This window comes from Arthrobacter sp. E44, assembly GCF_041877125.1.
Taxonomy (GTDB): domain Bacteria; phylum Actinomycetota; class Actinomycetes; order Actinomycetales; family Micrococcaceae; genus Arthrobacter.
Genome location: NZ_JBHDJA010000004.1, coordinates 41,283 through 210,937, shown reverse-complemented (window position 1 = coordinate 210,937; position 169,655 = coordinate 41,283). Strand labels below are relative to the sequence as shown.

General features: G+C 66.8%; 164 protein-coding genes, 3 tRNA genes, 1 pseudogene and 2 riboswitches. Of the genes and pseudogenes, 45 read left to right on the top strand and 123 right to left on the bottom strand.

Translation table 11 applies throughout. The features are described from left to right. Positions 1 to 321, top strand: a 321-nt coding sequence (locus ACETK3_RS06070) for a hypothetical protein (RefSeq protein WP_373992670.1), incomplete at its 5' end; no start/stop codon positions are given. 107 nt (positions 322 to 428) lie between these two features. Here the strand turns inward: ACETK3_RS06070 and tyrS are convergent. The 3 genes from tyrS to ACETK3_RS06055 are packed head-to-tail and all read right to left on the bottom strand — an operon-like array spanning position 429 to position 4,746. After that, on the bottom strand, positions 429 to 1,742 hold the full coding sequence (gene tyrS, locus ACETK3_RS06065) for a tyrosine--tRNA ligase (RefSeq protein ID WP_236801973.1): 1,314 nt from the start codon (positions 1,740 to 1,742) through the stop codon (positions 429 to 431). A gap of 34 nt (positions 1,743 to 1,776) precedes the next feature. Further along, positions 1,777 to 4,005 (bottom strand): AAA family ATPase, encoded by a 2,229-nt coding sequence (locus ACETK3_RS06060; RefSeq protein ID WP_373992669.1) that lies wholly within the window; start codon positions 4,003 to 4,005, stop codon positions 1,777 to 1,779. A gap of 51 nt (positions 4,006 to 4,056) precedes the next feature. Continuing rightward, positions 4,057 to 4,746 carry a DNA-3-methyladenine glycosylase gene (locus ACETK3_RS06055; RefSeq protein ID WP_373992668.1) on the bottom strand — a complete coding sequence of 230 codons (690 nt, stop codon included), beginning with the start codon at positions 4,744 to 4,746 and terminating at the stop codon, positions 4,057 to 4,059. A 128-nt stretch (positions 4,747 to 4,874) separates the two neighbouring features. Between ACETK3_RS06055 and ACETK3_RS06050 the strand changes: the two genes are divergently transcribed. Together ACETK3_RS06050 and ACETK3_RS06045 are read left to right on the top strand one after the other, a co-directional pair. Beyond that, positions 4,875 to 6,383 (top strand): AlkA N-terminal domain-containing protein, encoded by a 1,509-nt coding sequence (locus ACETK3_RS06050; RefSeq protein ID WP_373992667.1) that lies wholly within the window; start codon positions 4,875 to 4,877, stop codon positions 6,381 to 6,383. Continuing rightward, positions 6,380 to 6,874 (top strand): methylated-DNA--[protein]-cysteine S-methyltransferase, encoded by a 495-nt coding sequence (locus ACETK3_RS06045; protein WP_373992666.1) that lies wholly within the window; start codon positions 6,380 to 6,382, stop codon positions 6,872 to 6,874. The genes ACETK3_RS06050 and ACETK3_RS06045 overlap by 4 nt, the downstream gene beginning before the upstream one ends. Before the next feature lie 101 nt (positions 6,875 to 6,975). Here ACETK3_RS06045 and ACETK3_RS06040 read toward each other — a convergent pair whose 3' ends face one another. The 10 genes from ACETK3_RS06040 to argC all read right to left on the bottom strand — a co-directional run bounded on the left by ACETK3_RS06040 (position 6,976) and on the right by argC (position 17,050). Next, complete coding sequence (locus ACETK3_RS06040; protein WP_373992665.1) at positions 6,976 to 7,713, bottom strand: maleylpyruvate isomerase family mycothiol-dependent enzyme; 738 nt, start codon at positions 7,711 to 7,713, stop codon at positions 6,976 to 6,978. 21 nt (positions 7,714 to 7,734) lie between these two features. Continuing rightward, a complete protein-coding gene (locus tag ACETK3_RS06035; RefSeq protein ID WP_373992664.1) occupies positions 7,735 to 8,283 on the bottom strand; it encodes a pyridoxal 5'-phosphate synthase in 549 nt (182 codons plus the stop codon). Between the two features lie 95 nt (positions 8,284 to 8,378). Then, positions 8,379 to 9,806: an argininosuccinate lyase gene (gene argH, locus ACETK3_RS06030; RefSeq protein ID WP_373992663.1), complete on the bottom strand. Its 1,428-nt coding sequence runs from the start codon at positions 9,804 to 9,806 to the stop codon at positions 8,379 to 8,381. A gap of 5 nt (positions 9,807 to 9,811) precedes the next feature. Further along, positions 9,812 to 11,017, bottom strand: coding sequence for an argininosuccinate synthase (locus ACETK3_RS06025; RefSeq protein WP_236801965.1), 1,206 nt, complete (start codon positions 11,015 to 11,017; stop codon positions 9,812 to 9,814). 46 nt (positions 11,018 to 11,063) lie between these two features. Continuing rightward, entirely contained in the window at positions 11,064 to 11,594 is a 531-nt protein-coding gene (locus ACETK3_RS06020; protein WP_236801964.1) for an arginine repressor, read from the bottom strand. Beyond that, on the bottom strand, positions 11,594 to 12,595 hold the full coding sequence (gene argF, locus ACETK3_RS06015; protein ID WP_373992662.1) for an ornithine carbamoyltransferase: 1,002 nt from the start codon (positions 12,593 to 12,595) through the stop codon (positions 11,594 to 11,596). The genes ACETK3_RS06020 and argF overlap by 1 nt, the downstream gene beginning before the upstream one ends. Continuing rightward, positions 12,592 to 13,845 carry an acetylornithine transaminase gene (locus tag ACETK3_RS06010; RefSeq protein WP_373992661.1) on the bottom strand — a complete coding sequence of 418 codons (1,254 nt, stop codon included), beginning with the start codon at positions 13,843 to 13,845 and terminating at the stop codon, positions 12,592 to 12,594. The genes argF and ACETK3_RS06010 overlap by 4 nt, the downstream gene beginning before the upstream one ends. After that, positions 13,842 to 14,801, bottom strand: a complete 960-nt coding sequence (gene argB / locus ACETK3_RS06005; RefSeq protein WP_236801961.1) for an acetylglutamate kinase — start codon at positions 14,799 to 14,801, stop codon at positions 13,842 to 13,844. The genes ACETK3_RS06010 and argB overlap by 4 nt, the downstream gene beginning before the upstream one ends. Before the next feature lie 54 nt (positions 14,802 to 14,855). Then, the gene (argJ, locus tag ACETK3_RS06000) at positions 14,856 to 16,022 is read right to left on the bottom strand and encodes a bifunctional glutamate N-acetyltransferase/amino-acid acetyltransferase ArgJ (protein WP_373992660.1); all 1,167 of its coding nucleotides are present in this window, start codon (positions 16,020 to 16,022) and stop codon (positions 14,856 to 14,858) included. Next, positions 16,019 to 17,050, bottom strand: a complete 1,032-nt coding sequence (gene argC, locus ACETK3_RS05995) for an N-acetyl-gamma-glutamyl-phosphate reductase (protein ID WP_237430221.1) — start codon at positions 17,048 to 17,050, stop codon at positions 16,019 to 16,021. The genes argJ and argC overlap by 4 nt, the downstream gene beginning before the upstream one ends. A 155-nt stretch (positions 17,051 to 17,205) precedes the next feature. Here argC and ACETK3_RS05990 point away from each other — a divergent pair, with 155 nt between their 5' ends. Next, entirely contained in the window at positions 17,206 to 18,171 is a 966-nt protein-coding gene (locus ACETK3_RS05990) for a quinone oxidoreductase (protein WP_236801958.1), read from the top strand. Positions 18,172 to 18,260: 89 nt separating this feature from the next. On the opposite strand, the gene pheT is transcribed toward ACETK3_RS05990, so the two are convergent. Both pheT and pheS read right to left on the bottom strand, forming a co-directional pair. After that, positions 18,261 to 20,804 carry a phenylalanine--tRNA ligase subunit beta gene (gene pheT / locus ACETK3_RS05985; RefSeq protein WP_373992659.1) on the bottom strand — a complete coding sequence of 848 codons (2,544 nt, stop codon included), beginning with the start codon at positions 20,802 to 20,804 and terminating at the stop codon, positions 18,261 to 18,263. Positions 20,805 to 20,806: 2 nt separating this feature from the next. Continuing rightward, complete coding sequence (pheS, locus tag ACETK3_RS05980) at positions 20,807 to 21,868, bottom strand: phenylalanine--tRNA ligase subunit alpha (RefSeq protein ID WP_236801956.1); 1,062 nt, start codon at positions 21,866 to 21,868, stop codon at positions 20,807 to 20,809. Between the two features lie 200 nt (positions 21,869 to 22,068). Here pheS and ACETK3_RS05975 point away from each other — a divergent pair, with 200 nt between their 5' ends. The 3 genes from ACETK3_RS05975 (at position 22,069) to ACETK3_RS05965 (ending at position 24,371) form a co-directional block, all read left to right on the top strand. Further along, complete coding sequence (locus ACETK3_RS05975) at positions 22,069 to 22,518, top strand: hypothetical protein (protein WP_373992658.1); 450 nt, start codon at positions 22,069 to 22,071, stop codon at positions 22,516 to 22,518. A 44-nt stretch (positions 22,519 to 22,562) separates the two neighbouring features. Beyond that, entirely contained in the window at positions 22,563 to 23,174 is a 612-nt protein-coding gene (locus ACETK3_RS05970) for an SIMPL domain-containing protein (protein ID WP_373992657.1), read from the top strand. A gap of 78 nt (positions 23,175 to 23,252) precedes the next feature. Continuing rightward, positions 23,253 to 24,371 (top strand): Rv2578c family radical SAM protein, encoded by a 1,119-nt coding sequence (locus ACETK3_RS05965; protein ID WP_373992656.1) that lies wholly within the window; start codon positions 23,253 to 23,255, stop codon positions 24,369 to 24,371. A gap of 64 nt (positions 24,372 to 24,435) precedes the next feature. Here the strand turns inward: ACETK3_RS05965 and ACETK3_RS05960 are convergent, their stop codons facing one another. After that, positions 24,436 to 24,891 (bottom strand): (deoxy)nucleoside triphosphate pyrophosphohydrolase, encoded by a 456-nt coding sequence (locus tag ACETK3_RS05960; protein ID WP_373992655.1) that lies wholly within the window; start codon positions 24,889 to 24,891, stop codon positions 24,436 to 24,438. Between the two features lie 168 nt (positions 24,892 to 25,059). Between ACETK3_RS05960 and ACETK3_RS05955 the strand changes: the two genes are divergently transcribed. After that, positions 25,060 to 26,268, top strand: a complete 1,209-nt coding sequence (locus ACETK3_RS05955; protein ID WP_373992654.1) for an MFS transporter — start codon at positions 25,060 to 25,062, stop codon at positions 26,266 to 26,268. A gap of 152 nt (positions 26,269 to 26,420) precedes the next feature. After that, the gene (locus ACETK3_RS05950; protein WP_159632311.1) at positions 26,421 to 26,696 is read left to right on the top strand and encodes a GlsB/YeaQ/YmgE family stress response membrane protein; all 276 of its coding nucleotides are present in this window, start codon (positions 26,421 to 26,423) and stop codon (positions 26,694 to 26,696) included. A gap of 125 nt (positions 26,697 to 26,821) precedes the next feature. On the opposite strand, the gene ACETK3_RS05945 is transcribed toward ACETK3_RS05950, so the two are convergent. The 4 genes from ACETK3_RS05945 to infC all read right to left on the bottom strand — a co-directional run bounded on the left by ACETK3_RS05945 (position 26,822) and on the right by infC (position 29,639). Beyond that, positions 26,822 to 27,748: an RNA methyltransferase gene (locus ACETK3_RS05945; protein WP_237430218.1), complete on the bottom strand. Its 927-nt coding sequence runs from the start codon at positions 27,746 to 27,748 to the stop codon at positions 26,822 to 26,824. 69 nt (positions 27,749 to 27,817) lie between these two features. Continuing rightward, positions 27,818 to 28,207 carry a 50S ribosomal protein L20 gene (gene rplT, locus ACETK3_RS05940; RefSeq protein ID WP_018763610.1) on the bottom strand — a complete coding sequence of 130 codons (390 nt, stop codon included), beginning with the start codon at positions 28,205 to 28,207 and terminating at the stop codon, positions 27,818 to 27,820. A 122-nt stretch (positions 28,208 to 28,329) separates the two neighbouring features. Continuing rightward, a complete protein-coding gene (gene rpmI, locus ACETK3_RS05935) occupies positions 28,330 to 28,524 on the bottom strand; it encodes a 50S ribosomal protein L35 (RefSeq protein ID WP_009358635.1) in 195 nt (64 codons plus the stop codon). Positions 28,525 to 28,643: 119 nt separating this feature from the next. Next, the gene (gene infC, locus ACETK3_RS05930) at positions 28,644 to 29,639 is read right to left on the bottom strand and encodes a translation initiation factor IF-3 (RefSeq protein WP_373992653.1); all 996 of its coding nucleotides are present in this window, start codon (positions 29,637 to 29,639) and stop codon (positions 28,644 to 28,646) included. Between the two features lie 401 nt (positions 29,640 to 30,040). On the opposite strand from infC, the gene ACETK3_RS05925 reads away from it, so the two are divergent. Next, positions 30,041 to 30,427, top strand: coding sequence for a DUF1844 domain-containing protein (locus ACETK3_RS05925; RefSeq protein WP_236801948.1), 387 nt, complete (start codon positions 30,041 to 30,043; stop codon positions 30,425 to 30,427). A 148-nt stretch (positions 30,428 to 30,575) separates the two neighbouring features. Here ACETK3_RS05925 and ACETK3_RS05920 read toward each other — a convergent pair whose 3' ends face one another. The 8 genes from ACETK3_RS05920 to ACETK3_RS05885 form a co-directional block, all read right to left on the bottom strand. Continuing rightward, entirely contained in the window at positions 30,576 to 31,871 is a 1,296-nt protein-coding gene (locus ACETK3_RS05920; RefSeq protein ID WP_373992652.1) for an MFS transporter, read from the bottom strand. A gap of 59 nt (positions 31,872 to 31,930) precedes the next feature. Continuing rightward, positions 31,931 to 32,815 carry an SseB family protein gene (locus tag ACETK3_RS05915; protein WP_236801946.1) on the bottom strand — a complete coding sequence of 295 codons (885 nt, stop codon included), beginning with the start codon at positions 32,813 to 32,815 and terminating at the stop codon, positions 31,931 to 31,933. Between the two features lie 20 nt (positions 32,816 to 32,835). Then, positions 32,836 to 33,582: a bifunctional 1-(5-phosphoribosyl)-5-((5-phosphoribosylamino)methylideneamino)imidazole-4-carboxamide isomerase/phosphoribosylanthranilate isomerase PriA gene (priA, locus tag ACETK3_RS05910; RefSeq protein ID WP_373992651.1), complete on the bottom strand. Its 747-nt coding sequence runs from the start codon at positions 33,580 to 33,582 to the stop codon at positions 32,836 to 32,838. A 122-nt stretch (positions 33,583 to 33,704) separates the two neighbouring features. Then, positions 33,705 to 33,863: a hypothetical protein gene (locus tag ACETK3_RS05905; RefSeq protein WP_167562184.1), complete on the bottom strand. Its 159-nt coding sequence runs from the start codon at positions 33,861 to 33,863 to the stop codon at positions 33,705 to 33,707. Further along, entirely contained in the window at positions 33,864 to 34,631 is a 768-nt protein-coding gene (hisH, locus tag ACETK3_RS05900; RefSeq protein WP_236801944.1) for an imidazole glycerol phosphate synthase subunit HisH, read from the bottom strand. Continuing rightward, positions 34,628 to 35,254 carry an imidazoleglycerol-phosphate dehydratase HisB gene (gene hisB / locus ACETK3_RS05895; RefSeq protein WP_373992650.1) on the bottom strand — a complete coding sequence of 209 codons (627 nt, stop codon included), beginning with the start codon at positions 35,252 to 35,254 and terminating at the stop codon, positions 34,628 to 34,630. The genes hisH and hisB overlap by 4 nt, the downstream gene beginning before the upstream one ends. Before the next feature lie 60 nt (positions 35,255 to 35,314). Next, positions 35,315 to 36,433 carry a histidinol-phosphate transaminase gene (locus ACETK3_RS05890; RefSeq protein ID WP_236821753.1) on the bottom strand — a complete coding sequence of 373 codons (1,119 nt, stop codon included), beginning with the start codon at positions 36,431 to 36,433 and terminating at the stop codon, positions 35,315 to 35,317. A 111-nt stretch (positions 36,434 to 36,544) separates the two neighbouring features. Further along, positions 36,545 to 36,895: a LysM peptidoglycan-binding domain-containing protein gene (locus ACETK3_RS05885; protein ID WP_373992649.1), complete on the bottom strand. Its 351-nt coding sequence runs from the start codon at positions 36,893 to 36,895 to the stop codon at positions 36,545 to 36,547. A gap of 358 nt (positions 36,896 to 37,253) precedes the next feature. Here ACETK3_RS05885 and lexA point away from each other — a divergent pair, with 358 nt between their 5' ends. After that, positions 37,254 to 37,991: a transcriptional repressor LexA gene (gene lexA / locus ACETK3_RS05880; protein ID WP_373992648.1), complete on the top strand. Its 738-nt coding sequence runs from the start codon at positions 37,254 to 37,256 to the stop codon at positions 37,989 to 37,991. Positions 37,992 to 38,116: 125 nt separating this feature from the next. On the opposite strand, the gene ACETK3_RS05875 is transcribed toward lexA, so the two are convergent. Together ACETK3_RS05875 and hflX are read right to left on the bottom strand one after the other, a co-directional pair. Further along, a complete protein-coding gene (locus tag ACETK3_RS05875) occupies positions 38,117 to 40,177 on the bottom strand; it encodes an ATP-dependent DNA helicase (protein ID WP_373992647.1) in 2,061 nt (686 codons plus the stop codon). Next, the gene (gene hflX / locus ACETK3_RS05870; protein WP_236821751.1) at positions 40,170 to 41,750 is read right to left on the bottom strand and encodes a GTPase HflX; all 1,581 of its coding nucleotides are present in this window, start codon (positions 41,748 to 41,750) and stop codon (positions 40,170 to 40,172) included. The genes ACETK3_RS05875 and hflX overlap by 8 nt, the downstream gene beginning before the upstream one ends. A gap of 427 nt (positions 41,751 to 42,177) precedes the next feature. On the opposite strand from hflX, the gene ACETK3_RS05865 reads away from it, so the two are divergent. Next, on the top strand, positions 42,178 to 42,801 hold the full coding sequence (locus ACETK3_RS05865) for a class I SAM-dependent methyltransferase (RefSeq protein WP_373992646.1): 624 nt from the start codon (positions 42,178 to 42,180) through the stop codon (positions 42,799 to 42,801). Here the strand turns inward: ACETK3_RS05865 and dapF are convergent. The 6 genes from dapF to ACETK3_RS05835 all read right to left on the bottom strand — a co-directional run bounded on the left by dapF (position 42,773) and on the right by ACETK3_RS05835 (position 48,392). Beyond that, positions 42,773 to 43,717 carry a diaminopimelate epimerase gene (dapF, locus tag ACETK3_RS05860; protein WP_373992645.1) on the bottom strand — a complete coding sequence of 315 codons (945 nt, stop codon included), beginning with the start codon at positions 43,715 to 43,717 and terminating at the stop codon, positions 42,773 to 42,775. The two genes, ACETK3_RS05865 and dapF, sit on opposite strands and share 29 nt — an antisense overlap. Before the next feature lie 114 nt (positions 43,718 to 43,831). Beyond that, positions 43,832 to 44,728, bottom strand: a complete 897-nt coding sequence (gene miaA, locus ACETK3_RS05855) for a tRNA (adenosine(37)-N6)-dimethylallyltransferase MiaA (RefSeq protein ID WP_373992644.1) — start codon at positions 44,726 to 44,728, stop codon at positions 43,832 to 43,834. Between the two features lie 3 nt (positions 44,729 to 44,731). Continuing rightward, positions 44,732 to 46,291, bottom strand: coding sequence for a tRNA (N6-isopentenyl adenosine(37)-C2)-methylthiotransferase MiaB (miaB, locus tag ACETK3_RS05850; RefSeq protein ID WP_373992643.1), 1,560 nt, complete (start codon positions 46,289 to 46,291; stop codon positions 44,732 to 44,734). 3 nt (positions 46,292 to 46,294) lie between these two features. Then, positions 46,295 to 46,822, bottom strand: a complete 528-nt coding sequence (locus ACETK3_RS05845) for a regulatory protein RecX (RefSeq protein WP_373992672.1) — start codon at positions 46,820 to 46,822, stop codon at positions 46,295 to 46,297. 93 nt (positions 46,823 to 46,915) lie between these two features. Further along, the gene (gene recA / locus ACETK3_RS05840; protein ID WP_236802823.1) at positions 46,916 to 47,971 is read right to left on the bottom strand and encodes a recombinase RecA; all 1,056 of its coding nucleotides are present in this window, start codon (positions 47,969 to 47,971) and stop codon (positions 46,916 to 46,918) included. 196 nt (positions 47,972 to 48,167) lie between these two features. Continuing rightward, the gene (locus ACETK3_RS05835; RefSeq protein WP_141940786.1) at positions 48,168 to 48,392 is read right to left on the bottom strand and encodes a DUF3046 domain-containing protein; all 225 of its coding nucleotides are present in this window, start codon (positions 48,390 to 48,392) and stop codon (positions 48,168 to 48,170) included. A 41-nt stretch (positions 48,393 to 48,433) separates the two neighbouring features. Between ACETK3_RS05835 and ACETK3_RS05830 the strand changes: the two genes are divergently transcribed. After that, positions 48,434 to 48,964: a MarR family winged helix-turn-helix transcriptional regulator gene (locus ACETK3_RS05830; RefSeq protein WP_236821747.1), complete on the top strand. Its 531-nt coding sequence runs from the start codon at positions 48,434 to 48,436 to the stop codon at positions 48,962 to 48,964. 93 nt (positions 48,965 to 49,057) lie between these two features. Here ACETK3_RS05830 and ACETK3_RS05825 read toward each other — a convergent pair whose 3' ends face one another. The 7 genes from ACETK3_RS05825 to ACETK3_RS05795 form a co-directional block, all read right to left on the bottom strand. After that, positions 49,058 to 49,510, bottom strand: coding sequence for a helix-turn-helix domain-containing protein (locus ACETK3_RS05825; protein ID WP_236801933.1), 453 nt, complete (start codon positions 49,508 to 49,510; stop codon positions 49,058 to 49,060). 167 nt (positions 49,511 to 49,677) lie between these two features. Then, positions 49,678 to 50,157, bottom strand: a complete 480-nt coding sequence (locus ACETK3_RS05820) for a CinA family protein (protein ID WP_236821746.1) — start codon at positions 50,155 to 50,157, stop codon at positions 49,678 to 49,680. Then, complete coding sequence (gene pgsA, locus ACETK3_RS05815; RefSeq protein WP_236801931.1) at positions 50,154 to 50,798, bottom strand: CDP-diacylglycerol--glycerol-3-phosphate 3-phosphatidyltransferase; 645 nt, start codon at positions 50,796 to 50,798, stop codon at positions 50,154 to 50,156. The genes ACETK3_RS05820 and pgsA overlap by 4 nt, the downstream gene beginning before the upstream one ends. 17 nt (positions 50,799 to 50,815) lie before the next feature. After that, on the bottom strand, positions 50,816 to 53,716 hold the full coding sequence (locus tag ACETK3_RS05810) for a DNA translocase FtsK (protein WP_237430212.1): 2,901 nt from the start codon (positions 53,714 to 53,716) through the stop codon (positions 50,816 to 50,818). Positions 53,717 to 53,856: 140 nt separating this feature from the next. Continuing rightward, positions 53,857 to 55,548, bottom strand: coding sequence for a ribonuclease J (locus tag ACETK3_RS05805; RefSeq protein WP_236821745.1), 1,692 nt, complete (start codon positions 55,546 to 55,548; stop codon positions 53,857 to 53,859). A gap of 40 nt (positions 55,549 to 55,588) precedes the next feature. Continuing rightward, positions 55,589 to 56,497, bottom strand: coding sequence for a 4-hydroxy-tetrahydrodipicolinate synthase (dapA, locus tag ACETK3_RS05800; RefSeq protein WP_236801928.1), 909 nt, complete (start codon positions 56,495 to 56,497; stop codon positions 55,589 to 55,591). A 58-nt stretch (positions 56,498 to 56,555) separates the two neighbouring features. After that, positions 56,556 to 57,023: a hypothetical protein gene (locus ACETK3_RS05795; RefSeq protein WP_373992642.1), complete on the bottom strand. Its 468-nt coding sequence runs from the start codon at positions 57,021 to 57,023 to the stop codon at positions 56,556 to 56,558. A 121-nt stretch (positions 57,024 to 57,144) separates the two neighbouring features. Here ACETK3_RS05795 and ACETK3_RS05790 point away from each other — a divergent pair, with 121 nt between their 5' ends. Next, positions 57,145 to 58,380 (top strand): heparan-alpha-glucosaminide N-acetyltransferase domain-containing protein, encoded by a 1,236-nt coding sequence (locus ACETK3_RS05790; protein WP_373992641.1) that lies wholly within the window; start codon positions 57,145 to 57,147, stop codon positions 58,378 to 58,380. Positions 58,381 to 58,503: 123 nt separating this feature from the next. Here the strand turns inward: ACETK3_RS05790 and ACETK3_RS05785 are convergent, their stop codons facing one another. From ACETK3_RS05785 to ACETK3_RS05750, 8 genes and pseudogenes are all read right to left on the bottom strand, one after another. Next, a complete protein-coding gene (locus ACETK3_RS05785; RefSeq protein WP_373992640.1) occupies positions 58,504 to 59,472 on the bottom strand; it encodes a TM2 domain-containing protein in 969 nt (322 codons plus the stop codon). A gap of 333 nt (positions 59,473 to 59,805) precedes the next feature. Further along, positions 59,806 to 60,279 carry a hypothetical protein gene (locus ACETK3_RS05780; RefSeq protein ID WP_236801924.1) on the bottom strand — a complete coding sequence of 158 codons (474 nt, stop codon included), beginning with the start codon at positions 60,277 to 60,279 and terminating at the stop codon, positions 59,806 to 59,808. Between the two features lie 3 nt (positions 60,280 to 60,282). Further along, positions 60,283 to 61,053 carry a 4-hydroxy-tetrahydrodipicolinate reductase gene (dapB, locus tag ACETK3_RS05775; protein WP_373992639.1) on the bottom strand — a complete coding sequence of 257 codons (771 nt, stop codon included), beginning with the start codon at positions 61,051 to 61,053 and terminating at the stop codon, positions 60,283 to 60,285. Between the two features lie 67 nt (positions 61,054 to 61,120). Continuing rightward, positions 61,121 to 61,585 (bottom strand): molybdenum cofactor biosynthesis protein MoaE, encoded by a 465-nt coding sequence (locus tag ACETK3_RS05770; RefSeq protein WP_236801922.1) that lies wholly within the window; start codon positions 61,583 to 61,585, stop codon positions 61,121 to 61,123. Beyond that, complete coding sequence (locus ACETK3_RS05765; RefSeq protein ID WP_236801921.1) at positions 61,575 to 62,099, bottom strand: molybdenum cofactor biosynthesis protein B; 525 nt, start codon at positions 62,097 to 62,099, stop codon at positions 61,575 to 61,577. Before ACETK3_RS05765 ends, ACETK3_RS05770 begins: the two co-directional genes overlap by 11 nt. Then, positions 62,096 to 62,587 (bottom strand): cyclic pyranopterin monophosphate synthase MoaC, encoded by a 492-nt coding sequence (gene moaC, locus ACETK3_RS05760; RefSeq protein ID WP_236821739.1) that lies wholly within the window; start codon positions 62,585 to 62,587, stop codon positions 62,096 to 62,098. Before moaC ends, ACETK3_RS05765 begins: the two co-directional genes overlap by 4 nt. Next, positions 62,575 to 63,834, bottom strand: a complete 1,260-nt coding sequence (glp, locus tag ACETK3_RS05755; RefSeq protein ID WP_237430209.1) for a gephyrin-like molybdotransferase Glp — start codon at positions 63,832 to 63,834, stop codon at positions 62,575 to 62,577. The genes moaC and glp overlap by 13 nt, the downstream gene beginning before the upstream one ends. Positions 63,835 to 63,857: 23 nt before the next feature. Further along, positions 63,858 to 65,379, bottom strand: a pseudogene (locus ACETK3_RS05750) (molybdopterin-dependent oxidoreductase). Between the two features lie 227 nt (positions 65,380 to 65,606). Between ACETK3_RS05750 and moaA the strand changes: the two are divergent. From moaA to ACETK3_RS05730, 4 genes are all read left to right on the top strand, one after another. Continuing rightward, positions 65,607 to 66,734 carry a GTP 3',8-cyclase MoaA gene (moaA, locus tag ACETK3_RS05745; protein WP_237430208.1) on the top strand — a complete coding sequence of 376 codons (1,128 nt, stop codon included), beginning with the start codon at positions 65,607 to 65,609 and terminating at the stop codon, positions 66,732 to 66,734. A gap of 5 nt (positions 66,735 to 66,739) precedes the next feature. Then, the gene (locus ACETK3_RS05740) at positions 66,740 to 67,006 is read left to right on the top strand and encodes a MoaD/ThiS family protein (protein ID WP_236801917.1); all 267 of its coding nucleotides are present in this window, start codon (positions 66,740 to 66,742) and stop codon (positions 67,004 to 67,006) included. A 91-nt stretch (positions 67,007 to 67,097) separates the two neighbouring features. Further along, positions 67,098 to 68,771 (top strand): HNH endonuclease signature motif containing protein, encoded by a 1,674-nt coding sequence (locus ACETK3_RS05735; RefSeq protein WP_237430207.1) that lies wholly within the window; start codon positions 67,098 to 67,100, stop codon positions 68,769 to 68,771. A gap of 204 nt (positions 68,772 to 68,975) precedes the next feature. After that, positions 68,976 to 69,428, top strand: a complete 453-nt coding sequence (locus ACETK3_RS05730) for a hypothetical protein (RefSeq protein WP_373992638.1) — start codon at positions 68,976 to 68,978, stop codon at positions 69,426 to 69,428. A 68-nt stretch (positions 69,429 to 69,496) separates the two neighbouring features. Here the strand turns inward: ACETK3_RS05730 and ACETK3_RS05725 are convergent, their stop codons facing one another. From ACETK3_RS05725 to truB, 9 genes are all read right to left on the bottom strand, one after another. After that, positions 69,497 to 70,840 carry a pitrilysin family protein gene (locus tag ACETK3_RS05725; RefSeq protein WP_236801915.1) on the bottom strand — a complete coding sequence of 448 codons (1,344 nt, stop codon included), beginning with the start codon at positions 70,838 to 70,840 and terminating at the stop codon, positions 69,497 to 69,499. 112 nt (positions 70,841 to 70,952) lie between these two features. Beyond that, the gene (locus ACETK3_RS05720; RefSeq protein ID WP_236802821.1) at positions 70,953 to 73,211 is read right to left on the bottom strand and encodes a polyribonucleotide nucleotidyltransferase; all 2,259 of its coding nucleotides are present in this window, start codon (positions 73,209 to 73,211) and stop codon (positions 70,953 to 70,955) included. 243 nt (positions 73,212 to 73,454) lie between these two features. Continuing rightward, positions 73,455 to 73,724 (bottom strand): 30S ribosomal protein S15, encoded by a 270-nt coding sequence (gene rpsO, locus ACETK3_RS05715; protein ID WP_236801914.1) that lies wholly within the window; start codon positions 73,722 to 73,724, stop codon positions 73,455 to 73,457. Positions 73,725 to 73,951: 227 nt separating this feature from the next. Further along, a complete protein-coding gene (locus ACETK3_RS05710; RefSeq protein WP_236821733.1) occupies positions 73,952 to 75,211 on the bottom strand; it encodes a kynureninase in 1,260 nt (419 codons plus the stop codon). Further along, positions 75,208 to 76,062 (bottom strand): tryptophan 2,3-dioxygenase, encoded by an 855-nt coding sequence (gene kynA / locus ACETK3_RS05705; protein WP_236801912.1) that lies wholly within the window; start codon positions 76,060 to 76,062, stop codon positions 75,208 to 75,210. The genes ACETK3_RS05710 and kynA overlap by 4 nt, the downstream gene beginning before the upstream one ends. A gap of 44 nt (positions 76,063 to 76,106) precedes the next feature. Then, the gene (locus tag ACETK3_RS05700) at positions 76,107 to 77,090 is read right to left on the bottom strand and encodes a bifunctional riboflavin kinase/FAD synthetase (RefSeq protein ID WP_236821732.1); all 984 of its coding nucleotides are present in this window, start codon (positions 77,088 to 77,090) and stop codon (positions 76,107 to 76,109) included. Between the two features lie 99 nt (positions 77,091 to 77,189). Beyond that, positions 77,190 to 77,657, bottom strand: a complete 468-nt coding sequence (locus ACETK3_RS05695) for a hypothetical protein (protein WP_236801910.1) — start codon at positions 77,655 to 77,657, stop codon at positions 77,190 to 77,192. 19 nt (positions 77,658 to 77,676) lie between these two features. Further along, the gene (locus ACETK3_RS05690) at positions 77,677 to 78,030 is read right to left on the bottom strand and encodes a hypothetical protein (protein WP_237430206.1); all 354 of its coding nucleotides are present in this window, start codon (positions 78,028 to 78,030) and stop codon (positions 77,677 to 77,679) included. A 2-nt stretch (positions 78,031 to 78,032) separates the two neighbouring features. Further along, positions 78,033 to 78,986, bottom strand: a complete 954-nt coding sequence (gene truB, locus ACETK3_RS05685) for a tRNA pseudouridine(55) synthase TruB (RefSeq protein ID WP_236821731.1) — start codon at positions 78,984 to 78,986, stop codon at positions 78,033 to 78,035. A gap of 67 nt (positions 78,987 to 79,053) precedes the next feature. On the opposite strand from truB, the gene ACETK3_RS05680 reads away from it, so the two are divergent. Further along, complete coding sequence (locus ACETK3_RS05680) at positions 79,054 to 80,211, top strand: pyridoxal phosphate-dependent aminotransferase (RefSeq protein WP_236821730.1); 1,158 nt, start codon at positions 79,054 to 79,056, stop codon at positions 80,209 to 80,211. Between the two features lie 46 nt (positions 80,212 to 80,257). Here the strand turns inward: ACETK3_RS05680 and trxA are convergent, their stop codons facing one another. Together trxA and ACETK3_RS05670 are read right to left on the bottom strand one after the other, a co-directional pair. After that, a complete protein-coding gene (gene trxA / locus ACETK3_RS05675) occupies positions 80,258 to 80,695 on the bottom strand; it encodes a thioredoxin (RefSeq protein WP_236821729.1) in 438 nt (145 codons plus the stop codon). A 2-nt stretch (positions 80,696 to 80,697) separates the two neighbouring features. Then, positions 80,698 to 81,237 (bottom strand): nucleoside deaminase, encoded by a 540-nt coding sequence (locus ACETK3_RS05670; RefSeq protein ID WP_236821728.1) that lies wholly within the window; start codon positions 81,235 to 81,237, stop codon positions 80,698 to 80,700. A gap of 176 nt (positions 81,238 to 81,413) precedes the next feature. Between ACETK3_RS05670 and ACETK3_RS05665 the strand changes: the two genes are divergently transcribed. Next, positions 81,414 to 82,541: a ScyD/ScyE family protein gene (locus ACETK3_RS05665; protein ID WP_236821727.1), complete on the top strand. Its 1,128-nt coding sequence runs from the start codon at positions 81,414 to 81,416 to the stop codon at positions 82,539 to 82,541. 88 nt (positions 82,542 to 82,629) lie between these two features. Here the strand turns inward: ACETK3_RS05665 and rbfA are convergent, their stop codons facing one another. From rbfA to rimP, 5 genes are all read right to left on the bottom strand, one after another. Next, on the bottom strand, positions 82,630 to 83,139 hold the full coding sequence (gene rbfA, locus ACETK3_RS05660; protein ID WP_236801905.1) for a 30S ribosome-binding factor RbfA: 510 nt from the start codon (positions 83,137 to 83,139) through the stop codon (positions 82,630 to 82,632). Between the two features lie 289 nt (positions 83,140 to 83,428). Beyond that, a complete protein-coding gene (gene infB / locus ACETK3_RS05655) occupies positions 83,429 to 86,356 on the bottom strand; it encodes a translation initiation factor IF-2 (RefSeq protein WP_236801904.1) in 2,928 nt (975 codons plus the stop codon). 152 nt (positions 86,357 to 86,508) lie between these two features. Beyond that, positions 86,509 to 86,841: a YlxR family protein gene (locus tag ACETK3_RS05650; protein ID WP_236802820.1), complete on the bottom strand. Its 333-nt coding sequence runs from the start codon at positions 86,839 to 86,841 to the stop codon at positions 86,509 to 86,511. 195 nt (positions 86,842 to 87,036) lie between these two features. Further along, a complete protein-coding gene (nusA, locus tag ACETK3_RS05645) occupies positions 87,037 to 88,017 on the bottom strand; it encodes a transcription termination factor NusA (RefSeq protein ID WP_236801903.1) in 981 nt (326 codons plus the stop codon). After that, entirely contained in the window at positions 88,017 to 88,628 is a 612-nt protein-coding gene (rimP, locus tag ACETK3_RS05640) for a ribosome maturation factor RimP (RefSeq protein WP_236801902.1), read from the bottom strand. Before rimP ends, nusA begins: the two co-directional genes overlap by 1 nt. Before the next feature lie 106 nt (positions 88,629 to 88,734). On the opposite strand from rimP, the gene ACETK3_RS05635 reads away from it, so the two are divergent. From ACETK3_RS05635 to ACETK3_RS05625, 3 genes are read left to right on the top strand one after another with little or no spacing between them, the layout of a single operon-like run. Further along, on the top strand, positions 88,735 to 89,904 hold the full coding sequence (locus tag ACETK3_RS05635; protein WP_236801901.1) for a DUF4439 domain-containing protein: 1,170 nt from the start codon (positions 88,735 to 88,737) through the stop codon (positions 89,902 to 89,904). Between the two features lie 53 nt (positions 89,905 to 89,957). Next, entirely contained in the window at positions 89,958 to 90,722 is a 765-nt protein-coding gene (locus ACETK3_RS05630) for a VIT family protein (protein ID WP_236801900.1), read from the top strand. 49 nt (positions 90,723 to 90,771) lie between these two features. After that, positions 90,772 to 91,752, top strand: a complete 981-nt coding sequence (locus ACETK3_RS05625) for an aminoglycoside phosphotransferase family protein (RefSeq protein WP_236802819.1) — start codon at positions 90,772 to 90,774, stop codon at positions 91,750 to 91,752. Positions 91,753 to 91,779: 27 nt separating this feature from the next. Here ACETK3_RS05625 and ACETK3_RS05620 read toward each other — a convergent pair whose 3' ends face one another. The 11 genes from ACETK3_RS05620 to dxr form a co-directional block, all read right to left on the bottom strand. Beyond that, a complete protein-coding gene (locus ACETK3_RS05620) occupies positions 91,780 to 93,171 on the bottom strand; it encodes a pyridoxal-dependent decarboxylase (protein ID WP_237430205.1) in 1,392 nt (463 codons plus the stop codon). Positions 93,172 to 93,226: 55 nt separating this feature from the next. Next, positions 93,227 to 94,021: a TSUP family transporter gene (locus ACETK3_RS05615; protein WP_236801898.1), complete on the bottom strand. Its 795-nt coding sequence runs from the start codon at positions 94,019 to 94,021 to the stop codon at positions 93,227 to 93,229. After that, a complete protein-coding gene (locus ACETK3_RS05610; RefSeq protein WP_373992637.1) occupies positions 94,018 to 95,829 on the bottom strand; it encodes a proline--tRNA ligase in 1,812 nt (603 codons plus the stop codon). Before ACETK3_RS05610 ends, ACETK3_RS05615 begins: the two co-directional genes overlap by 4 nt. Before the next feature lie 416 nt (positions 95,830 to 96,245). Continuing rightward, positions 96,246 to 96,989 (bottom strand): hypothetical protein, encoded by a 744-nt coding sequence (locus ACETK3_RS05605; protein ID WP_236801896.1) that lies wholly within the window; start codon positions 96,987 to 96,989, stop codon positions 96,246 to 96,248. 52 nt (positions 96,990 to 97,041) lie between these two features. Beyond that, positions 97,042 to 97,932 (bottom strand): GNAT family N-acetyltransferase, encoded by an 891-nt coding sequence (locus ACETK3_RS05600; protein WP_236822009.1) that lies wholly within the window; start codon positions 97,930 to 97,932, stop codon positions 97,042 to 97,044. After that, positions 97,895 to 99,061, bottom strand: a complete 1,167-nt coding sequence (gene ispG, locus ACETK3_RS05595; protein ID WP_142134593.1) for a flavodoxin-dependent (E)-4-hydroxy-3-methylbut-2-enyl-diphosphate synthase — start codon at positions 99,059 to 99,061, stop codon at positions 97,895 to 97,897. Before ispG ends, ACETK3_RS05600 begins: the two co-directional genes overlap by 38 nt. 34 nt (positions 99,062 to 99,095) lie before the next feature. Continuing rightward, on the bottom strand, positions 99,096 to 99,389 hold the full coding sequence (locus ACETK3_RS05590; RefSeq protein WP_236821720.1) for a YciI family protein: 294 nt from the start codon (positions 99,387 to 99,389) through the stop codon (positions 99,096 to 99,098). Between the two features lie 117 nt (positions 99,390 to 99,506). Further along, entirely contained in the window at positions 99,507 to 100,055 is a 549-nt protein-coding gene (locus ACETK3_RS05585; RefSeq protein WP_237430204.1) for a hypothetical protein, read from the bottom strand. After that, entirely contained in the window at positions 100,052 to 100,807 is a 756-nt protein-coding gene (locus ACETK3_RS05580) for a MarR family transcriptional regulator (RefSeq protein WP_236801893.1), read from the bottom strand. Before ACETK3_RS05580 ends, ACETK3_RS05585 begins: the two co-directional genes overlap by 4 nt. A 152-nt stretch (positions 100,808 to 100,959) precedes the next feature. Beyond that, the gene (locus tag ACETK3_RS05575) at positions 100,960 to 102,291 is read right to left on the bottom strand and encodes an RIP metalloprotease (protein ID WP_236821718.1); all 1,332 of its coding nucleotides are present in this window, start codon (positions 102,289 to 102,291) and stop codon (positions 100,960 to 100,962) included. A gap of 17 nt (positions 102,292 to 102,308) precedes the next feature. Beyond that, entirely contained in the window at positions 102,309 to 103,493 is a 1,185-nt protein-coding gene (dxr, locus tag ACETK3_RS05570) for a 1-deoxy-D-xylulose-5-phosphate reductoisomerase (RefSeq protein ID WP_237430203.1), read from the bottom strand. A gap of 104 nt (positions 103,494 to 103,597) precedes the next feature. Between dxr and ACETK3_RS05565 the strand changes: the two genes are divergently transcribed. Next, on the top strand, positions 103,598 to 105,067 hold the full coding sequence (locus ACETK3_RS05565; protein ID WP_236822008.1) for a lipase maturation factor family protein: 1,470 nt from the start codon (positions 103,598 to 103,600) through the stop codon (positions 105,065 to 105,067). Between the two features lie 47 nt (positions 105,068 to 105,114). On the opposite strand, the gene ACETK3_RS05560 is transcribed toward ACETK3_RS05565, so the two are convergent. Genes ACETK3_RS05560 through ACETK3_RS05530 form a run of 7 tightly spaced genes read right to left on the bottom strand, consistent with a single transcriptional unit; the run spans position 105,115 to position 113,184 of the window. Then, on the bottom strand, positions 105,115 to 105,954 hold the full coding sequence (locus ACETK3_RS05560; protein WP_237430202.1) for a CoA ester lyase: 840 nt from the start codon (positions 105,952 to 105,954) through the stop codon (positions 105,115 to 105,117). A gap of 4 nt (positions 105,955 to 105,958) precedes the next feature. Next, complete coding sequence (locus ACETK3_RS05555) at positions 105,959 to 106,528, bottom strand: MaoC family dehydratase (RefSeq protein WP_237430201.1); 570 nt, start codon at positions 106,526 to 106,528, stop codon at positions 105,959 to 105,961. Continuing rightward, the gene (locus tag ACETK3_RS05550; RefSeq protein WP_373462204.1) at positions 106,525 to 107,307 is read right to left on the bottom strand and encodes a CoA transferase subunit B; all 783 of its coding nucleotides are present in this window, start codon (positions 107,305 to 107,307) and stop codon (positions 106,525 to 106,527) included. The genes ACETK3_RS05555 and ACETK3_RS05550 overlap by 4 nt, the downstream gene beginning before the upstream one ends. Next, the gene (locus tag ACETK3_RS05545; RefSeq protein ID WP_236821714.1) at positions 107,304 to 108,068 is read right to left on the bottom strand and encodes a CoA transferase subunit A; all 765 of its coding nucleotides are present in this window, start codon (positions 108,066 to 108,068) and stop codon (positions 107,304 to 107,306) included. The genes ACETK3_RS05550 and ACETK3_RS05545 overlap by 4 nt, the downstream gene beginning before the upstream one ends. A gap of 46 nt (positions 108,069 to 108,114) precedes the next feature. Continuing rightward, positions 108,115 to 109,290: an acyl-CoA dehydrogenase family protein gene (locus ACETK3_RS05540; protein ID WP_236821713.1), complete on the bottom strand. Its 1,176-nt coding sequence runs from the start codon at positions 109,288 to 109,290 to the stop codon at positions 108,115 to 108,117. A gap of 2 nt (positions 109,291 to 109,292) precedes the next feature. After that, positions 109,293 to 111,569 carry a biotin carboxylase N-terminal domain-containing protein gene (locus ACETK3_RS05535; protein ID WP_237430200.1) on the bottom strand — a complete coding sequence of 759 codons (2,277 nt, stop codon included), beginning with the start codon at positions 111,567 to 111,569 and terminating at the stop codon, positions 109,293 to 109,295. 7 nt (positions 111,570 to 111,576) lie between these two features. Then, positions 111,577 to 113,184, bottom strand: coding sequence for a carboxyl transferase domain-containing protein (locus ACETK3_RS05530; RefSeq protein WP_237430199.1), 1,608 nt, complete (start codon positions 113,182 to 113,184; stop codon positions 111,577 to 111,579). A gap of 145 nt (positions 113,185 to 113,329) precedes the next feature. On the opposite strand from ACETK3_RS05530, the gene ACETK3_RS05525 reads away from it, so the two are divergent. After that, positions 113,330 to 114,022, top strand: coding sequence for a TetR/AcrR family transcriptional regulator (locus tag ACETK3_RS05525; RefSeq protein WP_272912547.1), 693 nt, complete (start codon positions 113,330 to 113,332; stop codon positions 114,020 to 114,022). A gap of 93 nt (positions 114,023 to 114,115) precedes the next feature. Here ACETK3_RS05525 and ACETK3_RS05520 read toward each other — a convergent pair whose 3' ends face one another. From ACETK3_RS05520 to pdhA, 3 genes are read right to left on the bottom strand one after another with little or no spacing between them, the layout of a single operon-like run. Further along, on the bottom strand, positions 114,116 to 115,504 hold the full coding sequence (locus ACETK3_RS05520; protein ID WP_237430198.1) for a dihydrolipoamide acetyltransferase family protein: 1,389 nt from the start codon (positions 115,502 to 115,504) through the stop codon (positions 114,116 to 114,118). Then, complete coding sequence (locus ACETK3_RS05515; protein ID WP_237430197.1) at positions 115,501 to 116,511, bottom strand: alpha-ketoacid dehydrogenase subunit beta; 1,011 nt, start codon at positions 116,509 to 116,511, stop codon at positions 115,501 to 115,503. Before ACETK3_RS05515 ends, ACETK3_RS05520 begins: the two co-directional genes overlap by 4 nt. Further along, positions 116,511 to 117,680 carry a pyruvate dehydrogenase (acetyl-transferring) E1 component subunit alpha gene (gene pdhA / locus ACETK3_RS05510; protein ID WP_236801882.1) on the bottom strand — a complete coding sequence of 390 codons (1,170 nt, stop codon included), beginning with the start codon at positions 117,678 to 117,680 and terminating at the stop codon, positions 116,511 to 116,513. The genes ACETK3_RS05515 and pdhA overlap by 1 nt, the downstream gene beginning before the upstream one ends. 192 nt (positions 117,681 to 117,872) lie before the next feature. Between pdhA and ACETK3_RS05505 the strand changes: the two genes are divergently transcribed. From ACETK3_RS05505 to ACETK3_RS05490, 4 genes are all read left to right on the top strand, one after another. Beyond that, positions 117,873 to 118,346 carry an Lrp/AsnC family transcriptional regulator gene (locus tag ACETK3_RS05505; protein ID WP_236821709.1) on the top strand — a complete coding sequence of 158 codons (474 nt, stop codon included), beginning with the start codon at positions 117,873 to 117,875 and terminating at the stop codon, positions 118,344 to 118,346. Between the two features lie 268 nt (positions 118,347 to 118,614). After that, positions 118,615 to 119,106, top strand: coding sequence for a hypothetical protein (locus tag ACETK3_RS05500; RefSeq protein WP_237430196.1), 492 nt, complete (start codon positions 118,615 to 118,617; stop codon positions 119,104 to 119,106). A 157-nt stretch (positions 119,107 to 119,263) separates the two neighbouring features. Further along, positions 119,264 to 119,668 carry a DUF4383 domain-containing protein gene (locus ACETK3_RS05495; protein WP_236801879.1) on the top strand — a complete coding sequence of 135 codons (405 nt, stop codon included), beginning with the start codon at positions 119,264 to 119,266 and terminating at the stop codon, positions 119,666 to 119,668. A gap of 14 nt (positions 119,669 to 119,682) precedes the next feature. After that, the gene (locus ACETK3_RS05490) at positions 119,683 to 120,306 is read left to right on the top strand and encodes a hypothetical protein (protein ID WP_237430195.1); all 624 of its coding nucleotides are present in this window, start codon (positions 119,683 to 119,685) and stop codon (positions 120,304 to 120,306) included. 145 nt (positions 120,307 to 120,451) lie between these two features. On the opposite strand, the gene ACETK3_RS05485 is transcribed toward ACETK3_RS05490, so the two are convergent. Both ACETK3_RS05485 and ACETK3_RS05480 read right to left on the bottom strand, forming a co-directional pair. Beyond that, on the bottom strand, positions 120,452 to 122,068 hold the full coding sequence (locus ACETK3_RS05485; protein ID WP_236801877.1) for a cation acetate symporter: 1,617 nt from the start codon (positions 122,066 to 122,068) through the stop codon (positions 120,452 to 120,454). Beyond that, positions 122,065 to 122,445 carry a DUF485 domain-containing protein gene (locus tag ACETK3_RS05480; protein WP_236801876.1) on the bottom strand — a complete coding sequence of 127 codons (381 nt, stop codon included), beginning with the start codon at positions 122,443 to 122,445 and terminating at the stop codon, positions 122,065 to 122,067. Before ACETK3_RS05480 ends, ACETK3_RS05485 begins: the two co-directional genes overlap by 4 nt. 184 nt (positions 122,446 to 122,629) lie before the next feature. Between ACETK3_RS05480 and ACETK3_RS05475 the strand changes: the two genes are divergently transcribed. From ACETK3_RS05475 to ACETK3_RS05455, 5 genes are read left to right on the top strand one after another with little or no spacing between them, the layout of a single operon-like run. Further along, a complete protein-coding gene (locus ACETK3_RS05475; protein WP_237430194.1) occupies positions 122,630 to 123,811 on the top strand; it encodes a sensor histidine kinase in 1,182 nt (393 codons plus the stop codon). Between the two features lie 32 nt (positions 123,812 to 123,843). Then, complete coding sequence (locus tag ACETK3_RS05470) at positions 123,844 to 124,560, top strand: LytTR family DNA-binding domain-containing protein (RefSeq protein WP_236801874.1); 717 nt, start codon at positions 123,844 to 123,846, stop codon at positions 124,558 to 124,560. Then, positions 124,557 to 124,928, top strand: coding sequence for a hypothetical protein (locus tag ACETK3_RS05465; RefSeq protein WP_236801873.1), 372 nt, complete (start codon positions 124,557 to 124,559; stop codon positions 124,926 to 124,928). The genes ACETK3_RS05470 and ACETK3_RS05465 overlap by 4 nt, the downstream gene beginning before the upstream one ends. 7 nt (positions 124,929 to 124,935) lie before the next feature. Continuing rightward, the gene (locus ACETK3_RS05460) at positions 124,936 to 126,402 is read left to right on the top strand and encodes a cation acetate symporter (protein WP_237430193.1); all 1,467 of its coding nucleotides are present in this window, start codon (positions 124,936 to 124,938) and stop codon (positions 126,400 to 126,402) included. Positions 126,403 to 126,421: 19 nt separating this feature from the next. Continuing rightward, complete coding sequence (locus ACETK3_RS05455) at positions 126,422 to 127,141, top strand: hypothetical protein (RefSeq protein ID WP_237430192.1); 720 nt, start codon at positions 126,422 to 126,424, stop codon at positions 127,139 to 127,141. A gap of 21 nt (positions 127,142 to 127,162) precedes the next feature. On the opposite strand, the gene ACETK3_RS05450 is transcribed toward ACETK3_RS05455, so the two are convergent. The 6 genes from ACETK3_RS05450 to rpsB form a co-directional block, all read right to left on the bottom strand. Then, positions 127,163 to 127,747 (bottom strand): DivIVA domain-containing protein, encoded by a 585-nt coding sequence (locus tag ACETK3_RS05450; protein ID WP_236801870.1) that lies wholly within the window; start codon positions 127,745 to 127,747, stop codon positions 127,163 to 127,165. A 121-nt stretch (positions 127,748 to 127,868) separates the two neighbouring features. Next, the gene (locus ACETK3_RS05445; RefSeq protein WP_236801869.1) at positions 127,869 to 128,789 is read right to left on the bottom strand and encodes a phosphatidate cytidylyltransferase; all 921 of its coding nucleotides are present in this window, start codon (positions 128,787 to 128,789) and stop codon (positions 127,869 to 127,871) included. Next, positions 128,789 to 129,346 carry a ribosome recycling factor gene (frr, locus tag ACETK3_RS05440; RefSeq protein ID WP_043452867.1) on the bottom strand — a complete coding sequence of 186 codons (558 nt, stop codon included), beginning with the start codon at positions 129,344 to 129,346 and terminating at the stop codon, positions 128,789 to 128,791. Before frr ends, ACETK3_RS05445 begins: the two co-directional genes overlap by 1 nt. Before the next feature lie 130 nt (positions 129,347 to 129,476). Then, positions 129,477 to 130,214: a UMP kinase gene (pyrH, locus tag ACETK3_RS05435; protein ID WP_236801868.1), complete on the bottom strand. Its 738-nt coding sequence runs from the start codon at positions 130,212 to 130,214 to the stop codon at positions 129,477 to 129,479. A 149-nt stretch (positions 130,215 to 130,363) separates the two neighbouring features. Continuing rightward, positions 130,364 to 131,200 (bottom strand): translation elongation factor Ts, encoded by an 837-nt coding sequence (tsf, locus tag ACETK3_RS05430; RefSeq protein ID WP_236801867.1) that lies wholly within the window; start codon positions 131,198 to 131,200, stop codon positions 130,364 to 130,366. Between the two features lie 127 nt (positions 131,201 to 131,327). Beyond that, complete coding sequence (gene rpsB / locus ACETK3_RS05425; protein WP_237430191.1) at positions 131,328 to 132,206, bottom strand: 30S ribosomal protein S2; 879 nt, start codon at positions 132,204 to 132,206, stop codon at positions 131,328 to 131,330. 449 nt (positions 132,207 to 132,655) lie between these two features. Between rpsB and ACETK3_RS05420 the strand changes: the two genes are divergently transcribed. Beyond that, positions 132,656 to 133,237: a murein hydrolase activator EnvC gene (locus ACETK3_RS05420; RefSeq protein ID WP_237430190.1), complete on the top strand. Its 582-nt coding sequence runs from the start codon at positions 132,656 to 132,658 to the stop codon at positions 133,235 to 133,237. Between the two features lie 33 nt (positions 133,238 to 133,270). Here ACETK3_RS05420 and ACETK3_RS05415 read toward each other — a convergent pair whose 3' ends face one another. The 6 genes from ACETK3_RS05415 to ACETK3_RS05390 all read right to left on the bottom strand — a co-directional run bounded on the left by ACETK3_RS05415 (position 133,271) and on the right by ACETK3_RS05390 (position 138,532). Further along, positions 133,271 to 134,461, bottom strand: a complete 1,191-nt coding sequence (locus ACETK3_RS05415) for an acyl-CoA dehydrogenase family protein (RefSeq protein ID WP_236801864.1) — start codon at positions 134,459 to 134,461, stop codon at positions 133,271 to 133,273. A gap of 148 nt (positions 134,462 to 134,609) precedes the next feature. Beyond that, positions 134,610 to 134,683, bottom strand: a tRNA-Ile gene (locus ACETK3_RS05410). 75 nt (positions 134,684 to 134,758) lie between these two features. Continuing rightward, positions 134,759 to 135,955, bottom strand: a complete 1,197-nt coding sequence (locus ACETK3_RS05405) for a glycosyltransferase (protein WP_236821701.1) — start codon at positions 135,953 to 135,955, stop codon at positions 134,759 to 134,761. A gap of 110 nt (positions 135,956 to 136,065) precedes the next feature. Next, positions 136,066 to 136,974, bottom strand: coding sequence for a DMT family transporter (locus tag ACETK3_RS05400; RefSeq protein WP_236801862.1), 909 nt, complete (start codon positions 136,972 to 136,974; stop codon positions 136,066 to 136,068). Next, positions 136,974 to 137,597: a CDP-alcohol phosphatidyltransferase family protein gene (locus ACETK3_RS05395; RefSeq protein WP_236821700.1), complete on the bottom strand. Its 624-nt coding sequence runs from the start codon at positions 137,595 to 137,597 to the stop codon at positions 136,974 to 136,976. The genes ACETK3_RS05400 and ACETK3_RS05395 overlap by 1 nt, the downstream gene beginning before the upstream one ends. Before the next feature lie 83 nt (positions 137,598 to 137,680). After that, positions 137,681 to 138,532 carry a phage holin family protein gene (locus ACETK3_RS05390; RefSeq protein WP_236801860.1) on the bottom strand — a complete coding sequence of 284 codons (852 nt, stop codon included), beginning with the start codon at positions 138,530 to 138,532 and terminating at the stop codon, positions 137,681 to 137,683. A 180-nt stretch (positions 138,533 to 138,712) separates the two neighbouring features. Between ACETK3_RS05390 and ACETK3_RS05385 the strand changes: the two genes are divergently transcribed. From ACETK3_RS05385 to ACETK3_RS05375, 3 genes are all read left to right on the top strand, one after another. Beyond that, positions 138,713 to 139,936 (top strand): multidrug effflux MFS transporter, encoded by a 1,224-nt coding sequence (locus tag ACETK3_RS05385; protein WP_236801859.1) that lies wholly within the window; start codon positions 138,713 to 138,715, stop codon positions 139,934 to 139,936. Positions 139,937 to 140,002: 66 nt separating this feature from the next. Then, the gene (locus ACETK3_RS05380) at positions 140,003 to 140,182 is read left to right on the top strand and encodes a glycine zipper 2TM domain-containing protein (protein ID WP_236801858.1); all 180 of its coding nucleotides are present in this window, start codon (positions 140,003 to 140,005) and stop codon (positions 140,180 to 140,182) included. 92 nt (positions 140,183 to 140,274) lie between these two features. Continuing rightward, positions 140,275 to 140,682 carry a hypothetical protein gene (locus ACETK3_RS05375; RefSeq protein ID WP_236801857.1) on the top strand — a complete coding sequence of 136 codons (408 nt, stop codon included), beginning with the start codon at positions 140,275 to 140,277 and terminating at the stop codon, positions 140,680 to 140,682. 88 nt (positions 140,683 to 140,770) lie between these two features. Here ACETK3_RS05375 and ACETK3_RS05370 read toward each other — a convergent pair. The 11 genes from ACETK3_RS05370 to ACETK3_RS05320 all read right to left on the bottom strand — a co-directional run bounded on the left by ACETK3_RS05370 (position 140,771) and on the right by ACETK3_RS05320 (position 150,864). Next, positions 140,771 to 140,843, bottom strand: a tRNA-Asn gene (locus ACETK3_RS05370). Between the two features lie 135 nt (positions 140,844 to 140,978). Continuing rightward, positions 140,979 to 141,051 (bottom strand) — tRNA-Asn (locus tag ACETK3_RS05365). Between the two features lie 97 nt (positions 141,052 to 141,148). Further along, positions 141,149 to 143,128 carry a DNA primase gene (dnaG, locus tag ACETK3_RS05360; protein ID WP_236801856.1) on the bottom strand — a complete coding sequence of 660 codons (1,980 nt, stop codon included), beginning with the start codon at positions 143,126 to 143,128 and terminating at the stop codon, positions 141,149 to 141,151. A gap of 42 nt (positions 143,129 to 143,170) precedes the next feature. Beyond that, complete coding sequence (locus ACETK3_RS05355; protein WP_236821697.1) at positions 143,171 to 143,431, bottom strand: ferredoxin; 261 nt, start codon at positions 143,429 to 143,431, stop codon at positions 143,171 to 143,173. Then, the gene (locus tag ACETK3_RS05350) at positions 143,428 to 144,699 is read right to left on the bottom strand and encodes an NADH-ubiquinone oxidoreductase-F iron-sulfur binding region domain-containing protein (protein WP_237430189.1); all 1,272 of its coding nucleotides are present in this window, start codon (positions 144,697 to 144,699) and stop codon (positions 143,428 to 143,430) included. The genes ACETK3_RS05355 and ACETK3_RS05350 overlap by 4 nt, the downstream gene beginning before the upstream one ends. Continuing rightward, positions 144,696 to 145,253, bottom strand: a complete 558-nt coding sequence (locus ACETK3_RS05345; protein WP_237430188.1) for a ferric reductase-like transmembrane domain-containing protein — start codon at positions 145,251 to 145,253, stop codon at positions 144,696 to 144,698. Before ACETK3_RS05345 ends, ACETK3_RS05350 begins: the two co-directional genes overlap by 4 nt. Next, a complete protein-coding gene (locus tag ACETK3_RS05340; RefSeq protein ID WP_237430187.1) occupies positions 145,246 to 146,364 on the bottom strand; it encodes an FAD:protein FMN transferase in 1,119 nt (372 codons plus the stop codon). Before ACETK3_RS05340 ends, ACETK3_RS05345 begins: the two co-directional genes overlap by 8 nt. A 1-nt stretch (position 146,365) precedes the next feature. Beyond that, positions 146,366 to 146,731 carry a hypothetical protein gene (locus ACETK3_RS05335; protein ID WP_236821693.1) on the bottom strand — a complete coding sequence of 122 codons (366 nt, stop codon included), beginning with the start codon at positions 146,729 to 146,731 and terminating at the stop codon, positions 146,366 to 146,368. 127 nt (positions 146,732 to 146,858) lie between these two features. Next, positions 146,859 to 148,208 carry a deoxyguanosinetriphosphate triphosphohydrolase gene (locus ACETK3_RS05330; protein WP_373462203.1) on the bottom strand — a complete coding sequence of 450 codons (1,350 nt, stop codon included), beginning with the start codon at positions 148,206 to 148,208 and terminating at the stop codon, positions 146,859 to 146,861. After that, positions 148,156 to 149,334: a tRNA dihydrouridine synthase DusB gene (gene dusB / locus ACETK3_RS05325; protein ID WP_373992636.1), complete on the bottom strand. Its 1,179-nt coding sequence runs from the start codon at positions 149,332 to 149,334 to the stop codon at positions 148,156 to 148,158. The genes ACETK3_RS05330 and dusB overlap by 53 nt, the downstream gene beginning before the upstream one ends. Positions 149,335 to 149,403: 69 nt before the next feature. Further along, entirely contained in the window at positions 149,404 to 150,864 is a 1,461-nt protein-coding gene (locus ACETK3_RS05320) for a YibE/F family protein (protein WP_237430486.1), read from the bottom strand. A 224-nt stretch (positions 150,865 to 151,088) separates the two neighbouring features. On the opposite strand from ACETK3_RS05320, the gene ACETK3_RS05315 reads away from it, so the two are divergent. Beyond that, the gene (locus ACETK3_RS05315; RefSeq protein ID WP_237430485.1) at positions 151,089 to 151,793 is read left to right on the top strand and encodes an alpha/beta hydrolase; all 705 of its coding nucleotides are present in this window, start codon (positions 151,089 to 151,091) and stop codon (positions 151,791 to 151,793) included. Between the two features lie 11 nt (positions 151,794 to 151,804). After that, on the top strand, positions 151,805 to 152,629 hold the full coding sequence (locus ACETK3_RS05310) for a 1-acyl-sn-glycerol-3-phosphate acyltransferase (protein WP_236821691.1): 825 nt from the start codon (positions 151,805 to 151,807) through the stop codon (positions 152,627 to 152,629). 77 nt (positions 152,630 to 152,706) lie between these two features. On the opposite strand, the gene ACETK3_RS05305 is transcribed toward ACETK3_RS05310, so the two are convergent. From ACETK3_RS05305 to ACETK3_RS05295, 3 genes are all read right to left on the bottom strand, one after another. Continuing rightward, positions 152,707 to 153,759, bottom strand: coding sequence for a GNAT family N-acetyltransferase (locus ACETK3_RS05305; RefSeq protein ID WP_236821690.1), 1,053 nt, complete (start codon positions 153,757 to 153,759; stop codon positions 152,707 to 152,709). A 2-nt stretch (positions 153,760 to 153,761) separates the two neighbouring features. Beyond that, the gene (locus ACETK3_RS05300; protein ID WP_237430185.1) at positions 153,762 to 155,147 is read right to left on the bottom strand and encodes a glycine--tRNA ligase; all 1,386 of its coding nucleotides are present in this window, start codon (positions 155,145 to 155,147) and stop codon (positions 153,762 to 153,764) included. A 131-nt stretch (positions 155,148 to 155,278) separates the two neighbouring features. Then, the gene (locus ACETK3_RS05295) at positions 155,279 to 156,268 is read right to left on the bottom strand and encodes a DMT family transporter (protein WP_237430184.1); all 990 of its coding nucleotides are present in this window, start codon (positions 156,266 to 156,268) and stop codon (positions 155,279 to 155,281) included. Between the two features lie 32 nt (positions 156,269 to 156,300). Here ACETK3_RS05295 and ACETK3_RS05290 point away from each other — a divergent pair, with 32 nt between their 5' ends. Further along, positions 156,301 to 156,534, top strand: a complete 234-nt coding sequence (locus tag ACETK3_RS05290; protein ID WP_236821687.1) for an RNA-binding S4 domain-containing protein — start codon at positions 156,301 to 156,303, stop codon at positions 156,532 to 156,534. 34 nt (positions 156,535 to 156,568) lie between these two features. Here ACETK3_RS05290 and ACETK3_RS05285 read toward each other — a convergent pair whose 3' ends face one another. Next, entirely contained in the window at positions 156,569 to 157,219 is a 651-nt protein-coding gene (locus ACETK3_RS05285) for an alpha/beta hydrolase (protein ID WP_236821686.1), read from the bottom strand. Positions 157,220 to 157,297: 78 nt separating this feature from the next. Here ACETK3_RS05285 and ACETK3_RS05280 point away from each other — a divergent pair, with 78 nt between their 5' ends. Then, on the top strand, positions 157,298 to 158,167 hold the full coding sequence (locus ACETK3_RS05280) for an SGNH/GDSL hydrolase family protein (protein WP_237430183.1): 870 nt from the start codon (positions 157,298 to 157,300) through the stop codon (positions 158,165 to 158,167). Positions 158,168 to 158,215: 48 nt separating this feature from the next. Further along, positions 158,216 to 158,806 (top strand): hypothetical protein, encoded by a 591-nt coding sequence (locus ACETK3_RS05275; protein WP_237430182.1) that lies wholly within the window; start codon positions 158,216 to 158,218, stop codon positions 158,804 to 158,806. A gap of 95 nt (positions 158,807 to 158,901) precedes the next feature. On the opposite strand, the gene ACETK3_RS05270 is transcribed toward ACETK3_RS05275, so the two are convergent. Together ACETK3_RS05270 and mmsB are read right to left on the bottom strand one after the other, a co-directional pair. Next, complete coding sequence (locus tag ACETK3_RS05270) at positions 158,902 to 160,386, bottom strand: CoA-acylating methylmalonate-semialdehyde dehydrogenase (RefSeq protein ID WP_237430181.1); 1,485 nt, start codon at positions 160,384 to 160,386, stop codon at positions 158,902 to 158,904. Between the two features lie 51 nt (positions 160,387 to 160,437). Then, positions 160,438 to 161,355 carry a 3-hydroxyisobutyrate dehydrogenase gene (mmsB, locus tag ACETK3_RS05265; protein WP_237430180.1) on the bottom strand — a complete coding sequence of 306 codons (918 nt, stop codon included), beginning with the start codon at positions 161,353 to 161,355 and terminating at the stop codon, positions 160,438 to 160,440. Between the two features lie 111 nt (positions 161,356 to 161,466). On the opposite strand from mmsB, the gene ACETK3_RS05260 reads away from it, so the two are divergent. After that, complete coding sequence (locus ACETK3_RS05260; protein WP_237430179.1) at positions 161,467 to 162,399, top strand: LysR family transcriptional regulator; 933 nt, start codon at positions 161,467 to 161,469, stop codon at positions 162,397 to 162,399. A gap of 31 nt (positions 162,400 to 162,430) precedes the next feature. Here the strand turns inward: ACETK3_RS05260 and ACETK3_RS05255 are convergent, their stop codons facing one another. The 4 genes from ACETK3_RS05255 to ACETK3_RS05240 form a co-directional block, all read right to left on the bottom strand. Further along, positions 162,431 to 163,567, bottom strand: a complete 1,137-nt coding sequence (locus tag ACETK3_RS05255) for a zinc-dependent alcohol dehydrogenase family protein (RefSeq protein ID WP_237430178.1) — start codon at positions 163,565 to 163,567, stop codon at positions 162,431 to 162,433. A gap of 6 nt (positions 163,568 to 163,573) precedes the next feature. Continuing rightward, positions 163,574 to 164,956, bottom strand: coding sequence for an MFS transporter (locus ACETK3_RS05250; protein ID WP_236801836.1), 1,383 nt, complete (start codon positions 164,954 to 164,956; stop codon positions 163,574 to 163,576). A gap of 240 nt (positions 164,957 to 165,196) precedes the next feature. Next, positions 165,197 to 166,312, bottom strand: a complete 1,116-nt coding sequence (locus ACETK3_RS05245) for a homoserine O-acetyltransferase (protein ID WP_236801835.1) — start codon at positions 166,310 to 166,312, stop codon at positions 165,197 to 165,199. 12 nt (positions 166,313 to 166,324) lie between these two features. Further along, positions 166,325 to 166,440: riboswitch (SAM riboswitch) on the bottom strand. 122 nt (positions 166,441 to 166,562) lie between these two features. Then, a complete protein-coding gene (locus tag ACETK3_RS05240; RefSeq protein ID WP_236801833.1) occupies positions 166,563 to 167,879 on the bottom strand; it encodes a bifunctional o-acetylhomoserine/o-acetylserine sulfhydrylase in 1,317 nt (438 codons plus the stop codon). Positions 167,880 to 167,923: 44 nt separating this feature from the next. After that, a riboswitch (SAM riboswitch) is annotated at positions 167,924 to 168,038 on the bottom strand. 303 nt (positions 168,039 to 168,341) lie between these two features. Between ACETK3_RS05240 and ACETK3_RS05235 the strand changes: the two genes are divergently transcribed. Further along, a partial coding sequence (locus ACETK3_RS05235; RefSeq protein ID WP_373992635.1) for a S8 family peptidase occupies positions 168,342 to 169,655 on the top strand: 1,314 nt, incomplete at its 3' end.

Genomic DNA, 169,655 nt, shown 5'->3' with positions numbered 1-169,655 from the left:
GAAACCAGCCAAAAACACCATGCACACCACGGGGTGGCGGCACAGCACAATCAACCAATCACATTACATAATCGGTATCAACAAACTTGGCACACTATTGAGTTCTCAAACAACAGACACATTCGAATATTCCCGGAAACAATTCAAAGAATTTCTATTCCGTATTTCTTCGCTGCGATGTTTTTATCTTATTTCATTCATATTCACTTTTGCAAATCCGGCTATTTTCCCGGAAAAGCTTGGCGAAATGAATCTGCCCAGCAAAATAAGAAGCAGCTTCTCGGGATCCGTGTATTCACGGTAAGAATTGCTTCTCATTAGTTGGGGGTTTGTCACCACTCAGCGGCGGCGACTCAGAAAACAATACACGCCCCCCAGCGGCCGTGCAAATCGGCTGCCGAAGGGCGTGCACGCAGGACTCAGAGGTGCTAGGGAACCAGTACCTCAACAGTGGCCAGGTTCTTCTTACCCCTGCGAAGGAGCAGGTACTGGCCGTGCAGAAGTTCAGACTCCGAGATCACGGCCTCGGGATCGGACACCTTCTCGTTGTTCACGTAGGCGCCACCCTCCCCTACCGTTCGTCGAGCGGCAGATTTGCTTTCGGACAGACCGGACGCCACCAGCAGGTCCACAATCCCCATCTCATCCACCTGCACGGTGGTGGTGGGCAATTCGGAAGTGGCGGCCTGGAGGGTTGCCTTGTCCAGGGCGGCCAGGTCACCGTTCCCAAACAATGCCGCGGAAGCATTGATCACCTTTTCGGTGGCCTCAACGCCATGCACCAGGGAGGTCACTTCGAAGGCGAGCTTCCGCTGTCCTTCACGGGCAAACGGACGTTCAGCCACTGAAACGGCGATCTCTTCGATTTCGGCGCGCGTCAGGAAGGTGAACACCTTGAGCCGGTCCACCACATCTGCGTCGGCGGTGTTGAGCCAGAACTGGTAGAAGGCGTACGGGCTGCACATGCCGGCGTCGAGCCAGATGGCGTTGCCCTCGCTCTTGCCAAACTTGGTTCCATCGGAGTTGGTGATAAGCGGGGTTCCAAGGGCGTGGACGCTCTTGCCCTCGACTTTGCGGATCAGTTCCGTACCGCTGGTGAGGTTGCCCCACTGGTCCGAGCCGCCGGTCTGCAGGACGCAGCCGTAATCGCGGTAGAGCTGCAGGTAGTCCATGCCCTGCAGGATCTGGTAGCTGAACTCCGTGTAGCTAATGCCCTCATCGGAGTTCAGCCGGGATGCCACGGCGTCCTTGCGCAGCATGGTGCCCACGCGGAAATGCTTTCCCACTTCACGCAGGAAGTCGATGGCGCTCAACGGCGCCGTCCAATCCAGGTTGTTCACCATCCTGGCAGCGTTGTCCCCCTCGAAGCTGAGGAAGCGCTGCACCTGGGCCTGGAGGTAGCCAACCCACTCCGCCACCGTGTCCTTGGTGTTCAAGGTGCGTTCCGCCGTCGGACGCGGGTCACCGATCATGCCCGTGGAACCGCCCACCAGTCCCAGCGGCTTGTGGCCGGCCAACTGAAGCCGCCGCATGACCAGCAACTGGACCAGGTTGCCCAGGTGCAGGCTCGGCGCGGTGGGGTCGAAGCCGCAATAGTAGGTGACCGGCCCGTTGGCGAGGAGCTTTTCCAGCTCTGCTTCGTCAGTGGAGACATGGACCAGCCCACGCCACTTCAGTTCCTGCCAAATATTGGCGAAAGTGGGGTCATTGCGCTGCGGTTCGAGGTTGTTCAGTTCAGGCACGCTTCCTAAGTTAGCAGTAACGCCGAAGGCGCCGTCAGCCGGCAATCCCTGCCGGCACCGGTTCCGCTGCAATCAGCCGCAACCGTTGTGTGGCGCGGGTCATGGCCACGTAAAGGTCCCCCACCTTGCCGTGCTCGTGGTTGAGCATCATCGACGGTTCCAGGACCACCACGCCGTCGAACTCCAGGCCTTTCGCCTCACGGGGGCTGATGACCACGATGTCCTGCTCGTAGCTGCCGGCCCCACTGCCGATCCGGCGCCCGTACACGGCACGCAGTGCTGATGTGGCCTGGGGCAGCAGGTCACCATCGGCAATCACGGCCAGCAGGCCGCCGTCGAGCGCTTCAAGCTCCTCCGGAAGCACCTCGACGAGCCGGTCCACCACGGCACCGGGAGAGACTTCGTCGATGATGGGCTCCCAGCGGCCTTCCCGGACGGCCTTGGGGGCGGAGACAACAAGCCCGGCGGCGTTGGCCATCCGGACAGCTGCCTCGGCGATCTGCGACGGCGTACGGTAGTTGACGGTCAGCTCCTCCAGCTGCCAACGGTCCCCGAACATCGGCGCCAGTGCCCCCTGCCAGGAGTTGGCTCCCGCCACAGAGCTGGTCTGCGCGATGTCACCGACGATGGTGAAGGACTTCAGCGGGCAGCGGCGCACCAGCAGCCGCCACTGCATGGGCGACAGCTCCTGGGCCTCATCGACCACGATGTGCCCAAACGCCCAGGTGCGGTCGCTGGTTGCCCGCTCTGCGGCTGTCTGCCGGACATCCTGCTCCCGGTTCTGCTCGGCCAGCTCTTCGGCCGACATAAGCGGGTCCACCCCGGCGGCCTCCATGTTGACCAGGGTTTGCTTGGCGTTGGCCAGGTCCCGGGCACGGTCGTGCTCCTGCTGGGCCAGCCCGCGCCCGGCCGCCGGATCCAGCTCGCCGAGCAGTTCGGCGGCCTCGTCCAGCAGCGGCACGTCGGACTCGGTCCAGGGAGAATCGGCGGGACGCTGCAGCAGGGCGCGCTCCGCCGGGGTCAGGTTGGGGGTGCAGAACTCCAGTATTTCCGGCTTGCTGAAGAGATCGGTGATCAGCTTCTCCGGCGTCATGGGCATCCAGCAGAGGTTCAGGGCGATCCGCACGTCCCGGGCAGTGCGGACGTCCTCCGCAAGGTAGGAGCGGTCCGCGTTGTTGCCGATGTTGCCGGCCTCGACGAGCTCGGTCATCTGCTCGGTCAGCTCGCGCAGCAGGATCTTCACAAACGTCACGCGTGCCTCGTTGTACGGCTTTCCGGTGGCGCGTGCACGTTCCCGGGCCCGGCGGACCTGGCGGGGCGTCAGCGTGAGCTTGCGTCCGTCCACTTCGAGGATCCGGTTCTGGGCAGGGACGCGCATGCGGTTGGAGACGGCGTTGGCCACGATGGCAGCCATGTCCAGGCGCCCCTTGATGGCGGCCACGGCCGCGTTTGCTTCGGGCACGGCGTTGATGCCGGGCATCAGGCGGCCGACGCTGGCCATGACTACGCCGGTCTCGCCGAGCGAGGGCAGCACCCGTTCGATGTATTTCATGAACGACGACGACGGGCCCACCAGCAGCACGCCTGCACTCTTGAGGCGGTCGCGGTGGGTGTAGAGCAGGTAGGCGGCGCGGTGCAGGGCCACGGCGGTCTTGCCCGTGCCCGGCCCGCCCTGGACCACCACGGCTCCGGAGATGGAGGAGCGGATGATGCGGTCCTGTTCGGACTGGATGGTGCTGACGATGTCCGACATGCGGCCTGTGCGCTTGGAGTTTAGCGCAGCCAGCAGGGCGCCTTCGCCCTGGAGGGACTCGGCGTCCGTGAGCATGGAGGCGTCCAGGACATCGTCTTCGATGGCCTTGACGTCGCGTCCCTGCAGGATCAGGTGCCGGCGGCGGCGCACGCCCTGCCGGTCAAAGGCTGTGGCCTGGTAGAAGTGCCCGGCCTCGGGGGCGCGCCAGTCCACCATCAGCCGCTGCAGATCCTCGGTGGTGAGCCCGATGCGGCCGATGTACTGTGCTTCCCCGGAGTCCAGGTCCAGGCGGCCGAAGACCAGCCGGTCATCCACCGCGTCCAGCTGCGCCAGGCGGTCCTCATACAGCGCGGCGAACGCGTCACGTTCTGAAACGTTCTGCATGGTGCCCACGGCTCCGGCACGACGGACCTGCGCCAGCTGGCGGCGCTTTTCCTCCCGGAGTTCCTCCAGCCGGGCGTACAGGCCGGCAACATACTCCCGTTCGTGGGCCAATTCGGCATCGAGCATTAACGTTCCCCTATCGCGAAAGACAGACCGTCCATTCTACTACCATTTCGATTAACGCTTGTGAAACGTTGCGCCGGGCGACGCATCTGCCATCCGCTTCCGAGCACGGGGCTGCGCCGCCTTGTATTTGGACACCGTGGGGTCGCCGGTGAGCCAGAACCGCCAGGCGTACTCGTCCGAACCTCCCGCTCCTGCCACGCCCACCCGCGGGCCGGAACTGACGGGACCGCTGGCGCCGGAGGGAAGCTCCAGGCCGAAAGGTGGAGCCAGCGCGTCCCGGCCGCTGTCCGCCGTCGTCAATCCCAGCGCCTTGGCGAGACGGGCAGGCCCGCTGGCCAGGTCCGCGGGACTTTTCGACGTCGGCCGGCGCCGCTGCGCCAGTTCCAGCCCGTCCACGATTTCGCCGGCCCGGAGCAGAAGGGCGGAGGCGACGCCGGCGGGACCGCAGACGATGTTGGTGCAGTGGTGCATCCCGTAGGTGAAGTAGACGTAGAGGTGCCCGGCGGGACCGAACATGGGGGCGTTGCGGGGTGTCGGGCCACGGTAGGTGTGCGAGCCGGGATCCGGATGCAGGGAGTCCTCGGGTCCCATGTAGGCCTCCACCTCGGTGAGCCGGATGGAAACGGCGCCGTCGCGTGACTCATGGGTCAGCACGGCGCCCAGCAGCTGCGGGGCGAGCTCACGGGCGTCGGCGGACAGGAAGTTCCGCAACCCGTCCGCTCCCAAAGTGCTTTCGTTCATTACTTGACCTTACCCAGATGCTGCGGATTTCATCCTCGGTGAAGCCTGGCCTGCCGAAGTTTTGCCCCCTCCACGGCCATGTCCGATTTCCGCTAGTAGCAGCGAACCCGGGCTGGCAGGATGGAGGAATGGACTTCTGGCAGCGCTACCGGGCAATCGATGCCCGCGACCCCCGGTTCGACGGCCAGTTCTTCACCGCCGTCCGCAGCACGGGGATCTACTGCCGCCCCTCCTGCCCGGCCCGGACACCCAAGGCGGCGAATGTGACGTTCTACGAGACGTCCGCGGCGGCCCACGAGGCAGGCTACCGGGCGTGCAAGCGCTGCCTGCCTGAGGCTGTGCCGGGCACCCCGGCGTGGAACGTGCGGCAGGACGTGGCGGGCCGCGCCATGCGGCTGATTAACGACGGCGTGATCAACCGGGACGGGGTGGCAGGCCTTGCCGCCCGGCTGGGTTATTCGCCCCGGCAGCTCAACCGGATCCTGGGCCAGGAACTCGGTGCCGGCCCCCTGTCCCTGGCCCGCGCGGCGAGGGCCCAGACAGCCCGCACCCTGCTGGTGTCCACGTCCATGAAGCTCGCCGACGTGGCGTTTGCCGCCGGCTTCAGCAGCGTCAGGCAGTTCAATGAGACCATCGCCGAGGTGTTCGCCATGACGCCCACGGCCCTGCGTCAAACGTCCCGGCACCCTTCGCGTGACGGCGGCACGACGGCCCTGACCCTGGGCCTGCCCTACCGCCCGCCCTTCGACCCGGGTATCTTCTCCTTCCTTGCAGTCCGGGCCATTCCCGGAATCGAGGAGGGAACGGCCACCTCCTACGCCCGGACCCTGCGGCTCCCCCACGGCGACGCGCGCTTCCGCGTGGAGTACGACGGCGGCACCCGGGAACGGCAGCTGACACTCACCGTCGGCGCGGTGGACCTGCGCGACCTTCCGGCGCTGCTCAGCCGCGTGCGCAGGCTGTTCGACCTTGACGCCGACCCGGAAGCCATAGATTCCGCCCTCGCCGCCGACCCCAGGCTCGCTGCCTCCGTCGGTGAGGCGCCGGGGATGCGGATGCCCGGCGCGCTGGATCCCCAGGAGCTGCTGGTCCGGGCCATGGTGGGCCAGCAGGTCACTGTGGCGGCGGCCCGTACCGCGTTGACCCAACTGTCCGCGGCCGGCAGTCACTCCAGTGCTCCCGGCGAGGGCCTGGACCGCTTGTTTCCCACCCCGGCGGAGATCGCGGCGGGGAGTCATTTGCTCCGCGGTCCACGGCGCAGGATCGAATCGCTTGTGCAGGCCGCGGCCGCGATGGCTGAAGGACACCTCGAGTTCGGATACGGGGACGACCTGTCCGGCCTGCGCGCCAAACTGCTGCCCTTGCCCGGCGTGGGCCCATGGACCGTGGGATACGTGGCAATGCGCGTCCTGGGCGCACCGGACGTCTTCCTTGCCAACGACGCCGCGGTCCGGAACGGGATCCGCGCCCTCGATAATGGAGGCAAAGCCAATGGGGACAACACCGATGGGCACAGCGCCCTAAGCTCCGACTTCCGCGAGACCAGCCCGTGGCGTTCCTACGCCACCATGCACCTTTGGCGCGCTGCTGCCCGGCCCGCCCTGACAACCGCCGCTCCTGGGAAAGGGATGCCATGAAAGCCCAACTGCTGCAGCTGTCCACGCCGGACGGACCGTTCACCGTCCTTGCCCGGGACGGCGTGGTCCTTGCCTCGGGCTGGACGGCCGGCCTTGCGGAACTGACAGGGCAGGTCCATCCCGCCCTCCGCCCCGAGACCGTGGAAGAGGTGGCGGACCTCGGGGACATCTCTTCCGCCGTCGAGGCCTTCTACGACGGCGACCCCGCCCCTGCCATGGCCGTGCCAGTCCTTCAGCAATCGGGCCCGTTCCGCGCCCACGCCTGGGAGGTCCTGCGCCAGGTCAAGCCGGGTTCGCCCGTCACGTATACCGAGTACGCCGCCTTGGCCGGTAACCCGCGCGCTGTCCGGGCCGCCGCCAGCGCCTGCGCCTTCAACGCCGCGGCGCTGTTCGTTCCCTGCCACCGGGTGATCCGGACGGACGGGTCGCTGGGCGGCTTCCGCTGGGGCCTGCGCGTCAAGGAGAGCCTGCTGTCCCGGGAAGCGGGCTAAGCGATCTTCTCCCCCGAGCGCGAGATGGCACTTAACGGCAGTGGTGCGCCGCGGCATTGCCGTTAAATGCCATCTCGCGGAGAGGCTGGGGGCTGGGACTGCTACTTCGGTTCCGGCATTGCCGACGGCCACGGCAGCAGGGTGGGAAGATCCGTGCTGTCCCCGGCGGCAGTGGCGCGCAGGCTGTCCAGGGACGGCTTCCGTCCGGCCAGCCAGGCGGCGATGTCGGTGACCATGCCGCTGACGACGACGGTGCTGCCGCCGGCTCCAAGGGCCAGCGGCGGCAGTGCCACGGGCTGCAGGACCAACCTGGTTTCGGCCGGCACGCGGGCGGCCAGGAAGTCGAACAGGTGGGAGCAGAACTCCCGGTTCCAGGTTTCCGGTCCCGTGCCGCTGTCCAGGTCCGCGGTGTGGATGACCAGTTCGCGCCAGAGCGCCAGCCCCGCGTCGAAGATCACTCCGTCGCGGAACGCGATGCGCGTCTGCCACTCATCCTCGCCGAGGGCGTCGAATGCGGCCAAGGCCCGCTGCAGCGCGGCGTCCACGTCCTGCCGGTGCTGCGCAAGGCTGTGCCCGGCGGCGAGCTCGATGGCCCGGTTGCGGCCTTCCACGCCGCCGTCGTAAAGCTCCACCTTTTCGCCGCGCCGACCGTATTCCACTTGCCGGGCCAAGGCTTCGCAAATGCCGGCGATGTGGGCCAGGAGGTGTCCGCGGCTCCAGCCGGGAAGGGTGGACGGAGCGCGTTCGCCGCCGTCGGGGATCCGGTCCAGTCCGGCTGTCAATGCCGTGGCGGCCTTGTGCAGTTCAGCCAGCAGACCGGCAGGAGAAGGAGAGGTCATGCGGCCAGCCTAGCGGAGCGGTCAGCCCAGCGGCTGTCCGTCTGCGCCGACACGGTGGCGGACGTGGTTGCCGTCGTTACTCGCCTGCCAGAACTCGATCTCGATGGGCTGCAGGGCGTAGAGCTGCCAGTGCGGGTTGTCGCTGCCATCGGCCCGGGGCCGCTCATACCAATCGACGGCGGATGCTTCGGCGGAGAGTTCGGCCACGGCGCCAGCCACGCGGACCTGCCGCCCCAGGCCGGGCCAGTAGAAGTTCATCGCGGCCCTGGGCGACTCCGCCAGTTCCCGGCCCTTCCGCGAGGTGCGGGACGTGGCGAAGTGCCAGCCGTCGTCGTCAATGTTCTTGAGGATCAGCATGCGGGAGGACGGCTGGGGACCATCATCGGACCGCGCGTCCACCGTGGCGAGGCTGAAGGCGTGCGGCTGCTGCTCCCCCGCATCGAGCGCCTCGTCCAGCCACTGCTTGAAGAGCAGCGCCGGATCCTGCGGCGCGTTCTCCGGGACGAAAGACGGCAGGTCGGACGGAAAATCAGGAAGCGTGCGGAGGAACTTGCGGAAGGTTTCGCTCATGGGGCCAGCCTAACCCGGCGTTATAAGCAGCGAGATGGCACTTCACGGCAGTGTTTTTGGAAAGCATTGCTGCGAAGTGCCATCTCCCGGAGGTGTTACTTTGCGTACTCCCGCACGCCGGCGAGCTCGCCTTCCAGCGCGGCCATCTGGCGTTCGACGGCGGCTGGTGCCGTACCGCCCTGGGAATTGCGGCTGTTGAGCGAGCCCTCGGTGGAGAGCACGGTCCGGACCTCGGGCGTGAGATGCTCCGAGATGGCGGCGTACTCCTCGTCTGTCAGGTCCCACAGCTCAACACCGCGGGACTCTGCCTGCCTAACGGCGGCACCGGAGAGCTCATGCGCCTCGCGGAACGGCACGCCCTGGCGGACCAACCATTCGGCGATGTCCGTAGCCAGCGCGAAGCCCTGCGGAGCCAGCGATTCCATGCGCTCCGTGTTGAACGTCAGGGTGGCGATCATGCCGGACACGGCAGGGAGCAGCAGCTCCAGGGTGTCCGCGGCGTCGAAGACCGGCTCCTTGTCCTCCTGCAGGTCGCGGTTGTACGCCAGCGGCAGGCCCTTGAGCGTGGCCAGCAGGCCGGTGAGGTTGCCGATAAGGCGCCCCGCCTTGCCGCGGGCCAACTCCGCCACGTCCGGGTTCTTCTTCTGCGGCATGATCGAGGACCCGGTGGAGTAGGAGTCATGCAGCGTGACGAAGGAGAACTCCTTGGTAGCCCAGAAGATGACTTCCTCGGAGATCCGGGACAGATCCACACCGATCATTGAGCAGACCCAGGCGAACTCGGCGAAGACGTCGCGGGACGCGGTGCCGTCGATTGAGTTGTGCACGGCAGAGAAGAAGCCCAGGTCCGCCGCCACCGCCTCCGGATCGAGGCCCAGCGAGGAGCCGGCCAGCGCGCCTGAACCGTAGGGCGAAACACCTGCCCGCTTGTCCCAGTCCTGCAGCCGCTGCACGTCGCGCAGCAGGGCCCAGGCGTGGGCCAGCAGGTGGTGGCTGAGCAGGACGGGCTGCGCGTGCTGCAGGTGGGTGCGGCCGGGCATGGCCACACCATGGTGTACCTTCGCCTGCTCCACCAGCGCGTCCACCGTGGCCAGCACGCCGCCGGCGATGATCCGGGCGTGGTCGCGCAGGAACATCCGGCCCAGGGTGGCCACCTGGTCGTTCCGGGACCGGCCGGCGCGGAGCTTGCCGCCCAGCTGGGCACCGGCCCGCTCGATCAGGCCGCGCTCCAGGGAACCGTGCACGTCCTCATCCGACTCGGCGGGGAGGTACGCGCCGGAGGCCACGTCCTCGTCCAGCTGCGTCAGGGCGGACAGCATGCCTTCCAGCTCGGCGTCGTCCAGCAATCCGGCCTTGTGCAGCACACGGGCGTGCGCCTTGGAGCCGGCAATGTCGTACCGCGCCAGCCGCCAATCGAAGTGCGTGGACTTGCTCAGCGCTGCCAGGGCGTCCGCGGGGCCGCCGGCGAACCGGCCGCCCCACAGCGCGCCGGCGTTTGTCGCCTCCGTTTTTTGCTCAGCCACAGGGGCTACTTCCCTGCGACGCGGATGTCGCGGCGGGCGGCAACCTTGGCGGACATGCCCCACAGTTCGATGAAGCCCTTGGCCTGGGACTGGTCGAAGGTGTCACCGGTGTCGTAGGTGGCCAGCGAGAAGTCGTACAGCGAGGTGTCGGAGCGGCGTCCGTTGACGATCGCCTGGCCGCCGTGCAGGGTCATGCGGATGTCGCCGGAGACGTACTTCTGGGTGTCCTCGATAAAGGCGTCCAGGGAGCGCTTGAGCGGCGAGAACCACTGGCCGTCGTAGACCAGCTCGGCCCAGCGCTGGCCAACGGTGGCCTTGAAGCGGGCCTGCTCGCGTTCAACAGTGATGTCCTCGAGGTGCTTGTGCGCGGTGATCAGCGCCATGGCGCCGGGGGCTTCGTAGATTTCGCGGGACTTGATGCCCACCAGGCGGTCCTCGACGACGTCGATGCGGCCCACGCCCTGGGCGCCGGCGCGGCGGTTGAGTTCCTTGATGGCCTGGAGCGGGGTGACCTTGACGCCGTCGATCGCGACAGGAACGCCGGCTTCGAAGGAGATGATGACCTCATCCGGTGCCGGCGGGAACTCCGGGGTGGCGGTGTAGTCGTAGATGTCCTTGGTGGGGGCGTTCCAGATGTCCTCGAGGTAGCCGGTTTCCACGGCGCGTCCCCAGACGTTCTGGTCGATGGAGTACGGGTTCTTCTTGGTGGTCTCGATGGGCAGTCCCTTTTCCTCGGCGAAGGCGATGGCCTTGTCGCGGGTCAGGGCGAGGTCGCGGACCGGAGCGATACACTTCAGGTCCGGGCCCAGGGTCTGGATGCCCACTTCGAAGCGGACCTGGTCGTTGCCCTTGCCGGTGCAGCCGTGGGCCACCGTGGTGGCGCCGAATTCGCGGGCAGCCTTGACCAGGTGCTTGACGATGACCGGGCGGGAGATGGCGGAGACCAGCGGGTAGTGGCCCTGGTAGAGGGCGTTGGCCTTCAGGGTGGGCACGCAGTATTCGTTGGCGAACTCGTCGGAGGCGTCGGCCACGTAGGCTTCGACGGCGCCGCAGCCCAGGGCGCGCTGACGGATGGTTTCCAGCGATTCGCCGCCCTGTCCGACGTCGACCGCCACGGCGATGACCTCGGCACCGGTGGCTTCACCGATCCAGCCGATGGCGACGGACGTGTCCAGGCCGCCGGAGTAGGCCAGCACAATGCGTTCAGTCACTTTAAATGCTCCTTGTTGAGGGTTGGTTGATTCTTTGTCTTCAAGCTTATTGCCCGGCTTCCTCAGCCATTTGCAGGAAGCGGGCGGCGAGGTCCTGGCCGCCCAACGGGTCGCGGGAGACCAGCAGTACGGTGTCATCACCGGCGATAGTGCCCAGGATGGACGGCATCACCGAGTGGTCGATGGCCAAGGCCAGGAAGTTCGCGGCACCGGGGGGAGTCCGGAGGACTGCGATGTTGCCGGACGCCTCCGCGGTGACCAGCAGCTCGCTGCACAGCCGGGCCAGCCGGGCGTCCAGGATTTCCTGGGTCACACCGCTCTTGGCGCCACGCTCACCGCCTTCGCCAGGCACCGCGTACACCAGCACGCCTTCCTTGCCGCGCACCCGGACAGCGCCCAGCTCGACGAGGTCGCGGGACAGCGTGGCCTGGGTGACCTGGACGCCGTCGTCCGCCAGCAACGCCGCGAGCTCCGCCTGGGAACGCACGGACTGCCCGGTGAGGATGGCAGTGATGCGCGCCTGCCGGGCGGTCTTGGTGGCCGGGCTGGTGCCGGGGGTGGACGGCTGGGCGGACACTAGAACGTGCTCTCTCCGGTACTTTCGACCGGGGCCAGTCCGTCGACGAACGCCAGGCCCGAGCGGTGCATCAGCCAGGCCATCAGCGCCTTCTGCGCGTGCAGCCTGTTTTCCGCTTCGTCCCACACGATGGACTGCGGGCCGTCGATGACGTCGGCGGAAATTTCGTAGCCGCGGTAGGCGGGAAGGCAGTGAAGCACGACGGCGTCATCCGCAGCCAGCGCCATGGCGTCAGAGTCCACGGAGTAGTCCCGGAACAGCTGCATCCGGGCTTCCTTTTCGGCCTCCTGCCCCATGGAAACCCAGGTATCCGTGGCTACAACGTCGGCCCCCTGCAAAGCTTCCTTGGCATCGGTGGTGATGAGGACGGAACCACCGGTTTCGGCCGCGCGGTCCTCGGCAGCCGCAACGATGTCCGTGGCCGGGAGGTAGCCCTCCGGTCCGGCGATGCGGACGTGCATCCCGGCCGTGACGCCGGCCAGAAGGTAGGAGTTGGCCATGTTGTTGGCGGCGTCGCCCAGGTAGCTCATGGTCAGTCCCTTGAGCTGGCCCTTGTGTTCCTTGACGGCCAGCAGGTCCGCCAGGAGCTGGCAGGGGTGGTAGTCGTCGCAGAGGGCGTTGATGACGGGCACCCTGGAGTTCTCCGCCATGGCCACCAGGCCGGCGTGGGCGCCGGTGCGCCACACGACGGTGGAGACCATGCGTTCGAGCACCTTGGCGGTGTCCTCCACGGATTCCTTGTGCCCGATCTGCGCCTCGCCGGGGTTGATGATCAGGGCGTTTCCGCCCATGTCGGCAACGCCGGTGGCGAACGAGACGCGGGTCCGGGTGGAAGTCTTGTCGAAGATTACGGCCACGGTTTTGCGGCCGCTGCCTTCGGCGGCGTACGGCTGGACGCTGTAGGGGGCTGCCTTCATTCGGGCAGCGAGCTCCAGGACTTCGGCCTGCTCGGCCGGGGAGAGGTCGGTGTCCTTGAGGAAGTGCCGGGTTGCGGTGGTCACTGGGCGTCCTTAGCTGCTTGGAGGATTGCCGGGAAAGCGGCGAGGAAGGTGTCGGCCTGCGCCGTGGTAAGGATCAGCGGCGGTGCCAGGCGGATGGTGCGCGGGCCGGGGCTGTTGACGATGAATCCGGCGTCAAGGGCGGCCTGCACGACTGCCGGTGCCACGTCGGCGTCGAGGTCGAACCCTATGAGGAGCCCTTCGCCGCGAACCTCGGTGACGCCGGGGATGGCAGCCAGCGCGGAACGCAGGTGTTCCCCCACCGCCGTTGCGTTGGCGAGCACGTTCTGGCTTTCGAGGGCGTGCAGGGTGGCAAGGGCGGCAGCGGTCGCCACCGGGTTGCCGCCAAAGGTGGTGCCGTGCTGGCCGGCGGACAACAACGACGACGTCGCCTCACCGAAGGTGATGAGGGCACCGATGGGGAACCCGCCGCCCAGGCCCTTGGCCAGGGTGATGGCGTCGGGGACGATCCCGGCATCCTCGCTGGCGAGCCATTTGCCCGTGCGGCCGACGCCGGTCTGGACCTCGTCCAGGATCAGCAGGGCGCCGGCGTTGCTGGTGGCTTCCCGCGCGGCCTTGAGGTAGCCCGCGGGAAGCGGCCGGACGCCGGCCTCGCCCTGGATGGGCTCCAGGAAGACGGCAGCCACGGTTTCGTCCACCGCCGCCTCCAGCGCGGCGATATCGCCGAACGGAATGTGCACCACGCCGCCGGGAAGCGGCTCGAAGGGTGCGCGGTAGGCCTCCTTGGCGGTGAGTGCCAGCGCACCCATGGTCCGGCCGTGGAAGGCACCCTCGAGCGCGATGATCCTGGTGCGCTTGGTTCCGTCCGTTCCGGTGTTGCGGCGGGCCAGCTTGAAGGCGGCCTCGTTTGCCTCGGTGCCGGAGTTGCTGAAGAACACCTTGGAGCCGGCAGGAGCGTGGGCGAGTTCCAGGAGCTTCTCGGCCAGTGCCACCTGGGTGGGGCTGGTGAAGAAGTTGGAGACGTGGCCCAGGGTGGCCAGCTGGCTGGCGATGACCGACGTCACGAAGGGGTGGGCGTGGCCCAGCGCGTTGACGGCGATGCCGCCCAGCAGGTCCAGGTACTCCTTGCCGTCCGCGTCCCACACCAGGCAGCCGGCGCCGCGGACCAGGACGCGCTGGGGCGTGCCGAACACGTTCATGAGCGAAGAGGAGTAGCGGGACAGCCACTCGGAGCCGGCGTGGCCCGTGGTTTCCACTAACTCGGTCACTGTGGATTTTTCCATCGTGTTCATCCGTTGATCTCCTCGTCCGGGACTACCTGGGTGCCGATGCCCGCCGTCGTAAATGTTTCAAGAAGCATGGAGTGGGCCAGGCGCCCGTCCACGATGTGCGCCCTTTCCACGCCCTCGTCGACGGCCTTCAAGCAGGCTGCCATCTTGGGGATCATGCCCGACTGGAGGCCCGGCAGCATCTCCCGCAGCTCGGAAGCCGTAAGGGACGAGATCAGGGAGGACTTATCCGGCCAGTTGGCATAGAGGCCTTCAACGTCGGTCAGGATCACCAGCTTGGAGGCGCCCAGCGCGGAGGCGACGGCGGCCGCAGCCGTATCCGCGTTGACGTTCAGGACCTGCCCGGTGGGCTGGAACCGGACGGGCCCCACGATGCCCTCCCCGGCGTCGACAATTTCCGGGGCCACCGTGGAGATCACGGGGATGCGGCCGGCGTCGAGGATGTCCACGATGCCGGCGGGGTCGACGCCCACCACCTCGCCCACCAGGCCAAGGTCCACCTCTTCGCCGTCCACCACGGTGCCGGTGCGGACGGCGCGGAGCAGGCCGCCGTCTTCGCCGGACATGCCGACGGCGTAGGGCCCGTGGGAGTTGATGAGCCCCACGAGTTCACGGCCCACCTGGCCAGTGAGGACCATGCGGACCACCTCCATGGCCTCGGGGGTGGTGACGCGCAGGCCGCCCTTGAACTCGGATTCGATGCCCAGCCGGCCCAGCATCGAGTTGATCTGGGGGCCGCCGCCGTGGACCACCACGGGGTGGATGCCCACGTGGTGGAGGAAGACGATGTCCTCGGCAAAGGCGCGGCGGAGTTCATCGTTGACCATGGCGTTGCCGCCGTATTTGACCACCATGATGCTGCCGGCGAAGCGCTGGATCCAGGGCAGGGCCTCGATCAGGGTTTCAGCCTTGTCCTGCGCGGCGGACATGGTGGTGTTTTCACGCGTCTGGGTGTTCATGGTGTCACTTTCCACAGCGGTTTGGGCTTGGCGGGTTTTGCCCGGGCGGTGCTCCTAGCTGGAGTAGGCGCTGTTTTCGTGGACGTAGTCGTGGGTGAGGTCGTTGGTCCAGATGGTTGCCTCGGCATCGCCTGCCTGCAGGTCAATCTCCACCAGGACCTCGCGGGGCTCCAGGTCCACCAGGCTACGGTCATCGCCGATGCTGCCGTTGCGGCAGATCTGGACCCCGTTCATGGCGACGTTGAGCTTGTCCGGCTCGAAGGCGGCGTCCGTGGTGCCGACAGCCGAGAGCACGCGGCCCCAGTTGGGGTCCTTGCCGAAGATGGCGGTCTTGAACAGGTTGGAGCGGGCCACGGAGCGGCTGACGGTCTCGGCGTCGGCTTCGCTGGCGGCGTTGAATGTGCGGATGGCGATGTCGTGGCTGGCTCCTTCCGCGTCGGCGATCAGCTTGCGGGCCAGCTCCGCGCATACCTGCGTGAGCCCTGCACCGAAGTCCTCGGCGGACGGGACGGCTCCGGAAGCGCCGGAGGCAAGCAGGACAACCGTGTCGTTGGTGGACATGCAGCCGTCCGAGTCGGCGCGGTCGAAGGTGACGCGCGTGGCGTCGCGGAGGACGACGTCGAGCATTTCCGGCTGCACCATGGCATCGGTAGTGAGGACCACCAGCATGGTGGCCAGGCCGGGGGCCAGCATGCCGGCGCCCTTGGCGATTCCCCCGATGCTGAATTCCTGGCCGTCCGCGTCGGTGCCGATGAAGAGGGCCGACTTGGGCACGCTGTCAGTGGTCATGATTGCGGTGCCGGCATCCGGTCCGCCATCAGTGCTGAGGGCCGCGGCGGCAGCCTCCACCCCCGGCAGGATCTTGTCCATGGGCAGCTGCTCGCCGATCAGGCCGGTGGAGCAGACGAAGACGTCCGTGGCGGAGATGCCCAGCACCTCGGCTACTTTTTCCGCTGTGCTGTGGGTGTTCTGGAAGCCGGTGGGTCCGGTGCAGGCATTGGCTCCGCCGGAGTTGAGGATGACGGCGTCCACGCGGCCGTCGGAGACCACCTGGCGGGACCAGTGCACGGGCGCTGCTGCGACGCGGTTGCTGGTGAAGACGGCGGCGGCGGCCTTGGAGGGTCCGTCGTTGACGACCAGGGCGAGGTCCGGGTTGCCCGACGCCTTGAGTCCGGCGGTAACGCCGGCTGCCCGGAATCCCTGGGGTGTGGTGATGGTCACGGGGCTACTCCCTGCAGGTTGAGGCCGGCGGTTTCAGGCAGGCCGAGTGCGATGTTCATGGACTGTACGGCGCCGCCGGCCGTGCCCTTGGTGAGATTGTCGATCACGCAGGTGACAATGACCCGTCCCGTGTGGGCATCGAAGGCCAGCTGCATGGCTGCATGGTTGGAGCCCTGGACCGACTTGGTTGTGGGCCACTGGCCCTCCGGCAACAGGTGGACGAAGGGCTCGTCTTCATATGCCTCGGCCCAGGCCAGGCGCAGTTGCGCCGCCGTGGTGCCGGCCTTGACCTTTGCGGTGGCGGTGGTGAGGATGCCGCGGCTCATCGGAGCCAGCGTGGGCGTGAAGGAGACCGTAACCTTTTCCCCCGCCGCGTTGGACAGGCCCTGCTCGATTTCCGGGGTGTGCCGGTGTCCGCCGCCCACTCCATAGGGGCTCATCGAGCCCATGACCTCGGAACCGATCAAGTTGACCTTGGCGGCCTTGCCCGCACCCGAGGTGCCGGACGCGGAAACAATGACGACGTCGTTGGGCTCCAGCACGTGGCCAGCGAACCCGGGAGCCAGCGCCAGGAGGGCTGAGGTTGGGTAGCATCCGGGAACGGCGATGCGGGTGGCGCCCTTGAGGGCTTCGCGCTGGCCGGGCAGCTCGGGAAGCCCGTAGGGCCAGGTTCCGGCGTGGGCGGAGCCGTAGAACTTTTCCCAGGCGGCCGGGTCCTCGAGGCGATGGTCTGCGCCGGCGTCGATCACCACCGTCCCCTTCGGCAGCCGGGCCGCGATCTCAGCAGAGGCCCCGTGCGGCAGCGCAAGGAAGACGACATCATGGCCGGAGAGGTTCTCCACCGTGGTGTCCTCAAGGAGGCGGCTGGCAAGTCCATGCAGGTGCGGCTGCAGCTCACCCAGGCGGGAACCTGCGTTGCTGTGGGCCGTGATGGCGCCGATGGTTACCCCGGGATGTCCGGCCAGGAGGCGCAGGACCTCTCCCCCGGCATAGCCGCTGGCTCCCGAAACCGCAACAGAAATAGTCATGCTCCGACTATACAGCAATAGTTATGCACTGGTATCGATAATTATGCATACGCTTTCCTGTGATGAGGACAGCAGTTGTCGGGCAGGCGTTCCCTGTCCCTAGGATGGTTTCGGCAGCCGGGGCCGGAGACGCCGGGCCCCGCGAAAGGAGAGCCATGACGCACGCAATCGTCGCACGGGAAGCAGGCGGACCGGAAGTCCTCGACTACATGGAAGTGGAGCCGCCCGTCCCAGGTCCCGGACAGTTGCTCTTCAAGGTCGGGGCGGCCGGCGTCAACTTCATCGATACCTATAAGCGCAGCGGCACCTACAAAGTGCCCTACCCCTTTACGCCCGGGTCGGAGGCAGCCGGCACGGTCGAAGCGGTGGGCGAAGGTGTTACCGGCTTTGCCGTGGGTGACCGGGTGGCCACAGCGGAAGGCATTGAGTGCTATGCGGACTACGCACTTGTGGATGAGGACGCAGCCCTTCCGGTCCCCAAAGGACTGGACATCTTCACTGCCGCAGCACTGCCCCTGCAGGGCGTCACTGCCCACTACCTCATGAATTCGACGTTCAAGGTGGAGCCGGGCCACAAGGTGCTGCTGCATGCGGGGGCCGGCGGCGTAGGGCTGCTGCTGATCCAGATGCTGAAGGCACGAGGGGCGGAAGTCCTGACCACTGTCTCCACCGACGAAAAGGAACAGTTGGCGCGCGACGCCGGCGCGGACCACGTGCTGCGTTACGACGGATTTGCGGAGCGGGTCAGGGACATCACCAGCGGGACCGGCGTGGACGTGGTGTACGACGGCGTGGGCAAGGACACCTTCGACGGTTCCTTGGCGTCTTTGCGGGTCCGCGGAATGCTGGTGCTGTTCGGTGCCGCCTCGGGCCCGGTTCCGCCCTTTGACCCGCAACGCCTCAACGCCGGGGGTTCCCTTTTCCTGACGCGCCCCACCATGGGCCACTACCTGCGGGATGCAGCGGAGCGGCGCTGGCGCTCTGACGAGATTTTTGCCGCCGCCGCGGACGGCAGCCTGAAGGTCCGGATCGGCGCCCGCTACCCCTTGAGCCAGGCCGGGCAGGCGCACCGCGACCTCGAGGGCCGGAAGACCACCGGGAAGGTCCTCCTGGTGCCCTGACACATGGTCAGGGGCCACACTGGCCGAACATTGGAAAGTCCCCGCAACCCATCAGGGTTGCGGGGACTTCCGCTTTGGAGGGGGTGCCGCTAGCGCTGGACGGCTCCGAAGCGCTCGGCCGCAAGTGCAACTGCGCTTTCGCGGGCTGCCGAGGCTTCGTCGGCGGTCAGCGTGCGATCGGCGGCCCGGAAACGGAGCCCGAAGGCCAGCGATTTCTTGCCTTCCTCGATACCCTTCCCTGCGTAGACGTCGAACAGCGCCACGTCTTCCAGCAGCTCACCGGCACCTTCGCGGAGTGCGGCGAGAACCGCGTCCGCCGGCACGTCGGCCGGGACCACGAGCGCCACGTCCTGGGTGGCCACCGGGAACGTCGAGATGTGGCGCGCCACAATCACGTCGGGTGCGGCCTCGAACAGCGCGTCGGCGTTGATCTCAACGGCAACCGAACGGGCGGGCATGTCCGAGGCTGCCAGCAGCTTGGGGTGCAGTTCGCCGGCGTACCCCACGGTCTCACCCGTCCGCAGTGCAAGCCTGGCGGTGCGGCCGGGATGGAATGCCTGGTGGCTGCCTTGGCTGACCACCAGGTCCACGCCGAGGACGTCGCCGGCAAGGCGGGCAACGTCCAGCGCATCGGCCCAGTCCCATACGCGGGGTGTGTGTGACGCGGCGGCCGGGGAATCGTGGCCGGTGAGGACAGCAGCCACGTGGAACGGCTGGTCCGGGACGCCGTCGAACAGGTCGTCCAGCACCTCATCGGAGGGCTTGACTCCCAGCGGCGGGATGGAGGCTGTGCCCACGCGTTCGCCGGGGAGGAACACCAGGCCCGATTCGAAGAGGGCCAGGTCCCGGAAGCCGCGCGAATGGTTCCGCTTGGCCACCTCGATCAGTCCGGGCAGGATGGACGTGCGCAGGTAGCCGTGCTCCTCGCTGATGGGGTTGGCGAGCTTGACGGCGGTCCGCTCCGCGCCCTGCTCCGCCACCCCAAAGGTGTCGTTGGCGGTCTTGGACACGAACGGGTACGCCAGGACCTCGGTGAGGCCGAAATCCGCCAAGGCCTGGATCAGGCGCCGGCGCTGCTGCTGGACCCTGGTGAGGCCGCGGCCGGGAGGGGCAACCGGAAGCGTGGCGGGGATCTTGTCGTAACCCACCAGCCGGGCGATCTCCTCGGTGAGGTCTTCCTTGGTCTCCAGGTCGCTGCGCCAGCTGGGCGGCGTAACGGTCCAGCCGCCGTCGTGCTTTACCACCACGGCGCCCAGGTCTTCAAGGGACGTGACGATCTGTTCCTCGGTGAAGTCGATGCCGATGCGTGCGGCAGCGAAGCCTGCGGGCAGATCGATCGTGATGGTTTCCGGAGCAGTTCCGACGTCGGTGCCGGCTTCGTCCGCCGTGCCGCCGGCCAGTTCCACCAGGAGGTCCACCACGCGCTGCGCCGCGATGCCGGCCACCTGCCAGTCCACGCCGCGTTCGAAGCGCTTGGATGCCTCGGACGGCAGCTTGTGACGGCGGCGTGAGCGCCCGATGGAGACCTCGTCGAAGTGCGCGGACTCTACGAGGATGTTGGACGTCGAGTCCCCCACCTCGGTTGCCGCGCCGCCCATGACGCCGGCGATGCCGATGGCACCGGAGTCGTCGGTGATGAGCAGGTCCTCGGCGTCAAGGGTGCGCTCCTTGCCGTCCAGCGTGGTGATCTTTTCGCCGGTGGAGGCGCGGCGCACCACAATGTCCCCGGACAGCTTGTCCAGGTCGTAGCAGTGCGTGGGCTGGCCCAGTTCCAGCATCACGTAGTTGGAAATGTCCACCGGCAACGAGATGGAGCGGATGCCTGCCAGCCGGAGCCGGGACACCATCCACTGCGGGGTGGGCTTCGTGGCGTCCACGCCACGAACGGTGCGTGCCACGAAACGGTCGCAGCCGGGCTTGCCGTAGATGGGGGCATCGTCATTGAGCTTGATGCCGTAGCCGCCGGAAAGCTCCGCCGGGGCCTGCACCCTGGATGCGGGATCCGTGAAGGAGGTTCCGGTGGCGTGCGCATATTCACGGGCCACACCGCGGATGGAGAAGGCGTAGCCGCGGTCCGGGGTGACGTTGATTTCCGCGGCCTGGTCGTAGAGGCCCAGCAGCTCCATGGCGTCGGTGCCCACTTCGGGGTCCAGTCCGATGCGGGACAGCACCAGGATGCCGTCGTGGTCCTCGCCGATACCCAACTCGCGGACGGAGGCGATCATCCCGGCCGAGAGGTGCCCATAGGTCTTGCGGGCCGCGATGTGGAAGTCGCCGGGCAGCACGGCACCCGGAAGGGTGACCACTACCTTGTCGCCCTCAACGAAGTTGTGGGCGCCGCAGACGATGCCCTGCACACCGGAGGGGTCAATGCCCTTGCCGGTGAGCGTCTGCTCCTGCCCCTCCGGGACCACACGGACCTGGCACCAGTTAATGGTCTTGCCGTTGCTCTGCGGTTCCTTGACAATGCTCAGGACCTGGCCCACCACGATGGGACCCTGCAGGGTATCCGTGGGGCGGTGGACCGCCTCCTCCTCGAAGCCGACCTTGACCAGCTCTGCCATGACGTCTTCGGCCGTTGCTTCGGCCCGTACTGCCGCGAATTCACGCAGCCAGGAAAGTGGGATACGCACTGTTAGATCTCCATCCCGAAGTGCTCGCTGAACCGTACATCGCCTTCGATCATGTCGCGCATGTCCCCCACCTCGTTGCGGAACATGAGGGTGCGCTCGATGCCCATGCCGAAGGCAAAACCTGAATAGACGTCGGGGTCGATGCCGGCGGCGCGCAGGACGTTGGGGTTGACCATGCCGCAGCCGCCCCACTCGATCCAGGCCGGCCCGCCCTTGGCACCCGGGTGGAAGATGTCCAGCTCGGCCGAAGGCTCGGTGAAGGGGAAGTAGTTGGGGCGCAGCCGGATCTGGGCTTCGTCGCCGAACATCTGCCGGGCGAAGTGTTCCAGGGTGCCGCGCAGGTCCGCCATGCTGAGGTTCTTGTCGATGGCCAGGCCTTCGAACTGGTGGAACACCGGGGTGTGGGTTGCGTCCAGCTCATCGGTACGGAACACCTTGCCGGGGCACAGCACGTAGATGGGCACCTCGCGCTCCAGCATGGAGCGTACCTGCACCGGGGAGGTGTGGGTACGCATCAGCAGGTGGGCTTCGGGCGGCTCCACGAAAAACGTGTCCTGCATTTCGCGCGCGGGGTGGTCCGGCTTGAAGTTCAGGGCGTCGAAGTTGAACCACTCGGATTCGACCTCCGGGCCTTCGGCGATTTCCCAGCCCATGCCTACGAAGATGTCCGCCACGCGGTCCTGCAGCGTGGAGAGCGGGTGGCGGGCTCCGGCACGGCGGCGGCGCGGAGCGGCGGTGACGTCCACGGTCTCCTCCACGAGGATCCGGGCGTCATTTTCGGCTTCCAGCACTTCCGCGCGCTCGGCGAGCGCCTTGTTGACCTTCCCGCGGGAGGCACCCATCAGCTTTCCGGCGAGCGCCTTCTGGTCCTTGGGCAGCCGGCCGATCTCACGGTTGGCAAGGCTGAGCGGAGACTTCTCGCCACTGTGGGCAAGGCGCACCGCCTTCAGCTCGTCAAGGGTGGCCGCACCGGCGATGGCGGTGATGGCCTGGTCTACAGCGGCGTTGATGGCGGCCTCATCCGTGGGGTTCGGGATGGCGGCGCCCGGCAAAGTTTCAGTCATCTACTGTTCTTAGCTACGAGTCGTGGCTGCCGGCGGGCGGGACAGCCGCACGCGGTTTCCCGCCCGGTGCCGTCCGTCGCTGGCAGGTCATGGATGAATGCTGTACATCAGGGGCATTCAATGACCAGGTCAGGGCTCGCCGGCAGGACCGGCGGCCACTGCCCTCCAGTCTAGTTGAACCCTCCGGCTACCATGGCCTCATGACTTCGCGGCAGCGCACGGGCTCCTTTGACGGCCCGACGACGGCCCAGCGGCTCAGGTGGGCAGCGAACCTCCTCAACGGGAGCACCCTGGCCGGGCTCGCCGTCGCGCTTGCCGCCCGGACACGCATCAGCTGCGGTCCCCGCGGCATGGTTATTGCCGCGGGTTACCGCTGGCGGTTGCCCTTCGCGCACGCCTACACCCTGGGCAACGTGGTCCTGTGCCGCAGCACAGTCGAGGAGCTGGTCTCCCATCCGACGCTCCTGGGCCATGAGGAACGGCACTGCAGCCAGTACGCGTGGTGCCTGGGACTGCCGTTTATCCCGCTGTACCTGGCAGCTGCCGCCTGGTCCGTGCTGCGCACCGGAAATCCGGGGACGGCGAACATCTTTGAACGACGGGCGGGGCTTGCCGCGGGCGGCTACCCCCTTACGGGAAGGCGGACGTGATGGGTCCGGACCCGCACGTACAGGTTGGAGCAGGAACGGTCACCGTGACGGGAACAGGGTCCGCCGAGGCGGCCCCGGACCTGGTGCTGGTTTCTGTGGGTGTGGAGTGCCGCGCCGGGTCGGTCCAGGAAGCGTATGCGGCAGCCGGCGAGGCCCTCGCTGCAGTGGGTTCGGTGCTCCGCGGCCGCGGCGTTGCCCCCGCCGAGCTCCGCACCGCAGGGCTGAGCGTCCGGGCCGACCTTGCCTGGCGGGACGGGGAAGGACACAAACTCGTGGGCTACGTGGCAGCCGGCAGCCTTCTGGTGAAGCTTCGCGACATGGGCAGCGCATCGGGCACGGTTTCGGAAGCCGTCCACGCGGCGGGGGACGCTGCCCGGCTCAACAGCCTGCAGCTGGTCCTGTCCGACGACTCCGCCATCCGGGCCGAGGCCCGGGACGCCGCGTGGGCGGACGCGCTCCGCATCGCCGGGCAGTACGCCGCCCTGGCCTCGGGCACCTTGGGACGGGTGTTGTCCGTGGCAGACCAGCGGCCGGTATCAGGGCCCGTACCGCTTGCCGGTCTGCAGCGGGCCTCCGCCACGGAGTCCGTGGCCCTTGAGCCCGGTGAGAACCGGGTGGAGGCTGCCGTGACCGTCACGTGGGAGCTGCAGCACTGACACTCCTCGGGCAGGGGTGAGGCGGAGGGCCCGCGTTGCAGCCTTGACTTCTATTCGAACATGTTTTCGAATGGAGGCATGAGATGGGAAGCGCAAGCACTGGTGCCCACACCCAACCCCGCAGGCGCGGCCGCTCCGGCACTGCTTCCGCTGGCGGGCCTGGTCCGCTCCGTCACCACGCCTGAGTTCGCCGGCATCACGTTCCACGAGGTCACTGCCAAATCGGTGCTCAACAGGGTGCCGGCGGGGTCCAAGATGCCCTTCGAATGGACCGTCAATCCCTATCGCGGCTGCAGCCACGCCTGCGTCTACTGCTTTGCCCGCAAGACCCACACGTACCTGGATTTCGACGCCGGCATGGACTTCGACAGCCAGGTGGTGGTCAAGGTGAACGCAGCGGAAGTCCTGCGCAAGGAGCTGAACAAGGCCTCCTGGACGCGCCAGCAAGTGGCGCTGGGCACCAACACCGATCCCTACCAGCGGGCCGAGGGCCGGTACCGGCTCATGCCGGGAATCATCACGGCGCTTGCCGAGTCCGGCACTCCCCTGTCCATCCTCACCAAGGGAACCCTCCTGGCGCGGGACATCCCGCTGCTCAAGAGCGCCGCCGCGCAGGTCCCGGTAGGGCTCGGCATTTCCCTGGCCATGACGAACGAAGCACTGTCCGAGGCGATCGAGCCCGGAACCCCCGGACCCAGGGCCCGGCTCCGGCTGGTGTCCCGGCTCCGCGAAGCGGGACTTCCGTGCGGTGTGATGGCCATGCCCATTCTGCCGTGGCTGTCCGACAGCGATGAGGCACTCGATGCGCTGTTCGGCTCGCTGGCGGCGGCGGGCGCCACCGGAGTCACCGCGGGCGCCCTGTACCTGAAGCCAGGCACCAAGGAGTGGTTCATGAAGTGGATCGCGGCCAACCACCCCGAACTGGCGGGCCGCTACCGGCGGCTGTACGGCACCGGCTCCTACGCGTCCAAGGAATACCGGACGTGGCTCGCCGGCAGGGTCCGGTACTTCAAGGCGCGCCACGGCTTTTCGCATTCGTCAGGCTTCAGCCACCGCGACCTGGACAAGCCGGATTTGGACGATCCACGCGTCGAAGAGGCGCAGTACCCGGCAGGCAGCATCCCCGCTGCCGTTCCGGGTGGCTCCACTGCCGTGCCTTCGGTGTCGCGGTCCGGAGTGCAGGACTCCCTGTTCTGACTTTTTGCGTGTCAGTCGCAGGGCTCAGTCCCGGGGCCGGCCTTTGGGGCTCAGTCCTGTCCGGTCAGTCCTGGGTGAGGGGCTCCTCTACCGGCAACGCCACAGAGTCCAGGAGGGCGCTGACAATCGGATAATCCGCCGGGATCCAGGGCAGGCCAAGGACGGCCTCCCGATTTCGCAGGTCCACCCAGCGCAGTTCGTCATGGTCTTCAAGGGGCATGGCCTCGCCGCTGGTCACTTCGGCGAACCAGACCCGCATGCTGGCGCGTTCATTGAGGGGCCAGCCCTGAGGTTCTTCCGCGGGCAGCTCCGGCCCCAGGCGGACATCGATGCCCAGTTCCTCGGCCAGTTCGCGCACCAGCGCTGATTCGGGTTCCTCGCCGGGCTCCACCTTGCCGCCTGGAAACTCCCACAACCCGGCCAGATGCTCCGGCGCGCTCCGCCGCGCCACCAGCAGTGCCGCCGGCCGGGCCAGGTTGTCCACCACGGCTCCGCCCACTACCTGTATCAGTCCAGTCACCGGCTCATTCTATGGGCCACAATGGGAATGTCCGGAACAGCATCCGGCAGCCCGTCGACGCAACAGGAATAGCTCCTGCCCGCGCGGGGTTTGCCACATTGTCCGGATCTTACTGCCCCATTGCCGTGGCACCGTCCATTCCATGTTCCACCTTCGAAAAGCAGGCATATGAGCAGCGTTCTTTCCCCGTCCACGGCAGCCCGCACCAAGGCCCCCAATATCGGAATGGCCATCTTTGCGCTGGCCATGGGCGGCGTGGGCATCGGCGTCACCGAGTTCACCATGATGGGCCTGCTGAAGGAAGTGGAACAGGGCCTGGGGATCAGCACGCCCGAGGCCGGCCACCTTATCTCCGCGTATGCGCTGGGAGTGGTGGTCGGCGCTCCCCTACTGGCCGCCGTCGGTGCCAAGCTCCCCCGCAAGAAACTGGCGCTGGGGCTCCTGCTGTTCTTCATTGTGGCCAACCTGAGTTCCTTCATCGCCCCGGACTACGGGTCGATGCTCGTGTCCCGCTTTGCCGCCGGCCTCCCGCACGGGGCCTTCTTTGGCGTTGCTGCCGTCATAGCCGCCTCCCTGGTCCCGGCCAGTCGGCGGGGCTGGGCCATCTCGATGGTCATGGCCGGGCTCAGCGTCTCCAACGTGGTGGGAGTACCGTTTGCCACGTGGTTGGGCCAGACCTTCGGATGGCGGCTGCTGTTTGTCCTGGTGGGCGCAATCGGGCTGCTGGCGTTGGCCATGGTGTGGAAGTTCGTGCCCTTCCAGGCCGCCCACCCCGACGCGAGCATCCGGCGTGAACTTGGTGCCCTCAAGCGGCTGCAGGTGTGGCTGGCACTCCTGGTGGGCATCGTGGGCTTCGGCGGCTTCTTCGCCACCTATACCTACATCGCCCACACCATGACCGCGGTGGCCGGCATCCCGTCCGCACTGATCCCCCTGGTGGTGGCGCTGTACGGGCTGGGCATGGTGGCCGGGAACATCGTGGGCGGCCGACTGGCCGACAAGTCCGTCATGGGCACCCTGTACCGGGTCCTCCCGGGCGTTGCCGTGGCCCTTGTGGTCTACGCTGTGGCCGCGCATTGGCCGTGGAGCGCCATGGTCATGGTGTTCGTGGTGGGCGCCTCCGGCTCCATGCTTATTCCCGCCCTCCAGACCCGGCTGCTGGACGCCTCGCCGGACGCGCCGTCACTGGCATCCTCGCTGAACCATGCCGCGCTGAACGTCGCCAATGCCTTGGGAGCGTTCCTCGGCGGCCTGGTCATTGCCCTCGGCTGGGGCTTCACCGCCCCGGCACTCGTCGGCGCCGTCCTGGCGCTCCTCGGTTTCGGCGTGGCCCTCTTCAGCGGCCTGATGGAACGCAAACGGCCGCTCGCTGCGTAGGCTGCGACGGGCAGGCCCTTCGCTGCATGGCCTGCCGCCAAGGGGCCTAACGATGCTGCAACGCCGCCCCCGGGGCTACTGACTTTAGGGGGGGCTTATGTTAGCTTGAGCCTCATCGGGACTATTAATCCCGGTCATAATGAGGAGGAGACATGGGTTTTCTTGCTTGGATTATTTTGGGCCTGATTGTTGGGGCCATCGTTAAAGCCGTGATGCCCGGACGGGTTGGCGGCGGCTGGGTGACCAGCCTCATCCTGGGTGTCGTCGGGGCCATTGTTGGCGGCTGGATTGGCAGCCTGCTGTTCAACAAGGGCGATCTTGCCTTCTTCGACCTCGGCACCTGGATTCTCGCTATCGTCGGTGGCCTGGTTGTCGCCGGCATCTACGGAGCAGTCACCGGACGCGGAAAAGCCAGCCGCGCACCCTGATCGCTCTGTCAATCAATAACCGACGGGCCCCGGAATTCCGGGGCCTTTCTTTGTGCCCCGCATTGCCGCCGTCGTTCCTTTCTTATGCCCCGATCCTTCTTTTTGCCGTCCTGCCGCCGAGTGCCTTACCCCACCTCTCCGGTGTACGCCGCAGCTTCAACCCTGCGCTGGGACCGGGCACTGGCGTAGAGGCACACCGTAGCCGCGGTCCCAAGGTTGAGGCTTTCGGCGGCACCGTACACGGGGACAGCTACACGGTGGTCCGCCAGCGCCAACTCCTCGTCGGAGAGTCCTTGGGCTTCGTTACCGAAGAACCAGGCAGTCGGTTCAGCGAGGTCGTAAGCGGACCCGGGGCCAGTTCCGGTGAGCCTTCGCCGGGCGCTCTCGTCCTGCAGTACGTCCAGGTCCAGCTGTCCGTATCCGTCAGCGGCGAGGACGCCGATGCCACGGGCCTTGCATGCCGCAGCCAGTTCCGCAGGGTCCGCGGCCAGGACGACCGGAAGGTGGAACAACGAGCCGGCGGTGGACCGGACCGCTTTGGGGTTGTAGATATCCACGCTGGAGGCGGTGAAGACCACCGCGTCTGCGCCGGCCGAGTCCGCCGCGCGCAGTACAGTTCCGGCGTTGCCCGGGTCCCTGACCTGGCACAGGACGGCAATCAGGCGGGGGCCGGCATCCAGCACATCCGCCAGGGACACATCAACGAAGCGGCAGACGGCGACGATCCCCTGCGGATTGACCGTGTCTGCCATGGCGGCCAGGACGTCGTCGGTTGCCAGCCTTGCCGTGGTGCCATGGGCGAGCTCTTCGAACTCGGGATAACGGTCAAGGCAGCTTTCGCTGGCAAAAACTTCCGTGACCACGCCGGGAGCACCTGCTGCAAGGCGCTGCTGGTGGAGCTTGAGTGCCTCCCGGACGGCTTGCGGCCCTTCGGCCAGGAACTGGCCGCGCTTTAAACGGGCCGGGCGCCCTGCAAGTTTTGCCACGTCCCTGACCCGATCGGCTCGGGGGTTGGACAGTGGAAGATCTTGCGGGCGCCCGGTTTCGTTCATACAAGAACTGTAGTAGCTGCTGCCACCTGTTCCTGAATGGGCCCCTCAAAGGAGGGGCGGCAGCACTGGCTAGGCTGCGGCAACCTTCTTGGCGGAGGTGTCTGCCGGCAGGGAGTCCTTGGCCACCTGGACCAGTGCGGCGAAGGCGTTGGCGTCGGAGACGGCAAGCTCGGCCAGCATACGGCGGTCAACCTCGACCTCGGCGGCCTTCAGGCCCTGGATGAGGCGGTTGTAGGTGAGGCCGTTGGCGCGGGAAGCAGCGTTGATGCGCTGGATCCACAGGCGGCGGAAGTCACCCTTCTTCTTCTTGCGGTCGCCGTAGCTGTACACAAACGAGTGCAGCAGCTGCTCTTTGGCCTTGCGGTACAGGCGCGAACGCTGTCCGCGGTAACCCTTTGCCCGTTCAAGGACAACCCGGCGCTTCTTGTGGGCGTTAACCGCCCTCTTCACACGTGCCACGTGCGTACTCCTTCGAAAATCTGATCCCAAGCATCTGTTGCCGGAAATCCGGCGGCGGCCTGAGAAGGCTGTTTGGCAGGTGACCGGCCACCAGGGGGCGGCCCGTCAATAAAACTTGGGAACTAGATGCCGAGCATCTTCCGGATGACCTTGGCATCGCCCTTGAAGACGATCTTGTCGCCGGCAAGGCGACGGGTCAGGCGGGAGGACTTGTGCTCCAGGTAGTGGCGGCGGTTGGCCTGCTGGCGGCGCAGCTTGCCGCTGCCGGTCAGCTTGAAGCGCTTCTTGGCACCACTGTGGGTCTTCATCTTCGGCATGGGAACCGATCTCCTTACGTTTCTGCTGGCCCGGAGGCCGCAGTTCTATCGCGCAGCCGCCCCTGCGGGCAGCATGCTGGTTGCTGACTGCCGGAGGGCGTACCCCCGGCAGCTGTGAACTAGTTGGTCTTCTTGCCGGCCGGCTTCGGCACTGCCTTGGGGGCAGGGCGCGCAGCAGGCTTGGGCGCGGCAGGCCTGGCCACCGGCTTCGGCGGAGCAGGCACAGCAGCAGGCTTGGGCGCCGCCGGGGCAGCAGCTTCCGGGCTGGCAGCCGCTGCAGGCTTCGGCGCCGGAGCGGCCTTCGGCGCAGCCGCTTTGGGAGCTTCCTGCTTCGGCGCGGCCTTCGGAGCGGCAGCCTTGGGAGCTTCCTGCTTCGGAGCGGCAGCCTTAGGAGCTTCCTGCTTCGGAGCGGCAGCCTTGGGAGCTTCCTGCTTCGGAGCGGCAGCCTTAGGAGCTTCCTGCTCCGGAGCGGCAGCCTCGGGCTCGGTGGACACAGTGAAGCCTTCCGGCAGGAGGTCCGCCAGTGACTGGGTCATGGGGGCCTGGTCCTCGCCGGAGGTGTCAACGCGTCCGGAAGCCTTGGCTTCGTTCTGTGCCTTGGCTTCGGCGCGCTGCGTGGCCCGCCGTGCTTCAGCCTTAGCCTCGGCCTTGTTCTTCAGCGGGCCAACCACCATGACCATGTTGCGGCCGTCGATACGGGGGCTGGACTCCACCACGCCAACTTCGGCGACGTCGTCTGCGAAGCGCTGGAGCAGGCGAATGCCCATCTCCGGACGCTGCTGCTCACGGCCGCGGAACTGGATCATGGCCTTGACCTTGTCCCCGGCACCGAGGAAGCGAAGGGCGTGCCCGCGCTTGGTCTCGTAGTCGTGGGTGTCGATCTTCAGGCGGAAGCGGATTTCCTTCAGAACGGTGTTCGTCTGGTTCTTCCGGGCCTCACGTGCCTTGACCGCGGCCTCGTACTTGTACTTGCCGAAGTCCATCAGCTTGCACACCGGAGGCTTCGCCTGAGGTGCAACTTCAACGAGATCAAGGTCGGATTCGGCAGCCAGGCGCAGGGCATCCTCAATACGGACGATTCCTACCTGTTCACCTGCAGGTCCGACCAGCCGCACCTCGGGGACGCGGATACGCTCATTGATTCTTGGCTCGCTAATGTTAAAGCTCCTGTGTTTGTTGTTGTTTCCGGCAAATAGAGAAGGCCCCCAATTGCCGGAGCAATCGAAGGCCTCAAAGAGGTTGGCTAAGCAACCCCGTGAAGGGGCCGCACATGCACAGTCCCGGCAAATGCCGGCCCATGCCCAACCAGGTACCCGGCAACCTTGCGTCCCCTGCACGTTCCAATGGAACGCCTGGGACAGCGGCTGACGCGGGTGGGAGAGAACTCCGCTTGCAAACTGCATGCCATTCTACAGAAAAAATTCCCGCCAACGCCCGAAAACGCTGTGGGAACCTGATTGTTTGGGACAATCCCTGAAATAACGACATCCAGTCGGTCTGTGTCAAGCTTACCAGTATGAGCACCTCAGACAGTAATTCGTACGTCTTCGAGCCCGGCGACGCAGGCGCAGACGTTTCCCAACAGATCCGGGACATCTCGGAAGTTCCCGCCATCGAGGTCATCACCACGGCCGCAGTTCACCTGATGAGCGCCGCCGCGGTAAAGCTTGGCCTGGCCGAGGAAGACAACGCAGCCGAGTTGAAGGACCTGGACGAGGCCCGGAAGTTGATCACGGCACTGGCCGGCCTGGTCACCGCCGCCGCCCCCGAAATCGGCTCCCAGCACGCCGGTCCCTTGCGCGACGGCCTGCGTTCCCTCCAGCTGGCCTTCCGCGAAGAGTCGCTGATTCCGGACGCTCCGGGCAAGGGCCCCGGTGAAAAGTACACCGGGGCAGTGAACTAAGGAAGAACTCCCCCAAGCAACGCCCGACGGCGGGACGGCCTCTTGAAGGTCGTCCCGCCGTCGCGCTTTAACACCACCCATTGCTCCGTAACTGCCGTTTGGAGGGGCCAAAAGGACAACTGCGCAGCATTCGATAAAAGGGCACTGCTCAGGCAACAGCCCTGCGACGGCGCTGTTGGAGCGCCAGGCCCACCAGGCACAGCACCACGCCCGCGGCGCCGACGGACACGAAACCCCCGGAAGGCCCCATGGCATCGATGAAAACTCCGGCCAGCGGGGAACCCAGGGCAACGCCGGCGGTCAGGGCCGATCCGTACCAGCCCATGGCCTCCCCGCGCCGCTCCTCCGACACCAGGTCCGCCACCTTTTCGGAGGCTGCGGAGAGCACGGGGGCGCACAGCAGGCCCGGCAGGACGGAGACGAAGGCCAGCGTCCAGGTGTCGTGCGCGAAAGCCATGGGCAGGGTCAGGGCGGCCATGCCCAGCAGCAGGAAGATCGGCGGGATGGGCCGGTGCATGGCGCCGTAAATCAAGCCGCCCACCACCGAAGCGGCGCACCAGAAGACGAACACGATGCCGATTTCACGTTGGTGTCCGCCGATTTCCAGCGCTGCGACGATGCCGACGTCGGTGCCGCTGAGGACCATTCCGGCGCCGGCGGCCACGGCGAAGAGTGCCGCGACCGTGGCTGTGAACCATGAGAAGCCGCCCGCCAGCCTTCTCCTCAGGCCCTGTGCGGCGCTGGTGGCAGCTCCGGCGGGGGCCAGCTCCGCGGCGGCTTCCTGTACATGGGCCGGAGCCGTGGACACGACCGCTACTTCGGCGGCGTGCTGCTCATCCTCCGCGCATTCGACTGTCAGTCCCTGGCTGCGGGTGGGCGGGTTGAACCACATGAGGAACAGCCCGGCAAGGGACGTCGCCACGCCCACGACCGTGAGGCCGGCAGTGGTGAAGCCGCTGGTAGCTACAACCGCACCGGCGGCCGGGCCGATCATGAACACCATTTCGGTGGTGATGGCATCGAGGGCGAAGGCGGTGCGGCGCTGGTCGCCCTCGGCCAGGACACCAAGGGACTGCCGGACCACGCTGAAGATGGGCAGCGTGAGCAGGCCGCCCACGAAGACCAGCGGAAGGAGCCATTGGTAGGACACATGCGGCACCACAGCCCAGATCACGGTTTCTGAGATCACCGACGGGATGAGCGCCGTGCGCAGCCCCACCGTGTCCACACGCCGCCCACGCCAGGGCGCTCCGAGGGCGATGCCGATGGTCATGACCGCCGCGGCAGCGCCGGCCGCGGCATAGCCTTGGCCCAGGGTAAGGACGATGTGCAGGGTGAGCAGGACGCCGGCGGCCGAGTGCGGGATCCGGGCAACCATGCCCACCAGCAGCAGCCGGCGGATAGGCCGGATGGCGAGCAACTCCCGGTAGAGAGCAAAATTCACGAATGCGGTCCTTCAGGGTGCGCCGCAATCCCCGGGGGGATCCCCCATCCGGCTGGCGGCTAGTCGGAAGCGCGCCTTAGTTTGATCTCAAGCGAATCGACGCGCTCCCCAAACAATACATTCCGCGACCACTCCGCCTGCAGGCCGGCTACCAGTTGCTGGACACCGGCGGCGTCCAGGCCGTCCTCGAGGTACAGCACCACCTGCAGTTCCGGCCCCGTACCGCCACCCGGGAGTACTGATCCGTCGGCCGCCCTTGCGGCCACTCCCCCGCCGGGCAGGAGCTCGAGCCGGCGAATGGCGGCAAAGCCGGAGGCCGCGCGGCCCATTTCGGCTGCGAGCTCCTCGTCGCTGTAGGAGGGGATCCAGTCATGCTGCTTGGCGAGGGCCCAAACGCCGGGCCTGCGCACCACGAACGTCACGTCGGCGCCCGGGTCCAGGACCAGGAGTTCGGCTCCTTCCGCGACTGCCGAGAGCGCCGCCCGGGCGGCGTAGACGGCTACCGGCCTGGCCTCCGGATGCCATGCCGACAGCGCGGCGGCCGAGGTGAATGCCGGCAGCGCGGTCCTCCCGTCAGCTGCCTTGAGCGTCACCAGGGCCATGTCCGCCTGCTTGTCGGCGTGCAGGCCGTGAGCGGTCTCTTGCTCCTCAGCCAACTGCGCCACGATCGGGATGAAGACCCGCGCAGTTGCCAGCGAGGAAACGACTGCTTCTTCACCGCCCCGTCCCTCACGGAGCGCCGCGACCGCGGCGACGTAGCCGGCGTCGGCCGTGCCGTCGTCGTCCTCGAAGTTATGGATTTTGGCGTCGTCGCCGGCGAGGCTCCGCCCCGCCCACGGCTGGCCCGCAGAATCCGTGGCGCCGCCGGCACCGGCCAGCGCTGCGGCAATATGTCCGGGCAGCCGGCGGACTGCAGGGCGTTCCGGTTCCTCGACGTTGGACATGGCTTAAGTGCGCCCCGGACCTAGCGCCGGCCGGCGACGTCGAGGGCCTCCGGAAGCGTGAAGGCTCCCGAGTACAGGGCCTTGCCCACGATGGCGCCTTCCACGCCCAGGGGGACCAGCGAGCGGAGGACCCTGAGGTCGTCCAGGCTGGAGATTCCGCCGGAGGCCACCACCGGCTTTCCGGTCTTCTCCACCATCTGGCGCAGGAGTTCCACGTTCGGTCCCTGCAGCGTGCCGTCCTTGGTCACGTCGGTCACCACGTACCGGGCGCAGCCGGCCTCTTCGAGGCGGCCCAGGACGTCCCACAGGTCCCCGCCTTCCTTGGTCCAGCCGCGGCCCGCAAGGGTCGTGCCGCGGACATCGAGCCCCACGGCAATTCTGTCGCCGAAGCGCTCGATGGCCCGGGCGGTCCACTCGGGGTTCTCCAGTGCTGCGGTGCCAAGGTTGACCCGGGCGACCCCCAGGTCAAGGGCTGCTTCGAGCGTCTCGTCGTCACGGAGGCCGCCGGAGAGCTCCACCTTGATGTCCAGCCGGCCCACCACCTCGCGGAGCAGGTCGGCGTTGGATCCGCGCCCGAAAGCGGCATCCAGGTCCACCAGGTGGACCCACTCGGCACCCTGCTGCTGCCAGTTGAGTGCCGCTTCAAGGGGGGTGCCGTAGCTGGTCTCGCTCCCGGCCTCGCCCTGGACCAGCCGCACGGCCTGGCCGTTGACGACGTCGACGGCGGGCAGCAGTTCAAGTACCGGCAGGTCATGTGCGGTGGTCATACTCATCCTCGGTGTTGGTTCTCGGGCTCAGGGCGATTGGCTGGAAATTGGGCGGGCTTGGGGCGTGCCGTTGCTGATGTGCCGGGCGGACTCCCCAGGGCGGCCCACCCTCCGGTGGGTACTCAGCTGGCCGGCAGTGTGAGCAGGTAGGCGGCGAGCAGCGCCATGGCGGCCAGGACATAGAACGCCACCTGGGTCCACAGCGGCTTGCGCTGCTGCCGGAAGGAGATGCCGCCACCGATCAGGATGCCGGCGAGCCCCATCAGTAGTACGGACCACATCTATGCGCCGCTGCCGGGGTCGGCTGATGCTGCTCCGGAACTGGATTCGTCATTGGCTGGTTTGCGCAGGCCTTCCACCCAGTTACGCAGCAGACGCGCACCGGCGTCTCCTGATTTTTCGGGGTGGAACTGGGTGGCGCAGAGCGGGCCGTTTTCCACGGCCGCAATGAAGGGAGCGCCGTGCTCGGACCAGGTGACCATCGGCGGAGCCATCCGGGGCTGGATCACGTCGAAGTTCCATTCCTGCACGCCGTAGGAGTGCACGAAGTAGAAGCGCTCGTTTTCGACGCCGGCAAAGAGCTTGGAGCCTTCGGGGACCTGGACGGTGTTCCAGCCCATGTGGGGGACGACTTCCGCGGGAAGGGCCTCCACCTTTCCGGGCCACTCACCGATGCCTTCGGCTTCGGTGCCGTGCTCCACGCCGGCCTCGAACAGGACTTGGAGGCCTACGCAAATGCCCAGCACCGGGCGGCCGCCGGCAACGCGCCTGCCGATGAGCCGGATGCCGTCCACGGCCTTGAGTTCGCGCATCACCGTCTCGAAAGCGCCGACGCCGGGCACCACCAGTCCGTCCGCGTTCAGCACGTCCTCCGGCTTGGAACTCAGGATCACTTCCGCGCCGGCACGTTCCAGTGCGCGGACCGCTGACCGAACGTTCCCGGAACCGTAGTCCAGAACCGTGACAGTTGGCTTGCCCTCGGGTGAAGGCAGCTTGCGTGAGGCGGAGGGGTCGATGATGGCCCCGTCCTTGAGGACCTGGCCGCTCACAGTGCGCCCTTGGTGGACGGGATGCCCTCGACGCGGGGATCCCGTTCGACGGCGGCGCGCAGGGCACGGGCGAAGGCTTTGAACTGCGCCTCGACGATGTGGTGCGGGTCCCGGCCGGCCAATACGGTCATGTGCAGGCAGATGCCGGCGTGCAGCGTGATGGCTTCGAAGACGTGGCGGGTCAGGGAGCCAGTGAAGTGGCCGCCGATCAGGTGGTACTCCTGGCCTGCCGGCTCGCCGCCGTGCACCAGGTAGGGGCGGCCGGAGACATCCACTACCGCGTTGGCAAGCGCTTCATCAAGCGGCACAGTGGCCTCACCGAAACGTCGGATTCCCGCCTTGTTGCCCAGGGCAGTGCGCAGGACCTCGCCGAAGGTGATGGCAACGTCCTCCACGGTGTGGTGGACGTCGATGTGGGTGTCGCCGGTGGCCTTGACCGTCATGTCGATCAGGGAGTGCTTGCACAGGGCAGTCAGCATGTGGTCGTAAAACGGCACCGAGGTATCGATATCCGACACTCCGGTTCCGTCGAGGTTGATCTCCACGAGGACGGAGGACTCGCTGGTGGCACGCTCCATGCGGGCGGTCCTGGCCGCAGCCGTATTCAATCCGGTTGGACTCATGGTGAAAGGATCCTTTGTGGGAGAAGAAGTGGTTCAAGGCGCCGGCGCCGCACTATAAGTCTAGGCGGGAAGCGCGGCCTGGCCCGCAAGGATGCGTTCCAGGGACGTGAGGAAGGCTGTGGTTTCCGCCTCAGTGCCCGCAGTAACCCGAAGGTGGCCGGGGATGCCGACGTCACGGATCAGCACACCGGCGTCCAGCAGTTCCTGCCAGACCTGGTGGGGGTTTTCCAGGCCGCCGAAGAACACGTAATTGGAGTCGGAGGCCGCGGGCGTCAGGCCCATCCGTGTCAGTTCCGCCACGATCCGGTCCCGCTGGGCCTTGATGTCCTGGACGTCCGCCATAAGGGCCTCGCGGTGTTCGAGGGCGGCAAGCGCAGTGGCCTGGGTGATGGCCGAGAGGTGGTACGGAAGGCGCACCAACCGCAGGGCGTCGGTGACCTCCGGCGCGGCGGCCATGTAACCAAGCCGGGCGCCGGCCAGGGCAAATGCCTTGCTCATGGTGCGGGACACGATCAGCCGCTCCCGGCCGGGAAGCAGGGTCAGCGCGCTGGGGGTTCCGTCGTGCGCGAACTCGTGGTAAGCCTCGTCCACGATCACGATCGCCTGGCTGTCCTCCCCGGCCTCGTAGACAGCCTCCACGACATCCAGACCGAGCCCGGTTCCCGTGGGATTGTTGGGCGAGCAGAGGAACACGATGTTCGGCTGCAGTTCCTTGACCTGCCGTGCGGCCGACTCTGCGCTCAGGTCGTAGCCCTCGGAGCGCTCCCCGGTGATGTACTGCGTGTCGGTCCCGCTGGCCAGCAGGGGGTACATGGAGTACGTGGGTGGAAAGCCCAGGGCGGTGCGGCCCGGGCCTCCGAAAGCCTGGAGGATCTGCTGCAGGACCTCATTGGAGCCATTGGCTGCCCATACGTTGTTTTCGTCAAGCCCATGCCCGAGGTACTCCGCCAAGGCTTTCCGGAGTGCAGTGAACTCCCGGTCAGGGTAGCGGTTCAGGCCTGCGGCAGCCTCCGTGACTGCGGCGGAAATGGCGGCGCGCACATCGGCGGGGACGCCATGGGTGTTCTCATTGACGTTCAGGAGAATGGGGACGTCCAGTTGGGGCGCCCCATAAGGGGTGAGCCCGCGAAGGTTGCTGCGGAGGGGAAGCCGGTTCAGACGCTCTAGCTGGTCGTTCACCTGAACAGTTTAGTTGCCGCAGCAACGACCGGAAAATGTGACGGTTCCTGTTCGCCCTCAGCGTGCCACATCCCGCTTCTCCGGCGCCATGCCTGGAGTGGACAGCGGGCTTCAGTGTGTTGGGACAAACAGTTGCTGCCCGGGCAGGACTGAGCCGGCGCTGAGGTTGTTGAGCTGGACGATGTCTGCCACCACGTCCCGGGCGTCCCGGTTCGGATCAACAGCTCCGGCGATGGTCCACAGTGACTGGCCCGGCTGCACGGTAACCGTGACAGTCGGTGTCACCGCCAAATCCGCGGCGGAGTCTGAGGCCTTGGCGGGCGAGTTGAAGAACCCCGACAGCGACAGCAGGAAAACAGCGACGAGTACCAGCGGAACGCCGATCAGGACGATCCGCCCCCGCCGGGTAAGCCGCAGGGGCGCGGACGACGGTGAAACGTGGTGACGATATGAAGCTGACATGAACTGAGCCCTCCTGGACCTGCCGTGCTGCCCGGGTGTTCCCCCGAGGCCGCCCCGACCATCAGACGACGGTCCGGAACTTCCTCCGGCCACGTTTTCGAATAGGGCGTGCGCTGGTTAGAACACATGTTCGAACTTTGCTTGTTAAGTTTTAGCACCTATCAACGAACAATGTCGAGACTCGCTAGAACAAATGTTTGAAAAAGCAATGTGGCTGGCCTAGCTTTGAAACCAAAGAACAACCACCCCTGAAGTTGAACAGCAGGGTCTGACAATGACAGTGGGAGTCCTTCCGGCGGTGCGTGCAAGCCAGCACCGGGGCGGAAGATCCGGCGGCAAGCGAAAGGCATTGGCGAATATGGCAGCAGCAGCCGCCGGGGGCAGGACCGCCCCGCAAACCAAGAGGACCGCCAAAGGCTTGACGCCCCGGCAAAAGAAAATCCTCGAAACCATACAGCGCTCCGTCAATGAGAACGGGTACCCGCCCTCCATGCGCGAGATCGGCGACACCGTCGGACTGGCAAGCCTGTCCAGCGTGACCCACCAGCTCTCCCAGCTGGAAAAACTCGGTTACCTGCGTCGCGATCCCAAGCGGCCCCGCGCCATGGAAGTGCTGATGCCCCTCACGCTGGACGGGGGTACCCGCAAGGCCGCAGGCGACTCCCCTGCGACGCAACCCGCCGGCGGAGGCGCCTCAGTGACCGAGCTGCCCACCGCGCTCGATACCGCAATGGTTCCCCTGGTGGGCCGGATCGCTGCAGGCGGTCCCATCCTCGCGGAGCAGCTTGTTGAGGATGTCATGCCGCTCCCCCGCCAGTTGGTGGGCCAGGGCGAACTCTTCATGCTGCGGGTGGCCGGCGACTCCATGGTGGACGCCGCCATTTGTGACGGTGACTGGGTGGTGGTCCGGCGCCAGGCTGACGCAGCCAACGGGGACATCGTTGCTGCGCTGCTCGACGACGAAGCGACCGTCAAGACCTTCCGCCAGCGCGACGGCCATACCTGGCTGCTCCCCCAGAACACGCAGTACGAACCCATCCTGGGCGACCATGCCACCATCATGGGCAAAGTCGTCTCGGTCCTGCGTTCGCTCTAGCGCGCTCCCTCCCGTCACAAGCACCGGCCCGCGCTGCAGGAATCCGTCCGGGCCGTCCTGGGCCCGGCGGAGGCACTCCAGGGGCGCGCTGTGCCCCTGGAGCTCCGCGGTGCGTCGTCAGGAGGCTACCGGACTGCGTCCGCCCCCAGCCTGGTGAGGGCTGCCAGCGCCTTGCTGCGGTCCGTGGTGGCCCAAAACGGCGGCAGGGCAGCCCGCAGGAACCCGGCGTAGCGCTCGGTTGCCAACCGGGAGTCCAGCACGGCCACAACGCCCTTATCCCCGGTTGACCTGATCAACCGCCCGGCGCCCTGGGCCAGGCGGATGGCCGCGTGGGTGGCTGATACGGACATGAAGCCGTTGCCGCCGGCCTGTGCCACGGCCCGGGAACGCGCCGTCATCAGTGGATCGTCCGGCCGCGGGAACGGAATACGGTCAATCACCACCAGCCGGCAGGAGCCGCCCGGCACGTCGACTCCCTGCCACAGGGACATGGTTCCGAAAAGGCAGGTGTCCGGCTCATCGGCGAACTGTTTGACCAGGGCGGTCATGGTCGACTCCCCTTGGCACAGGACGGTCACGTCCAGTTTGGGCCGCAGGGCGTCTGCGGCCTCCTCGGCAGCCCGGCGTGAGGAAAACAGGCAAAGGGCTCCCCCGCCGGACGCCTTAATCAGGGCTTCCAGTTCCTCCAGAGCCTCCGGAGACACCCCGCGGCCGGGCTTGGGCAGGTGCCCGGCCACATAGAGGATGCCCTGCTTGGGGTAGTCGAAGGGCGAGCCGACGTCCACGCCGGTCCAGCTGGGGGCGCCGTCGCCAAGAAGGCCCAGTCCTCCTGCAGCAGGTTCAAAAGCGGAACCGATGGCCAGGGTGGCGGAAGTCAGCACGACGGTGTGGTCGGCAAAGAGCCCTTCCCGCAGCCGCCCGGCGACGGACAATGGGGCGATGTTGATCAGCACCGGCGCAGTCTCGTCCGGCGGCGAGTAGCCCTGGCCGGGGTCAAAGGTGCTGGCGCGGGAGAACCACACGACTTCCCGGTTTTCCCTGGCGGCGACCAGACGCTCGCACAGTTCCAGGATGAGCATGAGGCGGGACCTGGCCAGCTGCCGGCCGCCGTCGGCAGTGGTGTTGCTGTCCCCTTTGGAATCGGACAGTGCAGCCCGGCAGGCCTCACGGAGCTGGTCCACGCAGTCCAGCTGTTCATCGTTCAGGCCGTTGGGAAGCAGGCCGCTGGGTGCGCCGGCGAGGGCCAGCTCAAGGTTGGCCGCTGCGGCATTGAGGGCATCAACGGTGATGGCGGTGTGTTTCCGGGCACCGGCAGCGGCGGCGTGGACCATCGCGACGGACAGCTGGCCGGACACTGCTCCGGTGACCCGGTCCTGGAGTTCGTGCGCTTCGTCCACCACCACGACGTCGTACTCGGGCAGGACGGCAAGTCCTTCGAATGCGCTGACGGCGAGCATGGCGTGGTTGGTCACCACCACGTCCGCTTCGGCAGCGTCCTGCCGGGCGAGCTCGCTGAAGCACTCGGCAGCCATCGGGCACTTCTGGGCACCCAGGCACTCCATGGACGTCACGGAGACCTGCCGCCAGGCGCGGTCGGTCACGCCCGGGAGCAGTTCATCCCGGTCACCCGTGGCCGTTTTCTCCGCCCACTCCCGGAGACGGACCACTTCCTTGCCAAGCTGGGAGGAGGGGCCGCCCACGGACGCTGCGAAGTGCGGCACGCTGGTGTCCTCGCCAAGCGAGAAAAGCTGGCCTTCGGAGGGCTCTTCGGAGGGGAAACCGCCTTCGAGCTTGTGGCGGCAGACGTAGTTGGAGCGGCCCTTGACCAAGGCAACCTTGACGGGCCGTTCCAGTGCCGGGGTGATGTTCTTCAGCAGACGGGGCAGGTCCCTGCCGACGATCTGGGTTTGCAGGGCAAGCGTGGCTGTGGAGACCAAAGCAGGCTTGTTGCTTTCCAGGGCATGGGCGATCAGCGGCACCAGGTAGGCAAGCGACTTACCGGTGCCGGTGCCGGCCTGGACCAGCAGGTGGTTGCCGGTTTCGATGGCGCGGGCCACCTGCAGGGCCATTTGATGCTGTCCGGTGCGGCTTTGACCGCCCATGCCTGCGACGGCCCGGTCAAGCAGTTCGATGACGAACTGCTCACCGGCCGTCTGCGCGGCTTCGTCCGCCGCGGGGTCACCCATTGACGGTGAAGGGTTCCAGTTCGGACGCCAGGCCCTCCCGGACCATGACGGCAGCCCTGGTGCCGGCCTCCACGTGGTCCAGGCTGAGGATCTCGGCGTCGGACTCGTGAAGCTTGCTGATCAGGTCGCCGCGCTCGTACGGGATGAGCAATTCCATCTTGACCGAAGGCCGGGGAATGGATTCGCTGATGACCTTCAGCAGTTCCGGGATCCCCTCGCCCGTGCGGGCTGAGACCACCACATGGCGCGGTTCGCGCTGCCTCAGCCGCTCCACTACGAAGGGGTCGGCGGCGTCAGCCTTGTTCAGCACGATGATCTCCGGCACCTTCCGGGCGTCAACTTCGCTGAAGACCTTCCGGACGGCAGCAATCTGGCCTTCCGGGTCAGGGTGCGAGGCGTCCACCACGTGCAGGATCAGGTCGGCGTCCGCCACTTCCTCGAGCGTGGAGCGGAAGGCCTCCACCAGCTGGGTTGGCAGCGAACGGACGAATCCCACGGTATCCGCCAAGGTGTAGCCCAGGCCATCGGCGGTTTCCGCCTTGCGCACGGTGGGATCCAGGGTGGCGAACAGGGCGTTCTCCACGAGGACGCCGGCGTCGGTGAGCCGGTTGAGCAGGGACGACTTGCCGGCGTTGGTGTACCCGGCGATGGCAACGGAGGGCACTTCATTACGACGGCGGTTGGCCCGCTTGGTCTCCCGCGCGGGCTTCATCGCGGCGATTTCGCGCCGCAGCTTGGCCATGCGGGTACGGATGCGTCGCCGGTCCAGTTCGATCTTGGTTTCACCGGGGCCACGGGAGCCCATGCCGGCGGCGGCGCCACCCACCTGGCCACCGGCCTGGCGGGACATCGACTCGCCCCAGCCACGCAGGCGGGGAAGCAGGTATTCCAGCTGTGCGAGCTCCACCTGCGCCTTGCCCTCGCGGCTCTTGGCATGCTGGGCGAAGATATCCAGGATCAGGGCGGTCCGGTCGATGACCTTGACCTTGACGATGTCCTCCAGGGCGCGCCGCTGCGAAGGTGCCAGTTCGGCGTCCACCACCACGGTATCCGCGCCTGTGGATATCACAATGTCCTTCAGCTCCTGCGCCTTGCCCGAGCCCAGGAAGGTTCCGGGGTCCGGCTTGTCGCGGCGCTGGACCAGCCCGTCGAGGACCTCCGAGCCCGCAGTCTCGGCAAGGGCGGCCAGCTCGCGCAGGGAGTTTTCGGCGTCGGCAAGGGTGCCCTCGGACCAGAGCCCGGCCAGGACCACGCGCTCCAGGCGCAGCTGGCGGTACTCAACCTCGGTGACGTCCTCAAGCTCGGTGGACAGCCCTGCGCGCCGGCGCAGGGCGCGCCGCTCCTCAAGGTCCTGCTGGTCGCCGTCGTAGGTTGAATGCTCTTCGTCCAGGCGGGAAATGGCCTGTGCCCTGCCGAGCACCGCTTTTCCATCTCCGCTGCCCTCACCGCGGGGCGTGCTGACATTTTTGGCCGGTACGTCCTTGGCGAGGATCCGGTCGATGACAGCCTGGATCTCCTGCGGACTCATGTCCTGGGCGGCTGGATCGGAACCGGTATTGGGCTGGCTGGTCATGGTCTCCTTTGAAGATTCGGCAATTCCAGAATAGTGCTGATTGGGCGGAAGTTGGAAAGTATTCGCGCTGGGCTGACGGCCTGCGGTCATGGTTCTCCTGGTGGTCTGCACCGGCTGCGATGCCGGGCTGGGAATGCCGCGCTGAAACGGCGGCAGGGCGGAAAAGGCCGGAGAGTGGCGGGACGTGCGCGGGATGCTGACGTTCGGTATCGTCCGGCGGCCGGGCAGACCCAGTGGTCTGGCCGGCGCGCAAGCGGAAGGCGTGGAGCCTGCGTCGCTGCGGAACGGACTGTCGCTGGAGGACAGGCGTCGGGACGGGCATGGCCCGTGCCGGCTACTCGAAGATCAGGAACATGCGTTCAAGCGTAGCAGAGGGGCCGCAGCACAGTTTCCCTTTACGCTGCCAGGGGAACTACTCTGGCGAGTTATGGAGTCAGCACACTATTTCAGCACGTCCCCCGCCGGCCCCTTCACCCGCAAGCCGCTCACGGTTGAGCTGGCCGGGAAGCCGCGCAGGCTCCACACGTCCACAGGCATCTTCAGTCCGGATGGGGTCGACAAGGGCACTGCCGTGCTCCTGGCCGAGGTTCCTGATCCGAACCCCCAGGGCAACCTCCTGGACATCGGCTGCGGTTGGGGTCCCGTTGCACTGACCATGGCCCTGCTGGCTCCCCAGTCCAAGGTCTACGCGGTGGACGTCAACGAACGCTGCATCGCCCTGACCAACGAAAATGCCGCCGCGCTGGGACTGGCCAACGTCGTCGCCAGCACGCCGCAGGAGGTGGACCCCAGCGTCCGCTTCGACACCATCTGGTCCAATCCGCCGATCAGGATTGGCAAGGACGAGCTGCACGCCCTGCTCAAGCTCTGGCTGCCCCGCCTGGCTGACGGCGGGACGGCATGGCTGGTGGTGCAGAAGAATCTGGGTTCGGATTCGCTCCAGCGCTGGTTGGCGGCGGAGCTGGACGATTCTTTCACCGTGACGCGGGAGTCAACGTCCAAGTCCTTCCGGATCCTCAAGGTTACGAAAGTGTCCCGCTCGCCACAATAACGGCGGGGCCGCTGAGTTCCACATGCTCGTGGCCGCCGGGGCCGGCAAAGAACTTCACGCCCACCACACCTCCGGGAACGTGGACGCGCCAAGCATCGGGAGCTTCAGCCCCGGCCCAATGCCGGATGGCGACGGCCGCAGCACAGGCGCCCGTCCCGCAGGACTGGGTCTCCCCCACCCCGCGCTCATGCACCCGCATGGTAACCGAACCTACTCCCTCATGGACCAGCGGCTCCGCGGGAACCACGAACTCCACGTTGGTCCCGTTCGGCGGTACGGGGTCCACCTTCGGCGCGGTGAAGAGCCTGGTGCCGGCCAGTTCGGAAAGTTCCGCGAGGGCAACCACCGTGTGCGGATTCCCCATGCTCACGGACAACGCGGGCCGCGCAACTTCCAGCCCGTCGGCGGTGACCAGCGAATCCATGGCCTTGGCAGTGGCCTCCCCGGGGAAAATGAACTCCCACGGCCCCATGTCCACTGCGTACCCGTCCCCGGTGCGGACCACCGTCTTCACGCCGCCGCGCGTGCCAATGGTGAGCGATCCGCCGTCGGGCAGGTCGATCAGGCCCTCGGTGCGCAGGAAGTGGACGAACACCCGGACCCCGTTACCGCACATTTCGGACAACGAACCGTCCGCGTTGCGGTAGTCCATGAACCATTCCGCGTTCGGGGAATCGGTTAGCAGTTCACGGCCTTCGGGCAGGAACCGGGACGGCACGGCCCTGATCAGCCCATCCGCCCCAATGCCGCGGTGGCGGTCGCAGAGCGCGGCGGCCTGGTCCGCGCCGATGGCGTGCGTCCCGTCGGGATCGGCGACCAGGACGAAGTCATTACCGGTGCCATGCCCCTTGGAGAAGCGGAGCCCGCTCAGTGTGCGCAGGGCGGGTCCGAAGGTTTCTGCGGGGGTTGCATTCATGGTCCCAAGCGTAGCGGCGCACACGTCTGGTGCTGAAACCACGGTCCTAAAAGCACAGTGCTTAAACGGCAGCAGCCGGGAGGTACCGTCAGGGCAAGGCTCGCCCCGCCTTTTCTAGCGGCTCAGCTCCGCAGCCTTGCCCACGAGCTCCGGATCCTGCCAGTCCAGCCACGTGATCCGGGGATCGGCGCGGAACCAAGTCAATTGCCGCCGGGCGAACTGGCGGGTGGCCACGATGGTTTCCTCCGCGGCATCCTCGACGGCGGAGGTGCCATCAATGACCCGCAAAAACTGCGAATAGCCCAGTGCACGGGAAGCGGTCTTGCCCTGGCGCAGGCCCAAAGCGTCGAGCCGCCGAACCTCCTCGAGCAGGCCGGCGTCCACCATTCGGTGCACCCGTTCTGCCAGGCGCTCACGAAGTACCTCCCGGTCTACGCCAAGGCCCACCTGGACGGCCGGCTGGTAGTACTCCCGGCGGGGCATGAAGGAACTGAAAGGGCGCCCGGTGAGCTCGTGGACCTCCAGCGCACGGATGATCCGCCGGGCATCCGAGACCCTGTCGGCGGAGACCGGATCCGCGCTCTTCAGCCGGGCCAGGAGCTCCTGCGTTCCGACCTGGGTATGCTCCGCTTCCAGGCGGGCGCGCACAGCTGGGTCTGTGCCCGGGAACTCCAGGACGTCCAGGGCGGCGCGGACGTACAGCCCGGAGCCGCCGGCCAGGATCGCGCGCTTGCCGCGGGCGTGGACGTCCGCGATGGCCGCCCGGGCCTGCTGCTGGAAGTCGGAGACGCTGGCCTCCTGGGTCACGTCCAGGATATCCAGGAGATGGTGCGGAACGCCTTTGCGTTCATCCGCCGTGATCTTTGCCGTGCCGATGTCCATGCCGCGGTAGAACTGCATGGCGTCGGCGTTAATGACCTCGCCATCCAGTTCCAGGGCAAGGCTGACAGCAAGGTCGGACTTGCCGGAGCCGGTGGGACCGACGACGGCGATAACGGGCGGGGCAGCCACCTGTCAGCGGGTGCGCAGCGGCAGCGAGGGCATACCGAGGGAGACGCCCTTCCGTCCCTGCGGGGAACCGGGAGCCGGCGCTCCGCAGGAGTCTGCCTGCGACCTGTCCCAGGCATCCCCTGCCCGGGACCGGCGCAGGCTGTAGTCCTCGAGCGTGGGATCGGCCACCAGGTGGAACGCCGCGGCCTCGGTGATGGTAACGGTGACCAGGTCTCCCGGTCGGGGAGCGGGTGCACCCTCGGGAACCGAGAAATGCACCAGCCGCTGGTCCTGGGAGCGGCCGGACAATCTGTGGGTCTCCTCCGACTTGCGGCCGGACTGCGCCGTGACCATGACCTCGAGCCTCCGGCCCAGCTGTTTCCGGTTCTCCTCTGCGGCGATGCGGTCCTGCAGGGCGGTGAGCCGTTCGAAGCGCTCCTGGACCACAGCCTTGGGCAACTGGTCGGGGAGGTCGGCTGCGGGGGTTCCCGGGCGCTTTGAATACTGGAACGTGAAGGCAGTGGCGAAGCGCGACTGCTCCACGACGTCCAGCGTTGCCTGGAAGTCCTCTTCAGTCTCGCCGGGGAACCCCACGATGATGTCCGTGGAGATGGCTGCGTGCGGAATCCTTTCCCGGACCTTGTCCAGGATGCCCAGGAACTTGGTGGACCGGTAGGAGCGCTTCATGGCTTTGAGGATGCGGTCCGAGCCGGACTGCAGCGGCATGTGCAGCTGCGGCATCACGTTGTGCGTCTCCGCCATGGCGTCGATGACATCGTCGGTGAATGCTGCCGGGTGCGGGCTGGTGAAGCGGACCCGTTCAAGGCCCTCGATTTCACCGCAGGCGCGCAGCAGCTTGGAGAAGGCCTGGCGGTCGCCGAACTCCACTCCGTAGGAGTTGACGTTCTGGCCGAGCAGGGTCACCTCGATGGCGCCGTCGTCCACCAATGTCTGGATTTCAGCGAGGATGTCCCCGGGCCGCCGGTCTTTTTCCTTGCCGCGGAGCGCCGGCACGATGCAAAAGGTGCAGGTGTTGTTGCATCCCACGGAAATGGACACCCAGCCGGAGTAAACGGAGTCGCGTTTGGTGGGCAGTGTGGACGGGAAGACGTCCAAGGATTCGAGAATCTCCAGCTGCGCCTCATTATTGTGCCGCGCCCGGTCCAGGAGGGCAGGCAGGGCGCCGACGTTGTGGGTGCCAAAGACGGCATCCACCCATGGCGCCTTCTTGAGGATGGTCTCGCGGTCCTTCTGAGCCAGGCATCCGCCGACGGCGATTTGCATACCGGGGTTGGCTGCCTTGACCGGGGCGAGAATACCCAGGTTCCCGTAAAGCTTGTTGTCAGCGTTTTCCCTGACCGCGCACGTGTTGAACACCACGACGTCGGCCTGGTCACCCTCCGCCGGGACGTAGCCCGCGTCCTCGAGCATGCCGGCCATGCGCTCCGAATCGTGGACGTTCATTTGGCAGCCGAAGGTGCGGACCTGGTAGGTGCGTGGCTGCAGGGCTGCGGCCTGCGGAACGGCCCCGGCGTCGACGGAAGGGGCGGCGCCGGGCTGGGGGGAAGGAATGGTCAAACTCACCCGTTAAGGGTACCGGCTTTGGACCGGACCTTCGTCGGCTTCCTTCCGCGCATCGAGGACCTCGTTGACGATCCGGAACGCCTGGGACGGCTGGTAGCCCTTCCTGGCCAGCATGGAGGCCAGCCGCCGGACCGCCTTGTCCCGCTCCCCCGGGCCGGAGGCGTCCGTCCCGGGCCGGAGCTTGCGCTCAACCAAGGCGCGGGCCGCGGCTTCCTCGTCATCGTCAGTCAGTTGCTCCAGGGCCGAGGCCGCGGTTTCCTGGTCGATGCCTTTCTCCGCGAGTTCGCGCCGCAGCGCACCCTTGGCCAGCTTGCGGGACTGGGATCGGCTCCTGACCCACATGTCCGCAAATTCGGCATCGTTGATCAGGCGCACTTCCTGGAACTTGTCCAGCACCGCTTCGGCAATATGCTCGGGGATATTGCGTTCTGCCAGTTTCCGGGCGAGCTGCAGCCTGCTCTTGGGCGTCGCAGTGAGCTGCCGGTACACGATGGCCTGTGCGACAGAGAAGGGGTCCGGTTCGGCGTCAATGGACTGCGGGTCCTCAGGGACCTCAAAGTCGTCCGGCGGCCCAGGCAACGGGCCGCCGGACGAGGACCGCCGTGAGCGTGATCCAGCCAAGGGCTAGAACCCGTCGACGGCTTTCAGCTTCGGTGCATCCTTGGAGTCGTCTTCGGCGGGCTTGACCCCGACACCGAGCTTTTCCTTGATGAGGCGTTCGAGCTCGGCGGCGAGCTCAGGATTGTCGCGCAGGAACCGGCGCGAGTTCTCCATGCCCTGGCCCAGCTGGTCGCCGTCATAGGTGAACCAGGAGCCGGACTTCTTGATGATGCCGTGCTCCACGCCCATGTCGATGATGCCGCCCTCGCGGGAGATGCCCTGGCCGTAGATGATGTCGAACTCCGCAACCTTGAACGGCGGGGCCATCTTGTTCTTGACGATCTTGGCCTTGGTCCGGTTGCCGACGGAATCGGCGCCTTCCTTGAGGGTCTGGATCCGGCGGACGTCGATACGGATCGAAGCGTAGAACTTCAGGGCTTTACCACCGGTAGTGGTTTCGGGGGAACCGAAGAAGACGCCGATCTTTTCACGCAACTGGTTGATGAAGATGGCGGTGGTCTTGGTCTGGCTCAGGCGGCCGGTGATCTTACGCAGGGCCTGGCTCATGAGGCGTGCCTGGAGGCCTACGTGGCTGTCGCCCATGTCGCCTTCGATTTCGGCGCGCGGCACCAGGGCGGCAACGGAGTCGATGACGATGACGTCCAGCGATCCGGAGCCCACCAGCATGTCCATGATTTCCAGGGCCTGTTCACCGGTGTCCGGCTGGGAGACGAGGAGGGCGTCCGTGTCCACTCCGAGTTTGGCGGCGTAGTCAGGATCCAGGGCGTGTTCGGCGTCGATGAAGGCCGCGATGCCGCCGGCGCGCTGCGCATTTGCCACGGCGTGCAGGGCGACGGTGGTCTTACCGGAGGACTCAGGTCCGTAGATCTCGATGACGCGGCCGCGCGGGAGCCCGCCAATGCCAAGGGCGACGTCCAGTGCGATGGAGCCGGTGGGGATGACTTCGATCGGGGCACGGACTTCGTCGCCCAGGCGCATGACCGAGCCCTTGCCGAACTGCTTGTCAATCTGGGCAAGCGCTGCTTCCAGCGCTTTTGCACGATCCGGGGCTGCCGCCATGGTTGACACCTCTAATGCTTTCTCGATGGTGGCCTTCGCGGCCGATTTATTGGTCATCTCTGACGCTAAGGGGACCCACTGACATTCCGGCCGGAGGACGACGGCTATGTGGATAAACCCAATAGAAAAAGCATAGCGTTATCCGAACAGGTATTCGAAGAGTGCAACCTCTGCGGCGTGTCCGGCCGGACTGGGGCTAGTCCCGGCGCGGGGCGATGTCCCGTCCCAGCCGGCGTTCTGCCGGTACGTCCTGGACGTCGCAGACGGCAAGCCAGACCTTCCGGGGCTCCACGCCGGCAGCGAGGGCTTGGTCGGCGGTGCGCCCGCCTACCCCGGCAAGGACCAGGGTGCTGCTCAGCACGCGGGAGTAGCCCGCGCCGAACTCGTCATCCATGAGACGCCAGTACTCGCTGATTCGCATCGGTAAATCCTCTCATGATTGTGGACCATAGAATTATTGGCATGAGCACCTCCCCGGATGTCCCGCCACGGCACGACGAAGGCGAAGAAGCCGCCGACACCGCGCTGCAGAATGTTGAGCACCAGATCAGCCTGTTTTGGCGGCGTGCCCGGGCCATTTCCAACCAGCTTTCACGCGAAGTACATCCGGATATGGAGCCTGCCGCCTACGGGCTGCTGACGGTGATCCGGAGGGAGGGACCCATCCGGCTCACCGAGCTTGCCATGAACATCGGGGTGGGCAAGCCTTCAGTCAGCCGCCAGATCGCGTTCCTGGAAAGCCTGGGGCTGGTGTCCAAGGAGGCTGACCCACTGGACCGCAGGGCACAATCCATCCGCCTGACGCCAAAGGGCGAGGAGAAAATGCACCAGGTCCAGGACGCCCGGCGCCAGGTCTTCCAGGAGCGGCTGCGCGAGTGGCCGGTGGAGGACCTGCAGGAACTCGGCCGCTACATGGCCAAGTTGAACTCCACATATGAGCGTGATGGGTTTCCCGGGGAAGCCGCTGGTGCAGCATCGGCCCAGGACCAATAGCCGAAGAGGACAACCAAAAGAGACAGCAGGAAGCCCCCGGCCTGGCCGGGGGCTTCCTGCTGTTCGTCGGACCCTTGCGGGCGCCGGCTGCCTTTAGCGGGCGCCGGAGAAGAGGCCCGTGGAGAGTTCGTCGTTCAGTTCAGTGTTGAGGTCGCGCTCGAGGTCACGGCCGTAACGCTGGGAGAATTCCTGTGGGACGGTGTCCGGAACGGCGACGCCTTCGGCTACTGCCACACGGTCACTGACCTCGCGGAGCATGCTCGACAGCGGAACATCCAGCGCCGAACAAATCGAGGACAGGAGCTCTGACGATGCTTCCTTCTGGCCGCGCTCCACTTCACTGAGGTATCCCAGGGAGACGCGGGCGCTGTGCGAAACTTCACGGAGCGTACGCCCCTGACGCTGGCGGACATCGCGCAGGACATCACCGATTTCGTGACGAAGTACTACCATCTTGCGCTCCTTCTGTTCGCTCTTAGCCTGTTCGGCGAGGCCCACATCCTTCCAGCGGACAACGCCGTTTACGGATACGGGCTGCTTTACCATCTGTATCGCCTTGCTCCCTCATTGGTCAGGTCCACCGCCTGGCGGACCGTCTTGGTCATTTCATCCTAGGCGCCTCCGCTCTCCGGAAGCGACACAATGTAATAACTAATCGGTACCGGCTTTTGTTCCCGGCAACTTTACGCCCGGTAACTTAGGCGGCCACGGCCTCAGGCGGACAGTGTCTCCAGAAGCCTTTCCAGGGCGGCGGCGCAGGCGGCGGCGCGGATGTCCGGCCTGTTGCCGGTGAAGGAATACTCGAAGGCCGACGTTCCGGCCGCGGTGGAGATCCCGATGTAAACCCGCCCCACCGGCTTGCCGTCGTGGGCATCGGGGCCTGCCACCCCTGTGGTGGAAAGTCCGACGTCGGCGCCGAGTTCGGTGCGTGCCCCGGCTGCCATGGCGCGGGCGACGTCCGGGTCAACGGACCCTACGCGGGCCAGCAGATCGGCGGGGACATGCAGCACCTTGTCCTTCACGGAGTTTTGGTAGGCAACCACCCCGCCCTGCAACATTCCGGATGCTCCGGGCGTGTCGGCGAGAACCGCTGACACCATGCCCGCCGTCAGCGATTCGGCCGTAGCGACGGTCCGCCCGGACTCAAGCGCCTGGCGGACGGCCTCCCCGGCCAGATGGTGAAGATTGCTCATGCCTGCTCCTGCCCCTGCACGGTCCCGGCCTGGCGTTTGCCCTTCGCACGGAGGCGCAGGGCCTCCACGACATATTCGACGCCGGTCCACAGTGTGATGGCTACGGCCGCCATCATGACCGCGAACGCAACCCACGACATCCACGGTGCGAACGGTCCGAACGGCAGGAGGTACAGGAAGATCGCCGCCGTCTGCACCACGGTCTTGAGCTTGCCGCCGCGGGAGGCAGGGATGACGCCGTACCGGATCACGAAGAAACGCAGCGCTGTGATGCCCCATTCCCGGACCAGGATCACAAGGGTGGCCCACCAGGGCAACTCCCCCAGCAGGGACAGCATCACCAGCGCGGAACCGGTGAGGAGCTTGTCGGCGATGGGGTCGGCGATCTTGCCGAAGTCGGTGACCAGGTTACGGCTCCTGGCGATGTCGCCGTCGAGCTTGTCCGTGTAGATGGCGACGGCGAACGCTGCCACCGCCGCCCAGCGCCACGGCCCGGATTCGCTGTGCAGCCCGGGGGCGTCCGCTATGAGGAACCACACGAAAAACGGGACCAGCGCGATGCGGATCATGGTCAGGACGTTGGGTAGGTTCCAGACCCCGGCACGGCCTGGGCCGGCGGCGGTTGCATCGGTGCTAGTCACGTTTCTAGGCTACCGGGCTAACGCCCGGTGAGGGACCATGCGTCCTCCGACCCGTCCTCGTCATCGCCGTACCCGCCTGGCGCGGAGTCGGAGCCGTCGTAATATTCGACGCTCTGTTTCCTGTTGTCCAGGTCCGCAGCCACCAGGTCTTCGGCGTAGCCGCCCTGGGCAATGTTGGCGTTGGCGTTGTCGCTCAGCGCGGCGGTCTGGGAGTCCGCCGTGGCCGGCGCCTCCTGGCCCTTCATGGCGGCCAGGACGGCAGCGAGGTCGTCCGGTTTGACCAGCACGTCGCGTGCCTTGGACCCCTCGGAGGGACCCACCACGCCCCTGGATTCGAGCAGGTCCATGAGGCGGCCAGCCTTGGCGAAGCCGACACGCAGCTTGCGCTGCAGCATGGAGGTGGAGCCGAACTGCGTGGTGACTACGAGTTCGGTGGCCTGCAGCAGCACCTCGAGGTCGTCCCCGATGTCGTCGTCGATCTGCTTCTTTTCCGCCTCGGGGGCGACGTCGTCCCGGTAAACGGCCTGGAGCTGTCCCTTGACGTGCTCCACCACCTTGTGGATCTCCGACTCGGTGACCCAGGCGCCCTGGACGCGCATTGCCTTGGAGGCGCCCATGGGCAGGAAGAGCGCGTCACCCTGGCCGATGAGCTTCTCGGCGCCGGGCTGGTCAAGGACCACGCGGGAGTCCGTTACGGAGGACGTGGCGAACGCCATGCGGGACGGCACGTTGGCCTTGATGAGGCCGGTGACCACGTCCACGGACGGACGCTGGGTGGCGAGCACCAGGTGGATGCCGGCGGCACGGGCCAGCTGGGTGATGCGGACGATCGAGTCCTCGACGTCGCGCGGGGCCACCATCATGAGGTCCGCGAGTTCGTCCACGATGACCAGCAGGTACGGGTACGGCCGAATGACGCGCTTGGAGTCCACCGGCGGCTGGACCTTCCCGGCACGCACCGCCTTGTTGAAGTCGTCGATGTGCTTGAAGCCATAGTTGGCGAGGTCGTCGTAGCGGGCGTCCATCTCCCGGACCACCCACTGCAGTGCCTCGGCGGCCTTCTTGGGATTGGTGATGATGGGCGTGATCAGGTGCGGGACGCCTTCGTAGGCAGTCAGTTCCACGCGCTTGGGGTCCACCATGACCATGCGGACCTCATCCGGCGTGGCCCGCATGAGGATGGAGGTGATCATCGAGTTCACGAAGGAAGACTTACCGGCACCGGTGGCACCGGCCACCAGGAGGTGCGGCATCTTAGCCAGGTTGGCCACCACGTAGCCGCCCTCCACGTCCTTGCCCACGCCCATCACCATCGGGTGGTCCGTGCGACGGGCGTTCTGGCTGCGGAGCACATCGCCGAGCGAGACGGTTTCGCGGTCCGTGTTGGGGATCTCGATGCCGATGGCCGACTTGCCGGGAATCGGGCTGAGGATCCGGACATCGCTGGACGCCACGGCGTAGGAGATGTTCTTGGATAGCGCCGTGACGCGCTCCACCTTGGTGCCGGGCGAGAGCTCGATCTCGTACCGGGTGACGGTGGGGCCGCGGCTGAATCCCGTGACCGTAGCGTCGACGTTGAACTGCGTCAGGGTGTCGGTCAGGGCAGCAACGACGGCGTCGTTGGCTTCGGTGCGCTCCTTGGGGATGGAACCTGGCGTCAGGAAGTCCGAGGCCGGGAGGGTGTACGTGACGTCGCCCGCCAGCGAGAGCTGCTCGGTGCGCTGCGGGATCGGCACGGGCGGCGGCGCCGGCGCAACAGGGTTGGAAGGCACGGTGGGCGCGGCGGCAGCCTTGCCGGGGGCAGCGGCGCCGGGGATGACCAGCGGGATGGCCTCCGTGGCGTTCTCCGCCGGAGAAGCGGGCGCCGCCGGCGCCCCGGCGCCCAGGCCCTGGGCTGCCTTGATCTTCTCGACGGCGATTTCCGCCTGGGTGGGCCGCCGCACGCCGGGCGCCGGGCGGGCAGTTTCCGGCTCGTCGTCGTCAATGACGGCATGTTCAAAGGCCTCGTCGCCCACGTAGCCCTCAAGGCCGGCGTCGGACTCCTCATCCTTGCCAAAAAGCCTGCGCTTCTTTTTCTTCGGGGCCGGAGGCCGCGTCCGTTCCAGGTAGCTGCGGTCGTGCGTGTCGCCGGGGTTTTCCTGGTCCATCAGGTCGATGCCCATGAGGTGTTCGTACGCTCCCCGAAGGCGCCGCGGGATGGCCGTGAACGGGGTTGCGGTGAGGATCAGCAGCGAAATGAAGGCCAGCAGGCCGTAGAGGAGCACGGGCACGGCCGGATGGATGGCGGCCAGCGGCGCGGCAGCCAGGAAGCCGAGCATGCCGCCGGCTCTGCGCAGGCCGTCGAAGCCATCGGCGACGGTGGGCTGGCCGCCCAGGATGTGCGCCAGGCCGCAGCCCGCGAACGCCATGATCAGGAAGCCGATGCCTACCCGGTTGTTGCCCCGTCCGTCGGAGGGCTGGCGGAACAGCCGGAACGCGCACACGAAAAGCATGAGCGGAAGCAGCAGGGAGATCCAGCCGAACGTGCCATTCACCACGGCGTACACTGCGTCCGGGAACCAGCCCGTCAGGCCCCACCAAGCGAAGGTGGCAATGAAGATGCCCAATGCCAGGTTGAACAGGGCGGCGCCGTCGCGGCGTTCCTCGGCAGGGAGGTCGCTGACGTCATGGCCGATGCGGCGCACTCCCCCTCCCACCAGATGCCCAACTCCCAGCCAGGCTCCACCCACCACCCGCAGCAGCCAGGGCTGGTGGTGTTCGACGGCGGGAAGCTGGCGGGTGCGTGCGGTGCTGGATGAGCCGCCGCGCCCAGCCTTGCCGGCGGTGGAGCCGGTTCCGCGGCCGGTGGAGCTCCCGGATTTGCTGCCGGAGCTGCCCCTGCCGGTACCTTTGGGCGCGGAAGTAGTACGTGTGGCCATAGTAGCCACGGTACCGGAAGCATGCTGTGATTCCGGGGATATCGGGGCCGGGCAGGTGCCCGGACCCTGTCGTCAAACAGCTCCGGCCCGTACTCCCGCTTGCAGCGGGAGTACGGGCCGGAGCCAGTGTGCGGGTGCTCTCAGGCTTCGAGCACCACGGGGATGATCATGGGCTTGCGGCGGAGCTTCCGGTTGACCCACGTGCCGACGACCCTGCGGACCACCTGCTGGAGCTGGTGGCTGGTGTGGTCGGCGTGGTTCTGTACTGCTTCCTCCAGGGCCGCGTTGATCTTGGGGATGATGTCGTCGAAGACGGAATCATCCTCGGCCACGCCGCGGGCGTGGATTTCCGGGCCGGACACCACCTTGCCGGTAGCACGGTGGATAACCGTGATGATGGAGATGAACCCTTCGTCACCCAGGATGCGGCGGTCCTTGAGGTCGGCATCGGTGATCTCGCCCACGCTGGAGCCGTCCACGTAGACGAAGCCCACCTCCACCTGGCCCACGATGTCTGCCTGGTGGTCGCGCAGGTCGATGACGCTGCCGTTGTCCGCGAGGATGACGCTGGCCTCCGGAACCCCGGACTCGATGGCAATCTTGCCGTTGGCGATCAGGTGGCGCGTTTCACCGTGTACGGGCATGGCGTTCAGCGGCTCGAGGATGTTGTAGCAGTACAGCAGTTCGCCGGCCGCAGCGTGGCCGGAGACGTGCACCTTGGCGTTGCCCTTATGGATCACGTCGGCGCCGAGCTTAAGCAGGCCGTTGATGATCCGGAACACCGCGTTCTCATTGCCCGGGATGAGGCTGGAGGCCAGGATGACGGTATCGCCGTCGCCGACCACCACCCGGTGGTCGCCGTTTGCCATGCGGGACAGGGCAGCCATGGGCTCACCCTGGGAACCGGTGGACATGAGTACTACACGGTTGTCGGGAAGGTTGTCGATGTTCTTGATGTCGACAATCAGTCCGGCGGGAACGTCGAGGTAGCCCAGTTTTTCGGCGATGGCCATGTTGCGGACCATGGACCGGCCCACGAAGGCCACCTTGCGGTTGTGCTTGGCGGCCGCGTCCAGCACCTGCTGCACGCGGTGGACGTGGGAGGAAAAGGAGGCCACGATGATGCGCTTGGTGGCTTGGCCGAAAAGCCGCTCCAGGGTCGGGCCGATTTCCTTCTCAGCCGTAGTGAATCCGGGGACGTCCGCGTTGGTGGAGTCGGACATGAAAAGGTCCACGCCTTCTTCGCCGAGCTTGGCGAAGTGCCGGAGGTCGGTGATGCGGCCATCCAGCGGCAGCTGGTCCATCTTGAAGTCGCCGGTGTGCAGGACGGTGCCGCCCGCGGTGCGGATGAACACGGCCAAAGCGTCCGGGATGGAGTGGTTGACAGCCACGAACTCGCATTCGAAGGGCCCGAACTTTTCCACCTGACCCTCTTCGACGGTCAGCGTGTAGGGCCTGATGCGGTGCTCCTGCAGCTTGGCTTCGATGAGGGCAAGGGTCAGCTGCGATCCCACCAACGGGATGTCGTTGCGCAGCTTCAGCAGGTAGGGCACCGCGCCGATGTGGTCTTCGTGGCCGTGGGTGAGGACCACCGCCACGACGTCGTCCAGCCGGTCCTCAATGTAGGAGAAGTCCGGCAGGATCAGGTCAACGCCGGGCTGGGTTTCCTCGGGAAAGAGGACGCCGCAGTCCACGATCAGCAGTTTGCCGTCGATTTCGAACACGGCCATGTTCCGGCCGATCTCCCCCAGCCCGCCAAGCGGGACGATCCGCAGCGTGCCCTGGGGCAGGCGCGGAGGGGTGACAAGGCCGGTAAGGGCAGTTTGGGTCATAGTGCACTTCTTTCCAGGCGGAAGGGTGCCGGTCTTAGCCTCAGGAGAAGACCAGCCCCGCTTCCGCCAAATCCCCGCGGATGGTTTCGATCTCGGTTTCGTCCGGCTCCACGAGGGGCAAACGGACAATCGAGTTGGGCAGGACTCCCTGCCATTTAAGAATCTGTTTGGCCGCCACGGCGCCCTGGACGCGGGTCATGGTGGCGCGGACCACGGGCTGCAGCTCGAAGTTGATCTTGCGGGCGGTCCCGAGGTCGTTCGCGTTGACGGCGTCGATGAGTTCGCGGAAGCGGCGGGTGGCGACATGGGTGGTGACGCCCACCAGGCCGACGGCGCCCAGGGCCATCCAGGGAAGTGTCAGTCCGTCATCGCCCGAGTAGAACAGGAGGTCTGTTTCCGCCATGACGCGGGTGGCGGCAACAAAATCCGCCTTGGCGTCCTTCACAGCGACGATGTTGGGGTGCTGCGCCAGCCGGATCATGGTGTCCGGTTCGATGGGGATGGAGGACCGGCCGGGGATGTCGTAGAGCATGACGGGTACGTCCACGGCGGACGCAATGGTCTCGAAGTGGGCGCGGACACCTGCCTGGCTGGGCTTGTTGTAGTAAGGGGTCACCAGGAGGAGGCCGTCGACGCCGAGGGCTGCCGCCTGCTGGGAAAGGTGGACCGAGTGCGCGGTGTCGTTGGTGCCGGTACCGGCAATGATCGCCGCTCGGCCGCCTACGGCGTCTTTGACGGCGCGGAACATGCCGAGGTTCTCTTCGTCCGTCAGTGTGGAGGTTTCCCCCGTGGTTCCCGTGACTACCAGCCCGTCGCAGCCGTCGTCGACCAGCTTGCTGGCCAGCGCTGCCGCCTGGTCGTAATCCACTGCGCCGTCCTTGGTGAACGGCGTGACCATGGCGGTCAGGAGGGTACCGAGGGCAGGGATGTGCGCGGAAGAGTCAGCCATGGAAAAAACGTTACCCTGTCCCCGGCTGGTTAGGACAATGCCACGGGCGTGACGAGCGTCAAATACGGTGCCCGCCGGGCCGGGGCGCGTTTGTTCCGGCGTGGCAATAGCGTCCGACGGCGGCCTGCCGAAGGTCCTCAGCCCAGGACGCGAGCCGTTGCGCAGCGCGTACATAGTGGAACAGCTCCGTTGGCGTCAGCGCATCGATGTCGGTTTCCGCCAGCCGCCGGGCCAGCTCGGCCCCCTCTGGCTGGGCCGCGAGGCTGATGCCCTCCCGCTCCCATTGGACGTCCTCGGCGGGACGACCTGAGACGAGCTGGCGGAAGAGATAGTCCACCACTCCGGGGCTCATTGCCTTCAGCAGCCCGCCGTCGGCGCCAGGAGCGTCAACCGAAGGGCCAGTAGGGCGGAAATCTGCCGGTAATTGACCGGCCCGAAGGTTCCCTGACTGCAGCTTTCCGGAGTGCAGGTTTCCCGGCTGGTCGGATCCCCGTGGCGAAGGGGTTCCGGTAGATGGCGTCTTCATGCAGCCATGCTATTCGAACATATATTCGAAAACAAGAGGGTCACTGCACTGCCGCGCTCCCCTTCCCCCGTGGTTGCCTGCTTGACAGCAACGCCGCCAGTGCATGTGAGACGATCTGGTCATGACGTCCCGAACCCCGGCCACCCGGTCCCGGAAGACCCCAGGCGGGCAACAACCGGGGCGCCTTCGGGGCATCGACGCCGCCCGTGGCCTGGCCCTGTTGGGCATGATGGCCACGCACCTGCTGCCGACGTTCGAATCGAACGCCAGCCTCACCCCAACCTGGATCGGCCTCACGTTCTCGGGGCGGGCCGCGGCGCTCTTCGCCGTCCTGGCCGGCGTCGGGCTTGCCCTCTCCACGGGCAGGGACATGCCCCTGCAGGGCGCCGAACTCTCCGGGGCCCGGCGTGGAGTGGCGCTGCGCGCCCTGGTGATTGCCGCCGTCGGGCTTACCCTGGGCAGCCTGGAAGTGAACGTGGCCATCATCCTGGTCCATTACGCCGTCCTTTTCCTGTGCATCCTGCCTTTCCTGGGACTCGGCGTGAAGCGACTGTGTGCGTGGGCCGCCGGCTGGATCCTGGCGTCGCCGGTGCTGGCCTATCTGCTGCGGCCCTGGCTCCTTGCCCCCGAGCCGCCCCTGAAGCTGGGCCACAACCCGAACTGGGAGGACCTGGGGACGCCTTCCAGGCTGCTCGCGGACGTGTTCTTCACCGGGTATTACCCGGTGGTGCAGTGGCTGTCCTACCTGCTGGTGGGGCTGGCCATCGGCCGCCTGGTCCTCAGTAAGGCACTGGTTCCCGTCCTGCTGCTGGTGGGCGGGACGGTGGTGGCCGTGGCCGCCAAGACCCTGGGCACAGCCGCGATGGAGGATTGGGGCGGCCGGGCCGCCCTGGAGAAAGTCCTGAACTCACCGGGGTACCCGCTGGGGAGCGTGCTGCAGGTCAACCTGGCAGGACTGTCGCAGGAGGGCTCGTGGTGGTGGCTCGCGTCGGCCGCACCGCACTCCGGTACCACGCTTGACCTGCTGCACACCTCAGCGGTGGCGGCGGCGGCTATCGGGGCATGCCTGCTTCTGGGGCGGCTGGCCGAGTGGGTGGACCTGGACCTGCTGCTGCCGCTGCGGGGAGCAGGCGCCATGACGCTGACCTTGTACACGGTGCACGTCTGGGTGATTTCCGGCTTCTACCTCCACCCCCTGCCCGTGGGCTGGACCGAGGACGGCATGTACTTTGCCCATGCAGCGGCCGCCGTCATCATCGGCATGGTGTTCGCCGTGCTGGGGTGGCGCGGTCCGCTGGAATGGGTGGCCCACGCGGCGAGCCGGGTGGGCCGGGGCGGCCTCAAAGCCCTGTACTGACCGTCAGCCATCGAAAGACTGGCTTCCACATATCGGCCGGGTTTTCCAGTTAACGCCAAGGAACCCGCGCCCAGGTGATGTGGGCGCGGGTTCCTTTCTCAACCCCTAACGGGGGTTGTCCGGCTACTGGGCAGTCAGGGTGAAGGTGGCCGCCTTGTCGCCGTAGTCATCGAATACCACAACCTGGACCGGACCCTTTTTGACGTCGAAGGCAATGATCCCCTGGCGGGCATCACCGGCGCTTACCTCATCGCTGGGCAAGGGCCCCAGCTTCTCATCCAGGTACACCTGCTCGCCCTCTTTGCCGTCGGCATCAAGGACCGTGAAGTTGGAGGGGCTGGAGAAGCTGGTGCCGGTTTGCGTCTCCCAGGAAACCTCCACCGCAAGGAAACCGCCGTTCTTTGGCTCCATGTAGTCCATGCCGGGAATCTTGTCCGTGTAAATGGAGTCGAGAACGCTGACTTTCGCAGTGTTGCCCTCGGACACGGTGGCCACCATGGAGTTCGCTCCGGCCGCGCTGCCGCCGGTCGGGCTTCCGCTGGAGGGGGCAGGCGCGGCCTGGGAAGCCGAAGGAAGTTCAGGTGCAACGGGAACCTTCCGGGCGTCAATGGCCGCACCAACCATGGCGATGGACGCGATAGTCAACAAAATCCCGGTGATAATGCTGATCAGCCAGACGACGGCAGTGATGATCCACGCCTTCTTCTTGTTTTCCTGGTAGCCCTCCAGCGGACGTCCGTCCTTGTCCCGGGTGTTTCCCGTCAGGGTCATGATCAGGTCCACAATCGCCCAGATACCCGCACCGCCGGCCGTGAGCAGCTTCGCCACGCCGGAGCCGATCTTGCCCAGGTAGAAGCGGTCCACACCAAACGTGCCCAGCAGGAGGGAAAGGAGCCACGTGACCATGAAGGACTTCCGCGGCGCATCCGGGTAGGGCCCTTGGCCGTAGGACCCGGGCTGGTATTCCCCCTGCGGACCTGCCGGATGCTGCCCCTCGAAAGCGGGCTGCGCGCCAAAGGATGACGGCGGCGGCGGAATGGGCGGCGCCGCCGGCCCGTTCTGCTGCGGGTGGGGGTAATTCGGGTGGCTCATTGGTGGTCCTTCTGTGCGGTGACGAGGGGGCGGTGATCAGGGTGCGGTGATGAGGCATGCGGTGGTCAGGGTGCAGCGCTACGCCGGCATCCGGGCACGCGGAATGACGGCGTGTGGAATACAGGGGTGGGGATGTTGGGGGCCGGGCCGGAGATGCTGCAGCCCAGTGGCGCGGACAGTGCCAACGGCAGCGGCCAACCTCATGCTTTCCCCCAAAGCTAAAGAGTGTTTACTAAGTCAACCTACCGTGGACGGCAAAAGACCGCGATGGGCAGAAATGCCCATCGCGGCGGCAATGCCGATTACGGCAGTTGGGCAGGGCTGCCCTGCGAGCTAGGACGCGGCGGTGAAAAGCTTCACGGCGTCGCGCATGGACGCCCGGGCACGCTTGCGGTCTCCGGCGGCATCGTAGGCGCAGCTCAGCCGGAACCATGAACGCCAGTCGTCCGGAGCGGCCTCAGCCTCGGCCCGGTACTTTTCGAATTCGGCATCTGCAGCCGCCCGGACGATCCGGCCGCCGGGCGTGCGCGGGAGCTCGTCCACCGGCAGGCCGCCTTCGGCCTCCAGGACCTTGGCCATTTGCTCCGTGCGGGCACCGAACATCAGCTCGCGGATCAGGGCCCAGGCGCCAACAATGGGCAGCACCAGGTAGGCGGCGCCGATGGCCTTGGCGGTCAGGTTGCTGTCCGACAGGAGCAGGAGTGAGCGCTGGAAGGACACCACCAGGTAGAACACCAGCAACAGCGTTACCGCTGCCACCCAGATCTTGGTGCGGTTCTTCCGGAAGCCGGCTGCCAGCCCGTTCACGGCCTAAAGCCCCAGGTCCAGGTAACCGTCCAGGCCAACGGTGAGGCCGGGGTGTGCAGCAACGTTGCGCACGCCCAGGAGCACGCCCGGCATGAAGGAAGCACGGTCAAAGGAGTCGTGGCGGAGGGTCAGCTGCTCACCGGGACCGCCCAGGAGCACTTCCTGGTGTGCCACGAGCCCGCGGAGCCGGACGCTGTGCACGCGGACGCCATCCACTTCGCAGCCGCGGGCGCCGGCGCGTTCACTGGTGGTGGCATCGGGGCTGGGCGGCACCTGTGCAGAAGCACGTTCCGCAGCGATGAGCTGTGCCGTGCGGACGGCGGTGCCGGAAGGGGCATCCACCTTGTCCGGGTGGTGCAGTTCGATGATCTCCACCGATTCGAAGTACTTGGACGCCTTCGCGGCGAACGCGGAGGCCAACACGGAGCCGAGGGCGAAGTTCGGCGCGATCAGGACGCCCGTCTCCGGGTGCTCGGCCAGCAGGGATTCCAGTGCGGACAGGCGTTCGACGTCCCAACCGGTGGTGCCCACCACGGCGTGGATTCCGTGCTCGACGGCGAAGCGGACGTTCGCTTCGGTGCTTTCGGGGACCGTGAGGTCCACCAGGTACTGGGCACCAGAGGTGGTCAGCTGTTCCAGCGAGTCACCCCGTCCGAGGGCTGCGACGAGCTTCATGTCGGGAGCGGCGTCGATAGCCTTGACGGCCTCGGCGCCCATGCGTCCAGTGGCGCCGAGGACGGCCACCAGCTTGGGAACGGAGTGTTGTTCGGTCATGGCATTAACCCTACCGGCGGCGGTGGTTGGTGCAGGAACCGGGCGGCATGCGTTACCTCGCGGTGGGTCAGCCGCCTGCGCCTACCCATTCCACGGTGCCGTCGGAGAAGAACTGTTCCTTCCAAATGGGCACCTGTTCCTTGATGCGGTCCACGAGTTCGGAGCAGACGGCGAAGGCCTGGCCGCGGTGCGCGGCGGACACGGCGCACACCAGCGCGGGGTCGCCGATTTCCAGCATGCCGATGCGATGTGCTGCCCAGATGCGGACAGGCTGTTCAGCCCCGGCATCCCCTTCCGGGTCCTGTTCGGCAACAAGGCGGGCGACGACGTCGGCCATCACCTGGTGTGCCGTGGGATGCGCGCTGTAGCTGAGGCGCTGGACAGCCTTGCCGCCGTCGTGGTTGCGCACCACGCCGCTGAAGCTGACCACCGCGCCCGCGGTGTCGCTTTCCACCGCCGCTATGGCCTGGTCCACAGAGATGGGGTCCGGGCTCAGGACTGCCCTTACTACTTCGAATGCTTCAGTGCCCATGTCCGCCTTCCAACTGGTCGCAGAGGTGCCCGATCAGCGGGTCCAGGACGGTGAGCCCGTCCATGACGCCCTTGGGTGAACCGGGCAGGTTCACGATGAACGTGTGCCCTGCGGCGCCGGCGTAACCCCGGCTCAGGGACGCGAGCGGGGTTTTGGCAGCGCCCGCCCTCCTGATCGCCTCCATGATCCCGGGGATCTCCCGGTCCAGGAGCGGCAGGGTGACATCCGGCGTGCGGTCGTCGGGGCTTAGCCCGGTGCCGCCGCTGGTGATGATGACGGCGGGGTGCTGGGTGAGGAGCGCCCTGATGGCGGCACCTGCCGGGTCACCGTCGGGGACCACCATGGCCGGGAACACGTCAAAGCCATGCTCGGCGAGCCAGTCTGTAATCACGGGGCCGGTTTCGTCTTCGTAAATGCCGGCGGCCGCACGGGTGGAGGCAACGACGACGCCGGCCTTCCGCCCCTGTACCTCGCCGTGCACATGTGGGGCGGCCGCGCTGAAAGGTGTGGTCACAGTGCCCAGTCTCCGCTCTTGCCGCCGCTCTTGGCCAGCACCTTGATATCCGTCAGGACCGCGTGCTTGTCCACGGCCTTGATCATGTCGTAAACGCTCAGCGCCGCCACGGAGGCCGCCGTTAGGGCCTCCATTTCCACCCCGGTGACGCCGCGGGTTTTCACCGTGGAGCTGATGGTGACGGCCGCCGGACCAAGGTCGAAGTCGACCGTCACCTTGGACAGCGGCAGCGGATGGCAGAGCGGAATCAGGTCCGGGGTCTTCTTGGCGGCCATGATGCCGGCCACGCGGGCAACGGCCAGTGCATCCCCCTTCGGGAGCCCGCCGGTGCCCAGGAGCTGCATCACTTCGGCGGTGGTCCGGACCGTGGCGGTGGCCGTCGCCTCCCGGGTGGTCTCTGCCTTGGCGGAAACATCCACCATCTGGGCGCTGCCGTCCTGGCGCAGGTGCGTCAGGGCGGGGGTCTGTTCTGCGTTCACAGCATCCATACTTCCACCTCGTCCCCGGCAGCGAGTTCCGTTACGCCGGCAGGAACGTGGACCAGGACGTTCGAACCTGCCAGCGCGTGCATCAGGTGCGAGCTCTCGCCGCCTTCCAGCCGTACCGTCCCGTCCGGCTGCAGGCTGCCCCGCCGGACCTGGTGTTTGGGCCCGGGGGACCTGAGTTGCTGGGCTTGCCCTTCAAGGTCAAGGCGGGCGCGCAGGGGCAGCCGGGCCGCCGGTGCCCCGAGCAAGGTCGACAGGGCGGGCCGGAGGAACATCTCGAAGGACACCAGGCAGCTGACAGGATTGCCGGGAAACCCAAGGAAGGGGACGCCGTCGAACGTTCCGATTCCCTGGGGGCCACCGGGCTGCATTGCGACGTGAAGGAAGTCGACCGGTTGTTCCGCCATGGCCTGCCGCACCACCTCGTAGGCTCCCTTGCTGACCCCGCCGGTCGTGACGATCAGGTCCGCGTCCCGGCCTTCCGTCCGCAGTAGCGCCTGGAGTTCCGCAGGGTTGTCGTTGGAGATCCCGGCGCGGCGGACGCGAAGCCCTGCCTGCGTCATTGCCGCTTCCAGGAGGGTTCCGTTGGAGTCGTAGATCTTGCCCTCCGGCAGGGGCCGGCCCGGTTCAACTACCTCGTCCCCGGTGGTGACGAGCAGGACGGTCACCGCCCGGTACACCTCCACCTCCGTTATGCCAAGGGCGGCGAGCAGTCCCAGTTGCGCCGGCCCCAGGCAGGTTCTGGCGGCGAGCGCCCGCTCCCCTGCCGCAATGTCGCTGCCGGCGGCGCGCACGTACGTTCCCGGGGCGGTGGCAGGCAGCGTCACAACAGTGCCGTCCTGCTCCGGAAGGAAGTGGTCAGGCACCGATTTTTCAATAGGTACGACGGCGTCAGCCCCCGCCGGGATCATCGCACCTGTCATGATGGGCGCCGCAGCCCCCGGCCCAAGCGGCTGCGGGCTCGACCCGGCGGGAATGGGAGGCATGATGCGCAGCTCAGCGCCGCCGTCGGGGATGTCCGCGGAACGGACGGCATACCCGTCCATCTGGGAGTTGGCGAAGGGGGGAAGGCTGAGCGGAGCAAGGAGTCCGTGCACCAGCGCCCGGCCCAGGGCATCAGGCAGGGGAACAACTTCAGTGCGGGATTCTACCGCCAGCGGGGCGAGGAGGTCAGTGACTGCGGCCAGATGCGCGGCGACGGAGCGGGCGTTGTGGGCCTTGCCCGCAGGGGCGTGATGCGCAGTGGTCATGGGTACGCCTTTGGTCGCGGCCGTCAGGATTTCACGTCCACTCTAACCGTGTGGAATCCGGTGGCCCCGTCAGGCGCGGGCGGCCGTGATGTTTCATCCTGGGGCCGGCCGTTCATGTCGGTCGCGCGGACCTGGATTTCGTACTGCCCCGGTGTGAGGTCGACGGTCAGCTTCCACTGGTACCAAGTGTCGGCGGAGATGCCGGGCGCCAGCTCGGCTTCCCGCCAGGGCCCCCGGTTGAGCCGCACTTCCACCTTCCCGATGCCGGTGTGCTGGGCCCAGGCGACGCCGGCAAATACAACGGTTCCCGGGCTGACCGGGCGCCCGCTGCGCGGCACGTCGATCCGCGACGACGTCTTGATGGGTCCGCGCTCGGACCAGCCCCGCGGGGTCCAGTACCCGGCGTCGTCGGCAAACCTGGTGACCTTGAGTTCCGTCAGCCACTTGGTTGCCGAAACATAACCGTAAAGGCCGGGGACAACCAACCGGACGGGGAAGCCGTGCTCCAGCGGCAGTGGTTCACCGTTCATGCCGACGGCCAGCAGGGCATCCCGGTTATCCGTCAGCACCTCCAGGGGCGTTCCGGCGGTCCAGCCGTCGGTGCTGCGCGAGAGCACCATGTCGGATCCCGGCTGCGGTCCTGCCAGTGCCAGCAGGTCCCTGACCGGCCAGCCCAGCCAGCGGGCGTTGCCGATCAGGTCGCCGCCCACGTTGTTGGAGACGCAGGCGATGGTGATGTGGCGTTCGGTCAGGGGTTTGGCCATCAGGTCCGCGAAGGAGAGCTGGACCTCCCGGGGCCACCATGCCGGTGACTTTGAGCAGCCAGGTATCCGGGTTGACCGCCGGGACGGTGAGGGCTGTATCGATCCGGTAGAAGTCACGGTTTGGCGTGACCAGCGGCGGCATTCCCGCCACGCCGGACTCCGCGGCCGCCGGGATTGGCGGCGCCGGAGATGCCGGCGTTGGAAGGGTGATGCGGGCCCTGGCTTCGCTGACCGCGTTGGCGGCACCGCGCCAGATACCCGCCACGGCCCCGGCAACGGCGGCCAAAGCCGCGGTGCCGGCGAGGGCCTGGAGGAAGCTGCGGCGGGACCGGGATGGTGTGGGATCTGCTGTCCTTTCGCCGTCGCGGGTTGAGGCCGCTGACTGCCACGCCGCGAGCTTGCCCACCAGGAGCCGCAACAGCACGACGGCGGCACCCGCGGCCAGAAGCGGAAGCAGGAGTGCGACCGGGGCCGCTTGGGAACGCGTCAGGACTGCGGCAGCCCCGGCGAGGCCGAAGATGCCCGCCAGGACGGCCCCAGTGAACCGCCTCCGGAACTCAAGCACTCCGGCCAGTGCCGCCAGCCCGGCGATGACCAGCGCCATGCCCGTCAGCAGGGCAGCCTTATCGGCCGTACCGAAAAGGGAGATGGCCCAGTCCTTCACACCGGGAGGAACGGCATCGATCACCACTCCGCCGACGCCGGTCAACGGGGACAGGGACGGGCTGGCGAATCCTGCCAGCAACTCCCCCGCGGCGACCCCGCCGGCGACGGCCACCATCCCGGCGGCAGCGGCCCAACGCCCCCTTGTGTCCCGCACCCTAGCGCGCGGGACTCCCGGTTGCCGGACGGAACGTTCCGGCCGCCCCTGAAGGCCGCCGCCGTCGTCGTCCGCCCCGTACCTGTGCCCGGAACTGTTCACAACTCCCAGCATAGGTTCGTGGCACCCGGGTGACGCCGGGCCGGTCAGGGTGTGATGTGCCGCTCAAGGTGGCGTAGCCTGAATTCATGAGTGTCCAGCTAGGCATGCCCCAGCCGCGGGAGGAAGCAGCATCGGCCCTGCCGGGCGTTCCCCGTGCCAGGCCCGCGGATGCACCGGCCGGCCTGGCGGACCGATACGGCCGCCGCGCCACGGACATGAGGCTGTCCCTGACCGACAAATGCAACCTCCGCTGCACCTACTGCATGCCTGCCGAAGGCCTCGAGTGGTTGGCCAAGCAGGCAGTCATGTCCGCTGAAGAGATCGTGCGGATCGTCAAGGTGGGCGTGGATCAGCTGGGCGTCCGGGAGCTGCGGCTGACGGGCGGCGAGCCGCTGGTCCGGCACGACCTGGTGGACATCATCGCAGCCCTGCGGCGCAACCATCCGGACCTTCCGATCTCCATGACCACCAACGCCGTTGGCCTGGCGAAAAAGGCGGCCGCGCTCAAGGATGCCGGGCTGACGCGCATCAACGTCTCACTTGATTCCCTGCACGAGGAAACGTTCACCAAGCTGACCCGCCGTCCCTTCCTGAACCAGGTCCTCGCCGGTGTTGACGCCGCGTGGGCTGCCGGGCTGGGACCGGTCAAGCTGAACGCTGTCCTGATGCGCGGGATCAACGATGCCGAGTCGCCGCAACTGCTGGCCTGGGCCCTGGAGCGCGGGTACGAATTGCGGTTCATCGAGCAGATGCCCCTCGACGCCGACCACGGCTGGACGCGCCGCAACATGATGACCGCCGCCGAGATCCGCGGGCTGCTGTCCCGGGACTTCGTCCTCAGTCCCGATCCGCGGGAACGCGACGGCGCCCCTGCGGAGCGCTTTGAAGTACGACGGCGGGCGGCAGGTTCTCCTGATCCGGAGGGTCCCGTGCTGGGAACGGTGGGGATTATCGCCTCCGTCACCGAGCCCTTCTGCTCCGACTGCCGGCGCACCAGGATCACCGCCGAAGGCAAGATCATGAGTTGCCTGTTCTCGCGCGAGGAATACGACCTCCTGGGCCTGCTGCGCGCGGGTGCGAGCGACGCCGAGCTGGCGCACCGGTGGCAGGACGCCATGTGGATCAAACCCAAAGCCCACGGCATGGACCACGTGGGACTGGACGCCCCGGACTTCGTCCAGCCGGACCGCAGCATGAGTGCCATCGGGGGCTGACCGGAATGCTTGTACGCTACTTTGCTGCCGCACGCGCCGCCGCCGGTTTCGAGGAGGAGAAGTTCGACCTGCCCGGCGGCGCCACGGTGGCGGATCTGTTGGAGGCTGTTGCGGCCGTGGAGCGGCCGGAGCCTCCGTCGGGGACTCCCCCGCTGCCCAGTATCCTTTCCCGCAGCAGTTTCCTGCTCAATGAGGTGGCCGTGCGGGACCAGGCAACCGTGCTGGGTCCCGACGACGTCGTCGACGTGCTGCCGCCGTTCGCTGGGGGCTAGGCAGCAGGCTTTCCGGCCCTTGGGGTCCTGCCTGCTTGACGTTGCTCTCGCCCCCACTCTAAATGTCAGTGCCTCATTGGATGATTCTTTTATGGCAGTCATCAGTGGTGTTGGGGCAGGTGTGGAAGGTGTTCATGCCTCTGTGGCCGCCCTGGATGCGCTGGACGCCATGAGTGTGCTGGAGCGGGAGGATTCTTACCTGGCGTCCGGGGTTGGTGTTGGTTCGGGTGTTGATGTCCTGCGGCGGCGGTACGAGATCCGGCTGGAACGGCTGGAACTCGCGGCCCGGTTGGAGGCGCAGCTCGCGGCGATGAAGGCACGGGATGCAGCCGAGGCGGTCGGCTTCCAGCAGGCCATGACCCCGCCGGACGCGTCTGTCCGGGACCGCACCTACGCCGAGATGTCCGTCGTGGAGGAGATCGCCGGGGTCCTGACCATCAGCTCCGCCGCCGCAGGTGCTCTGGTGGAGCAGTCCCGGAAGATCTGCTCCCTGCCACCGGTGTTCCAGGCCCTGGCCACCGGGGCCATGTCCTGGCAGCACGCAAGGGTTATCGCCGATGAAACCGAGGGCCTTGATCCGGCCGGTGCTGCTGCGCTGGTGGCGCACTTCTTCGACCCCGACGCACCCCACCCCGCCCGCGGCGCAGCCCCTGGCGAACTCGTCCCCTCCCGCTTCCGGGCCAAAGTCCGCGCCTGGCGCGAACGCCACCACCCCGAGACACTGCAGAAACGCCACGCCAAAGGGGTGGCGGACCGGCGGATGGAATACACCCCGGACCGGGACGGCATGGCCTGGGTCTCGCTCTACCTCCCCGGCGACACCGCCTGCGCCATCTGGAACCGCACCACCGCCACCGCCCGCGGCCTCCAAGGCCCCAACGAACCACGCACCATCACCCAACTCCGCCCCGACATCGCAGCATCCCTGCTCCTTGGATCAGCAAGCGAACCCGGCAAGGTCCCCACCCCGCGGGCCGACGTCCTGGTCACGGTGCCGGTGTTCTCCCTCCTCGGACTCACGGATGAGCCCGCAACGCTGGACGGGTTAGGGCCCATCCCGGCATCCATGGCCCGGAAACTGGTCGCCGACGGGGCGGACTCCTTCTACCGGGTCCTGGTGGACCCGAGAGACGGGGCACCCTTGGAGATCGGCCGGAAGAACTACCGGCTCACCGAAACCATCAAACGCTGGATCAGGATGCGCGACGGCAAATGCACCTTCCCCGGCTGCACCAACGGCACCCCGGACAACGACACCGACCACCTTCAGGCCTGGGAACACGGCGGAACCACCGGGGCCAGCAATCTGGCACAGCTCTGCCCGAAACACCACCGGCTCAAACACCACACCCAATGGACACCAGAGCCGGCAACAGAAGACAGATCACCCGGCTGGACCTCACCCACCGGCCGCCACTACAAACCCGAACACCCCCACCCAGAACCCACCCACTGGCCACCGGGAATCCTGCCGGCGGAAGCTATCGTGGCTGCCATGTCGGTGGACGCTCCACAGTGGCAGCAACTGCTCGCGGGCATGCCTGATTGGGCCGATCCACCACCCGAAGATCCACCCGGCCAAAACCTGCTCGAGCCGGGCGAACTATGCCCGACAGATCCACTGTGGGAGGACTTCTACGCGCAGCCCTTCATCCTGCCACCCGACCCGTTGCAGGAACTGGGAATGGGAAGCGCTGGAATCACAAACGTATTGCCAGCGCCGGACCGGCTAGCCGCCCGACCGGTGTCAAACGATCAGTATTGATGGGTCGGCAAGGCGCGCGGCCCGCAGGCAAGTACCGGGCACTCAGACACGGTGGAAGACAGACCGCATGAATGGCCTGTAGCTTGTGCCCTTTCCGTTCCTGGTGACTGGCGCTTTAGCGTCCGGCACCCCTTCACGCGCGGCCTCACGGGTTGCCCGCAATTCGCTGATATGCTGCAGCACGCCGGCCTCGACACTGATGGCGTGGCGCGTCCAGCCCGCACTGCTTGGCCGCTCAAGCCGGATGACGCCGTCGTGCCAAGTACAGCGCACGGCGGCAGCGGGCGGCACCCCAGTACTGTCGACGTAGTACCACAGGACGTCATTATGGTCTGGATCGACCGTGAAGATGCCGTGGCCCTCGAAGTGCGTACCGTCAGCCTCGACATGCCGATAGCTCTGGACGACCCCGATGCCGCCGGCCATCGGGCTGTAAGAAACCTCAGCGTCCACGGTGCGCTCGGGTCCCCAGGGACCGGCGGCGAGTATGGTGCTTCCCCGCCAATGGCCAAGCAGCCCGGAAAGGGCGGGGTGGGCACCCGGCGCGGGCCCGTCGTCGTCATTGTGGAGCCCGTAGCCGGGTCCACGCGCGGATCCCTCCACGACATTCCCCTTACCCCGGCGGCCAGGGAGCGGCACCGGATGGGGTTATCTTAAGCCCCCGCCCGGCCGTGTCCGTGCAAAGTGAGCGCGAGCAGCTGGACAGAAGCCGGGCCGCCAGCGTCCTACAGCCCGAAGGTTTCCGTCTCCTCGAAGGGGCCCACGACGGTGATGGTCCGCGGCGCGGCGGCGAGTTCGGCGGCCAGTTCCTGGACCTGTTCGGCGGTGACAGCCTTGATCAGGCGGAGGGTCTCGTCGATGTCCTGGTATTCCCCGGAGACCAGCTCGGCCCGGCCCAGACGGGACATCCGGGAGCCGGTGTCCTCCAGTGCCAAAACGATCCCACCGCCGAGCTGCCCCACTGCCTTGCGGAGTTCGTCGTCGGATATTCCGTGTTCGGCGAGTTTGTCCAGCTCTACGCCCAGCAGGTCCACCACCTGGCGGACCTTGGACGGCGTGCAGCCGGCATACATGCCGAAGTAGCCGGCGTCGGCGTAGGACGAGGCAAAGGAGTAGGTGGAGTACACAAGGCCGCGCTTCTCGCGGACTTCCTGGAACAGCCTGGAGGACATGCCGCCGCCCAGGACCGCGTTCAGGACACTCATCACGTAGCGGCGTTCGTCGGTGGCGACGATCGTGGGGCATCCCATGATGATGTTTGCCTGCTCCACGGCACGCTTGACCACGTGCAGACCGGCCGTCCCGGTAATCAGGGCGCGTTCGGTGGAACGGCGCTGCACGGGTGCCGCGTCGGACTGCAGCGACCAGCCGGCAGACTCGAGGGCATCCACCACAAGTCCGCATACGACGTCGTGGTCCAGGCCGCCTGCCGCGGTGATGACCAGTTCCTCCGGCTTGTAGTACCGGCGGTAGTGCTCCCACACCGAGTCCCGGGCCACGGCCCTGATCGCGGCGGGCGTGCCGCCGATGGGACGGCCCAGCGGGTGGCTGCCGAGGACCGCGGCGACAAAATGCTCGTGGGCAACGTCGGTGGGGTCATCGCTGTCCATGGCAATTTCTTCCAGGATGACGTCGCGTTCCTGCTCCATCTCATCCGGGTCCAGTACGGCCCCAGTGATCATGTCCGCGATGACGTCGATGGCCATGGGCAGGTCGGTGTCCAGGACCCGGGCAAAGTAGCAGGTGCTTTCCTTGGCTGTTGCCGCGTTGGATTCCCCGCCCACCTCATCGAACGCCGAAGCGATCTCCAGGGCGGTGCGCCGCTTGGTGCCCTTGAACAGCAGGTGCTCGAGGAAGTGGGTGGATCCGTGCTGGCCGGGGGCTTCATCCCGGGATCCGACGCCTACCCAGAACCCGATGGTGGCTGACCGCTGGCCCGGCATCGCCTCCGTCAGTACCCGCACGCCTCCTGGCAGCACTGAACGGCGGACCTCGGACCCGCCGTCGGAGCCGTGGACCAGGGTGTCGCCGGCGTGGTTCTGCTCAAGCGGCAGGGGTACAACAGTCATTGATGCCTTTCAGGAGGGGCAGGCGGATCTGGCTGCCATCGTAACAGCGGCGGGACCGGTGGATCATCCACCGGTCCCGCCGATTCATGCTTGTGCCGGGAAGCCCGGGCTATTAGACCTCGGCGCCCTCAGCAGGCTCCGTGGCGTGAACGCGCTCGGTCTCGTCGGCGCCTTCCTCTTCGGCCACGACGGGAGACAGGGACAGCTTTCCACGGTCGTCGATCTTGGTGATTTCCACCTGGATCTTCTGGCCCACGGAAACAACATCGTCGACATTGTCCACGCGCTTGCCGCCTGCGATCTTGCGGAGCTCGGAGATGTGCAGGAGGCCGTCCTTGCCCGGGGTCAGCGACACGAAGGCACCGAAGGTGGTGGTCTTGACGACCGTGCCCAGGTAGCGTTCGCCGATCTCGGGGACCTGCGGGTTGGCGATGGCGTTGATGGCGGAGCGTGCTGCGTCGGCAGACGGGCCGTTGGTGGCGCCGATGTAGACGGTGCCGTCGTCCTCGATGGAGATGTCCGCGCCGGTGTCCTCCTGGATCTGGTTGATCATCTTGCCCTTGGGGCCAATGACCTCGCCGATCTTGTCCACGGGGATCTTGACGGCGATGACGCGCGGCGCGAACTCGGAGAGCTCGTCCGGGGTGTCGATGGCCGAGTTGATGACCTCGAGGATGTGCAGGCGGGCTTCGCGGGCCTGCTTCAGTGCTGCTGCCAGCACGGAAGCGGGGATGCCGTCGAGCTTGGTGTCCAGCTGGATGGCCGTGACGAACTCGGAGGTACCGGCAACCTTGAAGTCCATGTCACCGAAGGCATCTTCGGCGCCGAGGATGTCAGTCAGGGCTGCGTAGCGGGTCTGGCCGTCCACCTGGTCGGAAACCAGGCCCATGGCGATGCCGGCGACGGCGGCCTTCAGGGGCACACCGGCGTTCAGCAGGGACAGGGTGGAGGCGCAGACGGAACCCATCGACGTCGAACCGTTGGAGCCGAGCGCCTCGGACACCTGGCGGATGGCGTACGGGAATTCCTCGCGGGACGGCAGCACGGGCACGATGGCGCGTTCGGCCAGGGCGCCGTGGCCGATTTCGCGGCGCTTGGGCGAGCCCACGCGGCCGGTTTCACCGGTGGAGTACGGCGGGAAGTTGTAGTTGTGCATGTAGCGCTTGCGCGTCACCGGCGACAGCGAGTCGATCTGCTGTTCCATCTTGAGCATGTTCAGCGTGGTGACACCCATGATCTGGGTCTCGCCGCGCTCGAAGATGGCGGAACCGTGGACGCGGGGCAGGACCTCAACCTCGGCGGTGAGCTGGCGGATGTCCGTCAGGCCGCGGCCGTCGATGCGGACCTGGTCCTTCAGGATGCGCTGGCGCACCACGTGCTTGGTGACCGAGCGGAAAGCTGCGGAGAGTTCCTTTTCGCGGCCTTCGAACTGGCCTGCCAGGCTGGCAAGGACCTCGTCCTTGAGTGCGTCGGAAGCGTTGTCGCGTTCCTGCTTGTCTGCGATCTGGAAGACGGCGGCAAGCTTGTCGGCTGCAGCGGACTCGACGGCGGCGTAAGCGTCGTCCTCGTAGTCCAGGAAGACCGGGAACTCGACGGTGGGCTTGGCGGCGCGTGCGGCGAGGTCGGCCTGGGCGTCGCAAAGTGCCTTGATGAAGGGCTTTGCAGCCTCCAGGCCCTCGGCCACAACCTCTTCGGTGGGGGCGGTGGCGCCCTGTTCCTTGATGAGGTTCCAGGAGTTGTCCGTGGCTTCGGCCTCGACCATCATGATGGCGACGTCATCACCGGCAACGCGGCCGGCAACCACCATGTTGAACACGGAGTTTTCCAGCTGGGAGTGCTTGGGGAAGGCAACCCACTGGGATCCGTTTTCGTCGTTCACCAGGGCAACGCGGACACCGCCGATGGGGCCGGAGAACGGCAGGCCGGACAGCTGGGTGGACATCGAGGAAGCATTGATGGCCACGACGTCGTACAGCTCGTCGGGGTTGATGGCCAGGACGGTCACTACGATCTGGACCTCGTTGCGCAGGCCCTTGATGAAGGCGGGGCGCAGCGGGCGGTCCATCAGGCGGCAGGCCAGGATGGCTTCGGTGGAGGGGCGGCCTTCGCGGCGGAAGAACGAGCCCGGGATGCGGCCCGCGGCGTACATGCGCTCTTCGACGTCGACGGTAAGGGGGAAGAAGTCGAAGCCTTCACGCGGGTGCTTGCCGGCGGTGGTGGCGGACAGCAGCGCGGTGTCATCGTCGATGTACACCATGGCTGCGCCGGCGGCCTGCTTGGCGAGGCGGCCGGTTTCGAAGCGGATTACACGCTTGCCGAAGCGGCCATTGTCAATGACTGCTTCTGAGAACTGGATTTCGGGACCCTCCAAGAGAGTCACCTCCGTTTCTGTTTGACGGAAGTCCAGCCGCATCAACCCAGCCCAGCATCTGTCTACTGGCCCTGCACCCGGTCATCGATCGAGACCCACGGGCCGCCGGCTTCTGTCGACGAAGCCGTTCCCGGGGATCACTACCGAGGACCGCGAATGCGTGATGCGGTTGATCCTCCTGTTTAGTTTTTCATTTGAAGAGGGCGGCCCGTTCCGGATGGGAAGGGCCGCCCCAAAGCCAGACTAGCGGCGCAGGCCGAGGCGCTCGATGAGCGAACGGTAGCGGGCGATGTCAGTCTTCTTGAGGTAGCCCAGCATGCGCTTGCGGCGACCAACCATGGCCAGCAGACCGCGCTGGGTGTGGTAGTCGTGCTTGTGCTCCTTCATGTGCTCAGTCAGATCCTTGATCCGCTGGGTCAGGACCGCAACCTGGACCTCCGGTGAACCGGTGTCGCCTTCGGCGGTTGCGTATTCCTTGATGATGGACTGCTTTACAGCGGCGTCAAGTGCCACAATTACTCCTTGGGAATGTGCCGTGAGGGCCCAGGTCAGTAACTCACTGCCGGGTCTGCCGCCAACGTCCTGAACCGGAAAACCGGAGGAGGCGCCAACAACAGGAGCCAGCCGCCACGGACTGCAGCCGGATCCATCGTCCAGTTTACCGGCCCCGGCCTAACCTTGTCGAAACAGTGCGGTCGCGGCAGTGTTGGCAGAACAGTCCAATCCGAACAGCGGGGCACTCAGCCCTGCAGCCGGTCCCGGATGGCCGCCATGCCCTGCAGCACTTCGGCGAAGCTGGTGCTCATCGGGGACAACCCCACCCGGATGCCGTGCGGCGAGCGGAAATCCGGAATAACGTCTCCGTCCCAGAGCGCTTCGACGGTGGCCTTGGTGAAGTCGGGGTGGTCCACGGTGATGTGGCCGCCCCGCTCCCCCGGCTCCCGGGGCGATGCCAGCTGCGCCCCCAGCGGGGCCAGCCATGCGTCGAAGACTTCCACGGCGAAATCGGTCAGTGCCACGGACTTTTCCCGGATGGCGGCCATGGACGCTTCCTCGATGAGGTCCAGGGTGCCCTGCATGGCAATCATGCCGAAGACGGCGGGAGTGCCGCTGAGGAAACCCCGGATGCCCTGGGCTGGTTCATAGCCGGCCCCCATTTCGAACGCGTCCTTGCGCCCCATCCAGCCCCAGATGGGCTGGTTCAGTGCGGGCAGGTGGCGGGCGTTGACGTAGGCAAAGGCCGGCGACCCCGGGCCTCCGTTCAGGTACTTGTACGTGCACCCGGCGGCAAAATCCACGTCCGCGCCGTCAAGGCCGATCTCCACCGACCCCGCGGAATGGCAAAGGTCCCACACCACCACGGCGCCGGCGTCGTGCACTGCCGCGGTGATGCCCGGCAGGTCGGCGAGGTGGCCGGAGCGGTAGGCGATCTGGCTGAGGAGTACGACGGCGGTGCGTGGCCCGGTGGCCTGGCGCACCTGCTCAAGGGTCACCCCGGCGGCGGGGTCCGGCTGGATCCACCGGAGGGTCAGGCCCTCCTCGAGGGCGATGCCCTCCACCAGGTACCGGTCGGTGGGAAAGTTTTCGGTGTCCAGCACGAGCTCGTTGCGGTCCGGGTCCTGCACCGCGGCAAGGGCTGCCCGGATCAGCTTGTACAGCACCACGGTGGTGGAGTCGGCGATGATGGTCTGCCCCGGAGCGGCGCCAAGGACCGCGCGGCCCAGCTGGTCGCCGATGGCCTGGGGCAGGGCAAGCCACTTCTCGTCCCAGCCCCTGATGAGCCGGCCTCCCCATTCATCCCGGATAAACGCGGCAACATCGTCGGCAGTGCGCTTCAGGGGCCGGCCCAGGGAGTTGCCGTCCAGGTAGGACAGCGGCGTGTCCGTGCCGATGAACAGGTCCCGGAAGCGAGCCAGGGAATCACGGCGGTCCAGCTCTTCGGCCCGCTGCCGGAGTTCGCCCAAGGCCACGTCGGTGCTGTTTTCCTGGTGGATGCTCATTGTCCAATCTCCGTCCTGACAGCGAATAGTTCCGGGAAGAACGTCAGTTCCAGGGCCTTCTGCAGGAAGGTCACACCGCTGGATCCACCCGTGCCGGTCTTCATGCCGATGGTCCGCTGCACGGTGCGCAGGTGCCGGAACCGCCAGAGCTGGAAGTTGTCCTCCAGGTCCACCAGTTCCTCGCACGCTTCGTAGGCGGCCCAGTTGTCCGCGGCGTTTTCGTAGATGTGCTTGAAGAGCGGGACCAGTTCCGGGGCGAACTCGTGGGCCAGCGTCACGTCCCGGTCCAGGACGGAACGGGGCACGTCGAACCCCTGCCGGGACAGGTAGGCCAGGAACTCGTCGTAGATGCTGGGTGCGGCCAGCAGCTCCGCCAGCATCCCGTGGGCCTCCGGGTCGGATTCGAAGATGGGCAACATCTTGCTGTTCTTGTTGCCAAGGACAAACTCCACCGCGCGGTACTGGGCGGACTGGAATCCGGACGAGTTGCCCAGGAAGCCGCGGAACTGCGAGTACTCGGTGGGCGTAAGGGTGGCCAGGACGGACCACTGCTCGGTGAGGGTCTTCTGGATGTGCTTGACCCGGGCAATGCCCTTGAGGGCCGAGCCCAGGTCGTCCTCCCGGAGCCAGGCGGCCGCGCTGCGCAGTTCGTGCAGGACCAGTTTCAGCCACAGCTCCGTGGTCTGGTGCTGGATGATGAACAGCAGCTCGTCGTGGTGCTCAGGCTGGCTGACCGGCTGCTGGGCACTGAGCAGGGTGGGAAGCTGCAGGTAGGAGGCGTAGCTCATCCGCGAGCTGAAGTCGCGGACAATCCCCTGGTCCAGGTTGCGGGTGTTCTTCTCGACGGACACGCACTGCCTTTCGTTGTTCTCATCCCTGGCGGATGAGGCTGGGGTCAGCGGCCGGCCAGGATCTGGTGGGCCTGGGCGACGTCCAGACGCATTTGCTCCACCAGGGCCTCAGGGCCACGATAGGCCACCATGCCGCGGAGCCGCTGCACGAATTCGACGATGACTGTCTGGTCATACAGATCGAAGTCCTCCACGGCTTCCTCCGGCCTGTCGATCACATGCGCCTCCACCTGCCGGCTGACGCCGTCGAATGTGGGGTTGGAGCCTACCGAGATCGCTGCCGGCCAGCGCTTGCCGGCCTGGTCCACCAGCCAGCCCGCGTATATGCCGTCCGCGGGGATCAGGCCGGTGGCATTTGAGGAAAGGTTTGCCGTGGGGAAGCCAAGCGCCCTGCCCCTGGCGGCGCCGTGGACCACTTCGCCGCGCATCCGGTGCGGGCGGCCCAGGACGGACGCGGCGGTGGCGACGTCACCCTCCTGCAGCGCCTCCCGCACCCAGGTGGAGGAACAGCGGCGGTCCGTGCCGTCGTCGTCATGCAGGGGGTAGCCCTCGGAGCCGAACTCGCTGATGACCTGGACGTCGAAACCGAATTTGTCGCCCAGGGCCTTCATGGTCTCAAGGTCGCCGGAGTTGCCGCGTCCGAAGCGTGCATCATGGCCGATGACCACCTGGCTGGCGTGCAGGCAATCAACCAAGTACTGCTCCACGAACTCTTCGGCCGTGAGGCTGGCAAGGTCCAGTGAGTACTTGACCACCAGGATGGCGTCCAGGCCCAACTCGCCGAGCGCCTCCAGCTTGTCATCCAGGCCCATGATGAGCTCCGGCGCCGCCTCGGGCCGGTGGATGACCGCCGGGTGGGGGTCGAAGGTGATGGCCACGGCCTTGGCCTGGGAGAGCCGGGCAGAACGGATCAGCTGGGACAGCACCTGCTGGTGGCCGCGGTGAACGCCGTCGAAGTTGCCGAAAGTGACAACAGATGGGCCGAAGTCCGCCGGGACATCGGACGGATCGTTCCAGATGTAGACCATCACCCTCGCCTTAAGCTGCGTGCAAGCATCAACGTTCCACCGGCCGTGCGGCCGGTGAACTCTTCAAGGTTACCCGGATTCTCTGCGCGGCTTTTGCCGTCACTCCGCAGCCTTGGCGGAACCCGCCGCGACCTTCGAGGGGCGGCGGCGGTACAGCCATACCAGGCCCAGGATGGGCAGCAGCAGGGGGATGAAGCCATAGCCGCGGCCGAACAGGGACCAGACGGTTTCATGCGGGAACTGCACGGAGTCCAGGATGCTCAGCGTCCCCACCACCAGGACCCCGGCGAGCTCAACCAGAACGGCCGCAACGGAGACCTTGAACCAGGTGGTTCCTGCCTTGGCCAGCGATACCGTCGCCAGGATATACACCACGGCGGCGAACGCGGAGAGCAGGTAGGCCAGCGGAGCCTCGGAGAATTTGGTAAGGATCTGGTATCCGGCACGGGCGGTGGCCGAGATGGCGAACACCCCGTATACCGCGATCAAAAGGCGGCCGGGACCGGTGTTGCGGGTATTGCGGACGGGTGCGTCGCCGGCGGCCGCGCGGGCCTGCTGCTCTTTCATTTCTGCTGCTTCTTCCACTTCAGTACCAGATCTGGTTCATTCGGGCAGCCATCACCAGCGCAGTGACACCGACCGCGGCCAGGACAAAGTTGCTCCATCGCGTCCGCTCCAGGATGGCCCAGTAGATCGCCGCGGGCGGCAGGAGCATGGCGGTGGCCATGTAGCCCCAAAACTCCCACGCTTCGCCGGCGATGGGTTCCCCGGCGATGACGCGGACGATCGAACCCACCAGGTAGACCACCAGGGCTGCTTCCACTGCCACGACGGACAGGAGGGTGACGTCGTTGGGCGCCTTCCTCAGGATCCCCGCCCCCAGGCAGAGCACCGTGGACACCAGGCCGACGACGAGGATGATCCAAAAGTATGCGTCCACGCCTACGCCTCCGCGGCTGCTGTGGCGGCCGCCCCGTTCCCATGTCCGGTCCCGGTTCCGGGCGCGAAGACAAGGACCGGTTTGGCGTAGCTGCCCGCATCGGCGAGGAGCGCCACCAGGCTGCCGTCGGGGGCGAAGCCCGCCGCAGGGTGCTCAGCGGTGGCGGCGCCCGGGGTACCGGCAGCCGTGCCGGCAGCGATCCGGCGGCCGAAGGAGATTTCGGCGGTTTCCTGGGCCGTGAGCTCACGGTTGGGCATCAGGGAACGCGCGGCCAGGGACATGTCCAGGACGTTGAGGTCTTCCGCGAGCTGTTCCAGGGTACGCGCCTGGTCAAGGGTGTACGGACCCACCTGGGTCCGTCGGAGGGCGGTGAGGTGTCCGCCGACGCCAAGGGCGTTGCCGAGGTCCCGGGCCAGGGCGCGGATATACGTGCCGGAAGAGCATTCGACGGTGACATCCAGGTCCACGACGCCGGCCGTGGGGTCCCTGCGGATGGCATGGACGTCGAACCGGTGGATGGTGACGGGGCGCGCGGCGAGCTTGACGTCCTCGCCGGACCGCACCCGTGCGTAGGCGCGTTCGCCGTTTACCTTGATGGCGCTGACGCTGCTGGGCACCTGCTGGAGCTCCCCCGTGAGTGCCGCGACGCCGTCGTATATCTCCTCGTCAGTGACGTCTGCGGCACTGGTGGTGGTCGTGACCTCGCCCTCCGCGTCATCCGTCACCGTGGACTGACCCAGCCGGATGGTGGCGGTGTAGGTCTTGGAAGTGCCCACGATGTAGGTCAGCAGGCGGGTTGCTTTGTTGATGCCGAGCACCAGCACGCCGGTGGCCATGGGATCGAGTGTTCCAGCGTGCCCTACTTTCCGGGTCCCTGCGAGGCGCCGCATCCGGCCAACCACATCATGGCTGGTCCATCCCTGCGGCTTGTCCACTATCACCAGTCCAGAAAGCACGCCTCCCAGTATATCGGCGCAGGTTGGAGCCGCCGTACGGACCACCGCGACGGCTAGGATGGCTGGCATGCCTGAGCTTGCCGCCCATGTCCGCGACGTGCCCGTGAACCAGATCCGGGAGATCACCGAGGCCGCCTGGCGGACCCCGGGCGCCATCGTGTTGAGCATCGGCGAGCCCGGCTTCCCGCTCCCCCGGCACGTCCTGGACGCAGGTATCGCCTGCCTGGACCGCGACGAAACCAACTACACCCCCAACGCCGGAATCCCGGCCCTCCGCGAGGCGTTCGCCGCCAGGTTCCGGGAGGAACAGGGCGTGGACGTCGGCGCCGACCGGGTGTACGTGGTCTCCGGTGCGCAGCAGGGCCTGCACTTCGCCATGAGCCTGCTGCTCTCCCCCGGCGACGAGATCCTCATCCCCAATCCCGGCTACCCCACCTTCGCCATGACCAGCCGGCTGCTGAACGCCGTTCCCGTGGGGTATCCGCTGCATCCGGAACACGGCTTCCAGCCACGTGTTGCCGACGTGGAAGCACTCATCACCAGCCGCACCCGGGTGCTGGTGCTCAACTCACCCTCCAACCCGCTCGGTGCCGTGCTCAACGGGGAACTGGTGCGGGAACTGGTGGAGCTGGCCCGACGGCACGACATCTGGGTCATCTCCGACGAATGCTACGAGGCGTTCACCTACGACGTCCCGCATGTCAGCCCGGCCAGGTTCGACGGCGGCACGGAGGCGGATGCGCGCGTGTTCACTTCGCTGACACTGTCCAAGACCTACGGACTGACCGGGCTGCGGATCGGCGCACTGGTCTGCCCGCCGGGGCTGGAACAGAAGATGGACAACGTCATGGAATCGATCGTCTCCTGCGTGGCCTCCGCCCCGCAGTACGCGGCGCTGGCGGCGCTGACCGGCCCCCAGGACTACGTCCGGCACGCGCATCAGCACTACCGCGGGAACCGGGACGCTGCTTCGGCAGTCCTTGCCGCAAAGGGCATCCGCTACCTGCCGGCACAGGGCGCGTTTTACCTGTGGGCCGATATGTCCCACGTATCCGGCGGCGACGTGCGGGGATGGGTCCGGCGCTTCCTTGCTGACTCCGGCGTGGCGTTGGCTCCGGGGACGGCGTTCGGCTCCATCGGCGAGGGCTGGGTGCGGATCGCGCTGTGCGGGCGGAAAGAGGACCTGCTGGCGGGACTTTCCCGGCTGCCGGACGCCCGGTCCTAGGTCCGGCAGGCCTCACCTCCGGCGCGGGCGGGCGCGGGCAGGCGCGTCAGCTGCGGGCGCCGGCGAGGGCCCTGTCCAGCCAAGACCGAAGGACTTCTGCGGGTGCGGCGCCTGCCTGGCGGGCGGCGACCTTCCCGTCAACGAGCACCATCAGCGTGGGAATGGCCTGGACGTCGAACCGCCGCGACAACCCGGGCGATTTGTCCACATCCACCTTCACCAGCTTGATCTTGCCGGGCCGTTCCCGCGCCAGCTTGTCCAGGACCGGGCTGACCATCCGGCAGGGTCCGCACCAGGCCGCCCAAAAATCGACCAGCACCGGTACTGGGGATTGCTCCGCCACGGCAGCGAAGTCGCCGTCACCCGCCGCCACGATCCAGGGCAGGTCCGCCTTGCAGTTGCCGCAACGGGGGTGGCCTGACGCCTGGGCGGGCACGCGGTTGGTCTTTCCGCAGGAGGGGCAGGCAAGCAGCGTGGGTTCCATGGTCAGTATTCCTTCCTGCTGTCAAAGGCGCGCCAGGCCTGGAAGGGGGCGTCCGACGTCGGGATGTCACCCCGGGTGACCGGCATCAGTTCCGGTGCGGCGCCGCTGAAATAGTCGTAGAAGAGGGCGTCGTCGAAGCCCGCGGCTGCGGCGCCATGGCGGTCCGCGGCGAAATAGACGTGCCCGATTCGAGCCCACAAAGCTGACGCCAGGCACATGGGGCAGGGCTCGCAGCTGGCGTAGAGGACCGATCCCGTGAGGTCGAAGTCCGCTGTTGCTGCCGCTGCCGCCCGGATGGCAACCACCTCGGCATGGGCGGTGGGGTCGTTGTCCCGGGTCACCCTGTTGACGCCGGAGTGGACCCGTCCGTCGGGCGTCACCACCACGGCCCCGAACGGTCCGCCGCCCTGGCCCACGTTCGCCGTGGCGAGATCCACTGCCTGTTCGAGGTATGGGGCCCCTTCGACGTGTCGGGTCCGGTCGAGGCGCTGGGCCCGTTCGACGTGTTCCGGGGAGCTGTTTCCGTGGTCTGCGGCGGTCATAGCACGATCCTAGCCACCGGTGACCCGTTGGGGGATGGAAAGGGGGCCAGGAAGGGGGGACGCCCGCAAACACTACCCGCCGGTACGGGCCTACTCTTGCGCCGGGGGATACATATTTTGCCTCTGCCGAGGCTTCCATATCCGGCCCGCAAGGGCCCCGCACCCCGGAGTACCCAATGAAGAGAAGACTCGCAGTCTTAGCCTGTATCACCGCCTCGGCCGCTGCCATAGCGTCCGGAGGCCCGGCCGCAGCTTCCACCAAAGCGCCGGATTACCAGGTACTTGCAGGCGGCCTGGTCTCGCCGCTGCACGTCGCTGCAGGAAACGGCAAGGCGGTCCTGGTGTCCCAGGATTTTGCCGGGAAACTAACGCGCATCAACCGGGACGGATCAACCGGGGACCTGGCGACCGGCACGCCGGAGGGCTGGGAAGTAGCCGGTTCCGATACCCGCGGCAGCACAACGTACTACCTGGAAAGCGTCGGCGCCGGTCAGGGTGACCCGGCCGGACTGCACGGATTCCTGAAGTCGATCGACGCCAAGGGCGGCGTGGACACCATCGCAAACTTTGCCGATTACGAGCGGCGCCACAACCCGGACGGCGACCAGCGCTACGGATTCGGCAATGACGTGAGCGCAGCGTGCCTTGCAGGGTGGCCGGCCTTCGCGCCTGCCAAGTACAAAGGCCTGGTGGACTCGCATCCGTATGCCCTGGCAGTGAAGGACGACACCGCGTATGTCGCCGATGCCGGGATGAACGCTGTCCTCAAGGTCAACCTGAAAGACGGTGACATCGACACCCTCGCTGTCCTGCCTCCACGGCCGGCGGTCATTCCCAAGGGATTGGTCATTCCCACCGACATGCAGGGCGGGACCTTCAAGGTGCCCGACTGCGTGGCCGGCCATAAGTATGCCTTCGAACCCGTCCCGACGGACGTCGCGATGGGACCGGACGGCATGCTCTATGTGACGTCGCTGCCCGGCGGACCGGAAGGACCGGAACTGGGCGCCCGTGGTGCCATTTTCAAGGTGAATCCGTGGAACGGGGACGTGGACCTCTGGGCCGACCATATCCTCAGCCCCACGGGTGTGGCTGTGGCCGGCAACGGTGACGTGTATGTTGCGTCGCTGTTCGGTGGCGAGATCCTGAAGTTCACCTGCGACGGCGACCGTTCGACGTTCCTGAAGGTGAACATGCCGGCTGACGTCGACATCAGGGGGAACAACCTCTACGCCACGGTCGACGCGCTGGGCGACCCGATGCAGCCGCCCGCCGGAAAGGTCATCAAGGCCGATCTCGGGTAGCAGGCCGTGACAACGCCCCGGCTTAAAGGACGGGGTGGGTTAAAAGCAGCCAGGGCCCGGGATAAGCTCCCGGGCCCTGGTGTGCGTCTTACTTGTTGCCGTCCTCGTTGAGGTCTTCATCGTCGCTGAGGTCCAGGTCCTCTTCGTCGAAGTCGTCCTCATCGATGTCCACGTCGCCGGACGCGTCGGACTTGTACGGGTCCGCGTCGCCTGCGTGCCGGGCGTTGGCGGCAAGGGCTGCCACCTCGGCATCCCGCTTGCGGGCCTCCCGCAGCAGCTCCTCCAGGTTGGAAGCATTGACCGGGATCTGGTCGGCGACGAATTCGAGGGTGGGGGTCAGGCGGACGGTGATGTTCCGGCCCACCTCCTGCCGAAGCACACCCTTGGCCTTCTCAAGCCCCTTGGCAGCATCGGCCTGGACAGCCTGGTCGCCGAGGACGGTGTAGTAAACAGTGGCGTGCTGCAGGTCGTTGGTCACGCGGGCATCAGTAACAGTAACGCCCTCAACCCGCGGATCCTTGATCCTCCGGCCCAGGGCCTCAGCAACAACAACCTTAATCCGCTGCGCCAACTTGGCAGCACGTGCCGGATCAGCCATGAACAACTCCTATAAGAAGAAAAAATTAGGGACGTACGACGGCGGCAACAGGGCAGCCAACGGACGTTTCAGTTATCTGCCACGCACCTGGGGCCGGGACGCCCGCACTATGGCGAGTGTACGACGGACCTGCGTTGGGTTTTTCCGGCGGCCTGGGAGTGGCATCGGGCCTGCCGAAGCTGGGTGCCCGACGTCGTCAGACGTTGGCTACCCAGCGAAGGGGCGGGGCCGCCGGAAAAATCCAACGGCCCCGCACCTGGCACTGCTGACAGCCCGAAGGCCGGCCAGACTAGACGCGCGGCTTCTCGCGCATCTCGAAGGTTTCGATGATGTCACCTTCGGTGATGTCGTTGTACGAGCCAAGACCGATACCACATTCGAAGTCCGTGCGGACCTCGGTGACGTCGTCCTTGAAGCGCTTGAGCGTCTCAACGGTGAGGTTGTCGCCGATGATTTTGCCATCGCGGCTGACGCGGGCCTTGGCGTTGCGTCGGATAACACCCGAGCGCACGATCGAGCCTGCAATGTTGCCGAACTTGGAGGAACGGAACACTTCGCGGACCTCGGCGGTGCCGAGCTGGACTTCTTCGTATTCCGGCTTGAGCATGCCCTTGAGCGCTGCTTCGATGTCATCGATTGCTGCGTAGATGACGGAGTAGAAGCGCATGTCCACGCCTTCGCGGTCTGCCAGTTCGGCAACCCGCTCGGCGGGCTTGACGTTGAAGCCGATGATGACGGCGGAGTCGACCGTTGCCAGGTTGACGTCGTTCTGCGTGATCGCACCGACGCCGCGGTGGATGACGCGCAGCTGCACGCCTTCGCCGACGTCGATCTTGAGCAGCGCGTCTTCGAGGGCTTCGACGGCACCGGACACGTCACCCTTGAGGATGAGGTTGAGGGTGTCGATCTTGCCTTCGGCGACGGCCTGGTCGAAGTCCTCCAGGCTGATGCGCTTGCGGCGCTTGGCCAGGGCTGCGTTGCGGTCGGCTGCTTCACGCTTCTCGGCGATCTGGCGGGCGGTGCGCTCGTCAGCGGTCACGAAGAAGGTGTCACCGGCGCGCGGCACGTTGGACAGACCCAGCACCTGGACGGGGCGGGACGGACCGGCCTCGGTCAGGGCGCTGCCGTCGTCGTCGAACATCGCACGGACGCGGCCGTGGGCCGTGCCTGCCACGATGGTGTCGCCGACGCGCAGGGTACCGGACTGCACCAGGACGGTGGCAACCGCACCGCGGCCCTTGTCCAGGTTGGCTTCGATCGCGATGCCGCGGGCGTCCTTGTTCGGGTTGGCGCGCATGTCCAGGGCTGCGTCTGCGGTGAGCAGGACAGCCTCGAGCAGCTCGTCAATGTGCAGGTTCTGGCGGGCAGAGACCTCCACGAACATGGTGTCGCCACCGTATTCCTCGGGAACCAGGCCGTACTCGGTCAGCTGGCCGCGGACCTTCTCCGGGTTGGCGCCTTCCTTGTCGATCTTGTTCACGGCCACGACGATCGGCACGTTGGCCGCCTGGGCGTGGTTGAGGGCTTCAACGGTCTGCGGCATCACGCCGTCGTCCGCTGCGACCACCAGGATGGCGATGTCGGTGACCTTGGCACCACGGGCACGCATGGCGGTGAACGCCTCGTGGCCCGGGGTGTCGATGAAGGTGATCTTGCGATCGTCGCCTTCGTGGTTGTGCGTGACCTGGTAGGCACCGATGTGCTGGGTAATGCCGCCGTGCTCGCCCGCCATGACGTCGGACTTGCGGATGGCATCGAGCAGGCGGGTTTTACCGTGGTCAACGTGGCCCATGACGGTGACTACCGGCGGACGTGCCTCGAGTTCCTCATCGCCTTCGGCTTCGAGTTCGGCGTCAAAGTCGATGTCGAAGCTGGAGAGCAGCTCGCGCTCCTCGTCCTCCGGGGAGACGACCTGGAGCTTGTAGCCCAGTTCCTCGCCGAGCAGGGCGAAGGTGTCCTCGTCCAGCGACTGGGTGGCGGTGGCCATCTCACCAAGGTGGAACAGCACGGTGACCAGCGCGGCGGGGTTTGCCTCGATCTTGTCGGCGAAGTCCGTGATGGACGAACCACGGCGAAGCCGGATGACGGTGTTGCCGTCGCCGCGGGGTACGCTCACGCCACCCAGCGACGGGGCACTCATCTGCTCAAGTTCCTGGCGCTTTGCGCGCTTGGACTTGCGCTGCTTGCCACGGCCAGCGCCGCCCTTGCCGAAGGCACCCTGGGTGCCGCCGCGGCCGCGGCCGCCCTTGCCAAAGCCACCGCCGGCGGGTGCACCGCCGCCGCCACCGGGACCACCGGTACCGGGAGCGCCACCGGGGCGTCCTGGACCGCGTCCGCCGCCACCGGGACGTCCTGCACCTGCGGGTGCGGGACGCTCAGTGCGGTTAGGCATCATGCCCGGAGTAGGACGGGGACCACCGGGGCGCGGGGCGCCTGGACGGGGACCACCGGCGCCTGCTGCGGGGCGGGGACCACCGGCACCGGCTGCGGGACGCGGCCCACCGGGGCGCGGTCCGCCGGCGCCTGCTGCGGGGCGGGGACCACCGGGGCGGTCGCCGTCGGTGCGGCTGCCACCCGGACGGGGCATGCCCTGCGAGGTGGCAAACGGGTTGTTGCCGGGACGGGGTGCACGGTCACCGTCTCCACCGCGGCCGCGGGGCATGCCCTGCGAGGTGGCGAACGGGTTGTTGCCCGGACGGGGACCGCCGGGGCGGGGCCCTGAACCACCCGGACGGGCGGAGGGAGCCGGAGCTTCAGCCTTGGGTGCCGGGCGGGCACCGGGCTTGGCGCCGGTGGACGGGGCACCAGCGGCTGGGGCACTGGAAGACGGCGTACCGGAAGACGGAGCCGCGGGGGCGGCAGGCGCGGCGGGGGCTGCCGGGGCTGCTGCCTGTGCAGGAGCAGCGGGAGCGGCCGGAGCCGGTGCCTGGGCCTTGGGGGCCGGAGCCTTGGGCGCAGCCGGACCGGGAGCCGGTGCTGAAGGGCGTGTTCCTGCCGCGGGAACAGGTGCCTTGGACGCAGCGGCTGGCGCTGCGGCCGGGGCCGAGGACTTTGCCGCGGCGTCGGGGAAGGCGTTGCGCAGTTTACGCACAACGGGTGCCTCAATGGTTGAAGAGGCAGAGCGAACGAATTCGCCCAGTTCCTGCAGTTTTGTCACTGCATCTTTGGAAGTTATACCGAGCTCTTTGGCGAGCTCATGTACGCGGACCTTGGCCACATTTCTCCTGTCTCGGTCCGCACCGAGCCAGGCACGAACCGTCTACTTCTTACTGCGGACCCCAGCCGCTGTTGATGCGAAGGGGCCCATTGCAGAGCGCAACAAAGTTGTCATCGTTACGCACTCATCGCTGGGAACTCATCGGGTTTCCATCAGATTTCTGACCCGCTTTCAGGTTGGACGGTTGGTGTTGCAGCCACCGGGGCGGCGTCAACGTTCGGACCTGGCGTGAACCAGCGTTCGACGGCGGTTGTTTCAGTTGCGCCCGGAAGGGCACGCCCGAATGCTCGCCGCTTGACCGCCAGGGCCAGGCACGATGTGCTGGGGTGCAGCCATGCACCCCGGCCAGCCATCCGGCGTCGTTCATCCACCAGGACAGCGGTTGACCCGCTGCCTTCGGCGACGAGCCGGAGCAACTGCGACCGCGGGCCCTTCTTCCGGCATCCGATGCAGGTACGCTCGGGCTGATTCCCTGTGGAAAGCATTTCTGCCACGGTCATCGTCCTGACGTTCTTTCTGCTGGCCGCAGGTTTTACTGCCCCGCAGTTGCGGAAACGAGCACGCCCAAGGCACACGGCTACCGGCTGTTAGGCGCGGTCTTATCCATTCTAGCCCCTCGGGGCCGTTCTGCCCGAAACGGGGTGGCTGCCGCGGCGCGCCAACCACCCGCGTCCCGGCAGTTATTTGTCGCGGGCCACCGCGGCGTCGGAGACGATGTCGATGCGCCACCCGGTCAGCTTTGCCGCAAGGCGGGCATTCTGGCCTTCCTTGCCGATGGCCAGGGACAGCTGGTAGTCCGGAACCACCACGCGCGCGGAGCGGGTGGCCTCGTCGGTGATGGTGACCGAATTCACCCGCGACGGCGACAGCGCGCTGGCAATGAAGGTAGCCGGGTTCTCGCTGTAGTCGACAATGTCGATCTTTTCGTCGTTCAGCTCGTTCATGACGGCACGGACGCGGGAACCCATCTCACCGATGCAGGCACCCTTCGCGTTGATCCCGGGGGTGTTCGCCTTGACGGCGATCTTGGTGCGGTGGCCGGCTTCGCGGGCCAGCGCGACAATCTCCACGGAGTGGTCGGCGATCTCGGGGACTTCGAGTTCGAAGAGCTTCCGAACCAGGCCCGGGTGCGACCGGGACAGCGTCACGGAGGGGCCCTTGGTACCGCGGTGCACGTCAATGACCAGGGCGCGCAGGCGGTTACCGTGGATGTACTTCTCGCCGGGGACCTGCTCGGGCGGGGGAAGCAGCGCCTCGAGGGACCCGAGGTTGACCTGGACCATGTGCGGGTTGTTGCCCTGCTGGATGGTGCCGGACACCAACTCGCCTTCGCGGCCCTTGAACTCGCCCAGGACGTTGTCGTCCTCAACGTCGCGAAGCCGCTGCAGGATGATCTGGCGGGCCGTGCTGGCTGCGATGCGGCCGAACCCTTCTGGGGTGTGCTCGAATTCGCCGATGGGGGCGCCGTCGTCGTCAATCTCCACGGCCCAAATGGTCACGTGCCCGCTCTTGCGGTCCAGTTCGGCGCGTGCTTTTTCGAAGGCGCCGGGCGACTTATGGTAGGCCACCAGGAGCGCCTGCTCGATGGTGGGGATCAGGAGGTCCAGCGGGATTTCACGCTCACGCTCCAAAAGTCTCAGTGCGCTCATGTCAATATCCATCAGGCCTCCTCAGAAGGTCCATTGTGTTCAGGTTCCAGACCGTCCTCCGGGAGGTGGCTGAATTCGATCTCGACTTTTCCGTTGCGGATCCTGTCGAAAGGAAGCTTTACGGGTTCACCCTGTCGGGGCTTCATGCCCTTCTTGACGGCGATCTCCGGAACGAGGGTGACTCCCCCGTCGTCCACGGACTTGATGCGGCCGGTCACGTTCTCGCCCTGGGTGACGTTGACCTTGACCATCCGGCCCCGCGCGCGGTGCCAGTGCCGCGGTTCGGTCAGGGGACGGCCGACGCCGGGCGAGGACACCTCGAGGTCATAGGGGCGGCCGTCGTCGTTGGGGTCGTTGTCCAGCACATCCGAGAGGACCTTGGAGATGTCCGCGATGACGTCCAGGCTGACCCCGCCCGTCTCTTCCTGCGGCAGGTCCACCACGACATGGACCACACGGTGGGAGCCCGGGATGATGGCTACGTCCTCCAGGTACAGGCGGTTTGCGTGAACGGCGGGTTCCAGGAGAGCCCGGAGCCGCGCAGCTTCGGGGTTGTGGGCCGGCGCGGTGCCGCTTCCCGTGCCGGTGTGGTCTGGTGAAGCCGTAGCTTCTGCGTTGCTCACGATGCCGGCCGCCTCCCTATAGATGATGTGGTGTTTACTAGCGTAGCTATTTTACCGGCCCCGTGGTGCACCCGGGTGCCCCCTCAGCGTGACACCATGGTCTGTTGTGAAACACCCCCTCAAGGACACCCACCCGCGCGTGCGCGCGTTCCGGTTTGCCGTCTTTGCCCTCGCCGCGCTGGTGGTCCTGAGCCTCGGTTTCGCCTTGATTCCCGCGGAAAAGCCAGCTCCCGCCGAGCCTCCGTTGACGGAACGGGCCAGGGCGGCGGCGTTCACTGCTGCCATGGACCTGCGTGCCTCCGGGATGGAGCTGTCTTCCACTGGCGCAGCGGATTCCGCCGTCCTGGACCCCGTTGTGACCTTGCTGACCATCCAGGCCAGGGCGTTGATGTCCCCCGCGCTGATGTCCCCTGCACCGGAAACCGGTGCAGCCACGCCGCCGGCATCCGCCACGCCGTCTTCCACCGCCGGCCCGGCCAGTGTTGCCGGACTCGTCCAGGCGCTGGCCGGCAGCGGAACCGCGCGCCTCAAGGACGCAGAAACAGCCGACGGCGGCATGGCCCGCCTCCTCGCGGGTGCCGGCACCGCGCAGATCCTCGCCGCCGGCCGCCTGGCCGCCGCCACAGGAGTACCCGTCCCGGAGGCAACGGCAGCCGCAACGGTAGAAGAGGTGCCGGCCCAGGAAACTGCTTCCCCATGCCCCTCGCCATCCGCGGCTGCCTCGCAGAAGGGCGCTCGCCCGGGCACTGCTGCCGGCGTGCGCGAGGCGCTGGCCGCTGTCGTCACCGCAGAGGAGGAGGCTGCCTACGGGTACCAGGCGGCACTCCCCCGCCTCGGTCCCGCCGAGGCCGGGCCGGCGTCGGAGTTCCTGGCCCGGCACCGCGAACTGGCCGACACCGGGGAGGAACGCCTCAGGCTCGCTTGTGGAACGGCCGTACCGCAACAGCCGGGATATGTCCTCGATTCCGCCTTCCTGGCCGCACCGGCAGCAGGCCTGGGCAGGCTCGAGGCAGCGACGCTCGCCTCCTACGGCGCCCTGGTGGCACTGTCCCAGGGCCAGGACCGGAAATGGGCGCTGTCAGCGCTGCAGGCTGCCGCAGGACGGGCGCTTCGCTGGGGCACAGACCCCGGAGCTGTTCCAGGCCTGACCCTGGACGTTAACCAACTGCCCAACCTTCCCGCAGTTACTGGACGTCCTGCCGGTACCGGCCCCGCGCCGTCGTCCGCGGAATCCCAGGCCCTCACTGGGCCGTCACCACTGAAGGAATGGTCGTAAAGAAGACCACGCAGAGGGTGGCACTGGGAAGGCCGGGGTGGTTTCCTGAAAGGATGAACGCCGACGATCCAGCCGATGCCCCGGGGACCGGTGCCAGCCCGGAGCTGAACAACCACCTTGAGACGGAACCGCACGGCAACGATATTGCGCACCGGCTGAACTGGTTGCGCGCCGGCGTCCTCGGCGCCAATGACGGCATCGTCTCCGTGGCCGCCATTGTGGTTGGCGTGGCGGGTGCCACGGCCGAATTGGGGCCCATCCTCACGGCCGGCGTCGCCGGCGTCGTGGGGGGCGCCGTGTCAATGGCGTTGGGCGAATATGTCTCGGTCAGCAGCCAAAGTGACAGTCAGCGCGCCCTGATTGAGAAGGAACGCCGCGAACTGGAGGAAGAACCGGAAGCGGAGCTCGCCGAACTGACCGCCCTCTACCTGGCCAAGGGGCTGACCCCCGAAACCGCGGCCAAGGTCGCCCGCGAACTTACTGCCCACGACGTCCTGGCCGCGCACCTGTCTGCCGAGCTCAACATCGACGAGGAGGACATCGTCAGCCCCTGGCACGCGGCATTCGCCTCAGCCATCGCGTTCACCATCGGGGCTATTCTGCCAATGCTGGCCATCCTGCTTCCCCCACCCGGCATCCGGTTTCCGCTGACGTTTGCAGCAGTCCTGGTGGCCTTGGCCATAACAGGCGCCCTGGGGGCATGGATCGGAGGCGGCTCAAAAACGCGGGCAGCTGTGCGCGTGGTGGTGGGCGGCGCATTGGCGCTCGCGGCGACGTTCGTGATCGGCAACCTGCTGGGGGCCTCGGGTGTTGTTTGACCCCGTGGTGCCGGCACTGCCCATCCCGCCGGACCTCACGGCCCGCTACATGCGCGACCGGGCAGGACGCACCTGGCTTGACAGCCTTCCGGGGCTGCTGGCTGACCGGCTGGAGCAATGGCAGCTCGACGTGGACCTGGCGCCCGGCAGCCTGCCGTGGAGTGGACACGGCGGCATCGTGCTGCCGGTGCGGCAGGACGACGGTTCACCAGCAGCCTTGAAGATCGCTTTCCCCCACGATGAAGCCAAGGTGGAGCGGCATGCACTGGCACTTTGGGGCGGCCGTGGCGCTGTTGCATTGCTGGCCTCCGACGCGGAATCGTGCGCCATGCTCCTGGAACGCCTCGACGCCGGACGGTCACTGGCGGACGTGCCCCTGGATGACGCTGCCGTTGTCTGGGGCGGGCTGGTGCGGCAACTGGGGCTGGCCCCGGACCACCGCCCTGAATGGCGGGAGTTCGCCGACATCGCCGGCCGAGCCGAACAGTGGAGCGACCAACTGCCGGCGGACTGGGAGCAGCTGGGCCGCCCGTTCCCCCGGTGGCTGCTGGAGGCAGCCCTTGAAGTGTGCCAGACCCGCGGTGCGGTGGGCCGCCGGTCGGCCCATGACCTGCTGGTCCACACGGACCTGCATTTCCTGAATGTCCTGGCGCGCCCGGGGAAGCAGCCCACGGGTGAAGCGCCGACGGCGGCGGGATACGCGGCCATCGACCCCCAGCCGATGATTGGCGAACCCGAGTTCGCCGTGGCCCCGCTTCTGTGGAACCGCCTTGCGGACCTGCCGGCGTCCCGGCCCGGCGCGGCGCTGCTGACGCGCTGCCACGACTTCAGCACAGCCGCCGGCCTGGACCCCGACGTGGCCCGGCAGTGGGCCATCGCCAGGGAAGTGGATAACGCGCTGGGGTACGCCGCGCAGGGACACCAGGGCGGTCTTGCCCGGTCCCTTTGGGTCTCCAGCACCCTGGCCGGCAAAACCCTGGACGGCCTGCCGCATCCCCATTCACTGCCCGAGCCGGGACAGGACGGGTAGGGCGGCCGGCAAGGCGTGCGCGAACGGTCAGGAGTTCCGCACTGCGGCCAGGGCTGACCGCACGGCGTCGATTGCGGTGCCCACATCCTCCCCCGCCGTATGCCAGTTGCTCACCGAAACCCGAAGGATGTCCCGCTCCCGCCAGCGTGACCCGGACATCCACACCTTCCCGTCCTGGATGACACGGGCCGTGACCGCGCGGGTGGTGTCGTCGTCGCCGAAAGCCAGGCACACCTGGGTGTAGGAGACGTCGTTGAGCACCTCCACGCCGTCCAGGGCGGCCATTCCTTCTGCGATTGCCGCGGCGGCACCCGCCAGACCACCCACCTGGGCTGCCACGCCCTCGCGGCCCAGGCTTTTAAGCGCGGCCCACACCGGTACTCCCCGTGCCCGGCGCGAGAGTTCCGGGACCTTCTCGAAGGGATCGCCCGGGCCTTCCGCGTCGTGCACCAGGTAGCTCGCGTGCAGGCCCATCGCAGCCCGCAGCGCCGACGGGTCGCGGACGATGGCGATGCCGCAGTCGTACGGCACGTTCAACGTCTTGTGGGCATCCGTGCCCCAGGAGTCGGCCTCTTCATAGCCCCGGGTGAGGTGCCTCAGTTCCGGTGCGGCGGCAGCCCAAAGGCCGAACGCACCGTCGATGTGTACCCACGCACCGTGTTTGCGTGCGACGGCGATGGCCTGGGCAAAGGGGTCGAAGGCGCCTGAGTGCAGGTTGCCTGCCTGGAGGCACACCAGGGCGGGCCCGGTGCCGGAGGCAAGCGCGGCGTCCAGGGCGGCGGGGAGCAGGCGGCCCTGCCCGTCTGCGTCGACTTCCGTTGGTTTTCCGAGGCCCAGGTAGCGAAGGCCGAGGTCAACGGTGTCGTGCCGTTCCCGTCCGACAAAGCAGCGGATCCGGGGTGCGCCGCAGAGTCCGTCGCGGTCCAGGTCCCAGCCGGCATCGGTGAGCAGCCGCCAGCGGGCGGCAGCCATGCCGGTGAAGTTTGCCATGGTGGCGCCGGTGACGAATCCGACGTCGGCGGTGGATGGGAGGCCCAGCAGGTCCAGCAGCCAGTGTCCGGCGGCTTCCTCGATGGCAGCCGTGGCCGGGGTGGCGTAGCGCAGGCCCGCGTTTTGGTCCCATGCGCTGACCAGCCAGTCCGAGGCCAGGGCGGCCGGCAGGGTGCCGCCGATCACCCAACCGAAGAACCGGCTCGAGGGCATGGCCATGAGGCCAGGTTCTGCCTGGGTTGCCAGGAAGTCGATGACGCCCGCTGCAGGCATTCCTGCTTGGGGCAGTGGTCCGCCGAAGACTTCGGCGAGCTCTGTGGCGTTCCGGCTGGGTCCCACGCGGCGGTGCGGAAGGCTGTCCAGCCAGGCCTGCGAATACCCTGCGGCGGCTGCCAGTGCCGCGGCAAACCCGTCATCGCCGTGTGCCATACCTGCATGCTACGCCGGGCTGGTCCCCAGGACGAGGACCAGTTTCCAGGGCGGATCAGGAGAAGTTTTCCTGCCAGACGTCGTAGCCAAGCTTGACGATCAGGGCCGCCACGACCGCCAGGAAGACCACCCGGACGAATTTGCTGCCCTGCTTCACGGCTGTGCGGGCGCCGAGGTAGCCGCCGGCCATGTTGGCGCCGCCGAGCAGCAGGCCGACCCCCCAAAGGATGGACCCGTGCGGCAGGAAGAACAACAGGGCACCGGCATTGGTGGCCATGTTGACAATTTTGGCCTTGGCGCTTGCTTCCAGGAAGGCGTAGCCCATGGCGGACACCAGGGCGATGACCAGGAAGGAACCGGTCCCCGGGCCAATAAGCCCGTCATAAAAGCCGATCACAGCACCGATCAAGCAGGCCACGACGTAGTGCTTATGGCCTTCGTGGCGCAGTGCCGTCAGCTCACCCACGCTGGGCCGCAGGGCAATGAAAAGCGCGACGGCGACCAGGGCCACCACGATGATGGGCTTGAACACCCCGGCCGGCAGGGTAGCGGCCAGGCTTGCCCCGCCGAAGCTGCCTGCCAGGGCTATCACCGCCATGGGCACCGCGGTCCGCAGGTCCGGCCCCACCCGCCGGTAATAGGTGACAGCACTGGTGGCGGTACCGAAGATGGAGCCCATCTTGTTGGTGGCCAGCGCCTGGACCGGCGCGATGCCGGGGACCAGGAGCAGCGCCGGAAGCTGGATGAGGCCTCCGCCGCCCACCACCGCATCAATCCACCCGGCTGCGAATCCAGCCACCACGATCAGGATGATGGTGGTGAGCTGGATCGACTCGAAGCCGGAGGTCACTGGTTGCGGACGGCGTTGACCACGTAGTCGACGGCCTTATCTACCGCCACGTTCTCGGCCGCACCGCTGCGGCGGTCCTTGATCTCCACCACGCCGTCCACCAGGCCGCGGCCCACTGCCAGGATGGTGGGGACGCCCACCAGCTCGGCGTCGCCGAACTTCACGCCCGGCGAGACCTTGGGCCGGTCGTCATAGATGACCGACAGTCCGGCTTCCTCGAGTTCCGCCGACAGCTTTTCCGCCGTCTGGAAGATCTCGTCACCGCGGCCTACTGCAACCACATGTACATCGGCGGGCGCTACCGTGCGGGGCCAGACCAGGCCACGGTCATCGTGGTTGGCCTCTGCCAATGCCGCCACGGCCCGGGTGACCCCGACGCCGTAGGAACCCATGGTGACCACCACCTGCTTGCCGTTCTGGTCCAGGACTTTGAGGTCCAGTGCTTCGGCGTATTTGCGGCCGAGCTGGAAGATGTGGCCCATTTCGATGCCGCGGGCGGTCTCCAGCGGGCCCGAGCCGTCCGGGGAGGGGTCGCCGGCGCGGACTTCGGTGCACTCGATGACGCCGTCCCAGCGGAAGTCGCGTCCGGCCACCAGGCCGAAGACGTGCTTGCCGGCCTCGTTGGCGCCAGTAATCCAGGCAGTTCCGCTGACCACCCGGGGGTCCACCAGGTACAGCAGCTTGGTGGCACTCTCGGCGCCCAGGAGCGGCTGGTCGAGGGACAGGCCGGGGCCAAGGTAGCCCTTGACGATCAGCGGCTGCTTCTTGAGGTCTTCCTCGCCTGCCTGCTCCAGGCCGATCTCTCCACCGATCGGCAGGAAGGCGCCGATGTTTGCCTCCACCCTTTTGAGGTCCACTGCGCGGTCGCCGGGGAGGCCGATGACCACCAGCTGCCGTTCACCGGTGGGCAGCGTGACGGCGAGGACCACGTTCTTGAGCGTGTCCGCTGCAGTCCAGGCGCCGCCGTCGGATTCTGCCCGAGGGGCGATCTGGTTGGAAGCGGCAACCAGGGTCTCGATGGTGGGGGTGTCCGGGGTATCCAGGACCTCTGCCGCCGGGGCGTTGGTGAAGTCGATTTCCTCGGGGACCACCGTGGTGACGGCCTCGACGTTGGCGGCGTAGCCGCCGGCCGAGCGGACAAAGGTGTCCTCGCCGATCTCCGTGGGGAAGAGGAATTCCTCGCTCTTGGAACCTCCCATGGCGCCGGCGGTGGCTGCCACGGGCACTACTTCAAGGCCCAGGCGTTCAAAGATCTTCAAGTAGGCGGCGCGGTGGGCGGCGTAGCTGGCATCCAGACCGGCGTCGTCCACGTCAAAGGAGTAGGAATCCTTCATGATGAACTCGCGGCCGCGGAGGAGCCCGGCCCGGGGACGGGCCTCGTCGCGGTACTTATTCTGGATTTGGTACAGGCTCAGCGGCAGGTCCTTGTAGGACGAGTACAGGTCCTTGACCAGGAGCGTGAACATCTCCTCATGCGTGGGGGCCAGCAGGTAATCAGCTCCCTTGCGGTCCTGGAGGCGGAACAGGCCCTCGCCGTATTCGGTCCAGCGGTTCGTGGCCTCGTACGGCTCGCGTGGCAGCAGGGCCGGGAAGTGGACTTCCTGGGCGCCAATGGCTGCCATCTCCTCGCGGATGATTTCCTCGACCTTGCGCAGGACGCTCAGTCCCAGCGGAAGCCAGGTGTAGATGCCGGGGGCAGCGCGGCGGATGTAGCCGGCGCGGACCAGGAGTTTGTGGCTGGCAACCTCGGCATCGACGGGGTCTTCGCGCAGCGTGCGCAGGAAAAGCTGGGACAGTCGTAGGACCACGGGTGGTATCCGTTTCTGGGGAAGTGCTGGGTCAGCAGGGCCGGACAATTCGTCTGGATACTAATCTACCGGCACGGAACATGCGGCAATTACGGGCCAGGGAACGCAGCCGGGCCGGCTTGCCCGGCAATGGCCGGACACAGTAGGGCCACGCCCGGGAATACAAAGCCCCTGGCCCCCCAATGAGGCTGGTCATCGCATCCGGGCGTGGCCCAACGCCGTTATCGCCTGAGTACTGGTGAGGACTGGTGAGACCGCCCACCCCACTTCCAGCGCAGCTAGAAAGAACTTATGTGATCGTGCGCACGTTTGACAAGTGTTTTTATTTTCGGAATCCGCGTGCCCTTTACCTGTCGCGCGGCGTTACTTCCGCTGTTGTGCCTTGACGACGCGTTGTTACGTGACAGGCGGTTGTCTTACTTGACCAGCGCAGCAGCGGAGTCAAGGAGGGCACCAGCCCGGCGGACGGCGTCGGCCTCGCTCTCGCCTCCGGACGCAACCGAGGTGAGCACCACGCCCTGCTTGACCACCTGGGCCGTAACGGTTGACTGCTTGCGTCCATCGGGAAGGGCGCTGTCAGTGCGGTAGGCAACGGTACCGGGGAGGCTGCCGGCTCCCTGCACCGGAGTCACGGTTACGGCTATCTCCATGCCCGACGCGGTCATGGTCATGGAGGAGCACTTCGCCAGCTGGTCCGGCTGGTCCTTGACCTTGGCAAGGAAGCTTTGGTCCAGGCCGGCAATCAGGGACAGGGCTGTGGCGGCCCCGGTGCCGGCGTCCGTGCTCATGCCCATCGCCATGGTTGCTCCGTCGACGGAAGGTACGGCGCTTGCGGCGGCCAGTTCCTTGCACTCTGCGGGCTTGACGTCAATGGACGCAATCATTGCCTTGGTTTGTTCGAGCGTGGTTTTGATGTCGGCGCTGGGCAGGACTGACAGCCTGCGGTCTGCCGCGTCCCGGACCTGGCCGACGATGGCAGCGAGTTCCTCGCTGGTGTAGGCCTTGGCGGTTGGCGTCGGAGTTGCCGTTGGGGTGGGCGTACTTTGTGTGGAGGCCGCAGGCGCGGCAGGTGTGGATTCCGCTGCCTGTGGCGCGGACGTCCCGCCGCACGCAGAAACACCAACGGCAAGAAGGGCGCAGGCCCCGAAAGTTCCAAGCACGGACGTCTTCAATTTTTCCCCCAATATCCAGCACGGAACCGGCAGTTACCGGCTAGAACAGGACTGTAGCGAAGGTCCCCACCTGGCGGAAGCCCACACGCTCATAGGTGGACCTGGCCCTGGTGTTGAAGCCGTTGACGTAGAGGCTGGTCATCGGGGCAATCTGCTGGGCTTTTTCCACCACTGCCGCCATGTACGCCGCACTGAGCCCCTGGCCGCGGAAAGCCGGATTCATCCATACCCCTTGGACTTGGGTGACGTCGTCCGTGACTGCACCCAACTCGGCTTTGAACACCACCTCGCGGGCTTCGTTGAGGTGGACCAGGGAGTGCCCCTGCCTGATGAGGCCTTCCACCCGCCGGCTGTAGAACTCCCTGCCGCCCAAATAGGGCGAGTAGCCTACTTCTTCCTCGAACATGGCGGCGCATGCGGGAAGGATGCGGTCGAAGTCCGCCAGGTCCCCGTGCACCAGGCCCGGGTGGGGCCGTACCCGGGGTGCTCCGTCGATGACCATCAGGGGCTGGTCGGCCCGGACCTCGTGGGCCTGGTGCCCCAGTTCCGTGAGTTCGGCATTAAGTGCCAGCACGGCCTCGGCCGGACCGAAAGCCGAGGCGTACCTGCGCCCGGAACTGTTGGCTGCCTCCGCTACCAGGGGGGCCAGTGCGGGATCGAGCTGGACCGGAACCAAATTGGCCCCGGCCCAGCATGCGCCCGTCAGGATGCCGCCGTCGAAAACGCCGATGACGCCGGCCCCGCCGCTGGTGGGTGCCGCCGTCCCGGTGCCGCGCAGATGGGCCAGGATGAACACATTGGCCACCGGGTCCTGCTGGGCCAGCGCCGTCAGTGCGGGGGTGTCCTGGCCGTCGAGCGTACGGACAGAAAGCCCTGCCGGGTCGGGAGCGTCCCTACGAGACGCTAACCACGGGGCTACCCTTGACAGCATCTTCGCCATCGGCCTCCCCCATCTCTTCCGCGATACGCATAGCCTCTTCGATCAGTGTCTCAACAATTGCGCTCTCGGGAACAGTCTTGATGACCTCGCCCTTAACGAAGATCTGGCCCTTGCCGTTGCCTGATGCAACACCAAGGTCCGCTTCACGCGCCTCGCCCGGGCCGTTCACGACGCAGCCCATGACCGCCACGCGCAGCGGAATTTCCATTCCCTCGAGGCCGGCGGTGACCTGTTCTGCCAGAGTGTACACGTCGACCTGGGCACGGCCACATGACGGGCACGACACGATTTCCAGCTTGCGGGGCCGCAGGTTCAGCGACTGGAGGATCTGGTTGCCGACCTTGATCTCCTCCACCGGCGGCGCGGACAGGGACACGCGGATGGTGTCACCGATCCCCCGCGACAGGAGCGCGCCGAACGCGGTGGCGGACTTGATGGTCCCCTGGAAGGCGGGGCCGGCTTCGGTGACGCCCAAATGCAGGGGCCAGTCACCCTTTTCCGCGAGCATCTCGTAGGCGGCCACCATCACCACGGGGTCGTTGTGCTTGACGGAAATCTTGAAGTCGTGGAAACCGTGCTCCTCGAACAGTGAGGCTTCCCAGACCGCCGACTCGACCAGTGCCTCCGGAGTGGCCTTGCCGTACTTCTTCAGGATTCCCGGTTCCAGGGAGCCTGCGTTCACGCCGATGCGGATGGAGGTACCGTGGTCCTTCGCCGCGGCGGCGATCTCCTTGACCTGGTCGTCGAACTTACGGATGTTTCCCGGGTTCACGCGCACCGCAGCGCAGCCGGCTTCAATGGCTGCGAAGACGTACTTGGGCTGGAAGTGGATGTCCGCGATGACGGGGATCTGGGACTTCCGGGCGATGATGGGCAGCGCTTCGGCGTCATCGGCGGACGGGCAGGCGACGCGGACGATGTCGCAGCCGGACGCAGTCAGTTCAGCGATCTGCTGCAGGGTGGCGTTGATGTCCGTGGTGGGCGTGGTGGTCATGGACTGCACGCTGATGGGGTAGTCAGACCCTACGCCTACCGAGCCGACTTTAATCTGGCGCGTCTTGCGGCGGGGCGCGAGGACGGGCGGTGGTGCTGACGGCATTCCCAGGCTGACCGAGGTCACGTGGACTCCTTGAGTTGAAAGGGTAAAAAGGCGGCTACGCGGAAATCCCGGCCAGCATGCCGGTTACCGGTGACCATTCCGTGATGCGCGTTCCGGCGATCACACCGGCTCCGGCGAACGGGTCCTGCTTGAGGATCGAGTTGAGGGCGGCTTCATCCAAGGCCTTGAAGATCAGCAGGGCACCGGCACCGTCACCGTACGGGCCGCTGGCTACGATGACGCCGTCCTGTGCCAGGTTCGCGGTCCATTCCCGGTGCGCGGGCCGGACCTCGTTGCGGGTTTCAGTGGAGCTGGCGGCATAAACGTACTCAACGGCAAAAACTGTCATACCGCTACCCTATCGCCATGGCTGGCTTGGTACCGTACGCGTCCGGCCGGCAGGGCGAAGCGACCCGGCGCGCAAAGACCGTCCGGGGCCGGCCGTGGTGTTAGTGCAGCAATAGAACTAGTGCAGGAAGATGACTTTGACCGCGGCAGCGGTTCCGGCCGCCCAGAGCATCGACGTGAGCGTCCCGATGATGAAGCGCTCGGCTGCCACCGGCGTTTCCTTCAGCTCGGCGAACCTGCCCAGGCCCTTGATGGCAACGATGTAGGCGATGGCCACGGGCTGCCCGGTAAGGATGGCGAGGCAGACGCCCAGCCGCTCCAGTACGCCAATGATGGCGCCCCCGCGCAGGATGCGCTGGGTGGGGGGCGCGGGCCCGGCAGGCGCGTCCGACGGCGGGTGGACAGGCGGGGCGGTCAGCTCATCGTCCACAGCCTGGCCGGCTGCGCCGCCTGCTGTTCCAAGGGCAGCCCCCGGGGCGTCGGCAGGGGTGTCGTCCACGGCAACGTCGCCCGCAGGATCCTGTTCGGCCTTGCGGGCTGCATCCGCCGCCTTCGCAGCGTCCGCGCGGTCGTCGATGGTCCGCGCGAGCTTGAACACCAACGCCGTCACCGGCCAGCCGGCGAAGCCGGCCACTACCAGGGCCACTGCCACCCAAAGTGCGGTCACCTGTCTCCTTCGTTGGGGTCGTCTGCATCACGGTCGTCTTTGAGGGGGCCGTTAATCTGCGAGTCCGCGAAACCCAGAAGCATCGCCGCAGCTGGCCTGGCTGCCCATTCTTCCTGCCACCCGGACCGAAGCACGGTACGGCTCACCGATTGTTCCGAGATGCCGAGTTCAAGCGCCACCTGCTTCTGGCTTCCGTGGCGGCCCGGTCCCGGGCTGCGCGCACCCAGGCGGCTTCCATCCAGGCGGCCTTCATCCAGGCGGCGCAGGGCATCCACCACCCGCCACTGGGCCTCCGTGCGGTCCTGGACAAGCCGGCCGAGCAGCCGGAGCACCGCCTCCGCATTTGCGCATGCCTGGCTCCCCTCCCCGGCGGGGACACCGCCGGTCTTCGCCATGATGCCCGGCACCACCGACAACGGCACCTGCGGCCCGGCGGCCTTGGCCAGCTCAACTGCCTTGCGGGCGGCGACAAACGCAGTCCCGGTTCCTTCGCGGGGGCTGGCGCCTGGAGCCAGGGAGACAGTTCCGACGCCGATCCCCACGTACCAGCGACCGAAGCGGAGTGCATGGAGGGCAATCTCCACGACGACGGAAGGGTCGGGCACTACCCCCTGGACTTCATCACCCACGGTACGTTCGAAGACCGGCTGCTCCGTTCCGGACGGTTGCAGCGCGGCAATCCGGGCGAGAAGGTCCGGGACGAGGTCCTGGCCGCCGGTACTTCCCCGCTGGTCGATGGTCATGACGAACATTTCTCAACCATAGATGGCTGATGCCAGTGAATCAATCATATTTGGCTGATATTTGAGAATCAGTCGATATCGGCTGCGAGAAGGAGGGCGCAGTACCAACGCGGCCCGCCCGTGCGGCTCCACAGACGCTGCGGCTCCACAGAGGCGGCGGCCTAACCGAAGAGATTGACCGGTTTGACGATGTCCGCGTAGATAAGCAGGACGCTCATACCCATGAGCAGCGCCGCCACAACGTAGGTAACCGGCAGCAGCTTGGCGATGTCGAACGCTCCCGGGTCCGGCCGGCCGCGCAGCTTTGCCACCTTGCGCCGCACGCCCTCATAGAGCGCCCCGGCAACGTGGCCGCCGTCGAGCGGCAGGAGCGGGACCAGGTTGAACACCGCCAGTGCGAAGTTCAGGCCTGCCAGCAGGCCAACGAGGGTTGCCACCCGGGATTGCAGCGGCACCGCTTCCATGGCGGCTACTTCACCTGCAACCCTGCCTACGCCCACAACGCTGATGGGTCCGTTCGGATCGCGGGGCTCCTCGCTGAAGGCGGCTTTGGCCACGCCCACCACTCGGGCCGGAAGGTTCAAGACCACGCCGGCCACCTGGCGGATGTTCTCCCCCGCCATGGGCAGGACGGACGACGCCGGCTGGGGCACCAGCGCCGTTTGCGCACCGATGCCAAGGAAACCGACGTCCTGGTACTGGAGGTTGCCGGCGGCGTCGGTGGCCTGCCGCCCGTCGCTTCCCATCACCGGCCGGGCCGAAAGGACCGGCGTCACGGTGGTGGACACTGGGTTGCCATCCCGCTGCACGGTAATGGCCACTTCCCTGCCCGCGGAAGCGCGGATCCATTCCGTCAGCTGGTCCCAGCTGGTCACGGCCTTGCCATCGAAGGAAGTGACGGTGTCATTGGGCTTGAGCCCGGCAGCCGCGGCCGGCGTGAGCTGGCAGTCAGCGGAATTCGGGTCAACGGTTTGCCCGGCCGCCACCTGGCATTTGGACACGTCCGAGATGGTGGTGGTGGCTGTGGCAACACCGAAGCCCATGAGCAGCACAGCCGTGAACAGCAGCCCAAGGATCATGTTCATGGCCGGGCCGCCCAGCATCACGATGATTTTTTTCCAGACCGGCAACCGGTAGAAAACGCGGTTTTCGTCACCGGGCCCAACTTCCTCGTGTGCCTGCGAGCGGGCCTCGGTGGCAAGTGTCTGGAACATGCCGGTGCTGGATGGCCGGACCGAGCCGTCCTCCTTGTTGGGCGGGTACATGCCGATCATGGAGACGTAGCCACCCAGCGGGACTGCCTTGACGCCGTATTCGGTTTCGCCCTTTCGGCGCGACCACAGCGTGGGTCCGAAGCCGATCATGTACTTGGTGACGCGCACCTTGAAAAGCTTGGCGGGGACCAGGTGCCCCACTTCGTGGAGCGCAATGGACACGGCGATGCCCACCGCCACGAAGACGACGCCGAGGATGAAAAGTAAAACAGGGGTCATGGAGGTGCTGCTGCTTCCTAGAGACTGCTGACTGCTAAACGTTCGTGGGCCCGGGCACGTGCCCAGCTTTCAGCATCCAGCACTGACTCCACCGTCAGCCCGGAAGAGCCTGAGTGTTCGCTGAGCACGGCCTCGATGGTGTCCACGATGTCGGTAAAGCGGATCCTGCCGGCATGGAATGCGGTGACGGCTTCCTCGTTGGCCGCATTGAACACGGCGGGGAACGTGCTGCCCTGCTTGGCCGCTTCCTTGGCAAGGCCGACGGCGGGGAAAGCTTCAGTGTCCAGCGGTTCAAAGGTCCAGGTGGCGGCCCGGGTCCAGTCGCACGCGCTGGTGGCCTTGGGTACGCGGGACGGCCAACCAAGTCCCAGCGCGATGGGCAGCCGCATGTCCGGCGGGGAGGCCTGGGCGATGGTGGAGCCGTCAATGAACTGCACCATGGAGTGCACCACGGACTGAGGATGGACCACCACGTCGATCCGGTCCAGCGGGATATCGAACAGCAGGTGCGCCTCGATGACTTCCAGGCCCTTGTTCACCAGCGTGGCCGAATTGGTGGTGACCATGACGCCCATGTCCCAGGTGGGGTGGGCCAGGGCCTGCTGGGGCGTCACACTGTGGAGTTCCTCCCGGTTCCTGCCGCGGAATGGGCCGCCGGAAGCGGTCAGGATCAGTTTGTCCACCTCGTCGGCAGTGCCGGAGCGCAGGCACTGGGCAATGGCGGAGTGTTCCGAGTCCACCGGAACAATCTGGCCTTCCGCGGCCGCGGCCTTGACCAGGCTGCCGCCCACGATCAGCGACTCCTTGTTGGCCAGGGCCAGGGTGGCGCCGGACTTGAGGGCCGCGAGCGTGGGGGCCAGGCCGATGGAACCGGTGATGCCGTTAAGCACCACGTCCGCCTGGACTGCCGCGACCTGCGCGGAGGCGTCCGGACCGGCCACGATCTGGGGCCGGTAGCCGGGACGGCCTGCCGCAGCGGCAGCTTCACGGATAAGTGCTTCCAGCCGGGCCGGGTCTCCCCCGGCAATTCCCACGGCTGCGGCACCGGTGTGGACGGCCTGCCGGGCCAGGAGTTCCAGGTTGCCGCCCCCGGCGCTCAGTGCCACCACCTCGAACAGGTGGGGGGCGCCGTCGACGACGTCAATCGCCTGGGTGCCGATGGAACCGGTGGATCCGAGGAGGACGATTCTGCGTGGCTGCATTGGTTAAGTATCCCGCACCCTTCGGGCCCGCCCGCGCCCCGGCCCGCGCCGCTGACCTGCTGCTGCGCCTTGACCCCGGGGTTGCCGGGCGTAACGTGGACTGCGTGGACTGGCTCTCGTGGTTTGATGCGCCGGAGTACGAATTCGCCCGGCAGGTGCTGCAACGGGGTGTGGCGGCACTGTACTTCGTGGCGTTCCTGTCCACGCTGAACCAGTTTCCCGCCCTGCTTGGCGAGCGCGGGCTGCTGCCGGTGCCGGAGTTCCTGGCCGCGTTTACCCGGATGCGCCGGTTCACACTGTTCCGCTGGCGGTACTCGGACGGCCTGCTGCGTGGTGTCTGCGCCGCCGGCCTGGTGGTGTCGGCGCTGCTCGTGGCCGGAATTCCGCAGATGGGGCCGCCCTGGGTCCCGCTGATCGCCTTTCTGGCCCTGTGGCTGCTGTACATGTCCATCGTGAACGTGGGCCAGACGTTTTACGGATTCGGCTGGGAGATGCTGCTCCTGGAGGCGGGCTTCACCGTTGCCTTCCTCGGTTCCAACCAAACCGAGCCGCCGAGGACCATCCTGATCCTCATCGTGTGGCTGGTGTTCCGGCTGGAGTTCGGTGCGGGAATGATCAAGATCCGCGGCGGCCGCGAGTGGCGTGACCTGACGGCGCTGTACTACCACCATGAAACCCAGCCCATGCCCGGGCCGCTCAGCAGGCAGGCGCACCTGTTACCCAAGCCGCTGCACCGCATCGAGGTAGTGGGCAACCACATCGCCCAGCTGGTGGTGCCGTTCCTGCTCTTTGCGCCCCAGCCCGTGGCCAGTGTGGCGGCCGCCGTCGTGGTGGTCACCCAGCTGTGGCTGGTGGCCAGTGGCAACTTCGCCTGGCTGAACTGGATGGCGATCGTGCTCGCGTTCGCCGCGGTAAGCGACCCCGTGGCGCACGCAGTGATACCGGCCATCCCGGCGGACTGGGAGGCGGCCACCGGAATGCAGCGGGAGACCCCGCCCTGGTGGCTGGCCATCACACTGGCCGCCTCCCTCCTGCTGCTGGTCCTGAGCTACTGGCCGCTGCGGAACCTCTTCTCCCGCCGGCAGCTGATGAATGCAAGCTTCAACCGGTGGCAGCTGGTCAACGCCTACGGTGCGTTCGGCACCGTGACCAAGCAGCGCATCGAGATCGTGGTGGAGGGAACGCTGGATGAGGACCCCGGCGACAGCTCCGACTGGCGTGAGTACGGGTTCAAGGGCAAGCCCGGCGATGTCCGCAGGATCCCCCGGCAGTGGGCCCCGTACCACCTGCGGCTCGACTGGCTGATGTGGTTCCTGCCGCTGCGCAGCGTGCACGAGGAATGGTTTTACGCCTTCCTGGCGAAGCTGCTGGCGGCGGACCGGCAGATGCTGCGGCTGCTGCGGCGTGACCCGTTCGACGGCGCCGCGCCCCGGTGGGTGCGCGTGCGCAGCTTCCATTACCGTTTCGCCAGCCGGAAGGAGTTCCGCGAGACGGGGAACCGCTGGGTGCGGACCCTCCTGTACGAACCCATCCCGCCTACGTCCCTGCGCCGTTCCCAGGGACAGCAACGGTAGCTGGACCCGGCCAGACCTTCAGTGCTGGCTAAATTTTCAGTCCTGGGCTAAACCTTCTGGGCAGCCCGCCGGATGATCTCCTGGGCATGCTTGAGGATGGGGCCGTCGATCATTTTTCCCTCGTAGCGGAACACTCCGGACCCTGCTGACTCTGCCGCAGCCAGGAGTGCCTGGGCCGCGGCCACTTCGTCATCGGTAGGCGCGTAGGCCTTGCGGACCACCGCGGCCTGGCTCGGGTGGATGCACGCCTTGGAACTGAACCCTGACGCCACCGCGTCGGCTGCCTCCACCGCAAGCCCATCAAGGTCGGGAATGTTGGTATAGACGGCATCCACGGCTTCCTTGCCGAACGCCCTGGCCGCCACAAGCACTGACGAGCGGGCGTGCAGCGCAACAGCCCGGTAGCCGCCGTCGTCCGTCCTGCTGGAGGTCCCGCCAAGCGTGGCCAGCAAATCCTCCGCCCCCCACATCAGGCCCACCACGTTCGGGGCGGCGGCGATGGCCGGGGCGTTCAGCACGCCAAGGGCCGTTTCACACAGTGCGATCACCTGGTACCCCTCAAGGGCCTTGAGCTGTTCGGCGGATTCGGCCTTGGCCAGCATCACGGTGCGGTACGGCGTGTGGGCAAGGCAGTGCAGGTCCTTTTCAAAGTCCTCCGTTCCCACGGGGTTGACCCTGACGATGGTGCAGCTGGGTTCCAGTTCCGGCTCCACCCCGGTGGTTCCCAATTGGGCCAGGATCGCGCCGCGGGCGCGCTGCTTGTCCGCCGGCGCCACTGCGTCCTCAAGGTCAAGGATCACGGCGTCCGCCCGGGCCGCGGCCTTTTGGTAGCGCTCCGGCCGGTCGGCGGGGCAGAACAGCAGGGCGGGGCCCATCACGAAAGTCATAAGGCTATTCTCCGATGCTTTGAACGTTCCGTGCGTCCTGGTGAGCATCCCGCGTCCACATCAGGCAGCTGCGCGTGGCCCGGGCCACCACGGTTCCGTCCTGGTTGCGGCCAGTGTGTTCCATGGTCACGATCCCCTGGCCGGGGCGCGAGGCCGAAAGTCGCCTGCCGGCGATGACCGTCTCCGTGTAGAGCGTGTCGCCGTGATAGAGCGGGTGCGGGAAGGACACGTCGGTAAGGCCCAGCTGGGCGATGATGGTCCCCTGGGTCAGTTGCGTGACGGACTGGCCCACCATGGTGGCAAGGGTGAACATGGAGTTCATCAGCCGCTGGCCGAAGGGCTGCCCGGCGCTCCAGGCCGCGTCCAGGTGGAGGGCCTGCGTGTTCATGGTGAGCGTGGTGAACAGGACGTTGTCGGCTTCGGTCACGGTGCGCCCCGGCCGGTGGGCATACACCACGCCTTCCTCCAGTTCGTCGAAGTACAGCCCGCGCTGCTCAACGACCCGCCTGCCTCGGTCAACGGCTGCGGTGGTTGGGCTGTCCGAGTTGCTGCCCGCAGGGCTGTTGCCGGTCATACGGTCAGTTCCCTGTCTTCCTCGAACAGGTCGGTTCCAGTGGCGGCCACCACGTCTTCGACGGAGACGTTGGGAGCAAGCTCGCGCAGGACCAGCCGGGAGGCGCCGCCATCCTTGACGACGTCGATGACGGCCAGGTCCGTGATGATCCGGTCCACGCAGCCCTTGCCTGTCAGCGGCAGCGAGCATTGCCGGACGATTTTGGGGTTTCCGTTGCGGTCAACGTGCTCCATCATCACGATCACCCGTTTGGCCCCGAACACCAGGTCCATGGCCCCGCCCATGCCCTTGACCATCTTTCCCGGGATCATCCAGTTGGCCAGGTCTCCGTTCTCGGCCACCTCCATGGCGCCCAGCACGGCCAGGTCCACGTGGCCGCCGCGGATCATGCCGAAGGAGGTTGCCGAGTCAAAGAACGCCGCTCCCCTGTTGACGGTCACGGTTTCCTTGCCGGCATTGATCAGGTCCGGGTCCAGGGCGTCTTCAGCGGGATAGGGTCCGACGCCGAGGATTCCGTTCTCGGAGTGCAGCACCACTTCCACCCCGTCAGGGATGTAGTTGGGTATCAGGGTGGGCATGCCGATCCCCAGGTTCACGTACTGGCCGTTGCGCAGTTCCCTGGCCACCCGCGCGGCCAGTTCGTTGCGGTTCCAGCCTTTGGTGTCTGCCGGCGACGTGGAGTCACCAGGGCCGGCGTGCTGCTGGGACCCTGCACGCCGGTACTCGGGGCGTACGGCTTCCGGGCGCGGAGCCTCGGGGCTGTTGGGATCCATGCTCATGCTCCTGCCTTGCTGAGGGCGACCGTCCGCTTTTCGATCCGTTTCTCACCATTCGGGACATGGACCACGCGCTGGACGAAGATGCCTGGGGTGTGGATATGTTCGGGGTCCAGTTCGCCAGGCTCCACCAGTTCCTCCACCTCGGCGATGGTGATCTTTCCGGCCATGGCACACAGCGGGTTGAAGTTCATGGCCGTGGCGTGGAAGACCAGGTTGCCGTGGCGGTCGCCCTTCCACGCGTGCACCAGCCCGAAATCCGGGGTGAGGGACTCTTCCAGGACGTAGTCGACGCCGCCGAACGGGCGCACTTCCTTGGGGGCCGAGGCAACCGCGATGCCTCCGTTGGCGTCGTACTTCTGCGGCAGGCCGCCGTCGGACACCTGGGTGCCTACCCCCGCCTTGGTGTAGAAGGCCGGGATGCCCGCGCCGCCGGCACGCAGTTTCTCGGCCAGCGTGCCCTGCGGGGTGAGCACTACCTCGAGCTCGCCGGCCAGGTACTGGCGGGCGAACTCCTTGTTCTCGCCCACGTAGGAGCTGATGGTGCGGCGGATACGCCCGTCCCGGAGCAGGATGCCCAGTCCCCAGTCGTCGACGCCGCAGTTGTTGCTGACGGTTTCCAGGTCCGTTGTCCCGGCCCGGTGCAGGGCATCGATCAGGGCCACCGGGATCCCGCAGAGGCCGAACCCGCCCACGGCCAGGGAAGCGCCGTCGGGGATGTCCCCCACGGCTTCATCAGCACTGGCAACAACCTTGTCAATCATCCTTGATCCTTTCAGGCCGGCTTGCGTGCCCTGTGCAGGCGCAGGGCTAAAGTCCCAGTTCGCGGGCGATCAGCATCAGCTGGACCTCCGTGGTCCCCTCCCCCACTTCAAGGATCTTGGAGTCGCGGTAGTGGCGTGCCACAGTGAACTCGTTGATGAAGCCATAGCCGCCGAATACCTGGGTGGCATCCCGCGCGTTGTCCATGGCTGCCTCGCCTGCGACCATCTTAGCGATGGCCGCCTGGGTCTTGAACGGCTTGCCTGCCAGCATCCGGGCGGCCGCGTCGTAGTAGGCCAGCCGGGCGGTGTGGGCCCGTGCCTCCATGCGCGCGATCTTGAAGGAGATGGCCTGGTACTTGCCGATTTCGTGGCCAAAAGCCCGGCGCTCGCGGGCATACCGGACCGACAGGTCCACGCAGCCCTGGGCCGCGCCGGTTGCCAATGCTGCGATGGCGATCCGGCCCTCGTCCAGGATGGACAGGAAGTTGGCGTAACCGCGCCCCTCTTCGCCAAGCAGGTTTTCTTCCGGCACCCGGACGTCCTTCAGGGTCAGCGGGTGGGTATCGGAGGCGTTCCAACCCACCTTGTTGTAGGGTTTCTCCGCCTTGAAGCCGGGGGTGTCCGTTGGCACCAGGATGGTGGAGATTTCCTTTTTGATGCTGCCGTCTTCGCGTTCCTGCTGGCCGGTGACGGCCGTGACGGTGACCAGCCGGGTGATGTCGGTTCCGGAGTTGGTGATGAACTCCTTGTTGCCGTTGATCACCCAGTGTGTTTTGTCTCCGACGGCCTCGCGCCTCGCGTGGGTCTTGGTGCCGCCGGCGTCGGACCCTGCCTCCGGCTCGGTGAGCCCGAACCCGGCGAGCGCCTGGCCGGACGCAAGCATGGGCAGCCACTCCTGTTTCTGTGCTTCCGTGCCGAAGCGGTACACGGGCATGGCGCCCAGGGACACCCCGGCCTCCAGGGTGATGGCCACTGACTGGTCCACGCGGCCCAGCTGTTCCAGCGCAAGCGCCAGGGCGAAGTAGTCCCCGCCCATGCCGCCGTATTCCTCCGGGAACGGCAGCCCGAACAGGCCCATCTCCGCCATCTGCTTCACCACTTCGTAGGGGAAGCTGTGCTCTTCGTCGTGCTTTGCGGAAACCGGGGCCACCACGTTGTCCGCGAAGTCGCGCACGGTGTCGCTGAGGTCCTGGTATTCCTCGGTGAGTTCAAAACCGCTCATGGTCAGGCTCCTTCGCCTTGGTCTTCGTCTGCAACTGTTTCTGTGTCCGTGGAGCTGGGTCCGGCACCCGTGGGATGGGGGTGGACGGTGGCCAGCACCTGGTCGGCCTTCACCAGGTCACCGGTGCGGGCGGACAGATGGACCGTCCCTGCCAGCGGGGCCACCAAGTGATGCTCCATCTTCATGGCCTCCACGGACACCAGGACTTCCCCGGCCTGGACTTCATCCCCGTCGGCGACCGGGACAGCCACCACCGTGCCGGGCATTGGCGAACGCACCTCCGGATCGGCGGCGCCTTGCTGCCGCTGGACGGCTGCCAGCACCCGCTCCAGCCGCGCCTCGCGGGTCAGGACGTCAATCCGGCAGGACCAGCCGGCGTTGCCGAGGAAGAGTTGGGTGGGGCGACCGGGCAGTGGATTGCTCCGCGTCGGTTCCACCGGCCCCGTGAAGACGGGAGCCAGCCGGTAACTCCGGTGCTCGCCGTCAAGGTCAAGGTCGATGCCGTGCCGGCTGGACCAGTCCAGGGCTGCACGCCGCCGGGCGCCGCCGTCGACCGTTACCGTGGCTGTCTGTCCCCCGCTGGGGCTGCCGCTGACCAGCACGGTTGCCACGCCGCCGTCGGGCGTTCCGAGGCTGATCCGGCGCGGAGCCGGTGCGCCAAGCCGCCAGCCGCTCCTGTCCAGCCACGGGCCGGACGCAGGGGCCGGATGGTCCTGCGCCTCCATGGACAGCGCGTAGAGCGCGGCGGCCACAAGTTCGGGCTCTTCGATACGGCGGAATTCGAGTGCGGGCAGCTTCCGCTCGATCAGGCCGGTGTCCAGGCGCCCGGCGCGGACGTCGGGATCGTTGAGCAGGAGCCGAAGGTACTCGACATTGGTCTCGATGCCCAGAGCGGTGTACCCGGCCAGGGCTGTATCAAGGAACGCGAGGGCTGCGCCGCGGTCCGCGCCCCAGGCGATCACCTTGGAGATCATGGGGTCGTAGTGTGCCGACAGCTCCAGCCCTTCCACCAGGGAAGAATCAACCCGGAGCCGGCCGCCGGGCTGGTCCACTTCGCCCCGTGCGGGAGCGCTGGGCCGCTGCTGTGGTCCCGGCAACTCGTCCAGCTGCAGCACAGTCCCGGTGGACGGCAGGAAGTTCTTCTCCGGCACCTCGGCGTAGACCCGCGCCTCCAGCGCATGGCCGGACAGTTCGACGTCGGCCTGCCGGAGCGTCAGTTCCGCCCCGGCGGCGATCCGCACCTGCCATTCCACGAGGTCGATGCCGGCGACCATCTCGGTGACGGGGTGTTCCACCTGCAGCCTGGTGTTCATCTCCATGAAGAAGAACTCATCCGGCGCGTCGTCGGACACCAGGAATTCCACTGTTCCCGCCCCGGTGTAGTTCACGCTGCGGGCGGCGTTGCATGCGGCTTCGCCAATCCGCGCCCGCACTTCAGCACCGTTGGGCAGGCCCTCCAGCAGGGGGGACGGGGCTTCCTCGATGACTTTCTGGTGCCGTCGCTGCAGGGAGCATTCGCGCTCGCCCAGGTGGATGACGTTGCCGTGGTTGTCAGCCAGCACCTGCACTTCGATGTGCCGCGGGGTGGTCACCAGGCGCTCCAGGAACAGGGTGTCATCGCCAAACGCCGCACTGGCAACGCGCCGCGCCGTGGCCAGGGCTGCGGGCAGGTCCGCCGGCTTTTCCACCACGTGCATGCCTTTGCCGCCGCCGCCGGCGGAGGGCTTGATCAGGAGCGGATAGCCGACGGTGGCGGCCGCCTCGGACAGTTCGCCGTCCGTCATGCCGGGCCTGGCAACGCCGGGGACCACGGGCACGCCGTAACCCGCCACATGGTTTTTGGCGCGGATCTTGTCGCCCATGACATTGAGGGCTTCCACGCCCGGCCCGATGAACGTGATGCCGGCCTTTTCAAGGGCCCTGGCGAAGTCCACGTTCTCGCTGAGGAAGCCGTAGCCCGGGTGGACGGCCTCGGCACCGGACCGCCTGCAGGCTTCGACGAGCGCATCGGCGTTCAGGTAGCTCTCGGCCGCCGCGGCAGGGCCGATCCGGACCGCCGTGTCGGCTTCGCGCACGTGGCGGGCGCCGGCGTCGGCATCGCTGTAGACGGCCACCGAGCGGATCCCAAGCTGTCGCAGGGTGCGGATAACGCGGCAGGCGATTTCGCCGCGGTTGGCCACCAGGACCGTGCTGAAAAGCGGCGTGGCGTCGTTGGTGGCGGTGGCCGCTGCGGTCCCGGCGCCGGTGGTTTGGGTGGCGGTGTTGGTCTGCATGGTCATTGCTGGCTCACATCCGGAAGAGGCCGAAGGAGGTCTCCGGCAAGGGGGTGCGGGAGACGACGTCCAGGGCGAGGCCCAGGACGGTGCGGGTGTCGGCGGGGTCGATGACGGCGTCATCCCACAGGCGCGCGGTGGAGTAATACGGGCTCCCCTGGTCCTCGTACTGCTGGCGGATGGGGGCTTTGAAGGCTTCCTCGTCGTCCGCCGGCCAGTCCTCCCCCGCCGCCTCATACTGGTCCCGCTTCACGGTGGCCAGCACGCTGGCCGCCTGGTTGCCGCCCATCACCGAGATGCGGGCCGCGGGCCACATCCACAGGAACCGCGGGGAGTAGGCGCGGCCGCACATAGAGTAGTTCCCGGCACCAAAGGAGCCGCCGATCACCACGGTCAGCTTGGGCACGCGGGCCGTGGCGACGGCGGTGACCATCTTGGCCCCGTTCTTGGCGATGCCGCCCTGTTCGGCGTCCCGGCCCACCATGAAGCCGGAGATGTTCTGCAGGAACAGCAGCGGGATGCCGCGCTGGTCGCACAGCTCAATGAAATGCGCGCCCTTGAGCGAGGACTCGCTGAACAGCACGCCGTTGTTGGCCACGATGCCCACGGGGTGACCGTCGATGCGGGCGAAGCCGGTGACAAGGGTGGTGCCGTAGTCCTTCTTGAATTCGTGGAACCTGCTGCCGTCCACCAGCCGGGCGATCACCTCATGGACGTCGTAGGGTGCGTTGACGTCCGTGGGCACGGCGCCGTAGAGCCCCTCCGGGTCGACGGCAGGTTCGACGCCGGGTTCCACCTGCCAGGCGGGCGCGGCGGGAGGAGGCAGGGTGGCAACGATGTCCCTGATGATCTGGAGGGCATGTTCGTCGTTGTCGGCCAAGTGGTCGGTCACACCGGAGACGCGGGAATGCACCTCGCCGCCGCCCAGTTCCTCCGCAGTGACGATTTCCCCAATGGCGGCCTTCACCAGCGGCGGTCCGCCCAGGAAGATGGTGCCCTGGTTCCGGACAATAACGGTTTCGTCGCTCATGGCGGGGACGTACGCGCCGCCCGCGGTGCAGGACCCCATCACGGCGGCGAGCTGCGGGATCTTGGCGGCGGAGAGGCGTGCCTGGTTGTAGAAGATCCTGCCGAAGTGGTCCCTGTCCGGGAACACCTCATCCTGCTTGGGCAGGAACGCCCCGCCCGAATCCACCAGGTAGATGCAGGGCAGCCGGTTTTCCAGGGCGATCTCCTGCGCGCGGAGGTGCTTCTTGACCGTCATTGGGTAATAGGTGCCGCCCTTGACGGTGGCGTCATTGGAGATGACCAGCACCTGCCTGCCGTGCACCAGGCCGATCCCGGCGATTACTCCGGCGCCCGGGGCATCGTCGTTGTACATGCCGTTGGCGGCAAGGGGCGCGATTTCCAGGAACGGGCTGCCGTCATCCAGGAGCTGGTCGATCCGGTCCCGCGGCAGCAGCTTGCCACGGGCCACATGCCGGTCCCGCGACTTCTGGGGACCTCCCAGCGCCGCATCCGCCAGCCTTTTCCGCAGGTCCTCCGCCAGCGCCAGCTGCGCTTCCCGGTTGGCGCGGAAGGACTCGCTTGCCGGGTCGAGCCGGGTGGCCAGGGTCTCCATTGACGATCCGTCCTTGTGTGCACCGGGCCGGCTCCACGCCAACTCGGTTAGTGACTAATAACTGAAATTCAGGTTAGTCTCGATTAACTGTGATGTCCAACACACGGGCGCCTTGCTAGACTCTGCGTCGGCCCCAGGAGGAAAAGTGTCCAGCAATCCAGTGCAGCCGGTTCCTGCCACGCACGTCCCCACACCGCAGGGTCCCACGACACAGGTCCCCACAACGCAGGTCCCCACAACGCAGCGCGGCAAGGCCAAGGAGAACCGGCGGCAGGCGTTGCTGACAGCTGCGGCCTCGCTGTTCGCAGCCAACGGCTTCAACCGGGTGTCCCTGGAGGACCTCGGCGCAGCTGCGGGCGTCAGCGGGCCTGCGGTCTACCGCCATTTTCCCGGCAAGCAGGCGGTCCTGGCCGACCTGCTGGTCACCGTGAGCCGGGAACTGCTCGACGGCGGCCGCCAGGTTGTGGAGCACGCCGCCGATCCCCTGGCGGCGCTGCGCCACCTGGTGGAGTTCCAAGTGGACTTCGCGCTCGGCAAGCCGGACGTAATCCGGGTGCAGGACCGCGACCTCAGCAATCTGTCGGAGCAGGACCAGTCCGCCGTGCGCGCGCTGCAGCGCAGCTATGTAGAGGTGTGGGTGGACGTCCTGGCAAAGGTGCACCCCGGTATTGATGCCGCTGAACTGCGAATGCGCGCCCACGCCACCTTTGGCCTGATCAACTCCACGCCGCACTCCGTCCGCAGCCACGGCAGGCGGATGGCTGCCAGCGTTGCCCGCCCCTTGCTGGAGCGGATGGCGCTGGCAGCCCTGATGGTGGACAGCGGGCCTTCGGCCTGAGCCGCCCAATACCGGGCACCACACGAACGGCCCCGCCCGCACAACCGGGCCCTGGCAGCACCGCTTATGCGGGTTGGGGCCGGTGATGTGCCGCTACACCATGGTGAGGACCATCCCCGGCTCGGCCAGGATGGCACCGACGTCGGCCAGGAAACGGGAGCCTTGTTCCCCATCCACCAGGCGGTGGTCGAAGGACAGGCTCAGTGTGAGCACCTGGCGCAGCGCCACCTCGCCCCGGTATTCCCACGGCATGGTCCGGACCGCGCCCAGGCCGAGGATCGCCGCCTCCCCCGGGTTGAGGATGGGGGTGCCGGCGTCGATGCCGAAGACACCGATGTTGGTGATGGAGATGGTGCCGCCGGAAAGGTCCGCGGGGGTGGTCTTACCCGCCCGGGCGGTCTCGGCGAGTTCCGCCAGGGCCTGGGCGAGCTCCGGGAGCTGCAGGGCGCCGGCGTCCTTGATGTTGGGCACGGTGAGCCCCCTGGGCGTGGCCGCGGCGATGCCCAGGTTCACGTAATGGAACGTGACGATCTCCTGGTTTTCCTCGTCCCAGCGCGAATTCAGCGCCGGGTGCCGGCGAAGGGCAATGAGGACCGCCTTGGCGGCGAGCGTCAGGGGCGTGAGCTTGATGCCGGCGAATGCCCTGCTCTCCTTCAGTTTGGCCAGCAGCTCAAGGCTCGGCGTGACGTCCACGGTGAGAAACTCGGTGGCATGCGGCGCAGTGAAGGCGCTTTGCACCATTGCGGCCGCGGTGTGCTTCCGGACGCCTTTGATGGGGGTCCGGGTCTCCCGCTCCCCCGCAGCGGTTGCAGCTGCAGGCGCCTGGCCGACCATGGGCGTGGCAGCCTCTTCCGCCTGCCCGGCAAATTCCTGCACATCTTCCCGGGTAATCAGCCCGCCGGGACCGGTACCGCGGATCTGCGCGAGGTCCAGCCCCAGGTCCTTGGCCAGCTTGCGGACGGGAGGAGTGGACCGCGGCCGCTCGGCCCGCCTGGTTTCGACAGGTGTGGTTTCGACAGGCTCAACCACCGGCACCGCACTTTCAGCCTGTTTTGTTTCGGCCGGCCCAGCCACCGGCGCGAAGTTGCGCGCCCGGCGCGTGGGGCGTCCGGAACCTTCGACGACGGCACCGTACCCCACAAGGTTCGGTTCCCGTTTGGGCGTCTCCGCCGGTTGGTCCCCGAGCCCGGCCGAACGGCCGTTCCCCTCCGAAGGCGACCCGCCGCCGTCGTCCGCCACCTCAAAGGAGACGATGGGCTTGCCCACCTCCACGACGGAACCGGGCTGCTCGTGAAGTTCCTTGATGACGCCGGCAAAGGGCGACGGAAGCTCCACCACGGCCTTGGCCGTCTCCACCTCGGCGATGACCTGGTTCAGGGTGACGGTATCGCCAACGCCCACTTTCCAGCTGAGGATTTCGGACTCCGTGAGTCCCTCACCCAGGTCCGGGAGCCGGAATTCCTTGATCATGGTGGCGCTCATCCTTCCAGCCCGCTCAGGGAGTTGGGGCGGCCCAGGGCACGATCCACACCGTCCAGGATGCGGTCCAGGCCCGGCAGGTGGTGCATTTCCAGCTTGGAGTAGGGGTAGGGGATATCGAACCCGGTCACCCTGACGGGTGCTGCTTCCAGGTGGTAGAAGCACCGCTCCGTGATGCTCGCCGCCACTTCCGCGCCGAGCCCGCCGGACTGCCCGGCCTCGTGGGTCACCACCAGCCGCCCTGTCTTCCGCACCGAGGCCACCACGGGTTCGTAGTCAACGGGGGCCAGCGAGCGCAGGTCGATGACTTCAATCGAGATACCTTCATCCGCTGCGGCGGAGGCGGCGTCCAAAGCGGTCTTGACCAGCGGCCCGTAGGCCACCAGGGTGACGTCCGCGCCGTCGGTCAGCACCCTGGCCTTGTCCATGGGCAGGACCATGGCCGGGTCCACGGACTCGTCCACCTCACCTTTGTCGTGATAGCGGCGCTTTGGCTCGAAGTACAGGACGGGATCGTCACAGGAGATGGCCTGCTGGATCACGGTGTAGGCGTCCTGCGGATTGGCCACTGTCACCACCCGCAATCCGGAGGTGTGGGTGAAGTAGGCTTCCGGTGATTCCGAGTGGTGCTCGGGCGAGCCGATGCCGCCGCCAAAGGGGACGCGGATGGTGATGGGCATCTTGACGGCCCCGCGGGTGCGGTAGTGCAGCTTGGCCACCTGGCTGACGATCTGGTCGAACGCCGGGTAGATGAACCCGTCAAACTGGATTTCCACCACCGGCCGGTAGCCCCGGTAGGCCAGGCCGACGGCGGTGCCCACGATGGCGGACTCGGCCAGCGGCGTGTCCACCACGCGGTGGGTCCCGAAATCCTTTTGCAGGCCGTCCGTCACGCGGAACACCCCGCCCAGGGTGCCAATGTCCTCGCCGAGGAGGACCACCTTTGAGTCGTTTTCCAGCGACTTGCGCAGCCCGGCGTTGATGGCACGGGCAAAGGTCAACTGCGTCATCAGCGTGCACCTTCCTCTGAAACGGCTCCTGCGGGATCGCCGAAGGACGCCAAATAACGTGCGTAATGGTCCTGCTGGCGTTCCAGCCAGGAGTTGGGTGCGCTGTAGACGTGCTTGAAGATGTCCATGGGCTGGGGATCGGGCATGGTGGTGCAGCCCCGGCGCATCTCCGCCGCAACGGCGTCTGCCTTGTCCTTGACCTGCTGCTGCAGTTCCGCGGTGAGCAGGCCCTTCCGGTCCAGGAGGCCGGCGAGCCTGGAGATGGGGTCCTTGGCCGCCCAGTCCTCAAGTTCATTGGCGTCCCGGTAGCGGGTTGGGTCATCGGCCGTAGTGTGCGGCCCCATGCGGTAGCTGACCGCTTCGATGAAGGTGGGACCGCCGCCGCGCCGGGCCCGGTCCAGCGCCAGCCGGGTAGCGGCCATGACCGCCAGGACATCGTTGCCGTCCACCCGCAGGCTGGGGATGCCGAAACCGGTGGCCCGGTCCGCGAGCTGGATATGGGACTGCAGTCGTACCGGCTCGGAGATGGCCCAGTGGTTGTTGGTGCAGAAGAAGACCACGGGGACCTGGAAGCTGGCGGCAAACACCATGGCCTCGCTGACGTCGCCTTCGCTGGTGGCACCGTCGCCGAAGTAGGTGATGGCTGCGGCATCGGCGCCGTCATTCTGGATCCCCATGGCATAGCCGGTGGCGTGCAGGGTCTGGGCACCGATAATGATCTGCGGCGTGGCCATGTTGATGCTGTACGGGTCCCATCCGCCGGAGGCATTGCCGCGCCATACCCGGAGGAGGTCGGTCAGATCCACGCCGCGGCAGTATGCCACTCCGTTCTCACGGTAGCTGGAGAACACAAAATCGTCGGCCCGCAGGGACCGGCCGGACCCGATCTGGGCCGCTTCCTGGCCGAGCAGCGGGGGCCACAGGGCCAGCTCACCCTGCCGCTGCAGCGCGGTGGCCTCCACGTCGATCCGGCGGATGACAGTCATGTCCTCGAACAGGGAACACAACTGCTCGTCGGTAATATCCCTGACCCAGAAGTCGAACTCCGGGTGGCTGATGCGCTCGCCTGCCGGGGTGATCAGTTGGAGAAATTCCTGCCCGGGGCTGCCCGGGTTTCCTGCGCTTTCGGGGGTCTGTGCGCCGCCAGGGCCCGTTTCGTCTGTAGACACGATTGCCGCAACCTTCGTACGTCGTTGACCCGTGGCCTCCGGGCTTTTGGCCCTGCCGCCACCGGCCTTCCGGGCGTCATTGCCCCAGATACTGTGACCCTACTCACAACACCCATGGGGTACAACCACTCGGGCATTCTTTGAGCAGAATGCCCTGTCAGGCCTGTTGGCACCGTGCTAGCGTTGCGCATTATGCAAGCTTTGGATGGCACTGACACCCGCCTGCTGTCGGCGCTCGCGGAGGATCCCCGCCGGACGGTGGTGGCGCTCGCCCAGAAGCTGGGGCTGTCCCGCAACACGGTCCAGGCGCGCATGGCCCAGTTGGAAAAGAAGCACGCCTTCCTGTCCTTTCAACGGCGCATCAATCCGGTGGCGCTGGGGTACCCGCTCATGGCCTTCATCTCGGTGCACGTCCAGCAACAGAAACTTGGGAGGCTGGCGGAGGAGATCGCGGCCATTCCGGAGGTTTTGGAGGGATACGGGCTGACGGGATCGGCGGACCTGCTGCTGCGCGTGGTGGCCCGGGATGCCGAGGACCTGTTCCGCATCAACGGAAAGATCCTGGCCTGCGACGGCGTGGAGCGGGCGGACACGGCCCTGGCTATGGGCGAGCTGATCCCCTTCCGTGTGCAGCCCCTGCTTGACCGCGGCTCAGAGGGCGCATAGCGGCAGGATTTGGAGGCGGCGCTGAAAGCACGACGGCGGCGGGCCGGGTTATAGGCTGGTTTCAGTCATACGCGGGCCGGGACCGGCCCGTCCGCCCGCCGGCGCCGAAGCGCCTGTTCGATGAAAGCCGCCAGTTTGATGAAAGGCTCACCACTTGACTAGTCCCCAGGACGCGGGCAGCCCCCAGGATCCGTACCAGCAAGGACCGTACAGGCAGGGCACGTATCAGCAGGGCCCTCCGGGCTTAACACCGCATCAGTTTCCCCCGATGCCGGAACAGCCGGCCCCGTTCGGCCTGCCCGGTGAGCCTCCCCCGCAGCGAAGCCGGCAGCGGAGCCGGCGGAAGCTGTGGATCATCCTTGGCAGCATCGGCGGAGTGCTGCTGCTGGTGACCATCGGCGTCGTCATCCTGGTGAACATCGTGGGCAGCGCCACCAACCAGGCCAGGGGCCTCGCGGACGACTTCACAAAGAAGGTGATCGCCGGCGACACCTCCGGCGCGTACGACGAATATCTCGACCCCGCCCTTCAGGAGCAGCTTTCCAAGGAGGCATTCATCTCCGGGGTGAAGAGCCTGGAAATGGACAGCTCCTGCCAGCCCTCCTACAACAACCTGAAGGTGGCCACCGAGAACGGCGTCAAGTCGGCCGAGGTGGTGGGCCAGATCAGCTGCACCGGCAAGAAGGTGGACCTGGCCTACAAGTTCCAGGGAACCGACCGGCTCACGATGACCAACATCAAGCTGCGTCCCGCCGCCTAGGGCCAGCCTGACGACGGGAAGGTTCGGGAAGGTGGAAAGGGTGCTGATCTTTTTACCCATCCACTTCCGGCCATGGTCCGAATCGCTTCCGAGGGTCCCGCCCAGGGACCACGGACCGGCGGGTGGCCACACCCGCCCTATCGGAAGGATCCAGGCCATGCGCAACTCACCCAACCGCCTCATCGCCACCATTTTCGGAGCCGTCTACCTGCTGGTGGGCCTCCTGGGCTTCGCCGTCACCTCCGGCGTCGGTTTCGCCGCCACCGAGGGCGCGAACCTCATCATCTTCGAAGTCAACCCGCTGCACAACGTCATTCACTTGGCCATCGGCGCCGCGCTGCTCTTGGCCGGGCTCCGCGGGACGGCCAGCGCACGCACGGTGAACGCCACTGTGGGCGCCGTCTACCTCCTGGTGGGCATTGTTGGCCTGTTCCTGCTGAACTCGCCGCTGAACATCATCGCGCTGAACGGGGCCGACAACGTCCTCCACCTGGCCAGCGCGGTACTCCTGCTCGGCGTGGGCCTGTCCCTGGACAAGTCCCCGGCCGCTGCCCGCGCGTAGCAGGACAGCGCGGAATGACAAGGCCCGGAATGGCTCCTGCGGGGCCAACTGTTCCAGCAATCCAGCCAGCGCCCCTGACGCACCCTTCGGTCCGCCTGGTCACCGGGTTCGCGGGATTCGGCGCGGGATCGGTCAACCTGGCCATCTCGTCCAGCATCCTTGCAGCCGGTTCGGCGCAGCCGGAGAGGATCATCGCCGCGGTGCTGGCCGGGCTGTGGGGCACAGCCCTGCTGGCCGGTGCGGTGGTGTTCCTGGCCAGGGGCCGGTCGGCGGGCGGCCGATGGGTGCAGTACCCGCTGGCGGCCGCCGCCGTGGCCCACCTCGCTGCCATCGCCTTCCCTGCGTTCGTAACTTCCGGGCTGGGCTTGACGCAGCTTTCGGCGTTGCTGCTGACGCTGATGATCATCGCCTCGCTGGCGTGGCTGCGGCGGACCCAGCGGCTGGACGGCGGGCGGCAGCAGGCAGCCGGGGAAAGGGCCGGAGACCGGCCGGGCAGGCTGTTGCTCGCAGCGTTTGCCGGTGCCGTCCTGGTGGCGGGCATTACGACGCCGGGACTCGCCGCTTCCACCGCGGGCCAGTACGCCGTGCCGCACGGTGGGCACGGGAACCTGGCGCCGGGTGGCCACCACCAGCACTGAGCGACCACTGGGCCGCCCGCGGCTGGACCGCACCCTGTCCCACGGAAAGAGCCTCCATGCCGCAGTCTGCGGCAGGAGGCTCTTCGCGTTGCGCCGGAAAAATCCCGGCGCTGGTTGGCAGTGGACCCTCTTCAGGAACCCTGCCTTAGTGGTCCACGGCCTTCTCGGCTCCGATGCCCGTGAGCGACCGGACTTCCATTTCGGCCTGCTTGGCAGGATCTTCGCGCCTCTTATCCAGGGTGGTGCCCAGCCAGCCCAGGAAGAAGGCCAGCGGAATCGACACGATGCCCGGGTTGCTCAGCGGGAAGAGCGCGAAGTTGGCACCCGGGATCATCGAGGTCTTGGCACCGGAAACCACCGGCGAGAACACGATGAGCAGGATGGCCGCCGCCAAACCTCCGTACATGCTCCACACGGCGCCCTGGGTGGTGAACTTCCGCCAGAACAGCGAGTAGATGATGGTGGGCAGGTTCGCCGAAGCGGCAACCGCGAAGGCGAGCGCCACCAGGAAGGCTACGTTCTGGCCGTTGGCGAAGATGCCGCCCAGGATGGCCAGGATGCCGATCACCACTACGGTGCGGCGGGCTACCCGGACTTCGGTGGCGGCGTCGGCCTTGCCCTTGGCAATGACGTTGGCGTAAATGTCATGGGCAAAGGATGCCGCCGCCGTAATGGTCAGGCCGGCCACCACAGCCAGGATGGTGGCGAACGCGACCGCCGAGATGAACCCGAGCAGCAGCGGGCCGCCCAGGTGGAAGGCCAGCAGCGGGGCGGCGGCGTTGACGCCGCCGGGTGCGGACTTGATGGTGTCCGCGCCCACAAGGGCCGCAGCTCCATAGCCAAGCACCAGGGTGAAGAGGTAGAACAGGCCGATCAGCCAGATGGACCAGACCACGGACTTGCGTGCTTCCTTGGCTGTGGGGACGGTGTAGAAGCGCATCAGGACGTGCGGCAGGGCTGCCGTGCCGAGCACCAGGGCAAGGCCCAGGGACATGAAGTCCAGCTTGGACGTATCGGTCTTGCCGTACTGGAGGCCCGGGTTCAGGACCGCAGGGTTGTTGGCGGTCTCCACGGCACCGCCCAGCAGGGCGGAAAGGTTGAAGCCGTAGATGGCCAGGACCCACAGGGTCATGACGGCGGCACCGGCGATCAGCAGCATGGCTTTGATGATCTGGACCCAGGTGGTGCCCTTCATGCCGCCGATAAGGACGTACATGATCATGAGGGCGCCGACGACGATGATCACCAGGGCCTGGCCGCCCCAGTCGCTGATGCCCAGCAGCAGGGAGATCAAGCTGCCTGCACCGGCCATCTGGGCCAGCAGGTAGAAGAAGCAGACCGCGAGGGTGGAAATGGCGGCGGCGATCCGGACCGGGCGCTGCTTCAGCCGGAAGGACAGCACGTCAGCCATGGTGAACTTGCCGGTGTTGCGCAGCAGTTCAGCAACCAGCAGCAGCGCCACGAGCCAGGCCACCAGGAAGCCGATGGAGTACATGAACCCGTCGTAGCCGTTGATGGCGATGGCCCCGGTAATGCCCAGGAAGGATGCTGCGGACAGGTAGTCGCCGGCGATGGCGGTGCCGTTCTGCGAGCCGGTGAACGACCGTCCTGCCGCATAGTAGTCGGCGGCGGTCTTGTTGTTGCGGCTGGCGCGGAACACGATCACCATGGTGACCGCCACAAACAGGCCGAAGATGCCCATGTTCAGCAGGGTGGTGTCCTTGAGGGCGGCGACGTCCACCGCTGCGGGAATTGCGATCATTTGTTGGCTCCGCCCACTCGGTTTCCGTTCTTATCGAATTCATGCCCCTCGATCTCGTGCCTGATCTCCGAAGCGATGGGGTCCAGCCGCTTGTTCGAGTAGTGCACGTACCAGCCGGTGATGGCGAAGGTGGAGACAAACTGGAGCAGGCCCAGGATCAGGCCGATGTTGATGTTGCCCCAGACCTTGGTGGACATGAATCCCACCGCATAGTCGGCAAGCAGGACATAGGCGAAGTACCACAGCAGGAAGGCCACCGCCATGGGGAAGACAAAGCTGCGGTGACGCTTGCGCAATTCCTGGAACTGCCCGGTCGACTGGACTTGTTCAAAGTCCACGGACGCCGCTGCGTCCGGAGTATGGGCATCGTTACCCATCGTTCCTCCTCATTGAGTTGCCGGAACACACCGGGCGGCAGTCCCTGATCACACAGGGGCACCGCAGATGTGACACCAATCACTCTGCCGCCGCGGGTGCCGCTGGTTCCAGCACATCGGCCCCCACCGTCGCTCAACGGTCGCGATGCTGCGGCCAACGGCACCCGCCGCTACGCTGGGCAGCATGCCGGACTCCCCCCTCCTCACCGCCGCGGCCGTGGCTGTGATCGCCATGGCCATTGCCGTCGTCGTCGGCGTGGGCCTGAAGGTGCTCCGTTCCTTCCGTGAGCTGGGCACTGATGCCGAACGCGCCACCTACCACACGCTCCACGCGGCCTCCCAGGCAGGGCAGCACCTGCGGCGGGGCCTGAACCCGGCCGGAGCCGCAAAGGCCAGCCGCCAGCTCCGCGCCCTGCTTGCCTGCGATGCCCTGGCGATCACCGACACCTCGGGCGTCCTGGCCTGGGACGGCGGCGGCGAGGACATCAGGCCGCGCCTGATGGACCTCGCCGCCGAGGTCCTGTCTTCGGGCCGGGCGGCTGTACTGCCCGCGGGAGGCGATGGTACCGGCGGCCAGCTTGCCGGCGTCATCGCCCCTGTGCGGGCGGGCACCCGGGTGGTGGGTGCGGTTGCCGCCTTTGCTCCTTCCGCGGGGGCCGGCCTGGTCAGGGCGACAGGGGAAGTGGCGGACTGGGTGGCCGTCCAGGTGGAATTGGCCGAACTGGACGCCTCACGCACGCTGCTCATGGAAGCGGAGGTCCGGGCGCTGCGGGCCCAGATCAGCCCGCATTTCATCTACAACTCACTCAACGCCATCGCGTCCTTCATCAACACGGACCCGGAACGGGCCAGGGAACTCGTAGTGGAGTTCGCCGATTTCACCCGCTATTCGTTCCGGCGGCACGGCGACTTCACCACGCTGGCCGAGGAACTGCGCTGCATCGACCGCTACCTGCTCCTGGAGCGCGCCCGGTTCGGCGACCGGGTCCAGGTCAGCCTCCGCGTGGCGCCCGAAGTCCTCAGCACCGTCATCCCGTTCCTCAGCCTCCAGCCGCTGGTGGAAAACGCCGTCCGGCACGGGCTGGAGGCCAAGGCAGGTCCGGGGCATATCAGCATCACGGCGGAGGACGCGGGTGCCTTCGCCGAGGTCACCATTGAGGACGACGGCGTGGGGATGGATCCGGAGCAGCTCCGAGCGGTCCTGGCCGGCCACACCGATGGGGACCACGTTGGGCTGCGGAACGTGGATGCGCGCCTCCGCCAGGTGTACGGAAACGACCACGGGCTGGTGGTGGAAACGGCGCCGGGCGAGGGAACGCTGATCACCATGCGGGTGCCCAAGTCCCAGCCCGGCCATGATGCGTAAGGCCGGCCTCCCGCTGGAAGTACCCTAGGAGAATGATTAACGTCCTCGTCGTTGATGATGAGCTGCCCGCCGTTGAGGAACTGGCCTTCCTGCTGGGCAGGGACGAACGCATCGGAAAGGTGCTGCGGGCCACGTCAGGCGCCGAAGCACTCACGGCCCTGTCCTCCGCCAGCATCGACGCCGTCTTCCTGGATATCCACATGCCCGCCGTGTCCGGCCTGGACATTGCCGGCGCGATCGCCCGGAGCAGCAACCCGCCCGCCGTCGTCTTTGTCACCGCCGACGAGGACCACGCCCTGGCCGCCTTCGAACTCGCCGCCGTGGACTACCTGCTCAAGCCTGTGCGCGCCGAGCGCCTGGCCCGTTCCGTGGGACGGATCAGCGAACTGCGCGACGGCGGGGCGGCGCCCGAGATGATCACAGTGGACCAGGGCGGAACCACCAGGATGATCCGCCGCGATGACGTCACGTACGTCCAGGCCCAGGGGGACTACGCGCGGCTGCACACCGCCGACGCAAGCTACCTCATCCGGGTCCCGCTGGCCGACCTGGAACAGCAGTGGGCAGACGCCGGGTTCATCCGCACCCACCGCTCCTACCTGGTGGCCCTGAAGCATGTGTCCTCCATGAAGCTGGCGGCCGACGGACCGCGCGTCACGGTGGCCGGCGCAGGCCTGCCCATCAGCCGCAGGCACCTGCCCATCGTGCGGGAGAGGCTGGAGGCCACCCGGATCAGGCCACACGCGTGACCCGGGTCCGGGTCACGGCCCCGCACGCGTCACCGCTCACCCAGGCCCGTGGCGCCTCAAAGCCCCTGGAGTCGCGCGAAGCGGCGCAGGAATCCGACGTTGGTCAGGTGTTCGTCCGCTCGCTGATCCGGTCCCAGCTGCGGCTGGCCCTGGTGGTGGCGGGTGGCTTCCTGCTGATCCTTGCAGCGTTCCCGCTGATCCTGGTGGTGGTTCCCGGCCTCGCCGACGCCCGCATCGCCGGGATCCCCTTTGGCTGGTTGCTGCTGGGCGCCGGCATCTATCCTGTCATCGGGCTGAGCGCGTGGCTGTACGTCAGGACGGCGGCCCGGAACGAGGCACGGTACCGGGACCTGGCGGGGGAACAGTGAGGCAGGGGTGAATGCCGGCGTCGCCATCACCGCCGTCACCGTGGTGTCCCTCGCCACCGCCATCATCGGGTTCTACGGGCTCCGGATCTCGCGCACCACGGGAGACTTCTACGTTGCCTCGCGGACCGTTCGGCCCTGGTGGAATGCATCGGCGATCGGCGGGGAGTACCTGTCCGCCGCCAGCTTCCTGGGCGTGGCCGGACTCATCCTGCTGTCCGGGACCGACGCGCTCTGGTTCCCCGTAGGCTATACCGCCGGGTACCTGATGCTGCTGCTCTTCGTCGCCGCCCCGCTCCGCCGGTCTGGGGCCTATACAATTCCGGACTTCACCGAGTCCCGCCTCGCTTCCCGGACGGTCCGCCGCGTCACCAGCCTTGTGGTGGTGATGGTGGGGTGGTTGTACATCGTGCCGCAGCTCCACGGCGCCGCGCTGACAATCCATATCGCCACGGGCCTGCCGTCCTGGGTGGGGTCCGTGGCCGTCGTGGTGGTGGTGTGCCTGACGGTGGTGGCCGGCGGGATGCGCTCCATCACCTTTGTCCAGGCGTTCCAGTACTGGCTCAAGCTGACAGCCCTGGCCGTGCCCATCCTGTTCATCATCTTCGTGCTGGCCGGGCACGGGGCCGAGCCGCAATCCCCGCCGGCCGTCAACCCGACGGGCCTGGCACCGGCCGGGCCCTACCAGAACGTGTCCCTGCTGGTGGCGCTGCTGTTCGGCACCCTGGGCCTGCCGCACGTGCTGGTGCGTTTCTACACGAACCCGGACGGGCACTCGGCACGGCGCACCACGCTGATCGTCCTGGGCCTGCTGTCCGTGTTCTACCTCTTCCCCACCGCTTATGGCCTGGTGGCCCGGATGTTCGCCCCGGACCTCGCCCGGTCCGGACAGCCGGATGCCATGGTCCTGAGGCTGCCCGGCGAACTCGTCGGCGGGATGGCCGGCGACATGCTGACCGCCCTGGTGGTGGCAGGGGCGTTTGCCGCCTTCCTGTCCACTACCTCAGGCCTGGTGGTGTCCCTGGCCGGCGTCATCAGCCAGGACGTCCTGGGCGGCAGCGTGCGGGGGTTCCGGCTCGCGGCCGTCGTGTCCGCCGTCGTCCCCCTTGGCTTCGCCTTCATGACCGGTTCCCTGGCACTGGCCGGCAGCGTCGGGCTGGTGTTCGCGTTTACCGCCTCCACGGTGTGCCCGGTCCTGCTGCTGGGCATTTGGTGGCGCGGACTGACCGACGCCGGCGCCATTGCCGGAATGGTGACCGGCGGTGTGCTGTGCGGCGGGGCAATGATCGCCGGGGCCCTCCCCGGTTCGGGTCCGGCACCGGCCTGGCTGGCACAACCCGCGGCCTGGAGCGTGCCCGCCGCGTTCGCCGTGATGGTCATCGTCTCGCGGGCCACCGCCGGCCGGATCCCGGCCAGCATGCCAAGGATCATGACCCGGCTGCACACCCCGGAACGGCCGCTGGCAACCGAACGGTGATCGGGAGGACAATAACGCCATGTCCACCGAGGACGGCGGCACGTCCCACCAGCACGGCTTCCACCAGGACCGCTTCCACCAGGACAGCGGGGTCCCGGCCTCCGTGCGGGCGCAGCTGCTCGCCACGGAACACTGGGGCCTGTTGGCATCACGCAGCACGGCGCAGGCGGAGGTGCTGACCCGCATCAGCATGTTCCTCACCTTCACGTCCGCCAGCGTGGTCAGCGTGGCGCTGGTGGGCCAGGCCACCGGGTTTTCGGACGCGTTCGTCCTGCTGGCGGTGGTGGTGTTGTTCATCGACGCGGCGATCGGGCTACTGACCCAGCTCCGGGTGAACAACGTGGCCCACGAGGACCTCATGTACGTTACGGCTATGAACAGGCTGCGGGCCGCCTACGTGGACCTTGACCCGGGCGTGGCGCCCTACCTGATGGCAGCCCACCACGACGACGAGGCCGGCTCAGTGCAGACCTACTATTTTTTCGGCAACCGCGGCAGCTTTAGCCACGTGGCGGGCAGCAGCATGATCTTCATAACGACGGCGAACGCTCCCTTGATTGCCATCCTGGCTGGCCTGCTGGTGACACTCGCCGGCGCCGGTATGGCACCGGCCGCGGTGACGGGCGCCGTGTGCGGAACCGGGTTCCTGGCAGCGTCCGCGGTCCGCGGGTACCGGAGCTACCGCGACGTGTGGCGCCGTTTTACGCCCTTGTCCCCCACGCCATCGGCCGGGGAATAGCCAGCACCGGCGGAAGCCCCGTCAGTCGATGGCCGCCATCAGTTCGACAACGCGGTCCAGGAAGGCGTCCACCTGGGATTCCTCGTATCCTTCCTGGCCCACGGCAGGACGGAAGACTGCGCGCCGCACACTGTCCACGCTCAGCGGCTTGTCCTGCTCAAGGTAGGCGATGAGCTCATGGCACAGCCGGTCGACGTCGTGCGTGTTGTAGCTGCGCCCCTTCTTCTGGCTGGGCCGGCGGAAGCGGTCACCGTCCGGCCGGTGCAGGCGTCCCCGGAGGATGCCGGACAGGTTTCCGATTTCGCGCAGCCAGGCTTCCTCGCCCCTCGCCGCGATCAATTCGTCCCGCTCCCGTCGGGCAAAGGCATCCTCGAGCCGGTCCAGCGCTGCATCCACAACGGCAGCCGAGTAGCCGCCCTTGACCGGATCGAAGGACACCGCACGCACATCGGAGCTCTTGACGGGGTCCGTGGCAGCTTCCGGCGTCTCCAGGGAGACCCGTGCCCGCTGCAGAAACTGGTCCACCTGCTTGGCGTTGTAGCCGTACTCGCTGCGCTCCACGCGCTCAAAGGACGCAGGGATCTGCCGATGAATGTCCAATGCCACTTCGATTCCTTCAATGCTCTTCAGCCGTAGTGCTTCCGCACCAGTTTAGGGTGCCGGGCCTGGTGCGCCCGCCCGGACCCCTGTTTGTGTCAATACCCGGGCCTCGCCGGGCTGGAGGGACCTAAGCGCCGGCCACAAGCCCATACAGGATGAAGGCCACGGGCGCGGCGAACACGATCGAATCCAGCCGGTCCATCACGCCTCCGTGGCCGGGCAGTATGCTGCTCATGTCCTTGACGCCCAGCTCACGCTTGACCATGGATTCGGCGAGGTCGCCGGCGGTAGAGGCAGCCACCGTTCCCACGGCCAGCACCACTCCGACCCACCACGGCTTGTCCAACACGAAGAGGGCGGCGAGGATGCCGATCAGCATGGCGCCTGCCACCGATCCTCCGAACCCCTCCCAGGATTTCTTGGGGCTGATCTTCGGCGCCATGGGGTGCTTTCCGATGGACGCCCCCACCAGGTAGCCGAAGGTGTCGTTGGAGACCACCAGCAGCAGCATGACGGCGATCTCCCACGCTCCGATGGGCGCCATGCCCCCGGGCCACAGCCCCAGCGGCGTTGTGCCGGCGGCATGCAAAGGCAGGGCGGCGAAGCTGATAAAGAACGGCACCCAGCCCAGGGTGAAGACGCCCGCGAAGATGCTGTTGGCCGATCCGGCGGCGCTTTCGATGGACCGCCAGAGCAGGACCGCCACGGCGCTCAGCAGCAGGGCAAAGAGCTGGCTTTCAATCCCGCCAAAATAGGCCGCGAACGGCATGGCCAGGGTTCCGGTCATGACCGGAACAATGGGCATCCTTGTACCGTTGGCTTCCAGCGCCCGGTAGATCTCCCAAACACCGAACACCGCGAAGGCGGTGACGATGGCGACAAAAACCAGCGGGAGGAACAGCAGCCCGCCCAGGACAGCGATGAGCATGGCCAGGCCCACCACGACGGCGGCAGGCAGGTTGCGCCCGGCCTTTGGTGTCGGGTTGCTCCTGGGCTGCTTCCCCCGTGTGCGCGCCCTGGGTGTGGGGGCCTGATCTGCCTGGCCCATCAGACTTCGAGCAGCTCTGCTTCCTTGCGCTTAAGCAGCTCGTCGATGCCGTCCACGTGGGCCTTGGTGAGGCTGTCCAGTTCCTTTTCGGCGCGGTTGCCTTCGTCCTCCCCGGCTTCCCCGTCCTTGACCAGGCGGTCCAGCGTCTCCTTGGCCTTGCGGCGGATGTTGCGGATGGAGATCTTGGCGTCCTCGCCCTTGGTCTTGACGATCTTGACGTATTCCTTGCGGCGTTCCTTGGTCAGCTCGGGAATGGTGATCCTGATGACGTTGCCGTCATTGGACGGATTGGCGCCGACCTCGGAGTCGCTCAGGGCACGCTCGATGTCGCGCATGGCGGACTTGTCGAACGGGGTGATCAGGATGGTCCGGGCGTCCGGGATGGCAAAGGAAGCCAGCTGCTGCAGCGGCGTGGGGGAACCGTAGTAGTCCACCAGGACCTTGTTGTACAGGCCGGGGTTGGCGCGGCCGGTGCGGACGGAAGCGAAGTCTTCCTTGGCTACCTCAACCGCCTTGTCCATCTTTTCTTCGGCTTCGAGCAAGGTTTCTTCGATCACGGTCTCTCCTGACGGTTCTGGTGCGGTCCGGGGCGCCGGTTATCTGCACTCACGTGGTTCTTGGTTGCTGTTTTCCGTCCCCGCCGGGAAGGGCGGGGACGGAACTGTCCTGAAATCATCCTAGCCGCAGCTAGGCAGTGACCAGGGTGCCCAGCTTCTCGCCAAGGATGGCGCGGGTGACATTGCCTTCACCCTCCATGCCAAAGACCACCATGGAAAGGTTGTTGTCCTTGCACATGGTCATGGCGGTCTGGTCCATGACGCGGATGTCGCGGCGCAGGGCATCGTCGTAGCTGAGCTTTTCCAGGCGCTCTGCAGTGGGGTCCTTCTTGGGGTCCGCGGTGTAGACGGCGTCCACCCCGCTCTTGGCCATGAGGACCACGTCGGCGTGGACCTCCAGGGCCCGCTGCGCGGCAACAGTGTCGGTGGAGAAGTATGGCAGGCCGGCGCCGGCGCCGAAGATGACCACACGGCCCTTCTCCATGTGCCGGATGGCACGGCGCGGAATGTAGGCCTCGGCCACCTGGCCCATGGTGATGGCGCTCTGCACGCGGGTTTCAACGCCTGCCTGCTCCAGGAAGTCCTGGAGGGCCAGGCAGTTCATGACCGTGCCCAGCATGCCCATGTAGTCCGCCCGGGAGCGGTCCATGCCGCTCTGGGACAGTTCCGCGCCGCGGAAGAAGTTGCCGCCGCCCACCACAATGGCCACCTCCACCTGCGGGACAGCGGCTGCGATCTGCTTGGCGACGTCGCGGACGGTTTCGGGGTCGACACCCAGTTTTCCGCCGCCGAAGACCTCGCCGGAGAGCTTCAGGAGGACGCGCCGCCGGCTCTTCTCTGAATGCGTGACAGTGTTGACGGCTTCCATGGTGCCTTCCCGTTGGTGACTCTGAAAAAAGGGTATCGTGCCGGATCCGGTAGCCGGAACCGGCCGCGCCCCAGATGGACTGGACTTCCAGTGGTTTGCGCGCATGCAAAAGGGGCGGCCACCGAAGTGGCCACCCCCTGCAGTTTCGACTAGGAGCCGACGCGGAAGCGCGTGAACGCGGTTCCCTTGACACCGGCCTCTTCGAGGACCTGTGCCACGGACTTCTTGGCGTCCTTGGCGAATGCCTGGTCAACCAGGACCTCACCCTTGTAGAAGCCCGTCACGCGGCCTTCCACAATCTTGGTGAGGGCGGCTTCGGGCTTGCCTTCGGCCTTGGCGGTCTCTTCGGCGATGCGGCGCTCGGACTCAACGAGCTCGGCCGGAACGTCCTCGCGGGTGAGGTAGTTCGGAGCCATGGCGGCAATGTGGACGGCGACGTCGTGGGCGGCGGCGGCAGCGGCTTCGCCTTCACCGTCAACTGCGAACAGCACGCCGACCTGGGCCGGGAGGTCCTTGGAGGTCTTGTGCAGGTACGCGTCTACCGTTGCACCCTCAATGCGGGAGATGCGGCGGACAACAACCTTCTCGCCCAGGATGGCGCCCTCTTCGACGACCACCTCGGAGAGCGGCTTGCCGTCAACGTCGGTTGCCAGCAGGGTGTCGAGGTCGGCAGCGCCGGACTCGACGGCAACGGCCAGGACCTTGTCGGCCAGCTGGATGAACTTGTCAGCCTTGGCAACGAAGTCGGTCTCGCAGTTGACCTCGATCATGACGCCGACGCCGTTGCTGACCTTGGCGGCCACGAGGCCCTCAGCGGTGGAGCGGCCTTCACGCTTGGTAGCGCCCTTGAGGCCCTTGATGCGGATGATCTCGATGGCCTTCTCGGCGTCACCGTTGGCCTCGTCAAGAGCCTTCTTGACGTCCATCATGCCGGCGCCGGTGCGCTCGCGCAGGGCCTTGATGTCAGCGGCAGTGTAGTTCGCCATGTGAACCCCTCTGTCTAGAAATGTGTGGTGGTGTACGGACCGACAGGACGGCAACCCACGGGTGCGGGTTGCCATCCTGTCAGCAGCTCCGGCTGCGGACAGCGCGGAGAATCCGGATTTAGATGTCTTACTTGGCGTCTTCGGCGGGAGCCTCGGCAGCGGGAGCCTCGGCGGCAGCCGGAGCTTCGGCGGCAGCCGGAGCTTCAGCGTTTTCTGCCGGAGCGGCGGCGGCTTCTGCCTTGCTGCCTTCGAGGAGCTCGCGCTCCCACTCGGCCAGCGGCTCTTCCGGAGCTTCGGTGGCGCCCGTGCCGCGGTTGTTGCGGGCGATCAGGCCCTCGGCAACGGCGTCGGCGACAACGCGGGTCAGGAGGTTCACGGAGCGGATGGCGTCGTCGTTGCCCGGGATCGGGAAATCAACTTCGTCGGGATCGCAGTTGGTGTCCAGGATGGCCACAACCGGGATGTTCAGCTTCTTGGCCTCGTCAACGGCGAGGTGTTCCTTCTTGGTGTCGACAACCCACAGCACGGACGGTGCCTTGGTCAGGTTGCGGATACCGCCCAGGTTGGACTCCAGCTTGGTGAGCTCGCGCTTGAGGAGCAGCAGTTCCTTCTTGGTGTAAGCGGAACCGGCGACGTCGTCGAAGTCGATCTCTTCGAGTTCCTTCATGCGCTGGATACGCTTGGCGACCGTCTGGAAGTTGGTCAGCATACCGCCGAGCCAGCGCTGGTTGACGTAGGGCTGGCCCACGCGGGTTGCCTGCTCGGCAATTGCTTCCTGGGCCTGCTTCTTGGTGCCGACGAAGAGCACGGTGCCGCCGTGGGCAACAGTGGCCTTGACGAACTCGTAGGCGCGGTCGATGTAGGACAGCGACTGCTGCAGGTCGATGATGTAGATGCCGTTGCGCTCGGTGAAGATGAAGCGCTTCATCTTCGGGTTCCAACGGCGGGTCTGGTGTCCAAAGTGGACGCCGCTGTCAAGCAGCTGGCGCATGGTTACGACGGGCATTCCGGCGCTCCTTATTTTCCGGCAGGTCATTCATGAGAAAACCCGGAGGCTTCTTACCCTGCCAATAGTTGACGGTTGATTAGCGTGGCCCGGTTGGGCCGTGCTCCTGGCATCCACCGTTCTTCCCATCAGGAACAAAGCCTGACCGCAGGAAGTGCGGTCCTCCAATGGCGACGCCGGGGCGTTGCCTGCCGGAGGGCTGGATGCGCGTAGTCAGCCGCCGCTCCCCCACACTCCTGAATGAGATGTGCCGACGCAATCCGGACAGGGCGATGCACCACGAGGGTGGGCCACTTGGACGGGAAGCGTTGAGGGCGCAGCAAACTGCTCCATCAAGTGTACTACAGGCGCTCCCGGCTGCTGGACAGGAAAGTGCCCCGCCGGAGGCGTTGTCCACATAGCCGGAACCGGGGCTGCCGGCCCCGCAGGCAGCCGGGCAGGCTGGTGGCATGAAACCACCGGTCCTCCTGGCGGCGCTCCTGCTGCTGCCGGCGTCCGTGGCCTCACCCGGCCCGGCCTTCCAGTACACCGCGGCTCACGGGCAGCCTTCCCGGGCCCAATCCGCCGGCACCCAGCAGGAAAGGACGACGACGGCTGCCGGGGTGGGTGCCAGGCCTTCCTGGCAGTGGCCGCTGGCACCGCGCCCGCGGGTCTTGCGGGGCTTCGATCCCCCGCCCAAGCCATGGCTCAGCGGGCACCGCGGCGTGGACCTGGACTTCGCGGCAGGAACACAGGTTGTGTCACCGGCGGCCGGAACGGTCAGCTTTGTGGGCGTGGTGGTGGACCGCCCCGTGATCACCATCGACCACGGCGGCGGGCTGCGCAGCAGCTTCGAGCCGGTGGACAGCACGCTGGTCGCAGGGTCCACAGTGGCGGCCGGCCAGTTGATCGGGACCGCCATCCCCGGCCACTGCCCCGCGGCGCAGTGCCTGCACTGGGGAGTGCGGGAAGGAGAGGACTACGTCAATCCCCTGCAATTTGTCCTGGACCTTCGCCCGTCCATCCTGCTTCCCCTGCCCGGCCCGCCGTAGGCCGGCAAGAAAAGCAGCAGAGGGGTTTCCTGTTTAGACGATGGCTGAGATGCCTGTGATGGCCCGGCCGGTTACCAAGGTGTTGATCTCGGCGGTGCCCTCATAGGAGTAGATGGCCTCGGCATCGGCGAAGATCTTGGCCATCTCATAGTCGGTCACGATGCCGTTTCCACCCAGGATGCCGCGGCCCAGGGCCACGCTGTCCCGCATGCGGCCGGTGGCGAAGGCCTTGGCCAGGGCGGACTGTTCGTCCTTGGCCGCGCCCGCGTCCTCCAACTGGGAGAGGCGCACCATCATGCCCATGGAGCTGACGGTATTGCCCAGGATCCGGACCAGCTGGTCCTGGATGAGCTGGAAGGAGGCAAGCGGCCGTCCGAACTGGTGCCGCTCCACGGCATAGCGGCGGGCAACATCGAACGCGGCCAGCTGGAGCCCAACGGCCTGCCAGGCAACGGAAAGCCGGGTGGCCTTGAGTACCTTGTTGACGTCGCGGAAGCTGTTGGCGTTGGCCAGCTTGAAGTGGTCCGGGACAACCACGTCCGTCAGGACGATGTCGGCGTTCTGGACGGTGCGCAGGGAGATTTTGTTTTCGATCTTTGTGGCGCTGAATCCAGCCAGGGTGGTGTCCACCAGGAAGCCCTTGACCTGGTTGTCCGCAACATCGCGGGCATAGATGACCACCCAGTCGGAGAAGGTGGCGTTGCCGATCCACCGCTTTGCCCCGTTGAGGATCCAGTTGCCGCCGTCCCGGCGCGCCGTGGTGCGGGTTCCGCCGGCCACGTCGCTGCCCCCCAGCGGCTCGGTCAGGCCGAAGGCGCCAATCTTCTTCAGGGCATAGATGTCGGGCAGCCACTCGTCCTTTTGCTCCTGGGATGCCAACAGCTCGATGGAGCCGGTGAAAAGCCCGTCGTGTACCCCCAGGAAGGTGGCGATCGATGCGTCGGCACGCGTGACCTCGGCATGCAGCATTCCCGCGAAGAGGTTCGAGTATCCCTGCCGCCGGACCGGGCTGACCAGGTCCAGGTCGGCGAACTTGGGCACCAGCTCCATCGGGAACTCTCCGCGGTTCCAGCAGTCCACGGCAAGGGGTTTGACCTCGCGCGCCAGGAAGTCGCGGACCTCGGCGAGCCTGTCCTGTTCCTTGCCGGACAGAAGCTGCTCGAAGGCGAAGAAGTCGCCGTCGGCGTAGGGAAGCTCGTGGGATTCGGCTGCGGAGGTTGCCATGGGTACCTTCTTTGGTGATCAGCGCTGGCCGTGCAGCGGAACCGGGCACGGAATGTTACTGGGCAGTAACTTACCGCAGGGGTCCGGGTTAACCAAGAAGAACCGCGTCCGACGAAGACTGTCGTGCGCGGTTCTTCCTGGTTGGCGGTAGGGCTACTCGGACTTGAACCGAGGACCTTAGGATTATGAGTCCCGCGCTCTAACCAGCTGAGCTATAGCCCCCCAAACCCTGCGTATACGTAATGGAACACCACGCTCCAGCAGGGCAAAAACACTCTAGCAAACCCGGGAACTGGTTCAGACCACCTTGTCCTCGTACGTGGCGCCCCGGTACAGGTCCTCGAAGGTCTGCAGCGTTCCCTGGAGGCTGTGCGGCTCCACCATCTGCCGGCTGGCCCGGCCCATGGCGCGCTGCTGGTCCTTGGGAAGCTGCAGGACCTGGGTGATCTTCTTGGCGAGGTCGTCACTGTCGTTGGGGGTGAAGAGGTAGCCGTTCTCGCCATCGCGCACCAGGTGCGGCAGGGCCATGGCATCGGCCAGGACCACCGGGGTGGAAGCGGACATGGCCTCCAGCGTGACCAGGGACTGCAGCTCAGCCGTTCCGGGCATGCAGAACAGGTCCGCCTGGATGTACGCCTTGCGCAGTTCTTCGTCGCTGGCAAGGCCCAGGAACTTGACCCGGCTGCTGAGCCCGAGCCGCCGCACCAGGTCCTCAAGCGCAGGGCGCACCTCTCCCCCGCCCACGATTTCCAGGTGAACGTTCAACTCGGGCGGCGTCTTCGCGATGGCCTCGATGAGCACGTCCACATGCTTTTCCTCCGCAAGGCGGCCGGCGAACAGGACGGTGGGATGGGCATGCGGTTCGATGTGCTCGCCGGGCTGCAACTCATAGGCCGTTGAGTCGATGCCGTTGGACAACGGGAGCACCTTCCGCAAGAAGGCGTGCTCGTGCATGGCCCGGGCGGCAAGCGGCGTGGGGGTTGTCACCACGTCGGCCTGGCCCATGACCTTGCCCATGTCCTTCCAGGAAACCCGCCCGATGATGTCCTTGAACCACTGCGGGAACGGCAGGAAGGGGTTGAGGTTTTCGGGCATGAAGTGGTTGGTGGCGATGATCCTGACGCCGCGCTTTACGGCCTCGTAGAGCACGTGCTCGCCAATCATGTAGTGGCTCTGGATGTGCACGACGTCAGGCTTCACGCGGTCAAAGAGGAGGCTGATTTCCTTCTTGATTTCCCACGGGAAGCAGAGGCGGAAGCTCTCGTGGGTGAACGCCTTGTGCGAGCGGAGCCGGTGCACGGTTGCTTCCTCGCGGAACTCGGTGAAGCTCTTTCCCTTGCTGTCGCGGGACGCCAGGACATGGACGTTGTGGCCTCGGGCAGTCATGCCCTTGGCCAGGCGGTAGCCAAACTGGGCAGCACCATTGACGTCCGGCGGATAGGTGTCGGCGGCGATGAGGATGGTCAGGGGACGCTGGTCGGCTGGCGTGGTCATGGGGAGTACTCCTGATGGTCACGGTGCGGACAGCATGTAACTGACAGCACGGTTGGCCGGTGGCGCAGGGGCGCAGGCCTCGTGGGTTGCTGAATCTGGACGGAAATGGGCTAGTGGGACGGCCTGCCGGCGGCCTTGCGCGCGTCCTTCTTGCGCTTGGTGACCTCCGGGTGGTGCCGGGAAAGGGCGATTACCCCAACGATAGCAAGGCACGCAGCCGTTCCCATCGCAATGGCCATGACCGCATGGACGTCGGGACGCAGTTCGCCCAGGATGATGATGCCGATGGCAATGCCCACCATGGGATCGATTACCGTGAGTCCGGCGATGACCAGGTCGGGCGGCCCTGTGGAGTAGGCGCTTTGCACGAACCACGAGCCCAGGCCGCCGGCCGCGATGATGGCCACCACTGAGTACCACTGGACGTTGAGCAGGAAGAGTCCGTTGGGGTCCAGGAGGTGTTTGCCGATGATCCGGGTAAGGACCGCCACGAAGCCGAAGAGGATGCCCGCGCCCAGGATGTAGATGAACGCATTCATCCGGTGCCTGAACGTCACTGCCAGCGTGCCGAACAGCCCCACAGCCAGGGCCAGCAGCAACACGATGGTGAGCTCGTCCTCCGGGCTCACATGATGGTTTTCCTGGGTGACGTTAACCGCCAAGAGGACAAAGAGTGCCGAGCCGGTGACGCAGGCGCCGATGGAGACGGCGGTGGCGCGGTTGATGGACAGGTCCTGGTCGCGGGCGTTGACCACGGTGGTGATTACCAGGGCGATGGCGCCGATGGGCTGGATCACCGTGAGCGGCGCGGACACCAGGGCTACGGCGTTCAACGCCATGCCGGTGCACAGCAGCAGGAGCCCGAGCATCCACCGGGGATTGCGGAGAAGGCGCAGGAAGCCGTTGGAACTCAGGGCGAGTCCGCCGGTATCGGCTTTGACGGCGCTGCCCTGGCGCTGGGCACCCAGGGCGAGGCAGAAGGCGCCGAGCACCGCCAGGCCGACGGCAAGCCACACCATCAGCCGTTCCCGCCGTCGTGCCGTTTAAGTTCCCTGCCCTTTCGCAGGATGGCCCAGAAGTAGTTGTACGCGGCAATCCAGTGGCCGATCAGGCCAAGGCCCAATACCACCCAGGCGGCTACGAAGAGCTGGTCCGAAGCGCCGGTATCCAGGCGGGAGAGGACCAGCAGCGGGGTGCCCAGGAGCAGCAGGCCGGTCCGCACCTTGCCCACCACGCTGACGGGAAGGTCCGGATGGCCATGGAAGAAGGACAGCGTCAGGGCCAGCAGCACGGCATCAGGGACCACCAGCGCGGCCAGGTAGAGCCAATGCACGACGCCGGCAATCACCAGGGTGAAAGCCACGGCCAGCAGGGCCAGCCGGTCGGCGATCGGGTCCAGGACCCTGCCGAGCTTGGAGGCCTGGTCAAAGCGCCGGGCGATGTAGCCGTCAATCCAGTCCGTACCGGCCATGACGGCCAGGACGATCACGCCGGCGCCGTATTCCTTCTGGGCCAGGACCAGCCACATGAAGAGCGGAACACCCATGAACCGCACCACTGTGAGCAGGTTGGGGATGGTGAACACGAGGTCATGGTCCACCTGGGGACGGCCGGGGCGGGCGCCTGCACCAATGAATTTCACCCGTCCCCCTCTCCTTCCTGCTGCGCCGGAGCGCGGTGTTTCAGTGATTGATTGTGTGCCGGGAGTGCTTGTGGAGCAGCAGGCTAGTTGGAACGGAACAACCTGCGGAGGAGGACAACCAGGACGGTTCCCGCGGCCACGAAGGCGGCCAATGGCTTCCAGCGCCTGGAGAGGTCCGTGGAACCGGACAACGCCGCGAGCCTTTCGCCCGCCGCGTCCACGCCGTGCTGCGCCAGCACCTGGCCTTCGCGCACCTTGACCTGCGCAGCGGCCAGCAGGTAGCGGGCCTGGGTCTTGAAGTCCAGCTCAGTACCGAGTTCGTCGCGGACCTCTGTGAGGTGGTGCCGCCGCTGGCTCAGGCGGCGCGCCAGCTCGGGTTCGGAGGCGTGCGGGAACTCCTGCTGCTCACGGGCCGCTTTCGCTTCCTTTTCAGCCTTCGCCTTGGCCGCGGCCTCGGCCTTGGCCGCCTTCGCAGCCTTCGCCTCGGGGCTCTCCGGATCCAGGATGGCGGGGTTGAACGCGGAGCCTTCCCGGGCAACGCCGATATCGTGCCTGATGCCGCGGATGGTTTCCTCGGGCATCAGCGGCATGGCCTTCTTGAACCGCGCGAGGCCAATCAGTCCGCCGACGAGCGCTATCAGCAGGAAGGCCGCGGAGACCAGGAGGGCTGCCAGCCAGGCAGGCATGATGGTGGCCAGGCCCATGATGGCCGCGACGATCAGGCCAACAACCAGGAAGGCCAGGAAGAGGAGTGCCACCGCGAAGAAGGCCGCGGCCACCCCCACCTGGATGCCCTTGCGTTTGAGTTCGATCTTGGCGAAGGCGATCTCGTCGTTGAGCTGGCGTGGGGCCAACCGAAAAAGGAGTCTTGCCGTTCCGGGCAGCGCAGTGATGCGCAATCCCGGGCTGGTACGCCCGCTGTGACGTCCGCTCATCGGTTCCGCCTTACTGGTTTCATGGGTCGATACTGCTTCCGTTTGCTGCGGAAATGTGCAGCCGCACAGTCCACGCCACCAAAACTACCATTCAGGTTCAGGGCGAACTTGGGGGCTTGCCGGACGGCGCGGCCTACAACGCTGCAAAAACAGTCCTGGCCGGGCCTAGGATTGTTCTCCGTGACCAATCCCCCCAATCCGGGCGACCTGCTGAGCCGCCGCCGCAAGCTCCTCTACATCCTCCTCCTGGGCGCCCTGACAGCCCTCGGTCCGTTCACCATCGACCTCTACCTGCCCGCCTTCCCCGCGCTGGAGGCGAGCCTTGGGGTGACCGAGGCGCAGGTTCAGCTCACCCTGGCTGGCACCACCGTCGGTTTTGCGTTCGGCCAGCTGGTGGTGGGCCCCTTCAGCGACAAGTTCGGGCGACGGACCCCGCTGATCCTTGCCACTGCAGTGCACATCGCAGCGTCGATGGGTGCAGCCCTGTCCACTGACATCGCCACGCTGGGGGTGTTCCGTGTCCTCATGGGCGTGGGCGCGGCCGGCGGCGGCGTTGTGGCTATGGCCATGGTGCGCGACCTGTTCTCCGGGTACGCCATGGTGCGGATGTTCTCGCGGATGGCCCTGGTCAACGGGCTGGCGCCCATCCTGGCACCGGTGATTGGTTCACAGCTGCTCCTGGTGATGCCGTGGCCCGGCATCTTCGTGTTCCTGGCCGCATACGGGACATTGGTCATCGTGGCGGCCCTGGTCGTGGTGCGTGAAACGCTTCCGCCGGAGAAGCGGGGCCAGAGCGGCATGACGGCCAGGCAGCGCTACAAGGCGCTCTTCAGCGACCGGATCTTCGTGGGGCTGCTCTTGGTGGCCGGCTTTAATTTCGGCGGCCTCTTTACGTATCTGTCCGCCTCCCCGTTCCTTTTCCAGGACGTCTTCGGGTTCTCGGCCCAGCAGTACGGGCTGCTCTTCGGCATCAACTCGCTGGGCATCGTGGCGGGCGTGCAGACCAGCTCGCGGTTGATCAGGATCGTCCCGCCGCAGTGGATCCTGGCCTGTGCCACAGCGTGGATGTTCCTGATGGCCGTGCTGATCGTGGTCCTGGACCAGCTGGGCCTGGGGCTTTGGGGCGTCATGGTGCCCCTGTGGTTCTACATCCTGGGCACCGGCTTCATGTTCCCCTGCGTGCAGGTGCTGGCCCTGGCAAGCCACGCCTCCCAAGCGGGAACCGCGGCATCCCTGCTCGGCGCGGCCACATTCCTCATGGCCGGGCTGATCTCCCCCGTGGTGGGCTGGGTCGGCATCACCAGCGCGGCACCCATGGGGGCGGTTCAGGCATCGTGCATCCTGGTGGCCATTGGAGCACTCTGGCTGGTGGTCCGGCCGCGCACGGTTCCTTCCATTCACTAAGTACCCTCGATCCATCAGGGACTTCAATCCACTGACCGCAGCCGCCAGGCACCAGGAAGGCAGCACATGGCCCGCAAACCGCATCGCAATGGCAGGGGGCTCTTCCTCGGGGCGGTGCTTGGCGCCGTCGTGGGCTATTTTGCCGGCCGTGCCGTGGGCAACCCCGCCTGGGGCATCATCCTGGGGACGCTGGCGGGCGCCGCACTCCTGTACCGGGTGAATCCGGGCCGCCGCAACCGCCGCTGACTGCTCCTGCTGCCGGACTTGCCGGTTGACGCCCGCCGTTCCTGGCTTGCGGCGGCACTGCGCGATAGAGCCCAGCGCGATAAAATGATCGCGTGTCCAGCTGGCAGAACCAACCGCCTCTTCCGGCCACATGGCAACGGTGCGACGCCAGGATCCTGCCACTGTGGTGGGAGCGGCTGTGCGCGCAGGCAGGCCAGCAGTCGGCGGCGCTGTATGCGGCAGGTTTGTTCACGGAGGACCGGCGCCGGCCCATCGCCCAATGGTTCAACCCAGCCTTCAAGGCCGCCCTGCTGGTGGCCCCGGAAACCTCGCCGGAATGGCCTGTGCAGCGCTTTGGCATCTTCTACGCCCCGCCGGATGCCGGGTTTGTCCGGATCCACTCGGCCCCGCACGAATGGAATCCGCGCGAACCCCGGAAGTCCCCCACCGAGCGGGAAGCGTTCGAGTCAGCCATCGCCGAGGCCGAAAGGTTCCTGCAGGTGGAAATGGACTTCGTGTGAGCCTATCTTCCCCATCCCAGGCTTCCAGGCCCGCGGCAAGAAAAAATCCCCGTTCCTCCAGTTGGAGGAACGGGGATTTTTCGTAGCGCTCCTCCTGCTGGACTTGAACCAGCAACCCTTCGATTAACAGTCGAATGCTCTGCCAATTGAGCTAAGGAGGAATGAAGCAGGTATGACATTAGCAAAGGTTTCCGGCCCAAGGGAAATCGGCGGTTTCGCGGGCCACAACAAGCCTCGCGGCGTACAAAACGGGCAACAAAAATCCCCGTTCCGGAAGCCGGAACGGGGATTGGAAGCTCCTCCTGCTGGACTTGAACCAGCAACCCTTCGATTAACAGTCGAATGCTCTGCCAATTGAGCTAAGGAGGAATGAAGCGGGTACCAGCCTAGCAAACACCCGCGGCGGAAACGAAATCGGGCGGGACGTGACCTCCCCCACTTCCTGGTGCCGCGCGGACGCCGCGGCCTATGCCTCGGCCCGCAGTGCCCGGCGTTCCATCTCAAGCATCATCAGTTCGCGGTTGAGCCGCTGGTACGTTTCCGGGTCGGCCGCGGCGTCGAGGCGCTGCAGCTGGCCCATCTTGTCCGCCTTGATCCGGGTGATCTGGAGTTCGAAAAGCCGGGACAGGATGTCGCGGCAGTACTTCAGCACCGCCTCCTCCGTATGGGCCGGAAGCGGCACCACCGAAAGTTCCGACACCAGCGGCCGCAGGGGTTCCGGGACCTCATGCATGACGTGTTCCACCCAGCGCACGGGGTCACCCACCAGTCCTGGCCCGGTGGCGCGCATGGCGTCATGCACGGCCTGGAAGGCAGGGGTGGAGAAGCGGGCTGCGTCGAAGCGGTCCCAAACGTCGCCGGCCAGCAGCGACGGCTGCTGCAGGGCCACCTCCAGCGCCTGCCGCTCCATGGAGGCTACGGGGTCGCGCGGGTCGGGACGGTGGAAGGAAGGGACAGCGCCCGACGACGGCCCGGCAGCCACGCCGGGGCCGCCGGCAGGTGCCTGGCCGTTTTGGCCCTCGAATCCCCTGCCCTCGTAGCCTTGGCTGCGCTGCTGCTGTCCACGGTTGGTGGTGCCCTGGCCGCCGGGACCTCCGGCGTCCCCCCGTTTCGCTGCGTTCTTCACCTCGGCATTGACCATGCGCAGGACCTCATTGGGGTCGGGCATGCCCAGCCAGCCGGTCAGCGCCTGGCAGTAGCCGGTCCGGGTGGAACCGTCGCGGATGGCCGCCACCACCGGCACCGAAGCCTTCAGGCCCTGGACGCGGCCCTCCACGGTGTCCAGGTTGAACTGCTTCAGTGTGGTGCGGATGGCGAACTCGAACAGGGGCCGCCGGGACTGGATCAGGGCGTGCACTGCCTCGTCCCCCCTGCTGAGCCGCAGGTCGCAGGGATCGGCTCCGGTGGGTTCCACGGCCACGAAGGTCTGGGCGGTGAACCGCTGGTCCTCCTCGAAGGCGCGCAGGGCTGCCTTCTGCCCGGCGGCGTCGCCGTCGAAGGTGAACACCACTTCTCCCCCGGTGCCGTCATCGGACAGAAGCCGCCGGGCGACCTTAATGTGCTCGGTGCCGAACGCGGTGCCGCAGGTGGCCACCGCCGTCGTGATTCCTGCAAGGTGGCAGGCCATGACGTCTGTGTAGCCCTCCACCACCACCAGCTGGCGGTCCTTGGCGATGCTCTTCTTGGCCAGGTCGATACCGTAGAGGACCTGGGATTTCTTGTAGAGCGTGGTCTCCGGGGTGTTGAGGTACTTGGGGCCCTGGTCGTCCTCATAGAGCTTCCGGGCGCCGAAGCCGATGGTGTCGCCGGCGATGTCCTTGATGGGCCAGATGAGGCGGCCACGGAAGCGGTCATAGATGCCCCGGTTTCCCTCGCTGAACATGCCGGTGAGCTTGAGTTCGGCATCGGTGAAGCCGCGGCCGCGCAGGTGCTTCAGGAGCCCGTCCCAGCCCTGCGGCGCGTAGCCGCAGCCGAAGTGTTCCGCGGCTGCCCGGTCGAAGCCCCGGCCGAACAGGAAGTTGCGGGCCTCGGCCGCGCCGGGGGTGAGCAGCTGGGCGCGGAAGAACTCGTCGGCGATCTTGTGCGCGTCAAGCAGCCGCTGGCGCCGGCCCACTTCCTCGCGGTTAGGCCCGGTTCCGCCGTCCTCGTAGCGCAGCTCGTACCCGATCCGCGCGGCGAGCTTTTCCACAGCCTCCTGGAAGGAACTGTGGTCCTGCTTCTGCACGAAGGCGATGACGTCCCCGTCCTCACCGCAGCCGAAACAGTGGTACCGGCCCACCTGGGGACGGACGGTGAAGGACGGCGAGCGCTCATCGTGGAAGGGGCACAGACCCTTGAAGGTTCCCAGCCCGGCGCCTTTCAGCGTTACGTAGCCGTCAACAACTTCCTTGATGTCCGTGCGCTGGCGTACTTCATCGATATCTTCACGTTTGATCAGCCCAGCCACACAGCAATCTTAGTGTCACTGGCTTGGTGCCACTGGCCCGGCCTACCTGCCGGGTGTCCGCTGTCCCGGTTCGGGCGCCGTCCGCTGCACCAGGCTGAGTGCCAGCCTCGGGCAGAGGAAGACGGCCTCCTGCGCCGCGTCCAGGTCAGCGTCCCGCAGCGGAACGTCCGTGCGTTCACCGCCCACCTTGCCGCGCGCCACGGGGTACCCCCAGTCGTCCCGGTCGAGCACACCGGGAAGCAGTTCCGAGCACAGGCCGCGGCCATCGCAGCTGGTCCAGTCGATGTGCAGGTACGTTTTCATGCCGCCACGCCTCCCGGGCCTGCGCAGTACCCGGCCAGGTGGGCGCGGAAGTCAGCGGCGAAGACCTCCAGTGCGCTGCTGACCAGTCCCGTGGTCCCCTCCGGGTGGCGGCATGCGCCCCGCCCGGAGACCAGCCGCCCCAGGCGGTCCAGCTCGACGGTAAGCCGCGGATTCGTTTCCCCTCCCGCGATCCGGTTGAGGACTGATGCCATGGCCGGCAGGCCGAACATGCAGGGGCCGCACTGCCGGGCGGACTGGCCGGCCAGGTAGCTGACGATCCCGGCCGTGGCCTGGATGCCGCAGGTCTGCAGGTCCAGGGCGTGGATTACTCCCGCTCCGGGGCGGGCCGTCCGGCCCGGCGGTCCCGCGGGTGCAAGGGCGTGGTCTGCCGGCCGCACCCACCGGCCGTGGTACCCGCCCACCAGGACGGCGGACAAGTAACCGGGATCCATTCCCGCTTCCTTCAGGACGGCGGAAAGTTGCACCCCGCCGGGTACCTCCAGCACCACGTCCCGTACCGGGGCTGGCCCGGAGACGGACACCAGCCTGGTGCCAGGGTCTGCGGCGGTGCCCGCCTGCCGGAACCACTGCGCGCCATAGCGGGCGATCAAGGCCACCTGGGCCAGGGTCTCGACGTTGACCACCAGTGTGGGGCGGCCGTTCAGGCCCGACTCGCTGAGGCGCCGGCGCTGGTCCGTAGGCAGGGCGGTACCGTTCGCAATCATGTTGACGACGGCGCTCGACTCACCGGAGATGAACGTTTCGGGAGCCTGCACCACATGGATCCGCCTGCCGCCCGGACGCTCCCCTAGTGCTTGCCTAAGGCGGGGCAGGCTGGCCGCCGGCGCGTAGACGTACATGCTGGTGCCGCCCGTACTTGTCTGGCTGCCTGTTCTGCCGCCCGTTTGGCCCAGGGCGGCGGCGAGCGCGACCAGCCCGTCAATGACCAGGTGGGGCGCGTGTGCGAGGAGTGTCCGGTCCTTGAAGCTGAGCGGTTCGCCCTCGGCACCGTTGGCAATCACCACGGGGCGGGCGGCAAACAAACCCTTCCGCCCGGAACCGGCAGCGGCGGTGGCCTTGCGCCAGGTTTCGAATGCGGCTCCTCCCCGGCCGGTTAGTCCGGATTCAGCGAGCACTTCCAGCAGGCCCGGTCCTGCCGCCTGCGGCTCCCACGGGCCGAAGGTGTCCAGGTGCCGCGCCCACCCTGCATCAGGGCCTGCCGCCAGGAGGCGCGGCTCCTGGCGGTGGCTGTCACCCGGTTGGCTCACGGGAGGTTTCCTTGCCTGGCGCGGAAGGTTTCGAGAAAGGACGGGCTCAGCCGCCACACCATGGTCGCGGCAACGGCCACCGCGGACACGGCAGCGAGGAGGAGGAACCATCCGCTTGACACGTCAGTGCCGTTTCCGAGGGCGTGCGCCATGGCAACCGGCCAGACGCCATAGCTGAGCCAGTGGACGGCCTTGAAGGCACGTTGCCCGATCCGGTGCCGCAGCAGCCCCGTGACCACGACGGCCAGGACCAGGTCCAGGGCGACGGTTCCCAGCCCCTGCCAGAACGGCTGGTACGACCCCAGGAATGGCACCACGATATCCACGGGACTTAGCTTGGCAAAAGAGTCAAGGAGCAGTGCTCCAACGTGCAGCCCCAGGAAAACCGTGGCGAGCAGGGCAATGTTCCGGTGCAGGAGGCTGATGGAGAACCGGGGCAGCACCAGCAGGGGCCGGCCTGACCGGTTCAGGATGCCCAACAGTACCGACGCGGTAAACAGTGCCAGTGACACGAAGCCGCTGACGCGCCCGAAAGCCCACATTGCCTCATCCATGGCTCAGGCCTCCCCTTCCGGAGCTTTTGGCTGGGCGGAAGCTTTCGGCGGGGTTATAGCTTTCGGCGGGGAGATAGTTTTCGGCGGGCCAACCCCCGGTGGTCGCCACCCTGCCGCGGCTGTCCACGAACCGTGCGGATATGCCCTCGCCCCGGAACCACTCGAGGGACTTGAAGCCGCGCACGATGGCCGCGGTGCTGAAGGCGTTCGCTTCCAGGCAGGCAGGCGCCGCCACGGTCACCGAGCGCCACACCGCTTCGGCAGGCAGGCCGAAACGGGGGTCAAGGATGTGGTGGACCTGGCTGCCCTGATGGAGCCAGCGGCGCTTTTGGGTACTGGATGTTGCCAGGGCAAATCCCGGAGCCAGGGAGATGTGCTGGGCGGGGTCGGCGGGAAGGTCCTGCACCACGATCTGCCACTGGCCGGGGTTCACGTCCGACTGGTCGTCCTGCCGGATGTGCTGTTGGTGCGGCCCAGGTCCTGCGCTGGCCAGGTCTCCGCCCAGGCTCACGAGTACCCCGCAGCCCAGCCGCCGGTGCACCTCGGCGGCGGCAAGGTCGGCTGCGACGGCCTTGGCCGATGCGCCCAGGTCGAGGCTAAGCCCGGGCGGCAGGGTCAGCGTGTCGTCGTCGAGGCGGAGGCGGGACCAACCGGGCACCCGGGTGGCCACCGGGTCCGAGTGCACCGGCGAAACCGGCAGGCTGCGGATCCCCGGCGTGGCAGCTAGGGCCGGACCGTGGCCCAGGGCTGCCAGATCCGCTCCCAGGGTGGGATCAACAGCGCCGTGGGTCATCCTGGCGGCGTCCAGGGCACGCTCCAGGAGCAGCCGGAACATGGGGCTCACCCGGACGCCGGATGCCATCCGCGGCTGGAGCGCCACCAGTTCCGAATCTGCGCGGAAGCGGCTGCAGGCACGGTCCACCGCCGCCAGCACCTGACGAACGATCTCTTCCGCGGCATCCAGCGAGCCGGGGACCGTCACCGTGATGGCTGCCTCGAGTTCCCATACCGTCCAGCTGGATTGTGCTGTGGGAGCTACAGCTGCTTCGCTTTCAGGGGCCGCTGCAGAATCGCGGCCACCAGTGCGGTGGGTGGTGTCTGAACCGGCCACGTCAGGACCCGGAGGACCTTCCGTGGATTGTGCCGCCGTTGCCGGGCTGGACTGGGCTGGTGCTGCCGTAGCTCTTGGAGCGCCGCGAGCCACCATTTTGGCCCGTGCCCTTGTTCTGCCCGGCACCACTGTCCTGCCGGGTGCCGGAACCGTCGTCATCAGAGCGGCCGGAACCGGACTTGGGCGTGCTCCCCTGCGCACCGCGGTCCTGCGTGCTGCTGTCCGTACCTGCAGTTGTCCTGGCAATGACGGACGGAGTTGCGGCATACACAGCGGACGCCGCCACGCCTGCGGCAGCGAAGCTGCCAACGCTTACGGCTGCCGTAATTCCGGTGGCCAGGCGCTTGCCCCTGCTGCGAGTACTCATGACCTGCTCCCGTTCCTGGCGGCCTGCCTTTCCCTCCATGGTGCGCCTGCTTCCTGTGTAGATGCTTTAAGGAAGCTGTTGATCAGGCGGGTGTCCAGGAGTTTCCCAGGGCAGGAGTGAAGGACGGCTACCAGAGCGAGGGCAGGCTCCCCACCAGGCGCTCGTACATGGCCAGGGCCGACCCGTCGGTGAGGGACGCCACCTGATCGATGACCACGCGAAGGCGTGCGCCGTCGTCGTCCGCTGCCCGCCAGTCCGCCGCGAACATCGGCTCCAGGTGCCGGTCTCCGGTGGCGCTGAGGGCAGTGACCAGGGCGTGGAGCACCTCGCGCTGGCGCTCGTAGATGGGCTGCCGGTGTTCGGTGGTCATGACGAAGGTGGTGGCAAGGCCCTTCATCACCGCGATTTCCATGACGGTCTCATCCGGAACCATGAGTTCGGCGTTGTACCGCGTCAGGTTTTCCGGCCCATAAACGGCGCGGGTGGTTTCCAGGGCTGACTGGCAGAACCTGCCGATCAGTTGGCTGGTCATGTTCTTGAGGGCTGCCATCGATTTGCGGCTGCCGTCCGCCTCACGCACCCAGACGTCGGTAGCCTCGAGCCGGGCCAGGGCGGCGTCGATGGCGGCGGGGTCGTTGTGCGGCAGGTACCACTGCTTGGCGTAGCCCACCACGCGGGCGCGGTGGTCCGGGTTGTCCATCCAGCGCAGCTGGAAGTGGCCGGCAACGATCGCGTCCTCCACGTCGTGCACGGAATAGGAGATGTCATCCGCGAGGTCCATCACCTGGGCTTCCAGGCAGGTCCGGCGCTCCGGGGCTCCTTCACGGATCCAGTTGAAGATGGGGAGGTCGTCCTCGTAGGCGCCGAACTTGCTGGTCCGCTGCCCGTGGATCACCGGTGCTTCCAGGGCGGACCAAGGGTATTTCGACGCCGCGTCCAGGCTTGCGCGTGTGAGGTTCAGCCCGGCGGGCCGGCCGTCAGCCGTGAGCACCTTGGGTTCCAGCCGGGTGAGCAGGCGGAGGGTCTGGGCGTTGCCCTCGAAGCCGCCGATGGCATGCGCCACCTCGTTCAGGGCCGATTCGCCGTTGTGGCCGAAGGGCGGGTGGCCCAGGTCGTGGCTGAGGCAGGCCGTGTCCACCACGTCCGGGTCGCAGCCCAGCGCCCGGCCCAGCTCGCGGCCCACCTGTGCCACTTCCAGGCTGTGCGTGAGGCGGGTGCGGACGAAGTCGTCCGTATCCGGTGCCACCACCTGGGTCTTGGCGCCCAGGCGGCGCAGGGCTGAGGAGTGCAGCACCCTGGCACGGTCCCGTTCGAAGTCGGAGCGGTAGGTGCTCTTGGGCGGCTCCTCCATCCAGCGCGCCGAATCATGGGCGTCGTAGCCGGGCAGAGCCAGGGCGGCGGTGGGGGTTCCGGCGGTAGGTGTTTCAGCCACCGGAAACGTCCAGTTCGGCAGCGGCGATATCCCGGGACTGGTCATCGTTGAGGGCGCGGGAGTCCAGCCAGTCCTTGGGCAGGGCGGGCTTCTTGGGCGAGCCGGCGCGGCCGCGCGGGCCTTCGGCGTCCACTCCCGGATAGGGCGAGTCCAGATCCAGCTCGGCGAGGGTGTCCCGGAGCACCTCCAGGCTGGTGACCAGGGCCAGCCTGGTGCGCAGATCGCCGCCCACGACGTAGCCCTTGAAGTACCAGGCGATGTGCTTGCGGATCTCGCGCAGTGCCTTGCCTTCGTCACCGAAGGTTTCCACCATCAGTTCGGCATGCCGGTATACGCCTTCGGCCACCTGGCGCAGGTTGGGGCGGTGGCGGACGTCGCTGCCTTCGAATGCGGCCTGCAGGTCGCCAAAGAGCCAGGGCCGGCCCTGGCAGCCACGGCCCACCACCACACCGTCAACGCCGGTCTCCCGGACCATCCGGACGGCGTCCTCGGCGGACCAGATGTCACCGTTGCCCAGCACGGGGATGTCGGGCAGTGCCTCACGCAGGCGGGCGATGGCCGACCAGTCGGCCTTGCCCGAGTAGAACTGCGCGGCCGTGCGGCCGTGGAGCGCGACGGCGGCAACACCGGCATCGCGGGCGATCCGGCCGGCGTCCAGGTACGTCAGGTGGTCGTCGTCGATGCCCTTGCGCATCTTGATGGTCAGCGGGACGTTGCCCTTGGATGCTTCCTTGACGGCGGTCTGCACGATGGAGGTGAAGAGGTCGATCTTCCAGGGCAGCGCAGAGCCGCCGCCGCGACGGGTCACCTTGGGGACGGGGCAGCCGAAGTTGAAGTCGATGTGGTCCGCGCGGTCCTCCTCAACGAGCATCCGCACCGCGGCACCCACCGTGACCGGGTCCACGCCGTACAGCTGGACGGAGCGGACTTTCTCATCGTCGTCGTGCGAGATGATGCGGAGGGATTCGGGCGTCCGTTCCACCAGCGCGCGGGACGTAACCATCTCCGCCACGTACATGCCGCCGCCGTATTCACGGCAGAGCCTGCGGAAGGCGGAGTTGGTGATGCCGGCCATCGGGGCCAGGATCACCGGGGTGTCAACCGTGATGGGTCCCAGCTTCAGGGGCGGGAGTTCCAGCTTGGCGGCGGGAGGAGTTGCTGCAACAGTCACTTGTCCATTGTTGCAAAGGCGGGCAAATCGGTGGTCCGGAATGGACCACGGGGTGCGCCCGGCAGGGTCTCAGCCGCGGTCCGCGCGCCTGCCCCGCCGGCTTGCCGCTTCATCGGCGGGTTCGACGGCGGTACGCCGCCGGCGCTCCTCCAGCGCGGCGGCGGCGAGCGACCCCGTGTCCGCCACGTCGTCCGCGTTGCCGGGCCCGTCGTCGTGCTTTCCGTTGCCTGGTCCGGCGCTTACCGCCGGGACACCCGCTGCCCTGATGCCGGTTGCCTTGACCACGAGCACCGCGATCAGGGTGGTGACTGGAATGGCCAGGACCAACCCGATGGAACCCACCAGCGTCCGGATGACTTCCTCGGAGAGTTCGGCACTGGTGAGGGTGTCCATGAGGGGCCGGTCGTACAGCATCACGATGATCAGGATGGGCAGCGCGGCACCGGCATAGGCGAAGGCGATGGTGTACACGGTGGAGGCGATGTGGTCGCGGCCGATCCGCATGGCGGAGGTGAACAGCTTCCGGGCGCTGCTGGCAGGTGCCAGTTCGTAAAGCTCCCAGACGGCCGAGGACTGCGTAATGGTGACGTCATTGAGAACGCCCAGGCCGGAGATGATGAGTCCGCAAAGGATTACCCCGGAGATCGATATGTTCGAGGAGGTGTTGACCAGGGTGGCGGCGTCGTGGCTGCCCACGCCGGCGAGGTTGGCGGCATCGGTGGCCCAGGCTGCCAGCAGGGCGGTAATGGCCAGCCCGAAGATGGTGCCCAGGAGCGCCGTTGAGGTCCGCGCGGAGAATCCGTGGGCGAAGTACAGGACCCCGATCATGATCACGGTGGATCCCACCAGGGCCAGCAGGAGCGGCGGTTTGCCTTCCACAAGGCCGGGGAGCAGGAAGTTCGCGAGCACCACGTAGGCGCCCACCAGGCCGATCAGGGCCCGGAGCCCGCGCCACCGGGCAACGGCGATGACCACCACGGCGTAGAGCACGGCGAGCAGGACAATCGGCAGCGTGCGGACGAAGTCGACGAAGATGTAGGCCGGCGAACCCTGCGCCCCTGTGGCGCCCTGGACGTTGGAGAGGTTCAGGTAACGGATCTGGTCCCCCGGTTTGACGCCGTGGGAGGCGGCCACGTCCGGGTTGATGACCACCTTGACCGGGCTGCCGCCTTTGTCCGGCTCGGTGAAGGCGAAAGTGCACTCCGAGCCCTGGTTTGGCTGCTGCTGAGCGGCACCACCCTGCTGGCCGGAGCCCTGTTGGTTTGAACCCTGCTGGCCGGAACTCTGTTGACCCGTGCCCTGTTGGTTTGAACCCTGCTGGCCGGGCCCCTGCATGCAGCTCCCGGTCAGCACGCTCTGGATGGTGCCCGTATCGAAGGTGACCCCGGGGGCGGTGGAGTACGGATTGGCGAGCGAGATGCCCTCCTTGCTCCCCGAGGGCCAAAGCGCGGCCATCCCGGCCAGGGTCAGCAGCGCCAGGGGAATCAGCACTGCAGCCAAAATGCGGTTCGCCTTGCTGCGGGCAGCCATCGCCTGGGGCGTCGGCTCCGAATGATCCAAGGAAGCGTGGGAGTGACCGGCGCCCATCAGCAGTACAACCTCATGGTTGAACTCTACGTGCGGCGCCATAGGGTTGGTAAATGGACCATCGGGATGGGGAGGTACCAGGCATGGACAACCATGGCAGGGGTGGGGCCGGTTATCGTGGGGCAGAAGTTTCCCCGGCAGGAAGCGCAAAGGCCGGACAGGTGCCGATGGTCCCGGTCCACCAGCCCGTGCTCAGCGTCCTGGATGCCTCCGGTGACACCAAGGGAGTGGTCCTGGTCCTGCACGGCGGCAAGGCCCACTCCCGGGACCCGGTGGAGGCCCGGCACCTGAGCCCGGCGCGCATGGTGCCCTTCGCCCGGCACCTGCACCGTGCGGGCCGGAAACACGGGCTGGCCGTCTGGTCCCTGCGCAACAGTGTCCGCGGCTGGAATGGGCCCGACATGTCCCCCTTGCAGGATGCACGGTGGGCGTTGCGGCAAATCGCAGAACGCCACCCCGATGTGCCGGTGTTCCTGCTGGGCCACTCCATGGGCGGCCTGACTGCGGTATGCGCCGCGGACCATCCGCAGGTGGAGGCTGTGGTGGCGCTGGCCCCTTGGCTGGACCCGCAAACCCCTGCGGACAGGGTTACCGGCCGGAAGGTCCTGATCATCCACGGGACCACGGACCACATGACCAGCCCCACGCAGTCCCTTGCCTTCGCCCGGCGCGCCGCCCCGGACGCAGCCAGCATGCAGTACGTGTCCCTGAGGGGCGTGGGGCACTTCATGCTCCGCAAGGTCCGTATTTGGCACACCCTCGCCGCCGGTTTTGTCATCAAGTCCTTCGCCGAGAGTACAGGGGCGGCGGTCCAGCCGTCCCGGGCCTTCACCGGGCTGCTGCCGGACTCCTCCGTCCAGGTCACCCTCTAGGCCGCCCGGCCATGCCCTGGCGTCCTCCATCCAACGACCGCTTCTACCGGCTGATCGTCCGCACCGGGTTGTTCCTCCGCTGGGCCCTGCAACTGGACATCCGCGCAGAGGGCCTGGAGCACCTCCCGGCGGCACCACCCCCGGCCGGCCCGACCCGGCAGGTGACCCCCGGCGGAGGCGCGGTGTTCGCAGTCACGCACTTCAGCTACCTGGACTTCGCCGTCCTTGAGCTGCTCCTGTGGCACCGCAGCCGTGCCCAGCTGCGGTTCCTGGTCCACCAGGGCGCCGCGGACCATTGGCTGGCCGGCCCCGCCATCAGCGCCTCCGGCCAGGTGGTGGTGGGATACACCGATCGCTCCGATGCCTACGGCACCGCCGTGGCCAAGCTGCGCGCCGGCGAGTACCTGGCCGTGTTCCCCGAAGCGGGCGTGAGCCGCAGCTTCACGGTCCGCGAGTGCCAGACCGGGGCTGTACGCATGGCGGCGGAGGCGGGCGTCCCGGTCATCCCGGTGGCTGTCTGGGGCGCACACCGGATCCTGACCCGCGGCCATGGCTTCTCCCTGCGGCGCAGCTGGCGCGCTCCCATCCAGGTCCGGGTTGGCGGGCCGATAGTGTATCCGCCGGACGTTGACGCGGACACTGCCACGAAGAGGCTGCGCACCACGCTCCAGGCGGGGATTGACCGCTGCATCGCCGGCTTCCCCCTTCAGCCCGGACCAGGGGCGTGGTGGATGCCCGCACACCTGGGCGGCAGCGCCCCCACCGACGCCGAGCGGCAACTGCTGGACGCGGCTGACGCAGCCGCGGGCCGCCGTCGTGCTCCCCGCACAAAGTAGCCGGCTTAAACGGCAATGCCACGCGCCGTCCCAGGGACGGCGCGTGGCACGGCGGTGATGATGTGGACCGGCAGTCGCTAGTCCGAAACCACCAGGGTTTCGGCGCCCGCCAGCCGGGCTTTGCCGCTCTCCAGGAGGGGCTCGACGGCGGCGCGCAGGGCAGTCATGGAATCGTCCAGTTCCAGCATGACCGGGTGCTGGTAGGCGATCAGGGCAAGGATGTCGCGGACGGCTTCGGCGGCATCGTCAGCGGCGAGGGATGGCTCGTGCCCCACGAACACGTCCGTGGGGGTGTCGGCACCCGTTGCCTCTGCGCCCGAGCTGTCCAGATGGGCCGGCGCGGCATCCGGGTCCGCGGGCGCGGCGTAGCTGACCGCGAATGCGCGGATGCGGCCCTTTTTGCTGGGCGCCACTCCCTGGCCGAACGCGGATTCCGGCTGGGCCCGCAGGACGATGGCTCCGTGGGCTCCGGTGAGCTCGTCCAGGAACAGCCTCTGCACCTGGCCGACGGACAGGACGCCCGGGGAGTCCCAGCCGTGGATGGAGGTGTAGTACCGGCCCACCACGTCCGTCAGCTCCACCGAGCCGGTGGCCAGGTCCATCACAATGTCGGAGCCGGCGTTTTCACCGTCAATGGGGCGGCCGCCGTGGTCCTTGTCCGGGAAGACGGGCAGCTTCAGGGCTCCGGGTTCCACGATGACCAGCCGGGAGCGCTGGATCGGCGCCAGCCCGGATTCTTCAGCGAACGCGGCACCTGCGCTGCCGGGTTCCACCTTGGCACGGAGCCTGCTGACGCCCGACGGCGCGTTCCCGGCTTCGCGCCGCAACATGGTCAGGAGGCTGGCCCCAATGCCCGCCCGGCGGTGGTCCTTTGCCACTTCGATGTACGTCCACAGGCGCTCGGGGTGCAGCGAGGCTTCATAGACGACGCCGGCGGCCACGGGAATGCCCACGCCGTCAACGACATCTTCCGCCACGATGCAGCGGCGCCAGGGCATGCCGTCCCTGCCGTTGGAGGACACTGCGAGCGCGCCACGGAACTGGCGGGCCTGGGCGGTGTCCGGGTCACCCCAGATTTCCAGGAGCGCCAGGTCGTCGCCGTCGCGCCATTCACGGTATTCGATGGCCATGCTCAGGCGCCGACCAGCCGTGCCGCCAGGTAGCCCTCCACCTTGTCCAGGGAGACGCGTTCCTGGCTCATGGTGTCCCGCTCGCGGATGGTGACGGCCTGGTCCTCGAGGGTGTCGAAGTCCACCGTGATGCAGAACGGGGTGCCGATCTCGTCCTGGCGGCGGTAGCGGCGGCCGATGGCGCCGGCGTCATCGAAGTCGATGTTCCAGTTCTTCCGCAGCTGGGCGCCAAGGGCCTTGGCCTTCGGGGACAGGTCCTCGTTGCGGCTCAGCGGCAGCACGGCGGCCTTGACCGGGGCCAGGCGCGGGTCCAGCTTCAGCACGGTGCGGACGTCCACGCCGCCCTTGGCGTTGGGCGCCTCGTCCTCGGTGTAGGCGTCCACCAGGAACGCCATGAAGGAACGGGTCAGGCCGGCCGCAGGCTCGATCACGTACGGCGTGTAACGCTCATTGGTGGCCTGGTTGAAGTAGCTCAAGTCCGTGCCGGAGGCCTTGGCGTGGGTGGAGAGGTCGAAGTCGGTGCGGTTGGCGATGCCTTCCAGCTCGCCCCATTCCGAGCCCTGGAAGCCGAAGCGGTACTCGATGTCCGTGGTGCCCTTGGAGTAGTGGCTGAGCTTTTCCTTGGGGTGCTCGAAGAAGCGCAGGTTCTCCTCGCGGATGCCCAGGCCGGTGTACCAGGCCATGCGCTCGTTCATCCAGTACTTGTGCCACTCTTCGTCCGTGCCGGGCTCCACGAAGAATTCCATCTCCATCTGCTCGAACTCGCGGGTGCGGAAGATGAAGTTGCCGGGCGTGATCTCGTTGCGGAAGGACTTGCCGATCTGGCCGATGCCGAACGGCGGCTTCTTCCGGGACGTGGTGAGGACGTTGTTGAAGTTCACGAAGATGCCCTGCGCGGTCTCGGGGCGCAGGTAGTGCAGGCCTTCCTCGCTGGCCACGGGGCCCAGGTAGGTCTTGAGCAGGCCGGAGAACTCCTGCGGCTCGGTCCACTGGCCGCGGGTGCCGCAGTTGGCGCAGACGATGTCCTTCAGGCCGTTTTCGGCGGGGCGGCCCTTCTTCTCCTCGTATTCCTCCAAGAGGTGGTCCGCACGGTAGCGCTTGTGGCAGGAGAGGCACTCCACCAGGGGGTCGGAGAAGACCTCCACGTGGCCGGAGGCTTCCCAGACCTGGCGGGGCAGAATCACGGAGGAGTCCAGGCCCACCACGTCCTCGCGGCCGCGGACCATGGACTGCCACCACTGGCGCTTGATGTTTTCCTTCAGCTCCGCGCCAAGGGGCCCGTAGTCCCAGGCAGACCGCGAGCCTCCGTAGATCTCACCGGCCTGGAACACGAAGCCCCTCCGCTTGGAGAGGGAAATGACCTGGTCGAGGACGGATTTTGCTGCCATGGGATAACTCCAATTTTCTACAGGGCCGCTGGGTGCGGTCCGCGGGTTGTTCGGGCCCCGGCTCCTGCGTGCCTGGGCACAGCGGGCAATGCGTCGGGGCGGATGAAGGAAGACGGTGGAAAGCTCGTGTCCTAGCGTACCGGCCGCTGCCTGCGCAGCGCGCCCCGCGGCCAGGGCAGGGTTGCCAGGATGATCGCGGCGAGGGTCAACAGGGTCCCCAGGACGGTGGCGGGAGCCACGATGGTGCCCGGCGCGGGGAGCACCAGGTCCAGGCCCAGCGAGCCGAGCAACTGGCCGGCGATCATGCCCAGGCCCGTGACCAGCACGCCCAGGCTGCGGACCAGGAGGGCCCCCAGGCCGATGAAGACGCAGCCCATTGGGCCGCCCAGGTAGTACCACCACTCCCCCGGCAGGGGGTTGGCGGGACCGGCCACGGCCAGCTTCACCGCGAACGCTGCCCACAGCACGATGCAGCCGGCCACGAAGTTGACCAACGTGGCCGCGATGGGCGTCCCGTAGTGGACCGTGGCGGTGCCGTTCATGGCCTGCTGGAAACTCATGAGGAAGCCCGCCGCCACCGGCAGGAGGAGGGGAAGGAGCAGTCCGGCCGCGCCGTCCCCGGAGCCCCCGCTGCTGAAGCGCGGGGACACCGCCCACGCAACGGCGGCGATGGTCAGGATGCAGCCGATGATGCGGATGCCCGTCACAGATTTCTTTCCGGCCGGGCCGATTCCCAGCCGGTCCACCAGCAGGCCGCTTACGGTCTGCCCGGTGACGGTGGCGACGGTGAAGAGCGCTACTCCAAGGATGCCGACGGTGAAGGACTGGGCAAAGACAAACAGCGCGCCGATGGCGCCTGCCACCACGTAGATCCGGGGGAAGGCCCGGTTCCGTACAGCCGGGAGGATGTTTGCCAGCCCGGCCCGTCCGCGCGGCAACACCAGGGAAATGATGATCATGACCAGCAGGCCTGTGCTGAAACTCACGGCCGCGGCTGCGATTCCATCGTTGAGCCGCGCACCCAACGCCCCGTTGATCCGGCCTTGGACGGGGATGGCAAGGCCGGATCCCACGGCCAGGGGCAGGCCTGCGAGTACCGGCAGGCGCGAAGGGGAGGTCATTGAATCCACCTTAGTTCAGGCATTATTGCTGTATGAGCAACCCCATTGACGACGTCCCCATCCGCGACAGCATGATCCGGCTGGGTCAGCTGCTAAAGCTCGCCAACCTCGTGGAGGACGGCGTGGAGGCGGCGGAGCTCATCAAGAACGGGCTGGTCAAGGTCAACGGCGAGATCGACGACCGCCGCGGCCGGCAGCTGCACAACGGGGATACCGTCACGGTGAACGGCCAGACCGTCCGCGTGGTGGCACCCCAGGCGGACTAACCCCGCACCGGCTGGCCCGCCGCCGTCGTACGTCCTACTTGTTCAGCACCTCATGCGTGAGGAACTCCCCCACGTGCCCGATCTCCTGCTGGTTAATGCCGTGCCACATGCCGGTGTAGAGCACCTTGGTGAGCTTGACGTGCTTGCGGACCCAGCCCATGGTGAACTCAATCTTGTCCTGGGTGATCACCGGATCCTGCTGGTCCCGGCCCCAGAACATGGGCACGGTGCCGTCCAGCTCGTCGTCTTTGAACGTGGGGTCGCCGGCCGCGTCCACCACGAAGCCTGAGAGTCCGACGACGGCGGCAAAGTCCGTGGGCCGCTGGCGCAGGAGCGTGGTGGCCATGGCCATGCCCATGGAGAAGCCCAGGAGAGTCACCGAAGGGTGGCCGGGCCTGATGGCGTCGATCCAGTCCAGCACGTAGGCCGAGGCCTTCTTGACCCGCTCCAGCGAGTACTCGATGGACGCGGTAAGCGGGAACCAGGTAAAGCCGGGGCCCATGGCGATGGGCGCCCGTATGGACGCGACGGCGAAATCCCTTGGCAGCATGTCGGCAAGGCTGAGCAGGTCCTGCTCATTGGCACCGTAGCCGTGGAGCAGGACCAGTAGCGGTTTACCGGCGCGCTGGTCTTCCGGGTGGGACCACAGGACAACGGGGGCAGGAAATACTTCGGCGTCAGTCATGGTTTCCATTCATACCAGTTACCCGGAAGTAACAACCTACGTTCGCGTAGGCAGCGAAGCGGAAGGCAGGATAGGACCGTGACTGACGCAAGTGCCCTCCAGACCCCGTCTGCCCACCCCGGTTCCCACCCCTGGACCCGGTACGTGGCGATGGGAGACTCCTTCACCGAAGGCATCGGCGACCCCGAACCCTCAAGCCCCGGCGGCCACCGCGGCTGGGCCGACAGGGTGGCGGAAGAGCTGGGCCGAACCCAGCCGGACTTCGCCTATGCCAACCTTGCCGTGCGCGGCCGGCTGCTCCAACAGATCGTAGACCAGCAGCTTGCCCCGGCCCTGGAACTGAAGCCGGACCTGGTCACCCTGTCCGCCGGCGGCAACGACCTGATCCGTCCCGGCGGCGATCCCGACGCGCTGGCCGAGAAGCTCGATTCCGTGGTCCAGATCCTGTCCATGGGCGGAGCCACCGTGGTCCTGTTCAACGGGCCGGATACGGGCTCCTCGGTGCTCAGCCGGATCCGCAGCAAGGTGGCCATCTACAACGAGAACCTGCGCACGGTTGCCGCGCGCCATGATGCCGTCATCGCTGACATGTGGTCGCTGCGGCAGCTGGGCGACCCGCAGATGTGGGACCAGGACCGTCTGCACTTCTCCCCGCTGGGACACCACACCATTGCGGCCATGGTGCTGGATGCGCTCAACGTGGAGCACTCCCTGGAACCGCTGCAGCCCAAGCCGCTGCCGCCGCGCACCTGGCGCGAGGCAAGGAGCGGGGACCTCGTGTGGGCGCGGGAATACTTCGTGCCATGGGTGCTGCGCCGGTTGCGCCACCAGTCGTCCGGGGACGGCCTCACGGCAAAACGGCCGACGCCGGGTCCCGTCTTCGGCCCGGGCGTTCCGTTGGGATCCGGCGAAGGCCCGTTGGGTACCTCCGAACCCAGCCGCCGGTAACGCTGCCGGGGTTACGCTGGAAGGACACCACACGAGAGGCGCGGCACCGTGAGCAGCTTGTTTTTCTGGATCATCATCCTGTCCTTCGTGGTCCCCATGGCCATGCGGGCGTACCGGCGCTCCATGGCGCGGCGGGACCGGGACCAGGGCTTGCCCGGTCCGTTTTCGGGGCCCGGGCAGTTTCCGGGTCCGAACCAGTTCCCCGGTTCGGACCAGTACCCGGGTTATGGCCAGTTCCCCGGTTCGGCCGGGCCGCAGAACCGCCAGCCCCGCGACGGCTACACCCAGCAGGACTACTTTTCCGGCGGCTTCCGCCAGCCAGGCCAGCCGCCGCAGCCCTATGGCGGGCAGCAACTGCCGCCGTACCAGCACGGACAGGCGCCCATGCCGGACCCCCGGTTCGGTGGTGCGCCACAGGAATTCGGGCAGGAACCGCCGCTCCAGCAGCCGGGGTACCAGCAGCCCCAGCTTGGCCGGCCAGGCCCCGGGCAGCCCTCCGGGCCTGCCACTCCCCCACCGCCCTCGGCACCGCAGGGGTTCCGCGCACGCAAGCTCGCCGAACTGGACCAGCAATACAGCAACGGCGAACTGTCCATGGAGGAGTACATGAAGCGCCGCGGCGACATCATGAACGGCTGACTCTGGTAAGCAGGCAGGTCGGGGACCGGTTTCCGGTCCCCGACCTACTCTTTATTTGTCTAATGCGGCGTAATCCGCTGGTTCAATCCACCGAACTAGTCCACCTGGGGGAAGCCCAGGTCGATCACCGAGGTTGATGGGTCGGGCCAACGCGTGGTCACCACTTTGCCCCGGGTGTAGAAGCGGATGCTGTCCGGCCCGTACATGTGGGTGTCGCCGAACAGGGAGTTCTTCCAGCCGCCGAACGAGAAGGTGCCCACCGGAACCGGGATGGGCACGTTAACGCCCACCATGCCCGCTTCGGCGTCGAACTCGAACTGCCTCGCTGCGCCGCCGTCGCGGGTGAAGATGGCAGTGCCGTTGCCGAACTGGTTCTCGTTGACCAGCCGGACTGCGTCGTTGTAGGTATCCACGCGGACCACGGACAGGACGGGGCCGAAGATTTCGTCGTCGTACACCCTCATGCCGGGCTTGACGTGGTCCACCAGGCTGACGCCGATGAAGAACCCGCCGGAGTCGAACTGCTGCGAGCGCCCATCCACCACCACGGTTGCGCCTTCACCTTCCGCTCCCGCAACGTACGAGGCCACGCGCTCCCGGTGCTCCGCGGTGATCAAGGGACCCATCTGCGAGGCCGGATCGGTGCCGTCACCAATCTTGAGGTCCGCCATGCGGCTTGAGATCGCCTTCACCAGGTCGTCAGCGATGTTCCCCACGGCCACCAGGACGCTGACAGCCATGCAGCGCTCGCCGGCGGAACCGTACGCGGCGGAAACCGCTGCATCGGCAGCCATGTCCAGGTCGGCGTCGGGAAGCACCACCATGTGGTTCTTTGCACCGCCCAGGGCCTGCACCCGCTTGCCGTGCTCAGCTGCCCGCTTGTAGATGGACTGGGCCACCGGGGTGGACCCGACGAAACTCACGGCCTTAACGTCAGGGTGCTCCAGCAGGACGTCCACGGCTTCCTTGTCCCCCTGGACCACGTTCAGGACGCCGGCCGGCAACCCTGCTTCGGCGAACGCTTCGGCGATGAAGACTGCAGCCGACGGGTCCTTTTCGCTCGGCTTCAGCAGGACGGTGTTGCCGCAGGCCAGGGCGCTGCCGATCATCCACAGCGGCACCATGGCCGGAAAGTTGAACGGGGTGATGCAGGCCACGACCCCCACCGGCTGGCGGATGGAATGGACGTCGATGCCGCTGGAGACCTGCTCCGACCGCTCGCCTTTCAGCATGTGCGACAGGCCGGTGGCGAAATCGATGTTCTCCAGGCCGCGGGCGATTTCCCCTTCCGCGTCGGAGAGGACCTTGCCGTGCTCGCTGGTCAGGATCGCGGCGAGTTCGGATTTGCGCTGGTTCAGGATTTCGCGGACCTTGAAGAAGATGGTGGTGCGCTTGGCAAGGCTGGTTGCCCGCCATGCAGGCAGCGCGGCGCGGGCTGCCGCGATGGCTTCCTCTGTCCGGGCCGTGGAGGCAAGTGCCACCTGCTTTTCCTGTTGGCCGGTGGCGGGGTTGAAGACCGGACCGAAGCGGTCGGCATCGGTGACGCGGGCGCCGTTGATGTAGTGCGGGATGGTTTCCAAAAGAGTCTCTTTTCCTGCGGTGCTTGCCGGGTGGTTGGTTGGACGGCGTGGTTAGTTGGACGGCGCCCGGTCAGCGGCCTCGAGCGAGCCGTCCACGAGCTTGATGATCATGGAGCAGTCCTTGCCCGCGTCCCCGGCGTCGATGAGCCGCTGGAACAACTGCTGGACGTGCTTGCCGATCTCCAGGGGTGTGCCGGTGTCTTCGGCGGCGCTGATCGCCAGGCCGATGTCCTTGTTCGCGAGCTCGGTGGTGAAGGTAGGTGCGAAGTCGTTGTTGGAGGCCGCTGTGGGAACCACACCGGGCACGGGGTACCAGGTCCGGAGCGCCCATGAGTCTCCCGAGGAAACCGAGGCGATGTCCCAAAAGACCTGCTTGTCCAGGCCCAGCCGGTCTGCGAGCACCGCGCCCTCAGCGGTGGAGGCAAGGTTGATGAAAAGCATCAGGTTGTTGCAGATCTTGGCTGCCTGCCCCGTGGTGGGGCCGCCCGTGGGGATGATGTTGCCGGACATGGGGCCGATGTAGCCGGCAGCGTCCTTGACGGCGCCTTCTTCCCCGCCCACCATGAACGTCAGGGTTCCAGCCTCGGCCCCGCTCATTCCGCCGGACACCGGCGCGTCCACGAACCGGAAACCGGCGGCAGCAGCGGCGTCGTGCAGTTCCTGGGCAGAGGCGATGTCGATGGTGGAGGAGTCGATGAGCAGCGTGCGCGTATCCGCGTGCGCCAGCACCCCGTCCGCGCCGAGATACACCGCGCGGGCGTGCTCGCCCTTGGGGAGCATGGTGAACACGGCGTCCGCGCCATCCACGGCTTCGGCGATGCTGCCGGCCCGCTTGACGCCGCCCGCTGCAGCCGCATCCAGGGCTGCGGGGTTGAGGTCAAAGCCGCGGACGTCATGCCCCGCCTTCACCAGGTTCACCGACATGTGGCCGCCCATGTTGCCCAGGCCAACCCAACCGATAACTGCCATGCGTAAGCTCCTTTGCTTTCATTCCGGCGCTTCTGCCGGCATGCCTGTGTCAACCATCACACCGTGTTAGGGTGCAATCAAGGGGAAAAATCACAGACACTCTGTGCATTGATGCACATCAACGGAAGGTCCAACGTGGACGCCAGACGGCTGCCGAGCCCCGACGACCTGCTTATCCTTTTGACGGTTGCACGCCTGGGCCGTTTCAATGCCGTGGCCGAGAGCCTGGGGACCACCCACACCACGATTTCGCGCCGGATCCTCGCGCTGGACAAGCAGCTGGGCGGCCGCACGCTGGAGCGCAGCCCACACGGCTGGGAACTGACGCAGCTCGGTGCTGCCGCGGTGGACGCGGCGGAGGCGATCGAGAGTACACTCGGCTCCCTGTCGGGCCTGATCAGCCAGGACAATAGCGCCCTTGCGGGCCTGGTCCGCGTGGCCACCACCGACGCAGTGGGAGCGGTGTTCGTCACTCCATCGCTGGTGCGGCTCCAGCAGCAGAACCCGCAACTGAACATCGAAATGCTCAGCGCCACCCGGAAAGTCAGCCAGAACCGGTCAGGGGTAGACCTGGAGATCGTGGTGGGCCGGGCCGACGTCAGCACCGCACAGACCATTTTCCTGAGCAACTACTACCTGCGCCTCTACGCCAGCGCCGACTATGCAGGGCGGCACGGCCTCCCGGAAACGCTCGACGACGTGGGGCAGCACGCGTTTGTCTCGTACGTCGAGTCTGCGCTCCAGGTGGCGGAACTGGGCCCCCGCTGGTCATCGCAGCTGCCGATGCCCCGGACAAGCTTCCAGGCCACCAGCGTATTCGCACAGGTGGAGGCCGTTCGGCAGGGCGCCGGCATCGGGCTGCTGCCCAACTTCATGGTGGCGGACCGGGAAGATTTCGTTCCAGTCCTGCCTGCGGATTTCGAACGCCAGCTCCCTATCTGGGCCGTGGCCCGCCCGGAGTCGCTTCGGTCGGCCCGGGTGCAGGCGGTGATCGCGGCCCTCAAGGAGGAGCTGAAGGAGCGGGCCGGACTGCTGGCAGGCTGAGGCTGGCCCAGCCGTAGGGGCAAACGACGGGTCAGGCCTGGAAGAGCCGCCGCACCACCTTCCCGGCGGCGAGTGCATCAAGCCCCTCGTTGATCTCGCTCAGTGGCCGCGTGTCGGTGTGCAGCAGCTCAACCGGCAGCTTGCCCTCCCGCCAGTACCCCAGGTACCTCGGGATGTCGCGGGCGGGAACGGCATCACCCATATAGGAGCCCAGCAGGCGCTTGCCGGCGCCGGCGAACTGGAGGGCCGGAACGGTCAACTCGGCGGACGGGTGTGGAAGGCCCACCGAGACCACTGCCCCGCCCCGGGTCACCCGTTCCAGGCAGGACGCGATCACGCCTGCCGAGCCCACCGCCTCGACGGCAACATCCACTCCGTCGCCGGACGCTTCCTGAATGAGGCGCCCCGCGTCGTCCGGCGTACCCACCGCGGTGGCACCGGCGTCACGGGCCAGCTGGTGTTTGCCCTGGTTCGGATCAATGGCAATCACGCTGGCAGCTCCGGCCAGGCGTGCCGCCATGACCGCGGAGAGCCCCACCGCCCCCAGGCCGAAAACTGCCACGGACTGGCCGGGACTGACCTCGGCGGTGTTGAACACCGCGCCCATTCCGGTGAGCACGGCGCAACCAAACATCGCGGCGACCGTGTCCGGGACGTCGTCGTCAATCACCACCACTGATTCCCGCGCAACCACTGCGTAGTCCGCAAACGCCGAGACGCCCAGGTGATGGTTGATGCGCTTCCCTTCCGGCGTCCGCAACAGGGCAGGCCCGTGCAGCAGGTCTCCTGAGCCGTTGACCTCCGCTGCCCGGTGGCAAAGCGCGGGCCGGCCGGCCAGGCAGGCCCGGCAGTGGCCACAGCTGGGCACGAACACCAGCACCACGTGGTCGCCCACGGAGATGTCTCCTACGCCCTGGCCCACGGACACCACGCGCCCCACCGCCTCGTGGCCCAGGGCCATGGGGAGTGGCCGGACCCGTGAGCCGTCCACCACCGAGAGGTCCGAATGGCAGAGGCTCGAATAGGTGATGGCAACACCAAGCTCACCGGTGCGGGGCTCCGGCTGCTCGAGTTCCTCCACGACCAGTGGCCGGGCGTCGGCGAAGCTGCTTTTACCAGAGGCGTTTCCAGTGGCGGGGACGGTGGCGTACAGGACGGCGGCTTTCATGGGGCCCTACTTCTTGCTGGCGGCCAGCAGGTCGGCGGTGCCCTTGGCGTCGGCTGCGTCCACGTCATGCAGCGAGACGCCGCGGGTTTCCTTCAGGAAGAAGACCGCGACGGCGGTAATGGCGCAGGCGATGAGCAGGTAGACGGCCACGGGGACCGAGGACTTGTAGGTGCCCAAAAGCGAGGCGGCGATGATCGGGGCCAGGGAGCCGGCCACGATCGACGTCACCTGGTAGCCCAGGGAGACGCCCGAGTAACGCATCCGGGTGGGGAACATCTCCGCCATGATGGCAGGCTGCCCAGCGTACATGAAGGCGTGGAACACCAGGCCGATCATGATGGCCGCCAGGATAATGAAGTCGTTCTTCGTGTCCATCATGGGGAACGCGAAGAAGCCCCAGGTGGCGCCCATAATGGCGCCGGCCATGTAGACGGGCTTGCGGCCGAACCGGTCCGAGAGCTTGCCGACCATGGGCACCACGGCAAAGTGCAGGGCGTGGGCCAGGAGCAGCAGCAGGAGGATGCGCGTGGTGTCGGCCTGGACCACGGTCTTCAGGTAGGTGATGGAGAACGTCACCACCAGGTAGTACAGGATGTTCTCCGCAAAGCGCAGGCCCATGGCGGTGAAGACGCCGCGCGGGTAGCGGCGGAAGACCTCGGCCACGCCGTAGCCCTTGTGGCCGGCGTCCACTTCCTTACGCGCTTCAAGGAAGATGGGGGCGTCGTTGACCTTGGTCCGGATGTAGTAGCCGATCAGCACGATCACCGCGGACAGCCAGAAGGCAACACGCCAGCCCCACCCGAGGAAGGCTTCCTGGGTCAGGGTGGAGGACAGGATGAACAGCACGGCCGTGGCGAGGAGGTTGCCCAGGGGCACCGCGGACTGCGGCCAGCTGGCCCAGAACCCGCGGGACTTACTGGGGCTGTGTTCCGCCACGAGGAGGACGGCGCCGCCCCATTCCCCGCCGACGGCGAATCCTTGGGCAAACCGGAGGATGACCAGCAGCGCGGGAGCCCAGTAGCCGATCTGCCCGAACGTGGGCAGGCAGCCCATGAGGAAGGTGGAGACGCCCACCAGGATGATGCTGAGCTGCAGCAGTTGCTTGCGGCCGAACTTATCGCCGAAGTGGCCGAACACGATGCCGCCGATGGGACGGGCCACGAAACCGACGGCGTAGGTGAGGAAGGCGGCGATGATGCCATCCAGTTCTGTCCCGGCGTTGGGGAAGAAGGCTTTCCCGAACACCAGGGTGGCTGCGGATGCGTAGAGGAAGAACTCGTACCACTCCACGACGGTGCCGGCCATGGAGGCCGTCACCACTTTCTTCAGGCCTGATGCCTTGACGTCGGTTTCCTCGGTGCGCCTTGCGGCGGAGCGTTCCGTACTCAATGCGAACTCCTTCGGCGTCGTCGTCGACACCACGGGGACAGTCGATGGCAGCCGGATGTGATGTACACCACGAAAACCGGCTTCGATGAGTATGGTCTGCTTGCCGGTGCAACCTCAACGACCATTAGTGCAGAAGGCATCTGCAGGAATGCACACTGCTGGAGGTTTCCTTGGAGCTGGCTGAACCTCGGAGGCTTTGACCAGGAACGTGTGGACCAAAACTGCCTGGTCCAGGAGTGCCTAGACCAGGAAGCTGCCCCGCAGCTGCGCCCCCAGTTGGCCTATCTCGGTGAGGAACCCGTCGTGGCCGATGGGTGCCTGGATGACGTGGACGTCCACCTCGCCGGGCAGCGCCTGCGCCAGTTCCCGGGACTGGGACGGGAAGTAGAGTCGGTCGGAGTCGACGGCGGCCACGAAGAAGCGTGCAGTAGCACCGGCCAGGGTTTCGGCCAGGGTTCCCCGTCCGCGGCAGACGTCGTGGCTCATCAACGCTTCGGTCAGGGCGATGTAGCTGTTGGCGTCAAAGCGCTTCACGAGCTTGTTGCCCTGGTGGTCCAGGTAGCTTTCCACCTGGTAGCGGCCACGGGCTGCCAGTACTTCCCCCTGAAGGGGCGACTCGGATGCCTGGGCCGCCCGGCCGAAGCGGCCTTCCAGTTCGGCGGCGGACCGGTAGGTGATGTGGGCGATGCGCCGGGCAAGGGCCAGGCCCTCTTCAGGACAGGGACCGCCGTAGTAGTCGCCGCCGTTGAAGTTTGGATCCTGCCGAATGGCCAGGGTCTGGGCCTGGGCAAAGGCGATTTGTTCTGCCGTGCTCGCAGCCCCCACGGCGATGACGGCACAGCGCTGCACCCTTTCCGGGTAGGTCACTGCCCATTCCAGCGCCCGGGCGCCGCCCATGGAGCCGCCAAGAACCGCGAACCAGCTCTTGATCCCCAACTGGTCCGCCAGCCGGGCCTCCGCCACGGTGCTGTCCCGCAGCGTGACCAGGGGGAAGCGGGAACCCCAGGGCGATCCGTCGGGGGCGGGCGATGAGGGGCCGGTGGAGCCGTAGCAGCCGCCCACAATGTTGATGGACACCACGAAGAAACGGTCCGTGTCCACGGGGGCACCGGGCCCGGCCAGCTGCTCCCACCAGCCTTCCTCGTCGGTGTCTCCGCGGGTTACGTGAGTGCTGCCCGTGAGCGCGTGCTCGATCAGGATGGCGTTGCTGGCGTCTGCGTTGAGGGTGCCCCAGGTTTCGTAGGCCAGCGTAACGTCGGGCAGGTATCCCCCGGCCTCGAGCTCCAGTTCCCCAATGGAGGCGTAGCGGACGATTCCGTGTTCGGGGATGGTGGTTGGGGCGACGGAAACCGTCATGGCAAGACCTCTTCTACGCGCTTGCCCGCCGTCAATTGACCGGCAGGCCAGGTCCTCACCCGGGGCACCCCACCGCGGAAGGAGGGTTGCCGGCCAGCAAGCCGGGGCTGTCGCTGGCACTCATGACCTGGATCGAGTGTACGAAACACCACCCGGTCCAAGCCAAGAGTGTGACTGGTTGTGACTTCCCGACTTGCTGCCTGCCCTGCCCTGCCGCCTAAGTGGCGCCCCGGCGTCGTACTTTAGGCTTCTAGGCGTCCTTCGCAGCCCTGAAGCCTGCTTCAAGGTCGGCGAGGATGTCGTCGATGTGTTCCAGGCCCACGGAAAGCCTGACAAGTCCCGGGTGCACCCCGGCCACCACCTGCTGCTCCGGCGAGAGCTGGCTGTGGGTGGTCGACGCCGGGTGGATGACCAGGGAGCGCACGTCGCCGATGTTGGCCACATGGGAGTGCAATTCCAAAGCGTCGACGAAGCGTTTGCCCGCCTCCGCTCCGCCGGCCAGGTTGAAGGCGACGACGGCGCCCGTCCCCTTGGGCCCATACTTGCGGCCACGCTCGTACCAGGGGCTGGACGGCAGCCCGGCGTAGGCGACCGATTCGACGTCGTCCCTTGCTTCAAGCCACCGCGCAACCTCCGCCGCGTTTGCAACATGGCGCTCCACCCGCAGGCTCAATGTCTCCAGGCCCTGGGAAATCAGGAAGGCGTTGAACGGCGAAACCGCCGAGCCCAGGTCCCGCAGGAGCTGGACCCGCGCCTTGAGGATGTAGGAGAGATTGGCACCGAGCGCTCCATCGGCTCCCAGGTCGCGGGCGTAGACCAATCCGTTGTACGTGGGATCCGGGGTGTTGAAGCCGGGGAACCGTTCCGGGTCCTTGCTGAAATCGAACTTGCCGGAATCGACGATCACGCCGGCGATGGCTGTGCCGTGGCCGCCCAGGTACTTGGTGGCCGAGTGGATCACGATGTCCGCTCCCCACTCCAGCGGCCGGATCAGGTACGGCGTCGAGAGGGTGTTGTCCACGATGAGGGGCACGCCGGCCTGGTGGGCGACTTCGGAGATGCCCTCGATGTCCAGGACGTCCTGGCGCGGGTTGGAGACCACTTCACCGAAGAAAAGCTTGGTGTTGGGCCGGACGGCGTTGCGCCACTGGTCCAGGTTGTCGGGGTCGTCCACGAACGTGACGGAGATGCCGAATTTTTTCAGGGTGTGGGCGAAAAGGTTGTAGGTGCCGCCGTAGAGGCTGGGGCTGGCTACGATGTGGTCGCCGGCCTCCGCAATGTTCAGGACCGCGAACGTTTCGGCGGCCTGGCCGGAACTCAGCAGCAGCGCGGCCAGGCCGCCTTCAAGGCTGGCAATCCGCTGTTCGACGGCGTCCTGCGTCGGGTTGCCGATGCGGGTGTAGATGGGCGCCAGTTCGGAGAGTGCAAAGCGGTTGGCTGCGCTCTCGGCCGTTGGGAAAACAAAGGACGTGGTTTGGTAGATGGGCAGGGCACGGGCTCCCGTTGCACTGTCCACTTCCTGGCCGGCGTGGATCTGGCGGGTTTCGAAGGACCAAGCGTTGGACATCCAAATCTCCTTTGACATGGGCCCGGCATGCTCAGGGGCAGTGCGGGCCGCGCTTGCTGTCGGCTCGTGCCGGACAGCCAGGTCCTCACCCGGGGCACCCCACCGCGGATGGAGGGTTGCCGGCCAGCGAGCCGGGGCTTGGCGCTGGCACTCATGACCTTCGCCAAGTCTAGGAAGCGGGGGCGCCCAACGCCATGAGTATGACGGGTCGTGACAAAAGCCTGGACGTGGAAACACACCGCCAGGACTGCAGCGTAGGTTTGCGAAGATTCGCACAGGGAATGCGAAGGATCGCCCGAGCTTCGGAAGATCGGGTTCCCGTCCCCGATAGATTTGAACGGGGAAAACCCCCTCGTTTCTCACAGTCAAAAAAGGACGGACGTTCCGTTGCCTCCGATTCTGCGCCCTGCCGCACGTGCCACTGTTCTATACATTGTGTTGGTCTGTTCAATGCTGGGAGCGGTGCTTCTCCCTGCTCCCATCGCCAGCGCCGCGGCGGCTGACAAGGGTGATTACATTGTCCGGTTCCCCTCGGCAGCGGACGTCAGGCAAGAGAGCAGTGCCCTGCGCGGCCAAGGTATTGGCGTTAGCCGTATGTTCGATAATGCGATCAAGGGCGCTGCGATAAAAGCCACCCCGGCGCAAGCCTCAGCCCTGATGCGGTCCGGCAAAGCCGTCGCCGTTGAGCCGGACCAGCCCGTCACGGTCTACAGCACAACCCAGGAGCAGGCGCCATGGGGACTGGACCGGATAGATCAACAATCGCTGCCCCTATCCAGCACGTACACGCCCTCCGGCACCGGGCAAGGCGTGAGCGTCTATGTACTCGACACTGGGATCCTCGCATCCCACGTCGACTTCGGCGGCCGGGTTGCAACAGGTTGGACGGCGAAGTCCGACGGCCTCGGGTCCAGCGACTGCAACGGACATGGCACCCATGTAGCCGGCACTATCGGCGGTTCAACCTATGGCGTGGCAAAACTCGCGACTTTGATCCCGGTGCGGGCACTGGCCTGTGATGGCACAGGCCTCTACTCGGACGTTATTGCAGGACTCGATTGGATTGCAGGGGACCACCGTGCCGGAACTCCGGCTGTGGTGAACCTCAGCATTGGCGGCCCCACGAGCAGCACCTTGGACGCTGCCGTGGAGGCGGTAATCGCCGACGGTATTTCCGCGGTTGTTGCTGCAGGTAACAGTGCCACCGATGCATGCACGGCTTCCCCTGCCAGGGTTCCGGCGGCAATCACGGTCGCTGCCAGCGATTCCACGGACCACCAGGCCAGCTTCTCAAACTTCGGCAGTTGCGTGGATCTTTACGCCCCCGGCGTTGGCATTACATCCGATTGGTACACCTCCCCGGCCGCCACCGCATCTCTAAGCGGGACCTCAATGGCCACTCCCCATGTGGCAGGCGCTGCTGCCCTCATGCTCTCGCAGAACCCGCTGCTCTCCCCTGCCCAGATAGGAGACGCACTGAATTCTTCCTCAGCCAGCGGCAAGATCTCCAACGCCAGCCCGGGAACCCTAAACCGGTTGCTGCAAGTTGCGTCACCGGCAGGAACCAGCAGTCCGTCGAACCCTGGCTCGTTTTCCTCCCAGACCCCGTTCCGGCAGCTTGATACGCGCAACGGCACCGGAGGCACCAGCGGGCCAGTCGCTCCCGGAGCCACCATCAAGGTCCCGGTAACCGGACGGGGCGGCATCCCGGCAACAGGCGTGTCAGCCGTGGCCGTAAACGTCACTGTCACCGAGCCCACCAGCAACGGATTCATC

Bases quoted from the DNA above. Each gene is read 5' to 3' on its own strand.
- ACETK3_RS06060 (WP_373992669.1), bottom strand. From the start codon at position 4,005: ATGCTCGATGCCGAATTGGCCCACGAACGGGAGTATGTTGCCGGCCTG.
- ACETK3_RS06055 (WP_373992668.1), bottom strand. From the start codon at position 4,746: ATGAACGAAAGCACTTTGGGAGCGGACGGGTTGCGGAACTTCCTGTCC.
- ACETK3_RS06050 (WP_373992667.1), top strand. From the start codon at position 4,875: ATGGACTTCTGGCAGCGCTACCGGGCAATCGATGCCCGCGACCCCCGG.
- ACETK3_RS06045 (WP_373992666.1), top strand. From the start codon at position 6,380: ATGAAAGCCCAACTGCTGCAGCTGTCCACGCCGGACGGACCGTTCACC.
- ACETK3_RS06040 (WP_373992665.1), bottom strand. From the start codon at position 7,713: ATGACCTCTCCTTCTCCTGCCGGTCTGCTGGCTGAACTGCACAAGGCC.
- ACETK3_RS06035 (WP_373992664.1), bottom strand. From the start codon at position 8,283: ATGAGCGAAACCTTCCGCAAGTTCCTCCGCACGCTTCCTGATTTTCCG.
- ACETK3_RS06010 (WP_373992661.1), bottom strand. From the start codon at position 13,845: ATGAACACGATGGAAAAATCCACAGTGACCGAGTTAGTGGAAACCACG.
- argB (WP_236801961.1), bottom strand. From the start codon at position 14,801: ATGAACACCCAGACGCGTGAAAACACCACCATGTCCGCCGCGCAGGAC.
- argC (WP_237430221.1), bottom strand. From the start codon at position 17,050: ATGACTATTTCTGTTGCGGTTTCGGGAGCCAGCGGCTATGCCGGGGGA.
- ACETK3_RS05990 (WP_236801958.1), top strand. From the start codon at position 17,206: ATGACGCACGCAATCGTCGCACGGGAAGCAGGCGGACCGGAAGTCCTC.
- pheS (WP_236801956.1), bottom strand. From the start codon at position 21,868: ATGACTGAAACTTTGCCGGGCGCCGCCATCCCGAACCCCACGGATGAG.
- ACETK3_RS05975 (WP_373992658.1), top strand. From the start codon at position 22,069: ATGACTTCGCGGCAGCGCACGGGCTCCTTTGACGGCCCGACGACGGCC.
- ACETK3_RS05965 (WP_373992656.1), top strand. From the start codon at position 23,253: ATGAGATGGGAAGCGCAAGCACTGGTGCCCACACCCAACCCCGCAGGC.
- ACETK3_RS05955 (WP_373992654.1), top strand. From the start codon at position 25,060: ATGAGCAGCGTTCTTTCCCCGTCCACGGCAGCCCGCACCAAGGCCCCC.
- ACETK3_RS05950 (WP_159632311.1), top strand. From the start codon at position 26,421: ATGGGTTTTCTTGCTTGGATTATTTTGGGCCTGATTGTTGGGGCCATC.
- ACETK3_RS05945 (WP_237430218.1), bottom strand. From the start codon at position 27,748: ATGAACGAAACCGGGCGCCCGCAAGATCTTCCACTGTCCAACCCCCGA.
- rpmI (WP_009358635.1), bottom strand. From the start codon at position 28,524: ATGCCGAAGATGAAGACCCACAGTGGTGCCAAGAAGCGCTTCAAGCTG.
- ACETK3_RS05925 (WP_236801948.1), top strand. From the start codon at position 30,041: ATGAGCACCTCAGACAGTAATTCGTACGTCTTCGAGCCCGGCGACGCA.
- ACETK3_RS05915 (WP_236801946.1), bottom strand. From the start codon at position 32,815: ATGTCCAACGTCGAGGAACCGGAACGCCCTGCAGTCCGCCGGCTGCCC.
- priA (WP_373992651.1), bottom strand. From the start codon at position 33,582: ATGACCACCGCACATGACCTGCCGGTACTTGAACTGCTGCCCGCCGTC.
- ACETK3_RS05905 (WP_167562184.1), bottom strand. From the start codon at position 33,863: ATGTGGTCCGTACTACTGATGGGGCTCGCCGGCATCCTGATCGGTGGC.
- hisB (WP_373992650.1), bottom strand. From the start codon at position 35,254: ATGAGTCCAACCGGATTGAATACGGCTGCGGCCAGGACCGCCCGCATG.
- ACETK3_RS05885 (WP_373992649.1), bottom strand. From the start codon at position 36,895: ATGTCAGCTTCATATCGTCACCACGTTTCACCGTCGTCCGCGCCCCTG.
- lexA (WP_373992648.1), top strand. From the start codon at position 37,254: ATGGCAGCAGCAGCCGCCGGGGGCAGGACCGCCCCGCAAACCAAGAGG.
- ACETK3_RS05875 (WP_373992647.1), bottom strand. From the start codon at position 40,177: ATGGGTGACCCCGCGGCGGACGAAGCCGCGCAGACGGCCGGTGAGCAG.
- hflX (WP_236821751.1), bottom strand. From the start codon at position 41,750: ATGACCAGCCAGCCCAATACCGGTTCCGATCCAGCCGCCCAGGACATG.
- ACETK3_RS05865 (WP_373992646.1), top strand. From the start codon at position 42,178: ATGGAGTCAGCACACTATTTCAGCACGTCCCCCGCCGGCCCCTTCACC.
- dapF (WP_373992645.1), bottom strand. From the start codon at position 43,717: ATGAATGCAACCCCCGCAGAAACCTTCGGACCCGCCCTGCGCACACTG.
- recA (WP_236802823.1), bottom strand. From the start codon at position 47,971: ATGGCGGCAGCCCCGGATCGTGCAAAAGCGCTGGAAGCAGCGCTTGCC.
- ACETK3_RS05835 (WP_141940786.1), bottom strand. From the start codon at position 48,392: ATGCGAATCAGCGAGTACTGGCGTCTCATGGATGACGAGTTCGGCGCG.
- ACETK3_RS05830 (WP_236821747.1), top strand. From the start codon at position 48,434: ATGAGCACCTCCCCGGATGTCCCGCCACGGCACGACGAAGGCGAAGAA.
- ACETK3_RS05825 (WP_236801933.1), bottom strand. From the start codon at position 49,510: ATGGTAAAGCAGCCCGTATCCGTAAACGGCGTTGTCCGCTGGAAGGAT.
- ACETK3_RS05820 (WP_236821746.1), bottom strand. From the start codon at position 50,157: ATGAGCAATCTTCACCATCTGGCCGGGGAGGCCGTCCGCCAGGCGCTT.
- ACETK3_RS05810 (WP_237430212.1), bottom strand. From the start codon at position 53,716: ATGGCCACACGTACTACTTCCGCGCCCAAAGGTACCGGCAGGGGCAGC.
- ACETK3_RS05805 (WP_236821745.1), bottom strand. From the start codon at position 55,548: ATGACCCAAACTGCCCTTACCGGCCTTGTCACCCCTCCGCGCCTGCCC.
- dapA (WP_236801928.1), bottom strand. From the start codon at position 56,497: ATGGCTGACTCTTCCGCGCACATCCCTGCCCTCGGTACCCTCCTGACC.
- ACETK3_RS05795 (WP_373992642.1), bottom strand. From the start codon at position 57,023: ATGAAGACGCCATCTACCGGAACCCCTTCGCCACGGGGATCCGACCAG.
- ACETK3_RS05790 (WP_373992641.1), top strand. From the start codon at position 57,145: ATGACGTCCCGAACCCCGGCCACCCGGTCCCGGAAGACCCCAGGCGGG.
- ACETK3_RS05785 (WP_373992640.1), bottom strand. From the start codon at position 59,472: ATGAGCCACCCGAATTACCCCCACCCGCAGCAGAACGGGCCGGCGGCG.
- dapB (WP_373992639.1), bottom strand. From the start codon at position 61,053: ATGACCGAACAACACTCCGTTCCCAAGCTGGTGGCCGTCCTCGGCGCC.
- ACETK3_RS05770 (WP_236801922.1), bottom strand. From the start codon at position 61,585: ATGGGCACTGAAGCATTCGAAGTAGTAAGGGCAGTCCTGAGCCCGGAC.
- moaC (WP_236821739.1), bottom strand. From the start codon at position 62,587: ATGGATGCTGTGAACGCAGAACAGACCCCCGCCCTGACGCACCTGCGC.
- glp (WP_237430209.1), bottom strand. From the start codon at position 63,834: ATGACCACTGCGCATCACGCCCCTGCGGGCAAGGCCCACAACGCCCGC.
- moaA (WP_237430208.1), top strand. From the start codon at position 65,607: ATGAGTGTCCAGCTAGGCATGCCCCAGCCGCGGGAGGAAGCAGCATCG.
- ACETK3_RS05740 (WP_236801917.1), top strand. From the start codon at position 66,740: ATGCTTGTACGCTACTTTGCTGCCGCACGCGCCGCCGCCGGTTTCGAG.
- ACETK3_RS05735 (WP_237430207.1), top strand. From the start codon at position 67,098: ATGGCAGTCATCAGTGGTGTTGGGGCAGGTGTGGAAGGTGTTCATGCC.
- ACETK3_RS05725 (WP_236801915.1), bottom strand. From the start codon at position 70,840: ATGACTGTTGTACCCCTGCCGCTTGAGCAGAACCACGCCGGCGACACC.
- ACETK3_RS05710 (WP_236821733.1), bottom strand. From the start codon at position 75,211: ATGAGCATCCACCAGGAAAACAGCACCGACGTGGCCTTGGGCGAACTC.
- ACETK3_RS05700 (WP_236821732.1), bottom strand. From the start codon at position 77,090: ATGGTCTACATCTGGAACGATCCGTCCGATGTCCCGGCGGACTTCGGC.
- ACETK3_RS05695 (WP_236801910.1), bottom strand. From the start codon at position 77,657: ATGAAAGAGCAGCAGGCCCGCGCGGCCGCCGGCGACGCACCCGTCCGC.
- ACETK3_RS05680 (WP_236821730.1), top strand. From the start codon at position 79,054: ATGCCTGAGCTTGCCGCCCATGTCCGCGACGTGCCCGTGAACCAGATC.
- trxA (WP_236821729.1), bottom strand. From the start codon at position 80,695: ATGGAACCCACGCTGCTTGCCTGCCCCTCCTGCGGAAAGACCAACCGC.
- ACETK3_RS05670 (WP_236821728.1), bottom strand. From the start codon at position 81,237: ATGACCGCCGCAGACCACGGAAACAGCTCCCCGGAACACGTCGAACGG.
- ACETK3_RS05665 (WP_236821727.1), top strand. From the start codon at position 81,414: ATGAAGAGAAGACTCGCAGTCTTAGCCTGTATCACCGCCTCGGCCGCT.
- rbfA (WP_236801905.1), bottom strand. From the start codon at position 83,139: ATGGCTGATCCGGCACGTGCTGCCAAGTTGGCGCAGCGGATTAAGGTT.
- ACETK3_RS05650 (WP_236802820.1), bottom strand. From the start codon at position 86,841: ATGCTTTCCACAGGGAATCAGCCCGAGCGTACCTGCATCGGATGCCGG.
- nusA (WP_236801903.1), bottom strand. From the start codon at position 88,017: ATGGATATTGACATGAGCGCACTGAGACTTTTGGAGCGTGAGCGTGAA.
- ACETK3_RS05630 (WP_236801900.1), top strand. From the start codon at position 89,958: ATGAACGCCGACGATCCAGCCGATGCCCCGGGGACCGGTGCCAGCCCG.
- ACETK3_RS05625 (WP_236802819.1), top strand. From the start codon at position 90,772: ATGCGCGACCGGGCAGGACGCACCTGGCTTGACAGCCTTCCGGGGCTG.
- ACETK3_RS05620 (WP_237430205.1), bottom strand. From the start codon at position 93,171: ATGGCACACGGCGATGACGGGTTTGCCGCGGCACTGGCAGCCGCCGCA.
- ACETK3_RS05600 (WP_236822009.1), bottom strand. From the start codon at position 97,932: ATGCTGTCAAGGGTAGCCCCGTGGTTAGCGTCTCGTAGGGACGCTCCC.
- ACETK3_RS05590 (WP_236821720.1), bottom strand. From the start codon at position 99,389: ATGACAGTTTTTGCCGTTGAGTACGTTTATGCCGCCAGCTCCACTGAA.
- ACETK3_RS05580 (WP_236801893.1), bottom strand. From the start codon at position 100,807: ATGTTCGTCATGACCATCGACCAGCGGGGAAGTACCGGCGGCCAGGAC.
- ACETK3_RS05575 (WP_236821718.1), bottom strand. From the start codon at position 102,291: ATGACCCCTGTTTTACTTTTCATCCTCGGCGTCGTCTTCGTGGCGGTG.
- dxr (WP_237430203.1), bottom strand. From the start codon at position 103,493: ATGCAGCCACGCAGAATCGTCCTCCTCGGATCCACCGGTTCCATCGGC.
- ACETK3_RS05560 (WP_237430202.1), bottom strand. From the start codon at position 105,954: ATGACTTTCGTGATGGGCCCCGCCCTGCTGTTCTGCCCCGCCGACCGG.
- ACETK3_RS05555 (WP_237430201.1), bottom strand. From the start codon at position 106,528: ATGACCGGCAACAGCCCTGCGGGCAGCAACTCGGACAGCCCAACCACC.
- ACETK3_RS05550 (WP_373462204.1), bottom strand. From the start codon at position 107,307: ATGAGCATGGATCCCAACAGCCCCGAGGCTCCGCGCCCGGAAGCCGTA.
- ACETK3_RS05545 (WP_236821714.1), bottom strand. From the start codon at position 108,068: ATGATTGACAAGGTTGTTGCCAGTGCTGATGAAGCCGTGGGGGACATC.
- ACETK3_RS05540 (WP_236821713.1), bottom strand. From the start codon at position 109,290: ATGAGCGGTTTTGAACTCACCGAGGAATACCAGGACCTCAGCGACACC.
- ACETK3_RS05535 (WP_237430200.1), bottom strand. From the start codon at position 111,569: ATGACCATGCAGACCAACACCGCCACCCAAACCACCGGCGCCGGGACC.
- ACETK3_RS05530 (WP_237430199.1), bottom strand. From the start codon at position 113,184: ATGGAGACCCTGGCCACCCGGCTCGACCCGGCAAGCGAGTCCTTCCGC.
- ACETK3_RS05520 (WP_237430198.1), bottom strand. From the start codon at position 115,504: ATGAGCGCCACCATGATCAAGGAATTCCGGCTCCCGGACCTGGGTGAG.
- ACETK3_RS05515 (WP_237430197.1), bottom strand. From the start codon at position 116,511: ATGACGCAGTTGACCTTTGCCCGTGCCATCAACGCCGGGCTGCGCAAG.
- ACETK3_RS05505 (WP_236821709.1), top strand. From the start codon at position 117,873: ATGCAAGCTTTGGATGGCACTGACACCCGCCTGCTGTCGGCGCTCGCG.
- ACETK3_RS05500 (WP_237430196.1), top strand. From the start codon at position 118,615: ATGCCGGAACAGCCGGCCCCGTTCGGCCTGCCCGGTGAGCCTCCCCCG.
- ACETK3_RS05495 (WP_236801879.1), top strand. From the start codon at position 119,264: ATGCGCAACTCACCCAACCGCCTCATCGCCACCATTTTCGGAGCCGTC.
- ACETK3_RS05490 (WP_237430195.1), top strand. From the start codon at position 119,683: ATGACAAGGCCCGGAATGGCTCCTGCGGGGCCAACTGTTCCAGCAATC.
- ACETK3_RS05485 (WP_236801877.1), bottom strand. From the start codon at position 122,068: ATGATCGCAATTCCCGCAGCGGTGGACGTCGCCGCCCTCAAGGACACC.
- ACETK3_RS05480 (WP_236801876.1), bottom strand. From the start codon at position 122,445: ATGGGTAACGATGCCCATACTCCGGACGCAGCGGCGTCCGTGGACTTT.
- ACETK3_RS05475 (WP_237430194.1), top strand. From the start codon at position 122,630: ATGCCGGACTCCCCCCTCCTCACCGCCGCGGCCGTGGCTGTGATCGCC.
- ACETK3_RS05470 (WP_236801874.1), top strand. From the start codon at position 123,844: ATGATTAACGTCCTCGTCGTTGATGATGAGCTGCCCGCCGTTGAGGAA.
- ACETK3_RS05455 (WP_237430192.1), top strand. From the start codon at position 126,422: ATGTCCACCGAGGACGGCGGCACGTCCCACCAGCACGGCTTCCACCAG.
- ACETK3_RS05445 (WP_236801869.1), bottom strand. From the start codon at position 128,789: ATGGGCCAGGCAGATCAGGCCCCCACACCCAGGGCGCGCACACGGGGG.
- pyrH (WP_236801868.1), bottom strand. From the start codon at position 130,214: ATGGAAGCCGTCAACACTGTCACGCATTCAGAGAAGAGCCGGCGGCGC.
- tsf (WP_236801867.1), bottom strand. From the start codon at position 131,200: ATGGCGAACTACACTGCCGCTGACATCAAGGCCCTGCGCGAGCGCACC.
- rpsB (WP_237430191.1), bottom strand. From the start codon at position 132,206: ATGCCCGTCGTAACCATGCGCCAGCTGCTTGACAGCGGCGTCCACTTT.
- ACETK3_RS05420 (WP_237430190.1), top strand. From the start codon at position 132,656: ATGAAACCACCGGTCCTCCTGGCGGCGCTCCTGCTGCTGCCGGCGTCC.
- ACETK3_RS05415 (WP_236801864.1), bottom strand. From the start codon at position 134,461: ATGGCAACCTCCGCAGCCGAATCCCACGAGCTTCCCTACGCCGACGGC.
- ACETK3_RS05405 (WP_236821701.1), bottom strand. From the start codon at position 135,955: ATGACCACGCCAGCCGACCAGCGTCCCCTGACCATCCTCATCGCCGCC.
- ACETK3_RS05400 (WP_236801862.1), bottom strand. From the start codon at position 136,974: ATGGTGTGGCTTGCCGTCGGCCTGGCGGTGCTCGGCGCCTTCTGCCTC.
- ACETK3_RS05390 (WP_236801860.1), bottom strand. From the start codon at position 138,532: ATGAGCGGACGTCACAGCGGGCGTACCAGCCCGGGATTGCGCATCACT.
- ACETK3_RS05380 (WP_236801858.1), top strand. From the start codon at position 140,003: ATGGCCCGCAAACCGCATCGCAATGGCAGGGGGCTCTTCCTCGGGGCG.
- ACETK3_RS05355 (WP_236821697.1), bottom strand. From the start codon at position 143,431: ATGAAAACGTACCTGCACATCGACTGGACCAGCTGCGATGGCCGCGGC.
- ACETK3_RS05345 (WP_237430188.1), bottom strand. From the start codon at position 145,253: ATGGATGAGGCAATGTGGGCTTTCGGGCGCGTCAGCGGCTTCGTGTCA.
- ACETK3_RS05335 (WP_236821693.1), bottom strand. From the start codon at position 146,731: ATGAGTACTCGCAGCAGGGGCAAGCGCCTGGCCACCGGAATTACGGCA.
- ACETK3_RS05330 (WP_373462203.1), bottom strand. From the start codon at position 148,208: ATGACCAGTCCCGGGATATCGCCGCTGCCGAACTGGACGTTTCCGGTG.
- ACETK3_RS05320 (WP_237430486.1), bottom strand. From the start codon at position 150,864: ATGGCTGCCCGCAGCAAGGCGAACCGCATTTTGGCTGCAGTGCTGATT.
- ACETK3_RS05315 (WP_237430485.1), top strand. From the start codon at position 151,089: ATGGTCCCGGTCCACCAGCCCGTGCTCAGCGTCCTGGATGCCTCCGGT.
- ACETK3_RS05310 (WP_236821691.1), top strand. From the start codon at position 151,805: ATGCCCTGGCGTCCTCCATCCAACGACCGCTTCTACCGGCTGATCGTC.
- ACETK3_RS05305 (WP_236821690.1), bottom strand. From the start codon at position 153,759: ATGGCCATCGAATACCGTGAATGGCGCGACGGCGACGACCTGGCGCTC.
- ACETK3_RS05300 (WP_237430185.1), bottom strand. From the start codon at position 155,147: ATGGCAGCAAAATCCGTCCTCGACCAGGTCATTTCCCTCTCCAAGCGG.
- ACETK3_RS05295 (WP_237430184.1), bottom strand. From the start codon at position 156,268: ATGACCTCCCCTTCGCGCCTGCCGGTACTCGCAGGCCTGCCCCTGGCC.
- ACETK3_RS05290 (WP_236821687.1), top strand. From the start codon at position 156,301: ATGAGCAACCCCATTGACGACGTCCCCATCCGCGACAGCATGATCCGG.
- ACETK3_RS05285 (WP_236821686.1), bottom strand. From the start codon at position 157,219: ATGACTGACGCCGAAGTATTTCCTGCCCCCGTTGTCCTGTGGTCCCAC.
- mmsB (WP_237430180.1), bottom strand. From the start codon at position 161,355: ATGGCAGTTATCGGTTGGGTTGGCCTGGGCAACATGGGCGGCCACATG.
- ACETK3_RS05260 (WP_237430179.1), top strand. From the start codon at position 161,467: ATGCACATCAACGGAAGGTCCAACGTGGACGCCAGACGGCTGCCGAGC.
- ACETK3_RS05255 (WP_237430178.1), bottom strand. From the start codon at position 163,567: ATGAAAGCCGCCGTCCTGTACGCCACCGTCCCCGCCACTGGAAACGCC.
- ACETK3_RS05245 (WP_236801835.1), bottom strand. From the start codon at position 166,312: ATGACGGTTTCCGTCGCCCCAACCACCATCCCCGAACACGGAATCGTC.
- ACETK3_RS05240 (WP_236801833.1), bottom strand. From the start codon at position 167,879: ATGTCCAACGCTTGGTCCTTCGAAACCCGCCAGATCCACGCCGGCCAG.